Source organism: Novosphingobium sediminicola (assembly GCF_014196525.1).
Classification (GTDB): Bacteria; Pseudomonadota; Alphaproteobacteria; order Sphingomonadales; family Sphingomonadaceae; genus Novosphingobium; species Novosphingobium sediminicola.
This window is the reverse complement of sequence record NZ_JACIDX010000007.1, coordinates 1-230,686: the sequence shown is the minus strand read 5'-3', so window position 1 is coordinate 230,686 and position 230,686 is coordinate 1. Positions and strand designations below refer to the sequence as shown.

Sequence of the window (230,686 nt, the reverse complement as noted above, 5' to 3'; positions counted from 1 at the left end):
AGGCAGCCACGATGCCCGATGTGGAATCGGGCGGCACCTTGACCCGCAACCGGCAGTCGGACGACCGACCCCTGCGCGGATCAACTCAGCCTTCCTATTACGAGGCCGATACGGTCAGCGCGACCGTCAGCTATGAGCTGGACCTGTGGGGCCGGGTGCGCGACAGCGTGAAGGCCGCCCGCGCCAATGCGCAGGCCAGCGCCGATGACGCCGCCGCGCTGCGCCTAGCGCTTCAGGCCGATCTGGCCAGCACGTGGGCAGCGATGCGCGGGGCGGATCTGGAAATCGCGATCCTCTCGGACGCGGTGGGCGCCTATCAGCGCGCCGATGATGTGACCCATCACCGCTATGACGGCGGGATTGCCACCGGCATTGATGTGGGCCGCGCAGATGCACAGTTGGCCGATGCGCAGGCGCAATTGGCGCAGGTGCGCGCCCAGCGGGCCGTGCTGGCCCATGCGGTGGCCACGCTGGCGGGCATTCCGGCGGGCGAGGCCAAGATCGACACGCTCGATCATCCGCTCTCGGTGATCGGCGCACCATCGGCCCTGCCCGCGGCCTTGCTGCAACGCAGGCCCGACATCGCCGCGGCCGAAAGGCGGATGTATGCCGCCAATCGCGCCATCGGCGTGGCCCGCGCAGCGCGTTTCCCGCAAATCTCGCTGGGCGGCAATGGCGGTTTTCAAAGCATGGCCGTGTCCAGCCTGATTTCCGCGCCCAATGCTTTCTGGGCGCTGGGGCCGCAATTCTCGCTGCCGATCTTTGATGGCGGGCGGATCAAGGCGCGCATCGAATCCGCGCGCGCCGATTGGGACGCGGCCGCCGCCAATTATCGCGGCGGCGTGTTGCAAGCCATGCGCGAGGTCGAGGATGGCCTGACATCCATGGACCAGTTGCAGCAGGAGGGCGCGGCCCAAACCCGCGCTGCCACCGCCGCCGGGCAGGCCGCAAAGCTGTCCTATGAGCTCTATATCAAGGGCGCGAACACACTGCTCGATGTGGTGACGGCCGAGACCGCCGAACTGGCCGCCCGCCGCCGCGCCGCGCAAGTGGCCACCCAGCGGGTACAGACCAGCATCGCCCTTGTCCGCGCGCTGGGGGGAGCAGCTTAAAACGCCGCCTAGAACAGGGCGTCATCGAACAGGGCGTCATCATCATCCGGCGGCGGATTGGTGGCGCCCGCCCCGGAGTGGAGCGTTGATATGCCCATCAGCGGCTCCATTCCGGGCAACAGATGACGGTCATGCACCCGGCGCTCGCTGCTCATCGTATAGCGGCGTGCCAGATTATCCATCAGCGCGGCAGCAGGATGCGGAGTGGCGGTATTGTGATCGGCCCGATCCGCCCCGGCCAGCACGGCAAAACTGTCTGTCATCGCGCGCAGGCTTTCCGACAAGGTGCCGCAGATCGACAGTTCGTCGCAGGCCACGTCGATCATGCCCGCGATGCCCTGCGCGCGCTGGTTCACCTCGCTCATGGCCTCCTCGCTCTGACCCGCGCCATGCTGGATGATCGCCAGAGCGTTGGTCAGCATCGTATCCACACCCGCCTGCGCGCCCGCCTCATGGCCGATTTCAAAGGCTTCGCTCTGAATGCCCAGATCATCGGCCACTTTGGCGATGCCCAGGATAAGCTCGGCCAGTTGCTGGGAGCAGATGCGGATTTCATCGGCGATCACCGCCACGGGTCGCCCGATCTGGGCATCACGGCGGGCGCGGATGTTCACATTGATCGCCATATAATCGACGTCAAAGCGCAGGCTTTCGATGGCCTGCACGCGCTGGCGCAGGGCATGGACCACCTGCACCACGACATCGGCAATCTCGACGGCCTTTTCATTGGCGCGCTGCAACTGGCTGGTCATGCCATGGGCGCCCGCGATGCAATCGCCCAGATCGCGCAGAAAATGGCCGCTTTGCTGCATCATATCGTCGCGGTGGCCATGGCTGAGCAAGGCCGTGCAATCGGGCCCCAGCGCCCCCAGCGCATCGAGCAGATCGCCGGTCTGGGCGATGAAATCTCCCGTCAGATCGCCCAGTTGGTCGCCAAAAAGGCGCAGCATATGGCCGCGCGTTCCGGCCTTGTCCGCGCCCTCCGGCTGGGCCAGCACGCTTTCGAGCATCCGGCAGCCGTCCAGCACATGCTCCAGCCTTTGGCGGGTGATGTCGCCGATCTGCATCGCCCCCAGCGCATCGCCCACCCGGCCTTGCAGGCGCAGGATGATGTCGCGCGAATGGGCCGCCACCTGCGCCAGCCACATCTGGCGCGAGCGCAATTGATCGACCTCCTGCACCAGCCGGTCGGGCACCTGCGGGATCACGCGGGCGCATTCGCGCGCCAGCACATCGTCCACCCGCCGCATATCGGTCAGGCTGGATTGCATCAGCTTGATCTGATTGTTGAAAGCCTCGACCTCACGGCTGCCTGATTTCAGCTTGATGCTCATATCATTGGCAAATTCGACGAATTCATCGGCGCCCGCCGCCGCGATCTTCAAATTGACCGTATAGAATTCCAGCACCGTCAGAATGCGCGCGATTTCCGCCGAATGGGTGCCCAATTGCTGCATCACACGGGCCAGAGCGGTGACCTGACGCGACCTTTCTGCCTGCCGCGCGGGGGCCTCGCGCAATTGCCGGGCGGCGCAGAGCAGCGCCTCGGCGGCCTCGCTGTCCTCGCCCGAATCCTCGCCCAGCACCCGGCTCATCGTATCAAGACCCGACAGCACCGCCCCCATCGCATCGACCAGCCGGGCCAGCGTCTCGCCCGCCGGGATAAAGCGGGAATCGAGGCTGGCGACAATATCGGCCATGCCCGCCTGCGCATCGGCGGTCTGGCCGGAACCAGGGGGCGTGCTGTTTTCAACCAGCGTGAAGCGGGCATGTTTCATCGTAATACCTTCACTTTGCCGCCGCATGCAGCAATTCACGCGCAACATTGCCCAACGGCACGATGCGATCGACCGCACCGCGCGCGATGGCTTCCTTGGGCATGCCAAAGACCACGCTGGTCGCCTCGTCCTGAGCAATGGTGCGGGCCCCTGCCTGTTTCATTTCCAGCATGCCCTGCGCCCCATCATCGCCCATGCCGGTCAGGATCACGCCCACCGCATTGCTGCCCGCCGATTGCGCGGCCGAGCGAAACAGAACATCCACCGATGGCCGATGGCGTGAGACCAGCGGCCCGTCGCGCACGCTGACCGTATAACGCGCGCCCTGCCGCGTCAGCAGCGTGTGGCGCCCGCCCGGCGCGATCAGCACATGGCCGCGCATCACCGTGTCGCCATCCTCGGCCTCTTTCACATCAACCTCACACAAAGCATTGAGGCGCTGAGCAAAGGAGCGGGTGAAATGTTCGGGCATATGCTGGACGATGACGATGCCGGGCGCATTGGCGGGCAAGGCCTCCAGCACCTCGCGCAGCGCCTCTGTGCCCCCGGTCGAGGCCCCGATGCAGACGATCTGCTCGGTGGTCCGGCTCATCGCGCGCGATCCGGGCGGGGGCAGCACCGCATCGGCGGTCAGCTTTTGCTGGGGCACCACCGGCTTGCGTTCGGTGCGGGCGCGCACGCGGGCGCGGGCCGCGCCCTTGACCACATCGCAGATCCGCTGATGCTGCTCGGCCAGAAAATCGGCCACACCCGCCTGAGGTTTCAGGATCACATCCACCGCCCCGGCCTCCAGCGCCTGAAGCAGCGTATCGGACCCGCTCTCGGTGAGCGAAGAGCACATGACCACCGGCAAAGGGCACTGACTCATCAGTTTACGCAGGAAGGTGATGCCATCCATGCGCGGCATTTCCACATCCAGCGTCACCACATCGGGCAATTCATCCTTGATATAGCGCGCCGCGGCAAAGGGATCGCTGGCCGCAGCAATCACCTCAATCTGCGGATCGGCCGACAGGATGCGCGCCATCATCTGGCGCACGCTGGCCGAATCGTCCACGATCAGCACACGGATTTTGGCCATCGCCTATCCCTTCTTTCTGAACACCGTGTTGGCCACGGTGGTGAGCGGCAGATCGAGCCCATGGATCGATTCCGAATGGCCAAGGATCAGATGGCCTCCGGGGCGCAGATTGTCGCAAAGCCGCGCGATCACCTTGGCCTGAACATCGCGCTCGAAATAGATCAGCACATTGCGGCAAAAGATCACATCCATCGGCTCGCCCACCGGATAATGGCCGTCCATCAGATTCAGCCGGGCAAAGCCCACCTTGCGCCGCAATTCGGGGATGATGCGCCCCTCTCGCCTTTGCGGATCGCGGGCATTGACGACATAGCGCGCGCGCAAATGAGCCGGCACCGGGGCTAGCGCAACATGCGGATAGATCCCGCGCCGCGCCTCGGCCAGAACGCTGGTGTCAATATCGGTGGCCAGAATGAAATAATCCATATCGCGTTGTTCGGCCACGAAATCATCCAGCATCATGGCCAGCGTATAAGCCTCCATGCCGCTGGATGCCGCCGCGCTCCAGCAACGGATGCGGCGGCAGCGCTGGGCGCGCAATTCGGGCAGGATCGTCTGGACCAGATAGTCGAAATGGCCCGGTTCGCGGAAGAAATCGGTCTTGTTTGTGGTGATGGCATTGATGAAATCATCGACCGCCTCATCGCTGGCATAGCCCGAGAGGATATGCTCGCAATAGGCGTCCATGCTCTCAAACCCGCCCTCACGCACGCGCTTGACCAGACGGCCCTCGATCATCTGGGCCTTGGTAGAGGGCATCTTGATACCGGTTTCGGCCTGAATATAGGCGGCCACGCGGCGAAACTGGCGGTCGCCGATGGCCGCCTTGGCCGGTTCGACGCCAAAGCCTTTGGCCGGTGTGCGGTCGGGCTGGCCGCTCAAGGCACCCGTTCCCACGGCTCATTCGAGGACAGACCGATCATCGCGGCATCCTGACTGGTCAGCACCTTGGCAATGTCGATCAACACGACAAAGCCGCCATCCTGCCGGATCACCCCGGTGATATAGTCCGATCGCCAGCGGATGCCGATGTCGGGCGCCTTTTCAATGCTTTCCCGCGCAAAGGCGCTGACCACCAGCGCGCGGTCGATCACCAGACCCAGCAGGATCACCTCGCCATCGCGCGGCACCTCAAGGATAAGGATGCGCGTCAGCGGCGTCGGCTCGGCGCGCGGCAGGCCAAGGCGCAGCCGCAGGTCGATGGTGGGCACGCCCACCCCGCGCACATCGATCAGCCCGAGAAAATGCTCGGGCGCGCCGGGCAGGCGAAACGTCTCCTGATAATCGAGGATCTCGCGCACCTGCTCGACCGGCACGGCAAAGACCTCGGCCCCGATGCTGAAGGTGACTGCCTGAACCGGGTGCAGACCGGGCTGAACCCCGCTCATGCTGCGCGCTCCTGACGGGTGGCCGTGGCCAGACTTTCGGCAAAGATCAGTTCGAGATCGGGCAGGATCACGAATTGCCCCTGAGGCCGGGCGATGGCGCGGATGAAATCGGCGCGCCAGCGCATGCCTACAGGCGGCGCTTCCTCCACCGGCACGCCCTCCATCGCGGCCACATCCAGCACCTTGTCCGCGACCAGACCGATGGTGGTGGGCTCGCCCTCCACCTCGGCCTCGATGACGATGACGCGCGTGTCCTCGCCATGATCGGCGTGCGCCATGCCAAAGGCCACGGCCAGATCGGTCAAAGGCACAATCGCCCCGCGCACATTGATAAGCCCGCTGGCAAAACCGGGCGCGCCCGGCACGCGGGTGATCGCGGGCACTTCAAGGATCTCGCGCACCGCCTGCGCATCAATGGCAAAGATTTCGCCATCCAGCGCAAAGGTCAAAACACGCTCGGGAATGCTCATGCCACTTCCCCCGCTCTCTCGCCCAGCAGGCGCTGGTTCTTTTGCGCCGCCACGATCAGATTGCCCACGTCCAGGATCAGCGCGACATTGCCGTCGCCAAGGATCGTCGCGCCCGAAAAGCTGCCCTGCCCGGCATGGAAGCGCGACAGGGATTTGATGACGGTCTGGGTATTGCCGATGATCTGATCGACCACCAGGCCGACGCGGCCCCGGCCCTGCCCGACAATCACCACCTTTTGGAACAGGTCCGCCGGATAATCGGTGCCGAATGTGTCGCGCAGGCGCAGATAGGGCACCAGTTCGCCGCGCACATCGAGGAAATTGCGCCGCGCGGTCGAGGTCACCTCGGCGGCGGGCAATTCGATGCATTCCTCCACCACGGACAGGGGAATCGCGTAGCGCCCCTCGCCCACGCGCACCAACATACATTCGATGATCGCCAGCGTGAGGGGCAGATGCAACGTCATGGTCGTGCCCATGCCCGGCGTGCTGGCAATGTCGATCGTGCCGCGCAGACTTTCGATGCTGCGCTTGACCACATCCATGCCCACGCCCCGGCCCGACAGGTTGGTGATCGCCGCCGCCGTCGAAAATCCGGGGTGAAAGATCATCTGGAACAATTCGCCATCGCCAAGGATCGCGCCCGGCTGGATCAGCCCCTGCGCCTCGGCCTTGGCGCGCACGCGCTCGCGGTCGATGCCTCGGCCGTCGTCGGTGATGGCGATCAACACCTCGCCGCCCGCCTGCCGCGCCGAGAGGGTCAGGCGGCCCGTGGCTGACTTACCCGAGGCCACGCGGTCATCGGCGGTTTCCAGCCCATGGTCGCAGGAATTGCGGATCAGATGGATCATCGGATCGGCCAGCCGCTCGATCACGGTCTTGTCCACCTCGGTCGCCTCGCCATGCGTGACCAGTTCGATGGTCTTGCCCGTTTCGCGCGCCAGATCGTGGACAAGGCGGCGGAAACGGCCGAACAGATTGCCCACCGGCATCATCCGCATCGCCATCGTCGTATCGCGCAACTCGGCCGACAGGCGCTCGATATCCTCCGACACCGCGCGCAGCGTGAGTTCGTTGACAGGGCCGACGCTGGCGGCCAATTGCGCCAGACGGCTCTGGGCGATCACCAGTTCGCCCACGCGGTTCATCAATTCATCCAGACGTTCGGCGGCCACGCGCACGCTTTCCTGCGCGGGCGGCGCGGCTTTAGCCACCGGCTGAGGCGCGGCCAGCACTGTGGCGACGGGCAGAACCTCGACCGGCTCGTCGCTTTCGGGCTCCTCGATGAGAGGGGTGATCGCCAGATCCATGTCGTCGATGACAAAGATGAAGACATCCTCGATGTCCTCGCAGGTCACATCGCCCTCGATCACGATGTCCCAGTAAATATAGCATTCGGTGGGCACCAGAGAGGCCAGAGGCGGCACTTCATCGAGGCGCGGCGTGATCAGGCAATCGCCAAGCCCGCGCAATTCATCCAGCAAGGGCAAAGGGTTGGTTCCGTTCGCCATCGAGCCGGGGGGGAGCTTGAAGGAAATGTGCCAGCCCTTGCGCTCGGTCGGCATGGCACGGGGGATGGCCATCCCCTCGCTGTTGGCCACCGCCTTTTCCAGCGAGGAGAGGATCGCCTCCCCCGCCATCTCCAGCATCGGGTCGCCCTGTGTGCCCACATCGATCAGCGCCTGCATATGATCGCGCGCCGAAAGGACAACCCCGATCAGCGCCTGCGAGGCCTCGGCATGGCCCTTGCGCACGCGGTCAAAGGCGGTTTCGCAATGGTGGGTGAAACGCGCCAGCGCCTCAAAGCCGAACATCGCACCCGAGCCTTTAAGGGTATGGAGCCCGCGAAACACCTCGTCGACCAGCCCGGTGTTGGTCGAATCCCCGGCCAGATCGAGCAGCGCCGCCTCGACAGAATCGAGCAGTTCTGCTGCCTCCACCCGAAAGGCGGCTACCGGATCATCCTCGCTCATCGGCCAAGAACCTTGCGGGCGATCTTGACCAGTTGATCGGCGTTAAACGGTTTGACCAGCCAGCCCGTCGCGCCTGCCGCCTTGGCCTGTCCCTTGACGCCATCATCGCTTTCCGTGGTCAGAAAGATGATGGGTACGCCGGTCTGCTTGCCGCTCTTGCGGATTTCGCGGATCATGGTCAGCCCGTCCATGCGCGGCATGTTCAGGTCGGTGATGATCATGTCGAAACGCTGGGCGCCTGCCTTGGTCAATCCTTCCATGCCGTCGCCCGCCTCGGTGACGGTATAGCCCGCCCCCGTCAGCGCGATGCGCACCGCCATGCGCAGGCTGGAGGAATCATCAACGGTAAGAATGGACGCGCTCATGCGGGGATAACTCCGTGGAACCAGAAATCGATATCGGCATGGGTCTGGGGATAGAGCCCGGTGCGGGCCAGCAGCGAGATCAGCACCGGATTGGCAGGCGCGGTCAGGCGAAACTGGCGATGGTTGGCCTCGGCCTCGGTCCGTGCGGCAAGGATCAGTTGCACCACGCCCAGATCGCCTTCCTCCAGACGATCAACGTCCAGATCGACATCCTGCCCCGCCAGAAAGGCCTCGCACAGCGCCTCATGCGCAGCAGAAACCGTTTGCAACGTGACCTGCGGTGCCAGTCGTACCAAAATCGCCATCGCCAAACCCTGCCCTGCCAAGGGTCAACCAGAATGCCCTTGCGTCAGGCAGGTTTAGCAAAAGCGTGTAGATGGTTGCTTTGGGTGGGACTGCGTAAAGTCACGCAGTCGGGGGGAAATCATAAGGCGCGCGAGGGGCAGACTCAGTCCTGACCGGGCCAGCCTTCCTCAATGAAGCGGGGGCCCATTGCATGGGTCAGCACGCTGGCCACATCATCGGGCGCCAGCGGGCGGCTAAAGAGGAAACCCTGCATCTCCGAACAGATCTGACGCTTGAGATAATCAAGCTGCTCGCGGCTTTCGACCCCTTCGGCCACACAGCCAAGGCCCAAATTCTGCGCCAGCGAAAGGATGCCCTGCACAACGGCCGCAGCATTGGGCTCGGTGGCCACTTCGCTCATAAAGGTGCGGTCGATCTTGATCCGGTCGAGCGGGAAACGGCGCAGATAGGACAGCGAGGACCAGCCAGTGCCGAAATCATCAAGCGAGAGCGTCACGCCCAGCGCCTTGAGATCGTTCATGATCTGGATCGTCACCTCGGTATCGTCCAGCGTCAGGCTCTCGGTCAGCTCCAGTTCGAGCCATTGCGGATCCATGCCCGAAACCTCCAGCGCGCGCTTCACGCTTTTGACAATATCGCCGCGATAGAATTGCTGGGCCGACAGGTTGACCGCCATGCGGATCGGCGGATGCCCGGCCTGCTGCCAAGCCACATTCTGCCGGCACGCCTGCACCAGCGCCCATTCGCCCACCTCGACGATCAGCCCCAGTTCTTCGAGCAGCGGCACGAAAACCGATGGCAGCACCAGCCCCTGAACCGGATGGTTCCAGCGCAGCAGCGCCTCGACCCCGGTGATATAATAGCCGTCCAGCGCGATCTGGGGCTGATAATGGAGCGTGAACTCTTCGTTGACGCAGGCCTGATGAATATCATTGGCCAGTTCCTGCCACCGCATCGTGGCCTCGTTCATCGCGGAGGTAAAATGGCGATGGATGCCCCGCCCGCTGCCCTTGGCGTCATACATCGCGGTGTCGGCCGCGCGCAGCAGCTTGCCAGGGTCTTCGCCATCCTGCGGAAATGTGCTGACGCCGATGCTGCCGCCGATATGCAACTGATGCTGCTCAATCATAAACGAGCTTTTGAGCGCGTGCAGCACTTTGGCCGCGACCACATCGACATCATTCGCATTATCGACATCGCCCAGCAGGATGACGAATTCATCGCCCCCCAGCCGCGCCGCCGTATCGCATTCGCGCAGACATGCCCGCAACCGGTCGGCCACGGTCTGCAACAGCATGTCGCCCACATGATGGCCCAGCGAATCGTTGATATGCTTGAAATGGTCCAGATCGAGCATCATCACCGCCACCTTCTGGCCGCAGCGGCGGGCCTGCGCTACGGCATGGCCCAGCCGGTCGGTCAACAGCGTGCGGTTGGGCAGGCCCGTCAGCGCATCGTGCAGCGCCATATAGCGGATGCGGGCCTCGGCCTCCTTGCGGTCGCTGGTGTCGCGGATGTTGTATTGGATCACCGTCTGATGCTCATTGCGATAACGCCGCCCGATCACCTCGACATGGAGCGGCGCCCCGGTGGTTTTCTGCAATTCCCAATCGTCATATTTGACCGTTTCGCGCCGGGACAAATCCTCCACCGCCGCGCGGGCGGCCGGGATTTCGGCAAAGCACGGCAATTCCCAGAACAGCCGACCCAGAATGGCATCGCGATCATGGCCCAGCATCGCCACCAGCGCCGGATTGGCATCGATCACCCGTCCGCTGGCCGCGTCCAGCAGCAGCAGCCCGTCATGGGCGGTCTCGAACAGGCGACGATAGCTCTGCTCGGATTGCTGGCGGCTGATTTCGGCCTCATGGCGGGCGCGAATTTCGCTTTGCAACAGCGCGTTCTTGCGCGCCATCTGCCGCTGCGCCTCGCGCAGGGCCAGATGGGTGCGCACGCGGGCCAGCAGTTCCTCGGTCTGAAACGGCTTGCTGATATAATCGACCCCGCCCGCCTGAAAGGCCGACATCTTGTCGGTCACATCGGTCAGAGCGGTCATGAAGATGACGGGAATGTCGCAGGTGGCCGGATTGGCCTTCAACCGGCGACAGGTTTCGAAGCCGTCGATGCCCGGCATCATGACGTCCAGCAGGATCAGATCGGGCTGGCCCAATTCGGCGCGTCTCAGGCCCTCCATCCCGTCCTGCGCGACGGTGACATTATAGTCGTTATCCTCCAGATGCTCGCCCACCACGCCCAGATTGACCGGATTGTCATCCACCACCAGAATGGTCTGAACCACCGCACCGGCATCGGCGACAAAGGCGCCCGACATATCGTTCATGCCCGCGCCTCCATGCTGGCCTCAACCAGAGCGAGCAGCGCCTGCGACTGAAACGCGCGCGCCATGCGGGTGATCGTTTCGGCAAAGGCGCGATAGGCGGTATCGAGAGCGGCAATCCGCTCGGCCTCGCCGCGCACCGCGCGCATATTGCCCGCCGCCGCTGCCGCGTGCAGCGCGCCCAGCGTATCGGCGGGCGGTACGGTCATCGCCTCTTCCTTCGCCTCGGCCTGTTCGATGGTCCATTCCACCCCGATCGCCTCGCCCACCAGCCGGATCATCTCGGCCCGGTCCAGCGGCTTGGGCAAAAAGGAGCGCGCACCCGCAGCCAGCGCGGCGGCCTGATGCTGGGGCGAAATGCCCGAGGATACCGCGATGATCGGCACATGGCGCACCTCCTTGTGTTCGCCCAGCGCCTGTATCGCCTCCAGCCCATCCATGCCCGGCATGCGAATATCCATCATGATAAGATCGGGCGGCGAGGTGATAGCCTGCGCGATGCCTTCCTGCGCATTGGGCGCCTGTTCGACATTAAAGCCCAGATCGACCAGCAGCGCGGCCAGCACTTCACGGTTGGCAGTAATATCATCGACGATCAGAATCCGACGCCGATCCCCGCGATAGCCGGTGCATTCGGCCGAATTGACCTCGGCGCCCGATTGTCGATGAGAAATGGCCAGATCAAGGTCGAACCAGAACAGGCTGCCCTCGCCCACCACGCTTTCCACCTTGAGCGCGCTGTCCATCAATTCGATCAACTGGCGGCTGATCGACAGGCCAAGGCCGGTGCCGCCCGAACGCTTGTCATTGGCGCCCACCTGTTCAAAGGGCTTGAAGATCGTGGGCAATTCCTGCTCGGCAATTCCCACCCCGGTGTCGCGCACCGAGAAACTGAGCCGCACATTCTGCCCGCTTGTCATCAATACGCTGACGCCCAGCGTCACCCGGCCCCGGTCGGTGAATTTGACCGCATTGCCCAACAGATTGAGCAGCACCTGTCGCAACCGCTTTTCATCGGCCAGCACGAAATCGGGCAGATCGGGGGCAAAGTCGCAGATGAAATCCAGCGCCTTTTCCTCGGTCCGCACGCGCATGATCGCCGCAATCCCTTTCAGAAAGCCGCGCAGGTCGATGCTGGTGGGGTAAAGCTCCAGCTTGCCCGCCTCGATCTTGGACAGATCGAGAATGTCATTGATGAGCGTGAGCAGATGCTGGCCGCTGTCATGGATGGTGCGGGCGGCGTGCTGGTGGCGCTCCTCGATGCTCTTTTCGCGCATCATCAATTGGGCATAGCCCATCACGGCATTAAGCGGCGTGCGCAATTCATGGCTCATATTGGCCAGAAAGTTCGACTTGGCCTGACTGGCGCTCTCGGCCACCGACCGGGCCACGTCGAGTTCGCGACTCTGCTCGGCCAATTGGGCCTGAATGCTTTTGCGCTCGGCGATTTCGGCCTGCAATTGCTCGATGGCCGCATCGCGCTCCAACACGCGCGCGGCCAGCGCCTCATTGGCCAGCCGCAATTGGGTAGGCGATGGAATCGCCAACAGCTTGGGCATGAGCGGCCAGAGCGCGGCCGCCGTCGCCACCGAGACCACCGCGGTCAGCGCCTTGACCAGCGCCTGAATGCCGTAAATCGGATACCACAGCGTGATGATCGAAATGACATGCGTGGCCCCGCAGGCCAGAATGAACACCGCAAAGCAGATGAACACCCAGCTGAAGGCAATATCGCCCCGCCTGCGCACCAGCATGACCAGCGCGATCGGTATGGTGAAATAGGCCAGCGCGGTGATCGCATCGGCCATCACATGAGTCCAGATCAGTTCCGGTTGCCACAGCAGGCAAAAGCCATGCGGGGCATAACCCTGACTATTCAGAATATTATGAAGATACCGCAGCAAGGCCATGCCTTTCATCCACTCAGACATGGATGATTTAGCACAGCATATTTTGATATATTGCAGATCGGCAATCGAGCAAAATAGAGAAAACCACCTATGCTTTCGTATTAGGCAGATTTACACATGCCGGGCCTGCCGCTCACCTTTGGCAGACAGCAGGCCCGAATGACCATCAGATCTTGCTCAGTTCGGCCCGCGCCGCCGCCACCTTGTCGGCCAGACGCGGATCGTTCAGCAGCAACGTTGCCGCCAGCGTGCCGATCACCTCGCTGGCCTGAATGTCGCTGGCATAATGCGCGCCGCAATATTCGCGGCTCATCGCATAATCCTGCGCGCGGCCCATGATCTTGCCCGCCCGGTCCGGTAACAGCCGCGCCAGCGCCACGCCCACCGCATAGCCCAGCGTCGAATGACCCGAGGGATAGGAGCGATAGGCAGGTTTGGCCGGATCGGCCTTGCCTTCACAGAAAGGCAGCGAGGCGTCCGCGCTGTAGGGGCGCATGCGATGGAAATGCTCCTTGGCGATGCTGGCGACGATGGCGGATTCATGGTTGACGATTTCCAGCAATTCCCACGTCGCGGGCAGCTTTTTCAAATCGAGGCCCAGCGTTTCGTTAAAGATCGCCGGATCTTCGTGGATCGCATCCTCATAGGCCTGCTTCAAGCGCTGAGGGCTGGCCGTGGCGATCAACTGGTGCAAGGCGGCCAGTTCGCGCGCGTTGGCCGACATATCCTTGGCCACCGGCGCGGGCAGGATCAGCACCGGCTGAAACAGAGCGCCGTCCAGATATTGCAGCGACTTAGGCGCGGCTTGCGCCATACCCGCATCAGGAATGGCCAGCATCAGCAAGGCTGCGCTCAGAATGGCTTTCATCATCGCAAATTCCCTCTTCAGGCTTTGGGCGAAACGACCAGAATGACAAAGCTGCCCGGCACCGGCTTGCCGCGCTTGGCCCCGGCCTCGGGCGCGGCCAGCGTGGCAGCGGGCAAATAGACCCGGCCGTCGCGCGGGTCCACTGCGCCGGTCTTGGCGCCGATCTGGGTGGGGATGACCTGCGCCACGGTGACGTGATCGGGGCGGCGAATGTCGAGCGCGACCAGCGTGCCGCTGCCGCCGCAGGGAATGAAGGCCAGTCCGCGCGCCTCGTCCGCGATCACCGCATCGGCATCCTTGCCGATCGGCAGCTTGGCCACCGCCTTGCCGCTGGCCACATCGGCCACCACCGCTACGCCATTGGCGCAGGCCGAAATCAGGCGCTTGCCACCGGCGACCATCGCCAGGCCCGTGGGGCCGACGCAACCGGGCATGGCAATCTTGCGCAGCAAGCGGCCCGCCTTCAGGTCGACTTCGGCAATCTTGTTCTCGTCCTCAAGATTGACAAAGGCCCCGCCGCGCCCGTTGCTGACCGCAAATTCCAGCCCGCCCGCCAGCTTCATCGTCCCGGTCACCGCATAGGTCTTGGCATCAATACTGGTGATCGTGTCATTGCCGGGGCTGAACACCGCGATCTTGCCGGTGGCGGCATCATAGAAGGCCGCATCGGGCTTCTTGCCGCTGGGCACCTGCGCGATCACCTTGCCGGTGGCCACTTCAACAAAGCGGGTCAGGCCACTCTTGCCGTCGGTTTCCACCAGAGTGGCGCCATCGTCGATCAGGATCACCTGATGCCCGCCCTCGGCGCTGGTCACCGCATCGGTCACCTTGCGCGTGGCCAGATCGAGACCCATCACCGCATTGCTGCGCGCGACATACAGCACGCCGCGCGGAGCATCGACCCGCGCATAATCCCAGCCGCCGTCGGCCCCGGCGATCTTGTCGGTCACGCTGTAATGCACGCGGGTTTGCGCCTGACCGGAGGTTGCCGCCATCGCCGCGATCAGCGCCATGCCCGCGCCCGCCCATTTCGTCATGGTCATAATGTGATGTCCTGTCTGGCGGACAGTCCGATCCTGCCGCTCGTGATAGTCGGCGGGTAGGAAGCGCGCATGACAGTTGGATGACGGTCCCCGGCGGCGGCCCTGCAAATCGCCGCAAATGACAAATTTAGAATGTCAGGATGCAGCCCCGTGCTGGCCATGCCCCGCACGCACCAGCAGCGCCAGTTCGGTGCGGTTGCCCACATTCAGCCGGTCGAAGATGCGGTGGAGATAGACCTTTACCGACCCTTCGGAAATGGCCAGATTCTCAGCAATTTCGCGGTTGCGCAGCCCCGCGGCCACGCCTTCGACGATCCGCCGGTCCCGCTCTGACAAAGCATCGAGCGGGCTTGTTGCAGACGGCTTTGAAGCCAGCATGAAGGCCCGCTCCATCATCGGCATGGAGATCGCCCGCGCGCCCGACATCACCGTGTCGATGGCCTGTTTCAACGCCGCAGCATCGCTGTCCTTCATCAGGATGCCATTGACCCCCAGCCGGATCGCGGAGACCAGACTGGCATCGTCGATCTCGGCCGCCAGCATCAGCACAGGCCGCCTATCGCCTTCTGCGCGCAAAGCCTCGATCACCGCCACCCCATTGCGCCCCGGCATCCGCAGATCGACAATCAGCAGATCGGGATCGACATCGGCCACCGCCGCCAACGCCGCATCGCCATCGCCCACCGAGCCGACAATCGTAAAACCCAGACCGCCCAGCACCTGCTCCAGCCCGGCGCGCAAAAAGGCGTGATCATCGGCAATGACGATCCGGGTCATCCGGCATGCTCCATCGGCAAGGTTACAAGCACGCGCGTTTGCCCGTGGATCGTCCCCACGGTCAAGTCCCCTCCCAGCCTTGCCACGCGCGCGGCGATGGATTGCGGCGGGCCGCTCTGCGCATCGGGGGCAAAACCGCTGCCGTCATCAAGAATGGCCATGATCAACCGCCCCCAGGCCATGCCCAGTTCAACGCGGACATGGCGCGCCCCGCCATGGCGGGCTGCATTGGCGGTGGCCTCGCGCAGGATCTGCTGGATCTCGAAATTGAGCGCGGTGGGCACGATGACCGGCCCCTCGCCCACCACCGAGACAGCCACCAGCCATTGCGCGCAAAGCTGATCGGCCAGCGGGGGCAATTCCTGCATCAGATCGCGCCGGCCCGGCTGAATCTGGCCCTGACGCAGGCGCTCGATGATGGCGCGCACATGGCTCTGTTCGTCCGCCAACCCGGCGCAGAGCAGGTCGATGTCATCAGGCGCGGCCATGCCCTGCGCCAGTTTGTAGCGCAAAGCCTCCAGCCGGAATTTCGCCCCGGCCAGAGTTTGCACCACGCTGTCATGCAGATCGGCGGCAATCTGGGTGCGCAGGCGCGACATGGCCAGTTCGCGCGCCATGGCCTCGGTTTCCTCTTCATCCATCGCGGCGGCAATCTCGCGCACCACGCTTTTGGCCGCGAAGAGGTCATCGCAATTGAGGCCCGCTATGCCCGTCAGCACCAATTGCCCGCGCCCGGTGCGCCCGACAATCGGCAAGGACAGGCCCTGCGCTCCGGCGAAGCCCGCGATCAGCCCGCCCAGCGGCGCAGGCGCCATAGCCACCATGCGATCCTGGTCATTCAGCCCCAGCGCCCGGCTGCGCGGATAGTCGAACACCATCCCCCCAGCCAGCAAAGGCGCGTCCACAGCGGCCAGTTTCAGCCCATCCGCCACCGTCCCGGCCATGCGGATCACAGGCCGCGTTTCGCCCTGCGCCGCCCATGCGATAGCGCCCCCGGCCGCGCCATAGGCTCCCATCGCATACTCCAGCACCCCGGCCAGCGGCTCCTGCGCCGGATCGGGCTTTATATAACGCGCCACCGGCACGCTCTGCCGGTTAAACGCAAACCAGCCCAGCATCAGCGAGAGCAGGGCCAGCGTGCTGAAGCGGCGGATGAATTTGGTCGTGTCGAAATGAAACTCGCCCCATTCGACCAGCAGCCCCGCCAGCAGAAAACAGGCCGCCAGCCCCACCGCGATCATCAGGATGCTGCGCCTGCTCCACCGCGTGGCCGAATTGAGCATCAGAAAGGCGAAGAAGGCCATGAAGGAGCTGAAGAAATCCAGCGTCACCGCCTCGGTCAGATAGAGGCCGACAAGGAAGGTGGCGACATCAACCGCAAAGGCGGCCCGCGCCAGCCGGAAATCATACCACCAGCTTTGCGCCGCCACCGCCAGCATCACCAGCGCAAAGACCAGATAAGCGCCAAACAGCCAGACCGTTTCCAGCCCCCCCTGTGCATGATGATGCGGCGCCAGCCAGAGCCACACCGCAAACAGGGCTGCCATCAGGCTGCGCATCACGGCCAGAACCAGACCGGAACGCGAACGGGTCAAACCCGGCTCCTTTCAGATGTTGCGGGACAGGCCCTCTTCCTTGGCACGAATTTCTGCCCAGTCAATCCAAGGCGTCAATCCGGGACACCCAGATGCAACACCGGGAACGTGCCCGCGAAGAATGCGTCCGAATCGTCACAAAAGTGCAAACATCGATGGATAGAGGGCGCTGTAACTTACCAATTAACTAAAGTTACTGCCAACAGCGGCCACCCTCTCCAACCCGGTCGCACCCCTCGGAGGAATATCAGGTGAAACATTCCAAGGCCCTTCTCGCCCTGCCGCTGAGCGCGCTTGTGCTGATGAATGCGGGCGTTGCTCATGCCGCAGACGCCGCCCCGGCGGAAGGCAACGGCACCGGACTGACCGACATTGTCGTGACCGCCACCAAGCGCGAGACGAACCTGCAGAAGACCCCGGTGGCCATCTCGGTGGTCAGCGAGCAGGTCATCAAGGACCGCCATGTTCAGAGCCTGATCGACCTTGCCGATGGCGGTGTGCCCTCGCTGCGCGTGGCCACGTTTGAGGCGCGCCAGTCGGCGCTGACGGTCGGCATCCGCGGCATCGTGCCGTTTGACCAGAACCAGACCGCCCGCGACACCGGCGTCGGCGTCTATATCGACGGCGTGTACCTCGCCCGCTCGCAGGGCCTGAACGCCGCGCTGTTCGACGTTTCGCGCATCGAAGTGCTGAAAGGTCCGCAGGGCACCCTGTTTGGCCGCAACACCGAAGGCGGCGCCGTCAGCATCGTGACGCGCGACCCCAGCGGCCAGTTTGGCGGCCGCTTCTCGGCAGGCGTGGGCAATTACGGCAGCCACACCGCCGAAGGCCATCTGGACCTGCCCGAATTCAACAATATCGCGGTCAAGATCGACGCGGTGGAACAACATCAGGACGCCACCGTCAAGAACCCGCTGGCCGGACAAGCCGGGTGGAACCAGTATGAGCGCGTGGGCGGCCGCATCAGCGCCAAGTGGACCCCGGTTCAGGGTTTCACGGCCTTGCTGTCCTATGACAAGGGCCGCGACGAAAACACGCCCAATTTCAGCCAGCTGATCAACTACAACCCACAGGGCCGCACCGTTGGCCAGTATGTGCTGAACAGCACCACCAACAAATATTATCTGGCATCGCCCGGCACCACCACGGCCTGCTCGTCCTGCATCGCGCCGCTTTCCTCGCTGGTCACGCCCACCGGCGGCAGCCGCCTCTCGGTCGCCCCGATCGGCGTGCCCCAGCAGCCCAGCGTTGACCGCACCGAAGGCACCTCGCTGCATCTGAACTATAAGCTGATGCCCGGCATGGAGCTGCGCTCGATCACGGCATGGCGCCGCGTTTCGACCGAACAGTGGGACAATTCGGGCGGCGCCGCGCGCACGATCTTTGCCCCCAACACCGGCTTCAGCCGCTACAGCCTGTCTTACCTGAACCAGCGCCAGTTCAGTCAGGAACTGCAACTGGTGGGCAGCATCCCGCAGGTCGAATATGTGCTGGGCGCCTATTACTTCAACGAGCGCGCGCAGGAACAGGCCTCGACCCCTTCGTCGAACACCTGGAACCTGGACGGCACCGGCTATACGATCAACAGCGAAACGGTTTCGGGCACGGTCACCTCGTCCAACCAAGGCTGGGCCATCGGCCAGCAGTTCCTGCAGCGCGCCAGCCAGGCCTATGCCAAGAGCTATGCCGCCTTTGGCCAGATGACCTATACGCCCGAATGGCTGGACAACAAATTTCACCTGACGCTGGGCGGCCGCTATACCAATGAAAAGCGCAACGGCACGCTGTACATGGTGCAGGGCGTTTCGACGAACTTCCTGTTCAACGAAAGCGTCAGCCGCTTCGACCCGCTTGCCGTTGCCGCCTATGAGCTGACGCGCAACGTCAACCTCTATGCCAAATACTCGACCGGCTATCGCGCCGGCGGCGCCAATGACCGTTCGCAGACGTTCAACTCGTTTGGCCCCGAAGTCGTCCGCTCGTATGAAATCGGCACCAAGATGGACCTGATGGACCATCACGTCCGCCTGAATCTGGCGGGTTACATGATGGACCGCACCGGCACCCAGACCGACTTCGACAATGTCGACACCAATCCGTTGAGCCCGACCTTCAACCTGCACACCGAGGAAACCCGCAATGCGCCGGGCACGTCCAAGATCCGCGGGATCGAGGCCGACCTGACCGTCAAGCCGGCCGAAGGCGTCACGCTGGGTGCGTCCTATGCCTATACCTACACCTTCGTTCCGCCCACGGCCAATCCGTTCCTGAACAATGCGCTGTATCAGGTCTATGTGGTCTATACGCCGCGCAATGCCGCCTCGGCCTATGCCGATTACGTGATGCCGGTGAACGCCAACGGCAGCGAGGTGCGCGTGCATCTGGACGCCAACTATGCCCAGTCGCAGTACAGCTTCCAGAACGAAGCGGTGAAGACCGACGCCAGCTTTGTGGTCAATGGCCGCATCGCTCTGGCCTCGGTGCCGATGAGCGGCGCGACCAAGGCGACCTTCTCGGTGTGGAGCCGCAACTTGTTCAACACCACCTACATCTATCGCCGCTCGGGCGCGAATGATGCGGTGCTGGGCGACTATGGCAACTTCAACCCGCCCCGCACCTTCGGCGGCGAGGTGCAGATCACCTTCTAAACGCTAGTCCCCCACACGAGGTGCAGACTCCCTCGTGCTATAAAGAGAAAAGACCCCCATCCTGGACGGGCGGCCCGCAAGGTCGCCCGTCTTTTTGCGCATCGGCCACGCGGGCGGGTTTTACGCAAACTTCACGCGATCCCCCCAGCTTCGCGTGGAGGCTTAACGCGCTTGGGGGGTAGGACGGATCGTGCTCAAGGCAGGAACGTTCCATGTCGCCCATCTATCGCCTCTTGAAACCCGCCCCCGGCCCACGCGCTGATCGCGCCCTGCGGCTGACCGGGCTTGCATTGCTGGCCTTGGCGGCAGGGTTGGTGCGGCTGCTCTTTATCGGGCGCCATACCTTGCCGACCCATCCCGGCTCTCCATGGGAAATGGCCGTTGCGATGGGCGCGGTGCTGCTGTTCTGGGCGGGCAATGTGCTGGCGATGGCGGGCGACGCCCTGCTGCGCCCGATGGCGCGCCCTCCTCGCCCGCTTTGAACCCGCTGTACGATCCTCAACTCTTGGCCTTGATCACCTTGACCGTGTTCGTATTGCCCGGGATGATGAAGCGCACGAAATCGCTGCTGGCGCTGCATGCCGGGCCGCGTTCGGGGCGATAGCTGGACTGATAACGCACCCCGGTAAACATCTCGCGCGCCGCCTCGGTAAAGACAAAGGGCGGATAAGCGATCACGGTGCGGACCTGTGCGGTATTGCCATCGGCCTGAATGTCGAATTCGGTGCGCGCCCAGCCCTCGAAACCATAGCGCAGCGCCTCATTCGGAAAGTGGGACGGCCAGCTGTTGGTATTGGTCACCGCCGGGCGCGGACCGATCATCGCGCATTGCTCCTGCGTCAGGCCGGTGGCGGCAAACCACTGCGCCGCCTTGTCCAGATCCCCGCTGCGGGCCGCCTCATTGGCCAGCCGCAATTGCGCGAACTGGCGCAGGGGGTGATGTTCGGCCAGCCGCTGATCCTGCGCCACGCGCAACAGCGCGGCATAGCCGCGCCCTCCCTGACCGACGCGCGGGCGGCGTGGCGCGGCCAACAGCAACGCGGTGTCCTGCGCCAATGCATCCTGCGCCATCGCCGCGTCCTCGGCCAGCTTCAGCATACGGTCCACGGCCGCCTGTTCATCATCCATCCCTCGGAGGCTCTTATTAGGCCGCGAGGATTCAAGCAGAACCAGCGCGGCATGCGCTGCCTCGGCCGGAATGCCTGGAAAGCCGCCCCGCGCCAGCGCCAGCCCCCGCTCGATCGAGGCCTCCCGGTCCTGCGCCCCGCGCAGATCGACCAGAGCCAGCCCCACGCGGGCGGCCAGTTCGGTATCGGCCTTGCCCGCCTTTTGCGCCGCCTCGGCCCCAGCGAGCCATTGCGGCCATGACCCAAGGTTGGTTTCGACCGCCTGCGCCCATTGGGCAAACCGGGCCATCAGCGGGTTGCGCGGCGAAACACCGCCCGTGCCCTCGGCGCGGGTGCAGACGATCTCGACCCGCGTGGCGGCGCGAAAGAAATCAGGGATGAGCGCGGCCTCTTCGCGCGGCCATGCCCATTGCCGAACCGCACGGGCAAAAGCCGCCGCCTTGGCATAGGAGCCATTGGCATAGACGGTGCGCGCGCTGTCCACCTGCCCGGAATCGTCAATGCTGAATTCAACCACGGCGCGGTCCTCCGGCTCCAGCCCGGTGTCGGGGCCGCACATCGGGGGCTCCATCTGTGCCGCCTTGGTAAAGGGCGATTTTGCCAGCCGCCCCGCGCCGGATTCGGCCATATAGCGATAGGCCGACTCACGGTCCCGTGTCAGCATGGCCGCCTGCGCAAGATCGGCACGCAACAGGGTTTCCTCGACCGACAGGCGATCATGGCGGGTCTCGGTCAGCTTGAGCGCCAGTTCGAGCGCCGCGCGCCCATCCTTTGCCCGGCCGCGATTGAGCAGGATGCGGCCCTTCATCATCTGCCACATCGCCTGCGCATGCTTGTCCGGCTTGGCCCCGGCCGATGCCAGCGCATAACCTTCCTCCACCGCATCAAGCGCCTGATTGTCACCGTCAAAACTGGTCAGTTGCGCCAGCCACATCAACGTCTGCGAGCGATCCTCGCCTTTCAGCAGCGCCAGCGCGGCGCGGTAATGACCCAGCGCCGTATCATGATCCCATCGCGCCGCAGCCAGATTGCCCAGCCTTTGTTCGACCCGCACCACTTCATTGGCAAAATCATCGCCCGCCTTGGTCAGTTGGGGCAGGCCCTGCTGCACCAAGACCTCGCCCTGCGCGGTTTCGCCCGTGGCGATCAGGCAATCGCCGCGCCGCACGGCAACCGCCGCATAGGGCAAACTGCCCGGTTTGATACGCGGATCGGCGGACAGTTGCGCAAAGATCGGCAGAGCCTTGACGCAATCATTGGCCACCCATGCATCGGTGGCGGCATTGAACAGCGATTGAAGGTCGGGCTTTGCATCGGGCGCGGTTTGCGCGCAAAGCGGCGCGGCCATTTGCACAGCCAACGCCGCAGCCAGAGTCATGCGCGAGATCTGCAAGACACTCTCCCGATTTACATAGTTTGTTCATGCGCATAGTAAGTAGCGATGCGCGCACTGTCTATCGCCCTTTGCGGAGCTTTTCTGGCCACATCCCCGTTGCATGCCCAATTGCCGACCGGCGGGGGACAGGTCATCCTGCTGGGCGCGCGGTGGTGTGCGCCCTGCATGGCCGAATGGCGCGATCTGGCCGCTCTGGCGGCGGCGGCAAAGCCCGATCAGGTGGTGCTGGCATGGGTGGACCGCCCCATTCCGCCGCCGCCCGCCTTGGCCGGACAGGTCGCGGTCATGCCGGCGGATCAGGCGCGGGAACTGGCGTTGCGGCTGGGCGGCGAAGGCTTTGGTCTGCCCATGGCCACCTACGCCCCGGCAGGGCGGCGGGCCTGCGCCCCATGGCGCTCGCCCTTGCGCCCAAAGGATCTGGAACCCTTGCGCCAATTGTGCGGTCAGTAATATTCGAAGGGTAATTTTTGGGGCGAAGAATCAAAAAGCCTCGCAAGTCGATGACCTGCGAGGCTTTTGAAATCCTGGCGGAGAGGCAGGGATTCGAACCCTGGATACCCTCACGAGTATGCCGCATTTCGAGTGCGGTGCATTCGACCACTCTGCCACCTCTCCGTGAGGTTTTGGATGAAACCGCAAGGGCTTCGTCCCGGTCGGGAGCCGCCCTCTAGCCAACGAATCATACCTTGCCAAGCCCTAATTTCACGCGACTGTGGATTTTCTGAAGCGCGCCTTGTTTTGCGCTGCAACAAGCCTATATTTCCCATCATGGACAGAACGAGTTTCTTCTCTCCCCAGGCCGGACGTCGTATCGACGTACCTCGCGCCGCACGAGCCCGCTTTGCCATTGGCGATGTTGTACGCCACCGTGACCATGATTTTCGCGGTGTGGTGTTCGATGTCGATCCTGTGTTCGCCAACAGCGAGGAATGGTACGAATCCATTCCGCAAGAAGCCCGTCCCGACCGCGATCAGCCCTATTACCACCTCTTTGCCGAGAGCGAGGAGGACAGCTACATCGCCTATGTCAGCCAGCAGAACCTGATCCGCGACACCGAAGGCGATCCGGTCGAACACCCTGCCCTGCCGCAGGTGTTCGAACCCTTTGACGGCGGACGATACAGATTGCGGGCCGGCCTTAGCCACTGAAATAAAAGCTCGCCACTGATACAAAAACCCGCCGAGGATAGCCCCGGCGGGTTTTTTGACGCCCGGCACAACGGGAAGGATCAGCCCTTCAGCTTCCACCCCGATTTCAGCACCTGATAGGTCACCAGACCAATCACCGCATTGAGCGCCGCCAGACCCAGCGCGCCATGCAGCACAGCCTGATTGGTCGCGCCAATGTCGCTTTGTCCCAGAAAGCCGAAGCGGAAGCCCGAAATCACATAGAAGAACGGGTTGACCCGGCTGACCGACTGAAACGCCGGGGCCAGATTGTCGATGACGTAAAACGTGCCCGAGAGCAGCGCCAAAGGCTGCACCACGAAATTGGTGACGGCGGCATTATGATCAAACTTTTCCGCCCAGACCGAGGAGAGCAGCCCGATCAGCGAGAGCAGCATCGTGCCCATCAGCCCGAACCACACCACCGCCCACGGGTGCGCCACGCTCAGCGTCACCCCAGGCCAGAGCAGCATGGCCCCGGCCAACGCCAGCCCGACCAGAATACCGCGCGTCATCGCCCCCGCAATCATCCCGGCCATCAATTCGGCCGCGGTCAGCGGCGGCGTCAGGAAATCGACGATGGTCCCCTGAATCTTGCCCGCGAGAAAGCTGAACGAGGCATTCTGGAACGCATTGTTCATCATGCCCATCATGATCAGGCCCGGCGCAACGAAGGTGGCAAAGTTCACCCCCAGTACAATTCGGCCCCCACGCCCCATCGCTACGGTAAATATCACCAGAAACAGCAGAGTGGTGACCGCCGGAGCCCAGATTGTCTGGGTCTGCACCTTGATGAAACGGCGCACCTCTTTCATATAGAGAGTCCACAAGCCCAGGCGGTTGATGCCATGGATCAGAGGCTCTCCCTGCACAGGAAATTGCCTTAACGGGGGACGAACCGACGAATCATGCGTGATTGCGGCGGTCTGGGCGGCATTGCGGGGTTGATCGGCCATGCTTGCCCGACTATCGGGTAGCGCGCGGGCTGGCAAGACTTGCACCGCGCTTTCACTCACCCCACATAGGGCGAGCGGAAGAATTCAGGATAAAAGGCAGCAAGGCACGCATGAGCTGGACCGAAGAACGCATCGACAAACTGACCCGCATGTGGGAAGGCGGCGCCACCGCCAGCCAGATCGCTGAGGAATTGGGCGGCGTGTCGCGCAATGCCGTGATCGGCAAGGCGCACCGTCTCGGGCTCAAGGCTCGCCCTAGCCCGGTCAAGTCGAATGATCGCCACGAAGAGGCTGCGCCCGCCCCGGTTCAGGCCGCGCCGCCCCCGCCGCGCCCCGCCCCTGTCGAAGCGCCCGCGCCCCGTGCGGCGGCGCCCGCTCCGCGCCCGGCGCCTGCCGCGCCTGTGGCCCCGCCGCCTGCGCCGGTCGCTGCTGCGCCTGCCGCCCCTGCGGGCGATGCGCCTGCCGCCCCGCCTGCCCCGCGCATCGTCTCGGTTGGCCCCGGCGGCTTTCTGCGTCAGGGTCCGGGCGAGCAGCAGGCTCCGATTCCCCCCGCTCCGCCGCGCCGCCTCGTGCCGGCCAAGCCCAGCGCCGATATTGCCGACAAGACCAGCCTGCTGGATCTGAACGACCGTATCTGCCGCTGGCCGATGGGCCATCCGGGCGAACCGGACTTCCACTTCTGCGGCGAGAAGGTGAACCCCGGTTTCCCCTATTGCGTCGAACATTGCGGCCGCGCCTATCAGGCACAATTGCCGCGCGGCCATCGTCGCCCGCCGCCGCCGCTGCCCTTCGGCAATCCGCGCGTGCGATAAGCTCTTGCTGAACAGTCAGGGCGCGCAAGTGGCATAACCGGCCGCTTGCGCGCCTTGTTGCATATGGCCACACCAGATCCGCTATTTTGGGGCAACTGCTGCTTTCATGACCTTTGATCACACCAGATTGTTTCCCAATTTGCGCCGCGTGGTGGTGGCCGGATTGCTGATCGCGCTGGTCGCGGGGATGCTGCTGCCGGTCTATTCCGATGAAATTGGCTGGCGGCTTCAGGAACGGGCGTGGCTCGACGGGCTGGACAAGCTCTATTCGGAAAATTGCGGGCCTAACACGCTGGCCGTGCCACCCTTCTTCATGTGGCCGGTCCGGTGGTATTCGGCCTTTTTCAACACGCGCTTTCCCGATCCGCTGTTCGTGCGCATTTCGGGCGTGGGCTATGCGATTGTGTTCATCATCATGGTGCTGCGCCTGGTCAAACAGATCGGGCGGACCCTGGATGAACGTCAGATACTGGCCATCATCGCCTCGGCGCTGATGGGTCTGGGCGTGATGCCGCTGCTCTTGGTGTGGAGCCGCCCGGAACAGCCGATCTTTCTGGCCGCCACGGCCGCTGTGCTGATCGCCAGCGCAGGCTGGCGCTCTCCGGGCAATATGTTCGCGCCGTTCAACGGCATCGCCTATACCAATGCCACGGCCAGCCCCGGCACCGCATGGCGCCGCTCGCTGACCATTCTGGCGCTGGCGCTCATCGCCATGTCCTATCATTTCAAAGCGGTGCTGGTGGTGCCTGCCTTTGCCGCCTGCATCATCTTTGCCAGTCGCGGGCGGCGCGCCCTGTTTGCGCGAGGCGTGGCCATCGTGCTGCTGCTGCTGGCCACGGGCAGCGCGGCGAAATATTGGGTCAACCGCGTGCAATGCCCGGCCGACCCGATCATCGCCCATCAGCACGCCCGCAACAACCTTGCCGGACAGCTCGATCTGGGCACGATCAGCAAGACGCAGTTGGTGCTCAAGGTTCTGCAAAACTACAAATTGCACAATTACGTCGAGCGCGCCGCCCCGGCCATTGATCCGATGTCCTCATGGCTTCCGCTCAATATGGTCAGCCGCGACGAGATGAATGGCTGGCGCGGGGGCATGACGATCATCTGGGCCGCCGCCCTGCTGGCCGCAATCATCAGCTTTATCGGCGGCGTGCGCAATATGTGGCGCGAAAAGGTGATCCCGCCCGAACCGGTGATCGCGCTAATGCTGCTGGGTGCGGTGTCGATCTGGTGCGTCAGCCAGTATGACCGCAATGTCTATGAGGCGAGCTTTGTCCTGCCGCTGCTGATGCTGGCGATCATTCTGGCCATGGCCAGCCCGCACCGTTGGGAGGGCCTGCGCCGCTGGATCAGCACGCTGGCGCTGGCCATCGGGCCGTTGATGCTGCTCTCGATCGTGCTGGTCTCGGGGCTTTACGGTCCGCGCCTGATTGATGATGCCCAGCGCCGCGACTGGTTGCCGTGGCATCCATGGTCGGTGCCGGTGTTTGGCTACCACGCCTCGTACAAGGACATCATGGGCGCGGCGCGTCAATGCAACCTGCCCATGCCGCGTGAGGCGCGCCATCTGCTGCTCGATGACGTGACCTATTTCGCCTATATGCAGAGCCGGATGCCCGATCACGAACTGGCCGTGCTGCCGCCTCATTTCCGGGGCTCGATCAATGATCCGGTCGCCTATCTGGCCGCGCAGAACAGCGATGGCATCCTGATGCGCTGCAAACGGCTGCCGCCGTTCCTGCAAGGTATCGCCCATCGCAGCGGCAATTATTGCTGTGTCACGCCTGCCGACTGGTCGAAATTGCCCCCCGGCGCCACGGTGTTTCAAGATACGCCCCAACCGGCCAAGCATTAAGCCGCGATCTGCGTAAAAATCCGGTCCGAAGCGGCAACAGGCTTTCCATAGGCCTGCGCTAAAAGGCCCGGATGACTTCGCACGATCCGAATCTTTCAAAGCGCCCGTCACGGGGTCTGCTTGGCTGGCTGACCGGGGCCGGGCGCGAAGAGGATGTGCCGCAAGGGGATCAGGCTGCCGATACTTCGGTCGTGCTTGATCCGCGCCGTCTGGCGCGCACGCAATTACTTGCCGATATCGCAGACTTTCTTCTGGCCCATGATCTGGAAATCAACCCGATCACGCTGGGCGTGGCACATAATTACCTGAACGGCGGCGATGGCTCGATGACGCGCAGCATCGACCAGCGCATCCAGTCGCGCCAGCCCCTGACGCTGGAATGGATCGAATTGATCCTGCGCGAGAATGGCGGCGATCAGAGCGAATTTCTTAATCGGCTGATGAACCGCCTCGAATCGAATATCGAGGCCTTTGACCGCACCAGCACCGCCGCCAAAACCGCCGCCAGCGAATATGGCGATGCACTCTCGGCCCATGTCGATGGGCTGGAGGAGATGAAGCCCGCCAATGCCCCGGTCGAGACGGGCGAACTGGTGCAGGAACTGGTTTCGATCGCACGCACCATGCTGGAGCGCACCGCCAGTCTGGAAAAGGATATGGCGCGCTCAATGCTGGAAACCCGCGCCCTGCGCCGCAGCCTGGAACAGGCCCGCCGCAGCGCCGAGGAGGACCATCTGACCGGCCTGCCCAACCGGCGCGCCTTTGAACATCGATTTACCAGCGAATTTGCCGCCGCGCGCGATGCCGGCGACCAATTGGCGGTGGCCTTTTGCGATATCGACAATTTCAAGCGCATCAATGACGAACATGGCCATGAGGCGGGCGACCGGGTGCTGCGCAATGTCGCCTCGGCGCTGACCCGGATTTCCGATGATCGCTGCCATGTCGCCCGCCACGGGGGCGAGGAATTCGTCGTGCTGCTGCGCGGACGGTCGCTGCATCAGGCTTGGGAATTGCTCGACGATGCGCGCGCATCTCTGGCCGAGCGACGGATGGTCAACCGCGCCACCGATATGCCCATCGGCAAGGTGACCTTTTCGGCCGGGATTGCCGATGTCTTTTCCTTTGCCGATTCGCGCGCCGCGCTGCGCGCCGCCGACCGCGCGCTTTATCGCGCCAAGGCCGAGGGCCGCAACCGCGTGGTGGTGGCCGAACCCACGCCCGAAGAACGCGCCCGCAGCAAGCCCATCGCCCAATAGACCGGCTTCTTGGTTGCCCCACCAAGAAGAAGGCCCGCCCCCATTGCTGGAGGCGGGCCTTTTCTTTGATCCCAAGGGAGAGAGAGCGCGGACGCCCTCCCCCACTATGGGATCAGTCTTCCGACTTCAGGAAAGCCGGCATGTGATCGGGGTTGCCACCCTCTTCACGGTCACGACGGGGACCACGGTCACGGCCACCATCGCGCCCGCCTTCACGGCGCGGCCCACGGTCGCGGTCGCCTCCGCGCGGACGGCGGTCGCCGCCACGGTCGCCACGATCAGCGCGCGGTTCGCGCGGCTCGCGGGGCGGACGGGTGTCTTCCAGCTCGCCGCCGGTTTCCTGATCGACGACGCGCATCGAGAGGCGCACCTTGCCGCGCGGATCGATCTCGAGGACCTTGACGAAGACCTCCTGACCTTCCTTGACCACGTCGGTGGGCTTTTCCACGCGCTCGTTCTTCATTTCCGACACGTGGACCAGACCGTCCTTGCCGCCCATGAAGTTCACGAAAGCGCCGAAATCGACGATGTTGACGACCTTGCCCTTGTAGATCTTGCCGACTTCGGCCTCTTCCACAATGCCCAGGATCCAGGCCTTGGCGGCCTCGATCTGCGCCACGTCGGACGACGAGATCTTGACGATGCCTTCATCGTCAATGTCGACCTTCGCGCCGGTGGTGGCGACGATCTCGCGGATCACCTTGCCGCCGGTGCCGATGATGTCGCGGATCTTCGACTTGTCGATGCTGATGGTTTCGATGCGCGGAGCATGAGCCGACAGTTCGGTACGCGCTTCACCCAGAGCCTTGAGCATCTCACCCAGGATATGCGCACGGCCTTCCTTGGCCTGAGCCAGAGCCTGACCCATGATTTCCTGCGTGATGCCGGCAACCTTGATGTCCATCTGCATCGTGGTGATGCCTTCAGACGTGCCGGCCACCTTGAAGTCCATGTCGCCCAGGTGATCTTCATCACCCAGAATGTCGGACAGCACGGTGAAATCATCGCCTTCAAGGATCAGGCCCATGGCGATGCCCGAAACCGGACGCGCCAGCGGCACACCGGCATCCATCATCGAGAGCGAACCGCCGCAGACGGTGGCCATCGAGGACGAACCGTTCGACTCGGTGATGTCCGAGAGAACGCGGATCGTGTAGGGGAAGTCTTCCTTCGAAGGCAGCACCGGGTGCAGCGCGCGCCATGCCAGCTTGCCATGGCCCACTTCGCGGCGACCGGGGGCGCCAAAGCGGCCCACTTCACCCACCGAATAGGGGGGGAAGTTATAGTGCAGCATGAAGTTCTGATACGACAGGCCATCGAGGCCGTCGATCATCTGCTCGGCGTCCTTGGTGCCCAGCGTGGTGGTGCAGATCGACTGCGTTTCACCGCGCGTGAACAGCGCCGAACCATGGGTGCGGGGCAGGAAGCCGACCATCGATTCGATCGGGCGGATCTGCGTGGTGGTGCGCCCGTCGATACGCTTGCCGTCCTTGAGGATGGCGGTGCGCACGATTTCGGCTTCCAGCTTCTTGGTCACCTTGATGGCGACCATCTGGGTCTGGGGCGTTTCGTCGGCGAAAGCGGCCTTGGCCTTGGCGCGCACTTCATTCAGCGCGTTCGAGCGGGCCGACTTGTCGGTCAGCTTGTAGGCGGCGGTGATGTCCTTGCCCACCAGCTTCTTGAGCTTGGCCTTCATGTCGGCGGTGTTGTCCGACAGGTCGACTTCCCAAGGCTCCTTGGCGGCCTTTTCGGCCAGCTCGATGATCGCGTTGACGACCTTGCGGCTTTCGGCGTGGGCAAACATCACGGCGCCCAGCATTTCTTCCTCGGACAGCTCCTTGGCTTCCGATTCGACCATCATCACGGCATTGCCGGTGGCCGCCACAACGAGGTCGAGACGGCCTTCGGCCACCTGCGCCATCGACGGGTTGAGCTGATATTCGCCATCCTTGAAGCCCACGCGCGCAGCGCCGATGGGGCCCATGAAAGGCACGCCCGAAATCGTAAGAGCCGCGGACGCGGCGATCATCGCAACGATATCGGGTTCGGTTTCGCCGTCATAGCTCAGAACCTGAGCAATAACGTTGATTTCGTTATAGAAACCTTCGGGGAACAGCGGGCGGACCGGACGGTCGATCAGGCGGGAAACCAACGTTTCCTTTTCCGTCGCGCCGCGCTCGCGCTTAAAGAAGCCACCCGGAATGCGGCCGGCAGCCGAGAACTTTTCCTGATAGTGGACGGTCAGCGGGAAGAAGTCCTGGCCTTCCTTCACCGACTTGGCGGCGGTCACGGCGCAGAGCACCACGGTTTCGCCATAGGTGGCCAGAACAGCGCCGTCAGCCTGACGGGCGATACGGCCGGTTTCGAGGGTGAGGGTCTTTCCGCCCCACTCCAGCGATACGGTTTTCACGTCGAACATTGTGTATCCTTCAGCCCGCATGGCCCTATTGCCACACAGGATTTGCTGCCGGGATAGCCGCCCGGTGCGGTGCGGGGCTGTTTGTTCATGCCCCAAAGGCCTCTGCCGAATTGCAGAAAAAGCCCCAAAATCAACCATGCGCCTGATATGCAAACCGCCCCAAAGCGGGGCGAGTTCATCAAACCGGGCGCTGTATAGCGGAAAAGGCGGCGCCGATCCATCGACAACCGCCTTTTCCCATAAACGAAGCGCCCCGGTTGGGGCGCCTCTCAAACTTGGCTTACTTACGCAGGCCCAGCTTGGCGATGAGAGCGTTGTAACGCGCCACATCCTTCTTCTTCAGATAGGCCAGCAGCGTGCGACGCTTGTTGACCAACTGAAGCAGACCGCGACGCGAGTGGTTGTCCTTCGCGTGGGTCTTGAAGTGTTCGGTGAGGTTGACAATACGCGTGGTCAGGATCGCAACCTGCACTTCGGGCGAACCGGTGTCGCCGGCGTGCTGGGCGTTGTCAGCGATCAGTTCCTGCTTCTTTTCAGCGGTAATCGTCATAGTCTCTACTCCGCGACATCCGAAAGGTTGAAACCCCGCTCGACCTTGGCCGAGCCTCCCTCGATCTTCATCAACGCCACGGGCACATCGCCCAGCCGCGCCAGATAAAGCCCATCGGGATAGGGCTGTCCGAAAAGAACGCGGCCCTGACGGACCGCCCCTGCCTGTTCGGACGTGAGGGATAGAGCCGGGATGTCGACCAGCCCTGCCTCGAGCGGCAGAAGTTTAGTTCCAAGCGGCGCCCCCTGACCGATTTCGTTCAGAGAGTCCAGCGAAATCGCGTGATCCAGCGTAAAGGGCCCTGCCGACAGCCGCCGCAGCATCGTTACCGACCCGCGCGTACCCAGCGCCAGCGCGATATCGCGCGCCAGACTGCGGATATAGGTGCCCTTCGAGACATGGGCGCGCAAGGTCGCCCAATCCTCGCCCGCGTCGATCAGATCGAGCGTATGGATCGTGACCGCACGCGTTGGCATATCCACCGCCTCGCCCCGCCGCGCGCGGTCATAGGCGCGCACCCCGTCGATCATCAGCGCCGAATAGGCGGGCGGCACCTGCTCGATAGGACCGGTAAAAGATGGCAGCACCGCCGCAATCTCCGCCGCAATCGGGCGCACATCGCTGGTCGCCACCACCTTGCCCTCAAGGTCGAGCGTTTCCGTTTCCTCGCCAAAGCGGACCGTGAAATCATAGGTCTTGGACGCATCGAGCATCCGCCCCGTCAGCTTGGTCGCCTCGCCCAGCGCAATCGGCAAAATCCCGCTGGCCAACGGGTCCAGCGTGCCGCCATGGCCCACCTTGATCCCGCCCTTCAGCTTCATGTTATAGCCCGCCGCGCGCAGGTTGCGCTTGACCGCGCTGACGGCCTGCGTGCTGCCCAGCTCCAGCGGCTTGTCCAGAATGATCCAGCCATGGACGCTCATCGCCCTATTCTCCCATCACCAGACGCGCCAGATCGAGCATCCGCCGATAGGCCCAGTCGAACGGGGGCCCCACCCAGCGGTCCACCAGATCGAACCCCGGCACCAGTTGCGGCAGAACCACCAGCAGAACCAGCACCAGCGCAAAACCCAAACGACGAAACCGAGCATAAACCGCCGCCGCCCGCTGGGGCAAAAGCCCCTCCACAATATGCGAACCGTCAAACGGCGGGATCGGCAGCAGGTTGAACAGCGCCAGAAACAGATTGATCTGGATAAAGGTCAGCAGCATCTCGGCCACCACCTGCACGCCCATCGCCTGCGGCATATGCGCCATCGCCCCCAGCAGCAATGCGCCCAGCACCGCCATGACAATATTGGACAAAGGTCCCGCCGCCGCCACAATCATCATGCCCACGCGCGGATTGCGCAGCCGCCATTTGTTGACCGGCACCGGTTTGGCCCAACCGAACACCGGCAATTTCGCCAGCGCCAGCATCCCCGGCAACAGCACCGTGCCCACCAGATCGACATGGCGCAACGGATTGAGGCTCAGCCGCTTGGCCTCGCTGGCCGTGGGATCGCCCAGCGCCCGCGCGGCCAGCCCATGGGCCACCTCGTGAAACACGATGGCCACCACCAGCGGTACGATCAGCCCGGCAAAGCGAAAGACCGGCGTCATATCCATCACTGCATATCCATCACTGGGCGCCCCGCGCCTGCGAGAAATGACGCCGACACAGCGCGACATAGCGATCATTGCCGCCGATCTCGGTCTGCGCGCCCTCAATCACCGCATGGCCCGCCGCATCCACGCGCAGGTTCATCGTCGCCTTACGCCCGCAATGACACACCGCCTTCAGTTCCACCAAAGCGTCCGCAATGCCCAGCAAAGCCGCCGAACCGGGAAACAGCGCACCCTGAAAGTCGGTGCGCAGCCCATAGCACAGGACCGGAATCCCGCCCTCGTCCGCAATACGCGCGGCCTGCCACACCTGCTCGGCGGAAAGGAACTGCGCCTCGTCGATCAGCACGCAGGACAAAGGCGCCGCCTCATGCGCGGCCATCACCGCGCCGTGAATATCGGTGTCCGCGCCAAAACGATGCGCATCCGCCGCCAGCCCGATCCGGCTCTCAATCGCATGATCGCCCCCGCGATGGTCCAGCGCCGCCGTCCACAGCATCGTGGCCATGCCGCGTTCGCGATAGTTGAAATCGGCCTGAAGCAAGGTCGTCGATTTGCCCGCATTCATGCTGGCATAGTAGAAATAGAGTTTGGCCATCAGACAGGCTTACTCGCCGCCCGCTTGTTCGCCATCCTCATGCTCGCCAATATCGCGCAGCACGCGCGGATCGGCCAGCAGCGCGTCGATCCGGCTTGCCTCGTCAAAGCTCTCGTCGGGCAGAAACTTGATCTTGGCCGCATATTTCAGCTTCAGCTTGCCCGCAACTTCCTTCTGGAAAAAGGCGGTATGCGTGCGCAAAGCCTTCAGCACGATCTCTTCGTCCACCCCCAGCAGGGGCTTCACAAAGACCGTGGCGTGGCGCAGATCCGGGCTCATACGGACCTCGGTCACGCTGACCGAATGAGCGGTCAGCGTGTCGTCATGCACCATCTGGCGCGACAACATATCGGAAATCACATGCCGCACCTGCTCGCCCACCTTGAGCAGGCGGACCGAGCGGTTTTCGGGAGTGGAAGTTTGGTGACGTGCCATAATGTCTCATCAATTCTGTCGCCGGATCGCACCGGCCTGTCGTAAATTCGCTTTGCCCATGGAACGCATCGCTTGGCAATGACTTCTTATACCATGAGCGGTGCTGAAATCGGGTCTCGCCCCGACAATTCAACGCCTCCAAGGAGGAATGCATGCGTAAAATTATCAGTCTGGCCCTTTGCGCGCTGATTCTTGCCCCGACGGCGGCCTCGGCCGATCCTGATCATGGCCGCGGCGGGCGCGGCCACTGGGACCATGGCCGCCATGGCGGTCGCGGGCCTGAATGGCACGGCGGCGGCCATGGTTGGGCGCCCCAGCCCGGTTGGCGCCAGTTCCGTCGCGGCGAACGCTTTTATGCCGAACGCGCCCCCAACTATGTCGTCATCAACGATTACCGCCGCTGGCACCGCCTGCGTCCGCCGCCGCGCGGCTATCGCTGGGTGCGCAGCGGCAATGATGCGCTGCTTATCGGCATCACCAGCGGCATCGTCGCCAGCGTGATCGTCGGCGCCATCCGCTAAAATCTCCCCTCTACGTCACCAACTGCGGCTCGCCTTGATCGATCAAGGCGGGCCGTTTCGTTTGCGGCATCGTTTGGGGCGATGCGACAATTTAACACAAGAATGACCGCCGCCGTTCATCTTCCAGCCGATCAGGTGCTTGTAAGAACGGGATATTGAAGAATTCATCTCTGCCTACAGGAGAATTACCATGAAGAAACCGATCGCGCTGCTGCTGGCCGCCGCTCTGCTGGCCCCGGCTGCCCCCGCCCTGGCGCAGCCGGGCGGCCATGATGGCCCGGACGATCATCGCGGCGCCGACCATCGTGGGCCCGACAACCGTGGCGGCCCCGGCAACCACGACTATCGCGGCCCCCAGAACCATGGCCCTGATCGTGGCCCTGATCGCGGTTTCGCCCAAGGCCCGCAGGGTCGCGGCCCCGGCGGCCAATTCGTCCAGTTCCGCAAGGGCGAGCGTTTCGACCGTGGCCGCGCGCCCAATTACGCCGTGGTCGATTATCACCGCTACCGCCGCCTCAGCCCGCCCCCGCGCGGCTATCACTGGGTGCGCAGCGGCAATGACGCCGTGCTGGTCGCCATCACCACCGGCATCGTGGCCAGCGTGATTGCGGGCGCCATCCGTTAAACCTTTTAGGGCGGTGCATCGCGCCGCCCTTACCTGAAGCCCCCGTTTCGGCCAAATGATGGAAACATGACAGGGCCACCCCCCTACCCCCTTTCCCACCGGCAGAACGGGCCTTCAGACACAAAAAGGGCGGCTCCCCGATCCGGGAAGCCGCCCTTTTTACGTCGATCCGTTAAAGGATCAGAGCGTGCGCTCGCGCATCTCGACTTCGAAGACTTCGAGCATATCGCCCGCCTTCACATCGTTGGTCGCCTCAAGCACCACGCCGCATTCAAGCCCGGCGCGAACTTCGGCCACATCGTCCTTGAACCGGCGCAGCGAGGCCACGGTGGTCTTGGAGACGATGACGTCGTTGCGGGTAAGACGGGTGTGGAGACCCTTCTTGATGTAGCCCTCGACGACCAGCAGACCAGCGGCCTTGTTGTGCTTGCCGGCGGGGAACACTTCCTTGACCTCCGCGCGGCCCACCACGGTTTCGATCCGCTCCGGACCCCAGACGCCCGCCATTTCCTTGGCGACATCGTCGGTCAGGTGATAGATCACGTCGAAATACTTCATCCGCACCTTGAAGCGTTCGATGATCTCGCGCGCCTTGGCATTGGGACGGACGTTGAAGCCCACGATCGGGGCGCCCGAAGCCGCCGCCAGATTGACGTCGCTTTCGGTGATCGCACCCACGCCCGAGGCCAGAACCTTGAGCTTGATCTCGTCATTCGAAAGGCGGTTGAGCGCATTGACGATGGCTTCGACCGAACCCTGCACGTCCGCCTTCACCAGGATCGGATATTCGATCACCGACTGCTTGGCGGCCAGAGCCGAGAACATGTTTTCCAGGCTTGCCGGAGCGGAAGTCGTGCGCTTCGTGGTCGCCTGTTCCTGACGGAAGGCCGCCACTTCGCGGGCACGCGCTTCGCTTTCCACCACGGTCAGCGTATCGCCGGCCATCGGCACACCGCCAAGGCCCAGAACCTCAACCGGCAGCGAGGGCGGAGCCTGCTTCACCTGACGGCCCTTGTCGTCCAGCATGGCGCGCACGCGGCCCGACTGGGTGCCGACCACGAAGATGTCGCCAACCTTGAGCGTACCGCGATTGATAAGGACAGTGGCCAGCGGCCCCTTGCCCTTGTCGAGCTTGGCTTCGATCACGGTGGCCTCTGCGGCGCGATCCGGGTTCGACTTCAGTTCCATCAGTTCGGCCTGAAGCAGGATCTTGTCGATCAGGTCCTGAAGGCCCGCGCCGGTCTTGGCAGAGACTTCCACATCCTGAACGTCACCCGACATCTGCTCGACGATGATTTCATGCTCAAGCAGACGTTCGCGGATCTTCTGCGGGTTGAATTCGGGCTTGTCGCTCTTGGTGATCGCCACGATCATCGGCACGCCGGCCGCCTTGGTGTGGTTGATCGCCTCGATCGTCTGGGGCATCAGGCCGTCATCGCCCGCCACCACCAGAATGACGATGTCGGTGACATTGGCACCGCGCATACGCATTTCGGTGAAAGCTTCGTGGCCCGGCGTATCAAGGAAGGTGACCAGATCGCCGCCCTTCGTTTTGATCTGGTAGGCGCCGATATGCTGCGTGATGCCGCCGGCTTCGCCGCGCACCACGTCCGTCCCGCGCAGCGCGTCGAGCAGCGAGGTCTTGCCGTGGTCAACGTGGCCCATGATCGCCACGACGGGCGGGCGGTTCTTGAGCGTTTCATCGGCGTCCACGTCAACGGTCGTGTCGATATCGACATCGCTTTCCGAAACGCGCTGGATGTTGTGGCCGAATTCCTCGACCAGCAGCTCCGCCGTATCCTGATCGATGGTGTGATTGAGCGTCACCACCATGCCCATCTTGAAGAGCGACTTGACCAGATCGGCGGCCTTTTCGGCCATACGGTTGGCCAGTTCCTGCACCGTGATCGCCTCAGGCACGATCACGTCGCGCACCTGCTTTTCACGCTGCTGATACTGACCGCCGAAGTGGGCGCGGCGTTCCTTTTCGCGGGCGCGCTTGAGAGCGGCCAGCGAACGGGCGCGGGCGCCTTCGTCCTCGTTGAGAGCACGATTGACGGTCAGCTTGCCGCCACGACGTTCGTCGGCAGCCTTGCCACGGCTGGGCGCAGGCTTCTTGCTGGGCGCAGGAGCCGCCGCCTCGGGGCGACGCGGCGCAGGCGCGGGCGACTGCACAGGGGTAAAGCGGCGCGGCGCGGGCGCTGCGGGCTTTTCCTCGACCGGAGCAGCCTTGGGAGCCTCGACCTGAACCGGAGCAACAGGAGCGGGCGCAGGCGCCGCCTCAACCACCGGCGCAGGAGCAGGCGCTTCCTCCACCTTGGGCGCTTCCTCAACCACCGGCGCAGGCGCAGCGGCAGCTTCGGCTGCGCGGCGGTTTTCCTCGGCGCGGCGGCGCTCTTCCTCAAGCTGGCGAGCCTTTTCTTCCTGCTCGCGGCGGGTTGCAGCCTCACCGGCGGCCAGACGGGCCTCTTCCGCTTCACGCAGCAGGCGGGCCTGCATTTCCTGGCGCGTTTCGCGGCTTGCGGCCACGGGCGCGGGGCGCACAGGCGGCAGCGGCGGGCGCACCGGCTGAGCCACAGGCGCGGGCGCAGGGGCAGGCGCGGCAGCAGGCGCTTCGACGCCCTGACCACCCTCGCCCGGCTTGCCCGGGATCACCTTGCGGCGTTTCACTTCAACCACCACCTTGTTGGTGCGGCCGTGGCTGAAGGTCTGCTTGACTTCGCCCGCTTCCACCGAGCGCTTCAGCCCCAGCGGCTTGCGGCCCAGTGTCGGTTTGTCATTGCTATCGGTCATCGGTTCAAACAGCCCTTCAGTCTCAATTCGTCTCAGCCGGCGACTCGCAGTCGTCAGCGTCATCATGATGTGCGTCCGGTTCGGCGGCATCGCCACCAAAGCCTTGATTATCTTTGGCAAGATAGTGATTCAGGCGCGCGAGCAAGGGGGCCAGCCTTTCGGCCGAGGCCCGGTCGGTCAACGCCAGATGCACGACATTGTCGCGGCCCAATGCCACAGACAGGGTCGCCCGGTCCAGTGGCAAGGTATCACCCTTTTCACCGCTACCCTCAGTTTCCCTGCCCACGCGCCAGGCCTGGTCCAGCTTGCGATTGCCATCGTCGCCCGCATCGGCCGCATGGGCCAGCCATACGACCCGCCCCATGCGCGCATTTTCAGCGATGCGGTCGGAACCGACCAGCAGGCGCCCGCTGCGCATTTCCAGCCCCAGCCGGTCGGTAAAGGCCCGCGTCAAAGCGGCCTCAATCCTTTCGGGCAGGTCATCGGGAATGGCAATCTTCGCGCCCTTATAGGCCCGCGCCAGAGCGCCTTTGAGGCGCCCCTTGGCCATGGCTTGCGCCAGTTCATCCTTGCGCACACCGATCCACGCCCCACGCCCCGGCGCCTTGGCCAGAGCATCAGGCGCAACAAAGGCGACCCCGTCAGGTCCGTCCGGCGAAATCGCCAGACGGATCAGCGCATCGCGCGGGGCCACCTCGCCGGAAAGGATGCATTTCCTTTCCGGCCCGGCGTCAGCAATGTCGGAGCTTACGCGCTCATTGCGAGGAATCCGCATCGGCGGCTCCCCCGTCTACTTCCGGCGCACCGGCTTCAGGTTCATCGGTGAACCAGTGGGCGCGGGCGGCCATGATGATCTCATTGCCCTGTTCTTCGCTCAGGCCATATTCGCCCAGAACGCCGCCACGGCTCACTTCTTCACGCTTTTCGTCGCGCTTGTCATCGCGGTCGCGCTTTTCATTGCGGCGGCGCTGATCATTGGTGCGCTTCTTGGCGATCAGCTCGTCGGTGGCCAGATCGGCCAGATCGTCGAGCGTGCGGATCCCCGCCTTGCCCAGCGTCACCAGCATGGTTTCATTGAGATGCGGCAGTTCGGCCAGCGCATCCTCGACGCCCAGAGCGCGTCGCTCCTGACGGGCGGCCTCCTCGCGGCGGTCGAGCGCTTCCTGCGCACGGTTCTGGAGTTCTTCGGCCAGCTCTTCGTCGAAGCCTTCGATCTGCGCCAGTTCGGCGATCTCGATATAGGCCACTTCTTCAAGCTCGCTGAAGCCTTCGGCCACCAGCAACTGCGAGAGGGTTTCATCGACATCCAGCTCTTCTTCGAACAGCTTGGACTTTTCGGCGAATTCCTTCTGGCGCTTTTCGCTCGCCTCGGCCTCGGTCATGATGTCGATCTGGCGGCCGGTCAACTGGCTGGCCAGACGCACGTTCTGACCACGGCGACCGATGGCAAGTGACAGCTGATCATCGGGAACCACGACCTCGATGCGGCCTTCTTCCTCGTCAATCACCACGCGCGATACGGTCGCGGGCTGGAGAGCGTTCACCACGAAAGTCGCGGTATCTTCGCTCCAGGGGATGATGTCGATCTTTTCGCCCTGCATTTCCTGCACGACGGCCTGAACGCGGCTGCCCTTCATGCCGACGCAGGCGCCGACCGGGTCGATGCTGGAATCGCGGCTGATCACGCCGATCTTGGCGCGCGAACCGGGATCGCGGGCGGCGGCCTTGATCTCGATGATGTTGTCGTAGATTTCAGGTACTTCCTGCGCAAACAGGCGCTTCATGAAATCGGGGTGCGCGCGGCTCAGGAAAATCTGCGGGCCACGGTTCTGACGCTCAACCTTGAGGATCAGCGCACGCACGCGCTCGCCCACGCGGGCGGTTTCGCGCGGGATCTGCTGATCGCGGCGGATCACGCCTTCGGCGCGGCCCAGGTTGACGATCACATGGCCAAATTCGACCGACTTGATCACGCCCGTAACGATTTCGCCCGCGCGGTCCTTGAACTCGGCATACTGGCGGTCGCGCTCGGCATCGCGCACCTTCTGGAAAATGACCTGCTTGGCGCTCTGCGCGTCAATACGGCCAAGGTCCACCGGGGGCAGCGGATCGACGATGAAGTCGCCGATCTTGGCATCCTTTTGCAGCTTTTCCGCCGCCTTCAGGTCAACCTGCTTGAAGTAGTCATCGACATGCTCGACCACTTCAACCACGCGCCACAGACGCAGATCGCCGGTGCGCGGGTCCAGCTTGGCGCGGATGTCATTTTCGGCGCCATAGCGGTTGCGGGCCGACTTCTGGATCGCTTCTTCCATTGCCTCGATGACGATCGCTTTGTCGATCATCTTCTCGGTGGCAACGGCTGTCGCAATCGCGAGCAGTTCGGCGCGGTTGGCGGAAATCGCACTGGCCATAATCAGTCTTCCTGCGTTTCGGTTTCTTCGTCGATCTCGTCGAAATCTTCGCCAAGATCAATGGGTTTGGTTGCGGCCAGCAAGCGATCAGTCAACACCAGCTTGGCGGAATGAATATCTGCGAAGGGGAAAGTCACGCGGCCCGACTTCTTGTCCTCCAGCGCGATCACTTCGCCCTCGACCGAGACAAGATTGCCCACGATGCTCTTGCGGTTGCCATCGACGGGAATGGTCAGATTGACTTTGGCCTCATGACCGATCCACGCCGTGAAATCCTTGAGCCGGGTCAGCGGACGGTCGATGCCGGGCGAGCTGACCTCAAGGCGATAGGCCTCCTCGATCAGCGTTTCGCCCGCTTCTTCCAGCGCGTCGATCTTGTCCGAAATGCGATGCGAGAGCGCGACACAATCACCGATCACCAATTGCCCGGTTTCGGGACGCTCGGCCATGATCTGCAACGTGTGCTCTTCATCGCCCACATCGGATTTGCCAAACAGAATCACGCGCACAAGATCCAAGCCCAAGGCCTTCACCTCTGGTTCGACGATCTCGGTAATACGCGCGATATTGGCCATGTAAGTTCCTGTAATGGGCAACATTGTTGCAATGCAGTTTCGCGCCGGCCCCTTCCGGCGCCAGCCCCGCTTTGCTTCACAATGTCGGGATTGATGGGGCCATTACGCCTGTTTCGCGGCGAATGCAAGGGGGTGGTCGGCAATTACCCCTTCACCCATCCCTCATCCGTTGCCTGCGTCAACCACACGCCGCTGCCCAGCATCATCTCCACACGGGCCAACACATTTTCCACCGCCAGCATCGGCGCACTCTTGCCCGCAAATTCGGCCAGAGGCGCCTGTTTCAGCCCCATCTGCTCGATCACGCTGGCATGGGGGATCGCGGGCCAGTCGGGGTGCTGGGCCAGAATGTCGCGGTGCATCGCCTTGCGCCGGTCCACCATCGAGAGCACCGGCAAAATCCCCGGCGCCTTGCCGCCGCGCTCAGCTTCCAGATGCTCCCTCACCTGTTCCAAAGTCCGCATCGCCAAGGGCGCGGGCAGCAAAGGGACCACCAGCAGATCGGCGGCGCGGAAAATCTGATCCGAAATCCCGCCCAGACCCGGCGGGCAATCGACGACAATCCGGTCATAATCGGGCGAAAGGCTCTCCAGCAATTTCTTCAACCGCTTGGGCTTGTCATCGGCCAGATCGCTTTCCAGATGGCGCAAAGACAGGTCCGCCGCGATCAGATCCAGCTCCGGCCAGTTGGTCGGCACAATCGCATCGGCGGGATCGGCATCGCGGGCAAAAATCTTCTTTGCCTTGGCCGCTGCGCCCGATTGCCCCAACAGGAAAGCCACCGCCCCCTGCGCGTCAATATCCCAGATCAGCGTCCGTTTGCCCTGACCTGCAAAGCCATGCGCCAGATTGACCGCCAGCGAGGATTTTCCCACCCCGCCCTTCATGCTGTAAACCGCGATCACCTTACCCATGCGCGCGCCTTTCTCAAGTATGCGCGCAACTTAGGCCTTGCGCCGCCCAAGTCAAAGCAGATGATGTTTCCGCATTGTGTGGCGCAGCTGGTCATAGGTCAGGCCCAGTGCCTTGGCTGTCTGGCGCTGGTTATAGCGGTGGCGGGCAAGGGCGGCTTCGACGATGGCCTTTTCATGGGCATCGACCGCCCCGCGCAGATCCGACACCCCGGCCAGATCGCCGGCCATCACCGGTGCGGGCGCGGCGTCATTATCGGCGGCACGCAGCGATTGCGTCGGCTTCCACGGCGAATCAAAGGGGTCAAAGGTGATCTCGCCAATCGGCATGTCCGGGCTGTCGCTGCGATAGACCGCCCGCTCGATTACATTGCGCAACTCGCGCACATTGCCCGGCCAGTGGTATTTTTCCAGCGCCGCCGCCGCCGCCCCGCTAAACCCCGGCCAGCGCTCCCAGCCCATCTCGCTGGCCATGCGCCGCCCGAAATATTCGGCCAGCACCGAAATGTCGCCTTCGCGCACACGCAGCGGCGGCAGGGTGATGACCTCGAAACTCAAACGGTCGAGCAGGTCGGCGCGAAACCGTCCCTCGCGCGCCATGCGGGGCAAATCCTCATTCGTGGCCGCCACGATGCGCACATCCACCCGCAGCGGGCGAGAGGCCCCGATCCGCGTCACCTCGCCATATTCCACCGCGCGCAGCAGGCGCTCCTGCGCGCCCATGCTCAGCGTACCCAGCTCATCAAGGAACAACGTACCGCGATCCGCCTCTTCAAACCGCCCCGCCCGCGCCCGCGTCGCGCCGGTAAAGGCCCCGGCCTCATGCCCGAACAATTCCGCCTCGATCAGCGTTTCGGGCATGGCCGCACAGTTCAGCGTCACCAAAGGCTCATCCCAGCGCGAAGACAGGCGATGCAGGCGCTCGGCGATCAGCTCCTTGCCCGTCCCCCGCTCACCGATCACCAGCACCGGGCGGCGCAGGGGCGCGGCGCGACTGGCGCGCTCGACCGCATCGAGGAAAGCGCCCGACTGGCCAATGAATTGCACATCGCGCGGGGCATGATGCGGAGATAGCGCCATGAATTGCCTATCCTTGGTGAAATTTCCTGAAGTTTGGCAAAAGCTGCAAATTCCGTCAAGCAGCGCCCACCCCAAAACCGCCGATTTCCGCGCCATCGGCAAATTGGCACGGGCTTTGCGATACAACCGCCATGAACAAACTTTCGCCTCTCGACCCCACCACTCATGCCGACACCCCCGGCATGGCTGGCGCATCGCCGACACACTCGATGCGCACCCCCATGGGTCTGGCGAAAGACGGGCCGGAGGGTCTGCTTGCCCGCTCATCGGGTGATGATCGCGCAACGCCCCTGCGCGATCGGACATCTTCCCCTCCGGCCCGGTTTTTTTCGCTTCAGGATTTCTCGCGAGGTCATAACAGGCTAGAACGGGAAATCGAGAAACTGCAATCCAATCCATCTTCGGGAGCAAGCCGCATGGGCATTTTCAGCCGCACCCGCGACATTATCGCCGCCAATTTCTCCGATCTTCTGGAAAAGGCCGAGGATCCTTCCAAGATGATCCGCATGATCATCCTCGAAATGGAGGAAACGCTGGTCGAAGTGCGCGCGTCGGCCGCCCGCACCATTGCCGACCAGAAGGAGATGCGCCGCCATATCGCCAAGCTCGACCGGCTTCAGGCCGATTGGGGCGACAAGGCGCAACTGGCACTGTCCAAGGACCGCGAGGATCTGGCCCGCGCCGCGCTGGTGGAAAAGCGCAAGGCATCGGACATGGCCGATCAACTGATGTCCGAGGTGGCGGTGCTGGACGATTCCCTGCGCGCCTTTGAGGCCGACATCGAAAAGCTGCAGACCCGCCTGCGCGAGGCCCGCAGCCGCCAGACCGCGATTGCCGCCCGTCTGGAAAGCGCGGAAAACCGCGTAAAACTGCGCACGCTGCTGGCCAGCGAGCGGGTGGATGAGGCGATGGCGCGCTTCGATGCGTTGGAACGCCGGGTCGATTATGCCGAAGGCCGCGCCGACGCGCTGGGCCTTGCCGAAGCCGCCAAGCCGACGCTGGCCGACGAAATCGCCGCCCTCGCCTCCGGCGACAAGGTAGACGAGGAACTGGAGGCCATGAAGCGCGCTCTGAAGAAGGAGGGCTAAGCCATGGATATCGTGCCTGTGGTGGCCATTTGCGCGCTCTTCATTGGCCTGCCCTGGGTCATCCTGCATTATGTCACCAAATGGAAAACCTCCGCCACGCTGACATCGGATGACGAGGCGCTGCTGGAGGAACTCTATCAACTGGCACGACGGCTGGATGAACGGATGGACACGGTCGAGCGCCTCGTCGCTTCCGAACATCCCGAGTTCCATCCGGCGGTGCCGATGCCCAACCGTGAAATCGACAACCAGCCGCTGCGCGAAATTGCCAAGGACCTTGACCGTATGCGCGCCCGCTCTTCCGACAGGAGCTTTCGATGAACCCGATCCACACCCGTTTTTACCGTGACAAGGCCAATGGCAAGTTCATGGGCGTTTGCGCCGGGATTGCCGATTACACCGGAATTGATGTCCTTTGGGTGCGGATCGCCACGCTGGTCCTGCTCTCGATGAGCGGGGGCACCGCCTGGGTGATCTATTTCGGCATCGGTTTTCTGGCGCCCGACAAGCCGCGCGCGCTCTATACCGACCGCGAGGAGCAGCGCTTCTGGCAAGGCGTGCGCCAGTCGCCGGGCCGCACCACCCGCGAGGTCCGCTCCAAATTTCGCGATCTGGACCGCCGTCTGGCCGCAGTTGAGGACTATTATGTCTCCTCCAACCCGCGCCTGTCCGAAGAAATCGAAAAGCTGCGCTAAAAGCTCAGCATAAGGGGGAAATTTCCATGTCCGCTGGCACTATTGGCGCTCTGATCCCGATTGTCGCTTTGTCAATCCCGATCGTGGCGATCTGGACCAAGCACAAGACGCGCATCGCCGAAATGCAGATCCGCGCCACCGCCGACGATACCGCCGAACGCGCCGCCCAATATGTCACCAAAACGCGCGAGCTGGAGGAACGGGTTCGCGTGCTGGAACGCATTGTCACCGACAAGGGCTATGACATTGCAGCGCAAATCGAGGCATTGCGCGATACGCGCAGCGTTGAAGACCACGCCAAAGACTATCGCCGCGATCCGCTCAACTGATCCCTCTTCGGAGCGACTGCCATGAACTTCTGGGAAGCCATTGTTCTTATTGTCATCATCACCTCGGTCGCCAAGGTTTTTCAGGCGGGCCTTTACAGCCGGTCGGGCCGCGCGCGCCGCGTGACCATCGATGACAAGGGCAAGCAGACCATCATCGAACACGCAGACAATGCCGAAACCGAGATCCGGAACCAGCGCCTGAACCGCGAGGTGGAGGAATTGCGCGAACGCATCAAGGTGCTCGAACGCATCGCCACCGAAGACCGCAAGGCCCGTGATCTGGCCGATGAAATCGAATCGCTCCGTCGATAAGAGGGGCCGTTAAAAGGGTTCGAAACCATGTTGCATGATTTCATTCACAGCCTTGCCCCCCTGATGTGGACCGGCATCATCCTGACCGCCATCGTCCTGCGCCATCGCCGCAAAATGGCCGCGATGTCCTATGGCGAAACGCGCCCTGCCGCCCGCGCCCAGGATGCCGAGGTCGAGGCCCTGCGCGAACGCATCCGCGTGCTGGAACGCATCGCCACCTCCTCCTCGCTCGAAGGGCGCAGCGCCGAGCACCTCTCGGCCGAAATCGAAGCCCTACGCGATCGTTAAACCCACGACCGTTAAACCCGCGACCGATCAATCGGAGCATTCCCCATGGACAGCCTGACCCTGCCCGAACTGGTTTCCGCCCTGACCGCCATCGCCATGCTCAGCATCGCCCTGCTGCGCGGATGGTCGGGATGGCTGACGCTCAAGCACCGCGAACTTGATCTGGTGAGCAAGGCCGATCAGCCCGCCCAGCCCTCGGCCACGCATCGCATCGAGATCGCCGACCTGAAAGAACGCATCCGCAAGCTGGAGGCAATCGCTGCCGGGGTTGATTTATAAGCCCCTTGGGCGCTATCGCATCCCCATGCGCAGCCTTTCCGATATTGCCGAGGAATATGAATTCCTCGAAGCCGACGAACGTTACCGCCTGTTGATCGAACTGGGCCGCGAACTGGACCCCATGCCCGACGCGCTGAAAACCGACGCCACACTGGTGCGCGGATGTTCGGCCAGCGTCTGGGTCTATCCGGTGGAACAGGGCGACCGGCTGCAATTCCTGGCCGATTCGAACGCGGCAATCACCAAAGGCATCATCGCGCTGGTGCTGTCAGCGGTGCAGGGCAAGCCTGCCGATGAAGTGGCAGCGATGGACATTGCCGAGGCGCTGGCGCCCTTCGATCTCAAAAACCAGCTTTCCAGCAACCGTACCCAAGGCGTGCCCAACATGATCGCGCTGATCAAGGATCACGCATCGCGGCTCGCGGCGGGCTGACCGGACATGCGCCGCCACCTTTATCAAGCGGGCGGCCTGTTCTTTGTCGGCCTTGGCATTGTGGGGGCGTTTCTGCCACTCTTGCCCACGGTGCCGTTCCTGCTGCTGGCGCTGTTCTGCTTTGCCCGCTCCAATCCGGCGTGGGAGCAGCGCTTGCTCGATCACCCCACCTATGGCCCGCCTTTGCGCCAGTGGCGTGAGCGGCGGGCGATCCCGCGAAGGGCCAAGAAGGCAGCGCTGATCGCTATGGCGGTGTCGGTGGGGATTACGGCGTTTACGGCTGGGTGGCCTTGGGTGCTGATCCCGGCCGGGGTGATGGTTCTGTCCGGGTCTTGGATTTGGACAAGGGCGGAATAGGAAGATGATGCGAGGGTCTAGACCCTCGCGCTCCCGTTACTGTCTGCGCTGCGCGCAGAGTTCGGCGTTTTGTGTCGGACGCGACATTTGCAAAATTAAAGCCTGCGGCGCCAATGGAATGCGCCGCAGGCTTTAATTATTACAACACAAGGCCTCCAAACCCACCCCGTTAACGGGATTGCAAAGGGCCCCCGCCCTTTTGCCCGCCGGAGGCACCTAACCCTTAAACCAACCGCGCCTGACGCACCGCCGCGCCGATGAACCCGGCAAACAGCGGATGCGGCTCAAACGGACGGCTCTTCAGCTCAGGGTGGAACTGCACACCGACAAACCACGGATGGTCCGGCCGCTCGACGATTTCGGGCAGCAGGCCATCGGGCGACATGCCCGAGAACACCAGCCCGCCATGCTCCAGCGCCTCGCGGTAATGCGAGTTCACTTCGTAACGATGGCGGTGGCGCTCGCTGATGGTTTCGGTGCCATAGATCGCCGCGACATGACTGTTGCCCGCCAGCTTGGCCTCATAGGCGCCAAGGCGCATCGTGCCGCCCAGATCGGTTTCGGCGGTGCGCTGTTGCAGCCCCTCTTCGCTCATCCATTCGGTGATGATGCCGACGACCGGTTCCTTGGTTTCGCCAAATTCGGTCGAGGAAGCATCCGCGATCCCCGCCGTATTGCGCGCGCCTTCGATGCAGGCCATCTGCATGCCCAGACAGATGCCGAAGAACGGCACCTTGCGTTCGCGCGCGAAACGGACCGCCGAGATCTTGCCCTCGGTGCCGCGCTCGCCAAAGCCGCCGGGCACAAGGATGCCGTGCAGCGGTTCGAGCGTGGCGGCGATCTCGGCGTCATCCTTTTCAAAGATTTCCGCGTCAATCCACTTGATATGGACCTTGACCTTGTTGGCAATGCCGCCATGCACCAGCGCTTCGTTCAGCGACTTATAGGCATCCTGAAGCACGACATATTTGCCCACCACGCCAATGGTCACTTCGCCCTCGGGGCTGCCATAGGTCTTGGTCAGCGCCTGCCAGCGGTCCAGCACCGGCTCGGGTGCGGTCAGGCCAAAGTGGTGCAGCACCGCATTGTCCAGCCCTTCGGCGTGATATTGCAGCGGCACGGCATAGATATTGGGCGCGTCGAGCGCCGGGATCACCGCTTCCATCCGCACGTTGCAGAAAAGCGCGATCTTGCGGCGCTCGTTCTCGGGCAATTCCTGCTCGCAACGGCACAGCAGCACATCGGGCTGGATGCCGTAAGAGGTCAGCTCGCGCACCGAGTGCTGAGTCGGCTTGGTCTTCAGCTCGCCTGCCGCCGCGATGTAGGGCACCAGCGTGACATGGGCGAAGCAGGTCTGCTCGCGACCCAGTTCATTGCGCAGCTGACGGATCGCCTCGATGAAGGGCAGGCCTTCGATGTCGCCCACCGTGCCGCCGATTTCGCACAGCACGAAATCCAGATCCTCGGTATCGGCCTGCGCGAAATCCTTGATCGCATCGGTCACATGCGGGATAACCTGCACCGTCGCGCCCAGATAGTCGCCGCGGCGCTCCTTGGCGATGATCGTCTGATAGATGCGGCCCGAGGTGATATTGTCGCTCTTGCGCGCCGAAACGCCGGTAAAGCGTTCATAATGCCCCAGATCGAGGTCGGTCTCTGCGCCATCGTCGGTCACATAGACTTCGCCATGCTGATACGGGCTCATGGTGCCGGGGTCGACGTTGAGATAGGGGTCGAACTTACGGATGCGGACCTTGAAGCCACGCGCCTGCAACAAAGCGGCCAGTGAAGCCGCCATAAGACCCTTGCCCAGCGAGGAGACCACGCCGCCGGTGATGAAAATATACCGCGCCATGGGGATTGCGCCTTACCTTTTTTGAACCATCAATCCAAGCGCGCAATGCGCGCCAGCGAGCAAGCAATCCACAGCCTTGTGCATAGACGCGCAAAAAACGCGCCGCAGACGGCGGAATGCCCAAACGCCGACCACCCCACCGCGAATGCGGCAGGGTGGTCGGCACAATAACACCAGATTACTTCTTGGCCGCGCCGGCCAGCGGATCGGCGGGAAGCGGAGCCACAGGGGCAGCCGGAGCAGCAGCCGGGGCCGAAACGCTGCGGTCGAGCGAGGTATCAACCTTCTGGCTCGTCGCGCTGGCCACGGCCAGAGCCGCAAGAACGATCGACAGGCCGACAAAAATCGCGGCCAGAACGCCCGTGCTGCGCGTCAGAAAGTCCGCCGCGCCGCGCGCCGACATAAAGCCCGAAGGGCTGCCGCCAACGCCCAGCCCGCCGCCTTCCGACTTCTGAATCAGGATCACCACGACCAGCATGGCCGCGACAATGGCCTGAAGCACAATAAGGAAGATGAACATGAAGCGCGACTCTCGACATGGCGACCGCCCAAAGGGAAGCCACCGCATGAATGGAATGGCGCGCATCTAAGCGCGCGAGAGCCCAGTTGCAAGGGGGTGCTTCCACCCCACCCCAACCTGGGCCGTCATCCGGGCGTAGAACCTCAGCCTTCGATCAGCATCGCGGCTGCATTGATGATCGCGGCAAAGCTCTCCGCCGTCAGGCTGGCCCCGCCGACCAGCGCGCCGCCGACATCGGCCACGCCCAGCAATTCCGAAGCATTGCCCGCATTGACCGAGCCGCCGTAAAGGATACGCACGCCCTTGCCCGCATCGCCATAGATGGCGACCAGATCAGCGCGGATCGCGCGGTGCATCGCGGCCACATCCTCAACCGAAGGGACGCGACCCGTGCCGATGGCCCAGACCGGCTCATAAGCCACGGCCAGACCCTCGGCGCCTTCCTTGGGCAGCGAGCCGTGCAACTGGCCCGAAACCACCGCTTCGGCCTGCCCGGCGTCGCGCTCGGCCTCGGTTTCGCCCACGCACAGGATCACGCCCAGACCCGCCGCACGCGCGGCAACCGCCTTGGCCTGCACATCACCGTCGCTCTCGCCATGCAGGCTGCGACGCTCGCTATGGCCAACGATGGTGAAGCGCGCGCCCGCGTCTTCCAGCATGGGCGCGGAAATATTGCCGGTAAAGGCGCCGCTGGGCTTGGCATGGACGTCCTGGCCGCCCACGGCCATCGCCTGGGCTTCCTCGGCCATCGCATGGACCAGCGTGAAAGGCGGGGCGATGCCCACATCCACCGCCGGATAGCGGGCCGCCACGCGGTCGATCGCGCGCGCCTCGGCCAGCGTGGCGCGCAGCCCGTTCATCTTCCAGTTGCCGACGATATAGGGCCGCAAAGCCATGATCCCTTTGTCCTTCCTAAATCGCGGGGAGCCAGAGCGCGGCCCGCAACAGGCCGCGCCGCATCACGCCTCCCCAGCATGCGTATGCGCGCCTAGGGCAAGGAGGCGCCGCTTGTCAAAAGGCGCGTGGCCGACAACCCACCGAAAAGACGCAAACGCAGCATAAAGGCACCACAAATTTGCGCGATGGCGCCGCTTGCGGGATCCGGCCAAGCCGCCTAAAGCCGCCAGCTGATGGTTTTGACGGCGCGCGCCTTTTTGGCGGAGCCGCGGTGACGGGTTGGTTTGATGCTGCAAGTGTTCCGCAAGTTCTTCCACTCCTCGGTGGGCGTGTTCGCCGCGCTGGGGCTGATCGTGATGCTGGCCATGGCGTTTGCCGCGGGCGATGTGTCGAACATGATGTCATCCGGCAGCATCACCGGGGGCGACCGCGTGGCCAAGGTGGGGGGCAACACCATCGGCACCGCGCAATTGACCAAGCAGATGCAGCAGGCGGTGGAAATCACCCGCCAGCAGCAGCCCGGCGTGACGATGAAGAGCTTTCTGGCCGAAGGCGGCCTCGATCTGGTGCTGGATCAGATGATCGACGGCGAGGCGCAGATGGCCTTTGGCCGCAAGGTCGGCATCGTTGCCGGCAAACGCCTGATCGACAGTGAGTTGGCCAAGATCCCGGCATTTCAGGGCGCTGGCGGCAAGTTCGACCAGAACGCCTATCTCTCGGTTCTTGCCCAGCGCCAGATGAACGACGCCGATGTGCGCGACAGTTTCGCGCGCGATCTGGTTTCGCGCCAATTGCTGGCCCCGGCACAGTTCGGCGCCGCCCTGCCCCAGAGCGCGGTGATGCAATATGCCGCCCTGCTCAAAGAACATCGCGCCGGTTCGGCCGCCATGCTCCCTTCGAGCGCCTTTGCGCCCAAGGGCCTGCCCACGCAGGCCGAAGTGAGCGCTTGGTATAACAGCCACAAGGCCGCCTATACCGTGCCGGAGCGCCGCGTGATTCGTTACGCCCGCTTCGACGAATCGGTCATCAAGCAGTCCTCGGTCCCCAGTGATGCCGAAGTGGCCGCCCGTTTTAAGGCCAATGCCGCCCAATATGGTGCCAGCGAGACCCGCAAGGTGTCGCAGGTCATCGTCATCAGCGAGAGCATGGCCAAGGACATTGCCGCAGCCGTGGCCAAGGGCGAAAGCCTTGAAGCCGCCGCCAAGGCCAAGGGTCTGAGCGTCGCCTCGCTGGGTTCGGTCAGCAAGGCTGACCTGACGATCAAGAGCAGCGCCGCCGTGGCCGAGGCCGCCTATGCCGCCAAGGCCGGCGCAACCGCTGGCCCGGTCAAGGGCGCGCTGGGCTGGGCGCTGGTGCGCGTCGATGCCATCGACGCCAAGCCTGCGCGCACGCTGGAACAGGTGAAGGGCGAAATCACTGCCGCCCTGACCGAGGAAAAGCGCAAGCAGGCACTAGCCGCTCTCACCGAAAAGGTGAATGACGATTTCGGCAAGGGCGGCGCGCTGTCCGACACCGCCAAGGAACTGGGCCTGACCATGGCCGAAACCCCGCTGCTGGTGGCCAAGACGCCCGCCGGTATGGGGCTTCCGGCCGAACTGGCCTCGATCCTGCCCGCCGCCTTTGGCATGGACCACGAAGGCCAGCCCCAGATCAGCGAACTGGTCGCGGGCAAGAGCTTCGTGATCTTTGACGTGACCAAGATCATCCCCGCCGCCCCTGCCCCGCTCGACCAGATCAGCGCGCAGGTGATGGCCGACATTCAGCTCGAAAAGGGCTCGGTTGCCGCGCGCGCCGCCGCGATGAAGCTGCTGGCCGCAGGCAAGAAGGGTGGCGATCTGGCCGCCGAAGTCGCCAAGCTGGGTGTGGCCCTGCCCCCGGTGCAGCAGATGAATCTGGGCCGCGAGGAAATCATGTCGCGCGGCGGCCAGATCCCGCCTGCCGTCGCGCTGTTCTTCGGCATGGCGCCGGGCACGACCAAGCTGATCCCGATTGCGGGCAACAAGGGCTTTATGGCCGTGCAGCTCAAAGCCATCACGCCGGGCGCCGTGGCTGCCAATGACCCGCTGATCGGGCAGGTCAAGGGCGAGCTGAACAATCTGGCCGCGCGCGAACAGGGCGAAAGCCTGCGCCGCGCGATCCGCACCGAAGTCAAGGTGGAGCGCAACGAAAGCACCATCAAGACCGTCACCAGCACGCTTGCTGGCGGCAACTGACGTTCAATCCCAAGAAGCGAAAGACCAATGACCGACAACACCCATCGCCCAGAAAACTGGGACGCCGCCCTTTCCTTGCTGTCTGGCGGGAATCCGGCGCTGGTGTGGCGTCGCGTCATTGCGGACACAGAGACACCCGTGGGCGCGGCGGTAAAGCTGTTCGCGGGCGAGCGGGGCGATTTCCTGCTCGAATCGGTCGAGGGCGGCGAAGTGCGGGGGCGTTACAGCCTGCTCGGTCTGGCCCCCGATCTGGTGTTTCGCGCCACGGGCCATGCGGCCGAAATCAACCGCGTCTGGGCACAGGACCGCGAGGCGTTTGAGCCGCTGGCGGGCGACGCGCTGAGCGAATTGCGCAAGCTGGTCGAAAGCTGCCGGATGGATGTGCCTGCGGCCCTGCCCCCGGCGCTGGCCTGCATCGTGGGCTATTTCGGCTATGAAACCTTTGGGCTGGTCGAAAAGCTGCCCCGTGCGCCGCAAAGCGCGCTCGAATTGCCCGACATGCTGTTTGTCCGCCCCACGGTGATCCTTGTGTTCGACCGGCTGGGCGATGAATTGTTTGCGGTCGCGCCGGTATGGCCCTCGGATCGTGCGCCGGTTGCCGCGCTGGAAATCGCGCAGGAGCGGATTGATGACGCTCTGCGCGCTCTGGCCGCGCCCGCGCCCGAGCCGGTACGCGCCGCGCCCGACATGCCCATGCCGATGCCGACCCCGGTGATGGCGCCGGGCCGCTATGGCGAGATGGTCGAACGCGCCAAGGAATTTATCGAGGCGGGCGACATCTTTCAGGTCGTGCTGGCGCAGCGTTTTACCGCGCCCTTCACGCTTCCGCCGCTCTCGCTCTATCGCTCGCTGCGCCGGGTCAATCCCTCGCCGTTCCTTTACTTCCTCGACCTGCCCGGTTTTGCCGTGGTGGGGTCCAGCCCGGAAATTCTGGTCCGCGTGCGCGATGGCGAAGTCACCATCCGCCCCATCGCAGGCACTCGCCCGCGCGGCAAGACTCCGGCCGAGGACAAGGCCAATGAGATCAGCCTGCTGGAGGATCAGAAGGAGCGCGCCGAACATCTGATGCTGCTCGATCTGGGTCGCAACGATGTGGGCCGCGTGGCTGCCAAGGGCACGGTCAAGGTCACCGAAAGCTATACGATCGAGCGTTACAGCCATGTGATGCATATCGTCTCGAACGTGGTGGGCGAATTGGACACCAATCGCGCCGATGCTATTGACGCCGTTTTCGCCGGTTTCCCGGCGGGCACCGTCTCGGGCGCGCCCAAGGTGCGGGCCTGCGAGATCATCGCCGGGCTGGAGGGCGAAACGCGCGGCGCTTATGCCGGGGGCGTTGGCTATTTCGGGCCGGACGGCAATCTGGACAGTTGCATCGTGCTGCGCACCGGCATCCTCAAGGATGGCGTGTTGCACGTGCAGGCAGGCGCGGGCATCGTGGCCGACAGCGATCCGGTCTATGAACAGCGCGAATGCGAACATAAATCCGGCGCTCTCTTTGCCGCCGCCCGTGAGGCGGTGCGCGTGGCGCAGGAAGCGGGGTTTGGGCAATGAATAATAAAATCCTCGTCATCGACAATTACGACAGCTTCACCTGGAATCTGGTCCATTACATCATGGAACTGGGGGCCGAGGTCGAAGTGGTGCGCAATGACGCGCTGACCGCTGCGCAGGCGATTGACAGCGGCGCGGCGGGTTTCCTGCTCAGCCCCGGCCCCTGTACCCCCAATGAGGCCGGGATCAGCCTCGATCTGGTGGGCGCGGCGGCGGATGCGGGCAAGCCCTTGCTGGGCGTGTGCCTTGGCCATCAATCCATCGGCCAATATTTCGGCGGCACGGTCCAGCGCGGCGGCCTGATGCATGGCAAGACCAGCCCGGTCACTCATGACAACACCGGCCTGTTCGAAGGCATCCCCTCGCCCTTTATCGCCACGCGCTATCACTCGTTGATCGTGACCGATATTCCGGCCTGCCTGCATGTGAATGCGCGCAGCGACGATGGGCATGTGATGGGCTTCCGCCATGTCAGCCTGCCGATCCACGGGGTGCAGTTCCACCCCGAGAGCATCGCCACCGAGCATGGCCATGCGATGCTGGCCAATTACCTGAAACTGTGCGGGATTGACGCCCGCCTTTCGGCATGAACGCCCTGCCCGAAGTCTCGGCCCATCCCTTTGACGAGGGTGAGGCGCAGAGCATTTTCGGCGCGATCCTTGACCGGGAAGTTTCGGACGAGGCGATTGCCGCTTTTCTCGTCGCCCTATCGGCGCGCGGGGAAACGTCGAGCGAGATTGCTGGCGCGGCGCGGGCGATGCGGGCGCGGATGATCGCGGTCCATGCGCCCGAAGGCGCGATTGATGTGTGCGGCACCGGGGGCGATGGGCATCATACGCTCAACGTCTCCACCGCTGTGTCGCTGGTGGTCGCGGCCTGCGGCGTGCCGGTGGCCAAGCATGGCAACCGGGCGGCCTCGTCCAAGGCGGGGGCGGCCGATACGCTGGAGGCTTTGGGCCTCAATCTGGCCCATGCCGGAGAGCGCGCGGAAAGCACGCTGGGCGAGATTGGCATCGCGTTCCTGTTTGCGCAGGCGCATCATCCCAGCCTCAAGCACATCGCCCCGATCCGGCGGGCGCTGGGCACGCGCACGATCTTCAACCTGATGGGGCCGCTGGCCAATCCGGCCAATGTGCGTCATCAACTGGTGGGCATTGCGCGCCCGGCCTATGTGCCGATCTATGCCGAAGCAATCCGCCGCCTTGGCACCGAGCGCAGCTTTGTCATTTCCGGCGACGAGGGGCTGGACGAACTGAGCCTTGCAGGCGGCAATGAAGTGGCCGATGTGCGCGGCGACGGCGTGGCGATGAAGCGGGTGGTGCCTGCTGACGCGGGCCTGCCCGAATATCCGGTCGAGGCGATCAAGGGCGGCGATCCGGCCTATAATGCAGATGCTTTGCACCGCCTGCTGATGGGCGAGCATGGGGCCTACCGCGATGCGGTGCTGCTCAATGCCGCTGGCGCGCTGATGGTGGCGGGCGAGGTTTCCGACTGGCGTGAGGGCGCCGAAGAGGCCGCAGAGGCCATTGACAAGGGGCTGGCCAAGGGCCTGCTCGATTGCTGGATCAAGGCTTGCGAATGACCGACAAATTGACAGAAATCTGCGACACCAAGCGCCAGGAGGTTGCCGCGCGCAAGCCTTTGGCCAGCATCGCCGACCTTGACGCGCGTGCCAGCGAGCAGACCCCCACGCGCGGGTTTGAAGCGGCGTTGCGCGCAAAGGCTGGGACAAGTTTCGCCCTGATCGCCGAGATCAAGAAGGCCAGCCCGTCCAAGGGCTTGATTCGCGCCGTTTTCGATCCGCCGGCGCACGCCCGCGCCTATCAGGCGGGCGGCGCTGCGTGCCTGTCGATCCTGACTGATGCGCCCTATTTTCAGGGGCATGAAGATTATCTGATCGCGGCGCGCGCGGCCTGCGACCTGCCGGTCCTGCGCAAGGATTTCATGGTCGATCCGTGGCAGGTGGCCGAGGCCCGCGCGATTGGCGCCGATGCGATCCTGATCATCGTGGCCGCACTGTCGGACGCCCAGATGGCCGAAATCGAACAAGCCGCCATCGAGCGTCAGATGTCGGTTCTGGTCGAGGTGCATGATGAGGAAGAGATGGCGCGCGCCGCCAATCTTCGCTCACGCCTGATCGGGGTGAACAACCGCAATCTCAAGACCTTCAAGACCGACATCGCCACCACCGAGCGCCTCGCTCCGCTGGCGCCCGAGGGGACGTTGCTGGTCGCCGAAAGCGGGATCAACACTCACGCGGATCTGTTGCGTCTGGCTCCTTGCGGCGCGCGCACCTTCCTTGTGGGCGAAAGCCTGATGCGCCAAGATGATGTGACGGCAGCGACCCGCGCCCTGCTAGGGCTTTAACCCCACAATTCAGGATGGCGCAGCATCAGGGCTTGCGCCAAAATCAGCGTCTTGGCGTCCTCCAGCGTACCGGCCATCACCCGGTCGCGCAGGGCGTCAAGGCTGATTTCGACAACGCTGATATGCTCATCCTCATCCTCGGCCCCGCCGCCCGCGCCAATACGGTCGGCGGCGGAATATTGGGCCAGATAAAGCATCACCCGCTCGGTCGAAACCGGCGGAATGGGCCAGATATTGGCCAGTGGTTCGAGCGCGGAAAGGCGAATGCCTCCCTCCTCCATCGCTTCCTCGTGAATGCGCTCCTCCGGGCTGGCACCGTCCAGCCCGCCCGCAATCGCCTCCAGCAAGGGCGGGTGGCCCGCGTCCAGCACCGCAGCGCGCGGCTGCGTCACCAGCATCGCCACCCGCCGCGCCCGGTCAAACGGCAGCACCGCCACCGCCTGACCATTGTCGAGCAGATGGCGTTCGGACACCGTGCCATCGGGCATCCGCAATTCCAGCCGCGAAAAACGATACCAGCCATCATAGATCAGATGCCGGGCAATAATTTCGGCCATATTTCCCCACTTCCTCAAAATCTTGGCAACAGCCTACACCATCGCGCGCATTTCTTCGTTGCCTGATGCCTCCGCTTTGGCAAGAGAGAAGCATGAGCGAATTGACCCATCTCGATGCCCAAGGCCATGCACGCATGGTCGATGTCGGCGCCAAGGCCGAAACCGCGCGCGTGGCAATTGCCGCAGGCCGCATCCGCATGAGCGCGGCGGCGCTCAGCGCGATCCGCGATGGCGATGTGCCTAAGGGCGATGTTCTGGCCGCCGCGCGCATTGCCGGGATCATGGCGGCCAAGAAAACCGCCGATCTGATCCCTTTGTGCCACCCCCTGCCGCTGCATAGCGTGAGCGTGGATTTCGCCATCGAGGAAGGCGCGATTCTGGCCACGGCCACAGCCAGCCTGACCGGTAAGACCGGCGTGGAAATGGAAGCCTTAACAGCGGTTTCGCTCGCGCTCCTGACGATTTACGACATGGCCAAGGCCATCGACAAGGGCATGGTGATCGAGGAGGTGCGCCTGATCGAAAAGCGCGGCGGCAAATCGGGTCACTGGAAAGCTGAAGGATGAACCGCACCCCTTTGCCGCTAGAGGAAGCGCAGGCGCGCGTCCTTGCGCTTGCCGCCCTGACGCAGGCGCAAGAGACGCCCATCGAGGCCGCGCTGGGCCGCTATCTGGCGGCGCCGCTCTTGGCCCGTCGTACCCAGCCCGCCGCCGATCTCTCGGCGATGGATGGCTATGCGCTGGCGCCGGGCGATCTGGCCGGGCCGTGGGATATTGTGGGCGAAAGCGCGGCGGGCCATCCCTTTGCGGGGGCCGTTCGCCTAGGACAAGCGGTGCGGATTTCGACCGGCGCGTTGGTGCCCGATGACGCGGGCGTGGTGCTGTGTCAGGAGGACACTAAGCGTGATGGCAACCGTCTGACCCTGACCGGAACCCCGCCCAAGCCGGAGGGGCGGCATATCCGTCGCAAGGGTCTGGATTTTCGCGATGGTGACACGGTTTTGCCAGCAGGCACGCGGATCGGGGCGGCGCAATTGGCGCTGGCTATCGCGGCGGGGCATGGCGCGCTTTCGGTGCATCGCCGCCCCCGTCTGGCGATCCTCGACAGCGGGGATGAGTTGATCGCGCCGGGCCTGCCCTGCCCGCCCGACCGCCTGCCCGCCAGCAATGGTGCGATGCTGGGCGCGATGGTGAATGGGCTGGCCGGGGAAGTTCTGCGGCTGGGGCCGGTGGCCGATGATCTGCACGCGCTGGACGCGGCGCTGGTGCGCGCGGGTGATGCCGATGTGATCGTGACCAGCGGCGGGGCCTCGGTGGGCGATCATGATCTCATTCAGCCCGCTCTGGCCCGCTGGGGGGCACAGGTCGATTTCTGGAAAGTGGCGATCCGGCCCGGCAAACCCTTGCTGGTGGCCAAGCGCGGGGCGCAGGTGGTGATCGGCCTGCCCGGCAATCCGGTGTCGAGTTTTGTCACCGCCCATCTGTTCCTGCTGCCGCTGCTGCGCGCAATGCAGGGAGCGGCCGATCCCCTGCCGCGTGAGGCGCAGGCGTATTTGACCGAGCCGCTGGGATCGGGCGCGGATCGGCGCGAGTTCATTCGAGGCTGGTGGGACGGGCACGATGTGATGCCGCGCCCCATGCGCGATTCCTCGGCGCTGGCGGCCATGGCGGCCAGCAATTGCCTGATCGAACATGACGCTCATGCTCCGGCGTTGAAGGCTGGTGATCCTGTGCGCATCCATTTGATCGAAAATGGCGGAAGCGCTTGACGAAGGGGTAATGGTTGCGTAATTGTTCCGCAATTGTTCACGCAACACCCCCGTTGGGAGGTTTCTATGCTCACCCGCAAACAGCACGAATTGCTGCGCTTCATCCAATCCAGCCTCGAAGAGTCGGGCGTTTCGCCCAGCTTTGAGGAAATGAAGGAAGCGCTGGATCTGAAGTCGAAATCGGGGGTGCATCGGCTGATCTCCGCGTTGGAAGAGCGCGGGTTTATCCGCCGCCTGCCCAACCGCGCCCGCGCGCTGGAGGTTTTGCGCCAGCCTGAGGATGTGACGCCCCCGGTGGCGGCCAAGCCCGCCGCGCAAAAAAAACCGGTTGAACTGGCAAGGTCCACGGCGCCCTCGCCCGCCAATGATGTGGTGGAAATCCCGCTGCATGGGCGGATCGCGGCAGGCGTGCCGATTGAGGCGCTGGAGGGGCAGACGATGCTGCCGGTGCCTGCCGCGCTGCTGGGCGCGGGCGATCATTATGCGCTGGAGGTTTCGGGCGATTCCATGGTCGAGGCCGGGATACTGGATGGCGATCTGGCGCTGATCCGCAAGACCGATGTGGCGCGCGAAGGTGAAATCGTCGTGGCGCTGGTGCGCGGCGAGGAAGCTACGCTCAAATATCTGCGGCGCGAAAGGGGCATGGTGCGGCTCGATCCGGCCAATGCGGCCTATGATCCGCAATATTATCAGCCAGGCGAGGTTCAGGTGCAGGGCAAGCTGGCCGGATTGCTCCGCCGCTATCACTGATCCGGGGATATGGCGGGAGGGGGCTTGATGGCTTCCTCCTGCGGTTTCAAACTGGGCGCGCGCCACCATGGATGCTGGCCCTGACTTTGCGCCACGGTGACGATCCGCCCCTGCGCCAGATAAAGCGCAATGCCACCGGTGCGATAGAGCAAGGGTTCATCAGCCTTTAGCAGGCGGGGACGGCACGAAGGCAAAAGCGCCACGCGCGATACCACAATATCGACATAGGCGCAGGCCGCCGTCATGGCCCGCTCCTCCACCATACCGCCGCCCCGCGCGGCCAGAATGCGCCAGTCACGGCCACCTTGCCGGATGGTGATGCGGCAAAAGCTCTCGTTGCATTCCGCCCCGCGCCATTGCTCGATGGGCATGGCCTCGCCGCTGCCCCCCATCGCCTCCTGCATCATGTCGCGGGCATAGGTTGAACGGCCCTGCCCAAGTATCAGCAATTGGCGGCTCTGCGGATCAATCAGGCCCAATTGCCGTCCATCCCCGGTGATCAGCACATCAGGCGGCGTCAACAGCGCCAGCCACAGACACCCCGCCAGCGCCGGAACCAGACCCAGGAACCGGACATTGCCCCGCCAAAGCGCCAGCCACAGCATCCCCAGCACCATGAACGCATAGGCGGCCCCGCCCATCACCGGCAATTGCGCCACCGCATCGGGCCGCGCCGCCACCCATCGCGCCATCGCCAGCAAGGCATCAAGCGACCACCCGCAAAAATGCCAAAACGGCGCGCCCGCTCCAATCAGATCGCAGGCCAACCCCGCCCCGATCAGCGGCATGGACACAAAGGTGGTCAATGGGATGGCGACCAGATTGGCCAGCGAGCCATAGATCCCTGCGCGGTGAAAATGGAAAAAAGCCACCGGCATCAGCGCCAGTTCGATCACAAGCCCAGTCAGCAACAGCATCGCCAGATCGCGCCCCAGCCTGATCCACCAGCCTTCCTGACGCCGCGTGAGGAAGGCGCGCACGGGCGCGGCCTCATGCAAGGCTACGATCGCCAGCACCGACCCAAAGCTCATCTGAAAACTCGGCCCGACCACCGCTTCGGGCCAAAGCAGCATGACAAACCCGGCCGCCAGCGCCAGCAAGCGCATCGAAAAGGGCCGCCGCCCCGCAGCCACCGCCGCCAGAGCCAGCAGCGCGCCAAGGCAGGAGCGCACCGTCGGCACCTCCGCCCCGGTCAGCAGTGTATAGCCGACCGCCGCCAGCCCACCCATCCCGCTGGCCAGCACCGGCAGGCGCACGCGCAGCACCAGCCAAGGCCATAGGCCCAACAGGCGCAGAGCAAGGAAATAGGTCGCGGCCACCACCGCGCTGACATGCAGGCCCGATACCGATAGCAGATGCGTCAGGCCGGCATCGCGCATCGCGGCCTCATCGGCGGGCGTGATACCCCCGCGCTCGCCGCTGGCAAAGGCCGCCGCCATACCGCCCGCCGATCCGGGCACCGCCGCGCGCACATGGGCCGACAGCGCGTGGCGCCACGGGGCAAGGCCCGACTCCACCCCCTGCGACTCGACCTGAACCGGGCCAAGCGCGCTGCCCGTGGCCGCGTATCCTTCAAACCAGGCCGCGCGGGCGAAATCATAGCCCCCCGGCAGGCGCGGCGGGGCCGGAGGAAACAGGCGGGCGCGCAAACGAACCACCGAGCCTTCGCGAGCGGCCGGAGCCAAATCATTCGCTTTCAAAGAGATTCGCGCCTTGATTGCGCGATCCGCGCCCGGCACGCGCAGCCCCACCACCAGACGAATCCGCGATTGGGCCGTCAATTCCTGCCGCTCCAGCACCACGGCGCGCATATCCAGCACCATCGGGCCGGGAATCGCAGGCGTGCCGACCAAGGTCGACTTGCCCCAGACCAGCGCGCAGCCCAGCGCGATCGCCAAGGCCAGCGAGACAATCGCCCGCGACAGGCACAGGAAACGCCCATCCCGGCGCGGGATAAGGCCGCCCGCAAGCGCCGCCAACAAACATAATATTATCAACAGCATCCATTGCCGATCATCACCCAAGAAGAACCACCCGGCTACCCCCGCCGCCATGCCCACCGCCAGCCATGGCGCTAGGGTCGGTCCGGCTGCCAACAGAAAATGATCTAAGACCAAAGCAAAACTTGCCAAGCGCGCGCGGCTGCGCCAAGGGCCATGTTGCGTTGCAGCGCTATCCCCCCCCAAAGAGGCGGGACGCTCTGCCGATTGGGTGTTGCTGTGGGTCGCTGGAACCATGGGCCCTATAGGACAGAAAGGACAAGGGAATGACAAGTTCGGGGTTGGCTGGCAGCAATAGCACCGGCAAACGCCCTATTGTCACCCGTTTTGCGCCTTCGCCCACAGGTTTTCTGCATATTGGCGGCGCGCGCACGGCTCTGTTCAACTGGCTCTATGCCCGCGCGACAGGCGGCCAATATCTGCTGCGCATCGAGGATACCGACCGCGCGCGTTCGACCGATGCCGCGATTGACGCGATCTTTGATGGTCTGCGCTGGTTGGGCCTTGATGGCGATCAGCCTGCGGTGATGCAGTTCGAACGCTCGCCCCGCCATGCCGAGGTCGCGCATAAGCTGCTCGACGCGGGCCATGCCTATCGCTGCTATCTCAGCCAAGAAGAGCTGAGCGCGATGCGCGAGGCGGCGCAGGCCGAGAAGCGCCCGTTCCGTATTCAGTCGCCCTGGCGCGACGCTACGCCCGATCAATGGCCCGCCGATCTGCCCTATGTGGTGCGCATGAAGGCGCCCCGCGATGGCGCTACCGTGATCGACGATCTGGTGCAGGGCAGCATCACCGTGCAGAATGTCGAGCTGGATGATTTCATCATCCTGCGCAGCGACGGCACGCCGACCTATATGCTGGCCGTGGTGGTGGACGATCACGATATGGGCGTGACCCATGTGATCCGCGGCGACGACCATATCAACAATGCCTTCCGCCAGTTGGTCATCATCCGCGCGATGGACGCCATTGAAGGTGGCTGGCCTGATCCGGAATATGGCCATATCCCGCTGATCCACGGCGCGGACGGGGCGAAGCTGTCCAAGCGTCACGGCGCGCTGGGCGTAGATGCCTATCGCGACGATATGGGCCTGCTGCCTGAGGCGGTGCTCAACTATCTGATGCGTCTTGGCTGGGGCCATGGGGATGAGGAAATCATCTCGATTGCCCAAGCCATCGAATGGTTCGACATCAAGGATGTGAACAAGGGCGCCTCGCGTTTCGACTTCGCCAAGCTGGCCAATCTCAACGGCCATTACCTGCGCGAGGCCGATGATGCGCGTCTGGCCGAACTGGTGGCCGCGCGGATCACCGATCTGCCCGTGGACCTCGACCTGCTGGCCCGCGCCATGCCGGTCTTGAAGGTTCGCGCTAAGGATCTCAATGAGTTGGCAGGAGCCGCGCGCTTCCTGTTCGTGTCGCGCCCGCTGGCGCTGGAAGAAAAGGCCGCCGCGCTGCTGAGTGATGAAGCGCGCGCCATTCTCCATAAAATACACGCAACGCTGTTGCAGGAAACGCACTGGACAATCGAGCCCCTGGAGGCCACGGTCAAATCACTGGCCGGCGAGCTTGGGCTCGGTCTTGGTAAACTGGCGCAACCGCTTCGCGCGGCGCTGACCGGGCAAACCACGTCTCCGGGCATTTTCGACGTTTTGATCCTGCTTGGGCGAGAGGAAAGCCTCGCGCGCATCGCGGAGCAAATGGAAACCACAAACATTTGAGCCCATATTTAGAGCCAAAGTACAAGGAGTGTTGCGGTGGGTGATACGGCAAAGTTCATCGTCGAGGGCAAGGAAGTTGAATCCCCGATCCTGAAGGGTAGCGTGGGTCCGGATGTTATCGACATCCGCAAGCTCTATGCCCAGACCGGCGCATTCACCTATGACCCCGGCTTCACTTCGACGGCATCGTGCGAAAGCGCGCTGACCTATATCGACGGCGACGAAGGTGTGCTGCTGCATCGCGGCTATCCCATCGGTCAGCTGGCCGAAAATTCGTCTTTCATGGAGGTCTGCTACCTCCTGCTGAACGGCGAACTGCCCAGCGGCGCCGAACTCGACACGTTCACGCGCACGATCACGCGCCACACGATGGTCCATGAACAGCTTTCCAGCTTCTTCAAGGGCTTCCGTCGCGACGCGCACCCGATGGCCATCATGGTCGGCGTAGTCGGCGCGCTCTCGGCCTTCTATCATGACAGCACGGACATCTCCGATCCGGTGCAGCGCCGCATTTCGGCCCACCGCCTGATCGCCAAGATCCCGACCATCGCCGCCATGGCGTATAAGTATTCGGTGGGTCAGCCCTTCGTCTATCCCGACAACAAGCTGTCCTATGCCGGCAACTTCCTGCGCATGACCTTTGGCGTTCCGGCCGAAGAATATGAAGTTGTGCCCGCCGTCGAAAAGGCGATGGACCGCATCTTCATCCTGCACGCCGACCACGAGCAGAACGCTTCGACCTCGACCGTGCGTCTGGCCGGTTCGTCGGGCGCCAACCCGTTTGCCTGTGTTGCCGCCGGCATCGCCTGCCTGTGGGGCCCCGCCCATGGCGGCGCGAACGAAGCCTGCCTCAACATGCTGCGCGAAATCGGCACGCCCGACAAGATCCCGCACTATATCGAGCGCGCCAAGGACAAGAACGATCCGTTCCGTCTGATGGGCTTTGGCCACCGCGTTTACAAGAACCGCGACCCGCGCGCGACTGTGATGCAGAAGACCGTGCGCGAAGTGTTCGACGCGCTCAACGTGCAGGACCCGCTGTTCGAAACCGCGCTGCGCCTTGAAGAGATCGCGCTGAACGATCCCTACTTCGTCGAAAAGAAGCTGTTCCCCAACGTCGACTTCTATTCGGGCATCATCCTGTCGGCCATCGGCTTCCCCACCACCATGTTCACCGTGCTGTTCGCCCTGGCGCGCACCGTGGGCTGGGTGGCCCAGTGGAACGAAATGATCGAAGATCCCAGCCAGAAGATCGGCCGTCCGCGCCAGCTCTACACCGGCCCGACGCAGCGCGATTACGTGCCCGTTGGCCAGCGTTAAGCCTTAGGCTCGACCATTCAGGAACGCGGGGGAAGGGAAACTTTCTTCCGCGTTTTTGTTTGGGGTTTTTGGTTTGAAGAAAAGGGGTTGAATGCGAGGGTCTAGACCCTCGCGCTCCCGTTACTGTCGGCGTTGTGGTTGGGGTTCGGCATTTTGTGTCGGACGCACCGTTTGAAATATAAAAGCCTGCGGCGCCTAAATCAGCGCCGCAGGCTTTAATAATTATGGCTCAACGCCTCAAACCCACCCTCAAATTATCGGGATTGCAAAGGGCCCCCGCCCTTTGCCCGCCGGAGGCACTCTTCCCCCTTTACCCCTGCGGCAATTCCAGCACAAACCGCGCGCCCTGCCCTTCATGGCCCTCAACGCTGAGTTCGCCCCCCATCGCCCGCGCCAGACGCCGCGAGATATAGAGCCCCAGCCCCGATCCGCCATCCCCGCTGCGCCCCAGCCGCTCGAACTTGTCGAACACGCGCGCGGCGTCCTGAGGTGAAAGGCCCGGCCCCTGATCCGCGATGGTGATCCGCGCACGCCCTGCGCCAGCGGTCAGCAGCACCGAGATGGCCGAGTTTTCCGGGCTGTAGCGGATAGCATTGCCGACCAGATTGAGCAGCACCTGAAGCACCCGGCGAAATTCGCCCACCGCGCCCAGATGCATGGTTTCGTCGGGCGCGTGGATGGTGATGTTCTTTTCCCGCGCCCGCACGCCCAGAATGCCCGCCGCCCGCCGCGCCACATCGGCCAGGTCAATGCGGTCGGCGGCCGGTGCAAAGCCCTCGGCCTCGATGATCTCCATATCGGACAGGTCTTCGATCAGCGTCAGCAAATGCTGCCCCGCCGCCGCGATATCGCCCGCATAACCGGCATATTCCTCGGTCAGAGGCCCCGCGCGGCGGGTGCGGATGGTTTCGGCATTGGCGATGATCCGCGCGATGGGTTGACGCAGCACCGGAGCCATTTCCCGCCCGATCACCGAGCTGGCCTTGGCAGGTGGGATTTCCGCCTCCACCTCGGGGTCCACCGGGACAGGCAAAGGCTGATCGCTGGTCAGGCACAGGTCAAAGCCCAGCGTCTCGCCCTCCGGCCCGGTTTGCGGCAGGATCGTCGCGCGCCACGCACGCTGCGATCCCGGCACCAACACCGTCGCTCCATCGAGCAGGCGCCAGTGCAGAGGTTGCCGCAGCCCGCTGCCGGGCAGTTCGACGAAATCGGTCCAAGCCCGGCCCAGCCCACCGCGCATCGCCTGCGCCACTTGGACCAGATCGCCCGCCGAGGCATCGACCGTCATCAAACGCTGATGCGGATCGAGCCGCGCGGTCAGTTCGGCCAGCGCCCGGTCGATTTCCACCCGGCGCCGGTTGGCCAGATCGGCCGGTTCGGGCGGCAGGCTGCTGGCCTGCCAATGGCGCAGGATGATCAGGCAGCCGCCCTCTTGCGGCGTCACCTCGATCCATGCGCGGATGGTTTCCTGCCCGTCCTGCGCAATGATCGGCCGCGCCAGTTTCAGGCCAAAGCCGCGCGCCTTGCTGACCAGTTCGCGCAGTTCCGGCACGGCAATCGCGCCCGGGATCGTCCCGCCGCAACGGATTTGCAGCGCCGACAGCGGTTCGTCCGCCCTCAGCAGCCGGTCTTCGCCATCACTTTGCGCTTCGACCTGAATGCGCTCGGGCGCGCTCATGCAAGCCGCCCCAAAGCCTGCGCCGCCTCGACCAGCAATTCGCCCGCGCGTTCGACGCTCAGCCGGGCCAGACCATCGGGGCGGATCGTCTGCGGATGCAGGATCAGCAGGTTTTCCTCGATCACGCCCAGCTTCGCCCCGCCCGCGCGCAGCGCCACCGACAGGCGCGCCTGTTGCCCATCGCGCATCGAGAGCAGCACCGATTCGCGCGATCCATCGCCCGCCAGCGCCAGCGCCGAGGCAAACATCGCCACCCCGCCATGCGCCAGAGCCAGCGCCGCGACCGAACCCGCGCCCATCGCCGCCACCAGCCGCGCCAACAGGCCAAGGCGAGTCGAGGCCTCATCATAATGTTCGCGCAAAGCCTGCGCGGCACGGGCGGCGGCCTCGCCATCCTCCTCAACCGCGATATGCAGCGCGACCAGCACGCCATGCAGCAATTCAGCGGGCAATTCGCTCAAGGGCAACTGCATCCGCCGCTGATTCTGGGCAAAGCGCGCCTGAGCGGCCAGCAATTTCATGCCCCGCGCCGAGGTTTCCGCCTCGCTCGATGCGATAAGCGCCTGCAACAAAGGCGAAACCACCGGGTCCACCCCCAGCCTGTCGGCCAGACGCTGGGTCATTTGCCATTCCAGCGCCAGCGCATGAAGATGCGCCAGCAGGCCGGGAACCTCGGGCAATTGCTCCATCAGCATGTCGATAATGCCGCCGCGCCCGCCCGCATCGAGCAGCGCGCCCTCCAGTTGATTCGCCAGATCGTCGAGCATCGCGCGCAGCCGCGCCAGCACATCGTCGCCAAACAGGCCTTGATCGCCGCAGACCAGCAAATGCCGCAAAACCGGCACCACCGATCCCACCACAGCGTCGCCCCGCGCCAGTTGCAGGCGCAGCGAGGAATCACTCGAATCCCTGCCAGGAGCTTCAGACATACGGTCGGTCATGCGCCTACCATAGTGGATAGGGAGTTAAGTTGACGTTAGCCGATTTTGCCGCCCGGCCATAATTATGCCGCCCAGCAACAGCGCAACCGCCAAAACCGCCACCCCATTGCGCAACAAACCGAAGAGCGAAAGCAGCGAAAGCACCAGCGCCAGCAGCGCCCGGTCCTCCATCCACGCCGCTTTGCGATTCGCCACCACAGCAGGCACGAGGCGGATCAGGCCCAGCAGCATCAACGGCTCAAACAGGGCCGCGACATAGGTCCGCTCGCCATGAGCCAGCCCCAGCAGGGCCAGCAAGACGCCATCGACAATCCAGCGATATGTCACCGCAGGAGCCAGACGCGGCCGGGGCAAACGCAGCGAACGCCGCTCAAAACGGCCAAACATTGAGGCGCAGGCAAAGCCCAGCCATGCCAGCGCGACCAGCAGCAGGCCCAGCGTCAGCGCGCCAAAACCACCCGCAACCAACCCCAGCGCGGCCAGCACGCCCGCCGCCATGGCCACCACCGTTCCGCCCGATCCGGCCTCCAGCAAAGCAGGCCCGGCAAGGCGCACAACCTGTCCGGCGAGCCATTCGGAGGGTTGGAGCGCCCCATCCTCGAACAAATGGTGGCTGATCCAGTCCGGTTCGACCGCCTGAATTTCGCGTTCATTATGGAGCAGGTTCCACCGCCCCTGCGCGATCACCTCATCAGGCACCGAGCGCTGGGGCACGCCGCCCTGCAAGGCGATTCGCTGAAGACAGGCAAAGGGTTCGACATCGCCGGGCAATTCGGAAAGCCGTTCGACCAAACGCCCCGGAAAACGCATCGCCCCGGCCGAAGCATAATTGAAATCGAGCCGCTCGAAACCAGCGGCCACCCCCTGTTCGACCGGCTGCACCAATACGGTGGGGGTCGCCAGCAATTCCTGCGCCAGATCGGGCCATGCCAGCACGCCATCGCCCAGCGCAATGACCTCGTCCTGCGCGCTGACCAGCCCCATGATGCCATGCGCGCCCGAAACACGGTGAAACAGCGCGCCCGCGCTTTCGGCGGCATGTTGCAGAGGCAGCAATCCGTCGAGCCCGCCGGGCGCCACCACAATCACCCGGTCGCATCCCAGCGCCAGCGCAATCGCCAGTTGATGCCGCGCCAACGTATGCCCGCCAAGCCGCATCAGACCGCGCGGCAAAATGGGGGACGCGCCGCCGAGGGCGCCGCCTGCCCCGCCACTATCGCCGGTGACGGGCGCGATCAGGGATAAAAGCGCAACGCGCAAGACATTCTCCGGAAATGCCAATCTGGCCGAACCGGGCGGGTTGTAATCAAGGCCAACGATTATGCCAAGCGCTATAGGCCGGATGAGCCCGGAAGGATCAACCCAGCGGAAATTCATCCAGAAACGCCTGCAACTGACGCAGGACAACCGGATCGCCGGGCGCGCCATCCAGCGCCTGTTCAGCCAGAGCGATCAGCGGCCAGACCTGAAAACTGGCGGCAAGCCCTTTAAGGCGCATCGCAGCGACTTCCCAATTGCCATCGCAGCGCGCGCGGCGCAGCAGGTCGATCTGCCGCGCGAGGCTTTCATGAAAGCTCGCGCGCAATTCGCGCATCAATACCGGATCGTCGCCAGCGGCGGCGGCGAGGGTCGCGTCAAGGGCACCTGCTTCATAAGCCATAGGCTGCACACTACGCCGCAGAAGTTAAAGCAGTGTTTCCCCAAAGGCGGCTTGTGCGCTATCAAGGCGGGATGGCGAGCGGAACACCCATTTACAGCATCGAGGCCCAGCTATCTTCCGAGGAAGAAGTGAATAAGGGCATACCCTTAGACGCGCTGACCGGGGGAGAAGAAGAGGCCGGTTGGGATGAGGCCTATGGGAATGGGGCTGGGCCTGCCCCGCGCCGGATGCCCGAATGGCTGCCGCCCGTGGTGGCACTGGTTTTGGTGGCCGGGTGGAGCGCGCTGTTCGCTGCCGATCAGGCCGACGCGATAGCTGCGGCGCGCGCGCCTGAGGCGTGGAGCGCGCTGGCGCTGCAATGGTCGCCGCCGGTGTTGCTGATCGCGCTGGTCTATCTGATCGTGCAGAGGTCGAGCCGCCGTGAAGCTGCCCGTTTTGGCGATGCCGCCGCGCTGCTGCGTCGCGAATCGGAGGCGCTGGAACATCGGCTGACCTCGCTAAACCGCGAATTGAGTTTGGCGCGCGAGTTTTTGGCCGCTCAGACCCGCGAATTGGATGCGCTGGGGCGCACTGCCGTCGACCGCATCGGCCAGAGCGCCGGACGGATCGATTCGCTGGTGCGCGACAATGCCGCGCAGGTTGATGTGATTGGCACGGTAAGCGCCGCCGCGCTGGCCAATATGGAACAGTTGCGCGTCCATCTGCCCGTCATCACCAATGCGGCCAAGGATGTGACCAGCAATATCGGCAATGCGGGCCGAATCGCCCATGCCCACCTTCAGGACATGGTCAAAGGTCTCGAACGTTTGCAGGATTTTGGCCAGTCGAGCGAACAGCAGGTCATTGCCCTGCGTGAGCGTATCGAGAGCGGTCTGAGCGCGCTGGAGAGCCGGACGCAACAGTTGGACGGGGTGATCACCGGGCGTTTCGAGGCGCTGGAGGCCCGCTCGACCGGCTTTGCACTGGATCTGGAGCGGCATGAGGCCGAGGCGCGCGAAGCGCTGCATCTGCGCGCGGCCGCGATGGGCGACGAGATTGCCGCCACCCGCGCCCAGCTCGATTCCGATGAGGCCGAGGCGCTGACCTCGCTGCGCGCGCGCCTGTCGGCCCTGCGCGACGAGGCGGCCACGATTGGCCGTTCGCTGCGCGAGAATGAGGCGGTGGCGCTGGGTGACTGGCAGGCGGCAACGGCACGTCTGACCAATGACCTGTCGCGCATCGATCGCGAATTGGCGCAGCGCCATGATGCCGCCATCGAGCGCGCGGGCAAACTGGGCGTGATGAGCGAGGCCACCAGCCTGCGTCTGGCGCAGGCAGAGGCGCGGCTGGAGGCGGTTGCGGCGGCCGATGTGGCGGTTTCGGGCGCGATGGCGCAGCGCCTCGAAGGGCTGGAGCGGCGTCTGGGAGAGACCGACAGGAGCTTGGAAAAGCTGACCGAATCGAGTGTTCGCCTGCTCCAGTTGATTGAGTCTTCGGCGCATCACAGCCGGGAAACGCTGCCCCCTGCCCTGACGCAGAGCGAGGAGCAACTGGCCGGATTTGAGGCGCGGATTCAGGCTTTGCGCGGCATCGTGGTCGAGGCGGGCGCGCAGGGCGAGATGCTGGCCCAGCGGATGGATCAGGCGCAGGGCGTGGCCTTGGGCGTCGGCCATGCGTTGAGCGCGCAGGATACGGCCGTCGGCCTGCTGCGCGATCATCTGGCGCAGGTGGAAAGCGAGGCACAGCGCATCGCCAGCGACGCGCAGGGCGAATTGGGCGAAGCAATCCGCCAGTTGGGCGGCAGCGTGATGCAGACCCTCGCCCTGATCGAAAGCGATGGCGCGGCGCGCGTCACCGCGCTGGTCGATCAATTGTCGAGCGAGAGCGGAGCGGCGCTGGAACGCGCGATGCGCCTGAAGGCCGGCGAGATCAGCGGTCAACTGGAGCAGGCCGCCGCCCATGCTCTGGGCATCAGCCGCGAGGCCGCGCATCAATTGCGCGATCAGCTGCGCGAGGTGGAAAGCGTGATCGACCATCTCGAAACCCGCGTGGCCGAGGCACGCGACAAGGCCGAGGATCGCATGGACGGCGATTTCTCACGCCGCATGGCAATCATCACCGACACGCTGCAATCCAAGGCCGTGGACATCACCCGCGCGCTGGACAGCGAAGTGGCCGACACCGCATGGGCGGCCTATCTGCGCGGCGACCGGGGCATTTTCACCCGCCGCGCAGTGCGCCTGCTCGATACGGGCGATGCGCGCCATGTGCTTGGCCTGTATGAAAGCGATGGCGCGTTTCAGGCCCATGTGAACCGCTATATCCATGATTTCGAGGCGATGCTGCGCCATCTGCTCTCGACGCGCGATGGCCATGCGATCTCGGTGACGCTGCTGTCCTCGGATATGGGCAAGCTCTATGTCGCGCTGGCGCAGGCGATTGAACGCCTGAGAGCTTAATGGTCCTGCTCTAGCGAGGCGGGCATGTGAAAGGGTGCGAGATCCTCGATCCGCACCCAATCATAGACATAATTGGCGTAAAACAACGCGAACAGGACGGCCGAAACCACCGTAGCGCGGATCGCCACGCGGCCGGGGCGAAAATTGCCCGGCGCGCTGGTGGCCTGCCCTTTAACCAGTTCCTCGCCCGTCTCATCGGGCGTGCGGATGCCGAAGGGCAGCACCAGAAAGGCCGAAATGACCCAGAACAGCAGATAGATGGCAAGGATGGAGGCCGGTTTCACCGATCCAGCCCCTCCACCATCATCATCACCTTGACCTGCGGCTTCTTGCCGCACCAGCGGCCCGCCGCCCGCCGCGCCGCCAGACGCGCCGCCTCGGCCATCGCGCTTTCGTTGCGCTTGTCCGGCCCGCGCAGCTTGCCCAGCGCCTCGATCACATCATTCTGCGCCTCGGCCACAAAGGCGTCGTAATCCTCGACCAGCGGCAGCCCAAGGCCCGCCACCTGCACCGCATATTCGTGATGCTTGGCCCGGCCCGACACCGCCACCATCAGCACGCCATGCCACGCCAGACGGCGACGCATCGCCACAGCCTCGCCATCGGCGGGCGCGATAATGTCGCCATCCAGCACAAGACGCCCGTTCGGCACCTCGGCAAATTTGCCCGGACGGCCCGGCGCCAGACGCACCAGATCGCCGTTCTTCTGCACGACCTGCGTGGGAATGCCGCTTTCCTTGCCCACCTTGGCCTGCTCGCGCATGTGGCGCATTTCGCCATGCACCGGCATCAGGATCTGGGGCCGCAGCCAGCTATAGATCGCCTCAAGCTCGGGCCGCCCCGGATGGCCCGAAACGTGGATGTCGGCCTGACGGTCGGTGACGACGGTGATGCCATCGCCCGCCAACTGGTTCTGGATACGCCCGATGGCGATCTCATTGCCGGGAATCTGGCGGCTGGAAAACAGCACGACATCGCCCGCGTCCAGCTTGATCGGATGGTTGCCCTCGGCAATGCGCGCCAAGGCGGCCCGCGGCTCGCCCTGCCCGCCCGTGGCCACGATCAGCACCTGCCCACGCGGCAGGCTCATCGCGGTTTCCGGGTCGATAATATCGGGCAATTTGCCCAGATAACCACAGCCCTCGGCCGCTTGAATGATCCGGTCGAGCGAGCGGCCCGAGACGCAAAGGCGCCGGTTGGTCGATTTAGCCACCTCGCCCAGCGTATGCAGACGCGCGACATTGCTGGCAAAAGTCGTGACCAGCACGCGCTTGCCCTTGTGGCGCGCGACTTCCTCTTTCATCGCGCGGGCTACTTCGCCCTCGCTGCCCGAAGGCGCGGGATTGAACACATTGGTGCTGTCACACACCAGCGCCAGCACGCCCTCATCGCCAATCGCGGTCAATTGCGCGGGCGTGGCGGGCGTGCCGATGATCGGTTCATCATCCAGCTTCCAGTCACCGGTATGGAACACCCGGCCATAGGGCGTGTCGATCAGCAGCGCGTGGCCCTCGGCAATCGAGTGCGCCAGCGGCACATAGCGGATGCCGAAAGGTCCCAGCTCAAACTGGTCGAAATGGTCGATGACGTTCAGTTCAACGTCGCGCTCGATCCCCGCCTCGGCCAGTTTTGCCGCCACCAGTTTCGCGGTAAACGGCGTGGCATAAAGCGGCACATCCAGATCGGCGGCGAAATAGGGCACCGCGCCGATATGATCCTCATGCGCATGGGTCAGCACAATGCCGACCAGATCCTCGCGCCGCTCCTCGATAAAGGCCAGATCGGCAAAGACCAGCTCGCTGCCCGGATATTCATTCCCGGCAAAGGTCATGCCCAGATCGACCATCAGCCACTTGCCATGCGCGCCGTAGAGATTGACATTCATGCCAATCTCGCCCGACCCGCCCAGCGCGCAAAACAGCAATTCCTTGCCGGGCGTGAACGGATCCTTATTGTCAGACTTGCGCGCTATCGTACTTCTCCAATGATCGTGTGGCAATTTATCGAGTGGCCGCGCGCTCGGCGAGCAACGCCAGGCCGTTAAGAGTAAGGTCGTGTTCGACTACGTCAAACAATCCAGGCTGATGATCGAACAAAACGGCCAGCCCCCCGGTGGCGATCACCGTGACCGGCCGCGCAATCTGGGCCCGCATCCGCGCGATCAGCCCTTCAATCATCGCGACATAGCCCCAATAGACCCCGATCAGCATCTGATCCTCGGTATTGGTGCCGATCACGCCGGGCTTTTCGGGCACTGCAATCGCGATACGCGGCAATTTGGCCGTATTGCCCACCAGCGCATCGAGCGAGAGGTTGATACCCGGGGCGATGATCCCGCCCTTATAGGCCCCTCGCCCGTCGATATGATCGATCGTGGTGGCCGTGCCGAAATCGACGACGATCAGATCACCGGGAAATTTCTCATGCGCGCCAATCGCATTGACAGCGCGGTCCGCACCAAGAGATTTGGGCGAATCCACATCAACATCAATGCCGTAATCGGCCTTGCCCATGCCCGCGACCAACAATTCGGTGTCGAAATATTTGGTGGCCAGCACCTGAAGATTATGCAGCGCGCGCGGCACCACGGTCGAAACGATCATGCCCGCAATCTGATCGCGGGTGTAACCCTCAATCGTCATCAGTTGCAGCAGCCAGACCGCAAATTCATCGGCCGTGCGGCGTGGATCGGTGGCAATGCGCCAACGCGTCTTCATCTCGCGCCCGTCATAGAGCGCAAAGACGACATTGGTATTGCCCACATCAATGGCCAGCAGCATGCCGCCTCTCTCCGCTTGTCTTATATCAGGCGAGTTCGACGTCGCCTGCATGAATGGTTTGGACCGTGCCGCCCGAAAGCTGCAACCGCAAGGCCCCATCCTCGCTTAGCCCGCAAAAATTGCCGCTGATCACCTGCCCGCTGGCCTCGCGCACCAGCAACGGGGTGCCGATGGGATGGGCCGCAGCCTGCCAGCGATGAACCAGCGCCGAAAGGCCGAATTGCCGCCAATGCGCCAGTTCCTGCGCAAATCGCGCGCTCAGCTTCATAGCGAAAGCATCGCGGTCGGGCGCCGGGCCATAATGGCTGAGCGCCGCTGTCTCGCGGTCGGGCAATCGCGGCGCGCTGGCCAAATTAACCCCGATGCCGACAATGACAAACCCGGCCACCGCCTCCAGCAGGATCCCGGCCACCTTGGCCTGCCCCACCAGCACATCGTTCGGCCATTTCAGCAAGGCGCAGCGCGGCGGAGGCACCAGATCGGCAACACTGGCCTGAACGGCAACGCCCGCCACCAGCGCAAGGCTGGGAGCAGGCGGTTGATGCGTATCGATACGCACCACTGTCGAGCCCATGAAGTTGCCAAGCCCGTCGTTCCAGACCCGGCCCAGCCGCCCCCGCCCGGCATTCTGACGGTCGGCGATCAGCCAGTGCCCTTCAGCAACCGGCTCGCCCGATGTCAGCCTTTGCGCAAGGTCTGCATTGGTCGAGCCGGTCAGGCCGATGATTTCCATCAAAGCACAGTTTCTCAGGCCGCGTGGAACAGCGCCGCCGCCGCCGACTGGGCCAGACCGCCCAGCCAACCGGTGAACAGATAGCCGATGGGCGAGATCACGATGGCGCTGCCATAGAGCAGAACCGCGTGAACGCCATCCACCGAACCCACAACCTTATCGGCCGGTTCATCGAAATACAGCACCTTGACCACCTTGAGGTAGTAGAAAGCGCCGATCACCGAAGCCGCGATGCCCACAGTTGCCAGCGGAACCAGACCGGCGGCGACCGCCGACTGGAAGACCACGAACTTGCCCCAGAAGCCGAAGAGCGGCGGGATGCCGGCAAGGCTGAACATCACCATCGCCAGCACAAAGGCCAGACCAGGCTTGCTGCGCGAAAGACCGGCAAGGTCAGCGATCTTTTCCACCGAATTGCCTTCGGCATCGCGCAACGACAGGATCGCCACGAAACCGCCGATCGACATCACGACATAGATCGACAGATAAACCAGCATCGAAGCCGCGCCACCCGGCGTGGCGGCAGCCAGACCGATCAGCATGAAGCCAACGTTGTTGATCGACGAATAAGCCATCAGGCGCTTGATATTGCCCTGACCGATGGCGCCCAGCGCGCCCACGACGATCGAGAGCAGCGAGATGGCGACGACGATCTGCTGCCATGCCTGCGCCTGCATGCCAAAGGCAAACAGCGTCACGCGCATGGTCAGCGCCAGAGCGGCAACCTTGGGCGCGGTAGCAAAGAAGGTGGTCACCGGGGTCGGCGCGCCTTCATAAACGTCAGGCGTCCACATGTGGAACGGCACGGCGCTGATCTTGAAGGACAGGCCAACAAGAATGAACACCAGACCAAACAGCGAGCCGGTCGACATCTTGCCAACCAGCGCGGTGTGAATGGCGTCAAAGCTCGTGCTGCCAGCAAAGCCATAGGTCAGGCTGATGCCGAAGAGCAGAATGCCCGAGGCCAGCGAACCCAGCACGAAATACTTCAGACCAGCTTCCGGCGAACGATCATCCGAGCGCGACATCGCCGCCAGCACATAGGCCGCAAGCGAGTTCATTTCGAGACCGACATAGAGCGTGAGCATGTCAGTGGCCGACACCATCAGGCCCATGCCCAGCGCCGCGAACAGCGCCAGCACCGGATATTCGGCGCGATAGCCGCCCTGACGCTCAAAGAAGCCGGGCGCCACCAGCAGCGATGCGCCCGCCGCGCCATAGATCAGCAGCTTGGCAAAGGAGGAGAAGCTGTCCGCCGCATATTGGCCATAGAAGGCCGAAGCCTCTGCGCCGAAAACGCCGCCGCACAGCGCAGGCGCGACCAGTACGCCCGCCACGGCCAGAGCCGCGACCGCCAGCCAGGTCACCAGGCGGGCGGATTTATCACCCGCCCACGCGCAAACCAGCAGGAGCACCAGCCCGGAGACGCTGAGGAATTCCTCAGCGGCCACCAGGCGAAGGGAAGATGCCCAGTTCATTACTTTTCACTCCCTTCGCCGTTATGCTCGGCGCTTTCATGATGCTCATCAGAGGCCACAGGATGGCCCGGCGTCACCTGCGCATCACCGGCCGGACGGGCCGCGGCAAGGCGGGCGTCAAGATGGGCAATGTCGGCGCGGATCGGCGCGATGAAGCTTTCGGGATAGATGCCCATCCAGAGCGTTGCGATCACCAGCGGCGTGAGCAGCAGATATTCGCGAACGGTCAGGTCAGGCATGGCGGCGGCATCAGCATTCTTCTGGTCGCCAAAGGCAACCCGGCGATAGAGATACAGCATATAGGCTGCACCCAGAATGATGCCCGTGCCCGCGATCAGCGCGGTCCAGCTCGACGCCTTGTAGATGCCCTGCAGCGACAGGAATTCACCCACGAAGTTTGCCGTGGCGGGCAGACCCACCGAAGCCATGGTGAAGAACATGAAGAACAGCGCATAATAGGGCATGTTGATCGCAAGACCGCCGTAACGGCTGATTTCGCGGGTGTGCAGGCGATCATAGATCACGCCGACGCAGAGGAAGAGCGCGCCCGACACCAGACCGTGGGCCAGCATCACCACCATCGAACCTTCAAGGCCCTGACGGTTGAAAGCGAACAGGCCCAGCGTCACGATGGCCATATGCGCCACCGACGAATAGGCGATCAGCTTCTTCATGTCCGACTGAACCAGCGCGACCAGCGAAGTGTAAACCACAGCAACGATCGAGAGGCCCCACACCAGCGGCGCGAAATAGGCGCTGGCTTCGGGGAAGAAGGGCAGGCTGAAACGGATGAAGCCATAGCCGCCCATCTTGAGCAGCACGCCCGCCAGGATGACCGAACCAGCGGTCGGCGCCTGAACGTGCGCGTCGGGAAGCCAGGTATGCACCGGCCACATCGGCATCTTCACCGCGAACGAGGCGAAGAAGGCCAGCCACAGCAGATACTGCGCCTGCAGCGGGAAGTTATATTCCATCAGCACCGGGATCGAGGTGGTGCCCGTCAGGTTCACGATCCACAGCATGGCGATCAGCATCAGCACCGAGCCAAGCAGCGTGTAGAGGAAGAACTTGTAGCTGGCGTAGATACGATCCACGCCGCCCCAGATACCGATGATCAGATACATCGGGATCAGGCCTGCCTCGAACAGGATGTAGAACAGGAAGAGATCCTGCGCCGCGAAGACGCCGATCATCAGCGTTTCCATGAACAGGAACGCGGCCATATATTCAGGCACGCGCTTCTCGATCGCGTCCCAGCTGGCGCCGATACAGATCGGCATCAGGAAGACGGACAGGACGATCAGCACCAGTGCGATGCCGTCAATGCCAAGCGCCCAGCTGAAACCGCTGAACAATTGGGCGTGTTCGACGAATTGCCACTGAGGGCCGCCGATCTGGTAATTGGCCCAGAGATCGAGGCCCAGCGCCAGGTCGATCAACGTCGCCACCAACGCGATGGTGCGCGCGGCGCCGGCTGAGGCGAACAAAGCCGCCACAGCCGCAACCGCTGGCACCGCCAGCATCAGCGAAAGGATGGGAAAACCGGTCATTGCCATAAAACCTTTTCGCTGCCCGCCTTTATCGAGTGAGAACCCAGCTGACCGCAGCCACCAGGCCGATCAGCATCCACAGCGCATAGCTGGTGAGCAGACCAGATTGGAGACGACGAGCCAGACCCGTGCCCTGAACCACAACCCAGGCCGCACCATTGGGGCCAAAGCGGTCGATGAAGCCAACGTCGCCCACCTTCCAGAACAACCGGCCCAGCGCGAAGGCAGGACGGACGAACAGGAAGTTGTAGAGCTCGTCAAAGAACCACTTGTTGTAAACGAAAGTGTGGATCGGCTTGATCGCGCGGACAAAGGCCGCCGGGAAGCCGGGATTGATGATGTAAGCGTAGATCGCGCCCAGCAGGCCGGTCACCATCACGCCGAAGGGAGCCCATTTCACCCACACCGGCACTTCGTGCATGTGATGGATGAGGTGTTCGGAGAACACGAGGCTACCCTTCCAGAACTCACCCTCGCCTTCGGAAATGAAGGCATGGTTGAAGACGAAACCGGCGAAGATCGCGCCCATGCTCAGGATGATGAGCGGGAGCAGCATCACCAGCGGGCTTTCATGCGGGTGATAGCCGGCGGTGCCGTCATCGTCATGGGCGTGAACATGGTGATGGTCATGCGCGTGATCGTGGCCGTGATCGTCGTGAACCGCGTGCTGGATGTGCTCCGACTGCGACCAGCGGGCCTTGCCGAAGAAGGTCAGGAACACCAGACGCCAAGAGTAGAACGAGGTCAGCAGAGCGGCCGTGATGCCCATGAAGAAGGCAAAGTGGCCAACGCCCGTGCCGGTGCCGTAGGCTGCTTCGAGGATCGAGTCCTTCGAATAGAAGCCTGCGAAACCAAACACATCGACGATACCCACGCCGGTGATCGCCAGCGTACCGGCCATCATCGCCCAGTAGGTGAGCGGGATCTTCTTACGCAGAGCGCCGTAATAGCGCATGTCCTGCTCGTGATGCATCGCATGGATCACCGAACCGGCGCCAAGGAACAGCAGAGCCTTGAAGAAAGCGTGCGTGAAAAGATGGAACATGGCCGCACCGAACGCGCCCGAACCAGCCGCAAAGAACATATAGCCCAGCTGCGAACAGGTCGAATAGGCGATCACGCGTTTGATGTCCCACTGCGTCGTGCCGATCGTGGCGGCAAAGAAGCAGGTGGCCGCGCCGACGATGGTGACGAAAGTCATCGCATCGGGACTTGCCGCGAACAGGGGCGAGAGACGGCAGGTCATAAACACGCCCGCGGTCACCATGGTGGCCGCGTGGATCAGCGCCGACACAGGCGTCGGGCCTTCCATTGCGTCCGGCAACCAGGTGTGCAGACCAAGCTGAGCCGACTTACCCATCGCGCCGATGAACAGCAGGATCGAAATGATCGTCAGCGTGTCGAAACGGTGGCCAAGGAAGCCAATCGTGCTGCCCGCATGGTTAGGAACATTGGCGAGGATTTCAGGGATCGACACCGTGCCGAACACCAGAAACACGCCGAAAATGCCCAGCATGAAGCCAAGGTCGCCCACACGGTTGACCACGAAAGCCTTGATCGCGGCCGCACCGGCAGAAGGCTTGCGGAACCAGAAACCGATCAGCAGGTACGAAGCCAGACCCACGCCTTCCCAGCCGAAGAACATCTGAACCAGATTGTTCGCGGTCACCAGCATGAGCATGGCGAAGGTGAAGAGCGAGAGATAGGAGAAGAAGCGCGGCTGATCCGGCTCTTCGTCCATATAGCCCCAGCTATAGAGGTGGACCAGCGCCGAGACGCTGGTGATCACCACCAGCATCACCGCCGTCAGCGTGTCGACGCGCAATTCCCAGTCAAAGCTGAGATCGCCCGACTGCACCCACTTGAGCACGGGAACGACGGTGGCTTCGGCATTACCCGTGAGGAAGCCGATGAAGATCGGCCACGACAGGGCGCAGGCTGCGAAAAGCCCGCCTGTCGTCACCACCTTGGCCGGGAACTTGCCCAGCGCCTTGTTGCCAAGCCCGGCGATAACCGAGGCCAGCAACGGCAGGAAAACAATGAAGAGGATCGAATGCACAGGTCTTACCCCTTCATCCGGTTGGCGTCGTCCACCGCGATCGTACCGCGGCTGCGGAAGTAGATCACGAGGATGGCCAGGCCCACGGCTGCTTCACCAGCGGCCACCGTCAACACGAACATCGCGAAGATCTGACCGGCCAGGTCATGCAGGAAGGCGCTGAAGGCCACGAGGTTGATGTTCACCGAGAGCAGAATAAGCTCGATGGCCATCAACACGATGATGATGTTCTTGCGGTTGAGCACGATGCCCAGCACGCCCAGCCCGAAGAGGATCGAGCTGACAACGATATAATGTTCGATACCGATCATGGCCGCCCCCTTACAGCTTCACGCCGCCGCCCACTTCGGGACGGGTGTTGATGGTGGCATCTTCCGGACGGCGCTTGACCTGTTCGGAGATATTCTGCGGACGCACGTCATTACGCTGGCGATGGGTCAGCACGATGGCGCCGATCATGGCCACCAGCAGCACGACACCAGCCGCTTCGAACAGGAACAGGTAGTGCCCGTAAAGCACCGCGCCGATTGCCTGAATGTTGGGCACATTGGCCGCAGGAGCCGTCGCCGCATCGGGCGTGCCCAGCACGAGGCCACCGGCCGAATGAGCGCCAAGACCAAACAGCAGTTCGGCCAGCAGGATGCCGGCAATCGCCAGACCCAGCGGGAAGTTCTTCACAAAACCGGCCCGCAGCGTGGCAAAGTCGATGTCGAGCATCATGACCACAAAGAGGAACAGCACCGCCACCGCGCCGACATAAACGATGACCAGAAGCATCGCGATGAATTCGGCGCCGATCAGGATCATCAGACCCGCAGCGTTGAAGAAGGCCAGGATCAGCCAAAGCACGGAATGCACCGGATTGCGCGCCGTGATGGTCATCACGGCCGAGGCAATCACCAGCGCGGCGAACAGATAAAAGGCAAGCGTTTGGATCATCTCTTGTCTCCGGCCCGCGCCTTAACGGTAGGGCGCGTCGGCTTCAAGGTTCGCGGCAATCGCCCGCTCCCACTTGTCCCCGTTCGCCAACAGCTTGTTCTTGTCATAGAGCAGTTCGGCACGCGTTTCGGTCGCGTATTCGAAATTCGGCCCTTCGACGACGGCGTCGACCGGACATGCTTCCTGACAAAAGCCGCAGAAGATGCACTTGGTCATATCGATATCGTAACGCGTCGTGCGGCGGCTGCCGTCATCGCGCGGTTCGGCCTCGATGGTGATGGCCTGCGCGGGGCAGATCGCCTCGCACAATTTGCACGCGATGCAGCGCTCTTCCCCGTTGGGATAGCGGCGCAGCGCATGTTCACCACGAAAACGGGGCGAAAGCGGGTTCTTCTCATAGGGATAGTTGATGGTCGCCTTTTCCTTGAAGAAATACTTCAAGGTCAGGGCGTGAGCCTTCACGAACTCCCAGAGGGTGAAACTCTTGATGAGATGGGCGACGCTCATGCAAAATGTCCCGTAGCCATGAGGTAACCGCTGACGAGGAAAACGAACAGCAGCGAGAGCGGCAGGAAGATTTTCCAGCCCAGACGCATCAGCTGGTCATAGCGATAGCGCGGCACAGTGGCCTTCACCCAGCTGAACACAAAGAAGAAGAAGAAGATCTTGAGCAGCAGCCAGATCACGCCCGGCACCATATACAGCACCGGAATATCCAGCGGCGGCAAGTAACCACCCCAGAACAGCGTGGCATTAAGCGCGCACATCAGGAGCACGTTGCCATATTCGCCGAGCCAGAACAGCGCGAAGGCCATCGAGGAATATTCGGTCTGATAACCGGCGACCAGTTCGCTTTCCGCTTCGCAAAGGTCGAAGGGAGCACGCTGGGTTTCGGCCATGCCCGAGATCAGGAACAGCACCCACATCGGGAACAGCAGCGGATTGAAACCAAAGCCGTTCAGAATGCCGAACACATGGCCCTTCTGCGCCGAAACAATCGTGCCCAGATTGAACGAACCCGCCCACAGCACGACGCAGATCAGGATAAAGCCGATCGAGACTTCATAAGAAATCATCTGAGCCGAAGCGCGCATCGCACTGAAAAACGGATATTTCGAGTTCGATGCCCAACCGGCCATGATCGTGCCGTAAACGCCCAGCGACGAGATCGCCAGAACATAGAGCAGACCAACGTTAATGTCGGCCAGGATCGCGCCCGAGTTAAACGGGATCACCGCCCAGGCCAGCAGCGTCACCGTGAAGGTGACCACCGGGCCAATCAGGAAGATGCCCTTGTTCGCGGCGGTCGGAACGATGGTTTCCTGCAGGAAAACCTTCAGACCATCGGCAAACGACTGAAGCAGACCCAGCGGGCCGACAACGTTCGGGCCGCGACGCAGCGCCATGGCCGCCCAAATCTTGCGGTCAACATAGATGATCATCGCCACGCTGAGCATCAGCGGAAGCGCGATCAACAGGATCCCCGCAATGGTGGAAATCAGCCATGCCGCTTCAAACGGCAGGCCAAGCGATTGGAAGAAGGCGGTCATTCCGCAGCCTCCGCTTGGGGTTGCGACCCGTGCAGCAGTTCGGCCGAGCAACGCGCCAGCGTCTCACTCGCCCGCGCAATCGGGTTCGTCAGATAGAAATCCTTGATCGGATAAGCGATTTCGCCAGCGGCCGAACCCGAAACGCCGGTGGGCAGCGGACCGAAATCGATCAGACCACCATCAACCAGCAGCGCCGGATATTCAGCAAACAGCGCGCTGCGCAGTTCGTCAAAGCTGTCAAAGCCGACGTTGACGTTCAGCACCTGCGCGATGGCACGCAGGATCGCCCAGTCTTCACGCGCATCACCCGGTGCGAACACAGCCTTTTCGGCAAACTGCACGCGACCTTCGGTGTTGACGTAAATGCCGGCCTTTTCGGTGAAGGCCGAAGCGGGCAGGATCACGTCTGCGGCATGCGCGCCCTTGTCGCCATGATGGCCGACATAGACGATCATGCTGTCGGCGAACTTGGCGTAATCCACCTCATCCGCGCCCAGCGAAAGCAGCAGCTTGGGCTTGGCAGCGGCGACATCATTAATGCCGCCCTTCTGCGCATAGCCCAGCACCAGCCCGCCCATGCGCGAAGCCGCCATGTGCAAAACGTTGAAACCGTTCCAAACCGAGCCATCTTCCAGCGTGCGCACCAGACCAAGCTGCTCGCTGATCGCCAGACCCGCTTCCAGCGCGCCCTTGGCCAGCCCTGCCCCGCCGATGATCAGCGCGGGACGCTTGGCGCCCTGCAACGCCGACCAGACATGCGCGGGAAGCGCGTTGAGCACCGAAGCGTCGGAACCCAGGAATTCGGCCGGATAGGTCGTTGCCCATTCGGGGCCGATGATGAACACCTTGGCGCCATGCTTGACCGCCTTGCGCAGGCGAGCATTGAGCACAGCTGCTTCCCAACGGACATGGCTGCCCACGATCAGGATGGCATCGGCCGATTCAATCCCGGCCAGGCCCGAATTGAAGTTCACCGCTGCCAGATTGGCCGTGTTGTAAGCCAGACCCGTCTGACGCCCTTCGAGCACCGACGAGCCGAGGCCCGACAGCAGCTTCTTGGCCGCATACATGGTTTCGACATCGACCAGATCGCCCGCGACCGCCGCAATCGAATTGCCCGGTGCGATCTTGGCCACAGCGGCCAGCGCCTCATCCCAAGACACAGCCTTAAGCTTGCCGTCGAGACGGATGAACGGACGGTCGAGACGGCGCTTGGACAGGCCATCAACCATATAGCGGCCCTTGTCGGACAGCCATTCCTCGTTCACGTCATCATTGACGCGCGGCAGGATGCGCATGGCTTCGCGGCCGCGCGCATCGACGCGGATGTTCGAGCCAACCGCGTCCGAAACGTCGATCGAGATCGTCTTCTTCAGTTCCCAAGGACGGGCTTCAAACGCGTAAGGACGCGAAGTCAGCGCGCCGACCGGGCACAGATCGATGACATTGGCCGACAGCTCGTGCGTCGAGGCCTTTTCCAGATAGGTGCTGATCTGCATGTTTTCGCCGCGATACAGCGCGCCGATTTCATCCACACCCGTGATTTCCTCGCTGAAACGGACGCAGCGCGTGCACTGAATGCAGCGCGTCATCACCGTCTTGATCAGCGGGCCCATATACTTCTCGGTCACCGCGCGCTTGTGCTCGTGATAACGCGAAGAACCGCGGCCATAGGCCACGCTCTGGTCCTGCAGGTCGCATTCGCCGCCCTGATCGCAGATCGGGCAGTCGAGCGGGTGGTTGATGAGGAGAAACTCCATCACCCCTTCGCGCGCCTTCTTGACCATCTCGCTGTCGGTGCGGATTTCCTGACCTTCGGCGGCCGGAAGCGCGCAGGAAGCCTGCGGCTTGGGCGGCCCGGGCTTCACCTCGACCAGGCACATGCGGCAATTGCCCGCAATGCTCAGACGCTCGTGATAACAGAAGCGCGGAATTTCCTTCCCCGCCATTTCGCAGGCTTGCAGAACAGTGGCGCCGGCAGGCACCTCAAGTTCCACGCCGTCAACTTTGACCTTAGGCATTACTCAGCGGCCTCCCGCAGCGCATCGCCCTTTTCGGCAATGCGACGCTCAATTTCGGGGCGGAAATGACGGATCAGGCCCTGGATCGGCCATGCCGCCGCATCACCCAGCGCGCAGATCGTGTGACCTTCAACCTGCTTGGTAACGTTCCACAGCATGTCGATTTCCTGCACATCGGCATCGCCCTTGCGCAGGCGTTCCATCACGCGCCACATCCAGCCGGTGCCTTCGCGGCACGGCGTGCACTGGCCGCAGCTTTCATGCTTGTAGAAGTACGAAAGGCGGCTGATCGCGCGCACGATGTCGGTGGACTTGTCCATGACGATGACCGCCGCCGTGCCCAGACCCGAGCCGACCGCACGCAGACCGTCAAAGTCCATCGGCGCGTCCCAGATCTGTTCTGCAGGCACCAGAGGCACCGACGAACCGCCGGGGATGACCGCCAGCAGATTGTCCTTGCCGCCGCGAATGCCGCCGCAATGCTTCTCGATCAGCTCACTGAACGGGATCGACATTTCTTCTTCGACCACGCAGGGCTTGTTCACATGGCCCGAGATCTGGAAGAGCTTGGTGCCCTTGTTGTTCTCGCGCCCGAACGAAGCGAACCAACCGGCGCCGCGACGCAGGATGGTGGGAGCAACAGCGATGGATTCGACATTGTTCACCGTGGTCGGGCAGCCATAGAGGCCGGCACCGGCGGGGAACGGAGGCTTGAGACGGGGCTGGCCCTTCTTGCCTTCGATCGATTCGATCATCGCGGTTTCTTCGCCGCAGATATAGGCGCCCGCGCCGCGATGGACGAAGACGTCGAAATCATAGCCCGAACCGCTGGCGTTCTTGCCCACGAGCCCAGCGTCATAGGCCTCGGCAACAGCGGCAAACAGCGTTTCGGCTTCGCGGATATATTCGCCGCGAATGTAGATGTAGGCCGCGCGGGCCCCCATCGCAAAACCGGCAACCAGCGCGCCTTCGATCAGCTTATGCGGATCGTGGCGGATGATTTCGCGGTCCTTGCACGAACCGGGTTCGGATTCGTCGGCGTTGATGACCAAGAAGCTGGGACGACCGTCCTTGCTTTCCTTGGGCATGAAGCTCCACTTCATGCCGGTGGGGAAGCCCGCACCGCCACGACCGCGAAGGCCCGAGTCCTTGATTTCCTGAATGATCGCGTCGCGACCGCGTTCCATCAGCGCCTTGGTATTATCCCAATCGCCGCGAGCACGCGCCGCTGCCAAATTCCACGGCTGATAGCCGTAGAGATTGGTGAAGATACGATCCTTGTCCTGAAGGGCCATGACTTACCACTCCCCTCGATAATCGTGGTTCTCATTGACCATCGCGGTCAGGTTCGAGAGTGCACCGGCCGGTTCGACCGTATGACGACCCGGTTCCTGCGTGCCCGTCTTGGGGCTCTCGCCGCGCGCCAGAGCATCCAGAATGCCCTCGAAACGCTCAACGGTCAGGTCTTCGTAATTGTCGTCATTGATCTGCACCATCGGCGCCGACGAGCAATTGCCCATGCATTCCACCTCGGTGAAGGTCCAGAGACCATCCTCCGAAACGCTGCCGGTCGGCATCTTCTTGGCCTTGCACACCGAGATCAGATCATCCGAACCACGCAGCATGCAAGGCGTGGTGCCGCAAACCTGCACGTGGAACTTACCGACCGGAACCAGATTATACATGGTGTAGAAGGTGGCGACCTCGACCACGCGGATGATCGGCATGTCGAGATAGTTCGCGACATATTCCATCACCGGGATCGGCAGCCAGCCCTGCGTGTTCGTTTCAGCGCCCACCTGACGCTGCGCCAGATCGAGCAGCGGCATCGAGGCCGAGCGCTGACGCCCTTCGGGGTAACGCGCGACGATTTCCTTGGCCTTGGCCGCATTGGCCTCGGTCCACACGAAATTGCCCCAGCGCGCGCGCAGCTCGGGGCTATCGGGGTAGATATGACGATCAGCCATTAGCGGATGAACTCCACGCGAGAGCATTTTCCGCCCTCGAACGAATAGACGGCGATGACTTCGAACGGTTCAACCAGTTCCGAACCATCGCTGGCCGGGCCGCGCGTGACATATTCACGAAACAGCACGTAATTGCCGATTTCCTGCTTTTCGCGGATCTCGGCATGGTTTTCCGGCCACTTGGCAAAAGCGGCGGCCAGACCCGTGCGGGTGCCTTCCTTGCCTTCGCGCACCACAGCGCCGCGATACCCCGCTTCGCAGGCATCGTCGGTCATATAGGACACGTAAAGGTCGGCATCCTGCGCGTTATAGGCCGCGATCATCGCCTCGGCGGTAGCAAGATGGCTCACCGGTCGCACTCCCCGAACACGATATCCATCGCGCCAAGGATGGCGGTGATATCGGGCAGCATGTGGCCCTTGGTCATGAAGTCCATCGCCTGAAGATGCGAGAAGGCCGTCGGGCGGATCTTGCAGCGATAGGGCTTGTTCGAGCCGTCCGACACCAGATAGACGCCGAATTCGCCCTTGGGGCTTTCGGTCGCCACATAGACTTCGCCCGCCGGAACGTGGAAGCCTTCGGTGTAGAGCTTGAAGTGATGGATCAGGCTTTCCATGTCCTGCTTCATCTCGGCGCGCTTGGGCGGAGCCACCTTGCGGTCGCTGCTCAGCACCGGACCGGCGGGCATCTTTTCGATGCACTGGCGCACGATGCGGGCCGACTGGCGCACTTCTTCAACGCGGACCATGAAGCGATCATAGCAGTCGCCGCGCGTGCCCACGGGCACTTCGAAATCGACCTGATCATAGGCATCATAGGGCTGCGACTTGCGCAGATCCCAGGGAATGCCGCTGCCGCGGATCATCGGGCCGGAAAAGCCCCATGCCAGCGCGTCTTCCTTGCTGACCGTGGCGATATCGACGTTGCGCTGCTTGAAGATACGGTTGTCGCACACCAGGCTCATCGCGTCTTCGAACAGTTCGGGCAGACGCTTGTCGAGCCAGACGCTGATATCGTCGATCAGCTTCTGCGGCACATCCTGATGGACGCCGCCGGGGCGGAACCATGCCGAGTGCATACGGGCACCCGAGGCGCGCTCGAAGAAGTTGAGGCAATCCTCGCGAATTTCGAACAGCCACAGGTTCGGCGTCATCGCCCCCACGTCCATGACGTGGCTGCCGATGTTGAGCATGTGGTTGCAGATACGCGTGATTTCCGCAAACATCGTGCGCAGCCACTTGGCGCGCTCGGGCACTTCCAGGTTCAGCAGCTTTTCCACCGCCAGAACATAGGAATGCTCCATCCCGAGCGGCGAACAATAGTCCAACCGGTCGAAATAGGGCAGCGCCTGCAGATAGGTCTTGTATTCGATCAGCTTTTCGGTGCCGCGATGCAGCAGGCCGATATGCGGGTCGATACGCGTGACGATTTCACCGTCCAACTCGGTGACCATGCGCAACACGCCGTGGGCGGCGGGGTGCTGAGGACCGAAGTTGATGGTGTAATTGGTGATGATCTCATCGCCGGTGGTCGGCGATTCCTCGAGGATCAGACCGCTCATTTGCCTTCCCCAGCTTTCTCGTCGCCCGGCAGCACATAGTCTGCGCCTTCCCACGGCGAGGTGAAGTCGAACTGGCGCAGATCCTGCGCCAGACGCACCGGCTCATAAACCACGCGCTTCTCTTCGTTCGAGTAGCGCAGTTCCTGATAGCCCGTCAGCGGGAAGTCCTTGCGGAAAGGATGCCCTTCAAAGCCATAGTCGGTCAGAATGCGGCGCAGGTCCGCATTGCCCGCAAAGACCACGCCATACAGGTCGAACACTTCGCGTTCGAGCCAGCCAGCCACCGGCCAGAGCGTCGTCACGGTCGGAACCGGGGCGACTTCATCGGTGGTGGTCTTGACGATGATGCGGTGATTCTTGGTCAGCGAGAGCAGCATGTAGACGACTTCAAACCGCTCGGGGCGGTTCGGATAGTCGGCGCCGGCGATTTCCACCAGCTGCTGATATTCATGCTTGTCGCGCAGGATGCGCAGGGCATCCTCGACATGCTCGCGCGTCACCGTGATGACGATTTCGCCATGCTCTTCCTTGGACGCCGCGACGCGGTGGGCCAGAGCCGCCACCAGCTTGTCGAGAACGCCCTCGTTCGAGCTCCACTTGGGGGCGGAATGCAGAACAGCCATTCGTCCCTCCCTCAACGCTCGATGGTGCCGACGCGGCGGATCTTCCGCTGCAACTGCATGATGCCATAGAGCAAGGCTTCGGCTGTCGGCGGGCAACCGGGCACATAGATGTCGACCGGCACGATGCGATCGCATCCGCGCACCACCGAATAGGAATAGTGGTAATAGCCACCACCATTCGCACATGACCCCATCGAGATCACATACTTCGGGTTCGACATCTGGTCATAGACCTTGCGCAGCGCCGGGGCCATCTTGTTGCACAGCGTGCCGGCCACGATCATCACGTCCGACTGACGCGGCGATGCGCGCGGAGCAGCACCAAAGCGCTCCATGTCATAGCGCGGCATATTGACGTGGATCATTTCCACGGCGCAGCAAGCCAGGCCAAAGGTCATCCACCACAGCGAGCCGGTACGGGCCCACTGAAACAGTTCCTCGGTGCTGGTTACCAGAAAGCCCTTGTCGGACACTTCGCTCGACAGGTCGTTAAAGAAACCCTGATCGGGGGCGACCAACTTGCCGTTGGCCGCCATGATCGGTTCAAAGGAGGGATTTGTACTCATTCCCAGTCCAACGCTCCCTTCTTCCACGCATAGGCAAAGCCGATCACAAGTTCGGCAAGAAACACCATCATCGTCAACCAGCCAGCCCAGCCGGTTTCCTTAAGGCTGACCGCCCAGGGAAACAGGAAAGCTGCTTCGAGATCGAAGATGATGAAGAGGATCGCCACGAGATAGAACCGCACGTCAAACTGACTGCGGGGCTCTTCAAAGGCGGGGAAGCCGCATTCATATTCCGAAAGCTTGTCAGCATCCGGCTTGTACGAACCCGTAAGGCGCGACACGAGAATGGGCAAAATGACGAAGGCCGAAGACAGACCAAGCGCGATCCCGAGAAAGATCAGGATAGGAAGGTAGTTCGACAGGTAGTGCGACAGGTCGATCAAGAGCTGACTCGCAGATAAAGTTGAGCTTTGGCGGCCCTAGTCCCCCTTTCCGGGGTGCGCAAGTCTCCTAAAGCCTCAAACTGTGCAGGAGCGAAAAGAAGCTGTCAGAATATCTGCAAGTGCTTCGCAATAGCGTATTTTTTACCTATTTGCGCCACTTCGGGCCATAGACCTATCCCTGATTGCCTTTGCTGCATGGCGACACTATCTCTTGATTCAACAGGCACGCACGCCTGTAACCTCAGGCGCCTATGCGCCTCGCAGCATCAGGCGCAACCTGCGCCTTACATACCGGAGGGTCCAAGTTTCATGGCACAGATTTCCGCTGCTGATCCGATCGTCATTCTTTCTTACGCCCGCACCCCGATGGGCGCGATGCAGGGCAGCCTCTCCGAAGTTTCCGCCACCGAACTTGGCGCCACCGCCGTCAAGGCCGCCGTCGAACGCTCCGGCATCGCTGGCGAGGAATTCGAACGCGCTTATATGGGCTGTGTCCTTCCCGCAGGGCTTGGTCAGGCCCCTGCTCGTCAGGCCGTGATCAAGGCCGGTCTGCCCAAGTCGGTTCAGGCCACCACCGTCAACAAGGTCTGCGGATCGGGCATGCAGACGGTCATCATGGCCTCCGAAGCGCTGGCTGCAGGCAGCGTCGATTTCGTCATCGCGGGCGGCATGGAAAGCATGACCAACGCGCCCTACCTGCTCAAAAAGCACCGATCGGGCGCGCGCATCGGCCATGACACTGCCTATGACCACATGTTCCTCGACGGCCTCGAAGACGCCTATGAAGGCGCCGCCATGGGCAGTTTTGCGCAGGTGACGGCCAATGATTACGGCCTGACGCGCGAGGGCATGGACGCCTATTCCATCGAATCGCTGGCCCGCGCCAAGGCGGCTGTCGCAGAAGGCCGCTTTGCCGACGAAATCGCCCCCGTGACGATCAAGACCCGCGCGGGCGAAGTCGTCGTCGACACCGACGAAGCCCCCGGCAAGGGTCGCCCGGACAAGATCCCGGCCCTGAAGCCCGCCTTTGCCAAGGACGGCACGATCACGGCGGCCTCGTCCTCCTCGATCTCGGACGGCGCGGCGGCCATGGTGCTGACCCGCCAGAGCGTAGCCGATGCCAAGGGCGCCAAGCCCGTCGCCATCGTCAAGGCCGTTGCGGCCCACGCGCATGACCCCAAGCTGTTCACCACGGCCCCGGTCGGCGCGATCCAAAAGGCGCTGGATCAGGCAGGCTGGACCGTTGCCGATGTCGATCTGTTCGAAGTCAACGAAGCCTTTGCCTGCGTCGCCATGTTCGCGATCCACGATCTCGGCCTCGATCACGCCAAGGTCAATGTCAACGGCGGCGCGACCGCTCTGGGCCACCCCATCGGCTGCTCGGGCGCGCGCATTCTCGTCACGCTGATCGCGGCTTTGAAGGCACGCGGTTTGAAGAAGGGGGTGGCCGCGCTCTGCATCGGCGGCGGCGAAGGTACGGCCGTGGCGGTTGAACTGGTTTAATTGACCGGCATTTGTTTAAGGGGAGCGCTCTGACGGGGACGTTGGGGCGCTTCTTTTTTGCGCTGGGTTTGAAGATGCCTCCGGCGGGCAAAGGGACTAGTCCCTTTGCAATCCCATTAATGGGGTAGAGCCATGATCGCGGGTGTTTCTGTAGAGGAATGAACTGAAAGCCTGCGGCGCGGCAAACTCAGATCTTACCGCGCCGCAGGCTTTCAAAACTCAAACGACGCGTCCGACACCTGACGCCAAACCCATGGCGCAACGCAGACATTAAAGGGAGCGCGAGGGTCTAGACCCTCGCATCTATCTTTAGCCCTTAAGGCTTCCCCGCCCCCCACAAACGGCCTTCAGGCACAAACCCCACATGCCGCTCGACATCGATCTGGCACCAGCCATCCTTGCAACCGCCCAGCCGCCCGACCAAGCCCGGCGCCAGTTTCCACAACAGCGGCGTACCCTCGCCCGGCCCGGCGTGCATCTCCACCGGCCCCTTGCCCCGGATCAGCGCGGTGGGCGTCTTGTTGAGGAAGCGCATCATCATCCAGCCGCGCGCGCCATCCGGGTCCTCGACCAGATACCAGCCCTGAAACAAGCGCAGCACCTTGATCGGCAGAAACTGGCGGCGATAAACGAAGCGGATCGCATAATCCTCGCCCGGCCCGGTGCGCATATTGACCACCGGATCGCGCAGCGAGCGCCACGCCGGAAATTGCGGCGTCTCGGCCCCCGCCGGACTGGCCGACAGCGCGGCCACCATAAGGCCTGCCAGCGAACCGGCGCGGCCAAACTTATTCCAGAATTCATGCAACATAGGTCAACTATAGCCACCTTGGCCCCGCTGCGGCAAGGTGCGTCATACGCAATCCGCCGCAAGGCCGGGCATAAGCGAGCATGAAAAAGCCCGGCCACGCCTGCGCATGACCGAGCCAATTCGGATTGGGATCAAAGGGCCGCCGATCAATCGCCGGTCAGGATGCGATCCACCAACTGCTTCACCGTGGGGGTGAAATTGTTCGAGTAGAACGGGTCCTGCTTGAAGCGATAGGCCGCGTGGCCCGCAAACATCAGGTTTTCGTTGATGTCGCCGCCATGGGCGATGTTCTGCAGGCTCTTCTGGATGCAGAAGCTGCGCGGGTCGGCCATGCGGCCCGTGGTCCAGTCGTCATGGTCCTTCCAGCTGGAAAAACCGCAATGCGACAGACAGCCCATGCAATCGGCCTGATCCTTGCGGATTTCCTCGCGCTCGGCCTTGGAGACAAAGATCACCGTGTCATCGGGCGTGCGCAGCGCCTCGACAAAGCCTTCGTTCACCCACTGATGCGCGCGGGCGCGGTCGCAGGGCGTGACCCAGAAGTTCTTGCCCTTGACGCCCACGTCAAGCTGCACCGTATGATCGCCTGCTTCCACCTTGGAATAGGGGATCTGGCGCTCGCTGCGCGCAACCAGGCTCATCAGGAAGGGATTCTTGACCGCCGAGGAATAGAAACCGGTGGGCGAGAACTTGTGCAACAGCACATCGCCCGGCTCGATCGTGCGCAGATGATCTTTCCACGCCTGCGGAATCGGGCTTTCCTCGGTCAACAACGGACGCGTGCCGAACTGGAACAGGATCGCGCCAAGTTCCGGATTATCAATCCAGTTTTCCCATTCGCGCAGGAACCAGACGCCGCCCGCCATCACGATGGGAACCGTGTCGGGCACGCCCTCGGCGCGCATGGTTTCGCGAAGTTGCTTAACGCGGGGATAAGGATCCTGCGGCTTGGTCGGGTCTTCCGCGTTCGACAGACCGTTGTGCCCGCCCGCCAGCCAGGGGTCTTCATAGACCACCGCCGCCATCAGCTCGGCCACCTTGTGATAGGCCCGCTTCCACAGCGCGCGAAACGCGCGGCCCGACGAGACAATCGGCAGGTAATGCACATTGAAGCGCGCCGCGATTTCCGAGAGCTTGTACGGCATGCCCGCCCCGCAGGTCACGCCCGTCACCAGCCCCTTGGTGCGTTCGAGCACGCCTTCGAGAACCTGCTGCGCGCCGCCCATTTCCCACAGGACGTTGATGTTGATCGCACCGCGGCCCGACGCGATGTCATAGGCGCGCTTGACCTGTTCCACTGCGCCATCAATGGCATAGCGGATCAGCTCCTCATGGCGCCCCTGACGGGTCAGCTCATGATAGAGCTGGGGAACGATTTTGCCTTCAGGATCATAGCTGTCGGCGTTAACCGCGCTGACGGTGCCGATGCCGCCCGCGGCCGCCCATGCGCCGGAGCTGGCATGGTTGGTCGCCGCCACACCCTTGCCGCCTTCCACCAGCGGCCAAACCTCACGACCACCATAAAGGATCGGCTGCAAACCCTTGAAACTCATTGCCTGTAACTTTCACCACAAACCCCGACACACCGCAGAAAGAGAAGCACCCTCCCTCCCCCTCTGCGGCCCCGAAAGATCCGATCGGGGCTGACCGGGTCTTCCAATTGTTCAAATAGCGTTCATAAACCTTTCAGCCAAGCATGCGACTAAAATCCGCATAGCTCGTCTGCATTCTGCCTCATTTCCCTTGCAACACAATGGCCTGTGCAACAATCCGCCCGACCTGCGCCAGCACCTCCTCGGCATGCGAATCGCCATCGGGCGTAGGCGCCGGTGGCTGATAAAAAGCCGCAATCGCAAAGGGAGGCAATTTCGGCGGCTCCACCCATGCCAGATCGACATAGGTGCCGCGAATGTCCGAAGGCAGGCCGGTGCCCGTCTTGTCCCCCGCCCACCAATCGGCGGGCAGTCCGGCGCGAAGCCGCTTGGCGCCGGTGGTGGTGTCGTGCATCCAGCCCTTGAGCGTGGCGGCATTGGCTGGTGAAAGCGCGCCCTGATGAAATAGTTTGAGCAAATTCAGAGCCATCGCCTGAGGCGTCGTCGTGTTACGCACGCTGCCCAAAGGCACACGGTTGAGCCCAGTTTCATAATCGTCGAGCCGACTGGCCGTATCGCCCATGCTCCACCAGAACTGGTTGAGTCGGTCAAATCCTCCCATCCGTCGCAACAGCAGGTTGGTGGCCACATTGTCGGAAAACTTCTGCGCTGCCTCGGCCAGAGCCACCATGGCCATCGCGCCCTGCCCCAAATGGGCCTGCGTTACCGGCGAATTGGGCAGGAGATCGGCCTGTGCATAGGCAATCCGCTCGTCCAGCCGCCACTCTCCCTTATCCGCGCCATGCAGCACCAAAGCGGCTAGGCTCAGCTTGAAAGATGAGCAAAAGGCGAAACGTTCATCGCCACGATGGCCGCAGATCCAGTCGTAATCGTCCGAAACCGAACGAGACCACACAATCCGCCCATAACGATCTGCGACAGGTTTCCCTTTTTGTCCGGGACGAAACCGGAGAGCGACAACTCCAAGGCGGCCGCCACTTCTGCCCTCAAGCGCTGCCAAGGGCAAAGCAGGCGTCATCGCCCGCGCGCGCGCGCCAGCCAAGGCCCCCGCCGCCAGAGCGCCACCCATAAAATGCCGGCGCCCCAGCACAGGGGTCATCAGTCCACGTCCTCGACGCTGACCTTTTCGCCTGTCACGCGCTGCGACAGGGCTGCGGCCATGAAGGCGTCCACATCGCCGTCCAGCACATCGGCAGGCGTCGGGCTGGTCACGCCCGTGCGCAGATCCTTCACCATCTGATAGGGCTGCAACACATAGGAGCGGATCTGGTGACCCCATCCAATGTCGCTCTTCGAGGCGTGCTCGGCATTGGCCGCTTCCTCGCGGCGTTGCATCTCGGCCTCGTACAAACGCGCCTTCAGCATGTTCATCGCGGTTTCGCGGTTCTTGTGCTGGCTACGGTCGATCTGCGACGCCACGATGATGCCGCTGGGCACGTGGGTGATACGCACGGCCGAATCGGTGGTGTTCACGTGCTGACCACCCGCGCCCGAAGCGCGATACGTGTCGATCTTCAGATCTGAAGGATTGATGTCGATGGTAAAGCTGTCGTCGATCACCGGATAGACCCAGACCGAGCTGAACGAGGTATGCCGCCGCGCGCTGCTGTCATAGGGGCTGATGCGGACGAGGCGATGCACGCCGCTCTCGGTCTTGGCATAACCATAGGCGTTCTCACCCTTGCACAGGATGGTCGCGCTCTTGATTCCGGCCGTGTCGCCCGCCTGAAACTCGATCAGATCGACCTTGAAGCCCCGCTTTTCAGCCCAGCGCGTGTACATGCGCAACAGCATCGAGGCCCAGTCCTGCGATTCGGTGCCGCCCGCGCCCGCGTGGATTTCGATATAGGTGTCCATGCCGTCGGCTTCGCCAGCCAACAGCGCCTGCACCTTGTCGCGATCCGCGCGCTCGGCCAGAGCGGCCAGAGTCGAGAGACCTTCCTCAACGGTGGCCTCATCATCCTCCATCTCGCCCAGTTCGATGAACTCGATGGCGTCCTTCATTTCGGCGGAAATCTGGTTCACCGCGCCGATGGAGGCCTCCAGGCGGCGGCGCTCCTTCATCACCTTTTCGGCTTCCTTGGGATTGTCCCAAAGCTTGGGATCTTCGACGCGCGCGTTCAGCTCGTCAAAACGGCGCAGCGCGCGCTCCCAGTCGAGAAACTTGCGGACCAGCGCCAGAGCTGCTTCGATCCGGTCAATATGGGCCTGCCCTTCGGCACGCATGGTCTTTACCCTTGCCTTACATCCAAACCACGGCGCGTTAGCCGGATTGAGGGGAAAGTAAAGGGAAAGCGTCAGGGCATCGCTGCGTTATTCGGCGCAGCCGCCCCGGCCTTCCCGATCAATGTCCGCCCCGCATTATCAAGGGGGCCAGCATCAGCAGGGAAATCGCCGAGGTCCGCAGTGTCAGATTGTTCAGCACAGTTTGCATCATCGCGCGCCTCCTTGGCCCATGTGGGTAAATCAAACGCCCGTAACCAGACGCAAAATCCTCATGCCAAAGGATGGGCGCCGCGCCCATTCGCACAATGCAAAAGTCTCAAAACGGGATGGCCGGGCGTACAGGTGTTAACCCCCTCGCCCAGCGCCATTCTCAATGCTTGCCCGCCAGACCCTGCACGGTTGCCAGCGTCTTGGACACGTGATCCTTGTAATCCATGTCGGTGAAGGCCAGCTTGATCTTGCCATCCTTGCCGATGACATAAGAAGTGCGCTTGGTCACCGCCGCCGACAGGCCGGGAATGGAGAGCGCAACGTCGTAATTCTTGATGATGCCGGCATCGGCAATCGCCACCGGGAATTTGCCGCGGCATTCCATCGTCGAAAACTTTTCCAGCGTGGGCAGATCATCGGCCGACATGCCGATCACCATCGCGCCCGCCTTGGCGAAATCATCGGTGGCCTCGGCAAAGGCGTGAGCCTCCAGAGTGCAGCCCTTGGTAAAGGCCTTGGGATAGAAATAGACCACGACCGGCCCGTTCTTCAGTGCCTTTTTCAGGTCGAAAGTGAAAGGCTTGCCCGCCTTTGCCCCCTGCGTCACAAAGGCCGGGGCAGCAGCCCCCACGGCCAGTTCGGCATGCGCCGGGGCGGACATCATGGCGGCGGCGGCAAAAGCGGCCAGCGCCGGGGCGAGCAGGTTGCGGGGGTGCATCATGGCGCCGGAGAATGTCCCACATGCCCCCTTCTGTCCAGAGTACGCGCAGGATATCTTGCCAGCGGGGCGATAATCGGCAAATCCTGTGCGTTATGAAAAAACAAAACCTGATTGCGCTCTCGCTGGCCCCTGTCCTTGGGCCCGTCCTTCTGCCCTCTGCGGCCTTTGCAGGCGCGCCCTATGTCGCCATGGGCAGTTCCTATGCCGCAGGCCCCAACATCGGCCAGAGCGCCGATACGCCGCCCAACCGCTGCGCCCGCTCGGCCAGCAATGCGGCGCATATTTTCGCGCAAAAGGTCGGGCTGGAGTTGAAGGACGTTTCCTGCAGCGGGGCAACCACCGCGCATATTCTGGGCCCGTGGAATGAATTGCCCGCACAGGTCGATGCGCTGGACGCCGACACGCGGCTGGTGACCGTGACGATCGGCGGCAATGATCTGGGCTATATGACGGCCATCGGCAAATTGCGCTGCCCGTCCTTGAGCGCCGAGGAACGCGGACGTTATTTCCCCAATGGCTGCACGCCCTTTGCCCCGCTCACGCAGGAGGCCAAGGCCAAGCTGGCCGGTGACATGGACCGGATGATCGCCACCATCCACCAGCGCTCGCCCAAGGCGCGCGTGCTGATCGTGCAATATTTCTCGCTGATGCCCGCCAAGGGCAATTGCCCCGCCACCGGCCTGACGGACGAGGAAGTGGCCCAGATCCGCCCCATCGCCACAACGCTCAGCGCCATCACCGAGGCCTCGGTGCGCCCCTATCGCGCCTTTGCCCGCACGGTGGCGCTGGATCGCGCCTCGGCGGATCACGGCATTTGCGGCGCGGCGCCTTGGTCGAACGGCGGCAGCCCCGATATGTCCAAAAAGGACGGGGTCAATTATCACCCCAATCAGGCCGGGATGGCGGCGGCGGCCGCGCTGATCGGGGCGGCCTATCGCGCGCGGTAACATGCATTTCGCCGCCGTTTCCGATATTCACGGCAATCTGCCCGCGCTCGAGGCGGTGATTGCCGATATCGCCGCGCGCGGGATCACGCAGATCGTCAATCTGGGCGACAGTCTCTCCGGCCCGCTCTGGCCGCGCGAAACGGCGTTACGGTTGATGGCGCTGAACTGGCCCACGCTGGCGGGCAATCATGAGCGGCAATTGCTGACCATCGACCCCGCCCAGATGGGACCGACCGATGCGGCCGCTCATGCCGCCATTGATGATGACATCCGCGCATGGATGACTGCCCTGCCCGGCACTATGGAATGGCCCGGTGACGTTCTGCTGTGCCATGCCACGCCGGACAGCGACGACAGCTATTGGCTCCACCGCCGCCGCAAGGGCAGTCGCGGACGGATGCGCGAATCCACGCATGAGGAGATCCTGCCCCATGCCAGCCATCATGCGCTGACGCTCTGCGGCCATACGCATATGCCGCGAGCCGTTACTCTGCCCGATGGCCGCCAGATCGCCAATGCGGGCAGCGTGGGCCTGCCCGCCTATGAGGACGATGTGCCGTCATGGCATGTGGTGGAAACCGGTACGCCCGATGCGCGATACTTAAGCGCGCAATTGGTCGACGGGCGCTGGCATGTCACGCTGCACGCGGTCGCCTATGACCACGAAAGCGCGGCCCGGCGCGCCGAGGCTATGGGCCGCGCCGGATGGGCGCAGGCCCTGCGGACCGGCAAGATGAGCTGATTACTGCTCGACCACCACGTCCTCGCCATCGCTGTGCTGGAACACACGGCCGCCCAGAGCGTCAAACCCGCGCCGGATCGCCTCCAGCAATTCGCTGCGCTTGGCTGCGACCTGCTCCTGACGGCCGACGCGCTGCGGCTCGGTTTCCGGCTTGAAGGCCTCCCAGATGACTTCTGCCTTGGGATCATCGCCCGGCGTGCCGCCAAACACGCGCTGACCGCTTGAGCGGCTGATCTTCATCATACGGATGCCCGGCGGCGCGACAAAGGGCGTGTGGTCCCAGCGCGTTTTGGTCAATTGCACGAATTGCTTGAAGATCGGCGCGGCATAGGTGCCGCCCTGCGCATAGCCGCCCAGCGACTTGGGCTGGTCATAGCCGATATAGACCCCGCCCACGATCTTGGGCGATCCGCCCACAAACCACACATTGGTCGGCCCGGTGGTCGTGCCCGTCTTGCCGAACAGCGGCAGCCCCAGATCGCGCAAAGTCACCGCCGTGCCGCGCTGGACCACGCCTTCGAGCATGTGGACGGTCTGATAGGCCGTGCGCGCATCCATCACCTGATGCCCGCGCGGAGCAAAGCGCGGCATCGGCTTGCCATCCCAATCGGGCATGTTGCAGCCGTTGCAGGCTCGCTCATCCGCGCGCCAGACGACCTTGCCGTTGCGGTCCTGAATGAAGTCCACAAAGGTCTGCTCGTGCTGAACCCCGTTCGAGGCCAGCGCCGAATAGGCATTGACCATCTGGGCCACGGTGGTTTCACCCGCGCCCAGCGCAAAGCCGAAATAGGGCGGATATTTGCCGATGCCCATATTGGCAAAGGTCCTGACCACCTTGTCCATGCCCACATCATTGGCGATGTGAACTGTCATCAGGTTGCGCGACTGTTCAAGGCCCCAGCGCATGGTGTGGATGCCGCCCACGCCCCGGCTGTCAAAGTTGCGGAAGCATTTTTCGCCCAGATTGGCGCCCTGATAGACGCAGAAGGACTGGTCCGCGACCATGCTGGCGGGCGTCATGCCGTTGTCGAGACCGGTGGCATACACGAAGGGCTTAATGGTCGAACCGGGCTGGCGCTGGGCCTGTGTGGCGCGGTTGAAAGCGTCGAGCCCATCGTCAAACCCGCCCGCCACGGCCAGCACGCGGCCTGTGCCGGGCTGTTCCACCATCATGCCGCCGCCAACACCGGGCAGCAGGCGCAGGCCATAGGCCCCGCCGCCAACGGGCGCGGCCGTCACGACATCGCCCACGCGCACCGGATCGAGCAGGCCCGTCAGCGTCGCGGTGCTGCCATCGGTAAAGCCGATCTGGCCATTGCCGCCGCGCCGCAGAACCACGCCCACGCGCCAGTCCTTGTACGCTATCGTCTTGTTCAACCCGATCAACTGGCTCTGCCAATGTTCGGGATCAAGGTCGATGTGGGCGATCGGCCCATGCCATCCCTTGCCCGCCGAATAGCGCAGCAGGCCGCCGCGCAGAGATTCCTGCGCCGCCTTTTGCAACTCGGAATCGAGCGAGGTGCGCACCCACAGCCCGCCGGCATAGACGCTGTTGGGACCGTTTTCGGCGTTCTCGCCATATTTGGCGATCAACTGGCGGCGCACTTCCTCGACGAAATAGCCCACCGAAGGATCATAGGCTTCCACCCGGCGCTGGATCAGGCCCAGCGGCTGGGCCTTGGCATTGGCGGCAGCGGCGGCATCGACCGCGCCATTCTTGACCATCTGGTCCAGCACCCAGTTGCGGCGCGCAATCGCCTTTTCGGCGAATTTGGCGCGGCCATAGACCTCGGGCGCCTTGGGCAGGATGGCAAGGAAAGCGGCCTCGTGCAGCTCCAGCTTGTCCACGTCCTTGCCGAAATAGGCGCGCGCGGCGGCCTGTACGCCAAAGCTCTGGCGGCCCAGCGGGATCTCGTTGAGGTAAAGCTCAAGGATCTGCTGCTTGTTCAGCACGCCCTCGATGCGGAAGGCGACGATCATTTCCTTCAGCTTGCGGCTGACCGAATATTCATCGCCGATCAGGATGTTCTTGGCCACCTGCTGGGTGATGGTCGAACCGCCGCGGGCGCGCTCACCGCTGCCATATTTCAGCGCGTAATCGACCACCGCCTGTCCCAGACCGATGAAATCGACCCCGCCGTGATGGAAGAAATTCTTGTCCTCGGCCGACAGGAACGCATTCACCAATTGCTTGGGAAAATCGACATAGCGCAATTGGACGCGCCGCTCGCGGGCATAGGAATAGACGATGCCGCCATCATTGCCGCGCACCATCGTGGGCAGGGGCGGCTGATAGGTCAGCAAAGTGTCCGCCGAGGGCAGCGTGCGCAGCACCGTCACATAGAGCAGCAACCAAAAGGCCATTGCCAGCCCCAGCACGAGCGCACCGATGCGAAACAGCCGCCCGCTTTGCCAGCGGGCGCCGAACCATGCGCCAAAGCGCCCCGTTATCGGCCCCAGAAAAGACAACGGACGCGCCAGCAACCGGCGCCATGCGCCGCCCGCCTGACGGCGGATACGCAGGTGAGAGTTTTCATTCTGATCGGGCGAATTGTTCGGATCAGAACCGGGCTGGGAAGGATCGCTGGGCGCCATAGACTTGCGCCCCTAGCATAGGCGGGCAGGGTTTTGCCAGCGGTTAAGGCGTTGCAAGCGCGCCGGGTGTTTCGGCCTGCGTCGGCGCCTCGCTTGGCATCGACGTTTCGCTCGGCATCGGCGTTTCGCCCTGCACCGGCGTTTCACGCTGGCGAGCAAAGTAAACGCGGATGGCCTGCGCGGTGGCATGGGCGAAATCGCGCCGCCCGGCGGGCGAGGACAGGCGCGCGGCATCCTCGGCATTGGAAATATAGCCCGCCTCATACAGGACCGAGGGCACATCGGGCGATTTGAGCACGACAAAGGCCGCCGATTGCAGCGCGCGCTCGCGGAAATCGATTCGCGCGCCGCCTTCCCCGCCCTGCCCTTCGCGCAGGATCAGCCGCGCAAGATTGGTCGACATTTCCGCCGCATGGCGTTGCGACAAATCGACCAGAATGGCCGAGACCGAGCTGCTGGTATTGGCCAGCGACACGCCATTGACCGTATCGGCGCGATTTTCCGCCGCGGCCAGATGCTCGGCCCCCTGGCTGCTGCCCCGGTCGGACAGGGTGTAAACGGTCGCGCCATGGGCGCCGGGCGTATCGGCGCTGTCGGCGTGGATCGAGATGAACAGGTCCGCCTTCATCCGCCGAGCAATGTCCGAACGCTCCTCCAGCAAGAGATAGCGATCATCCATCCGCGTCAGCGCCACGCGAATGCCGCCCACCTCCAGCAGGCGTTGACGCAGCGCCAGAGCCAGCGAGAGGGTCAGTTCCTTTTCCGCCTGATGCACGCCATGCGCGCCCGGATCATGGCCGCCATGCCCGGCATCGATCACCACCAGCGGGCTGCGGGGATCATTGGGCCCGGCGATTTCAGGCAAAGCCGCCAGAGCGCCTGCCGGGGGCAGATCAAAGCGCACCACATAATCACGCGTGAAGCCCGGCGCGCCCATCCAGCCATCCATCAGCAACATCGCCACCAGCAACAGCAGAGGCGCAAACAACGCAAAAATCAACAGGCCAAGCCCCCAACCGCGTCGGAGCGCCTCATCCGGCTCGATGGGTTCGACAACAGGATCGGACAGGGCTTCGGACATTGCGTGGGGCTATGGGGTCCATCGGGGCGAAAGCGTAATCTTTGGTAAGCGCTGCCCCTTATGGGCGCAATGGGGTTAACGGCGCGTTCGCATTAATCGCGCGCAGACCGTGAAAAAAGGGTAGAATCACGCATCGCATGGAACTTGCCCGGAAAGACAAGGGGTGCTAGCAGGGAAAGACCGGGGGCAGTCTATTCCCCGCGCCCCTGCCTTTTTCACAAGGTTCGCCCGACAAGCCAACAGGTAAAGCGGCGGACCGGTTCAAGGCAATGCCGCTCGCCAGTCGCCCCGATGCGATATGGCCGGGCCAAGCAAAAGGGAAGCGCGATAAAACCTGCCCTTGGCCCCGGTCGTGTTTTCTGGCCGGACGTACAGGTTGATGCAGGTATGATGAGTTGTGTTCCGTCCCAGAATCCGCAGCCGCAAGGCGGCTTTGCGGCGTGGGCGGAAGACTTGTCGATGGCAAAATGCTTCACGACACATTGGTCGCCTATCAAGAAGCAGCCCGCGGTTTCCATTCGGGAATCGGCGGGTTTCGTTTCGATGAAGCAACATGCCATCGCCGCGCGCAGCATTTCGCGGCGCCTCCCTTGCCTTGCAGACACGAAAAACGTCGGCGGCCCTGATGGCGCCTCCGGCCTTTCCACTCATGCCCGGCGCGCGATGAACGCGCCAGGCCTGTCGATCCTCGCGCAGACGGCCATGGCCCCAACAAAGCCATATGCCACGCCGCGCGAACACCACAACAATTGCCGCGCCCCATTGCCGGGCCTTTCGCCACTGGGCACAGCCCGGACCGCGCGCGGCTGGAGAAATCATAATGTCAACGCGCATGCTGATCGATGCGCGCCACTCGGAAGAAACCCGGGTGGCGGTGCTCAAGGGCAACCGTATTGAAGAATTCGACTTTGATTCTGCTGATCACAAGCAGATCAAGGGTAACATCTATCTGGCCAAGGTGACGCGCGTCGAGCCGTCGCTTCAGGCCGCTTTTGTCGATTTCGGGGGCAACCGCCACGGTTTCCTCGCCTTTTCCGAAATCCACCCTGATTATTATCAGATCCCCAAGGAAGACCGCGAAGCCCTGCTGGCCGAAGAGGCTGCCCATGCCGAGGAAGAAGCCGCGCTGCGCGCTGTGGCCGAAGGCGAGGAAGATTTCGTCGGTGACGATGAACTGGGCGAAGGTCTGGCCGACGATTTCGCGGGCGGCGCCGTTGAGGACGCAGGTTCGCTGATCGAGGTCGACACCTCCGAAAAGGGCAGCGTGGCCACCATCGAGGCCGGCCATATCGAAGACGGTTTCGACGGCGATCATGAAGCCGAAGAAGCATCGGAAAGCGAAGATGGCGGCGAACGTCGCGGCCGTCGCGGCCGCCGTCAGGGCGGGCGCAACGCCACCCACGCCAAGGAAGCCGAAGAACTGCGCGCCAAGCGCATGGCGCTGCGCCGCCGTTACAAGATCCAGGACGTGATCCACCGCCGTCAGGTGCTGCTGGTTCAGGTCGTGAAGGAAGAGCGCGGCAACAAGGGCGCGGCGCTGACCTCGTACCTGTCGCTGGCGGGCCGCTATTGCGTGCTGATGCCCAATTCCAGCCACGGCGGCGGCATCTCGCGCAAGATCAGCAGCTTTGCCGACCGCAAGCGTCTGAAGACCATCATCGCCGAAATGGACCTGCCCAAGAGCATGGGCTGCATCGTGCGCACGGCGGGGCTTCAGCGCACCAAGACCGAAATCAAGCGCGACTTCGACTATCTGGCCCGCCTGTGGGATGATATTCGCGAAAGCACGCTCAAGTCGGCCGCGCCTGCGCTGATCCATTCGGACAGCGATCTGATCAAGCGCGCGATCCGCGACATCTATAACCGCGACATCGAGGAAGTGATCGTCGAGGGCGACGATGGCTATCGCGCGGCACGTGACTTCATGAAGCTGTTGATGCCCAGCCATGCGCGCCGGGTGAAGCATTACGCCGATCCGGTCCCCCTGTTCCAGCGCTTTGGCGCCGAGGATCAGTTGACCGCGATGTATGATCCGGTGGTTCAGTTGAAGTCGGGCGGCTATATCGTCATCAACCCGACCGAAGCGCTGGTGTCGATCGACATCAACTCGGGCCGTTCCACCAAGGAGCATGGCATCGAGCAGACCGCCGTCGCCACCAACCTTGAGGCCGCGCGCGAAATCGCCCGTCAGTTGCGCCTGCGCGACATGGCCGGTCTGGTCGTGATTGACTTTATCGACATGGAATATGGCTCGAACGTCCGCAAGGTCGAGAAGGCCATGAAGGAAGCGTTGAAGAACGATCGCGCGCGCATTCAGGTGGGCCGCATTTCGTCCTTCGGCCTGATGGAGATGAGCCGCCAGCGCCTGCGCACGGGCGTTCTGGAGGCCACCACGCGCGGTTGTCCGCATTGCGATGGTACGGGTCTGGTGCGTACCGCCGGGTCTGCAGGCCTTTCGGCGCTGCGCCTGATCGAGGAAGAAGCGGCCAAGGGCAAGGGCACTGTCATCACCCTGTTCGCCAGTCAGGAAGCCTCGATCTACCTGCTCAATGCCAAGCGCCTTGATCTGGGTGAAATCGAGCACCGCTATGGTGTCTCGGTCGAAGTGATCCCCGAAGGCGAGAATGAAGGCGCCAAGATGCGCGTCGTCTCGTCGGGTCCGCGCAACGAATTCGTGCCCAAGTTCGAACCGCTGGTGCTGGAGGAAGACCTCGAAGACCTGCCGGAAGAGGACTTTGAGGACGAGATCGAGGAAGAAGCCGAGGAAGCCGAAGGCGAAAACGGCGGCGAAAACGGTGGCGAAAGCGCCGATGGCCGTCGCAAGCGCCGCAAGCGTCGCCGTGGCCGTGGCCGCGACCGCCGCGAGGATGGCGGTGCCGAGGAAGGCGTGAGCGCGGAAACCGCCGAGCCGGTCGAGCCCGAAGAAGGCGATGAGGCCGAGGAAGGCGAAGCTGAAGCTCAGGCCGAAACCGCCGAAGCGGGCGAAGATGGTCCGCGCAAGCGCCGCCGTCGCAAGCGTCGCCGCAGCCGCAACCGTGGCGAAGGCGAAGAAGGCGCGAACGAGGAACAGGGCGAAGCCGACGAAGACGAAGCAGTGGCGGAAGCCGCCCCGCCGGTCGAAGCGGTTGAGGTTGCTCCGGTTGAAGTGGTCGTTGAGGCTGCTCCGGTCGAAGCCGCTCCGGCTGAGCCTGTTGCCGAGGAAGCCCCGGCCAAGCCCAAGCGCGTTCGCCGCAAGAAGGCTGATGCCGCGCCGGTCGAAGCTGCCGTGGTTGAAGCCGCGGTGGTCGAAGCCGCTCCGGCCGAGCCTGCTGCGGAAGAAGCCCCGGCCAAGCCCAAGCGCGTTCGCCGCAAGAAGGCCGATGCCGCACCGGTAGAAGCCGCTCCGGCTGAGCCTGCTGCGGAAGAAGCTCCGGCCAAGCCCAAGCGCGTTCGTCGCAAGAAGGCCGATGCCGCACCCGTGGAAGCAGCCCCGGTGGAAGCCGCGCCGGTAGAGGTTGCTGTTGAGGCAGCCCCCGTCGAGGCCCCTGCCGAAGCCGCTTCGGAAGGCGAAGATGAGGCTTCTGCAGCGCCGCGTCGCGGCTGGTGGCAGCGCACCTTTGGCGAATAAGCCTTCAGGCGGCCAATAAGTCGGTTGGCCCTAAGGCCGACCAAGCATCAAGCCGGGGAGCCCAGCGCTCTCCGGCTTTTTGCATAGGGCCACTTTTTAACCGGATGGGGCGCCAAAGCCTGCGACTTTCGCCGCAGTGCAAAAATCTCTGCTTGCTCCTGAACCACAAGACACTAGACAGGCGGGCAAGCAGGGGGCTATGCGCGCCCTACGGAGCGGGGGCTATACGCCCCTAACAGAATCGTGTTCAGAGATGGAAGCAGCGGAAAATGGCCCAGTTCTCCCTCCCCGCCAATAGCAAGATCAGCAAGAATGGCATCGTCCATAAGGCAGAGGGCGCGACCAAGGTGAAGAAATTCACCGTGTATCGCTATGATCCCGACAGCGGCGAAAATCCTCGCTATGACAGTTTCGAGATCGATCTCGACGCTTGCGGACCGATGGTTCTGGACGCGCTGCTCAAGATCAAGAACGAGATGGACTCGACGCTGACCTTCCGCCGTTCGTGCCGTGAAGGCATTTGCGGTTCCTGCGCGATGAACATCAACGGCCGCAACGGCCTTGCCTGCACCACCGCGATCGAAGACCTTTCGGGCAATGTGCGCATCACGCCGCTGCCGCATATGGAAGTCATCAAGGATCTGGTTCCCGACTTCACGCATTTCTATGCGCAATATGCCTCGATCCGTCCCTGGCTGCAGACCGTTTCGACCACGCCTTCGGGCAAGGAACGCCTGCAGAGCCCCGAACAGCGCGAAAAGCTCGACGGTCTGTATGAGTGCATCCTGTGCGCCTGCTGCTCGACTTCGTGCCCTTCATACTGGTGGAACAGCGACAAGTTCCTTGGCCCGGCGATCCTGCTTCAGGCCTATCGCTGGCTGGCCGACAGTCGCGACGAATTCACCGGCGAGCGTCTGGACGAGCTGGAAGATCCGTTCCGCCTGTATCGCTGCCACACGATCATGAACTGCGCCAATGTGTGCCCCAAGGGCCTTTCGCCCGCGCGCGCCATTGCCGAAATCAAAAAGATGCAGGCCGAGCGCCACGTTTAAGGCCAGCGCCCGAACAAAAAAAAGCACCGCCCGGTTCCCGCCCGGCGGTGCTTTTTTGCATCCGATTTCCGCTCAAACTCTTGATGCGACCCTTACGAATAGGTTAGCGACAGGTAAACGGTCGCAATCTGCGCTTGACCCTCGGGATAATACGATGCTCCGCACCTCGCTTGCCTGTCTTGTCACCCTCGCCGCCCTTGCTACGGGGGCGCAAGAGGCGCACGCGCAGGCCCGCCGCCAGATCTTTGTCCAGAACGCCTGCTCGCGCCCCTTGCGCGTCCTGCTGGATTATACCGATCACAAGGGGCTGCACGATCAGGGATGGTACTATTTCAACCCGCGCGAAAGCTCGTATCTGCGCTCGCCCGCCGGGGACAAGCTGACCCAGATTGAAGATATCCCGCTTTACGCCTATGCCGAAACGACCGACACGGGCCGCAAACTGCATTGGCAGGGCAACGGCCCGGAAATGAAGCGTGACGGCGGTATCTATCGTTCGATGCCCTTGACAACCAAGGTCGACGGCGATGGCGATATTCTGGCCCGCATCACCTGCGATTGAGAGTTAAAAAGACGCTACGATGGTCAAGCCTGCGACTGTGATTGAACGCTATCGGGCGTTGATCAATACCCATGAATTGCGCGTCGATCGGGAACAGGCGGCGGCGGCGGAGCGGTTGAACACGCTGCAGCAGGAGCTGGAAGCGGCGCCTTCCGGGGGCGGGTTCTTTGGCCGCCTGCTGGGGCGCAAGCCGGTTCGCGCGCGGGGCGTCTATATGTGGGGCGGGGTCGGGCGCGGCAAGTCCATGCTGATGGACCTGTTTCACGACACGCTGAACATCACCGAAAAGCGCCGCGTGCATTTCCATGCCTTTATGCAGGAAGTCCACGCGATCATGCGTGATGTGCGTCAGGGCGAAACGGGCGATCCCATCCCTCTGGTCGCCGCGCGCATTGCCGAAGGGCTGCGCGTGCTGGCCTTTGACGAGATGGTCGTCAACAATTCGGCCGATGCGATGATTATGAGCCGGTTGTTCACCGCGCTGATCCACGATCACAATCTGACGCTAGTCACCACCAGCAATCGCGCGCCGTCCGAACTCTACAAGAACGGCCTCAACCGCGAGCATTTCCTGCCCTTCATCGCGCTGATCGAAGGCGAACTGGATGTGCTGACGCTCAACGGGCCGGTCGATTACCGGCTCGAACGTCTGGCCGGTATCCGCAGTTGGCATTGCCCGCTGGGCCTGCCCGCGACCGAGCGGGTGCGCGAAGTGTTCTTCCGCCTGACCGACTTTCCACCCGAGGATGCGCGCCATGTGCCCTCGGCGGATCTGGATGTGGGCGGCGGGCGGATGCTGCATGTGCCCAAGAGCCTGAAGGGCGTGGCCGTGTTCAGCTTTAAAAAGCTGTGCGGCGATGCGCGCGGGGCCGCCGATTATCTAGCGGTGGCCCGGGCCTATCACACAGTGATTCTGGTGGGCATCCCGCGCCTTGGCGTGGACACGCGCAACGAGGCGGCGCGCTTCGTCACGCTGATCGATGCGCTCTATGAGCATAAGGTCAAATTGTTCGTGACGGCAGACGCACCGCTCGACCGGCTTTATGATTCGGGCGACAAGGACACCGACACCGGCAGCTTTGAATTCGACCGCACGATCAGCCGCCTGACCGAGATGCAGAGTCAGGATTACATGGCCAAAGGGCACGGCGAAGAATAAATATGAAGGGGCGCCCGTAAAGCGCCCCTGCCCCCTTTACGCCGCCGCCGTATGGTTGCGCGATTGCGCCCCGGCCAGACGCGACATCAGCTTGAGATCGCTCTCCGACAGGCCCAGCGCAGCCTCGGCCCACAGATCGACAATGTCGTTCAATTCCTGCAATTCAAGCGGAGCGGCCCGCCGGATCGCCTTTTGCGCGGCCACCAGCCCGCCATGGCGGCGCTGATTCTTGGCGATGAAGTCCTGCACATAGGCCACGCCCTCGCCCTTTTCGGCCAGATGCGTCACCACGCCCAGATCGTACATCTCCTGCGCACTATAGGTGCGGTTCGACAGGATGATTCGCTGCGCCGCCGCCGTGCCCAGCTTGCGCGACAAAATCGCATGCGCGCCCATGCCGGGGAACAGGCCGAACATCACCTCGGGCAGGCCAAAGGTCGCGCCCTTTTCCGCCACCAGATAATCGAAGGACAGCACCGCCTCAAAGCCGCCGCCCAGCGCCTGCCCCTGAACCAGCCCGATCGTGACAATCGGCAGCTCCAGCGCGCGCCGGTTACGGTCCAGAATAGCCACACAGCGATGGCCATAGGCGGCCAGCCCTTCGCGGTCCTGTGAACGGATCAGGCTCTGAAACAGCTCCAGATCGCCGCCAAAGCCAAACACGCCCGGCGTCCGGCTGCCCAGCACCAGATAGCGCAGGGGAATCTTGTCCGGCCCGAAATTGGCCGCGATCAGATCCTGCCAGTTTTCGAAATCGCGCAGGAACGAAGGGGTAAAGCTGGGTCGGCCCGAGGGACGCATGAAAGTCCAGATCGTGCCAGCCGCATCGTCATACAAGACGTCGAGTTGTTCAAGATCGGTCAGCGCCTCGGGAACGGCAAGCCGGTTCTTGGCCGCCTGGACAGGGTCCTCTTGCGGAAAGAAGATGCCATGATTGCCCCCGTTGTCCCCATAGGGAGGCAAATTGCCCATTTCACCGGTGATCCGGTCCATTGTCGTCACGACCCTTTCCGATCACGGGAAGTGCCGCGCGATTGCGTCATCCCGTTCTCTTGTATCGGGCAAAGTTTAGGCATGCTAAGCCACGGATTGCAAAGACTTTTTACATCAATGCGTCCCAAAATGAAACAATTTTTTTCAATTAATCCCGGCGCCGGTTGTAAAGCGTATCAGGCAATTCCCAGATGGACAAGCGACCTGTCGAGCATCAACAACTGCCACAGGAGGCGCGAGTGGTCAGAAAGCCCGGAAATATGGGCTTCTGCGATTTCGTTGAGGTTAATGGGATTTAACCAACCCAGACGCCCCAGCGCCCCGCCGCCATCTTTGGCCTGCGCTGCGATTTTTCGCGCTTCGCCCGCCAAAGGCCCGCGCAGCCATTGCGCGATGGGGGTAACGAATCCCTGTTTGGGCCGAAACAGAATGTCATCAGGCAGATAGCGCCGCATCGAGTCTTTGAGCAGCCACTTGCCCTGCCCTCCCGCAACGCGCAGATTTTCCGGCAGGGTGGCGGCAAATTCGATCAGTCGGTGGTCGAGCAAAGGCTCGCGCGCCTCAAGGCTGACCGCCATGCTGGCCCGGTCCACTTTGGTCAGAATATCGCCGGGCAGCCAGAATTTGAGATCGGCATATTGCGCCCGATCCAGCCCGGAACGCGCAGGCGCGCGGGCCATGCAGTCCAGAAAAGCCTGTTCCGCCCGATAGTCCCCGCGCAGCCGCCGATATTCCTCGGTATAGAGCCGGTCGCGCAAAGCAGGCCCCGTCACGCTGATCGCGTCCGTATAGGCCTCCTCGCTCGTCCGGGCGAGGTTGAGCAGCGTGGTCTTGGCCCGCAAGGGACGCGGCGCCCAGTCCGCCTTGGGATAGAGCCGCCCCAGCGTGCCGAACACGCCCTGACGCAGCCCGGCGGGGATCATGCCCCTCACCCGGTCCTCACCATGCTGAAACACATGGCGGCGGTATCCGGCAAAGGCCTCATCCGCCCCATCGCCCGACAGCGCCACGGTCACAGTCTCGCGCGCCAACTGACACACGCGCCATGTCGGCAGGGCGCTGGCGTCGGCAAAGGGTTCGTCAAACATCGCGGTCAGATGATCGACAGCCTCGAAATCATTGGGCGAAACGATGCGGCTTTGATGATCGGTGCCGAATTGCTCGGCGATTCGCCGCGCATAATCACTTTCGTCCAGCGCCTTGACGTCAAAGCCGATCGAGCAGGTCTTGACCGGCGAATTGCTCGCCTCTGCCATCAGGGCGACCACCGAGGAGGAATCCACCCCGCCCGACAGAAACGCGCCCAAAGGCACATCGGCCACCATCCGGCTGGTCACGGCATCGCGCATCAGATGAATGAGTTCGGCCGACAGATCCGCCGCGCTGCCCTTGCGCCGCTCGGCAAAGGACACATCCCACCATTCACGCGGGGCAGGCTTGGGCGCGCCATGCTTCAGGATCATCAGATGGCCTGCGGGCAATTTCTCCACGCCCTTCAGCATCGAGCGATGATCGGGCACATAGCCCCATGCCAGATAATCCTCGACCGCCAGCGGGTCGATCTCGCGCCGCAGGCCGGGGTGCGCCATCAGCGCCTTGAGCTCCGAGCCAAAAATCAGGCTGCCATCCGACAGTTCGGCCAGAAACAGCGGCTTGACCCCCAGCCGGTCGCGCACCAGCAGCAGCGAGCGAGCGTCCAGATCATAGATGGCAAAGGCGAACATGCCCGACAGGCGCGACACGCAATCGGCGCCCCAACGCTGATAGGCCGCAAGGATCACCTCGCTGTCGCCATCGGTATGGAACACCGCCCCCTGCGCCGCCAGTTCGGCGCGCAATTCGCGGTAATTATAGATCTCGCCGTTAAACAACAGCATCGCGCGACCATCGGTGGATGCCATCGGCTGGGGCGAACCGGCAATGTCGATGATCGAGAGGCGGCGATGCCCCATGCCGATGCCCGGCGCGGTCCACACCCCAAAGCCATCCGGCCCGCGATGGGCAATAGCATCGCACATCCGCTCCACCCGCGCCGGATCGACCGGCTTGGGGGTCTCAAGGTGAAAGATTCCAGCAAAACCACACATATGAGAACCCCTTACAAACCCTTGGCCGCCGCGTCCATCCAGTCGCCGATCGGCCCGGCGCTGGCCCGGAACGCGCCAAGCGAATCCGCCGCCCGAAAGGCCCCACCCTCCTCGGCCGAGAGGATCAGCAGCATCGTCGCGCGGCGGCGCAGCAAAAGGCGGTCGATGATATTGGCCAGTTTCAACCGCGCATTGCTGCCCGTCACCAGATCGCCGGTCTTATAGCTGGTCTGGGCCAGCCTCTCGGTCGGGCCACCGGCCAGCAGGCGGTCGCTGTGGGCACCCGGCACATCCGGCCCCGGTGCCTGCCATGACCATCCGGTTTCGGGGCGCAGCGCGCCTTCGCCAAAGCCGCCCGCCTTCTTGCCCGGCCCTTGCGAGGCGTAGAGCGCAAAGAACACGTCCACTTCATGCCCCCGCGCATCGGCATAGCGGCCCAACAGGCGATGATCTGCCCCGCCCGCGCGCGGCTCCCACACATGGCGCGGGGCATAATCGACCCGGTGCCAGCCCGCCACCTCGGGCAAGGCAATGCGCGCAGGCATCGGCGCGGCCAAACGATCCGCCGCCATCACCCAGCCCTGCGCCGCCAGCACCATCGCGGCCAGCGCGCCAAAGCACGCCCCGGCCGAAATCCCGCGCATCGCAGGCAGGCGCAGCGCCATCACCGCCCCCACATCCAGCATCGGCGCCCCCGCCGCCCGGTCGAAAAACCGCCAGCCCAGCGCGATCACCCCCGCAATCACGGCCGCAAAGAAGAACCAGCCATAGATGATATGATCGACCCCGCCCGCCACCGCCGCGCCGTAATATTGGGCGACATAAACCGTGCCCCACGCTCGCACGCCATTGGCCAGAATGGGTGCGGCCACGCACAGCGCCATAAACGCCGCCCGCCGCCCCCACGAGACAAAGCACACATGCGCCGCCAGCGCGCCAAAGGCGATCATCGCAACAAGGAACTTCACGCCCGAACAGGCCTCAGCCACCTCAAACAGGCCCGCAGGAGTGGCGATGAACACGCCGTCGATCCGCGCCGGAATGCCGCTGATATGGACAAGAGCGATGGTAATCTTGGCGGTAATAGTCTGAAGCAGCGGGATGGCCTCATCGCCAAAGGGCACCAGAAAACCCATATAGGCCAGCGGAAACAACAGCCCCAGCGCCGCGCGCAGCCCCAGCACCAATGGCACTGCGGCGATCAGCATCGCCACAGCCGCGATCTGCGTGATCTGCGCCACACTGGCCAGCGCGCCCAGCGCCCAGAGCAGCAGCGCCGCCCCCATCAGCCCCAGCCCGCCTCGCCACATCGCCACCGGCAGGCGCCACAGATCGGGCAGCCTTTGCGTCACCAGCCAGCCCAGAATGGCCGGCACCATCAGAATGTGATTATAGGTGGAACTGTCCCACCATTGATGCCCCATCGCGGCCCAATCGCGCCAGAACAGCGCAATCAGCCCGGCCCAGACCAGCGCCAGCCTTGCCAACGCCCCGCGCCATGCCTGATCCACCGCCCATGCGAGGCGGCCCTGTTCAGACAGGCTAAGGCTCACGCCGCATCGCGCCACTTGCGCGGCGGCGCCGAGAGCATATCGGCCAGCGGCGCCAGCGTACTTTGCCAACTGGCGCGCTCGACCACAAGGCGGCGCGCATCAATGCCCATCGCCTTGCCCGCCTGCGGCTTGTCGGCCAGATTATTGACCAGCGCGATCAGCGCCTCGTCGCTGTCGGCCACGGCGAAATGATGGCCCGCCACCGCGTTGATGCCATTGGCCGCAGCAGAGGTCAGCACCACCGGCAATTCCATCGCCATGGCTTCCAGCACCTTATTCTGAACCCCGCGCGCGATATCGAGCGGCACCAGCGCCATATCCGCCGCCTTAAGCCACGGACGAATATCATCCACCCGGCCCCAGACATGCACGCCCGCCACATGGCTCAGCGCCTTGACCGCATCGGTCGGGCTGCGGCCCACGATATGGAATGTGGCGCCCGGATGGCGCTCGCGCACCTGGGGCAGGATGTGGCGCGCCGCGCGGATGGCGGCGGCCACATTGGGCTGATAATCCATCTGGCCGGTAAAGATCAGGCGCGGCCCCGGCATCGTGGCCATCTGGCATTCCGGGCCGACCTGCAAGGGATCGAAATATTCCGAATCGATGCCATTGCCCAACACCTCAATCCGCACCTGACGCGCCAGCGCGCCCAGCCTTTGGGCGAACAGATCCGCCTCGGCCCGGCTGATCAGCAGGTTGAAATCGGCGCGGGCGGCAAGGCGAGCTTCCTCGGCGGCCAGCAACCGGCCCTCGCGGCCATTGACCCAGCCCATCGGCCCCCGCGATTTTTCCGCATAGGCGTCGAATTTGGCCGAATCGACATCGACGAAATCCATGATGACTCGCCCCGCGAAATCATCGGGCACATATTGGCCCATCTGGCTCGAAAACACATAGATCGTGCCGATCCGCCCGCTGGCCAGCTTTTCGCGCACATAATTGGCCATACTGGCATCGCGAAAAGCGGTCAGGCTGATCGGCTTGCCCTGTTTGAGCGCCTGAAACCCGGCCAGCACCAGAGGCTTGGTCCGGCGCGCCAGATAATAGGAATGGGCCAGCGAGGCCAATTCGACCTCTTCGGCCAGATCGGCATGATCGTCGGCAAAACAGCCCACATGCACCGGCGCCATCCGCGCCAGACGGCGCAGGATATGATGCGAGCGGATCTTGTCGCCCCGGTTGGGCGGGAAAGGAATCCGATGCGAAAGAAACAGGATCTCCGTGCTCATCCCAGCGTCCCCTATCCCAGCCCCCGCGCAATCCATGGCCCGATCAGATTGGCCACCGGCAAGGGCAGCTTCTTCCACAGGTCGATCCGGCGCGAATGGGTCGCGCTGGTGGGATCGGCATCGCGCTTGGGCGCGCCCGGCGCGGTCCATACGCCATAGGAAAGCGGCTGCGGATCAAAGCCCCAGTTGCGCTTGAAATCATAGGCGCCGCTGTTGGTCTTGCTGCGCCCGAAATCGAAATGGGTGCATCCCCGGCGGCGGGCGTGCAGCATCAGCTCGTAATACATGCGGTCATTGGCGCGCAGCCGCCGCGCATCCCACGTACCGCCGCCCCAATAGGGCATGACCGCGCCATTGTGATAGACCGACAGCACACTGGCCACCGGGGCGCCATCGTGGCGGATGGTCAGAATATCGGCATCATCGCCAAACAGGTCCAGCACCGCATCGAAGAGCGCGCGCGGAAAAACCGGCGTGCCCAGATTGCGCACGCTTTGCGCATAGGTGGCGTAATGGGCGGCGCGATCGGAGGGGCCGGTGCCCGTTTCCACGGTCAGATCACCGGCAAGGCTCTTGCGCACCTCGGCGCGCTGTTTGCGCGGGATGGCGGTGAGTTCGGCCTCGTCGCTCTCGGCCAGCGGGCGGATGAAGCCGCAATGGCTCTCGCGCTTGATCGCCCAGCCTTCGCGAGCCTCGGGCAGCGGCCCGCCGCGCAATTCGACACTGGGGGTGGATTGGCGCAGCGCCAGTTCCTCAACCGCCACAAACAAAGGCGCAGGATCGACATCGGGCGCGACCAGCACGCCCCCGCCCACAGCAAAACCGCTCGACGCCAGAACCCGGCCAAAGATCGGCGAATGCACCTGCGTCAGCGGCAGATAGGCCTCGACCACGCCGCAGCGCGTCAGCACCAGCGCCAGCGCATCATTGCCCGTGCCGCGCGCCACGGCCTTGAGCCATGCCGGGCGATGAAAAGGCGTGGCATCAGGATGAGCAACGACGAAGGCCTCAATCGAGCGCGCCATATCCGGGTCGCCCAGATCGGCCAGCACCGCGCGCGGCTCTACATCAATGCGGAAAGGTGCGTTCATCTTTCGAACTCCACCACCGGGGTAAACTCAACAAGACGCTGAGCCTCGGTTGCCGCCACGTTATCCATACGTCCCCATGCGAATTCTTCGAGCATTCGCCGTAACTTAGCCTCCATACCGTCAATATTTGTATAATGACGCAGGCGACTTTTCAGCGGAGCATGGGGAACGCGGGGCTGATCTGTGTCGACTTCCCACGGGTGAAAGTAAAAGATGATCGGGCGCTCGTCCTGGGTATTGACGCGGCGCATCGCCCATTGGCTGAAGCCATAGGGCAGCACGCGGAAAAAGCCGCCTCCGCCCGCCGCCATGCGCCGCCCCATCGCCTCCACAGTGGTGACCGGGATTTCGATCAGATCGGCCCCCGCCACCGGGCGGAACGCGAAACGCGGGGCCTGCCGCCAGCCATAATGATCGTGGGCAATCGGAGCCACGCTGCTGGAATAGAGGTAGCCTTGCTCCCCAAGGATTTCATGCGCCCATGGGGTGCGCCTGTCGATGGAGAAGCTGGGCGCGCGATAGCCGATGACGCGCGCGCCGGAGGCATCCTCCAGCGCCTTGCGCGCATCACCAATGTCGCGGGCGAAACCGGCGCCGTCCATCGTGAACACGCGGGCATGGGCCCAGCCATGGCTGGCCAGTTCATGCCCCTGTTCCACAATCCGCCGCATCAGCGCGGGGTGGCGCGCGGCCACCCAGCCCAATGTGAAGAACGTGGCCTTAACGCCAAGATCCGCGCACATATCGAGCAGGCGGTTGGTGTTGACATCAACCCGGCAGGCCAGACTGTCCCAATCGGCCGGGTCGATCACCTTTTCAAAGGCGCCGACCTGAAACCAATCCTCAACATCGACCGAAAACGCGTTGACAAGCCCAGTCTTGGGCGGCCCCTTTACCAGCGGCATTTCGGCCACCATACATCTGTCTCCCGGCGAGAAAGGGATCAGGCCGCGACGCGCTGCGCCTCGTCGCGCTCAATCCATTCGATCAGCATGGTCAGCGTATGGCGGATCGTGCGGTCCTGCTCGATCAACCGGCTTTCCAGCTTGGCCAGACGTTCCTGCATCACTTCGATGGCGGCCTTATGCGCAGCATCCGCGCCTTCCAGCCCCGATGTGTCGCCCTGATTGGCCAGTTCGATCACGGCCTGCTGCAATTCGGCAATCTGGCTGTCGCGCTGGGCCAAAGCGGCCTGAAGCTGGGTCAGGCCCTCGGCGGCGAATTGCGCGGGAATGGCCTGCGGCTGGGCCGATGTGGGCAGCGTCAGCCCCTGCGCGGCGGCGGTGGAGAGCGTGGGCTGGCTGGGCGCGGGGGCGATCTGCAAACCGCCATCCGCCGTCAGTTCGGCCAGCACCTGCGCCAGCATCACGCCGTCGATATGCTGGCGCTGCTCCACCGCGCCAAGGATCAGCAGGCGGTTGACGATCTGGTTGATCCGGCGCGGCACGCCGCCCGTGGCGGTGTAAAGTTCGGCAAAGACGCGCGGATCGAATTGCGGATTGCCGTTCCAGCCCACCAGGCGCAGGCGGTGCATGATATAGGGCTCCATTTCGCCCGGCTCCATCGCGTCAAGGTGATGGGCGGCAATCACGCGCTGGCGCAATTGTTCAAGGCCGGGGTGGCCCTGCAGGCTGTCGCGGAATTCGGGCTGGCCAAGCAGCAGGATTTGCAGCAGCGGATGGCTGCCCAACTGGAAATTGGACAACATGCGCAATTCTTCGAGCGCGCCCAGCGCAAGGTTCTGCGATTCGTCCACCACCAGCAGGCAGCGGCGGCCCGCGCGCGCCTCGTCATGCAGGAACTTCTCGATCGCGCCCAAGGCGCTGGCCTTGTCCTGCCCCGGCACGCTCAGTCCAAAGGCCTGCGCCACGACATGCACCAGTTCGCCGCTGTCCAGACGGCTGGTGACGATCTGCGCAGCGGTCAGGCGATTGCGGTCGATGGTGGCCATCAGATGGGCCACCAACGTCGATTTGCCCGCGCCCACCTCGCCGGTGATGACGATGAAGCCCTCGCCCTGCGCCAGGCCATAGCCCAGATAGGACAGTGCCTTGCGATGGGTCAGGCTCTCGAAATAAAACGCCGGATCGGGGGTGAGCTGAAACGGGCGCCCGGTGAAACCATAGAAATTATCGAACATTCTTGCTCTCCCCAATGGGATCAGAAGGTGTAACGCATACCAAGCGCGGCCGCCGTGCTCCACAGGTCATCGGCCTTTTCGCGGGTGATCCCGTCCAAAGCCAAGGATGCGGTCGCCGTCAGATGGCGCGACATGTAATACTGATAAAGGCCCACGGCGCGAATGGCGTTGATGTCGCCCTGCGCGGTGTTGAGCCCGCTGATGTATTTATACCCGTCCAGCGTGGCGCCAAAGGTCGAACGCGGCGTCACGTGATAGCCCAGATAGGTCGAGACCCAGTAATACTGGTCCACCTTGCCGTTGATATTGGCCAGAATGGTGTTGGGCGCCGTGATGTACTGGCGGCGCTCATAGCCAAAGCCGATACCGCCGCGCAGACGGCTGCGGTCAAACGAATAACCGGCCGAGAAGCCATTGCCGCGATAGACCGTCGAATTGACCGAACCGATGGAGCCGGCAAGGCAATTGCCCGAAGTGGCCGCCGCAACGCAGCTCGACAGATTGCCGGTGATCGCATCGCGCACGGTCGAAAATTGCGTGGGCAGGTTGAAGAGCGAATTGGTCAGCGCCCCGCCAAAGCCGGTCACGCCCTGATAGACCACCAGATTGAAGCTGGAATGATCGTCGGGCTGATAGGTGATGAAGCCATAGCCGCCCAGACGACCATAGCGTTCGCCCACATGGAATTCCATATTGGTGCGGCGGCTGGGGCGCCAGACAACGCCCGCGTCCCAGATCAGCCCTTCGGTGTCGAAGGCGATCTGGCGGCCTTGCGAATAATCGGTGACATAGCGGCCATTGGCATCGACAATGACATTGCCCGCACTGTCAAACTTGGCGTTGCGCGCCGAAACCCGCACATGCTCATAGCCCGCGCCGCCCACCAGCGACACGTCTTCGGACACCGGGATCGTCACCGATCCGCGCACATGCTTGTCGCTCACGCGCTGGGTCAGGTTCGAGACGTCTTCCTGATAGATGCCCGCATCCACGCCAAGGCCAACGGGAAGCCCCTCGCCCGGACGGTTGCCGATGGCAAAGCGGCCTTCCTGCACCGTCGAATGGTCAAGCCGGTCCACCCCGGCGCTCACGCCATTGGCGTTGACATTGCCCTGCGAATTGAGCGCGGTGTAACCGGCATGATAATGCGCGGTCACAGCCACATCGCCCTTTTGCGTGGCAAGCGTCGGCCCGGCATAGACCGAGTAAACCTGCGTCAGCGAATCCGCCCCCACCGCGCTCGACCCAAAGGCCGCGCCGGTTTCGCTCACATAGGTGCGATTGGCAAAGCCGCCGTAATCCACGCGCAGCGCATTGGGCACGATGGAGGAGGACATACGCGCGATGCCCGTCACGCCATCGGTGTTGCTCTTGCGGTTCCAGGTAAAGCGGCGCTCGTAACGCGCGGAAATCACGCCCTGATTGTTGCGCCCATTGATCGTCGCGTCGGCGCCTGCCGCCAGCGTCGAATAGGTGACGACATCGTCATTATAGGCAAGGCCGCTGCGCGAGCCGAGATTGGCCTGCACCACCTGCGCGGCCTCGATATAGGGGCGGATCGCCAGACGACGCTTGTCCACCGTGCCCTGATCGAACACGCCAAGGCGGCGCGGCTTCATCGTGGTCTTGCCGCGGGTCGAATTGTAATCGTCGTCCGAATAGGCCGCCGAGGCCAGATCGCCGCTGCTGTAGGCCGCGCCGTAATAGCGGCCCGCGCGGTCGGCCGGGGTTTCGCGGCGGTTGGTGTTGCTGGTGCGCAAACCATCGGCCTGCGTATAGGTCACGTCATTGTCATAGGAAAAAGGCGTATAGGGATTGGCCCCGATCGCCTCATCCTGCTGGACCACGCCCTGCGCGCCATTGTCGCGGCTGTTGTCGGTGGTCTGGATGGTATTATCGGCAAGATTGGGGGCGATGGCCTGCATCGCCGCATCGTTCAGACCCTGTGTCTGAGCGGCAGTCTGGCGAGGCTGGGCGGCGGCCACCTGCGGCAAAGCCGCAAGCACCACGCCCAGAGCCAGAACAGAAATCCGATGAGGCATCGCCCGCATAATCTTTACCCGCGATAGTTGTGATAGGTGCCGAAGCGACGGCCGCTGGGGCTGAATTGCACCCCGTTGAGCAGCGCCTGCACATTAGGACAGCCCGCCGAGAGCAGACCTGCGGCATCCTGCACCGCGCTGCCGGAGGTCTTTTCCGCCTTCACCACCAGCACGGTCTGGGCCGACAGTTTGGCGACCTCGACCGCAAGGGCGGCGGCCAGAACCGGCGGCGTGTCAAACACGACCACGCGGTTCGGGTGTCCTTCGACCAGCCGGGCCAGCACCGCCTTGGCGCGGGCCGAGGCCAGATATTCGGAGTCCGACGCCGTCGGGCGGCCGCCCGGCAGCACCGAAAGCCCGCCCAGATCCGTCTTGATCACCAGATCGCGCACATCGATGCGCGGATCGGCAATCGCATCGACCAGCCCCGGACCCGAAGGCAGGCCAAGCGTGGAGAGGACAGAGGAGCGCGCCATGTCGAGATCGACCAGCACGACTTCGCTGTCCTTTTCCGCCGCGATCGACATGGCGAGGTTGATCGCCACGAAGGTCTTGCCTTCCTCGGGCAGAGCCGAAGTCACAAGGATCGCCTGAGCCTCAACGCCCGCGCCCTGACGGCGCAGATCCTCGATCTGTTCGAGCAGCTGGCGCTTGACGAGGCGGAATTCCTCGACCTGCGCGTTGGCTCCACCGCCCGGCACCGCGAAACCTTCCAGCGCGAGGCGCTGATGGTTGATGCGGTGGAAAGAGGGCGCCGGAGCAGCGGGCGCATAGGCAGGCTGCTGGGGCGCGAACTGGGGCGCATGGGCGGCCTGTTCGCCATAGGTTTGCCCGCCATATTGGGGCGGCGGGGCCACCGGGGCCACGATGGGCGCCGGAGCATAAGGCTGCGCCGGAGCCTGCGGAACTATCGGAGCCTGAACCGGGGCCGCCTGAACCGGCGCCTGCGGGGTCAGCGAGGGTGGCAGCAGATCGGCCGGACCCGAAGGCGGCACGAACTGGCCGCGATCGAAGGCCTGCATCGCTCGCTGGATCAGCGAGCTGTGCGATTCTTCCGGCTTTTGCGGAAAGTCCTGATTCTTGAGAGGTTCGTTCATGTCATCCTCCTCAGGCGATCGTGCCGCGCTGGATGAATTCCATTGCCAGCAGCAGGGCAAACACACCGCCCAGAGCCGCCGATGCAGCGTAGAAGTTGCGGGTACGGCGGGCCTTGGTGGCCGCGCCCTCGGCGGTCAGCGTCTGGGAAATGGCACCCAGCACCGGCAGACCCGTCGAACGCTCCAGCTTGCTCGTGGTCGAGAAGCTCGACTGGAGTTCACCGGCAGCGAAAGCCACGCCGATGCCGGCCACGATGCCACCCGCCAGAACGATCAGCAGCAACAGCGGACGATTGGGCGCGGTGGGCGCACGGGGCAGAACCGGCGGATCGAGCACATCGACCTTGGCCGTGCCGCGGGCCGAGACGACCTGGCCCTTGAGGCGCAGGTTTTCGCGGTCGGTCAGCATCTTGTCATACTGGCTTTTCAGCACGTCATAGTCGCGGCTGATGTTCTGGGCTTCCTGCATCAGTTCGGGGTTGGTGAACTGCTGCGAGGTGATCTGGGCGATCTCGCCTTCAGCGGCCGTACGGCGGGCCTGCAGCGATTGCAGATTGGCCTGACGTTCGGCGCGGATCGATTCGAGCGAGCTGTAGGCCGGGTTCGGCGTGCCCGAGGCGACGCCCGAATTGCCTTCCGCCTTGATCTGCTGGCGCAGCGAGACGATCTGGTTGCGCGCGGTGATCACGTCGGGGTGGTTTTCGGTGAGCCCGCGAGCGCGCATCATCGCCAGATCCGACTGAACCTGAGCAAGCTGACCACGCAGGCCGCCGGTGGGGCCGGAAACGGCCACGGTCTGGGGCGTGCTGGCCACCTGTGCCTGAATGGCGGCAAGCGAGCTTTGCGCGGCGGCAATGTCGGCGTCCAGACCACGGATCGAAGCGCGGCTCTGTTCCAGACGCTGGATCAGCGAAACGCCGCCCTGCGCCAGTTCGGGATGCTGCGATTCAAAGGCCAGACGGCGCTGTTCGGCGGCCTGAAGCTCGCCCTGACGGTTGGCCAGCTGCTGGTCGAGGAACTGAAGCGTCTGCTTCATTTCGCCCTGACCCCCGTTCTGGTTTTCCTCGCGGAAAATGTCGATCAGCTTCTGGACGACATCGCGCGACAGGCGGGCGTTTTCGCCATCGGAATAGCGCATCGAGGCCGAACGCGCGGTGATCGTGAACAGATTGTCCTGATCGGCGTTGATCTTGATCGCCTTGCCAAGGCCCGCCACGGCGCCGTCCATCTGCTTGCGCGTGGTGATGTTCTCGCCCAGACGGGTCGAGCGGATCACGCGCTCCAGATTGAGCGTGCCGGTCAGCGAATCGCGCACCTTGTCGATGGCGGCCTTGCGGTCGGTGTCGTTGATGCCGACCTGCGTTGCCAGCGGATCGTAGAGCTGGACAAAGATGCGCGCGCGCGATTCATAGGTGTTGGGCACCATCGAAACGCCCAGCCAGCCCAGCACGCACACCACCCACGCCACAGCGAGCGCGAGCCAGCGGCGTTGCCAGATGCTGTGCAACGTTGCCCGGAAATCTTCCAGAAGCGTATTCATCGGATGGCCCCCTGCTTAGAAGATGCTTTCGGGGATGATGATCACATCGCCCGGCATCAGCATCACGTTGGCCTTGGAGTCGCCCTTCTTGAAAAGGTCGCCAAGACGCAGCGAAAATTCCTTCTGCTTGCCGGTGGCCTTGTCGAAGCGAACGAGCTTCGAGCGGTTACCGGCCGCAAATTCATTCATCCCGCCCACCGCAATCATCGCGTCCAGAATGGTCATGTTCGCGCGATAGGGGATCGAGGCGGGGCGCCCGGTGGCGCCGACGATGCGGATCTGTTCAGAGAACGTACCGGCAAAGCGGTTGACGATCACCGAGACCAGCGGGTCCTGAATATACTGGCTGAGCTGAAGCTGAATGTCCTGCGCCAGCATGCTGGGCGTCTTGCCCGTGGCGGGCAGGTCGGCGATCAGCGGCGTGGTAATCCGGCCATCGGGGCGAACCTGGACGCGCGCGCCCAGTTCGGGGTTGCGCCAGACGAACACGGTCAGTTCGTCCATCGGCCCGATCACGTAATCCTCGCCCGGTCCTTCCTGAAGCGCGACAAAGTTGGCGGAGGGCAAACGCGGGGCGGTTCTAGCGTCGGCGCAGCCCGCCATGGCGACGCTGGCCAGCGCAGCTCCGCCAAGCAGCGTTGCAAAACTTTTGCTCGACATGGTCCTTTTCCTCGACGGCGCCGTCCGGTTGCCCAACAGGATGCATTCCTGATGGAAGGTACGGCAGTTCAAGGTGCGGTATGGGCAAGAAGGGTAAAGATCCGGTTAGCCATTGTGGCACACAACCGGCCAATTCCGGCCTTTTTGGAGTGTGGTCCCAGATGGGGACAATTGCCGGAAACTTCTTAACAGCCGCGATTCTTGCGGCGTCTTGGCGCGTCTTGCGCAAAACTTTGCCCGAGGCCGAACGGGCAAAGTAAAGCCATATTGGTAAAGCTGAAGGAGGCGAAACTAGGTAACACGCCTTATATCAGCATCTCGCGCGCCGGACCCTGCCCCAAAAAGGCCGAAGGGCTGGCGCTGGCGCCATAGGCACCGGCGCAAAACACCGCGACCAGATCGCCCACATCGGCATGAGGAAAGCCCGCCTTGTCGGCCAGCCGGTCAAGCGGGGTGCAAAGACAGCCCACGATGCTGGCTTCCTCGCCCGATTCGGCGCCGAATTTCGTGGCAATGGCAACGGGATAGTTGCGTCGCACCACCGTGCCGAAATTGCCGCTGGCGGCCAATTGGTGATGCAATCCGCCGTCGGTCACCAGATAGACTTCGCCATGGCTGATCTTGCGATCGACAATACGGGTCAAGTAAACCCCCGCCTCGCCCACCAGATAGCGGCCCAGTTCGATGCAGAACTGGGTTTCGGCCAGAACGTCAGGCATCTGTTCAAATTCGCGCGCCAATGCCTCGCCCACGCGGGGGGCATCGACGGACGTGTCGCCGGGGAAATAGGGAATGCCCATGCCCCCGCCCAGATTGCAATGCGGCAGGCCCACGCCCGCCTCCTCAGCCAGCCGCGCGGCCAGTTTGATGGTCTGGGCCTGGGTCTCGATGATCGCGTCGGTATAAAGCGATTGCGATCCGGCGAAGATATGGAAACCGCGCCAATCCGCCCCCGCGCCGACGATTCGCCGCGCCAGTTCGGGCACGCGCTCGGCATCCACGCCAAAGGGCTTGGCCCCGCCGCCCATCTTCATGCCCGATCCCGCAAGGCCGAAATCGGGGTTTACCCGTATCGCCAGTCTTGGAGTCTTGCCGATTCGCTCGGCAATCTTCAGCGCGCGTTCGGCCTCGCCTTCGGATTCCAGATTGAGCGTGACGCCGCGCATAATCGCGGCCTGCAATTCCATGTCTCGCTTGCCTGGCCCGGCAAAGCTGATCCGTTCAGGGTCCAGCCCCGCTTCCAGCGCCATGCCCAACTCGCCGCCGCTGGCAATGTCGAACCCATCGACCAGCCCGCTCATCAGCCGCAGCAGGGGCGCAAAGGGATTGGCCTTCATCGCATAATGGATGGCCAACCGATCCGGCATGGCCGCGCGCAGATCCGCCACCCGCGCCCGCAGCATCGCGCCTGAATAGACAAACAGAGGCGTCGCCCCCCCGCTCTGCGCGATCAGTTCGGTAACCTTGGCCCCATCAATCGTCAGAACACCATCACGCGCGGCAAAACCTGCCGGAATCGGCCCCAAAGGCTTCATGCATCAAGCTCCCGCGAGGTGGCCTGATCGACGGCAATCTTCCATTCCAGCATTTCCTGATACAATCCTGTGCGGTCCAATTTGCCATTGGGGCTGATGGGCATGGCCTCCTTCCAGTGGATCACCGAAGGCTGCATGAAATTGGGCAGATCGGCCTTCAACCTTCGGGGCAATTCCTCAGCCGGGTTTTGCGCGCCCGGCACAGCGCGCACCACCAGACAGACCGCATGGCCCAGCCGATCATCGGGCAGGCCCAGCGCCATCGCCTCGGCCACCAATCCGGTGGCGACGGCGGCATCCTCGATCTCCTGGGGACTGATGCGGTTGCCCGCGGATTTGATCATCGCATCGCGCCGCCCCACGAAATAAAGCAGGCCCGCCGCATCGCGCCGCACCCTGTCGCCGCTCCACACCGCCATGCCGCCATAGGCGCTGCCCTGCGGCGCGGGCTTATAGCGCTCGGCGGTGCGGGCCGCATCCTGCCAATAGCCCTGCGCCACCAGCGGGCCGCAATGGACCAGCTCGCCTTCCTCATCATCGCCCGCGATGGCGCCATCATCCCTCACCACCAGAATTTCGGCATGGGGAATCGCCTTGCCCATGCTGGTGGGATGTGTGTCGATCAGTGCCGGATCGAGGAAGGTCGAGCGAAACGCCTCGGTCAGTCCATACATGGCGAACAGGCGCGCATCGGGAAATATCCCCCGCAGGCGATGCACCAGATCAACCGTCAGCGCGCCCCCGCTGTTGGTCAGCCGCCGCAATTTGCCCGCCACATGATCGGGCCATTCCAATTCCGTCAATTGCACCCAGAGCGGCGGGACGCAGGCAAGCGTGGTCACATCATGGCGATCAATCGCCTTTACCACATCGCGCGGCATCAGATAATCGAGCGGCACCGCGCTGGCCCCGGCATACCAGTGCGAGAGCAACTGGTTCTGCCCATAGTCAAAGCTGAGAGGCAGCACCGCCAGCGCCCGGTCATCGCTGCTCAGGCCCAGATAGGCCGCCACGCTCTGCGCACCCAGCCACATATTGGCATGAGACAGCATCACCCCCTTGGGCCGCCCGGTCGAACCACTGGTATAAAGAATCGCGGCCAGATCATCGGGATCGCCCTGCGAAGGCCCCAGCGGATCAAAACCCCGGCTCGCTTCAATCGCCTCGCCCTCGCCCATCGTCGGACAGGGTGCATCGCCCGCCTCCAGCGAAGCCAGCCTCGCGGGCGTGGCGATCAGCAGCGCCGCCCCGCTGTCGGCCAGAATATGCGCCACCTGCGCCCGTTTCAGCAGCGGATTGATCGGCACATGCACCATGCCCGCCCGCGCCGCCGCCAGAGGCATCAGACATGTCAGCTCACCCTTGGCCGCCCATGTGGCAATCCGCGCGCCCTTTTCCGCACGCGCCGCCAGCCATGCCGCCATCGCACCGACACGCTCTGTTAAATCCTTATAGCTAAGAACGCCTTCGCGCAGCACGAGAGCCGGAGCCTCATCCCTGCCCCGGATCGCCAGATGGTCCAGCGGCAAAGGAGCGGTTTCGAGCGGAATACTGTGCTGTACCATGGATTTTCCCGATTTCGGACAGGCTTGTGACCCGGCTCAGCTATCACGCTAACCTTAACGAACTGCAAGGCGATTATGCGCTCACGGCGCTGCTTGGCGCCCCACTCGCGCCCGGACCTTTTGACCGGCTGGAATGGTTTGTGGGCCTTGCCGAACTGGGCGGGGTGCGCCCGATGCTGGGGGTGGCGCGTGATGGGGATGATGTCGCGGTGCTGCCGCTGGCTCATCGCCCGGATGGGTCAAAGCCCGATGAACTGGGGCCGCTGGCCAATTGGTATGCCTTTACGGTGCGGCCGCGTGTGTCGGCGGGGGCCGATGGGCTGGGGCTGCTTGTCGCGCTGGCGCGGGATCTGCGCGGGCGCACGGGGCGCATCACGCTCTGGCCGGTGCCGGACGAGGATGGCGCGGCCAGTATCCTGGCCGCCGCCTTTACGCGGGCAGGCTGGTTTGTCGAGCGCGCGCCTTGCGACACCAATCACTTTCTGCGCCTGAACGGGCGGTCCTATGCCGATTACATGTCGGCCCGCCCCGGCCCTTTGCGCACCACATTAAAGCGCAAGGCCAAGAAGGTTGCGATCACCCTCTATGACGCCTTTTCCGATGCGGCATGGGATGATTACGAAGCCATCTATGCGCAAAGCTGGAAGCCGGAGGAAGGTTCGCCCGCCCTCTTGCGCCGTTTCGCGCAGGAGGAAGGCGCGGCGGGCCGGTTGCGCTTGGGTGTGGCCTATGGCGAGATCGAGGGCGTGAACCAGCCCGTCGCCGCCCAGATGTGGACCGTCGAAAACGGCACGGCCTATATTCACAAGCTGGCCTATATCGAGGCGGCCAAGCCGATCTCGCCGGGCACCAGCCTGTCGGCGGCTTTGTTTGAAAGGGTGATCGACGGCGATCATGTCCACACCGTCGATTTCGGCACGGGCGATGATCCTTATAAGCGCGACTGGATGGAGGAAGCCCGCCCGCGCTATCGAATCGTCGCCTATAACCCGCTGCGCCCTGCCCAATGGGGACCAATCGCCAAGTCGCTGCTCCGCCGGATAGTTGATCGGGCCAAATGATTGACGTCGATAATTTGGAAACCAAATGCCGCTATGCAGCCAAGGCTTGAGGCAAACCCGCGAGGCGGCTACCGGGGCAAGGTGAATTAAACCTACAGGAATGCCATGCAAGACGATACCGACCAACTGCTGCGCGCCATCCTGCGCGATGTGCTGGGGCTGAAACCGGGCCAGGCCGAGGCTTTTACCGCGCAAACCGGCCTGTTTGGCCATCTGCCCGAACTGGATTCGATGGCGGTGGCGGGGCTGTTAACCGAAATCGAGGATCGTTTGGGCATCATCGTCGAGGATGAAGATGTCGATGGCGATATGCTGGCCGACTATGGCTCGCTGCTGAATTTCGTTTCCGAGCGCCGCGGCGCGGCCTGAAACGAAACCCGGCGCGGCCTGAACCTATGTAAGGAATGCAGGTTGCGAGAAATGACCCAATGGCCCTGCCCGCTGCCCGGCGGCGGAACGGCGGATGAATGGGCCTTGACCATGCGCCCGGATGGCGCGGCCAAGGCCTGTCTGCTGATCGTGCCGGCGCTGTTTGACGAGGGCAACAAGCTGCGGCGCTTTACCGTCGAGGTAATGCGGCGGCTGGCCGCCAGCGGGGTCGCCTGCGTCTTGCCCGATCTGCCGGGGTTCAACGAAAGCATCCTGCCGCTCGACACCCAGACGCCCGGCGACTGGCAGGTGGCGATGGAAGGGGCCGCGCGCCATTTCGCGGCCAGCCATGTGCTGACCATCCGTGGCGGGGCGCTGGCCGCGCCGCGCGGGGTGCCGGGGTGGCATTACGCTCCGGTGGCGGGCGCCAGCCAGATGCGCCAGATGCTGCGCGCGCGCATCCTTGCCGCGCGTGAAGCCGGGCGCAGCGAGACGCAGGACAGCCTGCTCGAAGCCGGGCGGATGCATGGGCTGGAACTGGCCGGATACCGGCTGGGGGCTGATTTTATCGCGGAATTTGGCGGATTGGTGGCGCGTGAGGAGCCCTCCATGCAGACCATCACGCAGGATATGCTGGGCGGCCCCGGATTATGGTTGCGCACCGAACCGGGCGAGGATGCAGGCCAGGCCGATGCCTTGGCCGCGATCATCGCGGTCGCTCTGGCCCAGAGGGAGACGGCGTGATGCGCCAGATGCTCAGTTTCCCCTGCGAGGGCGCGATGCTTTGCGCCACGCTCGATTTGCCGGATGCCGCGCCCACCACCGGTCTGCTGATCGTTTCGGGCGGCAATGAAATCCGCAGCGGCGCATGGGGCAGCCATGCCCGCATTGCCGAGGGCGCGGTGGCGCAGGGCTATGCAGCGTTCCGTTTCGACCGGCGCGGCGTGGGCGAGAGCGAAGGGGCCAATGGCGGATTCAAATCCTCTGCCCCCGATCTGGCGGCGGCCATTGCGGCGTTTCGGGCGGCGGTGCCGTCCCTGTCCCGCGTGATCGCGCTGGGCAATTGCGATGCGGCCAGCGCGCTGATGCTGTCATCAGGCGCCGGGGTGGATGGGCTGGTACTATCCAACCCCTGGACCTTTGAGGAGGAAAATGCCGGGCCATCCGTACAGGCCTTGCGCGCGCATTATCGCAAGCGGCTGGTCAATACCGATGCGCTGATGCGCTTGCTGACAGGGAAAGTCTCGCTGGCCAGCCTGTTCGGCTCGCTGCTGCGTCTGGCGCGGCCCGCCCCGCCGCCCGCCCCGCTGGTTCAACAGATGCGTGATGGGCTGGCCGCTTTTGCGGGGCCCGTGCGGCTGCTGCTGGCGGGCAATGATTCGACCGCGCAGGCCTTTGCCGGCGTATGGGATGGCAAGGACCCGCGCATCGCCCGCTGCGATGGGGCCAGCCATTCCTTTGTCGAACCCCATGCGCGCGAATGGTTGATAGCGCAGATCATCGGGGCGTTAAAGGGCGGCGCATAAACTCGCCGCCCCTTTTAGCATTAAGCGTCGGCCTTGGCCGCCTGCGCCGCAAAATCCAGCGCGCCGACAAAGCGTTCCGCATCCAGCGCCGCCATGCAGCCCGTGCCCGCCGCCGTCACGGCCTGACGATAGGTATGATCCATCACGTCGCCCGCCGCAAACACGCCGGGGATCGCGGTCTTGGGCGTGCCGGGCTGAACCACGATATAGCCGCTCTCGTCCAGTTCCAGCTTGCCCTTGAACAATTCGGTGGCGGGTGCATGGCCGATGGCCACGAAAGCGCCCTGCGCCGGTTCGACCGAAGCCTCGCCCGTCACCGTATCGACCAGAGCCAGACCCGTCAGACCCGCGCCGCCAATCGCCGCATCGCCGACGAATTCGGCCACTTCCTTGTTCCACAGCACCTTGATGTTCGGATGCGCGAACAGGCGGTCCTGAAGGATCTTTTCCGCACGCAGCGAATCGCGGCGGTGGATCAGCGTCACGTCCTGCGAATGGTTGGTCAGGTAAAGCGCTTCCTCGACCGCCGTATTGCCGCCGCCGATCACCACGACCTTCTTGCCGCGATAGAAGAAACCGTCGCAGGTCGCGCAGGCCGAAACGCCCTTGCCCGAAAATTCCTGCTCGCCCTTGGTGCCCAGCCACTTGGCCTGCGCGCCGGTGCAGATGACCAGCGTGTCGCCTTCATAAACATCGCCCGAATCGCCAATCGCGCGGAACGGAGGGCCGGACAGGTCGATATCGACAATCGTGTCCCACAGCATCCGGGTGCCCACATGCTCGGCCTGTGCCTGCATTTCCTGCACCAGCCACGGACCCTGCACCGCCTCACGGAAACCGGGATAGTTTTCAACGTCGGTGGTGATGGTCAATTGCCCGCCGGGCTGAAGCCCTTGCACCACGATAGGGTTCAAACCCGCCCGCGCGCCATAGATCGCCGCGGTCAGCCCGGCCGGGCCGGAACCAATGATGAGCATCCGAGTAGTATGCGTTGCCATGCGATTCTCACTTTCCTAACCGCGCCGAGATAGGCAGGAGTCTCAAGGAAAGCCAGTATGGCGCTCTGTTCTCCGGCCCAATATTCGCTATAGTATGGCCAAGTCTGGATTTTGCTCGCGACACTTTGAACCGACCATGCCCTATCGCCCCTTCCTCCTTGGCCTTTGCGCCCTGTTTCCGGCCGCCCATGCCGATGCGCAGGATATGGCCGCGCCCACGGTTGCCGCTGTCGAATGGCCGGTGGCGTTGAATGACACCCTGGATATGCGCGAAGGTTCATCGGCCAATGAAACCGCCATGGCCGTTGCCGATGAACTGGGGCCGGAGCTGGAGCGGGCGATGGATGCGGCGCTGGCCATCAACATCGCGGCCACCGGGCATTATACCGGCTTTTCGGTCGACAGTTGGGGGGCGCCGATCAATGGGCGCGCCATCGTCGTCAACGGCGTCTCGCATGGCAAAAACAACATGTTTCCCGATCCCGGCGTCCGGTTTCAGGATCTGGGCACATACAAGCTGGGCGACCCCAGCCTGCTCTCGCTGGGCGTCGAACAACGCTTTGCCGATGCGCGTAATATGGCCACCAATGTGAAGCTGCGCCATATGTCCGGCCCGGTCGATCTTCAGGTCGATGTGAAGGGCAACAAGTCGCTGGCCAGCCAGAACCCGATGCATTTCTCCTATAATTCCAGCGCGTTTTATCGGCTCAATTCGGCGCTGGCGCTGGGTATGGTGGCGCGGGGCGATCTGGGGACGTTTGACAATTTCGCGCCTCTGGCCCGCCATGATGCGGGCGCGGTGGCCCGGCTCAAACTGCTGGGCAAGGACAAGTCGCTCTCGGCCGAAACCGGCTATGATATGCGCCTGGGGCCGGGCAGTGCGAGCCAGCCGAACCGGACCTATGTCAATCTGAACTTCAACTGGAAACTGTAAGGGCGGGAGTTTCCCCCCGCCCCATTGACTTTATACAGGAAGGCCGACGTAATTTTCGGCAATGCTGGTCTGGGCCGCCTTGCTGGTGGCGATATAGTCCAGCTCGGCCACCTGCATCGCGCGTTCGAACGGACCATCCTCGGGGAAACGGTGCATCAGCTTGGTCAGGCTCCAGCTAAAGCGCTCGGACTTCCACACGCGGGCCAGCGCCTTGGCGGAATAGCCGATCACCGCATCATTATCGGCGCGGCGGAAATAGGCGGTCAGCGCCTCGGCGGCATAATGCACGTCGGACGCGGCAAGGTTGAGCCCCTTGGCCCCGGTGGGCGGCACGATATGGGCAGCGTCCCCGCAAAGCAGCAGGCTGCCATGGCGCATCGGTTCGAACACATAGGAGCGCAGCGGGGCGATGCTCTTTTCGATTGCAGGGCCGCGCGTGATATTGGCGGCGGCATCCGGGCCAAGGCGGATCGCCAGCTCGTCCCACACGCGATCGTCGCTCCAATCCTCGATCTTCTCGGTCAGCGGCACGTCGACATAATAGCGGCTGCGCGTGTGCGAACGCATCGAGGCCAGAGCAAAGCCGCGCTCGTGATTAGCATAGATCAGCTCATGGTTGCAGGGCGGCACATCGGCCAGAATGCCCAGCCAGCCGAAGGGATAGACCCGCTCGAACTCGCGCGCGACGCTGGTGGGGATCGCCTTGCGGCTGGGGCCGTGGAAGCCATCGCAGCCTACGATGAAGCGCGCGTCGATCCGCTCTTCCTTGCCGTCCTTGGTATAAGTGACATAGGGCGCTTCGGATTCGATGTCATGCAGCGCAACGTCGCCCGCCTGATAGATCACCTCCAGCCCGCGCGAGGGGGCGGCGTCCATCAGGTCCTTGGTGATCTCGGTCTGGCCGTAAACCACCACGGTCTTGCCGGTCAGGTTCGCCACGTCGATGCGGATCAGGCGTTCGCCATCGGCCAGATTAAAGCCTTCTTCGACGAGGCCCTCGGCCTTGAGGCGGGCGTCCAGACCAAGGCGCTCCATCAGGCCAACGGTGATCTGTTCCAGCACGCCGGCACGGATGCGGCCCAGCACATAATCGCCGGTCTGGCGCTCCAGCACCACGCAATCGACGCCTTCGGATTTCAGCAAATGGCCCAGCAGCAGACCCGCAGGCCCGGCGCCAATGATGGCGACCTGAGTTTTCATGGTTTTATTCTCCCACATTCCACATGCGGCCAGCGTTACGGGGGCAGGCCGATTGGTGCGAATATTGACATTGGCCCGGCTTTGCGGAAAGGGATGGGTCGGTCATTCTATTGGCACTTTTCGGACATGCGCGACACATCCCCTGCCATTCCCGTCTATGGCCTGTTTGGTGAGAGCAATACGCCCTCGCCCGCTGGTTTTGCCCATATCGAGACGATTGCTGAACGATCCAGCCTGCATGACTGGGAAATCTCGTCCCATCGCCATGAACGCGGCATTCAGGTACTTATCGTTAGCGCAGGGCAAGCCGAGGTGACGCTGGATGGCGCGCGTTTCGCGCTGGCGCCGCCCGCCTATGTCGTGCTGCCCGCAGGCAGCGTGCATGGCTTTCGCTTCAGCCCTGGCACCCATGGCCATGTCCTGACGCTATCGCTCGATTTTGCCGGGCGGGCGCAGGGGGCGGATGATCCGCTGCGCCGATTATTGGCCAAGGGCGGCCATGGCACGATGGGCGAAAGCGCGGCGCGGCGCGTGGGCCTGCTGGCAGGGGAAATGAACGCTCTGGCGCAGGAATGGCAGGACGGCCATCTCTTCCTCGCCATGGCCGAAGCGCTGGCGCGCAGCCTGCCTGACCCGGATCAGGGCGGCGAGAGCGTGGACGATCGCCGCCTCGCGCAATTCCGCCATCTGGTCGAGGTGCATTTGCGCGAACATCGCGGTCTGGATTTTTACGCCGACCATATCGGCTGCACCCCGCGCACGCTGGGGCGGCTGTGTCATGCCCGTCTGGGGGGCAGCCCGCTTGATGTGATCCACCGCCGTCTGGGCGTCGAGGCGCAGCGGCTGCTGCGCTATACAAACGCAACCATCACCCAGATCGCGCAGGAATTGGGCTTTGCCGACCCGTCCTATTTCTCGCGCTTTTACCTGCGCGTGATGGGCCAGCGGCCTCAGGCGGAGCGTGATCACTCCGCCTGAGTTCACCGTTTACTTCACCAGCATCAGCGCGTCGAGCGCCACAACACCCTCGCCTGCGGGATGCAGGATCACCGGGTTGAGGTCCATTTCCAGAATGGACGGTTCGGCCAGCAAGACCGCGCTGATCTGACGGATCAGCTTGGCCAGCGCCGCCACGTCGAGCGCAGGCGAACCGCGATAGCCCTTGAGCAAAGCGGCCTGCTTCAGCCCATAGAGCTTATCGACAATGGCTTCTTCCGACAGGTCAGGCGTAATCAAGGCCACGTCGGCCAGAATTTCCGCCGTCACCCCGCCAAAACCGGCCAGCACCACCGGACCCCACTCGGGATCATTCTTGGCGCCCACGATCATTTCCAGACCGCGATTGCCCATCTTCTCGATCAGCACGCCGTCGAGATTGATCCCGGCATCATAGGCCGCGACATTGGCCACCATCTTGGGGAATGCCGCGCGTACAGCATCAGCATCACCCAGATTGAGCATCACCCCGCCAGCGTCCGACTTGTGCCCCAAGGCGGCGGCCTGCGCCTTCATCGCCACCGGATAGCCTACAGCTTCGGCCGCCGCGACAGCAGCCTCGGCATTTGCCGCAAACTGGCCCGAGGGGAAGCTGATACCCAGCGGGCCGAGCAGCGCCTTGGCCTGATATTCGGCCACCACGCCCGCATAATCGCCAAGGCCCGCCACCGACAGCGCATCCGGCGCCGCATTGGTCAGATCTAGCGCCGCCCGCCGCGTCAGCGCGGCCAGAGCGCGGAAAGCCCGCTCGGTGGTGGGGAACCAAGGAATGCCGCGGGCGCGCAGATCCGCGATATAATGCGCGGGCATATCCGCGCCTTCATCGAGGCCCGCAAAGACCAGCGGCTTGGTGATCTCGCGCCCGTCGAGAGCGGCAACAATCGCAGGCACCTTGATCTTGGCCGTGATCGGATCGGACTGGATGATCCCAGCCACGACCGCACCCACGCGCGCATCATCCATCAGCGCGCCCAAGGATTGCGTATAAATCACCGGCTGCGACAGGCCCTGCGCGGTGATGTCGAGCGGGTTCGACACCGGTACGAAAGGCGGCAGGGCAGCGCGCAGTTCCGGGCTGTCCTCATCATGCAGATCGGCCAGCGGCAGACCCAGTTCCTCGGCCAGATCGAGCGTCAGAGCCTTGAACGCGCCCGATTCGCCCAGAACGGCTGCCGAAGGATGGCTCATGCCAGCGCAGCGGATCAGGATTTCGGCAATATCGCCCAGCTCCTGAAGCGTTTCGGCAAAGATCACGCCGGTGCGTTCCACCTTGGCGCGCATCAGCTTGTAATCGCCCGCCATGGCGCCGGTATGCGTGGCCGCGCTCTCGCGCGCCGCGCTGCTCTTGCCGGGGTGCAGCAGCACGATGGGCTTGCCCGCCGCGCGCGCGCGTTCGGCGGCCGCGATGAAGCGGGCCGGATCGCGGAACTGCTCGACGATCATCGCGATCACCTGCGTATCGGCATCATCGACCAGCCAGTCGAGATAATCCTCTACGCCCGAAGCCGCCTCATTGCCGGTGCTGACCGAATAGGAGCATGCGAGTTCGCGGGCCAGCAGCGTGGTGCAAAGCACCGCCGCCATTGCGCCCGATTGCGACACGACCGAGAGCGAACGCCGACCGGCGGGCGGCACAATCGCCGTTTCCACAAAGGTCAGCGGCACGCCATCGACATGGTTGACCATGCCAAGGCAGTTCGGCCCTTCGATCACCATGCCGCTTTCCGCAGCAAGGCGGCCGATCTCGGCCTGTTCGGCCATGCCCGCTTCGCCATCCTCGGCAAAGCCGGCGGCAAAGATGATCGCGCTGCCCACGCCCCGCGCGGCCAACCCCTTAATCGTATCCAGCACGAAAGCGCGGGGAATGGCGAGCACCGCCACATCCACGCCATCGGGCAAAGCATCCACCGAGGGCAGGCAGGCGCGCTCCCCGATCTTTTCCCGGTTGGGATTGATCGGGTAAATCGCGCCTGCATATCCGGCACGGTCCAGATTGCTGATCAGCGTTGCGCCCAAGGCGCCCGGCTTGTCGCTTGCGCCGACAACCGCCACGCTGCGCGGCTTGAGCAGGCGAGCAATGCTCGCCCGTTCCAGTCTTGCCATCTTACTGCCCTCTTCCGGTGAAGGATTACTTGTTGATCTTGGTGATGTCGAACGTGCCCAGACCCGGCTTGAAGGTCTTGTCGTCAAGGAACTGCTTGGTCGCTTCCTTGCGCCCTTCCAGACCGCCAAAGCCGTTCAGCGCTTCCTGTGCGCGGATCAGATAGTCTTCGGCATTGTCATAGGTCATTTCGACCATGCGGCGCATCGCCCACTTGGTGGCGCGAAGGGCATTGGCGTCCTTCTTGAGCAGCGCTTCGGCGATCTCGATCACGCGGGCCTTGAGCTGGTCATGCGGCACGCTTTCGGTCACCAGACCCTGCGCTTCGGCCTGCTTGCCGGTCAGGTTCTCGCCCATCATCGCGTGATACATCGCCTTGCGCAGCGGCATCAGCTCCTGCGCCACCTTGGACGCGCCACCACCGGGCAGAATGCCCCAGTTGATTTCCGACAGGCCAAACTTGGCGTCGTCCGACGAGATCGCGATGTCCACGGCGTAGAGCGGACCATAGGCGCCGCCAAAGCACCAGCCGTTGATCATGCCGATGGTCGGCTTTTCATACCAACGCAGACGCTCCCACCAGTTATAAGCTTCGCGCTGCGACTTGCGCGTAGCCCACAGGCCCTTCTGTTCGTTTTCGCGGAAATATTCTTGAAGGTCCATGCCCGCCGAGAAAGCCGAGCCTTCGCCCGTCAGCACGACCACGCCCACGTCATCGCGGAATTCCAGATCTTCCAGCACGCGCGTCATCTGACGGTTCAGCTTGGGGCTCATGCAATTGCGCTTTTCGGGGCGGTTGTACTTCACCCAGGCGATGCGATTCTCGATGTGGACGGCAACGGTATCTTCTTCTGCGCGATCAATCGTCTGCTCGGTCATGACAGGCTCCTCTGTTCGAATGGCTTGCCCCCGTCCGGGGTGGCATATGCTATTATTCATAACATTTATCCGGAGCGCGTCAAGCCGCTCTGCAAGCCCTCTCAACATGGCCATAAAAACGGCCCGCCCCGGCATCATGCCAGAGCGGGCCACGCACAGCCGCCATCGTCGATTGGAAAATTCAGGCTATACTATCAACCACATCCGACCGGGCATATTCCAGCAGGACCTGCATCGCGCGCCGCGCGCCATCCGGGTCGCCTGCCGCAATGGCCTGATGCACCGCCTCATGCTCGGGCAGCGAATTGCGCGGCACGGGCGAATTGCTCTGCTTGAAATGCGTAGTCCAGCGCACCGCCGCCCCCACCGATCCGATCAGCGAGGTCAACGCATCATTGCCCGCCGCCTCCAGCATGGTGGAGTGGAAATCCTGATCCGCCGCCTGCCCTTCGCCGCAGGCAAGGCCATGGACGCGCATCCCGTCAAGCGCCTGCCGCATCAAGCCCAGATGGCCGTCATGACGCCGCGCCGCAGCCAGCGCCGCCGCTTCCGGCTCGATAATCCCGCGCAGTTCAAACAGGTCGCGCACGAAATCGCGATCCGGCTTTTCCGAAAACATCCATGCCAGAATATCCGGGTCCAGCAGATTCCACCGCCGCCGGGGCAGCACATGCGTCCCCGCCTTGGGCCGACTCTCGATCAGCCCCTTGGCGATCAGGATGCGGATCGCCTCGCGATAGGCGGTGCGCGATACGCCCAAACGCTCGGACGCCTCGATCTCTCCACCCAGCGAAGAACCCGGCTCATACGTGCCATTGAGGATGGCGATGCCCAGCTTGCGCGCAATGGCCTGATGGATGCGCAACCCCTCGCCCCCCTTGCGCTTGCGCGGTCTGGCGGGCGTTGATGGCTTGGTTGGCGATGACATTATGACAAAATCTCCCTGAACCTTTGTGTAAGCCCGCAGGGGCCGGGGCGCAACGCCTGCCGTACAATGCTGCGCACAAAGAAGGGAGTTTTGCGTAACCGCTTTCCGATCTGCGGACTATTCTAGGTTTCGCCCGAAAACAGACACTTCTGCGCCGAAAAGGCATCGTTGAGCACGTCGATCACCGCCCTGATGCGCGGCATGTGGCGCAAATCGGCATGCACCCCCAACCACACTTCGCGCGATGGCCCCAACCCCGCATCCAGCCGCACCACGCCGGGCTCGCGATCGGCCAGATAGCAGGGCAGATAGACCACCCCGATCCCCGCCCGCGCGGCGGCCAATTGCCCGTCGCGGCTGTTGTTGCGCATGGCCACGCGCGCGTGGGGCAGCATTTCGGCCAGCCAGCGCGCCTCGGGCTGATGGGCCTGATCCTCCAGCACGGTGATGATCGCATGGTTCTGGCTGGCCAGATCCTGCCCATGCTCGGCCAGATAATCGGGGCTGGCATAGAGCGCGCCCGAGGCTGTCGTCATGCGACGGGTGATGACGTCATGGCTGTCGAACCGCGTCATCCGGATGGCAATGTCCGCCTCGCGCTTGGACAGGCTGAGCGAGCGGCTGTCGGTCAGCACGTCCAGCGTGATCGCCGGATAGCGTGCCTGAAGCGCCTTGACCGCATCGGGCAGCAACAGGTTCGACAGAACCTCCACCGTGGTCAACCGCACCACGCCCGACAGCGCCACGTCGCGCCCCTGCACCATGCGTTCGACCGCGATGGCTTCGGCCTCCATCCGCTCGGCATTGCCCAGCACCGCCTCGCCCAGCGCGGTCAATTCATAGCCATTGGTGGTGCGCTGCAACAGGCGGGCGCCGTTGCGCGCCTCCATCGCTTCCAACCGGCGGCTCATGGTCGACTGGCGCACGCCCAGTTCGCGCGCGGCGCCCGACAGGCTGCGCGTGCGGGCAATGGCCAGAAAGCTGCGAACGTCATCCCAATCCATAGATACCTATCCGTTTTTGCATGGATGATCTGCGATATTGGCCAATTGGAATGCAAAAGTCATTAGCCTATTTAGCACTCAACGCCGAGCAAGCCTCGGCACGGAGAAATACCATGCAGCCCACCCTCTATCTCTCACACGGTTCGCCGATGCTGGCGCTGCAGGACCATCCGGCGCGTCATTTCATTGCCGGGCTTGGGGCAACGCTCGAACGGCCCGACGCCATCGTGGTGATCTCGGCCCATTGGGAAAGCGATGTTCCCACCGTCAATGCGGTTGATGTCAACGAGACGATCCACGATTTCTACGGCTTCCCGCCCGCGCTCTATGCACTGAACTACCCTGCCCCCGGATCGCCCGATCTGGCCGCGCGCGTGGTGGATCTGCTGGGTGACGCAGGCCTGCGCGCCGGGATCGACACGCGGCGCGGGCTGGACCATGGCGCATGGACGCCGCTGCTGCTGATGTGGCCCGAACATACCATTCCGGTGGTGCAGCTCTCGATCCAGAGCCGCCTTGGGCCGGGTCATCATGTGCAACTGGGCCGGGCGCTGAGCGAATTGCGCAAGGAAAATGTCCTCGTGCTGGCCTCGGGCAGCTTTACCCACAATCTGCGCGCAATCAGCCGCCATCTGGGCGATGGGCCCAGCCCGGAATGGGTGACCGCCTTTGCCGACTGGATGCACGAGGCGCTGATGAACGGGCGGACCTGCGATCTGGTCTCCTATCGCCGCCTTGCCCCCTATGCGGTGGAAAACCATCCCACCGACGAGCATCTGCTTCCCCTGTTTGTCGCGCTGGGCGCGGCGGGCGAAGGGGCAAAGCCGACCCGCATTCACCAATCCACCGATCTGGGCATCCTGCGCATGGATGCCTACCGTTTCGACTGAACCCCTCTCTTTCCCCCGTACTGGAGTAAATCCCATGGCTAATGTTCTTGTGATCCGTTCGGCCGCCACTGGCGAAGCTTCGGTCAGCAACAAGCTGATCAACGCCTATCTGGCCGCCCACCCCGAAGCGACTGTGGTTGAGCGCGACCTTGACGCCAATCCGGTGCCGCATGTCGACTCCGCCTCGCTGGCCGGGATCGGCCGTCAGGCCCCCGAAGGCGAACAGTTCGCCGCCGCCCGCGCGCTTCAGGACGAAATCATCGGCGAAGTCTTTGCCGCCGACATCATCGTGATCGGCGTGCCGGTCTATAACTTCGGCATGCCCTCGACGCTCAAGGCCTGGTTCGATTATGTCGGCCGCGCGGGCACCACGTTCCAGTACACTGCCGAAGGTCCCGAAGGTCTGGTCAAGGGCAAAAAGGCCATTCTGGCCCAGGCCCGCGCGGGCAAGTATGACGACGCCACCGGCTTCCCCTTCGCCGTGCCCCACACCAAGAGCCTGCTCAGCTTTGTCGGCATTGATGATGTCACCGTCGTCACCGCCGAAGGTCTGGCCTTTGGCCCCGAGGCCGCTGCCGAAGCCATCTCGGGCGCGGTTGCCGAAATCAGCGCTTTGTAAGGAACCATCGCCATGTTTCGCTCTCTGATCGCCGCCGCCCTGATCGTTGCCCCGGTTGCCGCTTATGCGCAGTCGCCGGTGGCCAACCCCGCCCCTGCCGCCGTGCAGGCGGGCAATTACACGGTCGAAACCACCCACACCCGCGTGCAATTCACGGTCAGCCATATGGGCTTTTCGGATTGGTACGGCGATCTGACCGGCGTGACCGGTTCTCTCGTCCTTGACCCCAAGGCGCCCGCGGCGGCCAAGGTGGACATCACCATCCCGGTGAGCAGCGTGTCTACCACCAATGCCACGCTGGACGGCGAGTTGAAGAGCGAAGCATGGCTGGATGCGGGCAAATATCCCGAAATCCGCTTCACCTCGACCGGCGTGACGCCCACCGGCCCGCGCACCGCCAATATCGCGGGCAATCTGACGTTCCATGGCGTGACCCGCCCGGTGGTGCTGAAGGCCGCGTTTCTGGCCAGCGGCGTGAACCCGCTGAGCAAGGGCTATACGGTGGGGTTCAATGCCACCACCTCGCTCAAGCGCAGCGATTTCGGTGTGAAGACCTATATCCCGCTGATCGGTGATGAAGTGACCCTGCGCATCAGCGCGGCCTTTGAAAAGGCCAAGTAAAAGCCCCCCCAACCCTTGCCCCCCCCAAGGGTTGCAAGAAAACCCCGTCCGGCATCGCGCCGGGCGGGGGTTTTCGCATCAGGGGTTCAGGCCATTGGCCCAGTCATGGGCGGCCTGCGCATAAACATAATTGGCATCGCAGATCTTCAGGTCGGCTTCGGTGATTGTCGCCAAGACGGGGTTCGCCAGGACGGGACCGGCGGCGGAGCCTTCAGGAATTGCGGCACCGCGATCGTCGGGGCTGCGGGCTGGATCGGGCGCGGATGAGCGCAGGCGGTGAGCGGCAATATAGGCAGCAAGGCGAGCATCCCCCTGCGCCAGCGCGGCGGCATGTTGGGCATCGGCATCATCGGCAAGGCTCCTGTAGCGAGTTTCGGCGGCGATCTTGGCGGCGGCGGCGGCCTTGCGCTCGGCATCCCATGCGGATCGGGTGGCGCGGGCGGCGGCGGCCCAATGCGCGGCGCGATGATATTGCCACCCCGCCACGCCCAGCGCGACCAGCGCCACCGCCGCCCAGATCCGCAGGGCCGAGGCGCCCAGCCAGCGCAAGGCCCCGCTCATGCTCAGAAAAAGCGTGTTAAGACCCATGAGAAACAACTCCCTGAGACCGGACATTCTCGCATTTTGCGAATCGTCCGGCCCGGCAGAGTTATCAGCGCCTGGACCCTGTAGGACAGGATTCTAACCCAAACGGTTAATTACAGTTGCACCCGCAGCCCCACCTCAAACCGACGCGGCGCGGCCGGGGCAAGGAATGTGCTGTGCAGCAAAGGCCGCTCGCCATCGATCACGGGCCCGCTGAACGAGCGGGCGATAAAGGCACCATTGGTGTCAAAACCGCTGGCCCCCAATTGCGCCGCCGTGGCGTAATGGGCATTCATCAGATTGCTGATCCCGGCGGTGAAAATCACGCCCTTGCGCGGCCTGATTTCCACCGAGGCATTGACCACGGCATAGGCATCGGTCCGCCCCGCACCCAGATAATAGGTGCCGTCCGGCTGGTGCAGATTGTTCTCATTACCCCGCGCATAAACGCCGCTGGCCGCCACCATTTCGGCGCGCAGGGTCAGCCATTTGGCCGCCTCAAAACCGGCCTGTGCCTTGAACAAATGGCGCGGCAGGAGCGGCAGGCGGTCGCCGGGGCTCACCGCGATCTCGCCATCGAAACCGGGCGCCGGGGCGTCATTGCTGCTGTTCCCTCCGCCATTCAGCGTCAGCGGCGTGCGGTAGGTGGCGTCGAGCAGCGTATAGCTGCCCCCCACCTGCCAGCGGCCCCAATGCACCGCGCCGCTGGCCTCGATACCCTGACGCCGCGTGGTGCCGACATTGGCGAAATAGCCAAAGCCCGAGGCCCCGCCCGCAATGAATTGAATATCATCGCGATTATCGCTGCGAAATGCGGTCAGGCGCAGGTTCCATGCCTTGCGCTCGATGCGCGCGCCCAGCGAGAAACTGCGCGCCACCACTTGCCGCAGCGGCGGATCGCCCGCCATCGCATTGGGCAGACGGCAGGGGCTGGCCGGGTCCGAACAGCCCAGCTCCACCGCCGAGGGCGCGCGCGAACTCTCGCCCGCCTGCACGGTGATGGTCAGGCCATGGGCCACCCGCCAATCGACCATGGCCGAGGGATTGAACCGCGCGAACACCGGATCGGCATCGAGCGAACCCGTGCCGCCGCCCGGCGTGATCTGGTCGCGATTATGCAACTGCGTGCGGTCATACCGCCCCGCCAGCGTCACCGTGACGCGCGATCCCAGCGCAAACACATCGGCCGCATAAAGGCCAAGGCTGGACATCCGGCTATGCAGATCGACGCGGGCGTCAAAGGCATTCTCGCTGTTCTGCGTGCCATCGGCAAAGGCCCCCGGCCCGGACACCGCCACCACCGAATGATCGGGTAGCAAATAGCCAAACTGGCTGTTCTGGATAAACCGCGCCCGCGCCTGCGCATAGCTGGCCCCCACGGTCAGATGCTGACCCATGCCGGTCCAGCCCAGTTCGAGCGCCCCGCCCCATTCCTGCTGCCGGGTAGAGGAGCGGGTCAGCAAGCCGTTGCATTTCTCATTAGGCTCATCATTGAGCAGGACATTGGCGATGCAGCGCCATTTGGGAAACGCCGTATTGGCCTGCGTCTCGCCGCTGGTGGGAAAACCGGTATAGCCCGCCGCGCTCAAAGCAGCGCGTTCGGCGGCGTTGGGCTGGTACAGGCTCTCGCCCAGCGCACCCTCGTTCATGTCGCCATTGGTGCTGCGCGTGACGATGCTGCGCCAGAAGGCATTGGCCGAGAGGGTGAGGTTTTCCGACAGGCGACGATGGCCTGACAGCGTGAGCTGGCTGGCGATATTGCGAGTGTTGTCAGGCGTCGTGTAGGTGCTGTGCCAGTCGCGGGCGAGCAGGCGATAATCCTGCAAGCCATTGCCGTTGAGATCGGATTGCGCCCGGTTGAAACTCAGGCTGACCCCGCTGCCCACCCCTTCCCAGCCCGCCTTGGCAAAGCCTTTCCACGCCTTGCTGGCCGAGGCATAGCGCCAGCCATCCTCGCGAAAGCCCTCGAGCGCGCCATACCAGTGGAAGCCGTTGTCGGCCTTGCCGCCAGCCTCGAAGCTGCCGCGCAGCCGACCATAGGAGCCGCCCGCCACCGAGGCCGCAACGCGCGGCGCGCTGCGCCCATCCTTTGTGCGAATGCTCAGTGCCCCGCCCAGCGCGTTGCGCCCGAATTGCGGCGCGGCGCCCTCGATCAACGCCACCTGATCCACCGCCGCCTGCGGCAACAGATCCCAGCTCACCACCTCGCCAAAGGGCTGGTTGGCGCGCACGCCATCGACATAGACCGCAATCCCCTGCGGCGTGCCCAGCAACGGCGAGGCGGTATAGCCGCGAAACGACAGGTCGCTTTGCAGCGGATTGCCCTGCACCTCGTTGATGACCACGCCCGGCGCCTGCCGCGCCAGAGCATCGCTGACCGTGACGGCCTGCATCGCGCGCAAGGCCCGCGCGTCAAACACCGCCGCCGCCCCCGACAAAGGCGTGCTGGCGCTGACCACGATAGCGTCCTCGGCCTGCGCCGCGACGGGCATAGCCATAGCCGCAACCATCAACGCAAAACGCCCCTGCATATGCCTCTTCCCCTGTACGCGCCCGTCGATCGGACCGCCTGATGGGTTCTGGCTATCAGAGGTTGCGCGGTCGAAACCTTAGAAAGGCCTCATACTGGCAAAGGTATAAGATCGAGCATCATACCCGTGCCCCGCACCGTGCGAACCTGCACTTCGGGGGCGGCCTGCGCCAACCTTTTGCGCAAGGAGGACAGCACCACGTCGAGCGCATTATCCGTCACCGCCGCATCGCCCCAGACCGCATCCATCAGCGCCCGGCGCGTCACCACCCCGCCGCGCGCGCGCAGCAATTGCGCCAGCACGAGAATGCCCTTGGGCTCAAGATCCAGCCTTTGCCCCGCCCATCGCGCCTCACCCGCCAGCGGGTCCACCTCCAGCGCGCCCAGCACCAGCGGATCGGGGCGGCGCTGGGCCGCATGGCGCACCATCACCCGCACGCGGGCCAGCAATTCGGCAAAGGCAAAGGGCTTGGCCAGATAGTCATCCGCCCCGGCCGCAAAGCCATCGAGCCGATCATCCAGCCCGCCCCGCGCGGTCAGCATCAGCACCGGCAGGCGATGACCATTGTCCCGCAAGGCCCGGCACACCTCCAACCCATCGCCATCGGGCAGGCCAAGATCCAGTACCACCGCCTCCACCCCGCCCTGCGTCACCAGCGGGCCGACCTCCGCCCCCCGCCGCAGCCAGCGCGCATTCAAACCAACGGCGGCAAGCCCCTGCGCCAGTGTACGGCCGATGGTCACATCATCCTCAACGATCAGGATCATCACGCCTCCTCCAAAGGCAGCATCAGCACGATGCGCGCCCCGCCCGTGGCCCGGTTTTCCGCACGGATCGTCCCGCCGTGCTGATCGGCCACCCATCGCGCAAGGGCAAGGCCCAGCCCGGTGCCGCCGCGATGGCGCCCTTCCTCGCTTTGATAATAGGCCTCGAAGATCAGCGGCAGGTCGGCCTCGCCCATGCCGGGACCGTGGTCGGCGATGGACAGGATGGCGTAGGCATGATCGCGGATCAGCGTGATCTCCAGCGCCGCGCCAGGGTCGGAGATTTTCAGCCCATTGTCGATGATCGCCAGCAAGGCCTGACCCAGCCAGCGCCCATCGGCGCGCACATGCACCGAATCGGCGGGCGGATCATAGACCAGTTCGACCTCGACCAGCCGCGCGAAAGGCCCCGCCGCCGAAAGCGCCCCGGCCACGATCTCGCGCAGGTCGTAAGGGGCCGGGGCAAGCACCGGCCTACCCTCCTGCGCACTGGCAAGGCTGAGCATTTCGTCGATGCGGTGCGAGAGGAATTGCGCCTGTGCCACCACATCATGCAGCGCGGCCGCCTGATCGCCCCCGGCGCTCAGCGTCACCTCGGCCAGCGAACGCATGGCGGCAACCGGAGTGCGCAATTCATGGCTGGCTTTGGCAAAGAACAGGCGGCGCGAGCGGTCGACCGCCTGCAATTGCGCGCTGCGGGCGGCCACTTCGCGCTCCAGCGCGCGATTGGCCCAGACCAGACGCCAAAGCCCCGTCCCAGCCGAGACCAGCGCCAAAAGCGTGAGCATCCCGCCCAGCAGCAGCATCCGGTTGCGGCTGTGATCGAGCGCCGCGCGGGCGGCGGCGACCTCGGCGCGCTCGCCCGCCATCATCGTGGCCAACAAGGCCTCGCGCCGGGCGGTGTCGACCATCGTGGGCAGGCGGTTGATGCGGGCCAGTTCGTCGCTATGCGCGGGCGAACCCAGCGCGCTTTCCTGCGCCACCAGGGCGCGATATTCGGCCAGACGCGGTGGGAATTGGGACAGAGGCTGGCCCGAAAGGCCCGCGATCAGTCCGGCCTGGCGTTCGGCCAGCAGGGCGATTTCAAATTGCCGCGCCGCGCTGTGCAGGCTGAACACAAAGCCCGCCATCAAAGCCGCCAGCGCCGCCGCCATCACCAGCCATCCGGCAAAACCGCGCGCGATGGGCATGGGAATGGGTTCGGGCATGGCTGAGGGGTTCTCATGGCGCGCGGGCGCCCGCAAGCCCCCTTGTGCCCCCCATTGTGCCAAAGTCCCATTCGCCAGAGATGGGGCGGGCGTGGCATAAAGGCGCGATGACCAGCATGCGCCAGATCCCGATCACCCCCGCCGCCCATGCCGCACTGGACCAGTTGCGCGCGCGCCATGGGCGGCTGGTGCTGCATGTGACGGGGGGCTGCTGCGATGCAGGCACGCCGCTTTGCCTTGCCGAGGGAGACATCATCCTTGGCCAGCGCGATCAGTTGCAGGGGGTGTGCGACGGGGTGCCGCTCTACCGGATGAGCGACGAGGCGGAGCAATGCCCGGTGTCGCTGGAGCTGGACGTGGAGCCGGGCCGGGCGGTAGGCTTTTCGCTCGATATCGGCGACGGGACGCGGTTTGTGCTGAGAGGCTAATCCCGCGCAGCGGCTTCAAAAGCCCCCGAGCGCCACCCTGCGAACCCATACGCAACCCCAGTAACGGGATTGCAAAGGGCCCCCGCCCTTTGCCCGCCGGAGGCCCCCCTAAACCCTTATTCTTCACCCATCCGCAAGGCCGCGATAAACGCCTCCTGCGGGATCTGGACGTTGCCATACTCGCGCATCCGGGCCTTGCCCTTCTTCTGCTTGTCCAGCAGCTTCTTCTTGCGGCTGATGTCGCCGCCATAGCACTTGGCGGTCACGTCCTTGCGCATGGCGGCGATGGTTTCGCGGGCAATGACCTTGCCGCCGATGGCCGCCTGAATCGGGATCTTGAACAGGTGGCGCGGGATCAGGTCTTTCAGACGCTCGCACATATGGCGCCCGCGCTCCTCAGCCACGCTGCGGTGGACGATCATCGAGAGCGCATCGACCGGCTCATTGTTGACGAGGATGCCCATCTTGACCAGATCGCCCTCACGCAGGCCGATCTGTTCATAGTCGAAGGACGCATAACCGCGCGAAATCGACTTCAACCGATCATAGAAATCGAACACCACTTCGTTGAGCGGCAGCTCGTAATTCACCTGAGCGCGCCCGCCGACATAGGTCAGGCCCGTCTGAATACCGCGACGGTCCTGACACAGCTTCAGGATGCTGCCCAGATATTCGTCGGGCGTGTAGATGGTCGCCTTGATCCACGGTTCGTCGATCTGTTCGATCCGGCTCGGATCGGGATAATCGGCGGGGTTGTGCAGCATGATCTCGCCCGCATCATCGGTGCGGCTGGCGCGCAACTGGATACGATAGACCACCGAGGGCGACGTGGTGATCAGGTCGAGGTCATATTCGCGGCTCAGGCGTTCCTGAATGATTTCAAGGTGCAACAGGCCCAAGAAACCACAGCGATAGCCAAAGCCTAGCGCGGCGGAGGTTTCCATCTCAAAGCTGAAGGAAGCATCGTTCAAACGCAGCTTGGCGATGCTCTCGCGCAGCTTTTCAAAGTCCGCCGCATCCACCGGGAACAGGCCGCAGAACACCACCGGCTGCACTTCCTTATAGCCCGGCAGAGCCTCGGTCGCGCCACCCTTGACCGTGGTGATCGTGTCACCGACCTTGGCCAGTTCGACTTCCTTGATCTGGGCGGTGACAAAGCCGATCTCGCCCGGCCCCAGTTCGGCCAGTTCTTCGCGCTTGGGCGTAAAACAGCCCACGCGGTCAATCAGATGCTCGGTGCCGCCCTGCATGAACTTGACGTTCAGGCCCTTGTTGATGACGCCGTCAATCACGCGCACCAGAATGACCACGCCCAGATAGGGGTCATACCAGCTATCGACCAGCATGGCCTTGAGCGGCTTGGAGCGGTCGCCCTTGGGCGCGGGGATCTTCTTGACCACCGCCTCAAGGATTTCCTCGATGCCGATGCCCGATTTTGCCGATGCCAGAACCGCCTCGCTGGCGTCCAGCCCGATCACTTCCTCGATCTCGGCCTTGACCTTTTCCGGCTCGGCGGCGGGCAGGTCGATCTTGTTGATGACGGGCACGATCTCGTGGTCATGCTCGATCGACTGATAGACGTTGGCCAGCGTCTGAGCTTCCACGCCCTGCGCCGCATCGACCACCAGCAGCGCGCCCTCGCAGGCCGCCAGCGACCGGCTGACCTCATAGGCAAAGTCCACATGCCCCGGCGTGTCCATCAGATTCAGCTCATAGACCTCGCCGTCATGCGCCTTGTAATTCAGGCGGACGGTCTGGGCCTTGATGGTGATCCCGCGCTCTTTCTCAATGTCCATATTGTCCAGCACCTGCGCACTCATCTCGCGCTCGGTCAGCCCGCCGGTGAACTGGATCAGCCGGTCGGCCAGCGTGCTTTTGCCATGGTCAATATGAGCAATAATGGAGAAATTGCGGATCTTGGACTGGTCGGTCATGAAATGTCTTTATCAAAAGGGCGCGGGCCAAAAGGGCGGTAAATCCCCACCCCACATAGAATCGCAGCCGTTAGCAGCACCGGCCCGCCCTGTCACGTTATGATGGTTGGCAAATCGCCTGCGCGATTTGCCCCGGCACCGGCCCTTTCACCCCACCTGTCGATAGGTCGGCGCCTCGCCATCGCGGTCCTGCGGGCCGAACAGGCTGGCGCGGGTGATCGCGCCGCTGCCGTCAAAGGCCACGGGTTCGGCAAAGACCACGCCCGTGCGGCCATAACGGCTCCAGCGAACCGTCGCCCCCACGCTCAGTTCATCGGACAGTTCGATCAGCATTTCCATGCCCATCGGCACATCCATCAGCCCTTCGAACATCGCGCCATTTTCCGAAATGTTGCGGATCGTGGCGGGATAGCGGCGGCCCTGCGCCTCCATCATCACCTTGCGCAGCATCGTGCGGCGCGGCGCGCGGGCCGAGCGCGGCCCCCTCGCCTCGATAATGCCGCCCTCGCTCAACCGCATGTCGGCCTCGTCGCGCGGCAGGGGTTTGGAGAAGATATAGCCCTGCACATGGCTGCAACCCAGCTCGCGCACCAGATCGAGTTCGTCGAGCGTCTCGACGCCTTCCGCCGTCGTTTCCATACCCAGCGCATCGGCAAGGCTGACGATCGAGGCTATGATCGCGCCATTGCGGCTACCCGGCATAGTGGCGCCGCGCACAAAGCTCTGGTCGATCTTGATCTTGTCGAAAGGCGCCTTTTTCAGATAGCCCAGCGAGGAATAGCCGGTGCCGAAATCATCGAGCGCCAGACGCACGCCGATCCGCTTGAGCGCGGTGAACATCGCGTCCGTGTTGGCGCTGTCGTTCAAAAACACGCTTTCGGTGATTTCCAGTTCCAGCCGCGCGGGATCGACCCCCGCCGAGGCCAGCGCATTCGTGATGATCGTGGGCAGCGCCGGATTTGCAAATTGCAAAGGCGAGACATTGACCGCCACCCGCACATGGTCGGGCCAGCGCGCCAGATCATGGCAGGCCGTGCGCAATGCCCATTCGCCGATCTGGGTGATGAGGCCGGTATCCTCGGCCACCTCAACAAATTTGGCGGGCGAGAGGCGCCCCATCGTCGGATGGTTCCAACGCAGCAGCGCCTCAAAACCGGTGATCTTTTGCTGGCTCAACGCCACCGAGGGCTGATAATACAGCTCCAGCCCGCCATGCGCGAGGGCGTCGCGCAGGTCATGCTCAAGCTGGCGGCGCTCCTCGGCGTCGGAATGCAGTTCCTCGTCATAGAAGTGATAGACCCCGCGCCCGCGATCCTTGGCGGCATAAAGCGCAAGGTCGGCATTGCGGATGATCGCTTCGCTGGTCACGCCATCGTCGGGGGCCATGGCGATGCCGATGCTGGCCCCGATCACCACGCGCGCGCCGTCGATGGAATAGGGCTGCGACAGATTCTCGATAATGCTGGTGGCCAGCGTGGCCAGTTTATCGCGCGCGATGCGCCCCGGCAGGATGACCTTGAATTCATCCCCGCCCAAACGGCCCACACGGCCCATCTCGCCCACGGTGCGCTGCAAACGCTGCGACACCTGTTTGAGCAGCGCATCGCCCGCCGGATGGCCCATCGTATCGTTGACCTGCTTGAACCGGTCGAGATCGAGCAGGAACACCGCACAATCACGATGGTCCACCTTGGGCGCCGACAGGATCTTTTCCAGCGTCTGGCTCATCTGGAACCGGTTGGCCAATCCGGTCAACGAATCAAAATGGGCAAGGCGCGTGGCATGCTGCTCGCTGCGCCGCTTTTCGGTCAGATCGCTGCCCGCGCCCCGGAAACCCAGGAAATTGTTGAAAGCGTCATAGACCGGGCGACCATTGACCGCCCACCATTGCTCATCCCCATCCTTGGCCGCGCGCAGCGCCAGATCGGTAAAGCCCGAACGCGCGTTGAGATGGAACAGCAAGGTGCGCTCGCCCACCTGCTCCTGCTCCTGCATCACGAACAGGTCGGTCAGCGGGCGGCCGATCAGATCACCCTCCTCGCGGCCCAGCAAGGCGATGATATTGGGCGACACATAGGTCAGCGCCCCCTTGCGGTCGGTTTCCCAGAACCAGCCCTGCCCGGTCTTTTCAAATTCGTTCAGCAATTCCTCGGCGCGCATCTGGGCATGGCGCATTTCGCGCTGTTCGGCCTGTCCGGCGCGGTCGATGGCCAATTGGCGCAGCGCCGCCACCAGCCCGATCGCCCCGCCCAACACCAGCGTCACCAGGGTGTAGACCGAGCCCAAAGCCAGCGCGATAGGGGTCCACAGCGCCAGCTTGGCCGCCACCATCGTGAACAGCCGCCCCGACAACGTGACCGCCATCACCAGCCCCACCACCAGCAAAGCGCCGACCAGCAGGACCGGCTCGTCCATCATCCCCGATTTGATCCACAGCGCCATGCCGCCGCCGTAAAGCAGCATAGGCACGACCACCCCGGCCACCATCGCGACCACGCGCAGCCCCAGCGGCCGGCGACTGGTGCGTTCAAACGAAACGAACAGGCGCGCGGCCGCCACCATCGCCACCGCCGCGCCCAGCAGGCCCAGCACCACCGGCCCCGGCATCCGAAACTGATTGAGCCACAGCATCATGGCCGCGATGCCCATCGCAATCGCGGTCATCGGCCAGCCTTCGGAAATCAGGAAATAGCCCAGATAGGGCTCGCTCTCGCGGCGCACCGGATCGCTTTTACGGCGCAGATGCGTGATATCGACCGGGCTCGACTCAGGCTCCGGCGGCGGGCTGGCACGGCGGCGCTCCATCGCGGGGGCGGGCGCTGGCGTTTCGGCTTTTCGCAGCAGGGCTTGCGCCCGATTGGACTTGGTCACGCCTGATTTGCCCCTGTGGGAATTGGTGAAGTCATGCAACCTGGACTGCCCGAAATGCTTTTAAATCGCGTTAAGGACATCTGCGGAGCCGCGCGCGCATCCGGGCTTGCAACCGGGGGCAAACAGGTATGTGATAAGAATCAACGCGAGAACGCCCGAAACCAACCGGGCCCGCGCGAGAGGAAGCACCAGATAGGGAGAGCGTCAGACTCATGCTGCATCTTGCCATCATCGGTTCCGGCCCCGCCGGATATTACACCGCCGAAGCCGCGCTCAAGCGCTGGGGCGAGGAGGTGCATGTCGATATCTTCGATCTTCAGCCGGTGCCCTTTGGCCTGATTCGCAGCGGGGTGGCCCCCGATCACCAATCGATCAAGGGCGTTTCCAAACGCTATGATGCGGTGGCGCAGGCCCCCAATGTGCGCTTTGTCGGCAAGGTGGCCGTGGGGCGCGATATCTCGATTGCCGAATTGCAGGAATTGTATGACGCGGTGGTGCTGGCCACGGGCGCGCCATCGGATCGCACTCTGGATATTCCCGGCAGCGATTTGGGCAATGTGTTCGGCAGCGCGGCCTTTGTCGGCTGGTATAATGGTCATCCCCATTTTGCCGATCTGGCCCCCGATTTTGCCGGAGCGCATGCGGTGGTGATCGGCAACGGCAATGTCGCGCTCGATATTGCGCGGATTCTGGCCAAGGTGCCGCAGGAGTTTGAAGGGGCCGATATTGTCGCCCATGCGCTCGATGCCTTGAAGGGTTCGGGCATCGCCTCAGTGACGATTCTTGGCCGACGCGGCCCGCATCAGATCGCGATGACTCCCAAGGAACTGGGCGAGTTGGGCAGTCTGGAACGCGCCCGCCCGCGCGTTGATCCAGCCGATCTGCCGCCCGAGGCCGAGGATGCCGCGCTCGATCCGGGCATGCGCAAATCGATCCAGCATCTGCGCGCCTTTGCCGTCGATGCGCCCTCGGACAAGCCGTTTACCATCGACTTCGACTTCTTCGCCGCCCCGCGCGCGCTGGTTGGAGATGGTACGGTGCGGGCGATAGAGGTCGAACGCACCGCTCTGGTCGATGGCCGCGCGGTGGGCACGGGCGAGACCTATCAGGTCCCCGCCGATCTGGTGATCTCGGCCATCGGCTATCGCACCAACCCCATCGAGGGCGTGCCCTATGACACCGCCGCCGGGCGATTCGCCAATGAGGAAGGGCGTATCCTGCCCGGCCTTTACTGCGTGGGCTGGGCACGGCGCGGGCCATCGGGCACGATCGGCACCAACCGGCCCGATGGCTTCGCCATCATCGACCGCATCGCAGAGGACTTCCCCGCCCCCGGCAACAAGCAGGGCCGCGCCGGATTTGAGGCTCTGGCCACCGCGCGCGGGGTCGATTTCGTTACTTTCCGCGATTGGCGAAAGATTGATGAAGCCGAAGTAGCCCGCGCCCGCGATGGCGCCCCGCGTGAGAAATTCGTGGCCTTCGATCAAATGCTTGCTGCTGCTGGTAAGCATTAAAAGCTTGTTAGCTTAACTCTGAATTAGTCATTTCCACTTAACTCTGAAGTCAGCAGAGATGAGGGGAGTGACAAATTGCCGGTCGATCCAAAACGGAATTTGTCAGGCCGCTCTGCGCGCGGGCGATGGCGCGTCCTGCGTCGTCGCCTGTTTTCCCCTTTCACCGCCGCCGTGCCGCCCCGTGTGGCCGGCGCGATGGTGCGGCTGCAATATCAGCGCGTCAGTGCCCACCTGCCATGGCTGTGCCTGTTGCTGGGCATTCATTCGCTGGCCACGGCGCTGGCGCTGCGCGGCAATTTGCCGCTGTGGCAGCAATGGGGCCCCGCTGGCCTGATTGCTGCCATCTGCCTCTATGTCCTAATCCGCAACCGCCGCCGCAATCGTAACCCCGGCCCCATCCCGCGCGCCCAGATCTATCGCCACCTGCGCCGCGCCAGCATGATGAGCGCGCCGGTCGGGCTGATCGCCGGAATATGGGCCGCCAATGCCTTTACCCATGCCTCGCACCAATATTGCATGGTCGCGCCGGTTTTCATCGCCATTGCCGCGCTGACCAGCGCCTCATGCCTGTTGGGCGTGCCGCGCGCGGCCATAGCCGGGATGGTGGGCGCGGTTGCCCCGATTGCGCTGAAACTGGCGCTCTATGATTCGCTGGGTATGCGCGCGCTGGCGCTGATGCTGGTGCTGATGACGGCGATGCAAATCCATGTCGTGCTGGCTAAATTCAACGAAACGCTGGCCATGCTGACCCTCCAGCATCAGGCGATCCGCGCCTCGCTGACCGATCCGCTGACCGGGCTGGACAACCGGCTGGCCTTTATGCGCATGCTGGAGGACAGGCTGCACCGCGACCGGCCGATGATGCTGGTGCTGGCCGATCTGGACGGGCTGAAACAGGCCAATGACACCCACGGCCATCTGGCGGGCGACGCCATTCTGGCCGAAGTGGCCCACCGGATGCAGCGCCTCGGCGCGCGCGCGCTCTGTGTGGCCCGGCTGGGCGGCGACGAATTCGCCATGCTCTACGACATCTCGCGCGGCCAGCAACTCGCGCTGGGCGAAATCGCGGCGGTGCGCGCGGGCCTCTCACTGCCCATCGTGTGGAACGGCATCATCGTGCCCATCGGCGCCAGCTTCGGCACCGCCATCGCCCCCCTCGAAGGCGCCGATGCCGCCGCCCTCATCCAATCCGCCGACTGCCGCCTCTATGCCGACAAGGCCGCCCGCAAGAGCGTTGCCCCGCGTATGGTGGCGCAGCGGGTTTGGCGGTTTTAGGTTTTTTTTGGGGGTGGGGCTTTATGCCTCCGGCGGGCAAAGGGCGGGGGCCCTTTGCAATCCCATTACTGCCATGGTCGCGTGATAAATTCGGCCTTGAGTACCGGACGCGCCGTTTGATATTGAAAGCCTGCGGCGCTCAATAGAACAACGCGTCCGCGCCGCAGGCTTTACAACCTGCCTCGCGCATCAGCCTTACTTGCCGATAGAGCGCAACCCAGTATCGGGATTGCAAAGGGGCCCCGCCCTTTGCCCGCCGGAGGCATCAAAACCCCAAAACAAAAAGAGGCGGGAAAGCCCAAAGCCTCCCCGCCCCTTCTGTTCAATTACCTGAACCCATCACACCCGCATCGGCATCAGCACGTAGAGCGCAGGGCTCTTGTCGCTCTGACGGATCAGGGTCGGCGCACCGGCATCGGCCAGATGGAGTTCGACATTGTCGCCATCGATCTGGTTCAGGATGTCTTTCAGATAGGTCGCGTTAAAACCGATCTCAAAGCCGGTCGAACCGTAATCGGCGGGCAGTTCTTCGGCCGCCGTGCCATTGTCGGGCGAGGTTACGGACAGCGTCACACGGTCGGTTTCCAGCGCCATTTTCACCGCGCGGGTCTTTTCCGTGGCGATGGTGGCCACGCGGTCCACCGCTTCATAGAAGCTCTTGGGGTCCAGACGCAGCAGCTTGTCATTGCCGGTCGGGATCACGCGGTTGTAATCGGGGAAGGTGCCGTCGATCAGCTTGCTGGTCAGCACCACGCCCTCTTCGCCACCCAGCGAGAAGCGGATCTTGCTGGCCGACAGGTCGATGCTGACGTTGCTGTCGCCATGTTCGTCAAGCAGCTTGCGCAATTCGCCCACGCATTTGCGCGGCACGATCACGTCGGGCATGCCATCCGCGCCTTCCGGCTTGGCCAGCGTGAAGCGCGCCAGACGGTGGCCGTCGGTGGCGGCCGCCTTCAGCTCTTCCTCGGAGACATGGAGGAAGATGCCGTTGAGATAGTACCGCGTTTCCTCGGTGCTGATGGCAAAGCGAGTGCGGTCGATCAGCTGCGCCAGCGTGGCGGCGGGCACCTCAAAGCTGGTGGGCAGATCGCCCTCGATAATCACGGGGAAATCGTCGCGCGGCAGAGTCGGCAGTTGGAACCGGCTGCGCCCGGCCTTGATGACAAGGCGGTTCTCGGCGGTTTGCAGCGAAACCTGCGAGCCATCGGGCAGCTTGCGCGCGATGTCGAACAGCAGATGGGCCGAAACCGTGATCGCGCCGGGCGCCTCGACGCTGACGGCGGGCAGATGTTCGACAACCTGAAGATCAAGGTCGGTGGCCATCAAACGGACCGAACCGCTGCCGCTGGCCTCGATCAGAACGTTGGAAAGGATGGGGATGGTATTGCGCCGTTCCACCACCGATTGCACATGGCTCAAACAACGCAGCAAGGTCGCGCGTTCGATCGTGGCTTTCATGGCGTTTCTGTTCCCAAACTGTGTGGAGGCCCCCAGCGGCAATCGACAGCGGACCCCAAGCGTAAAACCGGCCCGAACCGGCGGGATAGCGCGGATACGACCAAACATCCGCCAATTCGGATCACCTTCCTAACGCACCATCGGCGCGCAGCAAGAGTTTCATAACGTCAGGGAAGCGATTCTGGGGATAAATCCGGGGGTTTCGCGCGATTGGCCCGTTTTGCCCTCCTGTTTCACGGCTTTGCGCCTGCTTCTGCCGCATCATACAGCCTGGCCGGCCCCATGGACAAAGCCATGGACACCAGCCGCCGCAACCGCCCCTGCGCCACCCGCGCCCGGACCAGCGGCCCGCCGATCCGCGCCTGCCCTTGCGCCATACGCTCGACCACCACCTCAACCGGGCAAGGCAGCCGCGTGACCGGATCGAGATAGCGCGGATAGAGGATCAGCGCGGCGGCCACCATTTCCTCAATGCTGCACACCCGCCCCCGGCGCGGCATGGGCGGCCCCAGATCACGCGTCAGCCCCCATCCGGCATAGAACGGCTGGCCATGGGTGATGACCTCCACCCCGCGCAACAGTGCCTCAAACCCGGCCAGCGAGGAAATGACATGGAGCGCATCGACCTGATCCAGCATACCCGCAATCGGAGCCTCACGCTCGATCCGGTCGGCATGGCGCAGGATTTCGGCATCGGGAATCGCGCCCTTGCGATGCCCCGCCTCAACATCGGGATGGGGCTTATAGATGATCTCAGCCCCCGACTCGGCCTGCCGCGCCCGCGCCAGCAAGGCCCGATTGTCGCACCCCGCCCCGCCCAGCAGCACCGCGCGATCATCCTCCACCTGCCCCGTCACCAACACCCGGCGGCGCGTTTTGGGCGGCAGCGCGGCGCCCACCATGCCCGCCCCATATTTGCTGATCCCTTCGGCAATCAGGCGGGCGCGCAGATCCGCCGCGCGGGCCAGCACATCAGGCGCAAATCCGCCCCGCGCCAGCATTGCCTCCAGCCCGTTTGCCCGCGCCGGATCGACATAGGAGCCCACCGGATCGACGATTACCGAGAGCGGCGGCACGCAATTCGCGCCAAGCCCGCTCGACCGGATAAAGCCGTCCTCGACCTCCCCCGGCATCACCCCGCGCGCCGCCAGATCGCGGCCCAACCCGCCCCCGCACCGCGCAACCCAAGCCAGCACGCGATCCCCGGCACGCAGGCCCGCGCTGGTCTGCCGATAGGGCGCCCCCGCCCCATCCCAGAGCAAGGCATCCAGCGTCTCACGCTTCCACCCGGCAATGCCGAAAATCGCGACGGTCCGGCGATTGTCCTCAATCATCCGCCGCCATCCGCCCAGCATCCGCGCCGCCGCGACAAAGCCCATCGGCGCGCCGGTAAACGGATCGTGCGGCGTGCCCTGCGCCATAATCTGCTGCGCGCGCCCCTCGCGCAATTGCTCCACCAACGCCTGCTCGGCCGGATCGCCCTGCCCGTTCCATGGATCACGCCCCGGCGCCCAGAACGCCCCCCCCACGCGCTCCTCCACCAAGGCGCGGGCGACCTCTTGCGGATCCTCATCAACCGCGCGTCCCGGCCTCACAAGATCGCCAGCGCGATGACGCGGAAACGGAGGAATGCGCAGGAAAGGCATCACGCGGGCGGCAATTTCACCGCATCGTCAATCGCTTGAATATCGCGCAAAAACGGCTCCAGATCATGCAGCGGCAGCGCGCAAGGCCCATCGCACTTGGCCTGCGCCGGATCGGGATGCGCCTCCAGAAACAGGCCCGCGATGCCCACCGCCATGCCCGCCCGCGCCAGAGCGCCCGCCTGAGAACCCCGCCCATCGGCGCTGTCGGCGCGGCCGCCGGGGCGCTGCAACGCATGGGTCACGTCAAAGACCACCGGGGCGTAATCCTTCATCAGGTCCATCCCCAACATATCGACCACCAGATTGTTGTAACCAAAGCACGACCCCCGCTCGCACAGCAGCACGCGCGCATTGCCAGCCTCCTCGCATTTGGCGATGATGTGGCGCATTTCATGGGGCGCGACGAATTGCGGCTTTTTCACGTTGACCACCGCCCCTGTGGCCGCAATCGCTTCAACCAGATCGCTCTGTCGCGCCAAAAAGGCGGGCAATTGCAGAATATCGGCCACCTGCGCCACCTGCTCCGCCTGATAAGGCTCATGCACATCGGTCAGCACCGGCACGCCGAACACCTGCCGCACCTCCTCCAGCATCCGCAGCCCCGCCTCCAGCCCCGGCCCGCGAAACGAACGCAGCGAAGATCGGTTGGCCTTGTCAAAACTGGCCTTGAACACATAGGGGATGCGCAGACGCCCGGTGACGGTGACGAAATGGTCGGCCACGCGCATCAGTTGATCGCGGTCCTCGATCACATTCATGCCCCCGATCAGCACAAAGGGCCGGTCATTGGCAAAGACGATGCTCTCATTCAGGCGTAGCTTGCCCGCCCCGCGTTTGAGGGTATCGGCGGCGAAGGTCTGGCTTTCTTGCGACATGCGATCTTTGTAACCGATGCGGTCCATCAGTCCATCGAACGCTGCGCCAAAATGGCCTCAATTGCCGGGACATCCTCCGGGTTGTTCAGCTCAATACAATCCCATTCGGGCGCATCATGGCTCTGCACGATCACCGGCGCGTCGCCTTCCAGAAAGCGCAATTGCTCCAGCCCCTCCAATGCCTCCAACGACGAAACCGGCTGGGCCGCATACCAGCGCAAAGCCTTGGGCCGATAGGCATAAAGCCCCAGATGCAGCCGCACCGCGCGATGCGGCGCCCCATCGCCATCGGGCACAAAGGGCAGCAAGCGCTTGGAAAAATAGAGCGCCCGCCCATCCTGCGCACAGACCGCCGTGGTGCCCCCCACGCGCCCGGCCGCCGCATCCCCGGCCAGATGAGCATAGGCCCCCGCACTGGCGCGAAAGGCGGCTGTCGCCATCGCCACATCGGGCCGCGCGGCCAAAGCCCGCACGAGATCGGGGATCAGCCCGGCAGGCGTCAAAGGCGCATCCCCCTGAAGATTGACGACCACATCGACCGGCGGCAAATGGGCCAGCGCCTCGGCGCATCGCTCTGTGCCATTGCGACAAGAGGGCGAGGTCATCACCACCTTTGCCCCAAACCCGCGCGCGGCCTCGGCAATCCGCGCATCGTCAGTGGCCACCCAGACGCCCACCAATCCGGGGGCGCTAACCCCCATCGCCGCGCGCCAGCTCCGCTCGATCAGCGACCTTGCCCGCCCCTGCCCCCCGCGCAGCATCGCCAGCGGCTTGCCCGGATAGCGCGTCGAGGCGAAGCGCGCCGGGATCACGATAGCAAATCGCGTCATGCCGGCTCCAACCCCATCGGCAGCAGATCATGCATATGCACAATGCCCAAAGGTGCTTCCCCGCTCTCCTGAGCCACGACAAAGGCGGCGGTGATCTTGGCCTCGTTCATCCATTTCAGCGCGTCGACCGCCACCATATCGGGGCACAGCGAGCGCGGATCGCGCGTCATCACCTCGCCCGCCGTCCTTCTGGCCAGAGCGCTGAAATGCCGCCGCAAATCGCCGTCCGAAATCACCCCCAGCAATCGCCCTGCCCGGTCCACCACCCCGGCCAGCCCATAGCGGCCATCGGAAATCACCGGCACCACATCGCGCATCGGCGCATCGGGCGGCACCAACGGCAAACCCGCCCGATGCATCACCTCGCCCACCGGCGTCAGCCTCTGACCAATCGCGCCGCCCGGATGCAGCGCGCGGATCTGTCCCCTGCTCACCCCCCGCGCCTCCATCACCGAGAGCGCCAGCGCATCGCCCAGCGCCAATTGCATCACCGTCGATGTAGTGGGCGCAAAACTGTCCTCGCAAGCCTCTGGCCTGTCGGGCAGCAGCAGCAGCACATCGGCCATATCGCCCACCATCGAGCGCGAGCGCGCCACCATGCCGATGATCGCCACCCCCAACGCCCGCGCATGGCGCAGCACCGGCGCCAATTCCGCCGTATTGCCCGAATTGGACAGCACCAGCAGCACATCGCCCGCCATCATCATGCCCAGATCGCCATGCGACGCCTCCGCCGGATGCAGAAACAGCGCCGCCGTGCCCGTGGCGGAAAAGGAGGCGGCGATCTTGCGCCCGATATGCCCCGATTTGCCCATGCCCGACACCACCAGCCGCCGCCGCGCGCCCGCAATCATCCAGCAGGCCCGCGCGAAACTGTCATCCAGCCCATCGCCCAAATGGCGCAGCGCCTCAGCCTCATGCGCGATGATGGCGCGGCCCCGGCCCCGGATCGTGGCGATCTGCGCCGGGCTGGGCATAGCGGCAGTGAGAGCGGGGTAATTCATGCGATCCGGCAACCCTTTGGGCGGCATCCGGCCCATGGTGAGGCCGGGGGCGAACGGTTTATGTTCGCCCTTCAGATCTATGTGTTTACTCTAAGAGCGGCTGGGCGACGAGCCAAAGCGCATCGCTTTCCCAGCTAATCTCCTCCAAACCGGCAGCTTTTGCGCAGGCGCCCGGCGGCACCGTTTCACCCTTGACCATGACCAGCCCCGAAATCGGAACCACCAGCATCGGCCCTTGCGGATAGCGCGCCAAAAGGTCCTGTTCGGCCACGCCATTGACCCGGTCCAGCCGGAAATAGGGCCCGTCCACCAGCGCCACCGTGCCCGTTTCGGGCAGGCGTTGATGCCAGCGCGCCAGATCGTAAACCTCGCCCAGCGAGACCGCCAGGCCTTCGTCCAGATGCAATTCGCGCGGGCGGCCATAATCGAACAGGCGATAGGTGATGTCGCTGTTCTGCTGGATCTCGATCACGCTGACGCCTGCGCCGATGGCATGGACGGTGTTGGCCGGAATATAGAAGAAGTCGCCCGGGGAGACCTTATGCCAGACCAGCATATCCTCGATCCGGCCATCCAGCGCGGCGGCGCGCAAGGTTTCGGTGTCGACCGTGCGGTCAAATCCGATGCCTAGGCGCGCGTCCTGCTCGGCGGCGATCACCAGCCAGCATTCCTCTTTGCCCTGACGACCAAGACCCTTGGCCATCGTCTGGCGGTCGCTGGGGTGAACCTGAACCGAAAGCTTGTCACTGGTGAAGATATATTTCACCAGAAGTTCAGGCAGTTGCGTAGGCGGTTCGAACCAGATTTCGCCGATGCGCGCCCCTTCAGGCGCGACAAAGGGGCGCGGCAGAACTTCGCAGCCCCAAGGCTTTTCCACCTGTCTGATGGGCAGCAGAATCTCGCTCAAAACCGCCTCCTGCGTCATGATCCGCCGATTACTGATTCACCGCGCCCAGCAATTTGCCGACCTTCTGCACGCCGGGCACGCTGGTCACCAGCACATCGCTGCCATCGACCACCACCATGACGCCTTCAAGGCCGACCACCGAAACCTTCGGCCCGTCGCTTTCCACCAGAACGTTGCGACAGCCGACAAGTTCCGCCTCGCCGATCACGCTGTTGCCCGCTTCGTCCTTCTCGCGCGCCTCCCACAGAGCGTGCCAGTTGCCGATGTCGGACCATGCCATATTGGCCGGAACCACAGCGGCGCGGTCGGTCTTTTCCATGACGGCATAGTCGATCGAATCGCTTTCCACCGCATTAAAGGCGGCGGCATCGGGATGGAAACGCTGACCATCGACGGTCCCGTTGGCCACCGCCTGCGCCACGCCTTCAAGAATGGCGGGGCGGTGAGTGCCCAGTTCCTTGAGGAAATCGCCCGCGCGCATCGCAAAGATCCCGCCGTTCCACGCATAGGAACCTTCGGCCAGAAATTCCATCGCGCGTTCCAGATGCGGCTTTTCGACAAAGCGGTCGACCTTGAAGCCATCCGCGCTGATCGCCTCGCCGCGCTTGACGTAACCAAATCCGGTTTCCGGCGCCGTTGCCGTAATGCCAAATGCGACAAGCCAACCTTCCTGCGCCAGACGCCCGGCGGCCTGCGCGGCGGTCACAAAACTGGTCGGATCACCGATATGGTGATCGCTGGGACAGACCAGCATCACATCATCGGGCGCCATGCGCAAAGCGGCCAGAGCAATCGCCGCTGCCGTGTTGCGCGCTGAAGGTTCCACCAGAATCCGCGCATCAGGAGCGCCGCCCAACTGGCTTTCAACATGATCGAGATGCTTGGTGCCGGTCACGATCATGGGCGCATCGAAAATGGCGCGATCGCTGGCCCGTGCAATGCCCTGTTCAAACAGGGTCACATTCCCCACGAGCGGCAGGAACGGCTTGGGCTTCACCGCACGGCTGCGCGGCCACAAACGGGTGCCACTACCGCCGCACAGAATAACCGGGGTAATCTTCTGCATGTTGCCCTTTCACCGCTGAATCACGAGAATTGAATTGGCGAGTGCCACAGCAGGGCACGTAAATCCACCCATATCGACCATGATCCCAGTTTATTGCATTTCGCACAGTGGCTCAAAACAAAATCCGGTTTTTGGCTGGAAGACGCCATTTCATACGAAAACGCAGAAGTCGGAAATACGCCCGTTTGCCGGGCTGTCCGGGGCGACAGACAGGGTAAAAATCGCGCTGAAATGCCTGCTGCAGGCGGGGAATACAGCATCGGGGCCGAGCCGCGAGCAATCGACGCAGCAAAATCGGAGAGTAAAAATTACCTTATAGGATATTATATTTTTATATGGACGCCAATTTGGCGCAATCCTTCTATCCCTCAGCCACGCTTGGGCCGCCCATCACACCCAAACATCATTAATTCCAATACGGAGGAGTTACTAATGGAAAAAGCGGAAAAGCAGCTCTATTTTCTGGATTTATAGCCAATAAACAAGCGCGTTACAAAAAGATCACCGTTAACTATTCCCCACAATGGGATGCCCATGTCAGACTCCGGCGTCTTTCGACTCAATGTGCAGGCAAGGCCAGCAAACTCTTTCGGGCGTAAAAGCGCGGTGGCGCTATTACCGCGCGCCCCTTTCATTCCGGCGGGGCGGCAGGACCACCAGATTGCCCGGCCAGCCGCCAAGGATGCTCGCCGTTTCCTGTTTTTACAGGGGCCGCCGGGCCCATTCTTCTACCAACTTGCTCAAACCCTTGCCAAAAACGGACAGGAAGTGCGTCGCATCAACCTGAATGGAGGTGACGAGCATGACTGGCCTGGCGCGATTATCGACGCCTCCGGGGCTCACCGCGCCACCAACTATCGCGGCACGCAGGGAGGGTGGCCGCTGTTCATTGACCACTATCTGCGCCGGTCGGGAATAACCGATCTGGTGCTGTTCGGCGATTGCCGCCCCATGCACATGGCGGCCCATCAGATGGCACGCCTTATCGGGGTGCGGGTACATGTGTTCGAAGAGGGCTATATCCGCCCCAACTGGCTGACGCTGGAGCGCGACGGGGTCAATGGCCACTCTCCCCTGCCGCGCCGCCCGCAGGATATTCTGGCCGCCGCGCGCAGTCTGCCCAGCCCTGCGCCCCTGCCGCCTATTGGCGCTTCATTGGGGCGACGGGTGCGCGATACATGGGGCTATTTCGGCCATATGGTGCTGGGCGCGATGGTCCTGCGCTATCCCTTCTACCGCTCGCACCGGCCCGGCTCGATCATGCTGGAAGGATTGGGCTGGGTCGCCAAATATCTGACACGCGGGCAACGGGCAGCACAAGCGCAGAGCGCGCTCAAGAAATTGCAGGGGCGTGATTATTTCCTCTTCCCCCTGCAATTGTCCTCGGATTATCAAATTCGCGTCCACTCCCCCTTCTCCTCGATGCGTCAGGCCGCCGACTATGTGCTGGCCAGCTTTGCCGCCCATGCCCCGCCCGAAACCAGCCTTGTCATCAAGGAACATCCGCTCGACGCCACGCTGGGCGGATGGGGCGCCTATGTGCGCGACCGGGCGCAGGCGCTGGGGCTGGGCGAGCGGCTGATCCATCTGGCGGGCGGCGATCTCAATACGCTGGCGCAAGGCGCGCGGGCGATGGTCGTGGTCAATTCCACCTCGGCCACCTTTGCGCTGGCGGGCGGCATCCCGGTCAAGGCGTTGGGCCGGGCGGTCTATGCCATCCCCGGCATCGTTGATGAGCAACCGCTGGCGCAATTCTGGACCGCCCCCACGCCGCCCGATGGCGTGATCTATGATGCTTTCTGCCGGGTGCTGCACCGCCACTGCCTGGTGCGCGGCGGATTGGCCAGCGAGTCCGCCACGCAGATCCTGATCGCCAATGCGGTGGAGCGGTTGATGGGGTGAGGTTTGCTTTGCCTCCGGCGGGTTAAGGGCGGGGGGCCCTTTGCAATCACGTTACTGTCGGCGTTTTGGTTTGTGGGTAGGGCGAACACGGAACCATTGCGGACATTGCGCATACCTGCAAAATCATAGCGATGAGCAAGCTCACCCTTCGATATAGGCATGATCCAAGCTTCTTTGATCGCAATTTGCCGCAAGACGATTTTGGCCGACTTTGGATTGCCGTGGAAACAGATCGCTTCTCTGGCAAAGGCGGATTCTGTGCGCAATGGCAAGACGTGCAGGAATTTGGAGAGGCCCTTGCAAGATTTCCCATCACCGAGGGGCAACCAGTCGTTGCGCAGTGGGGTTTCAATTTGCTGGAAAGCGATGATCTTATCATCCGATTGGAAATCGCGCCCGCCGATAGCAGGGGCAACCTTGCCGTGAGGTTTGAAGTCGCGGACGATGTTGAACCTCAGTATCGAGCGCGTGGCGCCTTCCTCACTAACTACCCTGAATTAGCGACTTTCCATCGCGACATAGGTCAGTTGATAAAGGGCGAGGTCGAGGAAGCCGTTTTGACCGGTATCTAAATCCGCCGCCATAGCACCACGCCGACAATACCGGGATTGCAAAGGGGCAAGTCCCCTTGCCCACCCGAAGCAAAACCCAAAACCCCTACCTCACCACCCCGGTGTTCACCAAAGCCCCCTGTACCGCGATGATCGGGCTGAACAACTGGCTGATTAGCTGGATCAGCTTGCCGGGCTGATTGGCGGCGGCATTGCCGATATAGAGGACGTCCTTGTCGCGCATGGCAAAACGTTGGGCGAGAAAGACGCTGCCGGGGTTCATCATGTTGATGTGGTAGACGGTGGGTACCTCCGCGCCTCCCGCCCCGCCGGCATCAAAGCGGAAGATGAACACCGCTTTGGCATCGCCCAGATTGGGATTGGGCCCACCCGCCGCCGACAGCGCCTCGGCCAGGCTGACCGAGGGGGCGGAAAAGGGCAATTGTTCGACCCGGCCCGCCGCGCCCAGAACGGCAAAGGTCTGCGGCTTTTTGATGATCTCGATCTGGTCGCCGGGGCGGATGCGCCAGTCGCGCGCCGCGCCCTGCATCGCTTCGGCAAGGCGGAATTCCTGCGCCTGCGCCCCGCGAGTCACCTGCACCGCCAGATCCTTGGCCTCGCCCCGATAGCCGCCCGAAAGCGCGATCACCTCGGGCAGGGTTTCGCGGTTGCTGGTCAGCACCAATCGCCCCGGCCGCGCCACTTCGCCGCCCAGAATGACGCTGTTGGTCACCGACTGGGCGATGCCCACCACCACCTGCGGATTTTGCGACAGGCCCTTGAGTGCCCCCCGAATCGCCCCGGCCAGTTGCGTCGATGTCATCCCACCCGCGCGCATCCGCCCTATAAAGGGCACAAAGATCTCGCCTCTATCGTCCACGCGCATCGCGGGCAGTCGCTCGGCCTGCGCCGCGCCATTAATGGTTGCGGCCGTCGGGCGCGTGCCGGCAAACAGGCTGACGCCTGCCTCATAGATCTGGATATCGAGCATATCGCCCGGCCCGATCATATCGGTGGGCGAGGCGGCGCCATCATCGCCCGCCGCCCCGGCCAGCACCGGCGCCACCGGCAGAGCGGCCTGCGAATCCACCGCGACGATGCGAAAGGACTTCCCCTCTTGACCCTTTTGCCCCTCTTGCCCCACCGCAGGGGCCATCACCTGCCGCCCGGTCGGCCCGCTGACCGGCAAGGTGGCGCAGGCGCCCAGCATCATGGGCAAGACCGCCACCAATTGCCTCACGCTCATCCTGTTCATGCCGACCTCAGATCCCGCGCGCAGCCCCTTGCCCCGCCCTTTGCGCATATCACCGGCCCGGCCCCCTCCGCACGAACAGTTGGCTCCAGATTACGGCGCAATACGGATGCATCCGCGATACTCAAGGCGGCGGAGCGGGGATAATCATCGCCCATCTGAAAACGAAAAGCCGGAGCCTATGGCCATCCCCACCAATCGCGCGATCGGCCGCATTTCCCATCTGGATGCCTTTCTGGCCGATCATGGCCGCGCGCTGGTCGGCTGGGGGCGCAAGCCTTCAGGGCGGCGGGCGGAAATGGCGGCGCGGCTGTTGCGGCGGCCCTTTGCCCTGCTGGAGGATGGGTTTCTGCGCTCGGTGGCGCGCCATGATCCGCCGCTCTCGCTGATCGTCGATGATCTTGGCTGTTACTACGACGCCTCGCGCCCCAGCCGGATCGAGATCGCCACCGCGCGCGGGGCCAACCCGGATCAGGCCCGCCGCGCGCGCGCGCTGATCGCGCAATGGCGCAGCAGCGGCCTGTCGAAATACAACCATGCGCGCGACTATGCCGGGGCCCTGCCTGAACGCTATGTTCTGGTGGCCGATCAATGCCATGGTGATCTGTCGGTGGCGATGGGGCTGGGCGATGCTGCGGATTTTGCCGCCATGGTGGAGGCTGCGCTGCGGAACTGGCCTGGCCATGATGTGCTGGTCAAGGTCCATCCCGATGCGCGCACCCATGGCAAGGCGGGATGTATTCCGGCGGCGGCGCTCGATCATCCGCACATCCGGGTGATCGACGATGGATGCCATCCGGTGCGGCTGATCCGGGGGGCTTCGGCGGTCTATACGGTCACTTCGCTGATCGGGTTTGAGGCGCTGCTGCATGGGCGGCCAGTGCATTGTTTCGGCATGCCTTTTTATGCCGGATGGGGGCTGACGCGGGACACCATGCCTGCCCCGGTGCGGCGCGGTGAGGCCGAAATCGAGGATCTGGTCCATGCCGCGATGGTCGAGGCGGCGCGCTATGTCGACCCGTGCGGCGGGGCAATCTGGCCGGTGGAGCGCGCGATTGACCATGCCTCCCGGGCGCGGACCCGCTGGCTTGGGGCATGAGCCGCCTGCCCTCCACCGACCTTTATTTTCGCAATGCCATGGCGCCATGGGTGCGCCCACGTTTCGGATGGGGCAAGAGGCCGATCCGGGCGGCAGGGGCCAATGCCTTTATCGCGGGCGATGCCTTCGTGCTGATCCGGCAGGACAGGCCGGAGGTGATGCGCATGGCGCTGAACTGGCGCGGGCCGATGGTCTATGTGATCGACGATGATGTCGCGGCGGGGGCGGTCTGTCCGCTGCTGCCCGATGCCTATCGGGCGCGGCTGGCGCGGTTCGAACAGGCGTTTCACCGCGATCTGCTGGCGCGGGCCGATATTGTGCTGGCCGCCTCGGATGTGCTGGCGCAAAGGTTGGCTCGGAATCGCGCCGGGCCGATCATGCGGATTGATCCGGCGTGGCGGCAACCCTTGGCCGATGGCGCGCATTTTGCCCCGCTGGCGCGCGGCGCGCCTTTACAGGTCGTGCAACTGGGCAGCGGCAGCCATCGCGGCGCTCTGGCGGCCATCGCGCCGATCATGCGCGATCTGCTCGACCAACATCAGGATCTGCGTTTCACCTATTTTGCACCCCGCACCATCGATCAGGGGCTGGAGCGCCACAGCCGCGCCCGTAGGATCGAACCGATGACATGGCCCGAATATCAACGCTGGATGGCGCGCAACCGGTTCCATCTTGCGCTTTACCCTCTGGCGCAGACCGCGTTCGACCGCGCGCGTTCGGCCAACAAGTTGATAGAACATGCAATCATGGGCGCGGTGGGGCTCTATCCGCAGGGCTGGCCCCCTGCAGAGGGGCGCGAGGGCGCGTTAATGGCGCCCGACCGGCCAGAGGAATGGGGTGAAACGATCACCCAATGCATCCATCGGCGCTATGAATTGCAATGGATAGCACAGAGTTTTAGCAAAAGCCTGCCTTGCGTCCAACGTTTTGCAGTGCAACAAGAGATGTGGCAAAGGATTTTACCCATCGAGCAATGGTGAATTTTTACAAAATCTTGTTTTATACGGCCCTGCGCCGACCCAAACTTGCCGCAGAGGCGCTTTATTGGCGTCTGACGGGTAAGAAAGCGCGCGCGCGAAATCGGCTGCGCGCCTGTCTGGAACAGGGCCCCAATGCCTATCGCGACTGGATCGCTCTGGTCGAACGGCGCCCTGAAATGCTGGCCAAGGCCGCGCAGGATTGGCCCGAATGGCCGGTGCGGCCGCGTATTTCGGTGCTGGTCTATCATGCGCCGGGCGAATCCACCGCCGATGTCGAACGCCGCATCGCCGCGCTTGAGGCGCAGACCTATGGCGAATGGGAAATGGTGCTGGCCCAATCGCGCGAGGCGATGCCCACCCGCACCCCGGTGGTGCCGCGCCTGACGCTGGTGCCCGGACGCACCGACAATCCGGCCAAGGCGCTGATGCAGGGCATAGAAGGCGCGACCGGCGACTATGTCCTGCCGCTGGGCGCCGATGTGCTGCTGGCGCCCGATGCGCTCTATCATCTGGCCAAGGCGGTGGTGGCCAATCCCGAAGCCGCCGCGCTCTATGGCGACGAGGACCGCATCAGCCGCAAGGGTCTGCGCAGCCATCCGTGGTTCAAACCGCGATGGAACCCGGACCTGTTTCTGGCGCATGATTATCTGTCAACGGCCTGTCTGATCCGGCGCGAGGATGCGCTGGCGACGCCGCCGATCCATCCCGCACTCTCGGCGGCGGGGCTTTATGCGATGCTGATCAACATCACCGCGCAGGCAGAGGTTGTCCATGTGCCCCGCGTGATCGCCCATCGTCAGGCGGTGGGCGCGCATGATCCCGATACGCTGGCCGCGCGGGCGGCGGCGGTGGCCCACCATGTCGCGCCGCTGGGCGCATCGACGCGGATCGGCGCGCATGGCACTGTGGCGGTCGACTGGCCGATGCCGGAAATGCAGCCGCTGGTCTCGATCATCATTCCCACCCGTGATCAGGTCCAGTTTTTGCGCAAATGCGTGACCGGGGTTCTGAACGGCACGCGGTATCGCAATATCGAAATCCTGATCATCGACAATGGCAGCGTCGAGGCCGAGACGCTGGACTATTTCGCGCGCGTTTCGGGCAATCCGCGCGTGCGCGTGATCCGGCAGGATGCGCCCTTCAACTGGTCCGCGCTCAACAATCTTGGCGCGCGCGAGGCGCGGGGCGAATATCTGTGCCTGCTCAATAATGATATTGAGATCATGGATGAAAACTGGCTCTCGACGATGGTGCGACAGGTGGTGCGGCGCGGTGTCGGGGCGGTGGGGGCAAAATTGCTCTATCCCGATGGCACGATCCAGCATGCCGGTGTGGTGATCGGGCTGGGTCAGGCGGCGGGCCATGCGCATCGGTTTCAGCGCAATGGCGATCCGGGCTATTTCGCCCGCGCCCATGTGCCCCATCGCGTATCGGCGGTTACGGGGGCCTGTATGCTGGTTGGTAAGGCGCTGTTCCATCAGGTCGGCGGGCTGGATGAAACGGGCTTTGCGGTGGCCTTCAACGATGTCGATCTGTGCCTCAAGCTTCAGGCAGCGGGCTATCACAACATCTATGAGCCGCGCGCAGTGCTGATCCATCACGAAAGCAAGAGCCGCGCGCGCGACACCCATGCCACGCAGGTCGAACGCTATCGGCGCGAGTTGGCCCTGCTGCAGGAGCGCTGGGGCACGGCAACCTATGTCGACCCCCTGCATCACCCCGCGCTGGACCCCACATCGGAAACTTATCGCATCGCGCTATAGGCCGTACATTCACATATTGGAATAAAGCGCGATGGCCTCGTCAATATCGTCCATGACGGTGGCCGTTCCCCGGTCGATCAGCAAAGCCATGTCGCAATATTGGCGGATGGTCTCAACGCTGTGCGATGCCAGGATCAGTGCGCGGTCGGCCCGTTTGACGAAGATTTCCTCGTGGCATTTGCGCTGAAAATTCTGATCGCCCACCATAATGACCTCGTCGATCAGATAGCAGTCGAACTCGATCGCCAGACTGAGCGCAAAGGCCAGACGCGCGCGCATTCCCGATGAATAGGTTTTGACCGGCATCGCCAATTGCCGCCCAAGCTCGGTAAAATCCTCAAGAAAATCCTGAATTTCACGATAGTCCCGGCCATAGATGCGCGCGATGAAACGGGCATTGTCATAACCGGTCAGACTGCCCTGAAACCCGCCGCCAAAGCCCAGCGGCCATGACACGGTCATCTTGCGCTCGATCCGCCCGGTGGTGGGCATTTCCACGCCCCCGATCATCTTGATCAGCGTGGTCTTGCCCGCGCCATTGCGCCCCAGCACGCCCAGCTTTTGCCCCCGCCCGATGGTCAGATCCACCCCGCCCAGCACCAGCTTGCGCCCATGCCCGGCCGGATAGGATTTGACGAGGCCCGTGCAGCGGATCATTCGACCACCATCACCCGGCGCACATGCCGGCACAGCATCAGCCCCACCATCAGCACCGGCAAACACCATGCCGGCGTATAGGTCAGGCTGAAATGGGGATAGACCGCATCGCCGAACACGCCATAGCGCATCATCTCCATCGCATGGACCGGCGGTGACCACAGCACCGCCGCCTTGATATTGGGGGCCAGCCAGTCGGCCATGAAAAAGGCGCCGGAAAAGGGCACCATCAGATAGGTCGTGACCGGCATGACCTTTTCCAGCACCTCGGACATTTCGGACAAAGGCGCGACAATCGTGGCCAGCGTCAGCGTGAAGAGCGCGTAATAGGACCAGCCGAGCAGCAGATAGCCCAGATCATGCGGCCTCGGAAATTCATCCAGCGCATACAGCACTGTACCGATGAACAGATAGGCCATCATGTGCCCGATCATCTCGACGAAAAAACGCACGAGGATCAGGTCGAGGATCTTGACCTGTCGGTGATACATCAGGCTGGAATTGGCCGCGAAACTGCCCAAGGCGCGCTGCACCGTGCTGCGAAACATCACCAGCGGCAGATAGCCGGTGGCGACAAAGGCGATGATGGAAACCCCATGCTCCTGCGGCCCTTTTTCAAAGCGCCAGAGCAGGCCCACCAGCACCGCAAAGAGCAAAGGCTCGGCCATCACCCAAAGGAAGCCGATGTTCTCCCGCCCGAAGCGCGTCGTCAATTCGCGGATGATGAGCGCCTTTATCACCCGCGTCTGGATCGCCCAGCCCTGATGGAGCGCGGCCATGGTCAATCCTCCGGCGCATGTTCAAGGATGCCCACGATGAACATCCACGCCACGAAATAGAGGCACAGCGAGGCGCCCAGCACCGTCAGCACGATCTTGATCCGATGCGGCAGCGCCGGTTCATCGGGCAGCGCGGGATCGACCACGCGTTCCAGATAATATTGCTGGCGCAGCGTTTCGACCCGCGCCTGTTCCAGCGCGGCATTGGCGACATTGAGGTTTTGCGCGGCAAATTCCTGCTCCTGCGCCAGCCGTTCATAGCCCGCCATTTTCGAGGCAATCGCGCCTGGTGGGCCCATCACCCGGCCATTCTGTCCGGCAACCGCCCGGCCCATCGCGGCAATCTTTTCCAGAAGCGCGGGGATCATCGGATTGCGCGGCGTGGCCTCGCGGATCTGGTCCAGTTGCGCCTGCGCGGCGGCCTGTTCACCCACCAGCCGATTGGCCACCTCGAGCGCGCCCTGCGCCTGACGCGCCGGGTCGATCAAGGCCTCGGCATTGCGATAGGCGCCCAGCGCGGCGCGCGCCTTTTGCACCCGCGCCTCGGCAAGCGCCACGCGGCGCTCGGCCTCGGCCACCTGCTTCCCCTCGGCTCGCGCGTTCAGCACATTGACCAGATCCTCGCTCAACCCCAGCAATTGCTGGTTGAGACGCTGGGCATCGCCGGGGGCAAAACCCTTGACCTTCAACACCACCAGCCCGGTCTCATGGTTCATCGCCACATTGACCATCGCGCTGTAATAACGAAACAAATGCTCCTGCCCCGGACGGCCCAGCACGCCGGGATAGCGCGCCAGCGCATCCACCCCTGCCCGGCCAAACATCGCCGCCACCGCCCCGCCCCGGTTCACCGCCGCCAGCGCCGAGCGCGAGCGGATATAGTCGATCACCTCATTGGCCTGTTCCTGCCCCCCCGAAAGACCTGTGGTCTGGATCAGATTGGCGAGCGTCGAGATCTGTGCCGATTTCTGCGCCGGGGCCTTGATGACGAACCGGCTTTCCGAAACATAGATGTCCGAGGCCAACAGCCCCTCATAGGCGGCCGTGGCCAGTGTGGGCAAAACCACCACCGCCGCGATCCAGCGCTGTCGCCACAGCCATTGAGTCGACAGGACTTTCATAGCGCCTCTCCCGCCGCGATCAGGACCATTTGGCCCGCCATTGTTCGACCAGATCGAATTGCCCGCGATAGCGCCCGCACACGGCGGCGCGGTTCAGCGCCTGCTGATGGGCCAGCACATCGGGCGCGACGCCCGCCACAGCGGCATCGCGCGTGTCCAGGTAATCCACACTGGCCTTCACGGCTTGGGGATCCTTTTCAAAGCGATAGTTGAAATAGCGCAGCCAGTAATCGCCCTCGATCCGCGAGACCTTATCCTGCGCCGCCTCGCTCAGATTGTGCGAATGGGTGACAAAGGCATCGGGCGCATAGGCTTTCTGATAGCCCTGCTTGGTCACTTCCCACGCCCAGACCTGATCCTCGCCCCATGGAATGTCGGGATAGGGGATCTTGTCCCAGACGCAGCGGCGCAGCGCCGCATTGTTGTCCGAGAAATAATGCAGCCATTGCTGCCATTGCGTTCCGCCCCACTCCATGCCCGGCGGGGTCACGCCCCATTGCGCGACATGGGGCATAGCGGCGAAATGCGCGAAATGCCCCTCCTGCCCATTGCGAACAAAGCTCGTAGCGTCGGGATAGGTCAAATGGCCGCCAAACACGCCCGCAACCTGATCCCCCTTGTCAAAAGCGGCGATCATATTGGCCAGCCAATGCGGCGTGGCGGGCGTGGCATCCTGCGTCAGCACCGCGACGAATTCGGCCGTGGTCATGGAAATCGCCAGATTGCGCGTGCGTCCATGCGAAAACTCGCTGTTGGGTATCTGATGCAGCCGCACGCCCCGGTGGCTGAATTCGCGGATGATCTCCAGCGTGTTGTCGGTCGATCCACTGTCCACCACCATCACGTCGAACGCCCAGTCGGTCTGCTGCGTCACCAGCGCCTGCAACACGGAGCGAAACAGATCGCCGCCATTCCACGTCGGGATGATGACCGCCGCCTTATGGGCATAATCACGCGTGGTGAACAGGGCCCGCGGGGTGACGGGCCGGCTATTCTCGCTCAACCCCTCGATCAGCGCCGCCTCCAGCGTCCTCGCGCTCTTTTCCCAGCTCAACCCCGCGACAAAAGCCGCGCCGCCTGCGCGCAACCTCTCCCGCTCCGCCGCGCTTTCGATCAGCCGCTGCAACACGTCGGCCATGTCATGCGGCGTTGGCGGCGCAAAGGCGACCGCGCCTTCGGGAAACACCGCCCGCGTGCTTTCCGCGTCCAGTTCGACCACCGGCAACCCGCAAGCCATCATCTCCATCGGGATCAGCGAATAATTGCTGGCCGAAAAGACCATGCCAATATCGGTCGAGCGATAGAGATCGCCCAATTGCGCCGGGGACAGCAGCCCATGGTTGACATGCTCATAGGGCAGCGCCGCGCCAAAATCGTCCTGACCGAACAGATCAACCCGGAAACGCACCCCCCGGTCATGCAGGATCAACAGCGCCTCGCGCCCCAGTTCGACCGCACGGCGCGGCGTTGCGGCGCGGGCGTAAAAGGCAATGCGCGGCGGGTCATGCTCGATCTTTTCGCCGCGATAATAATACATCGGATCATAGGCCAATTCCCAGGCCCGCGTCCAAAGCCCATACCGCTCCTCACAGATCGACTTCAGCCAGGCCCCGGCGCAAACCGCCTTGAACCCCATGCGATAGGTCATGTCCGCCACATAGGTGAACGTACCATGCGTGTGGAACAGCGCCTCATAGTCCTGCACCAGATAGAAGCGCTCCTTCATCAGGCTCATCTGCGCGGCGGGGAATGTCGTCCACATGTCGGTGGCGATCACCAGATCGCCCGAAATCCCCTCCACCTCTTCGGGCAGGAACCGCACGATCACGCGGTCAATCGGCTGATACCATGCGCGAATATGCTCCCATGCCTGCTTCTCGTCCTGATGCACGGTGGGGTTCTGGATCCAGATCGTCTGGCGATGGCCGAAACTTTCCAGATAGCGGACCATGCGAAAGATCGACATATGTCCGCCCCCGCCGGGGCCGAAATCAGGGATGATCCAATGGATGTTCATCGACGCCGGGTTAAAACTGCGCGTCAGCGGCGCCAGCGCCTGCGCCCGATTGCGGGCGATGGCCGCGGTATTATGCACCCATCGGTTAGGCCGGTCCGGATGCACCGGCAGGTCGTTCCACCCCGGCTTGCCCTTGGCCCGCGCCTGCGCAGGGGTCGATGCCGCCGTATCGGCCAGCCCACTGTCCGGCCCAGACCGGCGCCCCAGCCGCCGCCCGATCCAAAGGTAGTGCTGCGCCGGATCTATGCCCGACATCGCCACATCGGCATAGCGGTTGGCATACCATGCCGCGTCAAACTGCCCCGACTGGCGCAATTGCCCGATCGCCTCGGGGGAAACGCTTGTTTGCAAAACCATTGTATTCAGCCCTTCACCCGGCCCTCGGCCATGCCGAACAGGATATAATGGCGCAGCGGATCATGCCCCTGCGTGGCGACATCGGGATAGCGGGCCAGATAGGCCTCCTCATTGAACAGCCCGGCCTCCGCCAGTCTTTGCGCCATCCGCGCGCTTTGCCATCGCCGGGGCATCGCCAGCCACCAGCGCGGCCGCCGTGCCGTCACGCGATGCACCTCGCGCAGCCATTCGATCTGCGCCGCGCTGCGCATGGCCCGCTCGCTCTCGGTCGATAACAGGCCCGACATCGTGGCCAGTTCGCCAAAGCGCTCGCTCAATTGCTGCTCAAGCCGGACCTTCTCAGCCTGCAAGCCCTGCGCTTGCTCAACCGCTCTCCCCCGCCCCTGCTCCAATTCGGCCGCTCGCTGTTCAAGGCGTCGCGCCTGTTCGCCCCATGCCTGCTCGGCCTCGCCATGACGGATGACCAGGGCAGCGCGGTTTTGCTCGCCCTCCTGCCAACGGCCTTGCCAGAGCGCGGCCTCGCCCTCGGCCTCCTGCAACAGACGGGCCAGCTCGGCGATTTCTCGCGCGGCTTCTTCCTGCCGGTCCAGCGCGGCAGCCTTCGCTTCGCGCGCCTCGGCGGCCCATGCCGCCTGCGTCGCCCGCGCCGCCGCCAGTTCCTCACCCCGATCGGCAAAATCCCCGCGCAGCGCCGTCAGCATTTCGGCCATGGCGGCCACCTGCTCCATCGCAGCGCGCAATTGTTCGGCCTGGTCCTGCAACAGCGCCTGCGCTTCAGCCAGTTCTGCGGCCAGTTCCAGCCCGCATCGCTGCTCGATCTCCAGCTCAGCGGTCAAGCGGTCAATCCGCTCCCTTTCCCGCTCCAGCGCCTCACCATGCCCGCGCTCCTGCTCCAACGCGATCCGGGTCTGCTCCACCTCATCCTGTCGGCTGGACAGCTCTATTTCCAGTTCGCCCAGACGCTGCCGATACTCGTCGAGCGCGGCCCGCAATGCCCCCGCCTCCTGCTCCAGCCCCGCCACGCGGGCCTGCGCCTCCTGCGCCCGCTGCTCCTGCACCGGGCCCTGCGCGCGCAAATGTTCGATCTCACGTGCCATCGCCGCGCGCTCACCCCCGCCGCGCCCTTCGTTCAGCGCCATCTCATCCAGCCGCGCCTGCGCCGCCTGATAGGCCCGCGCCAGTTCGGCCAGACCATCGACCGCCTCCTGCCGCTCGCGCCCACGCTGCACCAATTCGCCGTTCAGCGCCTCTACCCGCGCCTCCAGGGCCGCCTTCTGCGCATTCAGCTCCTCCAGCCCCCGCTGCTGCTGTGCAATCCGGCGCAGCGGCCGCGCAAATCCCGGCCCCGCCTCATCCAGCGCCGCGCGCACCGCATCCAGCTCGCCATAATCGTCCGCCCGTTCGCCCCCCTCGGCCCAGCCCAGCAGCACGCCATAGGTCCGCCGCACCCATCCCGACACCAACGGATTATCGACCACCGCCCCATCCGCCCGACGATGATGGCGCAAATCCGGCGAGAGAAAGGCCTCCACCTCCTCACCCACGCCCAGCGGCGTGCGCGGCCACACCACGCCCAGCTCGCGCTCCGCCCGGTCGGCCACCTGCGCCCAATGGTTCAACACCTGATCATAGCTGACCACCAGACGCGCCCGCCCGCGCGTGGCCGCCTCGGCCTCCAGCACATGGCGCAGCCACACCAGCAGCGCGACCTGCGCATCCACTCCATCGCGCCGCGCCAGTGAATCGGCCACCTCCAACGGGTTGCGCAGCGGCATGACAATCGCCGCCTCCACCCCTTCGGCCTCCAGCGCATCCAGCCAGAACCCCGCCAGTCGGCAAATCCGCGGATCTTTCAGCGCAAAGAGCGGCGTCTCGCCAAATTCGGCGCGCAGCACCGCGCGCGCGCGCTCGACATAGCCACGATAGGCCAGCGAGCGCGACCACCCCTCATTCACCGCCAGCCAGTCGAACCAGTCGCTGCCCATTGCCGCCAGCGTGGCGTCATTAAAGCCGCGCACCGCGTCCGATTCCCAATGACCGGTGGGGTTGGTCGGATTGCCCCCCAGCAAGGTTGCGGGCAATCCCGCACCCAACAGGGCAAACACTCGCGTCAACGCGCTGGTGCCCGAACGATGCATGCCCAGCACCAACAGCGCCATCCGCCGCGCGCCCTGCGGCTGCCCCCGTTCCGCCTGCCAGATCGGCTCGCCCGTTGCCGGTGCAACTTCCGGCCCAACACCCGGCCCAACACCCGACAGGGGCCGCAGCATTGTTTCACCCATGGCTTGCGTGGCTATGTTCATCTTTGCCTGCCCCTTGCACTGGCATGTGTCTCGCGGGGGGATCATCCCCCTTGGCTCGCGCCTCATGCCAAAGGGCTAAATCCGGGGCCCATGGCGCGCAACAAAGGCTCTATCCATTTCGGCGGCGATTACGCATTCGCCCGTGATCGGCTTGCGATAATCTTTTACTTTCATGGTGTTGAAATACACCCCGTGCCATCCGTTCACGCAGCAATTGGCGCGTTTCAGATCACCCCGTCGGCAATATTTGTGCCCGCCAGATAGGCGCGCAGGCGCTCTTGCATGGCCTCATCCACCGGCCCGCCCTGCGCCAGATGAGCCACCGAAAATTCCGCGCCTGTGCCGATCCGCCCCTCGCGGCTGATGATCCCGGCCCATCCGTCAAACACGCTGCCCATATCCAGCGCCACCGCCCCGCGCCGCGCCGCGCCCGCCACATAGGCCTTGCCCAGCACGCCCGCACCCACCAGCACCAGATCGCCCGGCCCCAGCCCCTCGATCCGCGCCATCATCCGCGCATAGCCGGTGGGCCAATGCGGCTCGTCCACCGATCCGGGAAATCGCGCCTCTCCACGCAGCAACCATTGCACCACAGGCATATCGAAATGGGCGGCAAATTGCCCCGCCACATCGCGGCATCCGATCAGCACCAGCCGCCGCGCATCGCGCACCAGCGCCCCCAGCGCCCCCGACCATTGCAGATAGAAATGCAGCGCCATATCGCCCACCACCGGACGCTGGCCGCCTAATACCCGCCCAAGATTGGCAAAGACCTCGTGATAGCGCGTCGAGACCTGCAACTGGGCACAGCGGGGGATGCCCAGCACATCGGCCTCACGCATCGCCCGCTCCAGCCCGCGCGCCATGGCCCGCCGGTCATCCCCGGAAATCGCCTGATCCCCAAACCAGATGCGCAGGCAAAATTCGACCTCTTCGCCCATATGCGGCGCATCGTGGGACAGCATCGCCCCCTCGCCATCGCCCAGCCGGACCAGCGCAAAGCCCCGCCCCTGCGCCAGCGCGGCCCGCGCCGCCGCCATCACCGGCAACAGGCCGACGCGGGGCCAATCAAGAGCTGTCTCCACCATGGCCCCGCCTTGACAGACAGGCCCAGCCTCCGGCCAGCGCGATTGCCACGCAAATGGAGCCGATATCAGCCCGCCCCGATCAACCCTTGGGCAGCGCGCCCGCCACCTTGTCCACGGTCGCGCTCACCATCGCCTCAACGCCCTTGTCGGTTGGGTGGATATGATCGGGCAATTGCAGGGCGGGCCGGTTAAAAATTGCCTTGAGGAAGAAAGGCTCCAGCACGGCATGGTGCCGGGCCGTCACAGCGGGAAAGATCGCATTGAATTCCCGCGCATAATCAGGCCCCATGTTGGGCGCGGCCAGCATCCCCATCACCACGGTCTTGATCTTGCGCTTTTCCAGCTCGCTCAGAATGGCGTCGAGATTGTCCTTCGTCTGGGCCAGCGGCAGGCCGCGCAGCATGTCATTGCCGCCAAGGCTGATGACCACCAGATCGGGCGCGGCCCCTTGCGCCAGCGTGAAATCCAGCCGCGCGCGCCCGTCCTGCGTAGTGTCGCCCGAAACCCCGGCATTGACCACCTGCGCATTGATCCCGCGCCCGCGCAATGCCGCCTCCAGCCGCACCGGATAGGCCTGTTCGGCCCGCAATCCGTATCCGGCAAACAGGCTGTCGCCCAGGGCAATGATGCGCACCGCCGGACCTTGGGGCGCGGGCGCGGTGGCGGCCGAGGCGCTGGGCGCGGAAGTGGGCGCCTTGTCCCCGCCGCATCCCGCCAGCATCAAAACCGGCGCGAAAACCGCCAACATCCCACCCAAAGCCCTCATCAACATGCCCTTTCGACCCGGCCCTCCTTGCCGAATCCGACAGGGCCACCCATAAACATATCGTGACCCAATCCCTTGACCGCAAGAGCGCGATCCTCGCCCGCAACCTCACACTCTCTCTGGGGAGCGGCGATGGCGCCACCTCGATCCTCAAAGGCGTCGATCTGACCGTGCCCGATGGTCAGGTCGTGGCGCTGCTTGGCCCATCGGGGTCGGGCAAATCCTCGCTGATGGCGGTGCTATCGGGCCTTGAGCGGGCCAGCGGAGGCGAATTGAGCGTGGCGGGTGCGGATTTCATGGGCCTGTCCGAGGATCAACTGGCGCTGGCGCGGCGGGGCCGGATCGGCGTGGTGCTTCAGGCGTTCCACCTGCTGCCCACGATGACGGCGCAGGAAAATGTGATGACCGCGCTCGAACTGGCGGGCGTGGGTGATGCGGCGGTGCGGGCAGCGCAGGAATTGACCGCCGTGGGCCTTGGGCACCGGCTGCACCATTATCCCAGCCAGCTTTCGGGCGGAGAGCAGCAGCGCGTGGCCATCGCCCGCGCTTTGGCCCCGCGCCCTGCGCTGCTGTTTGCCGATGAACCGACCGGCAATCTGGACGGCGCGACCGGGGCGGCGATTATCGACCTGATCCTGACCCGGCGGGCGGAAACCGGGGCCACTCTGGTCATCATCACCCATGACGAGGCGCTGGCGCAAAAGGCGCAACGGATCATTCGCATTGCCGATGGGCGCATAGAATTAGACACATATCCATCCGACACCTATGCTTCGGATAAATACGCATCGGGCGAAATGGCGTGAACTGGGCCACGGCTTGGCGCATTGCGCGGCGGGAATTGTCGGCGCGGTTTCGCGGGCTTCGGCTGTTGCTTGCCTGCCTGTTTCTGGGCGTAGGGGCGCTGGCGGCGATCGGTTCGCTGACGCGGGCGATCAATGACGGACTGGCCGCCAAGGGGCGCCAGATTCTGGGCGGCGATGTGCAGATTACCGTCTGGCAACGCTCGATTTCCGCCGATGAACGCGCTGCGCTGGCCCGCTATGGCCGCCTCTCGGATGGTCAGCGGTTGCAGGCGATGGCGTCGAACGGCGACACCACCGCACCGGTGCAGTTAAAAGCCGTCGATGCGCTCTGGCCGCTGGTCGGGCGGCTGGAACTGGCCGATGGGCGGCATGTGGGTGCCCCGGCCCCCAACACGGCATGGATCGCGCGCGGGGCGGCCGAAAGGCTGGGCATCAAACCGGGCGACACATTCACCATCGCGGGCAAACCGCTGCGCGTGGGCGGGATCATCGCGGTCGAGCCGGATGGGCTTGGCGAAGGTTTTGCGCTGGGGCCGACGGTGATCGTGCCGCTGGGCTTTCCCGATGGCGCGGGGCTGACCGGGCCGGGGGCGATGTATCGCAGCCGGTTGCGTATGGATTGCGCGGGGGCCTGTGATGCCGCCGCGATTGCCGATGGGCTGACCAAGCGTTTCCCCGAAAACGGCCTTGATGTGCGCACCCGTGATAAGGCTTCGCCGGGCACCGAGACTTTCATCGCGCGCATGGGCGATTTTCTTGTGCTGGTGGGTCTGGCCGCGCTGCTGATCGCCGGGATCGGCATCGGCGGGGGCACGGCCTCCTATCTGGAGGCGCGGCGCGGGGTGATCGCCACGTTAAAAGTCATGGGCGCGACCAGCGGCGATATTGCGCGGATCTATGTTTTGCAGATTGCCGCAGCGGCTGGGGTTGGCGCTTTTGCGGGCCTGATTGCCGGGGTGGCGGTGCTGCCCTTGGTGGTCAAGGCTTTGGCGGGCGTATTGCCGGTGGTCGATGGTTTTGTGCTGGCGCCATGGGCGCTGGCGCGGGCGGCGCTGTGGGGCTTGCTGGTGGCGCTGGTGTTTGCGGCGGGGCCTTTGCTGGCGGCGCGGACTTATCCCGCCATGGCGCTGCTGCGCGCGCGGGTTGCCCCTGTCTCGGGGCGGCAGAGCTGGCGCTGGGTGGGCGCAGGGCTGGCCGGGATTATCGCTCTGGCGTTTCTGGGTGATGGGTCGGCCAAGACTACCGCGATCTTCCTTGGCGGGGCGGCGGGGGCCTTTGTGCTGCTTTCGGCGCTGGGTTGGGGGCTCGCGCGGATGGCCGCGCATCTGCCCCGCCCGCGCAGCCCGATCCTGCGCCTTGCGCTTAGCAATATTCACCGCCCCGGCAATCAGACCGCGCGGTTGGTGACGGCGCTGGGGTTTGGGCTGACGGCCTTTGTCGTGCTGGCCGTGGTGCAGACCAGTCTGGACGCCAATATTGCCGCGCGCGTGCCGCAAAAGGCGCCCGATTATTTCGCCATCGACCTGCAACCGGGCGATGAGGCCGGTTTCCGCGCCACCGTGGCCGGGGCCGCGCCGGGGGCGAAGGTGCGCACGGTGCCGACGCTGCGCGGCGCGATTCTGGCCTACGGCCCGGCGGGCGCGCAGACCCGCGTGGCCGATATGAAGGATATTCCCGAGGACGCATGGCAATTGAAGGGCGAGCGCGGGTTGACCTTTGCGCAGGATGTGCCCGAGGGCAATGTCATCACCGATGGCGCATGGTGGCCGCATGATTATCAGGGCGAGCCGCTGGTTTCGGTCGATGAAAAACTGGCCAAGGTCACGGGCTTGAAGGTGGGCGACAGCGTGACGGTCGGCCTGCTGGGGGTGGAGCGGACGGCCAAGGTGGCATCCCTGCGGCGGATCGACTGGGATTCGTTCGGGTTCAATTATGTGCTGGTGTTTTCGCCCAATGCGCTGGCGGGCGCGCCCTTCAAGCTGGCGGCCACGATCAACCTTGCCGACAAGCGCGAGCATGGATTGCTGCGCGCGGTGACGCGGGCCTATCCCACCGCTTCGGTGGTCGAGGTGGGGCCGTTGCTGCGCGATGCGCGGGGCCTGTTGGGGCAGATGAGCGCGGCGATCCTGTCGGCGGCGGGCGTGGCGGTGCTGGCTGGCGTGGCGGTGCTGCTGGGGGCGATTGCGGCAGCGCGGGCATCGCGGGCCTATGACAATACGATCCTGCGCGTGCTGGGCGCGGGACAGAGGCAATTGCTGGGGCTGCTGCTGGCCGAATATGGCGTACTGGCGGGCTTGTTGGCGCTGGTGGCGCTGGCGCTGGGGACCGCACTGGGCTGGCTGGTCGTGGTGCAGCTCTTCAGCTTCGATTTCCTGCCGTCATGGACCTATGTGCTGGGCGTGCTGGGCGGCGGGCTGGCGCTGGTGCTGGTCTTTGCGCTGGGCGGGTCGCTGCCTTTGCTGCGCACCCGCCCGGCTGAAGCACTTAGAGAGCTTTAGGGGGAGCTTTAACGGAACACTTCCGCCATGCCGCGGCCGCGTGGATCATTGCCATAGCGGTTGCGGCCATAGGTGCCGTCGAGGCAGAAGAAGATCAGCAGCACGAACCAGCCGACAAAGGGCACCAGCCACACCAGCAGCCACCAGCCCGACCGGTCAATGTCATGCAGGCGGCGGATCGACAGCGTATAGGACGGGATCATCGTGAACAGGGCGATCAGGCCGATAAGGAACTGACCCGTCAGGCTGGTCTGGGTAAACCAATAAAAGTTCGCGCCATTTCCATAGGACACCGGCGAACCGAAAAGCGCCATGATCGCCCCGTTCACCACCCACAGGCCGATGAAGAACAGCCAGAACTCACGCCTTTGCGAACGGCCCGAAATCTCGAAATAGCGCCGCAGCGGCAGGAACATCCAATTCATCGGCCAGACCTTTTTCCATGTGCCTGAACTGATTAACGCCTGCGCGGGCAAAAGGCGGCATGAAAAAAGCGCAGCGCATGATACGCCCCGCTTTTTCATCATCCGCTGCGCTTAGAACTTAGCCCCTTAGAACTTGGCAAGCGCCGCCACGCCAAAGGTGCGCGGCGTGTTGACATAGCCCGAGATCGAACCCGATTGCGCCGGGCTGTCAAAGATCACCGTGATATAGCGATTGTCGGTCAGATTGCGGCCCCACAGGCTCAGCTCGAATTTCTTCGAGATCTGCCATGTGGCCGATGCGTCAATTTCCGACACCGTGCGCTTGAACGGGCGGGCCGCGTCCAGCCCGGTCTGATAGGAAATGATCGCCCCGGTCAACGGGTTCTTGGTGATGAAACCGGGCATGCCGTCCTGATTTTGCACCGGCGATTCGTAATGCCAGTTGCCGCGCAGGATGATGTGCTGCTCGCCCCCGATCGGCTTGTCCCATGTGGCCGACATGGTGGTGGAAAGCGGGGCGATGCCCGCAGGCGTCGCGCCCGAAATGTCGCCGAAGCTGGAATTGGTGAAGCGGTTATATTTGGGCACCAGATAGGTGACGGCGGCGGCCAGCGTCAGTTCGGGCGTGGGGCGCACCGATCCTTCGAACTCGAAACCATAGACCGATTCCTTATCCGCATTGAGCAGGTCGAAACCGATGCCGGTGAAGATGTTCGACTGGAAATCCTTGATCGACTGATAGAAGGCCGCAACATTGAGCGTGGCCACCGACCAGTTGGCCTTCATGCCCGCTTCATAGACGGTGGACTTTTCCGGCCGCGCAAAACGCCCGCCATAGCGCAGATTGGTGGTGGCAAGCCCGCTGGCCGCAATCGCGGCGGCGTCGCTCAACGCCGGGCGGCTGTCGCGCGACAGGTTGATCGAGCTGGCCTTGAACCCCGTGCCGATGCTGGCGTAAAAATTCATGTGCTTGCTGGCCTCATAGGCCACGCGCGCGGTAAAGGACAGGTTGCCGTCATTGGTCCGCCCGCTCTCCACCCCATTGGGAACATTGAGGAAAGGCGGCATGAATTGCAGCGCGCGCAGCGCCAGCAACTGCGCGGTCTGGTTTGACACGCCCGTCACCACCGAATTATAGGCGGTGGGGTTGGCGCTGGCGAAACCGGCGATCTGGGCTGGCGAGGCAAAGCCGCCCGGCACCGAAAGCAACCCGCCGATGGTTTGCGAAATGCCCGCATTGGTGGCCGCCGTACGCATTGCGTTCAGGTCTATCCCCGAAAACACATCGCTCGACACCACGCCGGTGGCGTAATGCTTGTTGTCCTTGGTATAGTTCAGACCGCCCGTCAGCGTCACGCGGGGCGCGATCTTCCAGTCCATCTGGCCAAAGATCGAGATCGCCTCATTGGCCAGATGATAGGCCTCCGACAGGCCGCTGCCCTGTTTGAAGAACTGGCCGGTATATTTGGCCGGATTGCCCTGCAGCGTACCGAACGTCCCCTCCAGCGAGGCGACGTTGAGCGTGTTGGCGCTGGCGCCACGGATCAGCAGATCGGCATAGGAGCGCATCTGCGAACCATAGAGCAGCGCGCCGGTCTGGTTGATCTTCTCGTTGAAATAATAGGCGCCCAGCAACAGGTTGACCTTATCCCCCAGCTTGGCGGTGGCGCGCAATTCCTGGGTGAAGGTGTTGATCGTCACATTGGCGCTGTTCTGCCCCAACAGGTCGGCAGAGGTGAAGTCGCTGTCCTGATTGTTGTAATTGGTGTTGTGGCGATAGGCGGTGATCGAGGTCAGCTTGATCCCATGGATCTCGTGATCGATCTGAGCCGAAAAACCATAGTCGCGGATGCGGTTGGTCGAGGCGAAATTGTTATAGACATCGCCGTAGGGGTTGGCGGGCGCATTGACCTTGCCCCCCACCGCCTGAATGGCCGCCGTGCTGGACGAGGAAAGCAGGTTGACCACCGCGCAGCAGGTTTCGTTGATCTGCGAATAATCGGCGATGATGCGCACGCGCGGCCCATTGTCGGGCACCCAGAGCAATTGCCCGCGCGCGAACCAGCGGTTGCGGTTGTTGGTGTTGCCGCCCGTGGCGCCATCGTGAACAAAGCCGTCGCGGCGATTGTATCCGCCCGCAACGCTGACCGCCACCGTATCGCTCAACGGCGTTGTATACATGCCCTTGACCACCAGGGCATTGTAATTGCCATAGGAAATTTCCGCGCTGCCGCCCGGCTTGAACTGCGGCTCCATCGTGGAAATCGAGACGACGCCCGCGCTGGCATTCTTGCCGAACAGCGTCGATTGCGGGCCGCGCAGCACTTCGACCCGCTTTACATCGGGAAAGTCGGCGATCTGGGCCGCGCTGCGCGAACGATAGACGCCGTCGATGAACACACCAACGCTGGGTTCGATACCGGCGTTGTTGGCGCCATTGCCAAAGCCGCGGATGAGGAAATCGGTCTGCGCGCTCGATTGATGCTCCGACACGCGCAAGGAAGGCACCACGCTGGTCAGATCCTTGATGTCGCGGATCTTGGCGCGGTTGATGACATCAGCGGTGGTGACCGTCACGGCAACGGGCACCTGCTGCAAGGTCTGCTCGCGCTTGGTGGCGGTGACGACGATCTCATTGTTGACCTGATCGTCGGCCCCTGCATCCGATGCGGCCAGCGCAGGCGTCGCCCATGCCATTGCGGCCGCCAGCGCCAGCCCCGCCCCGCCCGCCGTCAACGCCATACGGCGGCCAGAGGAGAAAGCATGATCCCCGCGCGATGCCCCCGCGCGCGATGTCGACGCGCCATACGCACGCAAAACCGATGTCTGGTTCATGAAAACCTCATCCTTCCCACGAACCGGCATGCCAACAAGCCCCCCGCCTGTCGTACCCCCGGTTTCCCTTTTATCGCGCCCTGTGTTATGCCCTGTCGGCATGAGGCTCAATCCTTTAACGATCCATGCCTCGGTTTATCCCACAAAATCTTATCAAAAACGCAAAGACCGCCTCAAATTCCCATAAATGGACGATGCCCTTCGCACAGCAACTCTCCTGTCGAGTCTTGCCCAAAGCCGCTGTGTAAGCTAGGGGCGCGCGCATGTTGCGGCGCAAACAAGCGCCACCCCCAAAACGGGCCTTGCCGCCCGCTGTTGCAGAAAGCCTTTTTGATGTCCGGCCCGCTTCCGCTTCGCAATATCGCGATTATCGCCCACGTTGACCATGGCAAGACCACGCTGGTCGACCAGCTCTTCCGCCAGTCCGGCACGTTCCGCGACAACCAGCGCGTCGAAGAACGCGCGATGGACAGCAACGATCTGGAAAAGGAACGCGGGATCACCATCCTTGCCAAGCCGACCAGCATCGAATGGAACGGCACCCGCATCAACATCGTCGACACCCCCGGCCACGCCGACTTCGGCGGCGAGGTGGAGCGCATCCTCTCGATGGTCGACGGCGTTGTGCTGCTGGTTGACTCGTCGGAAGGCGCGATGCCGCAGACCAAGTTCGTGACCGGCAAGGCGCTGGCGCTGGGCCTCAAGCCCATCGTGGTGGTCAACAAGGTCGACCGTCCCGACGAACGCATTCAGGAAGTGCTGGACGAAGTGTTCGACCTCTTCGTCTCGCTCGACGCCAGCGACGAACAGCTTGATTTCCCTGTTCTTTATGCCTCGGGCCGCAATGGCTATGCCAGCGATGACATGAACCGTCGCGAAGGCACGCTCGAACCCATGTTCCAGCTCATCGTCGATCACGTGCCGCCCCCGGCGCTGGAAGTCGACGCGCCCTTCACCTTCCTCGTCACCCTGCTTGACCGCGACAACTTCCTCGGCCGCGTGCTGACGGGCCGCGTCACCTCGGGCACGGTCAAGGTCAACCAGCCGATCCACGCGCTGGATATGGACGGCAATGTGATCGAAACCGGTCGCGCCTCCAAGATCCTCTCGTTCCAGGGTCTGGACCGCGTACCGGTTGAAGAAGCCCGCGCCGGCGACATCATCAGCCTTGCCGGCCTTTCGGTGGCGACGGTGGCCAACACCATCGCCGACACCACGGTGCGCGAACCGATCAAGGCCCAGCCGATCGACCCGCCGACCCTGTCGATGCGCTTTGCGGTCAACGATTCGCCCATGGCCGGGCGCGAAGGCACCAAGGTGACCAGCCGCATGATCCGCGACCGTCTGGAGCGCGAGGCCGAATCGAACGTGGCCATCAAGATCACCGAATCGGCCGACAAGGACAGCTTCGAAGTCGCCGGTCGCGGTGAACTTCAGTTGGGCGTTCTGATCGAAACCATGCGCCGCGAAGGCTTCGAACTGGGCATCAGCCGCCCCCGCGTGCTGTTCGGCACCGATGAAAACGGCAACCGCACCGAACCCTACGAAACCGTTCTGATCGACGTGGACGAGGAATTTGCCGGCACCGTCGTCGAAAAGATGGCCAACCGTAAGGCCGAAATGACCGACATGCGCCCCTCGGGCGGCGGCAAGACCCGCATCAGCTTCGTCGCGCCCTCGCGCGGGCTGATCGGCTATCACGGTGAATTCCTGTCCGACACGCGCGGCACGGGCATCATGAACCGCCTGTTCGACAAGTATGGCCCCTACAAGGGCAAGATCGAAGGCCGTAAGAACGGCGTGCTGATCTCGAACGGCGCGGGTGAAGCCAATTCCTATGCTCTGGGCCCGCTCGAAGAGCGCGGCATCCTGTTCGTGGGCGTGGGCGAAGCGCTGTATGAAGGCATGATCGTTGGCGAAAACGCCAAGCCCGAAGACCTCGAAGTCAACCCGATGAAGTCCAAGCAGCTCACCAACTTCCGCGCCAGCGGCAAGGATGACGCTGTGCGCCTGACCCCGCCCAAGGTGATGACGCTGGAACAGGCCATCGCCTATATCGACGAAGACGAAATGGTCGAAGTCACCCCCAAGAACATCCGTCTCCGCAAGGCGATCCTCGATCCCAACGAGCGCAAGAAAGCCTCGCGCAAGAAGGATTGATCTTTCGGATCGATCGGACATGAAAAAGGCCGGGGGTTATGCCCTCGGCCTTTTTGTTTGGCGGGTTTGATGCCTCCGGCACGGCGGCCTAGCGCAGTAACTATTCCCCTCCAAACACCGCCTTCTTCATCATCAACCCGGCATAATCATTGCTCCCGCCCGACCCCAGACTGCGCAATTCCAGATCGACGAAACACCGCCCCATGATCGGGGCAAAGTGCAAGGCGATGGGCACGGCGGCTTTGCTAGAGACGCGGGTGGTGAAGCCGGCCACAACCCGCTCACCCTCGCGAATGGTCATCGACAATTCGACATCGGGCGCGGCGGCATGTTCAAGCGCCAGTTCGGCGGAAAATCCCGCCTGCCCCTGCGCCAGAAAATCGGCCGAGGAGATCCGCAAAGCCCCCTCACGCCCATGGGGCGGGTGCAACAATAGGCCATCCTCCCGCATCTTGATCGTGTCGCCCACCGTGCCACCCTCGATCCTCTGGGCATTGGACGTGCGCAGCACATCGGCCAGCAACACCGGCGCGGCAGACTCAACCGGCGCCACAGGGGCTGCCATCCCCTCCATCGCCGCCATCCGGGCGCACCAATGGGCGCTGATCACATCATAGAGCACCGCGTCATAACGGGTCAGCGCCATCATCGCCTGCAATTCGGGGCGTGACAGCGTCAGCACGCTTTGCCCCTTGGCCGGATTGGTCATCAACCGGGGCAGCCCCACGCCCCCGCTCAACCCCAGCGCCCCCATCACCGCCGCCACCGATTCGCCCAGCCGCTCAAACAGGATCACCCCGTCGAACCGCCCCATGACCGCAATCGCCTCCTGCGCATCGGCCAGCGTGACCGGCCCTTCTTTCTTGTTCAGGATCATGCGGATCTGGGGATTGTCGAACAGCACATCAAACCCGTCGAGGCCCCGAGCCCGCCCGCTCATCCATTCCAGCAGGCTCATGCCTGCGGCTGCATCCTTCAACGCCTGCATCCGCTGATCGCCCGCCAGCGCGGCCCCGGCAAAGGCCTGAATATGGTAATATTGGCTCAGCACATGATCGACCGGGTTGCGCAGGCTGGTCAGCTTATAGGCCTCCAGCCCGGCCCGCTGCATCGCCCCCAGCACGCTGGCATGGCTCAGATGCCCGGCCAGCATCGCGCAATCGCGGATGGCCCCGGCAAGATCACTCTGTCCATCCTCCTGCTCATAGACATCGAGCGCGTGCGGCCCCGGCCAATTGTCGCGCAACAGACGCGTGACCGAGGAACCAGCGGTTTTCGGCACATGGCAAAAGACCAGCCGTGAAGCATGCATTTTCATCTGTCGTCTTTGACCCCGAGAGCCGGACACGGCCCTTGATGTATCCCCAGCCACGCCGGGCTAATCCATCCCCCCGCCCGCGCCCAGCCCGATCGCCTCCAATTATGATCCAGTTGAGCGGGGCGATATTTCAGACAAGCCGATCAATTCTGAACAATACCTGCAAAACGCATCCCGATTCCGTTCAGCAAGCAAGGCGTAGAAAACGAATCAACGGTGACACGGAGTTTCCCAAACCTCTCCGCAAAACCCAAAAATTCAGCGAGGTGTACCATGAGCCAGTTCACGAAGAAGACGATCACTGCGGTGGCCCTGGCCGCCAGCGCTTTTGCCAGCTTTGCCGCCACCCCTGCCATGGCCGATCCTTACGGTCGCGGCGGTTATTACGGCGGTCGTCGCGGCGGCGGCGATGCGGTTGCGGCCGGTGTTATCGGCGGCGTGATCGGACTGGCCCTTGGCGCCGCCATCGCTTCGGACCGCCCGCGCCGCCAGGTCTATGCTCCGGTCTATGCCCCGCCGCCGCCGGTGGCCTACGCGCCCGCTTATGCGCCCGCCTATGCCCCGGCCCCGGTCTATGTGGTGGATCGCAGCTGGGCCTGGCGCGATGGCTACTACTGGGATCATCACGGCAATCGCTATTACCGTGATGGGCGCCCTTGCGACGATTACGGCCGTCGCGGCTATTACGAAGGCCCCCGTGGCTATTACGAAGGCCGCCGCGGCTGGTAAGATCTGACTGAATTGGCGGGGTGCCGACCTTCCCCCCTTACGTAATCGGCATCCCGTCATACATCCTCTCCCAGAGCCCCGCCGGCAATCCTCTGCAGCATGGCGGGACCAACCTTGGGGGCGCATGGCCGGGCATCCTCGACCCCCGACAGGACGGTCGCCCGCCATGCGCCCTTTTTGTCGAAGGCCTACTGCCTCTCGCCAAAGCCCACTCGCTTCGCTATGGCGCGCTCAATGACACTCCCTTCCAAAACCAGTGACCTGCGCGTTGCCCTGTTCAGCGGCAATTACAACATGGTCACCGATGGCGCGAACAAGGCGCTCAACCGTCTGGTCAGCTATCTTCTGGCGCAGGGCGCGCAGGTGCGCGTCTATTCGCCCACCGTCGATGCGCCCGCTTTCGAGCCCGCCGGCGATCTCATCAGCCTGCCCAGTTTCGCCATTCCGGGCCGCGCCGAATATCGCGTGGCCACCGGCCTGCCGCGCGCCGTACGCCGCGATCTTGAGGCTTTTGCCCCCAATATCGTCCATGTCTCCAGCCCCGACCCTTCGGCGCACCGCGCCGTGACATGGGCGCGGGCGAAAGGCCTGCCGGTGCTGGGCAGCGTCCACACGCGCTTTGACACCTATCCGCGCTATTACAATCTGGCATGGGTCGAGCCGATCCTGACGGCCATCCTGCGCCGGTTCTATCGCCGCTGCGACGGGCTGGTCGCGCCTTCGGAATCCATGGCACAGGTGCTGCGCGAACAGCGGATGAATTACGACATCTCGCTGTGGAGCCGGGGCGTCGATCGCCATATTTTCGACGCCTCGCGCCGCGACATGGCATGGCGGCGCAGCCTCGGCATCGAGGATCATGAAGTGGTCGTGGGCCTGTTCTCGCGCCTCGTCATGGAAAAGGGCCTCGATGTCTTTGCCGACACCATCGACCAACTGGTGGCGCGCGGCGTGCCGCACCGGGTGCTGATCGTGGGCGATGGCCCGGCGCGCGAATGGTTCGAAAACCGCCTGCCTTCCAACGCCGTCTTTGCCGGTTATCAGGCCGGGACCGACCTTGGCCGCGCCGTGGCCAGCATGGACGTCTTGTTCTTCCCCTCGATCACCGAAACCTTCGGCAATGTCACGCTGGAGGCCATGGCCTGCTCGCTGCCGGTGGTCTGCGCCGAGGCGACCGGATCGGAAAGCCTTGTCGACAACGGCAATTCGGGCCGCCTGATCCGCCCCGGCCATGTCCACGCCTTTGCCCAGGCCGTGCGCGGCTATATCGAGGACGCCGCCCTGCGCGCCGCCCATGGCGCGGCGGGCGAGGCGCGCAGCCGGGATTTCTCGTGGGACCGGATTAATCAATCCGTGGCGGATACGTATTTGAGGCTGATCCGGCAGAAGGCTAGGGTTGGGAAGTAAGAAGGATGATGCGAGGGACTCGTCCCTCGCGCTCCCGTTACTGTCTGCGTTGCGCGATGGGTTTGGCGTTTGGTGTCGGACGCGGCGTTTGAGATTATAAAGCCTGCGGCGCCATCCTGCTTGCGCCGCAGGCTTTATAACATCAGGCTATGGCGCAAGGTGTCAAACCACCCACCACCCCATTATCGGGATTGCAAAGGGCCCCCGCCCTTTGCCCGCCGGAGGCAAACCTTCCTTTTTGCGCCATTCCTCCCTACATACCCTCCATGCCCGACCTCTTTGCCGCCGACGAACCCGCGCCAACGCCCCGCGCCATTCCGGCGGGCGCAATTCCTCTGGCCGAACGCCTGCGCCCGGCGGCCCTTGATGAGGTGATCGGGCAAGAACACCTGACGGGCGCGAATGGCGCGATCGGGCGGATGGTGGCGGCGGGCAGCCTGTCGAGCATGATCCTGTGGGGGCCGCCCGGGACCGGCAAGACCAGCATCGCGCGCCTGCTGGCCGCCGCCGTTGGCATGCGTTACGCGGCGATCAGCGCGGTGTTTTCCGGCGTTGCCGACCTGAAGCGCATGTTTGCCGAGGCCGAGGGCGCGCTGGCGCTGTCGGGACGGCGCACGCTGCTGTTCGTGGACGAAATCCATCGGTTCAACCGGGCGCAACAGGATGGCTTCCTGCCCTATGTCGAACAGGGCGTGGTGACGCTGGTGGGCGCAACGACCGAGAATCCTTCGTTTGCGCTCAACGCCGCTTTGCTTTCGCGCGCGCAGGTGCTGATCCTGCACCGCCTCTCGCCTGAGGCGCTGGCCCATCTGCTGGCCCGCGCCGAGGAGGCCGAGGGCGTGCCCCTGCCCCTGACGCAGCCTGCACGCGAGGCGCTGATCGCCAGCGCGGATGGTGATGGCCGGTTCCTGCTGGGTCAGGCCGAGACGCTCTATAACGCGCAGATCCCCTCCCCGCTCGATCCGGGCGAACTGGGGCAATTCCTGCAACGCCGCGTGGCCGTGTATGACAAGGACCGCGATGGCCATTACAATCTGATTTCCGCGCTGCACAAATCGGTGCGCGGGTCCGATCCGCAGGCCGCGCTCTATTATCTGGCGCGGATGCTGACGGCGGGCGAAGACCCGATGTTTCTGCTGCGCCGCCTTGTCCGCATGGCGTCCGAGGACATCGGTTTGGCCGATCCGATGGCCTTGCAGCAATGCCTTGCCGCCAAGGATGCCTATGAATTTCTGGGCAGCCCCGAGGGCGAACTGGCCATTGCGCAGGCGTGCCTCTATGTCGCCAGCGCGCCCAAATCGAATGCGGCCTATAAGGGCTGGAAAGAGGCCGCCGCCAGCGCCAAGGCCACAGGGTCGCTGATGCCCCCCGCCAATATCCTGAACGCGCCGACCAAGCTGATGAAAGACATCGGTTATGGCGCCAATTACGCTTATGACCATGACGCGCCGGACGCCTTTTCCGGCGCGAATTATTGGCCCGAGGGCATGGCGCCCCAACAATTCTACCGCCCGGTTGAGCGTGGTTTCGAGCGTGAGATCCTCAAGCGTCTGGAATGGTGGGAGCGCAAAAGGCGCGAACGCTCCGAATGACCCCCCGCTTCACCCATTTCGCCGCCATCGACTGGTCCGGCGCGGCGGGCGAGCGCCATCGCGGCATTGCCGTGGCTATGATGGCGGCGAACGATCCCGCCCCCCACCTGGTGCGCCCCGGCCATGTTTGGTCGCGGGCTGAGGTGCTGGATTGGCTGGTCGAGGAAGCACCGCCGCAAACGATCTTCGGCTTTGATCTGGGCCAGTCACTGCCCTTTGCCGATGCCGGGGCCTTCTTTCCGGGCTGGGCCGACAGCCCGCCCGATGCTCGCGCTTTATGGACCATGGTCGATGCGATCTGCGCCGATGATCCGCATATGGGCGTTTCATCCTTCGTCGATCACCCCGAGATCGCCCGCTATTTCCGCCGTCATGCGGGACGCGAGGGCGATCTGTTCGGCGGCGGACCGGGCCGTTTCCGCGCAACCGAGGCCGCCCAGAACGCGATGGGATGCCGCCCGACCAGCAATTTCAACCTCGTGGGCGCGGCGCAGGTCGGCAAAGGCTCACTGTCGGGCATGCGCCTGCTCAACCGCCTGCCGCGCGAGATTGCGGTCTGGCCGATGGACCCTTTGCCCGCATCCGGCAAGGTTGTGGTCGAAATCTATACCACCATCGCCGCCCTTGCCGCCGGACGCACCGCCCGCGCCAGCAAGATTCGCGATAGCCTCGCTCTGGTGCAGGCTCTGGCCGGGCTCAACTGCGCGCCATCGCTGCTGCCCGAAATCATCACCGATCACGCCGCCGACGCCCTGATCACCGCCGCATGGCTGCGCAACCACGCCGGGCGGAGCGAATTGTGGCATCCTGCGGCCATGAATGCGAAAATTGCCCAAACCGAGGGCTGGACCTTCGGCGCTTTTTAGGGCTATGGGGCTTTCGCGCCCGATGCGGCGCCATCCATGGGCCGGATTAGCACAGCGGTAGTGCAGCGGTTTTGTAAACCGAAGGTCGGGGGTTCGATCCCCTCATCCGGCACCATATTCCCGGCGTTGCGCCTGTGCCGCCTTACGGCAGGCCCGTTTCCCCTATCGTGTCATTATCGGCGTAATCGGGGACTTTATTGCCTCGAAACCGCACATATCGCATCCAATGGATGCAGCATCGGTTGATATATTCAGCGAATGAATTCAAACATTCTGGGCAATGATCTCCGGTATGGGAGATCAGCTTGTAATCGCCGGGGTCGATGAACTCCCACCCGTCGGGAAGTCCATCTTCATAAAGGTCGTGAAATGGATTGTAATTTGCACGGCAGTATACTGTCTTGCCGCAGAAATCACAAATACATGCCACTAACACATGCCTAACCATATGGCTCTCCAAACCCATTATTGGTTATGCAGATTCAGTCCGGCCCCCGAATCGCCATAGGATCATATGGCGGCCGCGCCCAAAGCGTAAGACTTCTGTCATTTTTCGGATAAATATTCACAATAAAATATAAACTCTATTTTTCCAAAACTTGCAGCCCGCCATTAATTAACTCTTACAATATTTCCCACAGAACTGAATTTTTTCTCTAAAAACACAAATTCATAACGGAAAAGCCCGCCCCGCAGGATGCGGGACGGGCCTTTTCCAAACCGATCCTGTCGGATCAGAAATTGATCGCAGCGTCGATACCGAAGGTGCGCGGCGCGTTGAAGTTGCCGTAGTCACCCAGAATATTGTTGACGCTGCCCGTCGTGGTGCTGGTCGTGGGCGCACCGGGCAGGCTGTTCGAGGGGTCGCGACGGAACACATACTGCGTGTTGAACATGTTGCGCGACCACAGCGTGACCGTCAGCTTCTGACCGGAGTCGCTGACCGGGATATCGGCCAGAGCGACGCGACCGTTGAACACCAGCGAGGCATCATTGTGAGTCGCGAACTGGTCAAAGGCCTGCGTCGACTGCGAGTAGTTCGCATCGATATGCAGCTTGGCCAGAGCGCCCGCGCCGCCCAGCGGAACTTCATAGTCAGCCGAGGCCGAAGCCGCGTTGCGGGGCGTATAGACGATGTAGAACTGCTGATAGACCTGGGTTTCAGGGATGTAGATCTTGGGAATGTTCGTGTAGGTGTAGGCATAAGACGCGTTCACCGTCAGACCCTGCGCCACGCGAGCCGTGATGTCGGCTTCGATACCGCGGATCTTGGTGATGCCGGGCGCGTTCAGCGTCTTGAGGATGTTGATGCTGGTGCCGGTGGCGCTATCGGTCTGGATCGAGCTGACGTCAACCTGGCTGTTCTTGCGGTCCATGATGTAACCGGCGATGTTCAGGCGAACGCGGCGGTCAAACAGGTCGGACTTGAGGCCCAGTTCATAGGCGGTCACGTCTTCCGGGTTGAACGGCAGATAGTTGGCGGTACGCGACGAGGCGCCGCCCGCGCGATAACCGGTCGAGAACTTGGCATAGGCGTGGGCGTTCGAAGTCACGTCCCAGGCCAGCGTTGCCATCGGGTTGAAGCGGTTCCAGCTCTTGTTGAGCGGGGTGTAGAGGTTGTCGCTCGCCACCTTGGTGTTCACGTCATAGTTGACGTTGCGGAACATGTGCAGCACGCCGGTCTTCTTGTCGTTGGTATAACGACCGCCGACCGTCAGGTGGATCGCATCGGTGAAGTGATAGGTGCCCTGACCGTAAACCGCATAGCTCTTCGACCAGACTTCCGAGGCGCGGTCGATCGAGGCGAAGGGGTTGGTGAATACATTCGAGTTCACAGTGTAGCCGGTCACATTGCCCGAGCTGTCCGTGGTCCAGGTGTTCGAGTTGGGCGTGGCGGCATTGTCGCTCACGTGCTCGTTAAAGTAGAACAGGCCGCCGACATAGTCGAGCTTGCCGATGCTGCCCACAGCCTGCAGTTCCTGGCTGAACTGAGCCTGCCACAGGTTGGCGAGGCTGTAGCGACTGAAGCCGCCATTGGCCGTGTAAACCGGGACGCGGTGGGCGCCGCCCGAGTTATCCCACTGGGTTGCCGTCACCTGACGCCATGCGGTGATCGAGCGGATTTCCAGATCCGGCGAGACCTTCCACTTGAGCGAGTTGGTGTAGCCACGGGTGGTGTCGACCGAGGCCTGCTGCGGCACGCCGATGTCGGCGGTGCTCATGCGGCTGGTGCCGTTGACGGTGACGAGGCTGGGCAGAGCCTTAACCGTGCCCGACAGGTTGGCATAGGCGGTGCCGGGCAGGAAGCAGTTGGGAACGGCCGACTGCGCGGTGTTCACGCCGCCGACGGTGCCGGTGCAGCCATTGGGGTTATAGTTCAGCAGCTGGCTGTAGAACGGAGTGTTCTTGTCCTGGCTGACGTCGAACGAGAAATCGTTGGTGATGTTGGCGGCGGGCTTCCAGCGCACGGCGGCGCGCAGACCCTTGCGGTCATAATAGCCCCAACCAAGCTGACCCGGCATCGGGTTCTTGGTGATGGCGTCCTGATACTGCATCACGCCGTCGAGCTTGACCGAGAAATTGTGATATTCGGGCAGGTCGAGGTGGAGTTCGGCGTTGTGCGAACCATAGTTGCCGATGCCGCCCTGAATGCGACCGCCGAACTTGCCCGAGGGGGCCTTGGCCACGATCGAAAGCGCGCCGCCTTCGGTGTTGCGGCCAAACAGCGTGCCCTGCGGACCCTTGAGAACTTCGATGCGCTCCAGATCGAACAGCGCGGCGTTCACGCCATGCTGACGGCCAAGGTACACGCCGTCGATGTAGATGCCGACGCCCTGTTCACGGGCAGGCTGGTTGGCGTCGAGGGGAACGATGCCGCGGATACCGATGGTCAGCGCCGAAACGCGCGCTTCAAACGGAGCAACACGCAGCGAAGGCACCGCGCCGTCGCCCAGATCGAACAGGCTCTGGACGTGACGCTTCTTGATTTCTTCAGCGTTCACCACGCTGATCGAGATCGGCGTCTTTTGCAGGTTGGTTTCGCGCTTGGTCGCGGTCACCACGATGTCGGTCAGGCCCGAGGTGTCACCCGTGGGCGGAGCGGCGTCTTCGGCGGCGAAAGCCGGAGCGGACAACGCAAGCAAGCTCGCCGCAGCGAGGAAACGAGAAGCAGAGAACATATAACCCCCATCAAAGGTAGACCGGCGGGAGGGAAGGGAGAGGAATTCCCATCCGGTCTTAGGTAATCGGTGCAGACTTGAAGCCGCCAATAGGTTGAGGGGGTTGCACTTTTTTGACGGGATTATGACACATCCATGACATCGCAAAGTGATGCTCAAATGACACACATTGGCCGGTGCAGGGCCGACGAATCGCCGGAAATCCGCGATTTGCGCTTGGCATCGCAGCCCGTTTCAGCATCCTTTCCGGCCGATTTCCTTACCTCAAAGATAGAAAAATGACGGCGGGTTAATCGCAAAACCGGACCCGCCCCGGCCCAGCGGGACGATTCCGTCGCGCCTTTTCCACGGCTTGGCACGATGCAAAGATGACCGGGCGTAAAGCCTGTCGCGGTATTAACCAGGGTATGTAACCAAAGGCGCAAAACACTATCTTCAGTCCGTGTGAAGTAAATGTCGTCGCACCGGGAACCAAGCGCTGATTCTGCGGTATTGCGGATCACATGGTCCACGGGGGAGGATTGCCATGCGCCGCCTTGCTTGTGCTGCAACTTTTGGGCTGGTCGCAATGCTCGCTTGCGGGCTGGCGCCGGTCTGCGTTCATGCGGGCATTTTGCATCGGGCGCTGCACGGCGCCCGCCTGTCGACCGATATCATCAGCGAAACAGCAATGACCGCGCTGGCCCATGACGGCACGGAAACCCCGCTCAACCGACGAATGGACGTGGCAGTCATCACGCTCGAACGCCCCGTGCTGGCCCCCACGATGCAGGGGCGCGCGCTGCTGGGGCTGGATTTTCAACATGCCGGGGCCAAGCTGATCGACGCCAATGAGGGCGGCAGCACCTGGGCCGCCAATCCGCAGGACCATTTCAGCCTGGCCCTCACGCGTGAGATCTTTGTGGGCGCGCATCTGGCCTATCCGCTGGCGCTGGCGGCCTTGCCGATCGGCACGCGGCTGTTTGCGGGCGCGGGGGCGCTGCGTACAGAATTGCATGACCGCGCGGTCATCGGCCCTGCCCTGCGCAACCGCGACCGGATGATGGAGGGATGGCGCCTGTCGGCCGGGGCCGATGCGCCGATGGGGCCGGGGCATCTGCGGCTGGAATATCGCCTGTCGCGCAGCAGCGACACCGCGCCGGGAGAAGCCGCCGCGCTGGCCAGCAGCGCGCGCGACCGTCTCATGCTCAGCTATAGCGCCAATTTTTAAGCCACTTTCGCGCTGTCCTGCCGGATCACGCTTTCGATTGCGGCCGGGATGGCCGGATCGTCGATGGTGGGCGGACAGGTCCATGCCTCGCCATTGGCGATTTTACGCAGCAGATTGCGCAGGATCTTGCCCGAGCGCGTCTTGGGCAAAGCCCCCACCACATAGGCGGTCTTGAGCGCGGCCACCGCGCCCAGTTCGCCCCGCACCCCGGCAATCACCCGCGCGGGCAGGCCGGCATCAGCATCAAACCCGGCACGCGGCACGACAAAGGCGATCGGCACCATGCCCTTGATGGCATCATCCGCCCCGATCACCGCGCATTCGGCCACGCCGTCCTGCGCCGCCACGATCTGCTCCATTTGCCCGGTCGACAGGCGATGGCCCGCGACATTGATGATGTCGTCGGTGCGGCCCATAATATGGACGAAGCCGTCGGCGTCGATATAGCCCGCATCGCCCGTTTCATACCATCCGGGGAAAGCGGCAAAGTTCTTTTCCCAGCCCGCCTTGTTGTTCCACAATGTGCGGGAGGCGCCCGGCGGCAAAGGCTCGCGCACGGCGACAAAGCCCGACTGATCGCGGCCCAATTCCTTGCCATCGTCGCCCAGAATCGCAAATTCATAGCCCGGCACCGGAAAGCCCGCGCTGCCCGCGCGCCGCCGCGTATCGCCCAGCGCATGGCAGGTCGCCACCCCCGGCCAGCCCAGCTCGGTCTGCCACCAGTGGTCGATCACCGGTAGGCTGGAATGTTCCTCCAGCCAGTGGATCGTGTCGGGATCGGCGCGTTCGCCCGCCAGAAACACCGCCTGCAACGGCCCGGTGCCGATCTCGCGCAGGAAGCTGGCCGAGGGGTCCTCCTTGCGGATCGCCCGGATCGCTGTGGGCGCGGTGAAGAAGACTTTGACCCCATGGCGCCGGATGGTGCGCCAGAAAGTGCCCGCGTCGGGCGTGCCCACCGGCTTGCCCTCGAACAGGACCGTCGTGGCCCCCACCAGCAAGGGCGCATAGACGATATAGGAATGGCCCACGACCCAGCCCACATCGCTGGCCGCCCAGAACACATCGCCCGGCCCCACGCCGTAAATGTTGGCCATGCTCCATGTGAGAGCAACCGCATGGCCGCCATTCTCGCGCACGACGCCCTTGGGCGTTCCGGTGGTGCCGCTGGTATAGAGGATATAGAGCGGATCATCGGCCGCCATCTCGGCGGGAGCGGGCACGGGATCGGCGGAGGTTTCCTCGATCATCGCGGCCCAGTCGATGTCGCGCGGGGCGATGAGGTCGGCGGCCAGCACATCGCGCTGAAACAGCACCACGTGGTCGGGCTGATGGTTTGATGTGCGCAGCGCCTCGTCCACCATCGGCTTATAGGCAATCTTGCGGCTGCCCTCGACGCCCGCGCTGGCGGTCAGGATCAGGCGCGGGGTGGCGTCATCAATGCGCTTGGCCAGTTCATGCGCGGCAAAACCGCCAAACACCACCGAATGCACAGCCCCCAACCGCGCGCAGGCCAGCATGGCGAACATCGTCTGTGGGATCATCGGCATATAGAGGATCACGCGATCCCCGCGCCCCACGCCAAGGCGCACCAGCATGGTGGCCACGCGGCCCACTTCATCGGCCAGCCGGGCATAGCTGTAGGTTTCCACCGTATCGGTCACCGGGCTGTCATAAATGATGGCGGCGGCATCGCCGCGCCCGGCGGCGACATGGCGGTCAATCGCGTTGACGGCGGTGTTGAGCGATCCATCGGGAAACCAGCCGCGCGCATCGTCCCATGCGCGCGACGGTTCCTTGCTCCATTCAACAGCCCCGGCAGCGCGGCTCCAGAAAGCTTCGCGGTTCTCGATGCTTTCTTGCCAGGCCGAAGTATAAAGCTCGCTCATGGCCATCCTCATGTTTATGAATTCTGGCCATGACTATCTTCTTATCGGAAGGTTTTCGATAGAACGACCAAAGTCGGATCGCCGTCGAATGCCTCGGGGGTAAAGCCTTTGTCGCGCTCCACCTCGATGGCGGCATGGTTGTCGCGGCTCTCGATCGAGATCACGCGGCGCACGCCCCGGCGCTCGGCTTCCTTGGCCAGCAGGTCGAGCAGAGCCCAGCCCACGCCGCGCCCGCGATAATCGGCATGGACCGACACCGCCACTTCGCCCGTATCCATCTTGCCGTCGCAGGCCAGCAGGCCCGAGCCCACCAGTCCGCCGGTGGCATGGTCAAAGGCGATATAGCTTTCGCTGCGGAAATGATCGGCGTGAATCAAGGGGTCAAGCTGGTCATGGCTGACATGCTCGCCGGCCGCAAAGAAGCGGAAGCGGCGGTCATCCTCGGATACGGCGTCGAAAAAGGCGGAGAGCGCGGCCTCGTCAGCCTCGGTGGCGGGACGCACGTTCAGCACCACGCCATCGCGGGTGGTGAGCTGTTGGCTGGTAGCGGCCTGGCTGGTAACGGTTGGAGTGGTCATCGGGAATCTCCGTGAGAGGAAGAATGCAGCCCCCTTGGGCGCAAAAGAAAAGTCGCGCCTTGATTTGGGCCAAATAGGCCAGATCAGGGCGCGACATTCAAGGGAGTAAGACTTAAGTATCAGCCATCAATGTTGCGGCGGAACGTCTCTGGCAGGAAGAACAGGCCAAAGAAGAAGGTGGCCGCCGCCACGATCACCGGATACCAGAAGCCATAGTAGATATCCCCATTGGCCGCGACCATGGCAAAGCCGATCGCGGGCAGCAGACCGCCCAGCCAGCCATTGCCGATATGATAGGGCAGCGACATGGACGAGTAGCGGATCCGGCTGGGGAAGAGTTCGACCAGCATGGCCGCAATCGGGCCATAAACCATCGTCACCAGCAGCACGAGATAGAACAGGATCGCCACCACCTTGGGCTTGTCGATCTGGTCCGGGTCGGCCTTGGTGGGATAGCCCACCTTGGTCAGTTCGCCCACAACCGCAGGCTTATCGCCGCTGGCCGCTTTGCCTACCAGCGCAGTGGTGAAGGCCGCAATCGCCTTCTTCTTGTCCTCACCCGACACCTGCGCCGGATCGGGGGCGATGATGGTCTTGCCGCCGATCGAAACGCTGGCGACCGAACCGGAGGGCGCATCGACGTTTTCGTAATTGATCGCCGCCTTGGCCAGAGCGTTTTTCACGATGTCGCAGCTGGTGGTGTCAAACTTATTGGCGCCCACAGGGTCGAATTGCGACGAACATTCGCCCGGATAGGCCATGACCTTGACCGGGGCATTGGCCTGCGCATGGGCCAGAGCGGGATTGGCCGCCTCGGTAAGCGCGTGGAACACGGGGAACATGGTGAGAGCCGCCAGCGCGCAGCCGGTCAGGATGATCGGCTTGCGCCCGATCTTGTCCGACAGGGCGCCGAAGAAGAGGAAGAAAGGCGTGGCCAGCAGCAGCGCGGTGATGATCAGCGTGTTGGCGGTCAGACCGTCAACCTTGAGCATTTTTTCAAGGAAATACATCGCATAGAGCTGGCCCGTGTACCACACGACAGCCTGACCCGCGATGGCGCCGAAGAAAGCGATCAGCACGATCTTGAGGTTCGACCACTTGCCAAAGGCGTCTTTCAACGGAGCCTTCGAGCCGCTGCCTTCCGACTTGATCTTCTGAAACACCGGGCTTTCATGCAGCTTCAAGCGCAGCCACAGGCCCAGCACCAGAAACAGGCCCGAGACCAGATAGGGAATGCGCCAGCCCCATTGCTTGAAGGCTTCTTCGCCAACGCCGGTAATGGGCGAACGCACCGCGATCACGATCAGCAGCGCCATGGCCAGACCCGCCGTGGCGGTGATCTGGATCCAGCTCGTATAGAGCCCGCGCTTTCCGGCGGGTGCATGTTCGGCAACATAGGTGGCAGCGCCCCCATATTCGCCGCCCAGCGCCAGCCCCTGAAACATGCGCAGCACCACCAGCATGATCGGCGCGGCAACGCCAACCTGCTTATACGTGGGCAGACAGCCGACAAGGAAGGTGGACAGGCCCATCACCGTCAGCGTGATGATGAAAGTATAACGGCGCCCGAACAGATCGCCGATATGGCCAAACACCAGCGCGCCAAAGGGCCGCACGATAAAGCCTGCCGCAAACACCAGCAGCGCCATGATAAAGGACGTGGTCTGATTAAGCCCGGTCAGGAACTGGGCCGCGATGATCGCGGTCAGCAGGCCGTAGAGATAGAAATCATACCATTCGAACACCGTGCCCAGCGAGCTGGCGGTAATCACCAGTTTCTCGTCATGGGTGGCGACATGATGCTTTGGCAGTCTGGCTAGATCCTCTGCCGTTTCATGCAATACAGACATGACAGGCGCTCCCGTTATGGGTCGTTTTCGACCCGTTATGATTTGATTAGATCAGAAATTATAGCGTGCGGCAAATTCGACCCGGTCGATGTTGCCCTTCTGGCCATTGACCAGTTCGCGCTGGCCGTGACGATATTCGATGCCAAGGTCGATGGCCTTGACCGGCGAATAGAACAGGTTGACCGCGCCCGACCACGCCTTCTTGTTATAGGCGGCAATGGCGGCGGGGCTGAGCGAACCGTCATAGTCGGCGCTTTGCATCGAACCGATGACATTGACGCGCAAAGTGGGCGTGATGGCGATGCGCGCTGCGGCCAGCGCGGCAAACACCCGGACATCGGCCAGGCTGTTGGTGGCCGCGACATAGACCGCATCGGGGGCAAAGTTCAGGCCCACATAGCGCCCGATGTTCTGGCCATAGGTGGCCGAGAAACGCAGGTCGCTGGTGCGCTTTTCATTGAGGAAGATCTTGCCCGCAACCGATCCGCCAAAGCCCGCGCGGGTGATGCCCGCCCCAGCCGTTTCGGTGCGCACCTGACGGCCCAGCGCGGCAAAGCTGATCTCGCCCCGCTTGGTCATATAGTTCAGGCGGGCGGCAAAATCGGGCAGATGGTCAGTGCCGTTTTCCACCAGCGCGGCAGACCCCGCATTGGCCGTGGCGCTCTCGGGGTTTTCAACCGAGACGTGCAGCGTGGCCGCCTTGGACAGCGGGGTGGAATAGCGCACCAAAGGCTGACGCACGAAAACGGTGCCTTCGGTCGCGCCGACGAAATCGGTCGATTCGGGCAGAACGGCGGTGTTCTGGAACGTGGTCCAGTCCTGGCCAAAGGTCCATTTGTCGAGCTGAACAAAGGCGCGGCGCAGCGCCAGCGTATAGCCATTGGTGGTACGCTGGCTGCCGCCGCCCGTCACATTGGCCGCCGCGCTGGCGGTGGTCTGGAAATCGGTCTCGATATAGCCGCGCAAAGTATGGCCCGCCACCGTCGTGTCGAGGTTGAGCCAGATCCGCGTCTGCTTGGCCGAAAAATCGGTGTCGGTGCTCGACCGGCTGGTGGGCGTCACCACGGGAATCGCCTGCGGCAGATAAAAGTCGCGGCCCAGCGTGTTGGTGGCCACGGTGCCGCCATCGAAATGGCTGTAATCGGCGTTGAACTTCAGGAAGCCGCCGATGCGGATGTTCGTCGCGCCAACCCGCATCCCCTCGGGCTGAGGCTTCTTTTCCACGGCGGCTACGCGCTCTCCGGTGGCCTTGGCCTCCTTGGCAGCGCTCTGGGCGACCTGCGCGGCGGTGTTGGCCTGAGTGGCCACGGCCTGTACGGCCTCGCCCTGCTGCTGGCGGGTGGTGGCGGCATCGGCGCGCAACTGGCTCACCTCGGCCTCCAGCTTCTCCAGCCGTTCGAGCAGGGCCGCCTCACGCGCGCTGAGTGCAGGAGCAGCCTTCGCCATCGCGCCCCCCGGCGCCGCCAGCGCCGACGCGCCCAGCAACACTGCCATAGCGCGCGCCTTTCCCCGAAAAAGCGTCATCAAACCTCTCCATCCTGTTGGCCGTCCCTTCTTGCGGGGGACAGTCCGATCCGTGATGGAAAGATCACTCGTAACAGCCGTTACGATCCATCCCGACCAAGGTTTATTTCCCGACCTTGCATGTACGACCTTGGTAAGGGCTACGACTTGGACCATATTGGCCTAGTATTGTTCCAAAGAATGGGCTGCGCGAGGGGCTCCCTCACGTTACGTCCATCGGAACGAATTTTGAGAGGAGTGCTGAAACGTGGGCGAAGCCATCTATCCCGTCCCCGCCGAATGGGCCGAAAATGCCCTGATCGACGATGCGCGCTATACCGCCATGTATCAGCAATCGGTGAGCGATCCCGATGCGTTCTGGGCGCAGGAAGCGGGGCGCATCGACTGGATCAAGCCGTTCACCAAGGTCAAGAACACCTCGTATCACGCGGGTGATTTCGGCATCCGCTGGTTCGAGGACGGCACGCTCAACCTGTCGGCCAATGCGCTGGATCGCCATCTGACCACGCGCGGCGACCAGATCGCCATCCTGTGGGAACCCGACAGCCCGGATGAGGCCGAGCGCCGCATCACCTATCGCGAACTGCACGAAATGGTGTGCCGCTTCGCCAATGTGCTCAAGGATCAGGGCGTTAATCGCGGCGACCGGGTGACGATCTATCTGCCCATGGTGCCCGAAGCGGCGGTGGCCATGCTGGCCTGCGCCCGCGTCGGCGCGATCCATTCCATCGTCTTCGCAGGGTTCAGCCCCGAGGCGCTGGCCGGCCGCGTCGAAGATTGCGGCAGCCGCATCGTCATCACGGCGGACGAAGGTCTGCGCGGGGGCAAGAAGGTTCCGCTCAAGAAAAACGTCGATGCCGCCGCTGCTCAGGCGCCGGGCATTGAAAAGGTCATCGTGCTGGCCCGCACCGGGGCCGATGTCGGCATGGTGCCGGGCCGCGACATCGACTGGCATGCCGCCTGCGCCGCCGTATCGCCCGAAAACAGCCCCGAGGAAATGAACGCCGAAGACCCGCTGTTCATCCTCTATACCTCCGGCTCCACCGGCAAGCCCAAGGGCGTGCTGCACACCACCGGCGGCTATTCGGTGTGGGTTTCGGCCACGCATCAATATGTCTTCGATTATCGCCCCGGCCAGATTTACTGGTGCGCGGCGGACGTGGGCTGGGTGACGGGCCATTCGTATCTGATCTACGGCCCGCTGCTCAACGGCGGCACCACGCTGATGTTCGAAGGCGTCCCCAACTATCCCGATCCCAGCCGCTTCTGGCAGGTGGTGGACAAGTATCAGGTCGAGATCTTCTATGGCGCCCCCACGGCCCTGCGCGCGTTGATGCGCGAAGGCGACGAATGGGTGAAGAAGACCAGCCGCCAGTCGCTGCGCGTGCTGGGCAGCGTAGGCGAACCGATCAACCCCGAAGCGTGGGAATGGTATCACAAGGTCGTGGGCGAAGGCCGCTGCCCCATCGTCGACACATGGTGGCAGACCGAGACGGGCGGCACGATGATCACCCCCCTGCCCGGCGCCACGGCGTTGAAACCCGGCTCGGCCTCGCGCCCCTTCTTTGGCGTGCAACCGCTGCTGCTCGACAATGACGGCACGATCATGGAAGGCCCCGGCGATGGCTGCCTCGTCATTGCGGACAGTTGGCCCGGCCAGATGCGCGGCGTCTGGGGCGATGCGGATCGCTTCTTCCAGACCTATTTCACCACCTTTGCCGGATACTACTTCACCGGCGACGGCTGCCGCCGCGACGAGGATGGCTATTACTGGATCACCGGCCGCATCGACGACGTCATCAACGTCTCGGGCCACCGCATGGGCACGGCGGAAATCGAATCCGCGCTGGTCGCCCATGAGCATGTGGCCGAGGCCGCCGTGGTGGGCATGCCCCATGAGATCAAGGGTCAGGGCATCTATGCCTATGTCACCTGCAACGCGGACGTCGAACCCGACGAGGCTTTGCGCAAGGAGCTGATCGCATGGGTGCGCCGCGAAATCGGCCCCATCGCCACGCCCGACGTAATCCAGTTCGCACCGGGCCTGCCCAAGACCCGTTCGGGCAAGATCATGCGTCGCATCCTGCGCAAGATCGCGGAAAATGACGTGGGCAGTCTGGGCGACACCAGCACGCTGGCCGATCCTTCGGTAGTCGATCACCTGCTGGCCAACCGCCCGCAATTGGCCAACGCATAAGAAAAACCGCTGTGATTAAAGACGGGCCGCCAACGAAAGTTGACGGCCCGTTCATTTTGCTCCGCGCAAACGCCCGCAAGGGGTTGCCGCATGGGCCTGTGGCTCTATCATAAGGCGCAGAACCGACAGCCCGGCCATGGCGGCGAGTCGGCAGCATCATTGCCTGAAAGCCTGCCTCACGTGACCCAGACCGTCCTTATTGCCGATGACCACCCGCTCTTCCGCCAGGCGCTCAGCCTCGCCGTCAACCGGGTCCTGCCACAGGCGCGCATCATCGAGGCCGGAACCCTGACCGCCGCCGCCCGCGCCGCTGCGGATGCCAGCGACCTTGCCCTCATCACGCTGGATCTGAAAATGCCGGGCGCGGTGGGCTATTCGGGCATCGCGCTGCTCCACGCGGAAAAGCCCGATGTGCCGATCCTCGTCGTTTCCAGCGCAGAAGGCAGCGCCGCGCCGCAGGAAGCACGCGCCTTCGGAGCCATCGGTTTCCTGTCCAAAGACAGCGACCTGTCCGCCATCGAGGCGGTCATCGCCGACACGCTGGGCGCCGCCGCACCCGCCGCGCCCGATACGCACGGCGAACTCGACACCATCCGCCGCGAGGTCGCAGGCCTGACGCCAACGCAATTGAAAGTGCTGCTGGCCGTGCTGGACGGGCAATTGAACAAACAGATCGCCCATAATCTCGGCATCGCAGAGGCCACCGTCAAGGCCCATATGACCGCGATCATGCGCAAGCTCGACGTGCGCAACCGAACCCAGGCGGCGCTGGTGGCGCGGTCTTTGGGGCTGGATTTGAAGGGGTAAGGGTTGAGAGGTTTAGAAGTGGCCTCCGGCGGGTTAAGGGCGGGGGCCCTTAACAATCCCGGTAATGGGATGGTGGTTTAAGGGCAGCTTTGTGTGTGGCTTGTTAAAGCCTGCGGCACTGCAAGGTTATGCTGATTGGCGCCGCAGGCTTTCACATTCCAAACGGCGCGTCCGACACCAAACGCCGAACCCATGGCGCAACGCATACAGTAACGGGAGCGCGAGGGACTCGTCCCTCGCATCTATCTCTTCTAAAACCCCTTAAACCCTAAACCCCCGCCAAAAACCCCTCAATCCCGGTAGCATTGGCGGGCTTGGCCATCATCACCACGCCCATCGCCACGGCCCGCTCACGAATCGCCGGATTCGTCTCGGCGGTGATCAGCATCGCGGGCAAACCGCTTTGTTCGGCGCGCAGGCTTTCCACCACGCTCAGCCCATCCTCGTCCGTGTCCAGCCGATAGTCGGCCAGCACGGCATCCACCGCCCCCTTGCGCAGGATCGCGCGGGCCGCGTCGCCATCCTCGGCGCCATAGGGATGGTGGCCCAGCGCGGTCAGCAGCGCGGCGGTGGCCTCCACGGTCAGCGGGTCATTGTCGAGCACCAGCACATTGAGCGCGCGCGCATGGGCGGCCACGCTGCCGGGCGGCGGGGCGGCGCTGGGCAGGCTCATCGTCACCGCGTCCTGCGCGGCGGGCAGGGTCAGGCTAAACCGACTACCCCGCCCGACATTGGACACCACCTCGATCCGTGCGCCCAGCAGGCGCGCGATCCGCCGCGAAAGCGCCAGCCCCAACCCCAGCCCTTCGGCCTCGACCTCGCCAAGGCGGGTGAATTCGCCAAAGATCGCCTCGCGCTGTTCGGGCGGAATGCCCACGCCGGTGTCGATGACATCAATGCGCAATTCCTCGCCCTGCGCCTCATGCCGCCAACGCGCGCCCACCAGCACCCCGCCATCGAGCGTATAGCGTAACGCATTGGTGATGAAATTCTGGAGCAGCGAGCGCAGCAGCCCCGGGTCGGTGCGCAGCACCATGGCCCGCGCGCCCATCCGCGCCAGCCTCAGTTCCAGCCCCTTCTGTTCGGCCATAGGACGGAAATTTTCGACCAGATCGCTCAGGAAAGGCCCCAAGAGAAGCGGTTCCGGCCGCGCCTGTACCCCGCCTGCGTCCAGCTTGGAAATATCGAGCAGCGCGCGCAGCAGATCCTCGGCGGCCACAATCGCATTGTCCACCCGCCCCACCAACACCCGCGAATGTTCCGGCACATCGCGCGCCAGAGCCGCCGTAAACAGCCGTGCGGCATGCAAAGGCTGCAACAGATCATGGCTGGCCGCTGCCAGAAACCGCGTCTTGTCGCGGTCGGCCTGCGCCAGACGCTGGTTCGCCTCGGACAATTCATGCGTCCGCTCGGCCACGCGGGTCTCCATCCTCGCCAGCGTGCGCTTCAATTCGGCGCGCACCTGCGCCTCGGCGGTAATATCGATGAAGCTGGTGACATAGCCCCCGCCCGGCATCGGCCCGCCCACCATCTTGATGACCTGACCATCGGGGCGATAGCGCTCGAACGTGTATTCCTGCGCACGGCGCAAATGGCGCAGGCGCTTTTCCACCTCATGCTCGACATCGGCCCCCGCGCCGAAATCGCCGCGCCGCGCATTGTGGCGGATCAGATCGGCCACCGGCGCGCCCACATAGAGCAGCCCAACCGGGTAATCGAACAATTGCTCATAGCGCGTGTTCCACGCCACCAGCTTCTGTTCGCCATCGACCACGCTGATGCCCGCCTCGATATTCTCGAATGTCGCGGCCAGCAATTGTCGGGAAAATGTCAGCGATTGCCCGCGTTCGTCGAGCAGGCGCGTCACGGCGGCAAGGCTCATCGTGCCCCCCGCCATTGCGCTGGCCACCAACGCCCGCGCGCTGCTGGCCCCCACCACGGCGGCGATCAGCTTGCGCGCGCGCTGGGCCGAGCGGCTGTCGATGGCCATGCCGCGCCGCGCCTCGGCAAATTCGCGTTCGGCGCGTTCGTGGCCGATGAAGCTGGCGGTCAGGTCTTTCAGGTCCGACAGATCCGACACCTGCCGCTGCCACCCCATCAGCGAGGGCAGCGGATTGCCCGCCCCCCGCCGCGCCGAAACGGCCAGGAACATCGCCAGATTAACCCCCAGCGACCACAGCACCCCATGCACCAGCGGCGGCGCATGACCAATGCCCAGCAGCCGCAGCGGATCGAGCGGCCCCGCCGCCAGCCACGCCCGCCATTCTTCGGGCAGGATCGGCGGCAGCGCCAGCGTATAGAGCCACAGCACCAGCCCCGCGCCAAGGCTGGCCCGCGCAGCCATGCCATCGCGGTTTCCGCCAAACACGGCGAGGATCATATGCGGCGTAAATTGCGCCATCGCGGCAAAGGCCACCAGCCCGATCGAGGCCAAAGTCTGACGCGGGGAAACCAGTTCGGCCCATGTCAGCGCCAGCGCAATGACCCCCACGATCGAGGCCCGCCGCACCAGCAGCATCCGCCGCCCCAGCACGCCCGCTTCCGCGCCCGCGCCCACCCCGCCGCGCAGCAGCGAGGGAAAGATCAGATCGTTCGACACCATGGCCGACAGCGCGGTGGCGTCGGTAATCACCATGGCGGCGGCCGCGCTGATCCCGCCGATCAGGGCGGCGGCGGCAATAAACCCGTGGCCCGAGGCCAGCGGCAGGTAAAGCACATAGAAATCGGGCGCCACCCCATGCCCCAGCGCAATGATCCCCGCCCATGCAATCGGCACGATCAGCAGCACCATCGCCAGCACATAGGCCACCACGCCCCAGCGCGCGCGCGGCAGATCATCCACATCGCGCGCCTCGACCAGCGCCATATAGAACTGGCGCGGCAGGACGAGGATCGCGCAGGCCGAAATCAGCGCAATCACCCAAGTTTCGAGCGAAATATCCTCGGCACGGAAATGACGCGCCAGCTGGGCTACGCCGCGCTCGGCGCTGGGGGCGTCGGCATGCATGACAATGCCCACCGCCAGCGCCGCCACCAGAAACAGCGCCAGCAGCTTGATCCCCGATTCCAGCGCGATGGCATAGACCATGCCCTCGGACCGGCCCGAGCGTTCAAACCGCCGCGCGCCGAACAGGATCGCAAACAGCGCCAAAAGCCCCGCCGCGCCCAGCATCGTGGGCGCGACCACTGCATCGCCATTGCCGGTGATGATCGCCATCGCCGTGCCGATGGATCGCAATTGCAGCGCCATATAGGGCACGCTGCCCGCCAGCGCGATCACCGTGACCAGCCGCGCCACCACCACATCATGGCCGAAACGCGCCGCAATAAAGTCGGAAGGGGTGGTTGCCTGCGTTTCGCGCAAAGTGGCCGAAAGGCGGCGCAGAAAGCCCGGCGCCAGCGCCAGCAGCGTGATCGGCGCAAGATAAATGGGCAGGAAATTCCACCCCTCGCGCACCACGCTGCCCACCGCGCCATAGATGGTCCAACTGGAGCAATAGACCCCCAGCGCCAGCGTATAGGCCCCCAACCGCAGGCGTTTCAGCCCCGGTTGCGCCAATCGCAGCCGCCCGCGCGGTCTTTCACCATAAGCCTCGGCCAGCGCGGCCACCGCAAAGAGCAGGCCGATCCAGCCCAATGCAAACAGCGCCGCCGTGCCCAAACCCATGACCAATTCCCCTATGGACCGGTGTTAGCCCATGGAGGCGGGTGAAGCCAAGCGTCGATCAGGCCGCCTTCGTCAACTCCAGCGCGCTGGCAATCGCGGCGAGGAACTGATCGGTGGCATTTTCCCATGTAAAGCCCGCGCCGAACGCCGCAGCCCCGGCCCGCGACAGGCCCAGCGCGCGCGCCACCGCCGCGTCCAGATCCTCGTCCAGCGCGGCGATTGGTTCAGGGGCAATCCCCCCCTCGCCGCGCCCATCCGCGCCCAGAATGTCGAGCGGCCCGGCTACCGGATAGGCCGCCACCGGCACCCCGCAGGCCAGCGCCTCGATGATGACCAGCCCGAATGTGTCGGTGCGGCTGGGGAATACAAAGCAATCGGCAGCGCGATAGGCGGCCGCCAGCGCCGCGCCGCTCCTGGGGCCAAGGAAATGCACATGCGGGTATCGCCGCTGCATCTCGGCCAGCGCAGGGCCATCGCCCACCACCACCTTGCTGCCGGCGGTGTTCAGCTCGCAGAACGCTTCAAGGTTCTTTTCCGGCGCCACCCGGCCCACGTTCAGCAGGATCGGGCGCGGCAGATCGGCCATATCCGCCGCCACCGGCCCATCGGGGGTGAACAGCGCATGGTCGATGCCCCGGCTCCAGCGCCGCGTCTGGGCCAATCCGCGCGCGGCCAGTTCGAGGTCGAGGCTGGGCGTGGCCACCATGATCGCGCGTGATGCGCCGTGGAAACGCTGCATCACCGGCCAGAACCATTCGGCCGAAAGCCCCGAGCGCAGTGCCAGATATTCGGGAAAGCGCGTGTGAAAGGCGCTGGTATAAGGCACCCCGCGCGACCGGCACCAACCGCGCGCGGCCCAGCCGATCGGGCCTTCGGTGGCGATATGCACGATGTCGGGGCGATAGGTGTCGAGCATCCGCCGCGCATTGAAACGCGGCGCCACGGCCAGCCGGATCTGGGCATAGCCGGGCATCGGCATGGTCAGAAACCGGTCGGGGGTGATCATCTCGACCGCTGCCCCGCGCCCGCGCAAATGCTCGACCGTGGCGGCCAGTGTGCGCACCACGCCATTGACCTGAGGGAACCACGCATCGCTGGCGATTGCAATCCGGGGAGCGGTCACGCAGGCACGCCCGTCGGCATAGCCTCATGGGCGACCGGGGCCTTGTCGACGAAATTTTCGGCGGCATTCTTCTTCAATTCGGCCAGCCAGTCGATGATGCTCATCTGGCCCGCGAAATCCTCGACCAGCGCGGTGCAGCTTTCCACCCAGTCGCCATCATTATAATAGGTGATCGCGCCGAACTGGCGGATTTCGGCCGAATGGATATGGCCGCACACCACACCATCGACACCCCGCTCGGCGGCGGCATGGGCCACGGCTTCCTCATAGCGGGTGATGAACTGGACCGCGTTCTTGACCCGCTTTTTCAGGTAAGCCGAAAGCGACCAGTAAGGCAGATGCATCCGCCGCCGCACCGCGTTGAACGTGGTGTTGACCCGCAGCATCAGCTCATAGGCCTTGTCACCCAGAAAGGCGAGCCAGCGGTGATAGAGCACGATGGCATCAAACGCATCGCCATGCACCACCAGCAAGCGGCGACCGTCAGCCGTGGTGTGGATTGCATCGAGCAGCAATTCCACCCCGCCAAAGGTCAGGCCCGCATAGGGGCGCAGCATCTCGTCATGATTGCCGCAGATGAAGACAACCCGCGTGCCGCGATGCGCCATCTTCAGAATGCGGCGCAGCACCTCATTATGCGCGTCGGGCCAGTACCAGCCCTTTTTCAGCCGCCAACCGTCGATAATGTCGCCCACCAGATAGAGCGTCTCGGTTTCCACCGAGCGCAGGAAGCTGACCAACATATCGGCATTGCAGCCGCGCGTGCCCAGATGGACATCGGAAATCCACACCGTGCGATAGCGCCGCTTGGGCCGCAGCCCCTTGGGATCGGGCGCTTCGGGCAGATCGAGCCAAGAGGCGATCCCGCCCTTGGCCGAAACGACCGCCGCGTCGCCATCCAGCGCCACGCGATTGCCCCCTTCGCCAAACAGAAAAGCCGTCTGAGCCGGATCGAGCCCCGAAGCAAAAGCAGCGCGCGCCATGACATATCCCCGATAGAACCCGTTGCGCGCGGATTATATCAGGCAAATTGCACCGCCATGACGGGGCCAAGTCAGAACTGTGACAGAACCGCGATTAGGGCAGATCAGCCGCGCTTTCCACGCTGAGCCGATGCGGGGTCAGGCCCATCATCTCGGCCAGAACGCGCAGATCCTTGGCGCAGGCATCGGTATAGAGCGGGGCCATTGCGTGAGTCGTCGCCAGCACCAGCTTGCGCCCGGAAATGGTCAGCGAGGATGCCTCCAGCACCTCGCCCGCGCCCGCGCAGAACCGGCGGGCCAGCCGCGTGGCCATGCCCCAGATCACCGCCTCGCGCAGATCCTGCAAGGGGGCCAGCCGGGGCAGCTCGGTCGGGATCTCGGCCTGCCCGCTGTTGGCCAGCACGGCCATGGCGATCATCGCCCGCCCGGCCTCATCCACGCCCAGCCAGCGTTTGCGCAGCGCCCATTGCGCGGCCTGTTCGGCGCGCAGATTGGGCTCCGAGCGCAAAGAGGCCAGCGCCAGCATCACCGCCGCGCGGCGCAGATTGTCCGGCCCGGCATAGCCCAGCCGCGCGGTCCAGCGCGCCACCAGTTCAGCCGCCCCGGACAGGCCCGGCTGCTGCATTTCAACAAAGGCGACAACACCCGCCAGCAAGGGGTCCTGCCCCGCCGTCTTCGCGCCCATCGTGCCCGCCAGCAAACCTTCGCGCAGACCCCAGCCCGAGAAAACCACGCGGGAGGGATGCAATTCCTTGACCAGCTGGCCCAGCAAGGCCCCAGCATCGGCAAGGCTGGCCAGACGCGAGGCCGAAACCCCGTTGATCGGCGCCAGCGCGGCCCCGCGCGCGGTCTTGGATTGCAAGGCGCGCACCGCCGAGAGCACTTCCTCGGGCGAGAGTTCATAGGCATGGGGATCATCGATCGGCCAGTTCACCTGCTCCATGGCGAAGCGGGCAAACGCGCGCAGCGAACCGCCCACCAGATAGAGCACCTGACCCGAATGGGCGTCCCAGTCCTGCCCTTTGAGCATGCGGTGGATGCGGCGGGCGAATTTCTCGCTGCCATCCACCCGCATCGCCGCCAGACGCAGCGTGCCGAGCGGCAGCGAAATGCCGTGGGTGCAGCGCCCGCCGCCCTTGGCATCGCCCTCGATGTCGATCAATTCGAGCGAGCCGCCACCCAGATCCGCAACGATCCCGCAGGCGCCCGGAAAGGCCGAGAGCACGCCGCGCGCGCTGGCCACGGCCTCTTCCTCGCCCGAGAGCAGCCGGGGCTCAAGGCCAAGGGCGGCCACCTGTTCAAGAAATTCGCCGCCATTGGCCGCATCGCGCGCCGCCGCCGTCGCCACGGTCTGAACATCGTCCACCCCGCGCAATTTCAGGATGATGGCAAAACGCGCCAGCGCGCCCAGCGCCGAGGCGATGCCCTTGGCCGACAGCATCCCGCTTTCGGCCACGCCCTTGCCCAGACGCGCGGTGACCTTTTCATTGAACAGCACCACCGGCGCGCGCACCGGCCCGCCATAGATGACCAGACGCACGGTATTGGAACCAATGTCGATAATCGCGCGCTGATCCTGCGCGGACGGAAAAGAAGCGGGGAGGCGAATCATAGTTTTCCGCTTTACGCCCGACCTCGGCGCAGCGCCAGTTTGGGCACCTTGCGCCCCGAACCCAGCGATGCCCCGCGCCCCGACAGCGAAGGATTGGTCATGAAATAGCGATGCGCGTTAAAGGGCTGCTCGCCGATTTCCGCGCGTTTGTAATGGCCATCGGCGCCCAGCAGCCAGCTTTGCTCGCTGTCCAGCAGATTGGCCATCATCACCTGATCGAGCACCTGATCGTGCACGGTCTTGTTGCGGATCGGCACCAAAACCTCGACGCGGCGGTCAAGGTTGCGGCTCATGCCGTCGGCGCTGGAGATGAAGACGCGGGCGCGCGGATTGGGCAGCGCCGCGCCGCCCGCAAAGGCCCAGACGCGGGTATGCTCAAGAAAGCGCCCGATGATCGATTTGACCGTGATGTTTTCCGACAGACCCGGAATGCCGGGGCGCAGACAGCAGATGCCGCGCACCACCAGCCGCACCTCAACGCCTGCGCAGCTTGCCTCATAGAGCCGGTCGATGAGCTGGCTGTCGGTCAACGAGTTGAGCTTGCCCCAGATCTGGGCAGGCTTGCCCGCCTTGGCGTTGGCGATCTCGCGCTCGATGCTGCCATAGATACGTTCGCGCAACGACACCGGCGCGACCGCAAGCAAGGCCGTGCGGCGCGGTTCGACATAGCCGGTGATGAAGTTGAAGATCTGATTCGCGTCGCGCCCGATGGCCTGATCGGCGGTGAAATAGGACAGGTCGGTATAGATGCGGGCCGTGATCGGGTGGTAATTGCCCGTGCCAAAGTGGCAATAGGTGCGATAGGCAAGCCCCCCATCGCTGTCCTTTTCGCTGCGCACGACCATGCTGATCTTGGCGTGGGTTTTCCAGTCGACAAAGCCGTAGATCACCTGAACCCCGGCATTTTCGAGCTGGCTGGCCCAGTGCAGGTTCTGCTCCTCGTCAAAGCGGGCTTTCAATTCCACCACGGCGGTGACGGACTTGCCCGCCTCGGCCGCGGCGCACAGCGCATTGATGATCGAGGACTGTTTGCCCGCGCGATAGAGCGTCTGCTTGATCGCCACCACATCCGGGTCGGCGGCGGCCTGGCGCAGGAAGTCGATGACGACCTCGAAGCTCTCATACGGGTGGTGAACCACCAGATCCTTTTCGCGGATGGCCGAGAAAATATCGCCATCATGCTCAAGGATGCGTTCGGGATAGCGCGGCGAATAGGGCGCGAATTTCAGCTCGGGGCGCTTTTCATCCACAATGGCCGACAGGCCCGCCATGTCGATCGGCCCATGGCTGCGGATGATGATCGCATGATCGAGCCGCAACTGATCGCGCAGCAATTGCTCGGCCTCGGGCAGGAAATCGCCCTGAAGCTGGAGCATGATGACGCTGCCCCGGCGGCGGCGCTGGATCGCGGTGCGGAAATAGCGCACCAGATCCTCGGCATCTTCCTCGATTTCGATGTCGCTGTCGCGCAGCACGCGGAACACGCCATGGCCCAGCACCTGAAAACCGGGAAACAGGCTTTCAGCATTGAGCCAGATGACATCGGCAATCGAGACATAAGCCGCCTCATCGTCGCCCGGAATGCGGACATAGCGCGGCAGGGCGGCCGGGATCAGCACCATCTCCATCACCTGCGCGCCATCGGCAATCCGCGTCAGGCTCATCATCACGCCCATGCCGCCATTGGTGACAAAAGGGAAAGGATGCGCCGGATCGATGGCCTGCGGGGTGATGACGGGCAGGATGCGATCAAGGAAGTAATCCTTGAGCCAGCGCGACTGCACCGCATCGAGGCTGCGCCCGCCCCGGTCGCCCACCACATGGATGCCCTCGCCCTCCAGCGCCTCGCGCAGTTCGAGCCAGATCTCCTGCTGCATCGCCTCCAGCCGCATCACCTCGTCGCGGATCGCGGCCAGCTGGCGCGGCGGGGCAAGGCCGTCGATGGAAACCTCGGCAATATGGCGGCGCACCTGTCCGGCAAGCCCGGCCACGCGCACCATTAGGAATTCATCCAGATTGTTGCCCGAAATCGAGAGAAACCGCAGCCTTTCGAGCAGCGGATATTCCTTGCGCCGCGCCTCTTCCAGCACCCGCTGGTTAAAGGTCAGCCACGAGAGTTCGCGGTTGAAGAAGCGGTCGGGAATGGCCTTGATCGCGGCCAGATCGCTGCTGATGGGCGGAGTTTCGGCAACAGAAGCGGCAAGAGCGTCCATGATATTCCTCGACAAGGTGGGCAAGCACAGGCCCGCCCTCCCGACATAAGGTTACACTAGGATGACAGGGGAATGCCGCAAGGGCAATAATGCCCTTTTATCCCCGCCCGCGATAGGAAGCCACGCCTTGCTCTGGCACCCACAGCCCTTCGGGCGCGGCGCCCGATTGCCAGAACACGTCGATGGGGATGCCGCCGCGCGGATACCAGTAGCCGCCGATGCGCAACCATTTCGGACGCATTTCGTCGAACAGGCGCTGGCCGATTCCCACCGTCACATCCTCGTGGAAACCGGCATGATTGCGGAACGAACCGAGGAAGAGTTTCAAAGACTTGCTCTCCACAATCGTCTGATCGGGGGCATAATCGATGACGATATGGGCAAAGTCCGGTTGCCCCGTAACGGGGCACAAAGACGTGAATTCCGGCGCGGCAAAGCGCGTCAGATACAGGCTGCCCACGCGCGGATTGGGCACATAATCCAGCACCGCCTCATCAGGCGAAGCGGGCAGGCCGGTGTTCTGGCCAAGGAATTTGGGGGCAAGCGGCGCGTCATGGGAATTGCTCATGCCATCCCCATGCCACCCCCGCCCCTCCGAGACAAGACCGCCCGTCCGATACAACCCGATACCGGCCGACAGGGCAGGGTTAAGGCTTCAGGCACCTCCGGATAGGTGCAAGTCACAACTAGGATTAGCCCGCGCCCCAGATTATTTCTCGGATAACCAGTATGGAGCGACAAGGGCGCGATGCGCAAATTGTTCAGATCCGGCCAAAGTGAGCGGGGCGCCCCGGTCGCCGTGCCGCGCCGTCCGGCGGGGCTCGTAGTCTTGCGTCGCGCGGTCGCGGGGCTGATGCTGGGCGGGGCGATGGCCGCCGGGACGGTGCTGGGGGCGCCGCCCACGGGCGCGCAATCCATCGACATTTTCGGCCCGCCCTCCGGCGCCGCGCCCTCGGCGCCCGCAACCGGAACGGCCAGCGTCAAGAATCCTGTGGCCAAGGAGAGTTCGGCGCTAAAGCCCGCCCCGCGCCAAGATATTGGCACGGCGAGGGAAAACCGCCCCGCCGAAAGCACCCGACCGCCCCGTCGCCGCCATACCAGCCAACCCCCGGCCGCGCAGACGCCCCCTTTGCCGCCGATAGCCGCCCCCACCTACGCAGCGCCGGTTACGCCGGTTGCGCCGGTTGCGCCGGTTGCGCCGGTTGCGTCGTCGGTTCCAGCGCGCGCGCACGCCGAGGCCGCCGGGCGCGCGGCGACCACACCGAACGCCCGCCCGCTGGCGCGCGATATGCTTTATCCGCTGGGCATCGGGTTCGGGCTGGCCTCGGAACTGGGGGTTCTGTGGCTGATCCTGCGCCGGCGCGCGCGGCGGGCCAAACGGGCTCTGGATGAGGCCCAGCCCGAGCCCACGCCATTTCTGCGCAAAACACCCAAGGCCGCGCGCCCGGCGGCTGCCTCCATCTCTGCTGCCGCTGCATCGCATGAAGAGGATCATCCCTCCACCATCGCCCGGCTGCTTGATCGCGCCAATGCGGTGGATCATGACAATGCGGTAGATGATGACGATGCGCACCCAGCCGCTGCCCGTCCTGCCGCTGCCTTTGCCAATTTTGCCTGTGTCGGCGCACAGGATGAGAGCACGTCCGAACCATCGCCAGCCGCAGACGTCACGCTCCGGGCGCCCGCCCTCAGCCCGAATCCCGTCCATGACTTTGCCCCCGAACCGGCCCCCGCCCCGCACGCTGAGCCCGAAGAGGAGGCGCCCGCGCGCGGAGTGTTCAAGCCGTCGCCCCTGTTCAACCGGATCCAACCGGCCGCGCCCGCGCCCATCGCTCCGCCCGATCCGCTGATCATCCGTTTTGAGGCTTTGCGGTTGAGCACCAGCGCGTCGCGCATCGAATTGCGTTTCCGCGTGACGCTGCGCAACCAAGGCGCGGGGGCGCTGGGCCCGATTCGCGTGGACAGTTGCATGAGCACGCCCGAGGGCGATCTGCCTGACACCGCGCTGGCGCATAGTCTGGCCACGCTGATGCCGGGCGAGGAAGCCGCGATTGCCGAGGAATGGCGCGTGCCCGTGGCCATATTGCCCACATTGCGGCTGGGGACGATGCGTTTGCTGGTCGGCGCGGCGCGAATCTTCGTTACGGTCGAGGGCGCATCGGCCCATCGTTTTCAGGACCGCAGCTTTCTGATCGGTCTGCCCGAGGAAGGGGGACGATTGGTGCCGATTCCGCTGGATGGCGGGGCGCATCTGTACGATAATCTGCTGGTGCAAAGCATTGCGCACAAGCAGGGGTAGAGCATACCTTCGCACTTGCAATATAATACTTTAGGTCAATATAAAGTTCATAGCAGCCCGTTTCTCGACAAAACTGTTTGCGTCGATCACAATTCGGGCCTAGATTTTTCGCTTTCGCAGCGAAGGAGGAGCGCCGGCGAATGGAAAGCCTGGTGACAACCCAGTGGCTGGCTGATGATATGGAGGCGTGCGATCTGCGCATCGTCGACGCCAGCAGCCACTTGCCCGACGCGGGTCGCAACGCGAAGGACGAATATGAAACGGGGCATATCCCCGGTGCGGTGTTCATGGATCTGGCCGATCTGGCCGATCCGGGGGCGAGGATCGAAAACACCCTGCCCGGGCCTGAGCGTTTCGCCAGCCGGATGCAGTCGCTCGGCCTTGGCGATGGCAGCCGCATCGTGCTTTACGACGACTCGGCCATCCACAGCGCGGCGCGCGCATGGTTCATGCTCAAACTGTTCGGGGCGCAGAATGTGGCGATCCTGGATGGCGGACTTGCCAAATGGCATGCCGAGGCGCGCAAGGTGGAGGAAGGCGACAAGAAATTGCGCCATCGCCATTACACCGCATGGCAGGCATCGGAAAAGCTGCGCGACAAGCTGTCCGTGCTGGCCAATATCGGCACGCGGGCGGAACAGGTGGTCGATGCGCGCGGCGCCGCACGTTTTGCAGGCAGCGCGCCCGAACCGCGCCCCGGCATGGCGGCGGGCCATATCCCCGGCGCTTTCAACGTGCCCTATACGCAAATGTATCGGGCCGACGGCACGTTCAAAGACGCCAAGGGCATCCGCGAGGCGTTTGAGAGCGTGGGCATCGACCTGTCCCGCCCGATCATCACCTCCTGCGGCAGCGGCGTCACTGCCTGCGTGCTGATTTTCGCGCTGCATCTGATCGGCAAGGAAGATGTCGCGCTTTATGACGGCAGTTGGGCCGAATGGGGCGCGGACCCCGCCATGCCCAAAGAAACCGGCCCGGCGCAATATAACGCGGCCAGAGTTTGAAAACCGGGGCCTGACGATTTGGCCGCACCGGGCGTTTCGGTGCGGCAAATTGTCCCTATTTGCAAACTCAACTTTTCGCGGGGCAAAAAAACGGCCAGAGCATCGCCATGGCCAAGAACATCGACACATCTGCCCTGCACACCGACACGCAGCTGACGCTGGCGGGGCGCCGTCCGGAATGGACCGGCATCGAAAATCACCCCTCCGCCGTTGTGACGCCCGCCGTGTGGCGCGCCTCGACGCATCTCTATCCCGATATGGCGGCGCTGCGCGCGGGCCATGCCTATAATGAGGATGGGCGGTTTTATTACGGCCGCCGCGGCGCGCCGACGCAATGGGCGCTGGCCGAGGCATTGACGCAGATCGAGTCGGGCGCGGCGGGCACGGTGCTCTATCCCAGCGGTCTGGCGGCGATTTCGGGCGTGTTGCTGGCGGTGTTGAAGCCGGGCGATGTGCTGTTGATGACCGACAATGCCTATGAGCCGAGCCGGACGCTGGGCAATGGTATCCTCAAAACTATCGGCGTGGAAACGCGCTGGTTCGACCCCACTGATCTGGCCAGTTTCGAGGCCGCGATCTGCGAGCGCACCTCCGCCGTCCTGCTCGAATCGCCCGGCAGCCTGACCATCGACGTGCAGGACGTGCCTGCCATCGCCGCCATCTGCCGCGATCGAGGCATCATCAGCATCATCGACAACACATGGGCCAGCCCCCTCGGCTTTGCCCCCCTGCCCCACGGCGTGGACATCACGCTGATGGCGCTGACCAAGCACGCGGGCGGCCACAGCGACGTGATGATGGGCAGCGCCAGCGCAGGCCCCGAATGGTACGACCGCCTGCGCCGCCATGCCCAGCAGATGGGCACCGTGGTCAGCCCCGATGACGCAGCGCTGGTGCTGCGCGGCCTGCGCACGCTCTCGATCCGACTGGAGCGCGAGACGGCCAGTGCGCTGACGATTGCGCAATGGTTGCAAGGGCGGCCAGAGGTGGCGAAAGTGCTCTGCCCGATGCTGCCTGGCGCGCCGGGGCATGACCTGTGGCGGCGCGATTTCACCGGCGGCTGCGGACTGTTCAGCTTTGTCCTGCGCGGCGGTACGGGCGCGGCGCGCGATGCGCTGATCGATGCCCTTGCGCTCTTCGGCATCGGCTATTCATGGGGTGGCTTTGAAAGCCTCGCCACCCCGCTCGACCCCGCCCGCGTACGCACGGCCAGCGTTTGGCCCTTGGCGGGGATGGAGGCGGAGGATCGCTTTGGCGTGCGTCTGTCGATTGGGCTTGAAGATCCGCGCGATCTGATTGCGGATCTGGAGCAGGCTTTGGAGGTTTGGGCGGCCCAAGGGTAAAAATATGCCTCCGGCGGGCAAAGGGACTCGATCCCTTTGCAATCCCATGAATGGGGGTTTTAAAATCGGGATCGTCGCGCGGCAGGCCATTTTATAAAGCCTGCGGCGCGGCGGGATAGCGCTGATTGGCGCCGCAGGCTTTTCGTTGAAATCTTGCACAATAACACTTCGTGGCAAACCTGCCGCGACCCCATAACGGGATTGCAAAGGGCCCCCGCCCTTTGCCCGCCGGAGGCAAACTTCCTCCTTTAATCCACCCATTCCCGCGCCAGAAACCGCCCCCCCGCCATCATCAAAACGGCGGCCAGCAGATAGAAGCCCAGCCCCAGCAGGATCGCATGGCGCAGGGCGTCATCGCCATAGGTTGGGGTGAGCCAATCCGACAGCCTGCCAATGGTCAGCGAGCCCAGCCCTGCACCGATGAGGTTGTTGATGAGCAGGAAGCTGGCCGAGGCGGTGGCGCGCATCGGGGCGGGCACAAGGTGCTGCACGGCGGTCAGCACCGGGCTGAGCCAGAGATAGACCAGCGCCTGAGGCAGGAGGAAGAGCCAGAAGGTGATCTGGGCTGATCCGGTATAGAGCCCGGCGGCGAACAGCGGCGCCCCCAGTAGAAACGACACAGCCGGCAACAGGGCATAGGCTGCGCGGCTGCGGCCACCCAGCCAGTCGGCGAAGATGCCGCCCGCCATCACCCCCACAGTCCCGCCGATCAGCAGCAGCAGGCCAAAGAAATGGGAGGTTTCCACCAGCCCCAAGCCAAACGATCGCCGCATCAGCGAAGGCAGCCAGAAGGCCAGCCCATAGCCCATCATCGAACTTGAACTCGCGCCAAAGGCCAGCAGCCAGAAGCTGCGTTTGACCGCAAGGATGCGCAGCACCTCGATCATGGCCGGGGCCTTGACCGTATCGGGCCGGGGCGGATCGCGCACCAGCAGGGCGAAGAGCGGCGTGAACACCAGCCCCGCCAACCCCACGCCCAGAAAGGCCGCGCGCCAGTTGACCACCGCCGCCACATAGCCGCCCAGCAATATGCCCGCCGCCGAGCCAAGCGGGATGCCCAGCGAATAAACCGCCATCGCCCGCGCTCTTTGATGGGGCGGAAAAGCGTCGGAAATGAGCGCATAGGACGGCGCCACCCCGCCCGCCTCGCCCACGCCCACGCCAAGACGGCAAACGAACATCGACCAGAAACCCGAGACCACGCCGCAAAGCGCGGTAAAGGCGCTCCACACCGCCAGCGAGGCGGCGATCACCGGCGTGCGCCCGCGTTTGTCGGCCAGCCAGGCCAGCGGCAGGCCCATTGTGGAATAGAGCAGCGCAAAGGCAAAGCCGCCCAACACGCCCAGTTCGGTATCGTTCAGATGAAGATCCGCCTTGATCGGTCCGGCCAGAATGCCAAAGATCTGGCGGTCGATGAAATTGAATGTGTAAACCACCAGCAGCATGGCCAGCACAAATATCGGCTTTTTTGTGACTGGCTCTCGCCCGGTTGCGGGTTCGGACATGTTTCTCTCCCAAGGGGCCTTGCGCCTGTCCGGTAAACCTTGCGGGGTAAACCTTGCGCTTTGGGCCTGCTTGGGCATAATAGTGAAAAATGAATCACGCTTCAAATTAGAAAGCGGCAAGAGCGATGTCTGATACGAAAAACACCCCTGCGCCCGCCCCCATCCCCGGCGCCAACAAGGTGCCCAAAACCGAGCGCGGGCGGCGCACCTTGCGCGCGCTGCTCAATGCCGCGGCCGAGGAATTTGGCGAAAAGGGCTTTCACGACGCCGCCATCAGCCAGATCACCGCGCGCGCAGGCGTGGCCACGGGCAGCTTTTACGTCTATTTCGACAGCAAGGAAGCGATTTTTCAGGCGCTGGTGCGCGATCTTTCGGGTCAGGTGAAGGATTTCGTCGCCCCCCGCATCGCCGCCGCCCCGGACCAGATCGCCGCCGAACAGGCGGGCCAGCTCGCCTATCTGGAATTCGTGCGCCAGCATAAAGAGATCTATCGCATCATCGACGAATCGGAATTCGTCGATCCGGCGGCCTATCGCGAACATTACACCAAATCGGCCACCCGCATCGCCGCCCGCCTGCAATCGGCGATGGAGCGCGGCGAGATCAGCGAGGGCGATTGCGAGGTGCGCGCATGGGCGCTGATGGGCATCAACGTGTTTCTCGGCCTGCGATACGGCGTGTGGGGCGATGAGGCGCCCGAGGATGTCGTTCGCGAGGCGGGGCGTTTCATCACCGAGGGCCTTGCCCGGCGGGAGGAAAAGCCATGAGCGGCCATGAGCCCCGCCACTGGCGCAGCGCCGAGGGGCTGAACCTGTTTGCCCGCGATTATGCCGGGGCGGGCGGCGAGGCGCGGCTGCCGGTGGTATGTCTGCACGGCCTGACCCGCAATTCGCGCGATTTCGAAAATGTCTCGCCATGGATCGCGGCGCGGCAAAGGCGGGTGCTGGCGCTGGACATGCGCGGGCGCGGCCATTCCGAGCGCGACCCGGCGGAAAATTATGACATCGCCACCTATGTCGCGGATATTACCGCGCTCTTGACGCAATTGGGGATTGGCCGGGCGATCTTTGTCGGCACCTCGATGGGCGGGCTGATTACGGTGGAGTTGGGCACGCTCTATCCCGAACTGGTGGCCGGCGCGGTCATAAATGACATCGGGCCGCAGCTTTCCATGGTCGGGCTGGGTCGGATCGCGGGCTATGTGGGTCAGGGCAAGCCCCTGCCCGACTGGCAGGCCGCAGCAGACGCCTGCGCGGCGATGAACGCCGATGTGTTTGCCCATTACGGCCCCGCCGACTGGATGGCCATGGCCCGCCGCCTGTTCCGCGAGGAAGGCGGACAGGTCATCGCCGATTACGACCCCGGCATCGCCCGCGCGCTGGCCCGCATCGTGGCCGACCCGGACCCGTGGGGCAAATGGCACCGCTTTGCCGATGCGCGGCCCGTGCTGGTGCTGCGCGGGACGGTTACTGATCTGCTGGATGCCGATGTGGCAGAGGCGATGGTGGCGGGCAAGCCGCGCGCGGTTTTGGCCCCGGTGGCAGGCGTTGGCCATGCGCCGATGATGGATGAGCCGGATGCGCGGGCGGCGATGGGGCGGTTTTTTGATCGGGTGGATTAAAGGGTAGATGCGAGGGTCTAGACCCTCGCGCTCCCGTTACTGTCTTTGTTGCGCCATCGGTTCAACGTTTTGTGTCAGACGCGGCGTTGAAAATTGAAAGCCTGCGGCGCTGTTAAATCGCGCCGCAGGCTTTCAATCAATCGAGTTCAGCGCCCCGTCGCCATCGAAGCACCACCCCTTTATCGGGATTGCAAAGGGCTTTCGCCCTTTGCCCGCCGGAGGCACTCCTGCCCCCCTATCCCTTTAAAAATTCACCGTAGCCGTCGCAAACACCTGCCGCGGATTGCCCCAATAGGTGGTCAGCACGCCTTCCTTGCCCAGCGTGGGGATCAGATTGCCCGCCCCGGTATAGGTCAGCGCGCCGGTGGTGGCATTGGCCGCGACATAGGTATAGCCCGAGGTCTTATAGCGCTTGTCGGCCAGATTTTTGCCATAGACGCCCAGCGTCCAGCGGCCACCGGGCGCGCGGTAGACGAGGCTGGCGTCAAAGAGCGCATAGGCGGGCTGATCGAGATAGGGGTTGGGTACTTCGAACTGATAGGTGGTGCTTTTCCACGAAACGCCGCCTGACAGGTCGAGCGAACCGGCGGGCACAGGGATCGCATAGGAGGCCGAGGCATTGCCGGTCCATGCGGGCGTGTTCTGCACCTTGCGGTTGGCGGCCACATCGGTGGGCGCCCCGGCGATCAACGTGATATATTGCAGATACTTGGCGTCGATATAGCCCAGCGAACCATTGAGCGAGAGCGCGCCCAGCTTGAGCTTACCCTCGGCCTCCACGCCCTGCATCCGCGCCTTGCCCGCATTGGACACCACGCCGCAGAAGCTGGGCAGGCCGCCCACCGTGCAGGCCACCGAACCGGGGATCTGCACATCGGTGTAATCCATGCGGAATGCGGCCAGATTGAGCGCCAGTTTCCGATCGAACAGACGAGTCTTTAGGCCGATTTCATAGCTGTCCACCTTTTCCGGGCGGAAGCTGAGATATTGGCCCTGTGTCACACCGGCGGGCGCATTGACGCCCACGCCGCGCGGGTCAAACCCGCCGCCCTTGAAGCCCTGGCTGAAGCTGGCATAGATCGTGTTGTTCGAGTCCGGCTTCCAGTTGAGCGATACGCGCGGGGTGAATTTGGTATAGCTGGCGCTGCCCAGGAAATTGGTGCTGGCCGCGCCCGATGCGGTGCCCGCCCCGCCAAAGGTGGGCGAACCCCCGCCCACGTAATTCTGGCGCAGGATCTGGGCATAGCGCTTGTCCCAGGTATAGCGCCCGCCTGCCTCGATACTGATCTGGTCGGTGATGTCATAGGACATGTTGACGAAACCGGCCATCGTGTCGGTGCGGATATTGGCGTCGGTATAGGCGGTCAGGCCCGCAACGGTCGTAAACAGGCGCACGTCAAACTGGGTCAGCGCGGTGGCATAGAGGTAATAGAACCCCGCCATACCGTTGAACCGGCCCTTGCTGTAAAGCACCTGAAGCTCCTGACTCCATTGCTTATTGCGATAATAGGCCGGAACATCGACGTCCTGCGAGGCGGTCGCGTCAAAGTCGATGGGCGAGGCCGAATCGTCCTTACGGAAGGCCGTGATCGAACGCAGCGTCAACGCCTCGCTCGGCTTGGCCTCAAGGAAGAGGGACCAGCCCCATGCCTTCACATCCTGCTTGGGGCTGTTCAGCCCCGCCTGCGTGTCGAACACATTGGCCAGCACCGGCGCGCCGCTGTACTGGCCCGGAATTTCGCGGTGGCCGCCGCGCGGGTTCGACATGTCATGCGTGTAATCGCCCGTCAGGCGGGCGAAGATCTTGTCGCCATGGACCTCCAGAGTGCCGCGCCCGGCCCAGATGTCCTTGTTATAATTCGACAGGCCCGTGGTCAGGTTTTTACCAAACCCGCCGCGCGTCAGGCGGGCCAGCGTGCCGCTGGCGCGGATCAAGCCGTCCTTGGTGATCGGGCTGCTGATCGTGGCCACACCATCGGCCTGATCATAGCTGCCATAGGTGCCGCGCAGGCCCAGATGCAGCTTGTCGTCGATCTTCTTGGTGACATATTTGATCGCGCCGCCAATCGTGTTGCGGCCATACAGCGTGCCCTGCGGTCCGCGCAGCACCTCGACGCGTTCGACATCATAGATGTCCAGCACCGCGGCCTGCGGGCGGTTGAGATAGACATCATCCAAATAGATGCCGACGCCCTGTTCAAAGCCGGAAACGGGGTCCTGCTGACCCACGCCGCGGATGAAGGCCGAGAGCGTCGAGTTGGTCCCGCGCGAAGGCTCCAGCGTCACGTTGGGCACTTCATCGGCCAGCGAGGTGATGTCGGCAAAGCCCTTGGCGGCCAATTGGTCGCCGGTCAGCGCGGTCATGGTGATGGGAACGCTGTTCAGCGATTCGTTGCGGCGGCGGGCGGTGACGATGATGTCGCCATTGCTCGCGCCCTGTTGGGCCAGAGCGGGCGCAGGCAGCGCGCCGATGGCCGCGCTGGCAAATAGGATTGCGGTGAACGGACGAAGGCTGTTGCGGGCGTTCAGGGCCATGTTCCTCTCCTTGCGCGGCGATCTTTTGCGCCGGCGTCTGAAGGGGACAATATTGAAAGGTGAACCGCCTTTCAACTTTGAATTATAGGCGCACCGAAAAAGCCCGCAAAAGCGTTGCCAAGGCGCAACATGAAAGCTGATTCAGGTGGGCTCGCGCGGTCCGGCAGGCCGCTTGGGCCTGCGACCCAGCATCGCGCCAATGTAGAGATGCTGGACCAGAATATAGCCGACAATCGTCATCGGCGCGGCCAGCAACACGCCCGGAGGCCCAAACAAAGTGCCCGTGGCGATCACGGTGAAGAGCAGCACGACCGGGGGCAGATCGACCGAGCTTTTCTGCACCATCGGTTGCACCACATGGCCCTGAATCTGCTGAACCAGCACGAAAAGGCCAATGGTCCACAGGCCTGTCGTCGGACTGGCCGAAAAGCCGACCAGCACGCCGGGAATCGCGGCCAGCACCGGCCCCAGATAGGGAATGAAATCAAAGGCCCCGGCCAGAATCGCCAAAGCATAGGCCGAGGGCACGTCAAGCAGCAACAGCCCCGCCAGCGTCAGCGCGGCGATGAACAGGCTGGAGACCATCTGCCCCTTGAGCCACAATTGCAGCCCGCGCCCGCAATCATCGAGCGCATCGGCCATCAGGCTTTCGACCGAGCGCGGCAGCAGGCGCAGCACCCCGCCGCGATAAAACGCCGGGTCGGCGGCAAAGAAAATGCCCCCCACAAACACCACCGCCACATCGGCCACCACCCCGCCCACCGAGATCACAAAACCGCTGGCCCGCTGAAAGATCGAAGACAATTGCTCGCGCGCCACCTTGGCCATTTCGGACAGATTATAGTCAATATGCCAATGGTCGAGATAGGCCTGCGCGGCATCCACCGCTTGCGGCAATTGGCGGCCCAGTTCGACAAACTGGCCCGAAACCAGCCCGCCGAACATCCAGCCCAGCCCCGCAAAAATCGCCAGCAAGGAGAGAACCGCCAGCCCCACCGACGCACCATTGCCCAGCCGCAGCCGCACGAAATGCCCCGCCAGCGAGCGCAGCACGACGGCCACCACCACCGAGGCAAACACCAGTATAAGCAGATAGGACAATTCCACCACCAGCGCCGCCAGCGCCACGATGAAAAGCAAAGCCAGCGCCTTGCGGGTAAAGGCAATCAAATCGTCGTCGCGCATGGGGCCCCGTTACTATTGGCGTATTTCCCGATGCTTATGCCACAGCATCAGGCCAAGGCACGAGATTTATCAGGCCCCGCAGCGCAAATGATCGACCAGCGCCTCGGCGGCGGCGGCGATTTCGCTCCATGCGGCGGCGAAATCCTCGACACCGCCGTAATAGGGGTCGGCCACGGAATGGCCCTCGCGCCCCGGCAAATGATCGAGCAGCAGCGTCAGTCGGGCGGACGCGTCCGCCGGGGCAAGGCGGCGCAGATCGGCCAGATTGGCCTCATCCAGCGCGACGATATGGCTGAAATGCTGGAAATCGGCGCGTTCGACCTGACGCGCGCGCAACCGGGTGATGTCAACGCCATGCCGCGCAGCCTCGGCGCGGGCGCGCGGATCGGGCGCCTCGCCAATGTGCCAGCCCCCGGTGCCGGCCGAGTCCACATGCACGGCAAAACCCGCCCGCGAGGCAGCGGCGCGAAAAGCGCCCTCGGCCAAAGGCGAGCGGCAAATATTGCCCAAACAGACAAAAAGGACTGAGGCTTCCGACACCATCGGCGCACAGATTAACCGCGATTCCCGCCCTTGTCACTTGCCCCGAGGCGCAGAATCGCGCGATTTGTTAAATTGTGGTCCCAATCCGGGACAGACGCGACGAGCATTACCTAAAAGGTTGGGTACGCGTTTTACGAAAAACCAGACAGGCGAAACCTCGCACCCATGCGCCTGATGCAAGATTTCGCCCATCGAGCATTGCCAACATCGCCCCGCCTGCTTCAGGACGACTCTGGCACTCATATCTCAATTCACTAAGTAGACAATAGTCCCGCGACAAAGCGCACAGCACTTTCGACGAATGGAGTGGCCTGCGAAAAAGCTCCGGTGTGCCGGGGCGAGACGCGATGCAAACAGGCTCTTTCCATCGCGGCCAACCCCGTCTAGGCCCGCCAGTTGTGACCCAATCCGCCCCCCTTCATCCGGCGCAGATCCGCCACCCCGATCTGGCCCGCCTGGTCGAACATTTCTATGATCGGGCGCGTCAGGATGCGCTGCTGGCCCCGGTCTTTGCGCGGATCACCGACTGGCCGCACCATTTCCGCGCGCTGACCGCTTTTTGGGTCACGCAGTTGCGCGGGCGCGGCCTCTATCGCGGCGCGCCGATCGCGGTACATCGCGCGATGAAGGACGAGTTGACCCCCGCGATGTTCGAGCGCTGGCTGGCCTTGTGGGACGCCTCCACCGCGCAGGTGATGGGGCCCGATGATGCCGCCGCCTTGCAGGCCCATGCGCGCCGCATCGGCGCCGTGATGCAGAAAGCGATTTTCGAGTGAACGCCGCCTTATGGGCCATGCTGGGCTGCTTTCTGGCCGGGATCGGCGCGCGCGATCAGATGCTGGCGGCGGCGCTGACCGCGCGGCTGGGGCGGCACGGCGGATTGCTGATGATGGGGGCGATCACGGGCGCGCTGGCCTGTGCATTTGCAGCATGGTTTTCGGGCGAAATGGCCGCGCAGATGACCTATCCCGCGCGGCTGGTGCTGGCCTGTTTCGCGCTGATCGCGGCCGGAGCCGAGGCTTTGATCTTTCGCCCCGGCTTCAAGGCCAAGGAACCGACCCGCTCGCTCTTCGCCGCCGCGCTGGTTTTGCTGATGCATCAGGCTGCTGATGCGGCGCGCTTTATCGTGCTGGCCGTGGCGCTGGTGGGCGATGCGCCGATCCCGGCGGCGGCAGGCGGCGCGGTGGGCACGGGCTTTGCGCTGTTGCTGGGTTGGCTCGCTGCGGAGACGATGCTGGACGCGCAGGGCGGAATTGTCCAGATCCGGCGCTGGGCGGGCGCGGTGCTGCTGGGGCTGGGATTGGGGCTTTCCGCGTGGATCTGGTTGGGATTTAACGGATAGTGCGATTTCTGCGATGGCAGATAAATCGCCATACCCAATTACACTCCCCGCATTGATCCATTTTTCCAATTGAACCAAACGCGCTAGACAGCCCTTAACACAGCAAGGCCGCGATGCTGCGAGGCCTGCAATTCAGCAAGGGATGCGCAAGATGAACGACCACAACACCAAGACCGCCCTCACCCACAGCCTCAACGGCCTGCTGGCCGATCTCTTCACGCTCTATCTGAAAACCAAGAATTTTCATTGGCATGTCAAGGGGCCGCAGTTTCACGATCTGCATCTGCTGTTTGATCAGCAGGCGGGCGAGATTTTTGCGCTGACCGATATTGTGGCCGAAAGGGTCCGCAAGAATGGCGGCGCAACGCTGACCGGGATCGGCGCGATCACCGCGGCCTCGCGCATTGCCGATCAGCCGCGCGCGGATCTTGCCGCCGCCGAAATGATTGCCGAATTGCGCGATGACAACGGCCGCCTTGTTGAGGCGATCCGCGAGGTCAAGTCCGCCGCCGGGGCCGCGGGCGACAATGCCACCGACGGGCTGGCCGATGACTGGACCGATCAGGCCGAAACCCGCGTGTGGTTTCTTTCCAGCCTGCTGGGGTAAAAAACCGGCTCTGCCCGCCGCCCCGCGGGCAGAGCCGTTCTTGAGAAAAATCAGATCTTCTTGACGATGCGGCGCAGCGACTGCGTCATCATGTGGATCTTGTCCTTCTTGGTGATGTATTTCCACGCGCCATTCTTGCCCGCGCGAAACACATCCATTTCCGCATGCGATGATGTCAGCACCACCGAGGGAAAATCCACCTGAATCCGCGCCTTCAGCTCGGCCAGCAGGGCAAAGCCGTTCTTGCGCGGCATCGAAAGATCAACCAGCGCCAGATGCGGCACAAAATTGCGCGCATCGACGATTTCCAAAGCCTCAACCCCGTCAATCGCCCTCACGACCGATTTGACCTTGGGGATGTTCTTGAGCGCCTCAAGGATGATGTAGGCATCGGCGTCGTCATCTTCGACCAGAAGAATATCGACCCGTGCTTCATCCTTATCGACGATCTTTTCCTGAACAGGATTGGGGCTTGCTTCGGGATTAGGCTCCTTTTCGGCGATATCAGAAAGACGATCGTTCAAAACATGCTCAACCAGCATTACTTCCTCCATAAGCCCCCGATTAGATCAGGTGCGAAACAAAGGTCCGGGGTTTCATTGCCGGACCGAAATTCCGCATGAAGAAAATCTATCGCTTTCTGATTTTTATGATCTTACGGTGCTCATAGTAAAAGATACGGAGTTTGCACTTTGTTCAATAGGTCCCGCGGGCATTAACACAATCAATTGCATGGATTTACCATTATGAACACCGGCCGGACCGCTATCGCCGGTTTCCGGGCAAACATTAGCAAAATCTGGCTCGCCTACTTAGGCATGTTCACCGATTTATGCGCAGATGCATAGGATTGCATCGCTTTGTCTCCGCTTTGCCCTTGCCGCCCGCGTTTGCTATTCAACATCGATGGCCGACATCACCATCAACCAAGGCGCCAGCGACAGCGCCATCGCCGACTGGCTAGCCCAGCATCTGTTGAACGCACTTGCAGCACACACTGGCGAAATTGCCATTTCACTGCCTGGTGGGTCGACTCCATTCCCGATCCTTGCCGAACTGGCGCGGCAGGGCCTGCCCTTTGATCGAATCGCGATTTGGCCCGGCGATGACCGCGTTGTGCCCGATGATCATCCGGCCTCGAATGTCGGCCGCATCCGCGCCGCGCTCGAACCTTTGGGCGCGCGCATCGTGCCGCTGGTCGAAGATGCTGCGCCGCCGCATTTCGCGCTTGTCTGGCTGGGCATGGGCCTCGACGGCCATATCGCCAGCCTGTTCCCCAATACCGATCCCCGCCCCGACGCCCCGGCGCGCGTGCTGCGCCTGACCCCCGATCCCCTTCCGCCCGAAGCACCCTTCGACCGCCTCTCGCTGACCATCCCCAGCCTTGTCGCCACCGAAGCCTTGCTGTTCGTGGCGCGCGGGGCCGAAAAGGAAGCGATCCTGCGCGCCGCCATCGCGGGCGAACACGATCTGCCGGTGGCCCGTCTGTTAAAGGCCGCGCAATCGCCCGCCACATGCTTTACATGAGGCCATGCTTTATCTGATCGCCGAAGCCATCCTCGCGCACCTGCCCGCCCCGTTGCACCGCATCGCGCTGCGCGGAGCCCATCGGGTGCGCAAGGCATGGTGGCGGGTCCGGCGGCCCAGCCTCGAAGGCTGCCGCATCCTCGCCCTCGACGAGGCCGGGCGCGTGCTGCTGGTGCGCCACTCCTATGGCTCGCCCGACTGGATGCCGCCGGGCGGCGGCATGAAACGCGGCGAGGACCCGATCCGAGCCGCCTTGCGCGAATTGTTCGAAGAACTGGGCTGCGGCCTGACGAATCCGCGATTGGCCGATGTCGCGCAGGACACCCTGCATGGCGCGGGCAACAAGGTGCATATCGTGATCGGCCAATGCCTCGGCACGCCCCGACCCGACCTTCGCGAAATCACCCATGCGGTGTTCTTTGCCCCTGACGATCTGCCAGAGGATCTGTTGCCTGCCTTGCGGGGGCGGATTGAGGTTTGGGTGTTGGGGGAAGGGCAAGAGGGATAGGTGCGAGGGTCATGACACTCGCGCTCCCGATACTGTCTATGCTGTGCGTGAGGTTCGGCGTTTTGTGTCAGACGCAGCCTTGGGCAATTTATCGCCTGCGGCGGGGAGTGTCAGGAATTCCGTGTACGGGGCGGCGGTTGAACATCAGGCCGCCATGGCCCGAACGAAACGATCGCCGAAGAGAACAGCGAACTGAGC

General features: G+C 63.6%; 196 protein-coding genes, 2 tRNA genes and 1 pseudogene (1 of these 199 cut by a window edge). 76 read left to right on the top strand and 123 right to left on the bottom strand.

Annotation, left to right across the window (positions count from 1 at the left end; translation table 11 throughout):
• Nucleotides 1–1,112 carry the 3' portion of an efflux transporter outer membrane subunit gene (locus GGR38_RS10910; RefSeq protein WP_183625371.1) on the top strand. The gene continues 292 nt to the left of window position 1, outside the view, so only the last 1,112 of its 1,404 coding nucleotides appear in the window; its start codon lies beyond the left edge, outside the window; its stop codon occupies nucleotides 1,110–1,112.
• 8 nt (nucleotides 1,113–1,120) lie between these two features.
• Here GGR38_RS10910 and GGR38_RS10905 read toward each other — a convergent pair whose 3' ends face one another.
• The 14 genes from GGR38_RS10905 to GGR38_RS10840 form a co-directional block, all read right to left on the bottom strand.
• A complete protein-coding gene (locus GGR38_RS10905; protein WP_183625369.1) occupies nucleotides 1,121–2,890 on the bottom strand; it encodes a methyl-accepting chemotaxis protein in 1,770 nt (589 codons plus the stop codon).
• A 10-nt stretch (nucleotides 2,891–2,900) separates the two neighbouring features.
• Entirely contained in the window at nucleotides 2,901–3,971 is a 1,071-nt protein-coding gene (locus GGR38_RS10900; RefSeq protein WP_183625367.1) for a protein-glutamate methylesterase/protein-glutamine glutaminase, read from the bottom strand.
• 3 nt (nucleotides 3,972–3,974) lie between these two features.
• Nucleotides 3,975–4,853 carry a CheR family methyltransferase gene (locus GGR38_RS10895; RefSeq protein WP_281379395.1) on the bottom strand — a complete coding sequence of 293 codons (879 nt, stop codon included), beginning with the start codon at nucleotides 4,851–4,853 and terminating at the stop codon, nucleotides 3,975–3,977.
• On the bottom strand, nucleotides 4,850–5,359 hold the full coding sequence (locus GGR38_RS10890) for a chemotaxis protein CheW (protein WP_183625365.1): 510 nt from the start codon (nucleotides 5,357–5,359) through the stop codon (nucleotides 4,850–4,852). Before GGR38_RS10890 ends, GGR38_RS10895 begins: the two co-directional genes overlap by 4 nt.
• Nucleotides 5,356–5,829 (bottom strand): chemotaxis protein CheW, encoded by a 474-nt coding sequence (locus GGR38_RS10885; protein ID WP_183625363.1) that lies wholly within the window; start codon nucleotides 5,827–5,829, stop codon nucleotides 5,356–5,358. Before GGR38_RS10885 ends, GGR38_RS10890 begins: the two co-directional genes overlap by 4 nt.
• Nucleotides 5,826–7,802: a chemotaxis protein CheA gene (locus tag GGR38_RS10880; RefSeq protein WP_183625361.1), complete on the bottom strand. Its 1,977-nt coding sequence runs from the start codon at nucleotides 7,800–7,802 to the stop codon at nucleotides 5,826–5,828. The genes GGR38_RS10885 and GGR38_RS10880 overlap by 4 nt, the downstream gene beginning before the upstream one ends.
• Nucleotides 7,799–8,167, bottom strand: coding sequence for a response regulator (locus GGR38_RS10875; RefSeq protein WP_168602471.1), 369 nt, complete (start codon nucleotides 8,165–8,167; stop codon nucleotides 7,799–7,801). Before GGR38_RS10875 ends, GGR38_RS10880 begins: the two co-directional genes overlap by 4 nt.
• The gene (locus GGR38_RS10870; protein ID WP_183625359.1) at nucleotides 8,164–8,472 is read right to left on the bottom strand and encodes an STAS domain-containing protein; all 309 of its coding nucleotides are present in this window, start codon (nucleotides 8,470–8,472) and stop codon (nucleotides 8,164–8,166) included. The genes GGR38_RS10875 and GGR38_RS10870 overlap by 4 nt, the downstream gene beginning before the upstream one ends.
• 143 nt (nucleotides 8,473–8,615) lie before the next feature.
• Nucleotides 8,616–10,814: a two-component system response regulator gene (locus GGR38_RS10865; protein ID WP_246404470.1), complete on the bottom strand. Its 2,199-nt coding sequence runs from the start codon at nucleotides 10,812–10,814 to the stop codon at nucleotides 8,616–8,618.
• Nucleotides 10,811–12,721: an ATP-binding protein gene (locus GGR38_RS10860; RefSeq protein WP_183625357.1), complete on the bottom strand. Its 1,911-nt coding sequence runs from the start codon at nucleotides 12,719–12,721 to the stop codon at nucleotides 10,811–10,813. Before GGR38_RS10860 ends, GGR38_RS10865 begins: the two co-directional genes overlap by 4 nt.
• Nucleotides 12,722–12,887: 166 nt before the next feature.
• Nucleotides 12,888–13,592, bottom strand: coding sequence for a phosphatase PAP2 family protein (locus tag GGR38_RS10855; RefSeq protein ID WP_183625355.1), 705 nt, complete (start codon nucleotides 13,590–13,592; stop codon nucleotides 12,888–12,890).
• Between the two features lie 14 nt (nucleotides 13,593–13,606).
• Nucleotides 13,607–14,632 (bottom strand): YncE family protein, encoded by a 1,026-nt coding sequence (locus GGR38_RS10850; protein WP_183625353.1) that lies wholly within the window; start codon nucleotides 14,630–14,632, stop codon nucleotides 13,607–13,609.
• Nucleotides 14,633–14,767: 135 nt separating this feature from the next.
• Nucleotides 14,768–15,409 carry a response regulator gene (locus GGR38_RS10845; RefSeq protein ID WP_183625351.1) on the bottom strand — a complete coding sequence of 214 codons (642 nt, stop codon included), beginning with the start codon at nucleotides 15,407–15,409 and terminating at the stop codon, nucleotides 14,768–14,770.
• Nucleotides 15,406–17,004 (bottom strand): sensor histidine kinase, encoded by a 1,599-nt coding sequence (locus GGR38_RS10840; RefSeq protein ID WP_246404469.1) that lies wholly within the window; start codon nucleotides 17,002–17,004, stop codon nucleotides 15,406–15,408. Before GGR38_RS10840 ends, GGR38_RS10845 begins: the two co-directional genes overlap by 4 nt.
• A gap of 302 nt (nucleotides 17,005–17,306) precedes the next feature.
• On the opposite strand from GGR38_RS10840, the gene GGR38_RS10835 reads away from it, so the two are divergent.
• Nucleotides 17,307–19,652 (top strand): TonB-dependent receptor, encoded by a 2,346-nt coding sequence (locus GGR38_RS10835; protein ID WP_183625486.1) that lies wholly within the window; start codon nucleotides 17,307–17,309, stop codon nucleotides 19,650–19,652.
• Between the two features lie 212 nt (nucleotides 19,653–19,864).
• Nucleotides 19,865–20,134: a hypothetical protein gene (locus GGR38_RS10830; RefSeq protein WP_183625349.1), complete on the top strand. Its 270-nt coding sequence runs from the start codon at nucleotides 19,865–19,867 to the stop codon at nucleotides 20,132–20,134.
• Between the two features lie 16 nt (nucleotides 20,135–20,150).
• On the opposite strand, the gene GGR38_RS10825 is transcribed toward GGR38_RS10830, so the two are convergent.
• Nucleotides 20,151–22,172: an energy transducer TonB gene (locus tag GGR38_RS10825; RefSeq protein WP_183625347.1), complete on the bottom strand. Its 2,022-nt coding sequence runs from the start codon at nucleotides 22,170–22,172 to the stop codon at nucleotides 20,151–20,153.
• Between the two features lie 48 nt (nucleotides 22,173–22,220).
• On the opposite strand from GGR38_RS10825, the gene GGR38_RS10820 reads away from it, so the two are divergent.
• On the top strand, nucleotides 22,221–22,625 hold the full coding sequence (locus tag GGR38_RS10820; protein ID WP_183625345.1) for a hypothetical protein: 405 nt from the start codon (nucleotides 22,221–22,223) through the stop codon (nucleotides 22,623–22,625).
• Between the two features lie 75 nt (nucleotides 22,626–22,700).
• On the opposite strand, the gene GGR38_RS10815 is transcribed toward GGR38_RS10820, so the two are convergent.
• Nucleotides 22,701–22,790, bottom strand: a tRNA-Ser gene (locus GGR38_RS10815).
• Nucleotides 22,791–22,943: 153 nt separating this feature from the next.
• Here GGR38_RS10815 and hspQ point away from each other — a divergent pair.
• Nucleotides 22,944–23,324: a heat shock protein HspQ gene (gene hspQ, locus GGR38_RS10810; RefSeq protein ID WP_172339268.1), complete on the top strand. Its 381-nt coding sequence runs from the start codon at nucleotides 22,944–22,946 to the stop codon at nucleotides 23,322–23,324.
• Nucleotides 23,325–23,404: 80 nt separating this feature from the next.
• On the opposite strand, the gene GGR38_RS10805 is transcribed toward hspQ, so the two are convergent.
• The gene (locus tag GGR38_RS10805) at nucleotides 23,405–24,298 is read right to left on the bottom strand and encodes an ABC transporter permease (RefSeq protein WP_183625343.1); all 894 of its coding nucleotides are present in this window, start codon (nucleotides 24,296–24,298) and stop codon (nucleotides 23,405–23,407) included.
• Between the two features lie 110 nt (nucleotides 24,299–24,408).
• Between GGR38_RS10805 and GGR38_RS10800 the strand changes: the two genes are divergently transcribed.
• The 3 genes from GGR38_RS10800 to GGR38_RS10790 all read left to right on the top strand — a co-directional run bounded on the left by GGR38_RS10800 (nucleotide 24,409) and on the right by GGR38_RS10790 (nucleotide 28,227).
• Nucleotides 24,409–25,110 (top strand): GcrA family cell cycle regulator, encoded by a 702-nt coding sequence (locus GGR38_RS10800; RefSeq protein WP_183625341.1) that lies wholly within the window; start codon nucleotides 24,409–24,411, stop codon nucleotides 25,108–25,110.
• Between the two features lie 106 nt (nucleotides 25,111–25,216).
• On the top strand, nucleotides 25,217–26,968 hold the full coding sequence (locus GGR38_RS10795) for a hypothetical protein (protein ID WP_183625339.1): 1,752 nt from the start codon (nucleotides 25,217–25,219) through the stop codon (nucleotides 26,966–26,968).
• 71 nt (nucleotides 26,969–27,039) lie between these two features.
• Nucleotides 27,040–28,227, top strand: a complete 1,188-nt coding sequence (locus GGR38_RS10790; RefSeq protein ID WP_183625337.1) for a GGDEF domain-containing protein — start codon at nucleotides 27,040–27,042, stop codon at nucleotides 28,225–28,227.
• A gap of 112 nt (nucleotides 28,228–28,339) precedes the next feature.
• Here the strand turns inward: GGR38_RS10790 and pnp are convergent, their stop codons facing one another.
• The 6 genes from pnp to rbfA form a co-directional block, all read right to left on the bottom strand.
• Nucleotides 28,340–30,646 (bottom strand): polyribonucleotide nucleotidyltransferase, encoded by a 2,307-nt coding sequence (gene pnp, locus GGR38_RS10785; RefSeq protein ID WP_183625335.1) that lies wholly within the window; start codon nucleotides 30,644–30,646, stop codon nucleotides 28,340–28,342.
• Between the two features lie 280 nt (nucleotides 30,647–30,926).
• Nucleotides 30,927–31,196, bottom strand: coding sequence for a 30S ribosomal protein S15 (gene rpsO, locus GGR38_RS10780; RefSeq protein WP_168602441.1), 270 nt, complete (start codon nucleotides 31,194–31,196; stop codon nucleotides 30,927–30,929).
• A gap of 5 nt (nucleotides 31,197–31,201) precedes the next feature.
• Nucleotides 31,202–32,119: a tRNA pseudouridine(55) synthase TruB gene (gene truB, locus GGR38_RS10775; RefSeq protein WP_183625332.1), complete on the bottom strand. Its 918-nt coding sequence runs from the start codon at nucleotides 32,117–32,119 to the stop codon at nucleotides 31,202–31,204.
• Between the two features lie 4 nt (nucleotides 32,120–32,123).
• Complete coding sequence (locus GGR38_RS10770) at nucleotides 32,124–32,798, bottom strand: site-2 protease family protein (protein ID WP_183625484.1); 675 nt, start codon at nucleotides 32,796–32,798, stop codon at nucleotides 32,124–32,126.
• Nucleotides 32,799–32,817: 19 nt separating this feature from the next.
• Nucleotides 32,818–33,399 carry a thymidine kinase gene (locus GGR38_RS10765; RefSeq protein WP_183625330.1) on the bottom strand — a complete coding sequence of 194 codons (582 nt, stop codon included), beginning with the start codon at nucleotides 33,397–33,399 and terminating at the stop codon, nucleotides 32,818–32,820.
• A gap of 9 nt (nucleotides 33,400–33,408) precedes the next feature.
• A complete protein-coding gene (gene rbfA / locus GGR38_RS10760) occupies nucleotides 33,409–33,834 on the bottom strand; it encodes a 30S ribosome-binding factor RbfA (RefSeq protein WP_183625327.1) in 426 nt (141 codons plus the stop codon).
• 152 nt (nucleotides 33,835–33,986) lie between these two features.
• Here rbfA and GGR38_RS10755 point away from each other — a divergent pair, with 152 nt between their 5' ends.
• Together GGR38_RS10755 and GGR38_RS10750 are read left to right on the top strand one after the other, a co-directional pair.
• Nucleotides 33,987–34,355 carry an RcnB family protein gene (locus GGR38_RS10755; RefSeq protein WP_183625325.1) on the top strand — a complete coding sequence of 123 codons (369 nt, stop codon included), beginning with the start codon at nucleotides 33,987–33,989 and terminating at the stop codon, nucleotides 34,353–34,355.
• A gap of 190 nt (nucleotides 34,356–34,545) precedes the next feature.
• A complete protein-coding gene (locus GGR38_RS10750; protein ID WP_183625323.1) occupies nucleotides 34,546–34,980 on the top strand; it encodes an RcnB family protein in 435 nt (144 codons plus the stop codon).
• A 180-nt stretch (nucleotides 34,981–35,160) separates the two neighbouring features.
• Here the strand turns inward: GGR38_RS10750 and infB are convergent, their stop codons facing one another.
• The 6 genes from infB to pspF form a co-directional block, all read right to left on the bottom strand.
• The gene (gene infB / locus GGR38_RS10745) at nucleotides 35,161–37,773 is read right to left on the bottom strand and encodes a translation initiation factor IF-2 (RefSeq protein ID WP_183625321.1); all 2,613 of its coding nucleotides are present in this window, start codon (nucleotides 37,771–37,773) and stop codon (nucleotides 35,161–35,163) included.
• Between the two features lie 22 nt (nucleotides 37,774–37,795).
• The gene (locus GGR38_RS10740) at nucleotides 37,796–38,548 is read right to left on the bottom strand and encodes a DUF448 domain-containing protein (RefSeq protein WP_183625319.1); all 753 of its coding nucleotides are present in this window, start codon (nucleotides 38,546–38,548) and stop codon (nucleotides 37,796–37,798) included.
• Nucleotides 38,529–40,187 carry a transcription termination factor NusA gene (gene nusA / locus GGR38_RS10735; protein WP_183625317.1) on the bottom strand — a complete coding sequence of 553 codons (1,659 nt, stop codon included), beginning with the start codon at nucleotides 40,185–40,187 and terminating at the stop codon, nucleotides 38,529–38,531. The genes GGR38_RS10740 and nusA overlap by 20 nt, the downstream gene beginning before the upstream one ends.
• A gap of 2 nt (nucleotides 40,188–40,189) precedes the next feature.
• The gene (gene rimP / locus GGR38_RS10730) at nucleotides 40,190–40,762 is read right to left on the bottom strand and encodes a ribosome maturation protein RimP (RefSeq protein ID WP_183625315.1); all 573 of its coding nucleotides are present in this window, start codon (nucleotides 40,760–40,762) and stop codon (nucleotides 40,190–40,192) included.
• Between the two features lie 143 nt (nucleotides 40,763–40,905).
• Nucleotides 40,906–41,676 carry a ParA family protein gene (locus tag GGR38_RS10725; protein WP_183625313.1) on the bottom strand — a complete coding sequence of 257 codons (771 nt, stop codon included), beginning with the start codon at nucleotides 41,674–41,676 and terminating at the stop codon, nucleotides 40,906–40,908.
• A 51-nt stretch (nucleotides 41,677–41,727) separates the two neighbouring features.
• Entirely contained in the window at nucleotides 41,728–42,753 is a 1,026-nt protein-coding gene (gene pspF, locus GGR38_RS10720) for a phage shock protein operon transcriptional activator (protein ID WP_183625311.1), read from the bottom strand.
• A gap of 374 nt (nucleotides 42,754–43,127) precedes the next feature.
• On the opposite strand from pspF, the gene pspA reads away from it, so the two are divergent.
• The 9 genes from pspA to GGR38_RS10675 are packed head-to-tail and all read left to right on the top strand — an operon-like array spanning nucleotide 43,128 to nucleotide 46,534.
• Nucleotides 43,128–43,841, top strand: a complete 714-nt coding sequence (gene pspA, locus GGR38_RS10715) for a phage shock protein PspA (RefSeq protein ID WP_343059082.1) — start codon at nucleotides 43,128–43,130, stop codon at nucleotides 43,839–43,841.
• Nucleotides 43,842–43,844: 3 nt separating this feature from the next.
• Nucleotides 43,845–44,162, top strand: a complete 318-nt coding sequence (gene pspB / locus GGR38_RS10710; RefSeq protein ID WP_183625309.1) for an envelope stress response membrane protein PspB — start codon at nucleotides 43,845–43,847, stop codon at nucleotides 44,160–44,162.
• Nucleotides 44,159–44,536, top strand: a complete 378-nt coding sequence (gene pspC, locus GGR38_RS10705) for an envelope stress response membrane protein PspC (RefSeq protein WP_183625307.1) — start codon at nucleotides 44,159–44,161, stop codon at nucleotides 44,534–44,536. The genes pspB and pspC overlap by 4 nt, the downstream gene beginning before the upstream one ends.
• Nucleotides 44,537–44,562: 26 nt before the next feature.
• Entirely contained in the window at nucleotides 44,563–44,865 is a 303-nt protein-coding gene (locus tag GGR38_RS10700) for a hypothetical protein (protein WP_172339251.1), read from the top strand.
• Nucleotides 44,866–44,886: 21 nt separating this feature from the next.
• The gene (locus GGR38_RS10695) at nucleotides 44,887–45,177 is read left to right on the top strand and encodes a hypothetical protein (RefSeq protein WP_183625305.1); all 291 of its coding nucleotides are present in this window, start codon (nucleotides 44,887–44,889) and stop codon (nucleotides 45,175–45,177) included.
• Nucleotides 45,178–45,204: 27 nt separating this feature from the next.
• Complete coding sequence (locus GGR38_RS10690) at nucleotides 45,205–45,465, top strand: hypothetical protein (protein ID WP_246404468.1); 261 nt, start codon at nucleotides 45,205–45,207, stop codon at nucleotides 45,463–45,465.
• Nucleotides 45,466–45,510: 45 nt separating this feature from the next.
• Nucleotides 45,511–45,744, top strand: a complete 234-nt coding sequence (locus tag GGR38_RS10685; RefSeq protein WP_168602425.1) for a hypothetical protein — start codon at nucleotides 45,511–45,513, stop codon at nucleotides 45,742–45,744.
• Between the two features lie 25 nt (nucleotides 45,745–45,769).
• Entirely contained in the window at nucleotides 45,770–46,177 is a 408-nt protein-coding gene (locus tag GGR38_RS10680) for a SufE family protein (RefSeq protein ID WP_172339248.1), read from the top strand.
• Nucleotides 46,178–46,183: 6 nt separating this feature from the next.
• Nucleotides 46,184–46,534 carry a YbaN family protein gene (locus GGR38_RS10675; protein ID WP_183625303.1) on the top strand — a complete coding sequence of 117 codons (351 nt, stop codon included), beginning with the start codon at nucleotides 46,184–46,186 and terminating at the stop codon, nucleotides 46,532–46,534.
• Between the two features lie 223 nt (nucleotides 46,535–46,757).
• Here GGR38_RS10675 and pyrG read toward each other — a convergent pair whose 3' ends face one another.
• The 3 genes from pyrG to tpiA form a co-directional block, all read right to left on the bottom strand.
• Complete coding sequence (pyrG, locus tag GGR38_RS10670; RefSeq protein ID WP_183625301.1) at nucleotides 46,758–48,389, bottom strand: CTP synthase; 1,632 nt, start codon at nucleotides 48,387–48,389, stop codon at nucleotides 46,758–46,760.
• Between the two features lie 178 nt (nucleotides 48,390–48,567).
• Nucleotides 48,568–48,909: a preprotein translocase subunit SecG gene (gene secG, locus GGR38_RS10665; protein ID WP_183625299.1), complete on the bottom strand. Its 342-nt coding sequence runs from the start codon at nucleotides 48,907–48,909 to the stop codon at nucleotides 48,568–48,570.
• Nucleotides 48,910–49,052: 143 nt separating this feature from the next.
• The gene (gene tpiA, locus GGR38_RS10660) at nucleotides 49,053–49,805 is read right to left on the bottom strand and encodes a triose-phosphate isomerase (RefSeq protein ID WP_183625297.1); all 753 of its coding nucleotides are present in this window, start codon (nucleotides 49,803–49,805) and stop codon (nucleotides 49,053–49,055) included.
• Between the two features lie 288 nt (nucleotides 49,806–50,093).
• On the opposite strand from tpiA, the gene GGR38_RS10655 reads away from it, so the two are divergent.
• From GGR38_RS10655 to trpC, 5 genes are read left to right on the top strand one after another with little or no spacing between them, the layout of a single operon-like run.
• A complete protein-coding gene (locus GGR38_RS10655; protein WP_183625295.1) occupies nucleotides 50,094–52,019 on the top strand; it encodes a peptidyl-prolyl cis-trans isomerase in 1,926 nt (641 codons plus the stop codon).
• Between the two features lie 27 nt (nucleotides 52,020–52,046).
• Nucleotides 52,047–53,573 (top strand): anthranilate synthase component I family protein, encoded by a 1,527-nt coding sequence (locus GGR38_RS10650; protein ID WP_183625293.1) that lies wholly within the window; start codon nucleotides 52,047–52,049, stop codon nucleotides 53,571–53,573.
• The gene (locus GGR38_RS10645) at nucleotides 53,570–54,163 is read left to right on the top strand and encodes an anthranilate synthase component II (protein ID WP_183625291.1); all 594 of its coding nucleotides are present in this window, start codon (nucleotides 53,570–53,572) and stop codon (nucleotides 54,161–54,163) included. The genes GGR38_RS10650 and GGR38_RS10645 overlap by 4 nt, the downstream gene beginning before the upstream one ends.
• Entirely contained in the window at nucleotides 54,160–55,155 is a 996-nt protein-coding gene (trpD, locus tag GGR38_RS10640; protein ID WP_183625289.1) for an anthranilate phosphoribosyltransferase, read from the top strand. The genes GGR38_RS10645 and trpD overlap by 4 nt, the downstream gene beginning before the upstream one ends.
• Nucleotides 55,152–55,940 carry an indole-3-glycerol phosphate synthase TrpC gene (trpC, locus tag GGR38_RS10635; protein WP_183625287.1) on the top strand — a complete coding sequence of 263 codons (789 nt, stop codon included), beginning with the start codon at nucleotides 55,152–55,154 and terminating at the stop codon, nucleotides 55,938–55,940. The genes trpD and trpC overlap by 4 nt, the downstream gene beginning before the upstream one ends.
• On the opposite strand, the gene GGR38_RS10630 is transcribed toward trpC, so the two are convergent.
• Nucleotides 55,937–56,497, bottom strand: a complete 561-nt coding sequence (locus GGR38_RS10630) for an NUDIX hydrolase (protein WP_183625285.1) — start codon at nucleotides 56,495–56,497, stop codon at nucleotides 55,937–55,939. The genes trpC and GGR38_RS10630 overlap by 4 nt on opposite strands.
• Before the next feature lie 92 nt (nucleotides 56,498–56,589).
• Here GGR38_RS10630 and moaC point away from each other — a divergent pair, with 92 nt between their 5' ends.
• From moaC to lexA, 3 genes are all read left to right on the top strand, one after another.
• On the top strand, nucleotides 56,590–57,063 hold the full coding sequence (moaC, locus tag GGR38_RS10625; RefSeq protein WP_183625283.1) for a cyclic pyranopterin monophosphate synthase MoaC: 474 nt from the start codon (nucleotides 56,590–56,592) through the stop codon (nucleotides 57,061–57,063).
• Entirely contained in the window at nucleotides 57,060–58,265 is a 1,206-nt protein-coding gene (locus tag GGR38_RS10620; protein WP_183625280.1) for a molybdopterin molybdotransferase MoeA, read from the top strand. The genes moaC and GGR38_RS10620 overlap by 4 nt, the downstream gene beginning before the upstream one ends.
• Before the next feature lie 66 nt (nucleotides 58,266–58,331).
• Nucleotides 58,332–59,015 carry a transcriptional repressor LexA gene (gene lexA, locus GGR38_RS10615; protein WP_183625278.1) on the top strand — a complete coding sequence of 228 codons (684 nt, stop codon included), beginning with the start codon at nucleotides 58,332–58,334 and terminating at the stop codon, nucleotides 59,013–59,015.
• Here lexA and GGR38_RS10610 read toward each other — a convergent pair.
• On the bottom strand, nucleotides 59,009–61,252 hold the full coding sequence (locus tag GGR38_RS10610; RefSeq protein ID WP_183625276.1) for a ComEC/Rec2 family competence protein: 2,244 nt from the start codon (nucleotides 61,250–61,252) through the stop codon (nucleotides 59,009–59,011). The genes lexA and GGR38_RS10610 overlap by 7 nt on opposite strands.
• 29 nt (nucleotides 61,253–61,281) lie before the next feature.
• Here GGR38_RS10610 and gltX point away from each other — a divergent pair, with 29 nt between their 5' ends.
• Nucleotides 61,282–62,736, top strand: coding sequence for a glutamate--tRNA ligase (gltX, locus tag GGR38_RS10605; RefSeq protein WP_183625274.1), 1,455 nt, complete (start codon nucleotides 61,282–61,284; stop codon nucleotides 62,734–62,736).
• Between the two features lie 36 nt (nucleotides 62,737–62,772).
• Nucleotides 62,773–64,056, top strand: coding sequence for a citrate synthase (gene gltA, locus GGR38_RS10600; protein WP_183625272.1), 1,284 nt, complete (start codon nucleotides 62,773–62,775; stop codon nucleotides 64,054–64,056).
• A gap of 310 nt (nucleotides 64,057–64,366) precedes the next feature.
• On the opposite strand, the gene GGR38_RS10595 is transcribed toward gltA, so the two are convergent.
• The 4 genes from GGR38_RS10595 to GGR38_RS10580 all read right to left on the bottom strand — a co-directional run bounded on the left by GGR38_RS10595 (nucleotide 64,367) and on the right by GGR38_RS10580 (nucleotide 68,335).
• Complete coding sequence (locus GGR38_RS10595; RefSeq protein ID WP_183625270.1) at nucleotides 64,367–65,734, bottom strand: sensor histidine kinase; 1,368 nt, start codon at nucleotides 65,732–65,734, stop codon at nucleotides 64,367–64,369.
• On the bottom strand, nucleotides 65,731–66,663 hold the full coding sequence (locus tag GGR38_RS10590; RefSeq protein ID WP_183625268.1) for a hypothetical protein: 933 nt from the start codon (nucleotides 66,661–66,663) through the stop codon (nucleotides 65,731–65,733). The genes GGR38_RS10595 and GGR38_RS10590 overlap by 4 nt, the downstream gene beginning before the upstream one ends.
• A 36-nt stretch (nucleotides 66,664–66,699) precedes the next feature.
• The gene (locus GGR38_RS10585) at nucleotides 66,700–67,935 is read right to left on the bottom strand and encodes a hypothetical protein (protein ID WP_183625266.1); all 1,236 of its coding nucleotides are present in this window, start codon (nucleotides 67,933–67,935) and stop codon (nucleotides 66,700–66,702) included.
• 97 nt (nucleotides 67,936–68,032) lie between these two features.
• On the bottom strand, nucleotides 68,033–68,335 hold the full coding sequence (locus GGR38_RS10580; RefSeq protein WP_172339227.1) for an Hpt domain-containing protein: 303 nt from the start codon (nucleotides 68,333–68,335) through the stop codon (nucleotides 68,033–68,035).
• A 71-nt stretch (nucleotides 68,336–68,406) separates the two neighbouring features.
• Here GGR38_RS10580 and GGR38_RS10575 point away from each other — a divergent pair, with 71 nt between their 5' ends.
• Nucleotides 68,407–70,773: a coiled-coil domain-containing protein gene (locus GGR38_RS10575; protein ID WP_183625264.1), complete on the top strand. Its 2,367-nt coding sequence runs from the start codon at nucleotides 68,407–68,409 to the stop codon at nucleotides 70,771–70,773.
• Here the strand turns inward: GGR38_RS10575 and GGR38_RS10570 are convergent.
• From GGR38_RS10570 to GGR38_RS10480, 19 genes and pseudogenes are all read right to left on the bottom strand, one after another.
• Nucleotides 70,770–71,057: a DUF1467 family protein gene (locus GGR38_RS10570; protein WP_183625262.1), complete on the bottom strand. Its 288-nt coding sequence runs from the start codon at nucleotides 71,055–71,057 to the stop codon at nucleotides 70,770–70,772. The genes GGR38_RS10575 and GGR38_RS10570 overlap by 4 nt on opposite strands.
• Nucleotides 71,054–72,658: a ribonuclease J gene (locus tag GGR38_RS10565; protein WP_183625260.1), complete on the bottom strand. Its 1,605-nt coding sequence runs from the start codon at nucleotides 72,656–72,658 to the stop codon at nucleotides 71,054–71,056. The genes GGR38_RS10570 and GGR38_RS10565 overlap by 4 nt, the downstream gene beginning before the upstream one ends.
• Before the next feature lie 115 nt (nucleotides 72,659–72,773).
• Complete coding sequence (locus tag GGR38_RS10560) at nucleotides 72,774–73,553, bottom strand: type III pantothenate kinase (protein ID WP_172339224.1); 780 nt, start codon at nucleotides 73,551–73,553, stop codon at nucleotides 72,774–72,776.
• Between the two features lie 25 nt (nucleotides 73,554–73,578).
• Nucleotides 73,579–74,286 (bottom strand): biotin--[acetyl-CoA-carboxylase] ligase, encoded by a 708-nt coding sequence (locus GGR38_RS10555; protein ID WP_183625480.1) that lies wholly within the window; start codon nucleotides 74,284–74,286, stop codon nucleotides 73,579–73,581.
• Between the two features lie 14 nt (nucleotides 74,287–74,300).
• Nucleotides 74,301–75,764: an NADH-quinone oxidoreductase subunit NuoN gene (gene nuoN / locus GGR38_RS10550; protein ID WP_183625258.1), complete on the bottom strand. Its 1,464-nt coding sequence runs from the start codon at nucleotides 75,762–75,764 to the stop codon at nucleotides 74,301–74,303.
• On the bottom strand, nucleotides 75,764–77,314 hold the full coding sequence (locus GGR38_RS10545) for an NADH-quinone oxidoreductase subunit M (protein ID WP_183625256.1): 1,551 nt from the start codon (nucleotides 77,312–77,314) through the stop codon (nucleotides 75,764–75,766). The genes nuoN and GGR38_RS10545 overlap by 1 nt, the downstream gene beginning before the upstream one ends.
• Before the next feature lie 28 nt (nucleotides 77,315–77,342).
• Nucleotides 77,343–79,373 (bottom strand): NADH-quinone oxidoreductase subunit L, encoded by a 2,031-nt coding sequence (gene nuoL / locus GGR38_RS10540; RefSeq protein WP_183625254.1) that lies wholly within the window; start codon nucleotides 79,371–79,373, stop codon nucleotides 77,343–77,345.
• A gap of 5 nt (nucleotides 79,374–79,378) precedes the next feature.
• On the bottom strand, nucleotides 79,379–79,684 hold the full coding sequence (gene nuoK, locus GGR38_RS10535; protein ID WP_168602395.1) for an NADH-quinone oxidoreductase subunit NuoK: 306 nt from the start codon (nucleotides 79,682–79,684) through the stop codon (nucleotides 79,379–79,381).
• A gap of 10 nt (nucleotides 79,685–79,694) precedes the next feature.
• Nucleotides 79,695–80,312, bottom strand: coding sequence for an NADH-quinone oxidoreductase subunit J (locus tag GGR38_RS10530; RefSeq protein ID WP_168602394.1), 618 nt, complete (start codon nucleotides 80,310–80,312; stop codon nucleotides 79,695–79,697).
• A gap of 21 nt (nucleotides 80,313–80,333) precedes the next feature.
• The gene (nuoI, locus tag GGR38_RS10525) at nucleotides 80,334–80,819 is read right to left on the bottom strand and encodes an NADH-quinone oxidoreductase subunit NuoI (protein ID WP_183625252.1); all 486 of its coding nucleotides are present in this window, start codon (nucleotides 80,817–80,819) and stop codon (nucleotides 80,334–80,336) included.
• Nucleotides 80,816–81,862, bottom strand: coding sequence for an NADH-quinone oxidoreductase subunit NuoH (nuoH, locus tag GGR38_RS10520; protein ID WP_183625250.1), 1,047 nt, complete (start codon nucleotides 81,860–81,862; stop codon nucleotides 80,816–80,818). The genes nuoI and nuoH overlap by 4 nt, the downstream gene beginning before the upstream one ends.
• The gene (nuoG, locus tag GGR38_RS10515) at nucleotides 81,859–83,883 is read right to left on the bottom strand and encodes an NADH-quinone oxidoreductase subunit NuoG (protein WP_183625248.1); all 2,025 of its coding nucleotides are present in this window, start codon (nucleotides 83,881–83,883) and stop codon (nucleotides 81,859–81,861) included. The genes nuoH and nuoG overlap by 4 nt, the downstream gene beginning before the upstream one ends.
• On the bottom strand, nucleotides 83,883–85,178 hold the full coding sequence (gene nuoF, locus GGR38_RS10510) for an NADH-quinone oxidoreductase subunit NuoF (RefSeq protein WP_183625246.1): 1,296 nt from the start codon (nucleotides 85,176–85,178) through the stop codon (nucleotides 83,883–83,885). Before nuoF ends, nuoG begins: the two co-directional genes overlap by 1 nt.
• A 3-nt stretch (nucleotides 85,179–85,181) precedes the next feature.
• Nucleotides 85,182–85,850: an NADH-quinone oxidoreductase subunit NuoE gene (gene nuoE / locus GGR38_RS10505; RefSeq protein ID WP_183625244.1), complete on the bottom strand. Its 669-nt coding sequence runs from the start codon at nucleotides 85,848–85,850 to the stop codon at nucleotides 85,182–85,184.
• Nucleotides 85,850–86,200 (bottom strand): nuclear transport factor 2 family protein, encoded by a 351-nt coding sequence (locus GGR38_RS10500; RefSeq protein ID WP_343059073.1) that lies wholly within the window; start codon nucleotides 86,198–86,200, stop codon nucleotides 85,850–85,852. The genes nuoE and GGR38_RS10500 overlap by 1 nt, the downstream gene beginning before the upstream one ends.
• On the bottom strand, nucleotides 86,197–87,411 hold the full coding sequence (locus GGR38_RS10495; protein WP_183625242.1) for an NADH-quinone oxidoreductase subunit D: 1,215 nt from the start codon (nucleotides 87,409–87,411) through the stop codon (nucleotides 86,197–86,199). The genes GGR38_RS10500 and GGR38_RS10495 overlap by 4 nt, the downstream gene beginning before the upstream one ends.
• An 11-nt stretch (nucleotides 87,412–87,422) precedes the next feature.
• A pseudogene (locus GGR38_RS10490) lies at nucleotides 87,423–88,034 on the bottom strand (NADH-quinone oxidoreductase subunit C); the annotation flags it as partial.
• An 11-nt stretch (nucleotides 88,035–88,045) separates the two neighbouring features.
• Nucleotides 88,046–88,600 carry a NuoB/complex I 20 kDa subunit family protein gene (locus tag GGR38_RS10485; protein WP_274173942.1) on the bottom strand — a complete coding sequence of 185 codons (555 nt, stop codon included), beginning with the start codon at nucleotides 88,598–88,600 and terminating at the stop codon, nucleotides 88,046–88,048.
• Nucleotides 88,597–88,983 carry an NADH-quinone oxidoreductase subunit A gene (locus GGR38_RS10480; RefSeq protein WP_168602385.1) on the bottom strand — a complete coding sequence of 129 codons (387 nt, stop codon included), beginning with the start codon at nucleotides 88,981–88,983 and terminating at the stop codon, nucleotides 88,597–88,599. Before GGR38_RS10480 ends, GGR38_RS10485 begins: the two co-directional genes overlap by 4 nt.
• 309 nt (nucleotides 88,984–89,292) lie before the next feature.
• Between GGR38_RS10480 and GGR38_RS10475 the strand changes: the two genes are divergently transcribed.
• Nucleotides 89,293–90,486 (top strand): thiolase family protein, encoded by a 1,194-nt coding sequence (locus GGR38_RS10475; protein WP_183625240.1) that lies wholly within the window; start codon nucleotides 89,293–89,295, stop codon nucleotides 90,484–90,486.
• Between the two features lie 316 nt (nucleotides 90,487–90,802).
• Here the strand turns inward: GGR38_RS10475 and GGR38_RS10470 are convergent, their stop codons facing one another.
• From GGR38_RS10470 to GGR38_RS10450, 5 genes are all read right to left on the bottom strand, one after another.
• Complete coding sequence (locus GGR38_RS10470) at nucleotides 90,803–91,297, bottom strand: SH3 domain-containing protein (RefSeq protein ID WP_172339211.1); 495 nt, start codon at nucleotides 91,295–91,297, stop codon at nucleotides 90,803–90,805.
• Between the two features lie 146 nt (nucleotides 91,298–91,443).
• Nucleotides 91,444–92,850: an NAD(P)H-dependent flavin oxidoreductase gene (locus GGR38_RS10465; RefSeq protein WP_183625238.1), complete on the bottom strand. Its 1,407-nt coding sequence runs from the start codon at nucleotides 92,848–92,850 to the stop codon at nucleotides 91,444–91,446.
• 181 nt (nucleotides 92,851–93,031) lie between these two features.
• Nucleotides 93,032–93,928, bottom strand: coding sequence for a class A beta-lactamase (gene bla / locus GGR38_RS10460; protein WP_246404489.1), 897 nt, complete (start codon nucleotides 93,926–93,928; stop codon nucleotides 93,032–93,034).
• Nucleotides 93,929–94,008: 80 nt separating this feature from the next.
• Nucleotides 94,009–95,136, bottom strand: a complete 1,128-nt coding sequence (prfB, locus tag GGR38_RS10455) for a peptide chain release factor 2 (RefSeq protein ID WP_183625234.1) — start codon at nucleotides 95,134–95,136, stop codon at nucleotides 94,009–94,011.
• 370 nt (nucleotides 95,137–95,506) lie between these two features.
• A complete protein-coding gene (locus GGR38_RS10450; protein ID WP_425497055.1) occupies nucleotides 95,507–96,067 on the bottom strand; it encodes a peroxiredoxin in 561 nt (186 codons plus the stop codon).
• 92 nt (nucleotides 96,068–96,159) lie between these two features.
• On the opposite strand from GGR38_RS10450, the gene GGR38_RS10445 reads away from it, so the two are divergent.
• Together GGR38_RS10445 and GGR38_RS10440 are read left to right on the top strand one after the other, a co-directional pair.
• Nucleotides 96,160–97,014 (top strand): SGNH/GDSL hydrolase family protein, encoded by an 855-nt coding sequence (locus GGR38_RS10445; RefSeq protein WP_183625232.1) that lies wholly within the window; start codon nucleotides 96,160–96,162, stop codon nucleotides 97,012–97,014.
• A 1-nt stretch (nucleotide 97,015) separates the two neighbouring features.
• Entirely contained in the window at nucleotides 97,016–97,756 is a 741-nt protein-coding gene (locus tag GGR38_RS10440; RefSeq protein WP_183625230.1) for a metallophosphoesterase family protein, read from the top strand.
• Here the strand turns inward: GGR38_RS10440 and GGR38_RS10435 are convergent, their stop codons facing one another.
• Nucleotides 97,757–100,351, bottom strand: coding sequence for a penicillin-binding protein 1A (locus GGR38_RS10435; RefSeq protein ID WP_183625228.1), 2,595 nt, complete (start codon nucleotides 100,349–100,351; stop codon nucleotides 97,757–97,759).
• A gap of 43 nt (nucleotides 100,352–100,394) precedes the next feature.
• Nucleotides 100,395–101,432: an N-acetylmuramoyl-L-alanine amidase family protein gene (locus tag GGR38_RS10430; RefSeq protein ID WP_183625226.1), complete on the bottom strand. Its 1,038-nt coding sequence runs from the start codon at nucleotides 101,430–101,432 to the stop codon at nucleotides 100,395–100,397.
• 820 nt (nucleotides 101,433–102,252) lie between these two features.
• Between GGR38_RS10430 and GGR38_RS10425 the strand changes: the two genes are divergently transcribed.
• From GGR38_RS10425 to zapE, 4 genes are all read left to right on the top strand, one after another.
• Nucleotides 102,253–105,039 carry an Rne/Rng family ribonuclease gene (locus tag GGR38_RS10425; RefSeq protein ID WP_183625224.1) on the top strand — a complete coding sequence of 929 codons (2,787 nt, stop codon included), beginning with the start codon at nucleotides 102,253–102,255 and terminating at the stop codon, nucleotides 105,037–105,039.
• Between the two features lie 269 nt (nucleotides 105,040–105,308).
• On the top strand, nucleotides 105,309–106,091 hold the full coding sequence (locus tag GGR38_RS10420; RefSeq protein ID WP_172339203.1) for a succinate dehydrogenase iron-sulfur subunit: 783 nt from the start codon (nucleotides 105,309–105,311) through the stop codon (nucleotides 106,089–106,091).
• A 154-nt stretch (nucleotides 106,092–106,245) separates the two neighbouring features.
• Nucleotides 106,246–106,653, top strand: a complete 408-nt coding sequence (locus tag GGR38_RS10415) for a hypothetical protein (protein ID WP_183625222.1) — start codon at nucleotides 106,246–106,248, stop codon at nucleotides 106,651–106,653.
• Nucleotides 106,654–106,672: 19 nt separating this feature from the next.
• On the top strand, nucleotides 106,673–107,812 hold the full coding sequence (gene zapE, locus GGR38_RS10410) for a cell division protein ZapE (RefSeq protein WP_183625220.1): 1,140 nt from the start codon (nucleotides 106,673–106,675) through the stop codon (nucleotides 107,810–107,812).
• Between the two features lie 36 nt (nucleotides 107,813–107,848).
• On the opposite strand, the gene GGR38_RS10405 is transcribed toward zapE, so the two are convergent.
• The 13 genes from GGR38_RS10405 to GGR38_RS10345 all read right to left on the bottom strand — a co-directional run bounded on the left by GGR38_RS10405 (nucleotide 107,849) and on the right by GGR38_RS10345 (nucleotide 125,347).
• Nucleotides 107,849–108,805: a crotonase/enoyl-CoA hydratase family protein gene (locus tag GGR38_RS10405; protein ID WP_246404488.1), complete on the bottom strand. Its 957-nt coding sequence runs from the start codon at nucleotides 108,803–108,805 to the stop codon at nucleotides 107,849–107,851.
• Between the two features lie 176 nt (nucleotides 108,806–108,981).
• Entirely contained in the window at nucleotides 108,982–110,892 is a 1,911-nt protein-coding gene (locus GGR38_RS10400; protein WP_183625218.1) for an XrtA/PEP-CTERM system amidotransferase, read from the bottom strand.
• A gap of 11 nt (nucleotides 110,893–110,903) precedes the next feature.
• Nucleotides 110,904–112,445: an exosortase A gene (xrtA, locus tag GGR38_RS10395; RefSeq protein ID WP_343059071.1), complete on the bottom strand. Its 1,542-nt coding sequence runs from the start codon at nucleotides 112,443–112,445 to the stop codon at nucleotides 110,904–110,906.
• On the bottom strand, nucleotides 112,442–113,677 hold the full coding sequence (locus GGR38_RS10390) for a TIGR03087 family PEP-CTERM/XrtA system glycosyltransferase (RefSeq protein ID WP_183625216.1): 1,236 nt from the start codon (nucleotides 113,675–113,677) through the stop codon (nucleotides 112,442–112,444). The genes xrtA and GGR38_RS10390 overlap by 4 nt, the downstream gene beginning before the upstream one ends.
• Nucleotides 113,678–113,688: 11 nt before the next feature.
• Entirely contained in the window at nucleotides 113,689–114,768 is a 1,080-nt protein-coding gene (locus GGR38_RS10385; protein WP_183625214.1) for a FemAB family XrtA/PEP-CTERM system-associated protein, read from the bottom strand.
• Nucleotides 114,765–115,685: an XrtA system polysaccharide deacetylase gene (locus GGR38_RS10380; protein ID WP_246404466.1), complete on the bottom strand. Its 921-nt coding sequence runs from the start codon at nucleotides 115,683–115,685 to the stop codon at nucleotides 114,765–114,767. Before GGR38_RS10380 ends, GGR38_RS10385 begins: the two co-directional genes overlap by 4 nt.
• A gap of 26 nt (nucleotides 115,686–115,711) precedes the next feature.
• Nucleotides 115,712–116,908 carry an XrtA/PEP-CTERM system-associated ATPase gene (locus GGR38_RS10375; protein WP_183625212.1) on the bottom strand — a complete coding sequence of 399 codons (1,197 nt, stop codon included), beginning with the start codon at nucleotides 116,906–116,908 and terminating at the stop codon, nucleotides 115,712–115,714.
• A 20-nt stretch (nucleotides 116,909–116,928) separates the two neighbouring features.
• Nucleotides 116,929–118,950: a preprotein translocase subunit YajC gene (locus GGR38_RS10370; RefSeq protein WP_183625210.1), complete on the bottom strand. Its 2,022-nt coding sequence runs from the start codon at nucleotides 118,948–118,950 to the stop codon at nucleotides 116,929–116,931.
• Between the two features lie 14 nt (nucleotides 118,951–118,964).
• On the bottom strand, nucleotides 118,965–120,047 hold the full coding sequence (locus GGR38_RS10365; protein ID WP_183625208.1) for a P-loop NTPase family protein: 1,083 nt from the start codon (nucleotides 120,045–120,047) through the stop codon (nucleotides 118,965–118,967).
• A gap of 10 nt (nucleotides 120,048–120,057) precedes the next feature.
• Entirely contained in the window at nucleotides 120,058–121,587 is a 1,530-nt protein-coding gene (locus GGR38_RS10360) for an XrtA system polysaccharide chain length determinant (protein WP_183625206.1), read from the bottom strand.
• Nucleotides 121,588–121,602: 15 nt separating this feature from the next.
• The gene (locus GGR38_RS10355) at nucleotides 121,603–122,247 is read right to left on the bottom strand and encodes an XrtA/PEP-CTERM system exopolysaccharide export protein (RefSeq protein WP_168602364.1); all 645 of its coding nucleotides are present in this window, start codon (nucleotides 122,245–122,247) and stop codon (nucleotides 121,603–121,605) included.
• A 305-nt stretch (nucleotides 122,248–122,552) separates the two neighbouring features.
• On the bottom strand, nucleotides 122,553–123,782 hold the full coding sequence (locus GGR38_RS10350) for a pyridoxal-dependent decarboxylase, exosortase A system-associated (RefSeq protein ID WP_183625204.1): 1,230 nt from the start codon (nucleotides 123,780–123,782) through the stop codon (nucleotides 122,553–122,555).
• Nucleotides 123,779–125,347 (bottom strand): acyl-CoA ligase (AMP-forming), exosortase A system-associated, encoded by a 1,569-nt coding sequence (locus tag GGR38_RS10345; RefSeq protein ID WP_183625202.1) that lies wholly within the window; start codon nucleotides 125,345–125,347, stop codon nucleotides 123,779–123,781. The genes GGR38_RS10350 and GGR38_RS10345 overlap by 4 nt, the downstream gene beginning before the upstream one ends.
• Before the next feature lie 26 nt (nucleotides 125,348–125,373).
• On the opposite strand from GGR38_RS10345, the gene GGR38_RS10340 reads away from it, so the two are divergent.
• From GGR38_RS10340 to GGR38_RS10325, 4 genes are all read left to right on the top strand, one after another.
• Nucleotides 125,374–126,408 carry a GNAT family N-acetyltransferase gene (locus GGR38_RS10340; protein WP_343059068.1) on the top strand — a complete coding sequence of 345 codons (1,035 nt, stop codon included), beginning with the start codon at nucleotides 125,374–125,376 and terminating at the stop codon, nucleotides 126,406–126,408.
• Between the two features lie 105 nt (nucleotides 126,409–126,513).
• The gene (locus GGR38_RS10335; protein ID WP_183625200.1) at nucleotides 126,514–126,777 is read left to right on the top strand and encodes an acyl carrier protein; all 264 of its coding nucleotides are present in this window, start codon (nucleotides 126,514–126,516) and stop codon (nucleotides 126,775–126,777) included.
• 51 nt (nucleotides 126,778–126,828) lie between these two features.
• Nucleotides 126,829–127,521, top strand: a complete 693-nt coding sequence (locus GGR38_RS10330; protein ID WP_183625198.1) for an alpha/beta fold hydrolase — start codon at nucleotides 126,829–126,831, stop codon at nucleotides 127,519–127,521.
• Entirely contained in the window at nucleotides 127,521–128,303 is a 783-nt protein-coding gene (locus GGR38_RS10325) for a hydrolase 1, exosortase A system-associated (protein ID WP_221227068.1), read from the top strand. Before GGR38_RS10330 ends, GGR38_RS10325 begins: the two co-directional genes overlap by 1 nt.
• A gap of 20 nt (nucleotides 128,304–128,323) precedes the next feature.
• Here GGR38_RS10325 and trxB read toward each other — a convergent pair whose 3' ends face one another.
• Nucleotides 128,324–129,301, bottom strand: a complete 978-nt coding sequence (gene trxB, locus GGR38_RS10320; protein ID WP_183625194.1) for a thioredoxin-disulfide reductase — start codon at nucleotides 129,299–129,301, stop codon at nucleotides 128,324–128,326.
• A gap of 136 nt (nucleotides 129,302–129,437) precedes the next feature.
• Between trxB and GGR38_RS10315 the strand changes: the two genes are divergently transcribed.
• Complete coding sequence (locus GGR38_RS10315) at nucleotides 129,438–130,235, top strand: hypothetical protein (RefSeq protein WP_183625192.1); 798 nt, start codon at nucleotides 129,438–129,440, stop codon at nucleotides 130,233–130,235.
• Nucleotides 130,236–130,265: 30 nt separating this feature from the next.
• Here GGR38_RS10315 and pobA read toward each other — a convergent pair whose 3' ends face one another.
• Complete coding sequence (pobA, locus tag GGR38_RS10310) at nucleotides 130,266–131,435, bottom strand: 4-hydroxybenzoate 3-monooxygenase (protein WP_183625190.1); 1,170 nt, start codon at nucleotides 131,433–131,435, stop codon at nucleotides 130,266–130,268.
• A gap of 126 nt (nucleotides 131,436–131,561) precedes the next feature.
• Here pobA and GGR38_RS10305 point away from each other — a divergent pair, with 126 nt between their 5' ends.
• Nucleotides 131,562–132,413, top strand: coding sequence for a helix-turn-helix domain-containing protein (locus GGR38_RS10305; RefSeq protein WP_183625188.1), 852 nt, complete (start codon nucleotides 131,562–131,564; stop codon nucleotides 132,411–132,413).
• Nucleotides 132,414–132,422: 9 nt separating this feature from the next.
• On the opposite strand, the gene GGR38_RS10300 is transcribed toward GGR38_RS10305, so the two are convergent.
• The 4 genes from GGR38_RS10300 to GGR38_RS10285 form a co-directional block, all read right to left on the bottom strand.
• Nucleotides 132,423–134,534 (bottom strand): acetate--CoA ligase family protein, encoded by a 2,112-nt coding sequence (locus tag GGR38_RS10300; RefSeq protein WP_183625186.1) that lies wholly within the window; start codon nucleotides 134,532–134,534, stop codon nucleotides 132,423–132,425.
• 25 nt (nucleotides 134,535–134,559) lie between these two features.
• Entirely contained in the window at nucleotides 134,560–135,411 is an 852-nt protein-coding gene (locus GGR38_RS10295) for a p-hydroxycinnamoyl CoA hydratase/lyase (RefSeq protein ID WP_183625184.1), read from the bottom strand.
• A 181-nt stretch (nucleotides 135,412–135,592) separates the two neighbouring features.
• Nucleotides 135,593–136,339: a FadR/GntR family transcriptional regulator gene (locus tag GGR38_RS10290; RefSeq protein ID WP_183625182.1), complete on the bottom strand. Its 747-nt coding sequence runs from the start codon at nucleotides 136,337–136,339 to the stop codon at nucleotides 135,593–135,595.
• Nucleotides 136,340–136,461: 122 nt separating this feature from the next.
• Entirely contained in the window at nucleotides 136,462–137,343 is an 882-nt protein-coding gene (locus GGR38_RS10285; RefSeq protein WP_183625180.1) for a LysR family transcriptional regulator, read from the bottom strand.
• A gap of 113 nt (nucleotides 137,344–137,456) precedes the next feature.
• On the opposite strand from GGR38_RS10285, the gene GGR38_RS10280 reads away from it, so the two are divergent.
• The 3 genes from GGR38_RS10280 to GGR38_RS10270 are packed head-to-tail and all read left to right on the top strand — an operon-like array spanning nucleotide 137,457 to nucleotide 139,473.
• The gene (locus GGR38_RS10280) at nucleotides 137,457–138,233 is read left to right on the top strand and encodes a DODA-type extradiol aromatic ring-opening family dioxygenase (RefSeq protein WP_183625178.1); all 777 of its coding nucleotides are present in this window, start codon (nucleotides 137,457–137,459) and stop codon (nucleotides 138,231–138,233) included.
• A gap of 34 nt (nucleotides 138,234–138,267) precedes the next feature.
• Entirely contained in the window at nucleotides 138,268–138,852 is a 585-nt protein-coding gene (locus tag GGR38_RS10275; RefSeq protein WP_183625176.1) for an FMN-dependent NADH-azoreductase, read from the top strand.
• A 12-nt stretch (nucleotides 138,853–138,864) separates the two neighbouring features.
• Nucleotides 138,865–139,473, top strand: a complete 609-nt coding sequence (locus GGR38_RS10270; RefSeq protein ID WP_183625174.1) for a YceI family protein — start codon at nucleotides 138,865–138,867, stop codon at nucleotides 139,471–139,473.
• 78 nt (nucleotides 139,474–139,551) lie between these two features.
• Here GGR38_RS10270 and GGR38_RS24420 read toward each other — a convergent pair whose 3' ends face one another.
• The 4 genes from GGR38_RS24420 to GGR38_RS10250 all read right to left on the bottom strand — a co-directional run bounded on the left by GGR38_RS24420 (nucleotide 139,552) and on the right by GGR38_RS10250 (nucleotide 144,561).
• On the bottom strand, nucleotides 139,552–140,061 hold the full coding sequence (locus GGR38_RS24420) for a hypothetical protein (protein WP_183625172.1): 510 nt from the start codon (nucleotides 140,059–140,061) through the stop codon (nucleotides 139,552–139,554).
• A gap of 110 nt (nucleotides 140,062–140,171) precedes the next feature.
• Complete coding sequence (locus tag GGR38_RS10260) at nucleotides 140,172–142,556, bottom strand: TonB-dependent receptor (protein ID WP_246404465.1); 2,385 nt, start codon at nucleotides 142,554–142,556, stop codon at nucleotides 140,172–140,174.
• A gap of 122 nt (nucleotides 142,557–142,678) precedes the next feature.
• Nucleotides 142,679–143,356, bottom strand: coding sequence for a response regulator transcription factor (locus tag GGR38_RS10255; RefSeq protein WP_183625168.1), 678 nt, complete (start codon nucleotides 143,354–143,356; stop codon nucleotides 142,679–142,681).
• Nucleotides 143,356–144,561, bottom strand: a complete 1,206-nt coding sequence (locus GGR38_RS10250) for a sensor histidine kinase (protein ID WP_183625166.1) — start codon at nucleotides 144,559–144,561, stop codon at nucleotides 143,356–143,358. The genes GGR38_RS10255 and GGR38_RS10250 overlap by 1 nt, the downstream gene beginning before the upstream one ends.
• A gap of 107 nt (nucleotides 144,562–144,668) precedes the next feature.
• Here GGR38_RS10250 and GGR38_RS10245 point away from each other — a divergent pair, with 107 nt between their 5' ends.
• A complete protein-coding gene (locus tag GGR38_RS10245; protein ID WP_183625164.1) occupies nucleotides 144,669–144,989 on the top strand; it encodes a DUF779 domain-containing protein in 321 nt (106 codons plus the stop codon).
• A gap of 116 nt (nucleotides 144,990–145,105) precedes the next feature.
• On the opposite strand, the gene lepA is transcribed toward GGR38_RS10245, so the two are convergent.
• Both lepA and GGR38_RS10235 read right to left on the bottom strand, forming a co-directional pair.
• Nucleotides 145,106–146,923, bottom strand: coding sequence for a translation elongation factor 4 (lepA, locus tag GGR38_RS10240; RefSeq protein ID WP_168602342.1), 1,818 nt, complete (start codon nucleotides 146,921–146,923; stop codon nucleotides 145,106–145,108).
• Between the two features lie 147 nt (nucleotides 146,924–147,070).
• A complete protein-coding gene (locus GGR38_RS10235; protein ID WP_343059065.1) occupies nucleotides 147,071–149,794 on the bottom strand; it encodes an EAL domain-containing protein in 2,724 nt (907 codons plus the stop codon).
• A gap of 212 nt (nucleotides 149,795–150,006) precedes the next feature.
• Between GGR38_RS10235 and GGR38_RS10230 the strand changes: the two genes are divergently transcribed.
• Nucleotides 150,007–151,308 (top strand): FAD-dependent oxidoreductase, encoded by a 1,302-nt coding sequence (locus GGR38_RS10230; protein WP_183625163.1) that lies wholly within the window; start codon nucleotides 150,007–150,009, stop codon nucleotides 151,306–151,308.
• Between the two features lie 99 nt (nucleotides 151,309–151,407).
• Entirely contained in the window at nucleotides 151,408–152,583 is a 1,176-nt protein-coding gene (locus GGR38_RS24415; RefSeq protein ID WP_183625161.1) for a GGDEF domain-containing protein, read from the top strand.
• 339 nt (nucleotides 152,584–152,922) lie between these two features.
• On the opposite strand, the gene dnaN is transcribed toward GGR38_RS24415, so the two are convergent.
• The 7 genes from dnaN to GGR38_RS10190 all read right to left on the bottom strand — a co-directional run bounded on the left by dnaN (nucleotide 152,923) and on the right by GGR38_RS10190 (nucleotide 160,369).
• Nucleotides 152,923–154,041, bottom strand: a complete 1,119-nt coding sequence (dnaN, locus tag GGR38_RS10220) for a DNA polymerase III subunit beta (protein ID WP_183625159.1) — start codon at nucleotides 154,039–154,041, stop codon at nucleotides 152,923–152,925.
• A 233-nt stretch (nucleotides 154,042–154,274) separates the two neighbouring features.
• Nucleotides 154,275–155,636 carry a capsular polysaccharide export protein, LipB/KpsS family gene (locus tag GGR38_RS10215; protein ID WP_343059064.1) on the bottom strand — a complete coding sequence of 454 codons (1,362 nt, stop codon included), beginning with the start codon at nucleotides 155,634–155,636 and terminating at the stop codon, nucleotides 154,275–154,277.
• A 50-nt stretch (nucleotides 155,637–155,686) separates the two neighbouring features.
• The gene (gene kdsA, locus GGR38_RS10210) at nucleotides 155,687–156,562 is read right to left on the bottom strand and encodes a 3-deoxy-8-phosphooctulonate synthase (protein ID WP_183625155.1); all 876 of its coding nucleotides are present in this window, start codon (nucleotides 156,560–156,562) and stop codon (nucleotides 155,687–155,689) included.
• Nucleotides 156,563–156,588: 26 nt separating this feature from the next.
• Nucleotides 156,589–157,392: a 3-deoxy-manno-octulosonate cytidylyltransferase gene (locus GGR38_RS10205; protein WP_183625153.1), complete on the bottom strand. Its 804-nt coding sequence runs from the start codon at nucleotides 157,390–157,392 to the stop codon at nucleotides 156,589–156,591.
• On the bottom strand, nucleotides 157,389–158,396 hold the full coding sequence (locus tag GGR38_RS10200; protein WP_246404464.1) for a KpsF/GutQ family sugar-phosphate isomerase: 1,008 nt from the start codon (nucleotides 158,394–158,396) through the stop codon (nucleotides 157,389–157,391). Before GGR38_RS10200 ends, GGR38_RS10205 begins: the two co-directional genes overlap by 4 nt.
• 85 nt (nucleotides 158,397–158,481) lie before the next feature.
• On the bottom strand, nucleotides 158,482–159,321 hold the full coding sequence (locus GGR38_RS10195; protein WP_183625151.1) for a class I mannose-6-phosphate isomerase: 840 nt from the start codon (nucleotides 159,319–159,321) through the stop codon (nucleotides 158,482–158,484).
• Between the two features lie 10 nt (nucleotides 159,322–159,331).
• On the bottom strand, nucleotides 159,332–160,369 hold the full coding sequence (locus tag GGR38_RS10190; protein ID WP_183625149.1) for a mannose-1-phosphate guanylyltransferase: 1,038 nt from the start codon (nucleotides 160,367–160,369) through the stop codon (nucleotides 159,332–159,334).
• A 93-nt stretch (nucleotides 160,370–160,462) separates the two neighbouring features.
• Between GGR38_RS10190 and GGR38_RS10185 the strand changes: the two genes are divergently transcribed.
• The 3 genes from GGR38_RS10185 to GGR38_RS10175 all read left to right on the top strand — a co-directional run bounded on the left by GGR38_RS10185 (nucleotide 160,463) and on the right by GGR38_RS10175 (nucleotide 162,843).
• Nucleotides 160,463–160,843, top strand: coding sequence for a hypothetical protein (locus GGR38_RS10185; RefSeq protein ID WP_183625146.1), 381 nt, complete (start codon nucleotides 160,463–160,465; stop codon nucleotides 160,841–160,843).
• 294 nt (nucleotides 160,844–161,137) lie between these two features.
• On the top strand, nucleotides 161,138–162,271 hold the full coding sequence (locus tag GGR38_RS10180; RefSeq protein ID WP_343059063.1) for a capsule biosynthesis protein: 1,134 nt from the start codon (nucleotides 161,138–161,140) through the stop codon (nucleotides 162,269–162,271).
• A gap of 131 nt (nucleotides 162,272–162,402) precedes the next feature.
• Nucleotides 162,403–162,843 carry a hypothetical protein gene (locus tag GGR38_RS10175; protein WP_183625142.1) on the top strand — a complete coding sequence of 147 codons (441 nt, stop codon included), beginning with the start codon at nucleotides 162,403–162,405 and terminating at the stop codon, nucleotides 162,841–162,843.
• 85 nt (nucleotides 162,844–162,928) lie between these two features.
• On the opposite strand, the gene GGR38_RS10170 is transcribed toward GGR38_RS10175, so the two are convergent.
• The gene (locus GGR38_RS10170; protein ID WP_246404462.1) at nucleotides 162,929–164,077 is read right to left on the bottom strand and encodes a polysaccharide biosynthesis/export family protein; all 1,149 of its coding nucleotides are present in this window, start codon (nucleotides 164,075–164,077) and stop codon (nucleotides 162,929–162,931) included.
• 178 nt (nucleotides 164,078–164,255) lie between these two features.
• Between GGR38_RS10170 and GGR38_RS10165 the strand changes: the two genes are divergently transcribed.
• Genes GGR38_RS10165 through GGR38_RS10155 form a run of 3 tightly spaced genes read left to right on the top strand, consistent with a single transcriptional unit; the run spans nucleotide 164,256 to nucleotide 167,916 of the window.
• Nucleotides 164,256–165,173 (top strand): capsular polysaccharide export protein, LipB/KpsS family, encoded by a 918-nt coding sequence (locus GGR38_RS10165; RefSeq protein ID WP_183625139.1) that lies wholly within the window; start codon nucleotides 164,256–164,258, stop codon nucleotides 165,171–165,173.
• Nucleotides 165,170–166,153 carry a hypothetical protein gene (locus GGR38_RS10160; protein WP_183625138.1) on the top strand — a complete coding sequence of 328 codons (984 nt, stop codon included), beginning with the start codon at nucleotides 165,170–165,172 and terminating at the stop codon, nucleotides 166,151–166,153. The genes GGR38_RS10165 and GGR38_RS10160 overlap by 4 nt, the downstream gene beginning before the upstream one ends.
• 14 nt (nucleotides 166,154–166,167) lie before the next feature.
• The gene (locus tag GGR38_RS10155; RefSeq protein ID WP_183625136.1) at nucleotides 166,168–167,916 is read left to right on the top strand and encodes a glycosyltransferase family 2 protein; all 1,749 of its coding nucleotides are present in this window, start codon (nucleotides 166,168–166,170) and stop codon (nucleotides 167,914–167,916) included.
• A 9-nt stretch (nucleotides 167,917–167,925) separates the two neighbouring features.
• On the opposite strand, the gene GGR38_RS10150 is transcribed toward GGR38_RS10155, so the two are convergent.
• From GGR38_RS10150 to GGR38_RS10120, 7 genes are all read right to left on the bottom strand, one after another.
• The gene (locus GGR38_RS10150; RefSeq protein ID WP_183625134.1) at nucleotides 167,926–168,573 is read right to left on the bottom strand and encodes an ABC transporter ATP-binding protein; all 648 of its coding nucleotides are present in this window, start codon (nucleotides 168,571–168,573) and stop codon (nucleotides 167,926–167,928) included.
• Entirely contained in the window at nucleotides 168,570–169,352 is a 783-nt protein-coding gene (locus GGR38_RS10145) for an ABC transporter permease (RefSeq protein ID WP_183625132.1), read from the bottom strand. Before GGR38_RS10145 ends, GGR38_RS10150 begins: the two co-directional genes overlap by 4 nt.
• 2 nt (nucleotides 169,353–169,354) lie before the next feature.
• A complete protein-coding gene (locus GGR38_RS10140) occupies nucleotides 169,355–170,473 on the bottom strand; it encodes a KpsE/RkpR family capsule polysaccharide export protein (protein ID WP_183625130.1) in 1,119 nt (372 codons plus the stop codon).
• A 19-nt stretch (nucleotides 170,474–170,492) separates the two neighbouring features.
• Nucleotides 170,493–172,847, bottom strand: a complete 2,355-nt coding sequence (locus GGR38_RS10135; RefSeq protein WP_183625129.1) for a rhamnosyltransferase WsaF family glycosyltransferase — start codon at nucleotides 172,845–172,847, stop codon at nucleotides 170,493–170,495.
• Nucleotides 172,848–172,852: 5 nt separating this feature from the next.
• The gene (locus GGR38_RS10130) at nucleotides 172,853–175,150 is read right to left on the bottom strand and encodes a hypothetical protein (protein ID WP_183625127.1); all 2,298 of its coding nucleotides are present in this window, start codon (nucleotides 175,148–175,150) and stop codon (nucleotides 172,853–172,855) included.
• Between the two features lie 224 nt (nucleotides 175,151–175,374).
• Complete coding sequence (locus tag GGR38_RS10125; RefSeq protein ID WP_183625125.1) at nucleotides 175,375–176,238, bottom strand: GT-D fold domain-containing protein; 864 nt, start codon at nucleotides 176,236–176,238, stop codon at nucleotides 175,375–175,377.
• 79 nt (nucleotides 176,239–176,317) lie between these two features.
• A complete protein-coding gene (locus GGR38_RS10120) occupies nucleotides 176,318–177,004 on the bottom strand; it encodes an arylesterase (protein WP_183625123.1) in 687 nt (228 codons plus the stop codon).
• A 62-nt stretch (nucleotides 177,005–177,066) separates the two neighbouring features.
• Between GGR38_RS10120 and GGR38_RS10115 the strand changes: the two genes are divergently transcribed.
• Both GGR38_RS10115 and GGR38_RS10110 read left to right on the top strand, forming a co-directional pair.
• Nucleotides 177,067–177,810, top strand: coding sequence for an ABC transporter ATP-binding protein (locus GGR38_RS10115; protein ID WP_343059062.1), 744 nt, complete (start codon nucleotides 177,067–177,069; stop codon nucleotides 177,808–177,810).
• Nucleotides 177,807–180,308 (top strand): ABC transporter permease, encoded by a 2,502-nt coding sequence (locus GGR38_RS10110; protein ID WP_343059061.1) that lies wholly within the window; start codon nucleotides 177,807–177,809, stop codon nucleotides 180,306–180,308. The genes GGR38_RS10115 and GGR38_RS10110 overlap by 4 nt, the downstream gene beginning before the upstream one ends.
• Nucleotides 180,309–180,316: 8 nt before the next feature.
• Here the strand turns inward: GGR38_RS10110 and GGR38_RS10105 are convergent, their stop codons facing one another.
• Entirely contained in the window at nucleotides 180,317–180,733 is a 417-nt protein-coding gene (locus GGR38_RS10105; protein WP_183625121.1) for a DUF805 domain-containing protein, read from the bottom strand.
• 126 nt (nucleotides 180,734–180,859) lie between these two features.
• The gene (locus GGR38_RS10100; protein WP_246404461.1) at nucleotides 180,860–183,568 is read right to left on the bottom strand and encodes a TonB-dependent receptor; all 2,709 of its coding nucleotides are present in this window, start codon (nucleotides 183,566–183,568) and stop codon (nucleotides 180,860–180,862) included.
• A 333-nt stretch (nucleotides 183,569–183,901) separates the two neighbouring features.
• Between GGR38_RS10100 and typA the strand changes: the two genes are divergently transcribed.
• Nucleotides 183,902–185,728 carry a translational GTPase TypA gene (gene typA / locus GGR38_RS10095; protein WP_183625119.1) on the top strand — a complete coding sequence of 609 codons (1,827 nt, stop codon included), beginning with the start codon at nucleotides 183,902–183,904 and terminating at the stop codon, nucleotides 185,726–185,728.
• A 100-nt stretch (nucleotides 185,729–185,828) separates the two neighbouring features.
• Here the strand turns inward: typA and GGR38_RS10090 are convergent, their stop codons facing one another.
• The gene (locus tag GGR38_RS10090) at nucleotides 185,829–187,046 is read right to left on the bottom strand and encodes a sulfotransferase family protein (RefSeq protein WP_183625117.1); all 1,218 of its coding nucleotides are present in this window, start codon (nucleotides 187,044–187,046) and stop codon (nucleotides 185,829–185,831) included.
• Nucleotides 187,047–187,319: 273 nt separating this feature from the next.
• Here GGR38_RS10090 and GGR38_RS10085 point away from each other — a divergent pair, with 273 nt between their 5' ends.
• From GGR38_RS10085 to GGR38_RS10065, 5 genes are all read left to right on the top strand, one after another.
• Entirely contained in the window at nucleotides 187,320–187,775 is a 456-nt protein-coding gene (locus tag GGR38_RS10085; RefSeq protein ID WP_183625115.1) for a BA14K family protein, read from the top strand.
• A gap of 234 nt (nucleotides 187,776–188,009) precedes the next feature.
• A complete protein-coding gene (locus GGR38_RS10080) occupies nucleotides 188,010–189,182 on the top strand; it encodes a glycosyltransferase family 4 protein (RefSeq protein ID WP_246404460.1) in 1,173 nt (390 codons plus the stop codon).
• 266 nt (nucleotides 189,183–189,448) lie between these two features.
• Nucleotides 189,449–190,774, top strand: a complete 1,326-nt coding sequence (locus GGR38_RS10075; protein WP_183625113.1) for a replication-associated recombination protein A — start codon at nucleotides 189,449–189,451, stop codon at nucleotides 190,772–190,774.
• On the top strand, nucleotides 190,771–191,640 hold the full coding sequence (locus GGR38_RS10070; RefSeq protein ID WP_183625111.1) for a hypothetical protein: 870 nt from the start codon (nucleotides 190,771–190,773) through the stop codon (nucleotides 191,638–191,640). The genes GGR38_RS10075 and GGR38_RS10070 overlap by 4 nt, the downstream gene beginning before the upstream one ends.
• A gap of 40 nt (nucleotides 191,641–191,680) precedes the next feature.
• Nucleotides 191,681–191,755: transfer RNA gene (locus GGR38_RS10065), tRNA-Thr, on the top strand.
• Between the two features lie 619 nt (nucleotides 191,756–192,374).
• Here the strand turns inward: GGR38_RS10065 and GGR38_RS10060 are convergent.
• Complete coding sequence (locus GGR38_RS10060) at nucleotides 192,375–194,819, bottom strand: TonB-dependent receptor (RefSeq protein WP_183625109.1); 2,445 nt, start codon at nucleotides 194,817–194,819, stop codon at nucleotides 192,375–192,377.
• Nucleotides 194,820–195,345: 526 nt separating this feature from the next.
• Between GGR38_RS10060 and GGR38_RS10055 the strand changes: the two genes are divergently transcribed.
• A complete protein-coding gene (locus GGR38_RS10055; protein ID WP_183625106.1) occupies nucleotides 195,346–196,029 on the top strand; it encodes a hypothetical protein in 684 nt (227 codons plus the stop codon).
• Here GGR38_RS10055 and GGR38_RS10050 read toward each other — a convergent pair.
• The 4 genes from GGR38_RS10050 to GGR38_RS10035 all read right to left on the bottom strand — a co-directional run bounded on the left by GGR38_RS10050 (nucleotide 196,026) and on the right by GGR38_RS10035 (nucleotide 201,837).
• Complete coding sequence (locus GGR38_RS10050) at nucleotides 196,026–197,915, bottom strand: AMP-binding protein (RefSeq protein WP_183625104.1); 1,890 nt, start codon at nucleotides 197,913–197,915, stop codon at nucleotides 196,026–196,028. The two genes, GGR38_RS10055 and GGR38_RS10050, sit on opposite strands and share 4 nt — an antisense overlap.
• A 41-nt stretch (nucleotides 197,916–197,956) precedes the next feature.
• Nucleotides 197,957–198,493: a GNAT family N-acetyltransferase gene (locus tag GGR38_RS10045; protein ID WP_183625102.1), complete on the bottom strand. Its 537-nt coding sequence runs from the start codon at nucleotides 198,491–198,493 to the stop codon at nucleotides 197,957–197,959.
• 119 nt (nucleotides 198,494–198,612) lie between these two features.
• Nucleotides 198,613–200,343, bottom strand: a complete 1,731-nt coding sequence (locus GGR38_RS10040; RefSeq protein WP_183625100.1) for an MFS transporter — start codon at nucleotides 200,341–200,343, stop codon at nucleotides 198,613–198,615.
• 51 nt (nucleotides 200,344–200,394) lie between these two features.
• Nucleotides 200,395–201,837, bottom strand: a complete 1,443-nt coding sequence (locus GGR38_RS10035) for a DcaP family trimeric outer membrane transporter (protein WP_183625098.1) — start codon at nucleotides 201,835–201,837, stop codon at nucleotides 200,395–200,397.
• A 277-nt stretch (nucleotides 201,838–202,114) separates the two neighbouring features.
• Between GGR38_RS10035 and acs the strand changes: the two genes are divergently transcribed.
• Both acs and GGR38_RS10025 read left to right on the top strand, forming a co-directional pair.
• A complete protein-coding gene (gene acs / locus GGR38_RS10030) occupies nucleotides 202,115–204,064 on the top strand; it encodes an acetate--CoA ligase (protein ID WP_183625096.1) in 1,950 nt (649 codons plus the stop codon).
• A gap of 180 nt (nucleotides 204,065–204,244) precedes the next feature.
• Nucleotides 204,245–204,871 (top strand): LuxR C-terminal-related transcriptional regulator, encoded by a 627-nt coding sequence (locus GGR38_RS10025; protein WP_183625452.1) that lies wholly within the window; start codon nucleotides 204,245–204,247, stop codon nucleotides 204,869–204,871.
• A gap of 268 nt (nucleotides 204,872–205,139) precedes the next feature.
• Here the strand turns inward: GGR38_RS10025 and GGR38_RS10020 are convergent, their stop codons facing one another.
• The 6 genes from GGR38_RS10020 to queF form a co-directional block, all read right to left on the bottom strand.
• Complete coding sequence (locus tag GGR38_RS10020; RefSeq protein ID WP_183625094.1) at nucleotides 205,140–208,538, bottom strand: hybrid sensor histidine kinase/response regulator; 3,399 nt, start codon at nucleotides 208,536–208,538, stop codon at nucleotides 205,140–205,142.
• 58 nt (nucleotides 208,539–208,596) lie between these two features.
• Nucleotides 208,597–209,661, bottom strand: coding sequence for a glycosyltransferase (locus GGR38_RS10015; RefSeq protein WP_183625092.1), 1,065 nt, complete (start codon nucleotides 209,659–209,661; stop codon nucleotides 208,597–208,599).
• Nucleotides 209,658–210,644 carry a UDP-2,3-diacylglucosamine diphosphatase gene (locus tag GGR38_RS10010; RefSeq protein ID WP_183625090.1) on the bottom strand — a complete coding sequence of 329 codons (987 nt, stop codon included), beginning with the start codon at nucleotides 210,642–210,644 and terminating at the stop codon, nucleotides 209,658–209,660. The genes GGR38_RS10015 and GGR38_RS10010 overlap by 4 nt, the downstream gene beginning before the upstream one ends.
• Before the next feature lie 94 nt (nucleotides 210,645–210,738).
• Nucleotides 210,739–212,256 (bottom strand): Ppx/GppA phosphatase family protein, encoded by a 1,518-nt coding sequence (locus GGR38_RS10005; protein WP_183625088.1) that lies wholly within the window; start codon nucleotides 212,254–212,256, stop codon nucleotides 210,739–210,741.
• Between the two features lie 11 nt (nucleotides 212,257–212,267).
• Nucleotides 212,268–214,469 (bottom strand): RNA degradosome polyphosphate kinase, encoded by a 2,202-nt coding sequence (locus tag GGR38_RS10000; protein ID WP_183625086.1) that lies wholly within the window; start codon nucleotides 214,467–214,469, stop codon nucleotides 212,268–212,270.
• Between the two features lie 97 nt (nucleotides 214,470–214,566).
• Entirely contained in the window at nucleotides 214,567–215,037 is a 471-nt protein-coding gene (gene queF / locus GGR38_RS09995; protein WP_183625084.1) for a preQ(1) synthase, read from the bottom strand.
• Nucleotides 215,038–215,298: 261 nt separating this feature from the next.
• Between queF and GGR38_RS09990 the strand changes: the two genes are divergently transcribed.
• The 3 genes from GGR38_RS09990 to metC all read left to right on the top strand — a co-directional run bounded on the left by GGR38_RS09990 (nucleotide 215,299) and on the right by metC (nucleotide 219,115).
• Nucleotides 215,299–216,768 (top strand): hypothetical protein, encoded by a 1,470-nt coding sequence (locus GGR38_RS09990; RefSeq protein ID WP_183625081.1) that lies wholly within the window; start codon nucleotides 215,299–215,301, stop codon nucleotides 216,766–216,768.
• A 140-nt stretch (nucleotides 216,769–216,908) separates the two neighbouring features.
• Nucleotides 216,909–217,772, top strand: coding sequence for a 3-mercaptopyruvate sulfurtransferase (gene sseA, locus GGR38_RS09985; protein ID WP_183625079.1), 864 nt, complete (start codon nucleotides 216,909–216,911; stop codon nucleotides 217,770–217,772).
• A gap of 107 nt (nucleotides 217,773–217,879) precedes the next feature.
• The gene (gene metC, locus GGR38_RS09980; protein ID WP_183625077.1) at nucleotides 217,880–219,115 is read left to right on the top strand and encodes a cystathionine beta-lyase; all 1,236 of its coding nucleotides are present in this window, start codon (nucleotides 217,880–217,882) and stop codon (nucleotides 219,113–219,115) included.
• A gap of 248 nt (nucleotides 219,116–219,363) precedes the next feature.
• Here the strand turns inward: metC and GGR38_RS09975 are convergent, their stop codons facing one another.
• Complete coding sequence (locus tag GGR38_RS09975) at nucleotides 219,364–220,620, bottom strand: spinster family MFS transporter (RefSeq protein WP_183625075.1); 1,257 nt, start codon at nucleotides 220,618–220,620, stop codon at nucleotides 219,364–219,366.
• Nucleotides 220,621–220,745: 125 nt separating this feature from the next.
• On the opposite strand from GGR38_RS09975, the gene GGR38_RS09970 reads away from it, so the two are divergent.
• Both GGR38_RS09970 and GGR38_RS09965 read left to right on the top strand, forming a co-directional pair.
• Nucleotides 220,746–221,387, top strand: coding sequence for a TetR/AcrR family transcriptional regulator (locus GGR38_RS09970; protein ID WP_183625073.1), 642 nt, complete (start codon nucleotides 220,746–220,748; stop codon nucleotides 221,385–221,387).
• Nucleotides 221,384–222,241, top strand: coding sequence for an alpha/beta fold hydrolase (locus GGR38_RS09965; protein ID WP_183625071.1), 858 nt, complete (start codon nucleotides 221,384–221,386; stop codon nucleotides 222,239–222,241). Before GGR38_RS09970 ends, GGR38_RS09965 begins: the two co-directional genes overlap by 4 nt.
• Before the next feature lie 243 nt (nucleotides 222,242–222,484).
• Here the strand turns inward: GGR38_RS09965 and GGR38_RS09960 are convergent, their stop codons facing one another.
• The 3 genes from GGR38_RS09960 to GGR38_RS09950 all read right to left on the bottom strand — a co-directional run bounded on the left by GGR38_RS09960 (nucleotide 222,485) and on the right by GGR38_RS09950 (nucleotide 226,504).
• Nucleotides 222,485–224,770 (bottom strand): TonB-dependent receptor, encoded by a 2,286-nt coding sequence (locus GGR38_RS09960; RefSeq protein ID WP_183625449.1) that lies wholly within the window; start codon nucleotides 224,768–224,770, stop codon nucleotides 222,485–222,487.
• Nucleotides 224,771–224,917: 147 nt separating this feature from the next.
• Nucleotides 224,918–225,961, bottom strand: coding sequence for an AI-2E family transporter (locus GGR38_RS09955; protein ID WP_183625069.1), 1,044 nt, complete (start codon nucleotides 225,959–225,961; stop codon nucleotides 224,918–224,920).
• Nucleotides 225,962–226,030: 69 nt separating this feature from the next.
• Nucleotides 226,031–226,504: a low molecular weight protein-tyrosine-phosphatase gene (locus GGR38_RS09950; protein WP_183625067.1), complete on the bottom strand. Its 474-nt coding sequence runs from the start codon at nucleotides 226,502–226,504 to the stop codon at nucleotides 226,031–226,033.
• Nucleotides 226,505–226,902: 398 nt separating this feature from the next.
• On the opposite strand from GGR38_RS09950, the gene GGR38_RS09945 reads away from it, so the two are divergent.
• The 3 genes from GGR38_RS09945 to GGR38_RS09935 all read left to right on the top strand — a co-directional run bounded on the left by GGR38_RS09945 (nucleotide 226,903) and on the right by GGR38_RS09935 (nucleotide 228,453).
• Nucleotides 226,903–227,280 (top strand): group III truncated hemoglobin, encoded by a 378-nt coding sequence (locus tag GGR38_RS09945; RefSeq protein WP_183625065.1) that lies wholly within the window; start codon nucleotides 226,903–226,905, stop codon nucleotides 227,278–227,280.
• Nucleotides 227,277–227,846, top strand: coding sequence for a hypothetical protein (locus GGR38_RS09940; protein ID WP_183625063.1), 570 nt, complete (start codon nucleotides 227,277–227,279; stop codon nucleotides 227,844–227,846). Before GGR38_RS09945 ends, GGR38_RS09940 begins: the two co-directional genes overlap by 4 nt.
• Before the next feature lie 151 nt (nucleotides 227,847–227,997).
• Nucleotides 227,998–228,453 carry a Dps family protein gene (locus tag GGR38_RS09935; RefSeq protein WP_425497054.1) on the top strand — a complete coding sequence of 152 codons (456 nt, stop codon included), beginning with the start codon at nucleotides 227,998–228,000 and terminating at the stop codon, nucleotides 228,451–228,453.
• A 50-nt stretch (nucleotides 228,454–228,503) separates the two neighbouring features.
• Here the strand turns inward: GGR38_RS09935 and GGR38_RS09930 are convergent, their stop codons facing one another.
• A complete protein-coding gene (locus GGR38_RS09930; protein WP_183625059.1) occupies nucleotides 228,504–228,995 on the bottom strand; it encodes a response regulator in 492 nt (163 codons plus the stop codon).
• A 364-nt stretch (nucleotides 228,996–229,359) separates the two neighbouring features.
• On the opposite strand from GGR38_RS09930, the gene GGR38_RS09925 reads away from it, so the two are divergent.
• Both GGR38_RS09925 and GGR38_RS09920 read left to right on the top strand, forming a co-directional pair.
• Nucleotides 229,360–229,980, top strand: a complete 621-nt coding sequence (locus tag GGR38_RS09925; RefSeq protein WP_183625057.1) for a 6-phosphogluconolactonase — start codon at nucleotides 229,360–229,362, stop codon at nucleotides 229,978–229,980.
• A gap of 4 nt (nucleotides 229,981–229,984) precedes the next feature.
• Entirely contained in the window at nucleotides 229,985–230,488 is a 504-nt protein-coding gene (locus tag GGR38_RS09920; RefSeq protein WP_183625055.1) for an NUDIX domain-containing protein, read from the top strand.
• The last annotated feature ends 198 nt before the right edge of the window (nucleotides 230,489–230,686 follow it).

Excerpts from the sequence above, each read along its gene's own strand:
- GGR38_RS10905 (WP_183625369.1), bottom strand. The coding sequence starts at position 2,890 with ATGAAACATGCCCGCTTCACGCTGGTTGAAAACAGCACGCCCCCTGGT.
- GGR38_RS10900 (WP_183625367.1), bottom strand. The coding sequence starts at position 3,971 with ATGGCCAAAATCCGTGTGCTGATCGTGGACGATTCGGCCAGCGTGCGC.
- GGR38_RS10890 (WP_183625365.1), bottom strand. The coding sequence starts at position 5,359 with ATGAGCGGGGTTCAGCCCGGTCTGCACCCGGTTCAGGCAGTCACCTTC.
- GGR38_RS10885 (WP_183625363.1), bottom strand. The coding sequence starts at position 5,829 with ATGAGCATTCCCGAGCGTGTTTTGACCTTTGCGCTGGATGGCGAAATC.
- GGR38_RS10880 (WP_183625361.1), bottom strand. The coding sequence starts at position 7,802 with ATGAGCGAGGATGATCCGGTAGCCGCCTTTCGGGTGGAGGCAGCAGAA.
- GGR38_RS10875 (WP_168602471.1), bottom strand. The coding sequence starts at position 8,167 with ATGAGCGCGTCCATTCTTACCGTTGATGATTCCTCCAGCCTGCGCATG.
- GGR38_RS10870 (WP_183625359.1), bottom strand. The coding sequence starts at position 8,472 with ATGGCGATTTTGGTACGACTGGCACCGCAGGTCACGTTGCAAACGGTT.
- GGR38_RS10865 (WP_246404470.1), bottom strand. The coding sequence starts at position 10,814 with ATGAACGATATGTCGGGCGCCTTTGTCGCCGATGCCGGTGCGGTGGTT.
- GGR38_RS10860 (WP_183625357.1), bottom strand. The coding sequence starts at position 12,721 with ATGGCCTTGCTGCGGTATCTTCATAATATTCTGAATAGTCAGGGTTAT.
- GGR38_RS10855 (WP_183625355.1), bottom strand. The coding sequence starts at position 13,592 with ATGATGAAAGCCATTCTGAGCGCAGCCTTGCTGATGCTGGCCATTCCT.
- GGR38_RS10850 (WP_183625353.1), bottom strand. The coding sequence starts at position 14,632 with ATGACCATGACGAAATGGGCGGGCGCGGGCATGGCGCTGATCGCGGCG.
- GGR38_RS10845 (WP_183625351.1), bottom strand. The coding sequence starts at position 15,409 with ATGACCCGGATCGTCATTGCCGATGATCACGCCTTTTTGCGCGCCGGG.
- GGR38_RS10835 (WP_183625486.1), top strand. The coding sequence starts at position 17,307 with ATGAATGCGGGCGTTGCTCATGCCGCAGACGCCGCCCCGGCGGAAGGC.
- GGR38_RS10830 (WP_183625349.1), top strand. The coding sequence starts at position 19,865 with ATGTCGCCCATCTATCGCCTCTTGAAACCCGCCCCCGGCCCACGCGCT.
- GGR38_RS10820 (WP_183625345.1), top strand. The coding sequence starts at position 22,221 with ATGCGCGCACTGTCTATCGCCCTTTGCGGAGCTTTTCTGGCCACATCC.
- hspQ (WP_172339268.1), top strand. The coding sequence starts at position 22,944 with ATGGACAGAACGAGTTTCTTCTCTCCCCAGGCCGGACGTCGTATCGAC.
- GGR38_RS10805 (WP_183625343.1), bottom strand. The coding sequence starts at position 24,298 with ATGGCCGATCAACCCCGCAATGCCGCCCAGACCGCCGCAATCACGCAT.
- GGR38_RS10800 (WP_183625341.1), top strand. The coding sequence starts at position 24,409 with ATGAGCTGGACCGAAGAACGCATCGACAAACTGACCCGCATGTGGGAA.
- GGR38_RS10795 (WP_183625339.1), top strand. The coding sequence starts at position 25,217 with ATGACCTTTGATCACACCAGATTGTTTCCCAATTTGCGCCGCGTGGTG.
- GGR38_RS10790 (WP_183625337.1), top strand. The coding sequence starts at position 27,040 with ATGACTTCGCACGATCCGAATCTTTCAAAGCGCCCGTCACGGGGTCTG.
- pnp (WP_183625335.1), bottom strand. The coding sequence starts at position 30,646 with ATGTTCGACGTGAAAACCGTATCGCTGGAGTGGGGCGGAAAGACCCTC.
- rpsO (WP_168602441.1), bottom strand. The coding sequence starts at position 31,196 with ATGACGATTACCGCTGAAAAGAAGCAGGAACTGATCGCTGACAACGCC.
- truB (WP_183625332.1), bottom strand. The coding sequence starts at position 32,119 with ATGAGCGTCCATGGCTGGATCATTCTGGACAAGCCGCTGGAGCTGGGC.
- GGR38_RS10770 (WP_183625484.1), bottom strand. The coding sequence starts at position 32,798 with ATGACGCCGGTCTTTCGCTTTGCCGGGCTGATCGTACCGCTGGTGGTG.
- GGR38_RS10765 (WP_183625330.1), bottom strand. The coding sequence starts at position 33,399 with ATGGCCAAACTCTATTTCTACTATGCCAGCATGAATGCGGGCAAATCG.
- rbfA (WP_183625327.1), bottom strand. The coding sequence starts at position 33,834 with ATGGCACGTCACCAAACTTCCACTCCCGAAAACCGCTCGGTCCGCCTG.
- GGR38_RS10755 (WP_183625325.1), top strand. The coding sequence starts at position 33,987 with ATGCGTAAAATTATCAGTCTGGCCCTTTGCGCGCTGATTCTTGCCCCG.
- GGR38_RS10750 (WP_183625323.1), top strand. The coding sequence starts at position 34,546 with ATGAAGAAACCGATCGCGCTGCTGCTGGCCGCCGCTCTGCTGGCCCCG.
- infB (WP_183625321.1), bottom strand. The coding sequence starts at position 37,773 with ATGACCGATAGCAATGACAAACCGACACTGGGCCGCAAGCCGCTGGGG.
- GGR38_RS10740 (WP_183625319.1), bottom strand. The coding sequence starts at position 38,548 with ATGCGGATTCCTCGCAATGAGCGCGTAAGCTCCGACATTGCTGACGCC.
- nusA (WP_183625317.1), bottom strand. The coding sequence starts at position 40,187 with ATGGCCAGTGCGATTTCCGCCAACCGCGCCGAACTGCTCGCGATTGCG.
- rimP (WP_183625315.1), bottom strand. The coding sequence starts at position 40,762 with ATGGCCAATATCGCGCGTATTACCGAGATCGTCGAACCAGAGGTGAAG.
- GGR38_RS10725 (WP_183625313.1), bottom strand. The coding sequence starts at position 41,676 with ATGGGTAAGGTGATCGCGGTTTACAGCATGAAGGGCGGGGTGGGAAAA.
- pspF (WP_183625311.1), bottom strand. The coding sequence starts at position 42,753 with ATGGCGCTATCTCCGCATCATGCCCCGCGCGATGTGCAATTCATTGGC.
- pspB (WP_183625309.1), top strand. The coding sequence starts at position 43,845 with ATGGATATCGTGCCTGTGGTGGCCATTTGCGCGCTCTTCATTGGCCTG.
- pspC (WP_183625307.1), top strand. The coding sequence starts at position 44,159 with ATGAACCCGATCCACACCCGTTTTTACCGTGACAAGGCCAATGGCAAG.
- GGR38_RS10700 (WP_172339251.1), top strand. The coding sequence starts at position 44,563 with ATGTCCGCTGGCACTATTGGCGCTCTGATCCCGATTGTCGCTTTGTCA.
- GGR38_RS10695 (WP_183625305.1), top strand. The coding sequence starts at position 44,887 with ATGAACTTCTGGGAAGCCATTGTTCTTATTGTCATCATCACCTCGGTC.
- GGR38_RS10690 (WP_246404468.1), top strand. The coding sequence starts at position 45,205 with ATGTTGCATGATTTCATTCACAGCCTTGCCCCCCTGATGTGGACCGGC.
- GGR38_RS10685 (WP_168602425.1), top strand. The coding sequence starts at position 45,511 with ATGGACAGCCTGACCCTGCCCGAACTGGTTTCCGCCCTGACCGCCATC.
- GGR38_RS10680 (WP_172339248.1), top strand. The coding sequence starts at position 45,770 with ATGCGCAGCCTTTCCGATATTGCCGAGGAATATGAATTCCTCGAAGCC.
- GGR38_RS10675 (WP_183625303.1), top strand. The coding sequence starts at position 46,184 with ATGCGCCGCCACCTTTATCAAGCGGGCGGCCTGTTCTTTGTCGGCCTT.
- pyrG (WP_183625301.1), bottom strand. The coding sequence starts at position 48,389 with ATGGCGCGGTATATTTTCATCACCGGCGGCGTGGTCTCCTCGCTGGGC.
- secG (WP_183625299.1), bottom strand. The coding sequence starts at position 48,909 with ATGTTCATCTTCCTTATTGTGCTTCAGGCCATTGTCGCGGCCATGCTG.
- tpiA (WP_183625297.1), bottom strand. The coding sequence starts at position 49,805 with ATGGCTTTGCGGCCCTATATCGTCGGCAACTGGAAGATGAACGGGCTG.
- GGR38_RS10655 (WP_183625295.1), top strand. The coding sequence starts at position 50,094 with ATGCTGCAAGTGTTCCGCAAGTTCTTCCACTCCTCGGTGGGCGTGTTC.
- GGR38_RS10650 (WP_183625293.1), top strand. The coding sequence starts at position 52,047 with ATGACCGACAACACCCATCGCCCAGAAAACTGGGACGCCGCCCTTTCC.
- GGR38_RS10645 (WP_183625291.1), top strand. The coding sequence starts at position 53,570 with ATGAATAATAAAATCCTCGTCATCGACAATTACGACAGCTTCACCTGG.
- trpD (WP_183625289.1), top strand. The coding sequence starts at position 54,160 with ATGAACGCCCTGCCCGAAGTCTCGGCCCATCCCTTTGACGAGGGTGAG.
- trpC (WP_183625287.1), top strand. The coding sequence starts at position 55,152 with ATGACCGACAAATTGACAGAAATCTGCGACACCAAGCGCCAGGAGGTT.
- GGR38_RS10630 (WP_183625285.1), bottom strand. The coding sequence starts at position 56,497 with ATGGCCGAAATTATTGCCCGGCATCTGATCTATGATGGCTGGTATCGT.
- moaC (WP_183625283.1), top strand. The coding sequence starts at position 56,590 with ATGAGCGAATTGACCCATCTCGATGCCCAAGGCCATGCACGCATGGTC.
- GGR38_RS10620 (WP_183625280.1), top strand. The coding sequence starts at position 57,060 with ATGAACCGCACCCCTTTGCCGCTAGAGGAAGCGCAGGCGCGCGTCCTT.
- lexA (WP_183625278.1), top strand. The coding sequence starts at position 58,332 with ATGCTCACCCGCAAACAGCACGAATTGCTGCGCTTCATCCAATCCAGC.
- GGR38_RS10610 (WP_183625276.1), bottom strand. The coding sequence starts at position 61,252 with ATGGTTCCAGCGACCCACAGCAACACCCAATCGGCAGAGCGTCCCGCC.
- gltX (WP_183625274.1), top strand. The coding sequence starts at position 61,282 with ATGACAAGTTCGGGGTTGGCTGGCAGCAATAGCACCGGCAAACGCCCT.
- GGR38_RS10595 (WP_183625270.1), bottom strand. The coding sequence starts at position 65,734 with ATGAGCGCGCCCGAGCGCATTCAGGTCGAAGCGCAAAGTGATGGCGAA.
- GGR38_RS10590 (WP_183625268.1), bottom strand. The coding sequence starts at position 66,663 with ATGTCTGAAGCTCCTGGCAGGGATTCGAGTGATTCCTCGCTGCGCCTG.
- GGR38_RS10580 (WP_172339227.1), bottom strand. The coding sequence starts at position 68,335 with ATGGCTTATGAAGCAGGTGCCCTTGACGCGACCCTCGCCGCCGCCGCT.
- GGR38_RS10575 (WP_183625264.1), top strand. The coding sequence starts at position 68,407 with ATGGCGAGCGGAACACCCATTTACAGCATCGAGGCCCAGCTATCTTCC.
- GGR38_RS10565 (WP_183625260.1), bottom strand. The coding sequence starts at position 72,658 with ATGAATGTCAATCTCTACGGCGCGCATGGCAAGTGGCTGATGGTCGAT.
- GGR38_RS10560 (WP_172339224.1), bottom strand. The coding sequence starts at position 73,553 with ATGCTGCTGGCCATTGATGTGGGCAATACCAATGTCGTCTTTGCGCTC.
- GGR38_RS10555 (WP_183625480.1), bottom strand. The coding sequence starts at position 74,286 with ATGGAAATCATCGGCCTGACCGGCTCGACCAATGCAGACCTTGCGCAA.
- nuoN (WP_183625258.1), bottom strand. The coding sequence starts at position 75,764 with ATGAACTGGGCATCTTCCCTTCGCCTGGTGGCCGCTGAGGAATTCCTC.
- GGR38_RS10545 (WP_183625256.1), bottom strand. The coding sequence starts at position 77,314 with ATGACCGGTTTTCCCATCCTTTCGCTGATGCTGGCGGTGCCAGCGGTT.
- nuoK (WP_168602395.1), bottom strand. The coding sequence starts at position 79,684 with ATGATCGGTATCGAACATTATATCGTTGTCAGCTCGATCCTCTTCGGG.
- GGR38_RS10530 (WP_168602394.1), bottom strand. The coding sequence starts at position 80,312 with ATGATCCAAACGCTTGCCTTTTATCTGTTCGCCGCGCTGGTGATTGCC.
- nuoI (WP_183625252.1), bottom strand. The coding sequence starts at position 80,819 with ATGAGCGTCGCCCATCTCATCAAGAGTTTCACCCTCTGGGAGTTCGTG.
- nuoH (WP_183625250.1), bottom strand. The coding sequence starts at position 81,862 with ATGACCGCCTTCTTCCAATCGCTTGGCCTGCCGTTTGAAGCGGCATGG.
- nuoG (WP_183625248.1), bottom strand. The coding sequence starts at position 83,883 with ATGCCTAAGGTCAAAGTTGACGGCGTGGAACTTGAGGTGCCTGCCGGC.
- nuoF (WP_183625246.1), bottom strand. The coding sequence starts at position 85,178 with ATGGCCCTTCAGGACAAGGATCGTATCTTCACCAATCTCTACGGCTAT.
- nuoE (WP_183625244.1), bottom strand. The coding sequence starts at position 85,850 with ATGGCTGATCGTCATATCTACCCCGATAGCCCCGAGCTGCGCGCGCGC.
- GGR38_RS10495 (WP_183625242.1), bottom strand. The coding sequence starts at position 87,411 with ATGAGCGGTCTGATCCTCGAGGAATCGCCGACCACCGGCGATGAGATC.
- GGR38_RS10485 (WP_274173942.1), bottom strand. The coding sequence starts at position 88,600 with ATGAGTACAAATCCCTCCTTTGAACCGATCATGGCGGCCAACGGCAAG.
- GGR38_RS10475 (WP_183625240.1), top strand. The coding sequence starts at position 89,293 with ATGGCACAGATTTCCGCTGCTGATCCGATCGTCATTCTTTCTTACGCC.
- GGR38_RS10470 (WP_172339211.1), bottom strand. The coding sequence starts at position 91,297 with ATGTTGCATGAATTCTGGAATAAGTTTGGCCGCGCCGGTTCGCTGGCA.
- GGR38_RS10465 (WP_183625238.1), bottom strand. The coding sequence starts at position 92,850 with ATGAGTTTCAAGGGTTTGCAGCCGATCCTTTATGGTGGTCGTGAGGTT.
- bla (WP_246404489.1), bottom strand. The coding sequence starts at position 93,928 with ATGACGCCTGCTTTGCCCTTGGCAGCGCTTGAGGGCAGAAGTGGCGGC.
- prfB (WP_183625234.1), bottom strand. The coding sequence starts at position 95,136 with ATGCGTGCCGAAGGGCAGGCCCATATTGACCGGATCGAAGCAGCTCTG.
- GGR38_RS10450 (WP_425497055.1), bottom strand. The coding sequence starts at position 96,067 with ATGATGCACCCCCGCAACCTGCTCGCCCCGGCGCTGGCCGCTTTTGCC.
- GGR38_RS10445 (WP_183625232.1), top strand. The coding sequence starts at position 96,160 with ATGAAAAAACAAAACCTGATTGCGCTCTCGCTGGCCCCTGTCCTTGGG.
- GGR38_RS10440 (WP_183625230.1), top strand. The coding sequence starts at position 97,016 with ATGCATTTCGCCGCCGTTTCCGATATTCACGGCAATCTGCCCGCGCTC.
- GGR38_RS10435 (WP_183625228.1), bottom strand. The coding sequence starts at position 100,351 with ATGGCGCCCAGCGATCCTTCCCAGCCCGGTTCTGATCCGAACAATTCG.
- GGR38_RS10430 (WP_183625226.1), bottom strand. The coding sequence starts at position 101,432 with ATGTCCGAAGCCCTGTCCGATCCTGTTGTCGAACCCATCGAGCCGGAT.
- GGR38_RS10425 (WP_183625224.1), top strand. The coding sequence starts at position 102,253 with ATGTCAACGCGCATGCTGATCGATGCGCGCCACTCGGAAGAAACCCGG.
- GGR38_RS10420 (WP_172339203.1), top strand. The coding sequence starts at position 105,309 with ATGGCCCAGTTCTCCCTCCCCGCCAATAGCAAGATCAGCAAGAATGGC.
- GGR38_RS10415 (WP_183625222.1), top strand. The coding sequence starts at position 106,246 with ATGCTCCGCACCTCGCTTGCCTGTCTTGTCACCCTCGCCGCCCTTGCT.
- zapE (WP_183625220.1), top strand. The coding sequence starts at position 106,673 with ATGGTCAAGCCTGCGACTGTGATTGAACGCTATCGGGCGTTGATCAAT.
- GGR38_RS10405 (WP_246404488.1), bottom strand. The coding sequence starts at position 108,805 with ATGGACCGGATCACCGGTGAAATGGGCAATTTGCCTCCCTATGGGGAC.
- GGR38_RS10400 (WP_183625218.1), bottom strand. The coding sequence starts at position 110,892 with ATGTGTGGTTTTGCTGGAATCTTTCACCTTGAGACCCCCAAGCCGGTC.
- GGR38_RS10390 (WP_183625216.1), bottom strand. The coding sequence starts at position 113,677 with ATGAGCACGGAGATCCTGTTTCTTTCGCATCGGATTCCTTTCCCGCCC.
- GGR38_RS10385 (WP_183625214.1), bottom strand. The coding sequence starts at position 114,768 with ATGAACGCACCTTTCCGCATTGATGTAGAGCCGCGCGCGGTGCTGGCC.
- GGR38_RS10380 (WP_246404466.1), bottom strand. The coding sequence starts at position 115,685 with ATGGTGGCCGAAATGCCGCTGGTAAAGGGGCCGCCCAAGACTGGGCTT.
- GGR38_RS10375 (WP_183625212.1), bottom strand. The coding sequence starts at position 116,908 with ATGTTCGATAATTTCTATGGTTTCACCGGGCGCCCGTTTCAGCTCACC.
- GGR38_RS10370 (WP_183625210.1), bottom strand. The coding sequence starts at position 118,950 with ATGCCTCATCGGATTTCTGTTCTGGCTCTGGGCGTGGTGCTTGCGGCT.
- GGR38_RS10365 (WP_183625208.1), bottom strand. The coding sequence starts at position 120,047 with ATGAACGAACCTCTCAAGAATCAGGACTTTCCGCAAAAGCCGGAAGAA.
- GGR38_RS10360 (WP_183625206.1), bottom strand. The coding sequence starts at position 121,587 with ATGAATACGCTTCTGGAAGATTTCCGGGCAACGTTGCACAGCATCTGG.
- GGR38_RS10355 (WP_168602364.1), bottom strand. The coding sequence starts at position 122,247 with ATGTCGAGCAAAAGTTTTGCAACGCTGCTTGGCGGAGCTGCGCTGGCC.
- GGR38_RS10350 (WP_183625204.1), bottom strand. The coding sequence starts at position 123,782 with ATGAAGCCTTTGGGGCCGATTCCGGCAGGTTTTGCCGCGCGTGATGGT.
- GGR38_RS10345 (WP_183625202.1), bottom strand. The coding sequence starts at position 125,347 with ATGGTACAGCACAGTATTCCGCTCGAAACCGCTCCTTTGCCGCTGGAC.
- GGR38_RS10335 (WP_183625200.1), top strand. The coding sequence starts at position 126,514 with ATGCAAGACGATACCGACCAACTGCTGCGCGCCATCCTGCGCGATGTG.
- GGR38_RS10330 (WP_183625198.1), top strand. The coding sequence starts at position 126,829 with ATGACCCAATGGCCCTGCCCGCTGCCCGGCGGCGGAACGGCGGATGAA.
- GGR38_RS10325 (WP_221227068.1), top strand. The coding sequence starts at position 127,521 with ATGCGCCAGATGCTCAGTTTCCCCTGCGAGGGCGCGATGCTTTGCGCC.
- trxB (WP_183625194.1), bottom strand. The coding sequence starts at position 129,301 with ATGGCAACGCATACTACTCGGATGCTCATCATTGGTTCCGGCCCGGCC.
- GGR38_RS10315 (WP_183625192.1), top strand. The coding sequence starts at position 129,438 with ATGCCCTATCGCCCCTTCCTCCTTGGCCTTTGCGCCCTGTTTCCGGCC.
- pobA (WP_183625190.1), bottom strand. The coding sequence starts at position 131,435 with ATGAAAACTCAGGTCGCCATCATTGGCGCCGGGCCTGCGGGTCTGCTG.
- GGR38_RS10305 (WP_183625188.1), top strand. The coding sequence starts at position 131,562 with ATGCGCGACACATCCCCTGCCATTCCCGTCTATGGCCTGTTTGGTGAG.
- GGR38_RS10300 (WP_183625186.1), bottom strand. The coding sequence starts at position 134,534 with ATGGCAAGACTGGAACGGGCGAGCATTGCTCGCCTGCTCAAGCCGCGC.
- GGR38_RS10295 (WP_183625184.1), bottom strand. The coding sequence starts at position 135,411 with ATGACCGAGCAGACGATTGATCGCGCAGAAGAAGATACCGTTGCCGTC.
- GGR38_RS10290 (WP_183625182.1), bottom strand. The coding sequence starts at position 136,339 with ATGTCATCGCCAACCAAGCCATCAACGCCCGCCAGACCGCGCAAGCGC.
- GGR38_RS10285 (WP_183625180.1), bottom strand. The coding sequence starts at position 137,343 with ATGGATTGGGATGACGTTCGCAGCTTTCTGGCCATTGCCCGCACGCGC.
- GGR38_RS10280 (WP_183625178.1), top strand. The coding sequence starts at position 137,457 with ATGCAGCCCACCCTCTATCTCTCACACGGTTCGCCGATGCTGGCGCTG.
- GGR38_RS10275 (WP_183625176.1), top strand. The coding sequence starts at position 138,268 with ATGGCTAATGTTCTTGTGATCCGTTCGGCCGCCACTGGCGAAGCTTCG.
- GGR38_RS10270 (WP_183625174.1), top strand. The coding sequence starts at position 138,865 with ATGTTTCGCTCTCTGATCGCCGCCGCCCTGATCGTTGCCCCGGTTGCC.
- GGR38_RS24420 (WP_183625172.1), bottom strand. The coding sequence starts at position 140,061 with ATGGGTCTTAACACGCTTTTTCTGAGCATGAGCGGGGCCTTGCGCTGG.
- GGR38_RS10260 (WP_246404465.1), bottom strand. The coding sequence starts at position 142,556 with ATGGCTATGCCCGTCGCGGCGCAGGCCGAGGACGCTATCGTGGTCAGC.
- GGR38_RS10255 (WP_183625168.1), bottom strand. The coding sequence starts at position 143,356 with ATGATCCTGATCGTTGAGGATGATGTGACCATCGGCCGTACACTGGCG.
- GGR38_RS10250 (WP_183625166.1), bottom strand. The coding sequence starts at position 144,561 with ATGCCCGAACCCATTCCCATGCCCATCGCGCGCGGTTTTGCCGGATGG.
- GGR38_RS10245 (WP_183625164.1), top strand. The coding sequence starts at position 144,669 with ATGACCAGCATGCGCCAGATCCCGATCACCCCCGCCGCCCATGCCGCA.
- lepA (WP_168602342.1), bottom strand. The coding sequence starts at position 146,923 with ATGACCGACCAGTCCAAGATCCGCAATTTCTCCATTATTGCTCATATT.
- GGR38_RS10230 (WP_183625163.1), top strand. The coding sequence starts at position 150,007 with ATGCTGCATCTTGCCATCATCGGTTCCGGCCCCGCCGGATATTACACC.
- dnaN (WP_183625159.1), bottom strand. The coding sequence starts at position 154,041 with ATGAAAGCCACGATCGAACGCGCGACCTTGCTGCGTTGTTTGAGCCAT.
- kdsA (WP_183625155.1), bottom strand. The coding sequence starts at position 156,562 with ATGTCGCAAGAAAGCCAGACCTTCGCCGCCGATACCCTCAAACGCGGG.
- GGR38_RS10205 (WP_183625153.1), bottom strand. The coding sequence starts at position 157,392 with ATGACGCGATTTGCTATCGTGATCCCGGCGCGCTTCGCCTCGACGCGC.
- GGR38_RS10200 (WP_246404464.1), bottom strand. The coding sequence starts at position 158,396 with ATGAATTACCCCGCTCTCACTGCCGCTATGCCCAGCCCGGCGCAGATC.
- GGR38_RS10195 (WP_183625151.1), bottom strand. The coding sequence starts at position 159,321 with ATGACGCAGGAGGCGGTTTTGAGCGAGATTCTGCTGCCCATCAGACAG.
- GGR38_RS10190 (WP_183625149.1), bottom strand. The coding sequence starts at position 160,369 with ATGCAGAAGATTACCCCGGTTATTCTGTGCGGCGGTAGTGGCACCCGT.
- GGR38_RS10175 (WP_183625142.1), top strand. The coding sequence starts at position 162,403 with ATGAGCAAGCTCACCCTTCGATATAGGCATGATCCAAGCTTCTTTGAT.
- GGR38_RS10170 (WP_246404462.1), bottom strand. The coding sequence starts at position 164,077 with ATGAACAGGATGAGCGTGAGGCAATTGGTGGCGGTCTTGCCCATGATG.
- GGR38_RS10165 (WP_183625139.1), top strand. The coding sequence starts at position 164,256 with ATGGCCATCCCCACCAATCGCGCGATCGGCCGCATTTCCCATCTGGAT.
- GGR38_RS10160 (WP_183625138.1), top strand. The coding sequence starts at position 165,170 with ATGAGCCGCCTGCCCTCCACCGACCTTTATTTTCGCAATGCCATGGCG.
- GGR38_RS10150 (WP_183625134.1), bottom strand. The coding sequence starts at position 168,573 with ATGATCCGCTGCACGGGCCTCGTCAAATCCTATCCGGCCGGGCATGGG.
- GGR38_RS10145 (WP_183625132.1), bottom strand. The coding sequence starts at position 169,352 with ATGGCCGCGCTCCATCAGGGCTGGGCGATCCAGACGCGGGTGATAAAG.
- GGR38_RS10140 (WP_183625130.1), bottom strand. The coding sequence starts at position 170,473 with ATGAAAGTCCTGTCGACTCAATGGCTGTGGCGACAGCGCTGGATCGCG.
- GGR38_RS10135 (WP_183625129.1), bottom strand. The coding sequence starts at position 172,847 with ATGGTTTTGCAAACAAGCGTTTCCCCCGAGGCGATCGGGCAATTGCGC.
- GGR38_RS10130 (WP_183625127.1), bottom strand. The coding sequence starts at position 175,150 with ATGAACATAGCCACGCAAGCCATGGGTGAAACAATGCTGCGGCCCCTG.
- GGR38_RS10125 (WP_183625125.1), bottom strand. The coding sequence starts at position 176,238 with ATGGTGGAGACAGCTCTTGATTGGCCCCGCGTCGGCCTGTTGCCGGTG.
- GGR38_RS10120 (WP_183625123.1), bottom strand. The coding sequence starts at position 177,004 with ATGAGGGCTTTGGGTGGGATGTTGGCGGTTTTCGCGCCGGTTTTGATG.
- GGR38_RS10105 (WP_183625121.1), bottom strand. The coding sequence starts at position 180,733 with ATGAATTGGATGTTCCTGCCGCTGCGGCGCTATTTCGAGATTTCGGGC.
- GGR38_RS10100 (WP_246404461.1), bottom strand. The coding sequence starts at position 183,568 with ATGAACCAGACATCGGTTTTGCGTGCGTATGGCGCGTCGACATCGCGC.
- typA (WP_183625119.1), top strand. The coding sequence starts at position 183,902 with ATGTCCGGCCCGCTTCCGCTTCGCAATATCGCGATTATCGCCCACGTT.
- GGR38_RS10090 (WP_183625117.1), bottom strand. The coding sequence starts at position 187,046 with ATGAAAATGCATGCTTCACGGCTGGTCTTTTGCCATGTGCCGAAAACC.
- GGR38_RS10085 (WP_183625115.1), top strand. The coding sequence starts at position 187,320 with ATGAGCCAGTTCACGAAGAAGACGATCACTGCGGTGGCCCTGGCCGCC.
- GGR38_RS10080 (WP_246404460.1), top strand. The coding sequence starts at position 188,010 with ATGACACTCCCTTCCAAAACCAGTGACCTGCGCGTTGCCCTGTTCAGC.
- GGR38_RS10075 (WP_183625113.1), top strand. The coding sequence starts at position 189,449 with ATGCCCGACCTCTTTGCCGCCGACGAACCCGCGCCAACGCCCCGCGCC.
- GGR38_RS10070 (WP_183625111.1), top strand. The coding sequence starts at position 190,771 with ATGACCCCCCGCTTCACCCATTTCGCCGCCATCGACTGGTCCGGCGCG.
- GGR38_RS10060 (WP_183625109.1), bottom strand. The coding sequence starts at position 194,819 with ATGTTCTCTGCTTCTCGTTTCCTCGCTGCGGCGAGCTTGCTTGCGTTG.
- GGR38_RS10055 (WP_183625106.1), top strand. The coding sequence starts at position 195,346 with ATGCGCCGCCTTGCTTGTGCTGCAACTTTTGGGCTGGTCGCAATGCTC.
- GGR38_RS10050 (WP_183625104.1), bottom strand. The coding sequence starts at position 197,915 with ATGAGCGAGCTTTATACTTCGGCCTGGCAAGAAAGCATCGAGAACCGC.
- GGR38_RS10045 (WP_183625102.1), bottom strand. The coding sequence starts at position 198,493 with ATGACCACTCCAACCGTTACCAGCCAGGCCGCTACCAGCCAACAGCTC.
- GGR38_RS10040 (WP_183625100.1), bottom strand. The coding sequence starts at position 200,343 with ATGTCTGTATTGCATGAAACGGCAGAGGATCTAGCCAGACTGCCAAAG.
- GGR38_RS10035 (WP_183625098.1), bottom strand. The coding sequence starts at position 201,837 with ATGGCAGTGTTGCTGGGCGCGTCGGCGCTGGCGGCGCCGGGGGGCGCG.
- GGR38_RS10020 (WP_183625094.1), bottom strand. The coding sequence starts at position 208,538 with ATGGGTTTGGGCACGGCGGCGCTGTTTGCATTGGGCTGGATCGGCCTG.
- GGR38_RS10010 (WP_183625090.1), bottom strand. The coding sequence starts at position 210,644 with ATGGCGCGCGCTGCTTTTGCTTCGGGGCTCGATCCGGCTCAGACGGCT.
- GGR38_RS10005 (WP_183625088.1), bottom strand. The coding sequence starts at position 212,256 with ATGATTCGCCTCCCCGCTTCTTTTCCGTCCGCGCAGGATCAGCGCGCG.
- GGR38_RS10000 (WP_183625086.1), bottom strand. The coding sequence starts at position 214,469 with ATGGACGCTCTTGCCGCTTCTGTTGCCGAAACTCCGCCCATCAGCAGC.
- queF (WP_183625084.1), bottom strand. The coding sequence starts at position 215,037 with ATGAGCAATTCCCATGACGCGCCGCTTGCCCCCAAATTCCTTGGCCAG.
- sseA (WP_183625079.1), top strand. The coding sequence starts at position 216,909 with ATGGAAAGCCTGGTGACAACCCAGTGGCTGGCTGATGATATGGAGGCG.
- metC (WP_183625077.1), top strand. The coding sequence starts at position 217,880 with ATGGCCAAGAACATCGACACATCTGCCCTGCACACCGACACGCAGCTG.
- GGR38_RS09975 (WP_183625075.1), bottom strand. The coding sequence starts at position 220,620 with ATGTCCGAACCCGCAACCGGGCGAGAGCCAGTCACAAAAAAGCCGATA.
- GGR38_RS09970 (WP_183625073.1), top strand. The coding sequence starts at position 220,746 with ATGTCTGATACGAAAAACACCCCTGCGCCCGCCCCCATCCCCGGCGCC.
- GGR38_RS09965 (WP_183625071.1), top strand. The coding sequence starts at position 221,384 with ATGAGCGGCCATGAGCCCCGCCACTGGCGCAGCGCCGAGGGGCTGAAC.
- GGR38_RS09955 (WP_183625069.1), bottom strand. The coding sequence starts at position 225,961 with ATGCGCGACGACGATTTGATTGCCTTTACCCGCAAGGCGCTGGCTTTG.
- GGR38_RS09950 (WP_183625067.1), bottom strand. The coding sequence starts at position 226,504 with ATGGTGTCGGAAGCCTCAGTCCTTTTTGTCTGTTTGGGCAATATTTGC.
- GGR38_RS09935 (WP_425497054.1), top strand. The coding sequence starts at position 227,998 with ATGAACGACCACAACACCAAGACCGCCCTCACCCACAGCCTCAACGGC.
- GGR38_RS09930 (WP_183625059.1), bottom strand. The coding sequence starts at position 228,995 with ATGCTGGTTGAGCATGTTTTGAACGATCGTCTTTCTGATATCGCCGAA.
- GGR38_RS09925 (WP_183625057.1), top strand. The coding sequence starts at position 229,360 with ATGGCCGACATCACCATCAACCAAGGCGCCAGCGACAGCGCCATCGCC.
- GGR38_RS09920 (WP_183625055.1), top strand. The coding sequence starts at position 229,985 with ATGCTTTATCTGATCGCCGAAGCCATCCTCGCGCACCTGCCCGCCCCG.